At 67.3% G+C, this 204,256-nt stretch carries 214 protein-coding genes, 1 tRNA gene and 4 pseudogenes; 129 read left to right on the top strand and 90 right to left on the bottom strand.

Features of this window, described 5'->3' with window-relative positions; genetic code table 11:
- Positions 1-221 precede the first annotated feature (221 nt).
- From JWQ81_RS12670 to JWQ81_RS12650, 5 genes are all read right to left on the bottom strand, one after another.
- Positions 222-500 (bottom strand): GlsB/YeaQ/YmgE family stress response membrane protein, encoded by a 279-nt coding sequence (locus tag JWQ81_RS12670; protein ID WP_297540907.1) that lies wholly within the window; start codon positions 498-500, stop codon positions 222-224.
- 119 nt (positions 501-619) lie between these two features.
- Positions 620-2,464 carry an acyl-CoA dehydrogenase gene (locus JWQ81_RS12665; RefSeq protein WP_297540905.1) on the bottom strand — a complete coding sequence of 615 codons (1,845 nt, stop codon included), beginning with the start codon at positions 2,462-2,464 and terminating at the stop codon, positions 620-622.
- Between the two features lie 121 nt (positions 2,465-2,585).
- A complete protein-coding gene (locus JWQ81_RS12660; RefSeq protein ID WP_297540903.1) occupies positions 2,586-3,383 on the bottom strand; it encodes a response regulator transcription factor in 798 nt (265 codons plus the stop codon).
- A 264-nt stretch (positions 3,384-3,647) separates the two neighbouring features.
- Positions 3,648-4,202 carry a G/U mismatch-specific DNA glycosylase gene (gene mug / locus JWQ81_RS12655; RefSeq protein WP_297540901.1) on the bottom strand — a complete coding sequence of 185 codons (555 nt, stop codon included), beginning with the start codon at positions 4,200-4,202 and terminating at the stop codon, positions 3,648-3,650.
- A 233-nt stretch (positions 4,203-4,435) separates the two neighbouring features.
- A complete protein-coding gene (locus tag JWQ81_RS12650; protein ID WP_297540899.1) occupies positions 4,436-5,083 on the bottom strand; it encodes a VanZ family protein in 648 nt (215 codons plus the stop codon).
- A gap of 155 nt (positions 5,084-5,238) precedes the next feature.
- Between JWQ81_RS12650 and JWQ81_RS12645 the strand changes: the two genes are divergently transcribed.
- The 6 genes from JWQ81_RS12645 to JWQ81_RS12620 all read left to right on the top strand — a co-directional run bounded on the left by JWQ81_RS12645 (position 5,239) and on the right by JWQ81_RS12620 (position 9,889).
- Positions 5,239-5,694, top strand: coding sequence for a GNAT family N-acetyltransferase (locus tag JWQ81_RS12645; RefSeq protein ID WP_297540897.1), 456 nt, complete (start codon positions 5,239-5,241; stop codon positions 5,692-5,694).
- 60 nt (positions 5,695-5,754) lie between these two features.
- On the top strand, positions 5,755-6,372 hold the full coding sequence (locus JWQ81_RS12640) for a hypothetical protein (protein ID WP_297540895.1): 618 nt from the start codon (positions 5,755-5,757) through the stop codon (positions 6,370-6,372).
- A gap of 42 nt (positions 6,373-6,414) precedes the next feature.
- Positions 6,415-7,200 (top strand): alpha/beta fold hydrolase, encoded by a 786-nt coding sequence (locus JWQ81_RS12635; RefSeq protein WP_297540893.1) that lies wholly within the window; start codon positions 6,415-6,417, stop codon positions 7,198-7,200.
- A 170-nt stretch (positions 7,201-7,370) separates the two neighbouring features.
- On the top strand, positions 7,371-9,074 hold the full coding sequence (locus JWQ81_RS12630; protein WP_297540891.1) for a bifunctional metallophosphatase/5'-nucleotidase: 1,704 nt from the start codon (positions 7,371-7,373) through the stop codon (positions 9,072-9,074).
- 84 nt (positions 9,075-9,158) lie between these two features.
- The gene (locus tag JWQ81_RS12625) at positions 9,159-9,341 is read left to right on the top strand and encodes a hypothetical protein (protein WP_297540889.1); all 183 of its coding nucleotides are present in this window, start codon (positions 9,159-9,161) and stop codon (positions 9,339-9,341) included.
- Positions 9,342-9,466: 125 nt separating this feature from the next.
- Positions 9,467-9,889: a phospholipase gene (locus JWQ81_RS12620; protein WP_297540887.1), complete on the top strand. Its 423-nt coding sequence runs from the start codon at positions 9,467-9,469 to the stop codon at positions 9,887-9,889.
- Here JWQ81_RS12620 and JWQ81_RS12615 read toward each other — a convergent pair.
- Together JWQ81_RS12615 and JWQ81_RS12610 are read right to left on the bottom strand one after the other, a co-directional pair.
- Positions 9,886-10,572 carry a flavin reductase family protein gene (locus JWQ81_RS12615; RefSeq protein WP_297540885.1) on the bottom strand — a complete coding sequence of 229 codons (687 nt, stop codon included), beginning with the start codon at positions 10,570-10,572 and terminating at the stop codon, positions 9,886-9,888. The genes JWQ81_RS12620 and JWQ81_RS12615 overlap by 4 nt on opposite strands.
- 55 nt (positions 10,573-10,627) lie before the next feature.
- A complete protein-coding gene (locus JWQ81_RS12610) occupies positions 10,628-11,110 on the bottom strand; it encodes a GNAT family N-acetyltransferase (protein ID WP_297540883.1) in 483 nt (160 codons plus the stop codon).
- Positions 11,111-11,223: 113 nt separating this feature from the next.
- On the opposite strand from JWQ81_RS12610, the gene JWQ81_RS12605 reads away from it, so the two are divergent.
- The 6 genes from JWQ81_RS12605 to JWQ81_RS12580 all read left to right on the top strand — a co-directional run bounded on the left by JWQ81_RS12605 (position 11,224) and on the right by JWQ81_RS12580 (position 17,655).
- The gene (locus JWQ81_RS12605) at positions 11,224-12,144 is read left to right on the top strand and encodes an NADP-dependent oxidoreductase (protein WP_297540881.1); all 921 of its coding nucleotides are present in this window, start codon (positions 11,224-11,226) and stop codon (positions 12,142-12,144) included.
- A gap of 92 nt (positions 12,145-12,236) precedes the next feature.
- Positions 12,237-12,830 (top strand): cysteine hydrolase, encoded by a 594-nt coding sequence (locus JWQ81_RS12600; protein ID WP_297540879.1) that lies wholly within the window; start codon positions 12,237-12,239, stop codon positions 12,828-12,830.
- Positions 12,831-13,153: 323 nt separating this feature from the next.
- Positions 13,154-13,972: a type I restriction enzyme HsdR N-terminal domain-containing protein gene (locus JWQ81_RS12595; RefSeq protein WP_297540877.1), complete on the top strand. Its 819-nt coding sequence runs from the start codon at positions 13,154-13,156 to the stop codon at positions 13,970-13,972.
- 38 nt (positions 13,973-14,010) lie between these two features.
- Positions 14,011-14,190 carry a YegP family protein gene (locus JWQ81_RS12590; protein ID WP_297540875.1) on the top strand — a complete coding sequence of 60 codons (180 nt, stop codon included), beginning with the start codon at positions 14,011-14,013 and terminating at the stop codon, positions 14,188-14,190.
- A gap of 852 nt (positions 14,191-15,042) precedes the next feature.
- The gene (locus JWQ81_RS12585; RefSeq protein ID WP_297540873.1) at positions 15,043-16,275 is read left to right on the top strand and encodes an AAA family ATPase; all 1,233 of its coding nucleotides are present in this window, start codon (positions 15,043-15,045) and stop codon (positions 16,273-16,275) included.
- Positions 16,276-16,278: 3 nt separating this feature from the next.
- Positions 16,279-17,655 (top strand): hypothetical protein, encoded by a 1,377-nt coding sequence (locus JWQ81_RS12580; RefSeq protein ID WP_297540871.1) that lies wholly within the window; start codon positions 16,279-16,281, stop codon positions 17,653-17,655.
- Positions 17,656-17,861: 206 nt separating this feature from the next.
- Here the strand turns inward: JWQ81_RS12580 and JWQ81_RS12575 are convergent, their stop codons facing one another.
- The gene (locus JWQ81_RS12575) at positions 17,862-18,635 is read right to left on the bottom strand and encodes an inositol monophosphatase family protein (RefSeq protein WP_297540869.1); all 774 of its coding nucleotides are present in this window, start codon (positions 18,633-18,635) and stop codon (positions 17,862-17,864) included.
- A complete protein-coding gene (locus JWQ81_RS12570) occupies positions 18,632-19,177 on the bottom strand; it encodes a DUF5919 domain-containing protein (RefSeq protein WP_297540867.1) in 546 nt (181 codons plus the stop codon). Before JWQ81_RS12570 ends, JWQ81_RS12575 begins: the two co-directional genes overlap by 4 nt.
- A 42-nt stretch (positions 19,178-19,219) precedes the next feature.
- Between JWQ81_RS12570 and JWQ81_RS12565 the strand changes: the two are divergent.
- The 3 genes and pseudogenes from JWQ81_RS12565 to JWQ81_RS12555 all read left to right on the top strand — a co-directional run.
- Positions 19,220-20,635 (top strand): annotated as a pseudogene (locus JWQ81_RS12565) (replication initiator); the annotation flags it as partial.
- Between the two features lie 16 nt (positions 20,636-20,651).
- A complete protein-coding gene (locus JWQ81_RS12560; RefSeq protein WP_297540865.1) occupies positions 20,652-20,870 on the top strand; it encodes a helix-turn-helix domain-containing protein in 219 nt (72 codons plus the stop codon).
- Positions 20,871-21,078: 208 nt separating this feature from the next.
- Positions 21,079-22,038 carry a site-specific integrase gene (locus JWQ81_RS12555; protein WP_297540862.1) on the top strand — a complete coding sequence of 320 codons (960 nt, stop codon included), beginning with the start codon at positions 21,079-21,081 and terminating at the stop codon, positions 22,036-22,038.
- Between the two features lie 98 nt (positions 22,039-22,136).
- On the opposite strand, the gene JWQ81_RS12550 is transcribed toward JWQ81_RS12555, so the two are convergent.
- Positions 22,137-22,207, bottom strand: a tRNA-Gly gene (locus JWQ81_RS12550).
- A gap of 115 nt (positions 22,208-22,322) precedes the next feature.
- Here JWQ81_RS12550 and JWQ81_RS12545 point away from each other — a divergent pair.
- Positions 22,323-23,555, top strand: coding sequence for an oxygenase MpaB family protein (locus JWQ81_RS12545; protein ID WP_297540861.1), 1,233 nt, complete (start codon positions 22,323-22,325; stop codon positions 23,553-23,555).
- Between the two features lie 23 nt (positions 23,556-23,578).
- Entirely contained in the window at positions 23,579-24,160 is a 582-nt protein-coding gene (dcd, locus tag JWQ81_RS12540; RefSeq protein ID WP_297540859.1) for a dCTP deaminase, read from the top strand.
- Between the two features lie 11 nt (positions 24,161-24,171).
- Here dcd and JWQ81_RS12535 read toward each other — a convergent pair whose 3' ends face one another.
- Both JWQ81_RS12535 and JWQ81_RS12530 read right to left on the bottom strand, forming a co-directional pair.
- Positions 24,172-24,759: a pentapeptide repeat-containing protein gene (locus JWQ81_RS12535; RefSeq protein WP_297540857.1), complete on the bottom strand. Its 588-nt coding sequence runs from the start codon at positions 24,757-24,759 to the stop codon at positions 24,172-24,174.
- Between the two features lie 10 nt (positions 24,760-24,769).
- A complete protein-coding gene (locus JWQ81_RS12530; protein WP_297540855.1) occupies positions 24,770-25,978 on the bottom strand; it encodes an FAD-dependent monooxygenase in 1,209 nt (402 codons plus the stop codon).
- A 74-nt stretch (positions 25,979-26,052) separates the two neighbouring features.
- Between JWQ81_RS12530 and JWQ81_RS12525 the strand changes: the two genes are divergently transcribed.
- The 3 genes from JWQ81_RS12525 to JWQ81_RS12515 all read left to right on the top strand — a co-directional run bounded on the left by JWQ81_RS12525 (position 26,053) and on the right by JWQ81_RS12515 (position 29,277).
- Positions 26,053-26,517, top strand: coding sequence for a MarR family transcriptional regulator (locus JWQ81_RS12525; RefSeq protein WP_297540853.1), 465 nt, complete (start codon positions 26,053-26,055; stop codon positions 26,515-26,517).
- Positions 26,518-26,616: 99 nt separating this feature from the next.
- Positions 26,617-27,702 carry a hypothetical protein gene (locus JWQ81_RS12520; protein WP_297540851.1) on the top strand — a complete coding sequence of 362 codons (1,086 nt, stop codon included), beginning with the start codon at positions 26,617-26,619 and terminating at the stop codon, positions 27,700-27,702.
- Between the two features lie 135 nt (positions 27,703-27,837).
- Positions 27,838-29,277 carry a sugar porter family MFS transporter gene (locus JWQ81_RS12515; protein WP_297540849.1) on the top strand — a complete coding sequence of 480 codons (1,440 nt, stop codon included), beginning with the start codon at positions 27,838-27,840 and terminating at the stop codon, positions 29,275-29,277.
- A 69-nt stretch (positions 29,278-29,346) separates the two neighbouring features.
- Here the strand turns inward: JWQ81_RS12515 and JWQ81_RS12510 are convergent, their stop codons facing one another.
- Entirely contained in the window at positions 29,347-29,778 is a 432-nt protein-coding gene (locus tag JWQ81_RS12510) for a MarR family transcriptional regulator (protein WP_297540847.1), read from the bottom strand.
- 69 nt (positions 29,779-29,847) lie between these two features.
- On the opposite strand from JWQ81_RS12510, the gene JWQ81_RS12505 reads away from it, so the two are divergent.
- Together JWQ81_RS12505 and JWQ81_RS12500 are read left to right on the top strand one after the other, a co-directional pair.
- Positions 29,848-30,240 (top strand): hypothetical protein, encoded by a 393-nt coding sequence (locus tag JWQ81_RS12505; protein ID WP_297540845.1) that lies wholly within the window; start codon positions 29,848-29,850, stop codon positions 30,238-30,240.
- Entirely contained in the window at positions 30,237-31,802 is a 1,566-nt protein-coding gene (locus JWQ81_RS12500; protein ID WP_297540843.1) for a multicopper oxidase family protein, read from the top strand. Before JWQ81_RS12505 ends, JWQ81_RS12500 begins: the two co-directional genes overlap by 4 nt.
- Before the next feature lie 93 nt (positions 31,803-31,895).
- Here the strand turns inward: JWQ81_RS12500 and JWQ81_RS12495 are convergent, their stop codons facing one another.
- Together JWQ81_RS12495 and JWQ81_RS12490 are read right to left on the bottom strand one after the other, a co-directional pair.
- The gene (locus JWQ81_RS12495) at positions 31,896-33,521 is read right to left on the bottom strand and encodes an isovaleryl-CoA dehydrogenase (RefSeq protein ID WP_297540841.1); all 1,626 of its coding nucleotides are present in this window, start codon (positions 33,519-33,521) and stop codon (positions 31,896-31,898) included.
- Positions 33,505-34,116: a TetR/AcrR family transcriptional regulator gene (locus JWQ81_RS12490; RefSeq protein WP_297540839.1), complete on the bottom strand. Its 612-nt coding sequence runs from the start codon at positions 34,114-34,116 to the stop codon at positions 33,505-33,507. Before JWQ81_RS12490 ends, JWQ81_RS12495 begins: the two co-directional genes overlap by 17 nt.
- Before the next feature lie 64 nt (positions 34,117-34,180).
- Here JWQ81_RS12490 and JWQ81_RS12485 point away from each other — a divergent pair, with 64 nt between their 5' ends.
- The 4 genes from JWQ81_RS12485 to JWQ81_RS12470 all read left to right on the top strand — a co-directional run bounded on the left by JWQ81_RS12485 (position 34,181) and on the right by JWQ81_RS12470 (position 36,410).
- Positions 34,181-34,561 carry a nitroreductase family deazaflavin-dependent oxidoreductase gene (locus tag JWQ81_RS12485; RefSeq protein ID WP_297540837.1) on the top strand — a complete coding sequence of 127 codons (381 nt, stop codon included), beginning with the start codon at positions 34,181-34,183 and terminating at the stop codon, positions 34,559-34,561.
- Positions 34,558-34,815 carry a hypothetical protein gene (locus tag JWQ81_RS12480; RefSeq protein WP_297540835.1) on the top strand — a complete coding sequence of 86 codons (258 nt, stop codon included), beginning with the start codon at positions 34,558-34,560 and terminating at the stop codon, positions 34,813-34,815. Before JWQ81_RS12485 ends, JWQ81_RS12480 begins: the two co-directional genes overlap by 4 nt.
- Positions 34,812-35,591 carry a ferric reductase-like transmembrane domain-containing protein gene (locus JWQ81_RS12475; protein ID WP_297540833.1) on the top strand — a complete coding sequence of 260 codons (780 nt, stop codon included), beginning with the start codon at positions 34,812-34,814 and terminating at the stop codon, positions 35,589-35,591. Before JWQ81_RS12480 ends, JWQ81_RS12475 begins: the two co-directional genes overlap by 4 nt.
- Before the next feature lie 174 nt (positions 35,592-35,765).
- Complete coding sequence (locus JWQ81_RS12470) at positions 35,766-36,410, top strand: CAP domain-containing protein (protein WP_297540830.1); 645 nt, start codon at positions 35,766-35,768, stop codon at positions 36,408-36,410.
- Here JWQ81_RS12470 and JWQ81_RS12465 read toward each other — a convergent pair.
- From JWQ81_RS12465 to JWQ81_RS12455, 3 genes are all read right to left on the bottom strand, one after another.
- Complete coding sequence (locus tag JWQ81_RS12465) at positions 36,404-37,399, bottom strand: cation diffusion facilitator family transporter (RefSeq protein ID WP_297540828.1); 996 nt, start codon at positions 37,397-37,399, stop codon at positions 36,404-36,406. The two genes, JWQ81_RS12470 and JWQ81_RS12465, sit on opposite strands and share 7 nt — an antisense overlap.
- A 39-nt stretch (positions 37,400-37,438) precedes the next feature.
- A complete protein-coding gene (locus tag JWQ81_RS12460) occupies positions 37,439-38,125 on the bottom strand; it encodes a DUF742 domain-containing protein (RefSeq protein ID WP_297540826.1) in 687 nt (228 codons plus the stop codon).
- A gap of 94 nt (positions 38,126-38,219) precedes the next feature.
- Positions 38,220-38,456 carry a hypothetical protein gene (locus tag JWQ81_RS12455; protein ID WP_297540824.1) on the bottom strand — a complete coding sequence of 79 codons (237 nt, stop codon included), beginning with the start codon at positions 38,454-38,456 and terminating at the stop codon, positions 38,220-38,222.
- Between the two features lie 75 nt (positions 38,457-38,531).
- On the opposite strand from JWQ81_RS12455, the gene JWQ81_RS12450 reads away from it, so the two are divergent.
- Positions 38,532-38,684: a hypothetical protein gene (locus JWQ81_RS12450; RefSeq protein ID WP_297540823.1), complete on the top strand. Its 153-nt coding sequence runs from the start codon at positions 38,532-38,534 to the stop codon at positions 38,682-38,684.
- A gap of 183 nt (positions 38,685-38,867) precedes the next feature.
- On the opposite strand, the gene JWQ81_RS12445 is transcribed toward JWQ81_RS12450, so the two are convergent.
- Complete coding sequence (locus JWQ81_RS12445; RefSeq protein WP_297540821.1) at positions 38,868-41,057, bottom strand: (Fe-S)-binding protein; 2,190 nt, start codon at positions 41,055-41,057, stop codon at positions 38,868-38,870.
- Positions 41,058-41,236: 179 nt separating this feature from the next.
- Between JWQ81_RS12445 and JWQ81_RS12440 the strand changes: the two genes are divergently transcribed.
- From JWQ81_RS12440 to JWQ81_RS12425, 4 genes are read left to right on the top strand one after another with little or no spacing between them, the layout of a single operon-like run.
- The gene (locus tag JWQ81_RS12440) at positions 41,237-41,566 is read left to right on the top strand and encodes a multidrug efflux SMR transporter (protein WP_297540819.1); all 330 of its coding nucleotides are present in this window, start codon (positions 41,237-41,239) and stop codon (positions 41,564-41,566) included.
- On the top strand, positions 41,563-42,129 hold the full coding sequence (locus JWQ81_RS12435; RefSeq protein WP_297540817.1) for a TetR family transcriptional regulator: 567 nt from the start codon (positions 41,563-41,565) through the stop codon (positions 42,127-42,129). Before JWQ81_RS12440 ends, JWQ81_RS12435 begins: the two co-directional genes overlap by 4 nt.
- Positions 42,130-42,145: 16 nt before the next feature.
- Positions 42,146-42,592, top strand: a complete 447-nt coding sequence (cynS, locus tag JWQ81_RS12430) for a cyanase (protein WP_297540815.1) — start codon at positions 42,146-42,148, stop codon at positions 42,590-42,592.
- A 43-nt stretch (positions 42,593-42,635) separates the two neighbouring features.
- On the top strand, positions 42,636-43,046 hold the full coding sequence (locus JWQ81_RS12425; RefSeq protein ID WP_297540813.1) for a GNAT family N-acetyltransferase: 411 nt from the start codon (positions 42,636-42,638) through the stop codon (positions 43,044-43,046).
- Between the two features lie 77 nt (positions 43,047-43,123).
- Here the strand turns inward: JWQ81_RS12425 and JWQ81_RS12420 are convergent, their stop codons facing one another.
- The gene (locus tag JWQ81_RS12420) at positions 43,124-43,663 is read right to left on the bottom strand and encodes a YbhB/YbcL family Raf kinase inhibitor-like protein (RefSeq protein WP_297540811.1); all 540 of its coding nucleotides are present in this window, start codon (positions 43,661-43,663) and stop codon (positions 43,124-43,126) included.
- 161 nt (positions 43,664-43,824) lie between these two features.
- On the opposite strand from JWQ81_RS12420, the gene JWQ81_RS12415 reads away from it, so the two are divergent.
- The 6 genes from JWQ81_RS12415 to JWQ81_RS12390 all read left to right on the top strand — a co-directional run bounded on the left by JWQ81_RS12415 (position 43,825) and on the right by JWQ81_RS12390 (position 49,302).
- Positions 43,825-44,604, top strand: a complete 780-nt coding sequence (locus tag JWQ81_RS12415) for a DUF4097 family beta strand repeat-containing protein (RefSeq protein WP_297540808.1) — start codon at positions 43,825-43,827, stop codon at positions 44,602-44,604.
- Positions 44,605-44,637: 33 nt separating this feature from the next.
- Positions 44,638-44,919 carry a hypothetical protein gene (locus tag JWQ81_RS12410; RefSeq protein ID WP_297540806.1) on the top strand — a complete coding sequence of 94 codons (282 nt, stop codon included), beginning with the start codon at positions 44,638-44,640 and terminating at the stop codon, positions 44,917-44,919.
- A gap of 149 nt (positions 44,920-45,068) precedes the next feature.
- The gene (dnaK, locus tag JWQ81_RS12405) at positions 45,069-46,955 is read left to right on the top strand and encodes a molecular chaperone DnaK (protein WP_297540804.1); all 1,887 of its coding nucleotides are present in this window, start codon (positions 45,069-45,071) and stop codon (positions 46,953-46,955) included.
- The gene (gene grpE / locus JWQ81_RS12400) at positions 46,952-47,674 is read left to right on the top strand and encodes a nucleotide exchange factor GrpE (protein WP_297540802.1); all 723 of its coding nucleotides are present in this window, start codon (positions 46,952-46,954) and stop codon (positions 47,672-47,674) included. Before dnaK ends, grpE begins: the two co-directional genes overlap by 4 nt.
- 24 nt (positions 47,675-47,698) lie before the next feature.
- Positions 47,699-48,871, top strand: coding sequence for a molecular chaperone DnaJ (dnaJ, locus tag JWQ81_RS12395; protein ID WP_297540800.1), 1,173 nt, complete (start codon positions 47,699-47,701; stop codon positions 48,869-48,871).
- Positions 48,872-48,876: 5 nt separating this feature from the next.
- On the top strand, positions 48,877-49,302 hold the full coding sequence (locus JWQ81_RS12390; protein ID WP_297540798.1) for a helix-turn-helix transcriptional regulator: 426 nt from the start codon (positions 48,877-48,879) through the stop codon (positions 49,300-49,302).
- Between the two features lie 567 nt (positions 49,303-49,869).
- Here the strand turns inward: JWQ81_RS12390 and JWQ81_RS12385 are convergent.
- Positions 49,870-50,565 (bottom strand): dienelactone hydrolase family protein, encoded by a 696-nt coding sequence (locus JWQ81_RS12385; RefSeq protein ID WP_297540796.1) that lies wholly within the window; start codon positions 50,563-50,565, stop codon positions 49,870-49,872.
- Between the two features lie 56 nt (positions 50,566-50,621).
- Between JWQ81_RS12385 and JWQ81_RS12380 the strand changes: the two genes are divergently transcribed.
- Complete coding sequence (locus JWQ81_RS12380) at positions 50,622-51,524, top strand: methyltransferase domain-containing protein (RefSeq protein WP_297540794.1); 903 nt, start codon at positions 50,622-50,624, stop codon at positions 51,522-51,524.
- Here JWQ81_RS12380 and JWQ81_RS12375 read toward each other — a convergent pair.
- On the bottom strand, positions 51,500-52,600 hold the full coding sequence (locus tag JWQ81_RS12375) for a globin domain-containing protein (RefSeq protein WP_297540928.1): 1,101 nt from the start codon (positions 52,598-52,600) through the stop codon (positions 51,500-51,502). The genes JWQ81_RS12380 and JWQ81_RS12375 overlap by 25 nt on opposite strands.
- Positions 52,601-53,075: 475 nt before the next feature.
- Positions 53,076-54,251: a globin domain-containing protein gene (locus JWQ81_RS12370; protein WP_297540792.1), complete on the bottom strand. Its 1,176-nt coding sequence runs from the start codon at positions 54,249-54,251 to the stop codon at positions 53,076-53,078.
- Between the two features lie 341 nt (positions 54,252-54,592).
- Here JWQ81_RS12370 and JWQ81_RS12365 point away from each other — a divergent pair, with 341 nt between their 5' ends.
- The 3 genes from JWQ81_RS12365 (at position 54,593) to JWQ81_RS12355 (ending at position 58,735) form a co-directional block, all read left to right on the top strand.
- Positions 54,593-55,066: a MarR family winged helix-turn-helix transcriptional regulator gene (locus tag JWQ81_RS12365; protein ID WP_297540790.1), complete on the top strand. Its 474-nt coding sequence runs from the start codon at positions 54,593-54,595 to the stop codon at positions 55,064-55,066.
- A 237-nt stretch (positions 55,067-55,303) separates the two neighbouring features.
- Complete coding sequence (gene clpB, locus JWQ81_RS12360; protein WP_297540788.1) at positions 55,304-57,901, top strand: ATP-dependent chaperone ClpB; 2,598 nt, start codon at positions 55,304-55,306, stop codon at positions 57,899-57,901.
- Positions 57,902-57,994: 93 nt separating this feature from the next.
- A complete protein-coding gene (locus JWQ81_RS12355; RefSeq protein ID WP_297540786.1) occupies positions 57,995-58,735 on the top strand; it encodes a hypothetical protein in 741 nt (246 codons plus the stop codon).
- 69 nt (positions 58,736-58,804) lie between these two features.
- Here the strand turns inward: JWQ81_RS12355 and JWQ81_RS12350 are convergent, their stop codons facing one another.
- A complete protein-coding gene (locus tag JWQ81_RS12350) occupies positions 58,805-59,932 on the bottom strand; it encodes a hypothetical protein (RefSeq protein WP_297540784.1) in 1,128 nt (375 codons plus the stop codon).
- Between the two features lie 138 nt (positions 59,933-60,070).
- Here JWQ81_RS12350 and JWQ81_RS12345 point away from each other — a divergent pair, with 138 nt between their 5' ends.
- Both JWQ81_RS12345 and JWQ81_RS12340 read left to right on the top strand, forming a co-directional pair.
- Positions 60,071-60,838, top strand: a complete 768-nt coding sequence (locus JWQ81_RS12345) for an SDR family oxidoreductase (RefSeq protein WP_297540782.1) — start codon at positions 60,071-60,073, stop codon at positions 60,836-60,838.
- A 17-nt stretch (positions 60,839-60,855) separates the two neighbouring features.
- Positions 60,856-61,719 carry an LLM class flavin-dependent oxidoreductase gene (locus tag JWQ81_RS12340; protein ID WP_297540780.1) on the top strand — a complete coding sequence of 288 codons (864 nt, stop codon included), beginning with the start codon at positions 60,856-60,858 and terminating at the stop codon, positions 61,717-61,719.
- On the opposite strand, the gene JWQ81_RS12335 is transcribed toward JWQ81_RS12340, so the two are convergent.
- Positions 61,712-62,266: a TetR/AcrR family transcriptional regulator C-terminal domain-containing protein gene (locus JWQ81_RS12335; protein WP_297540777.1), complete on the bottom strand. Its 555-nt coding sequence runs from the start codon at positions 62,264-62,266 to the stop codon at positions 61,712-61,714. The two genes, JWQ81_RS12340 and JWQ81_RS12335, sit on opposite strands and share 8 nt — an antisense overlap.
- Before the next feature lie 278 nt (positions 62,267-62,544).
- Between JWQ81_RS12335 and JWQ81_RS12330 the strand changes: the two genes are divergently transcribed.
- From JWQ81_RS12330 to JWQ81_RS44885, 15 genes and pseudogenes are all read left to right on the top strand, one after another.
- Positions 62,545-62,712 carry a hypothetical protein gene (locus tag JWQ81_RS12330; protein ID WP_297540775.1) on the top strand — a complete coding sequence of 56 codons (168 nt, stop codon included), beginning with the start codon at positions 62,545-62,547 and terminating at the stop codon, positions 62,710-62,712.
- 25 nt (positions 62,713-62,737) lie between these two features.
- Positions 62,738-63,301, top strand: coding sequence for an orotate phosphoribosyltransferase (pyrE, locus tag JWQ81_RS12325; RefSeq protein WP_297540773.1), 564 nt, complete (start codon positions 62,738-62,740; stop codon positions 63,299-63,301).
- 98 nt (positions 63,302-63,399) lie between these two features.
- Positions 63,400-63,969, top strand: a complete 570-nt coding sequence (locus JWQ81_RS12320) for a sigma-70 family RNA polymerase sigma factor (RefSeq protein WP_297540771.1) — start codon at positions 63,400-63,402, stop codon at positions 63,967-63,969.
- Positions 63,960-64,538 carry an Asp23/Gls24 family envelope stress response protein gene (locus JWQ81_RS12315; RefSeq protein ID WP_297540769.1) on the top strand — a complete coding sequence of 193 codons (579 nt, stop codon included), beginning with the start codon at positions 63,960-63,962 and terminating at the stop codon, positions 64,536-64,538. The genes JWQ81_RS12320 and JWQ81_RS12315 overlap by 10 nt, the downstream gene beginning before the upstream one ends.
- Positions 64,538-64,924 (top strand): Asp23/Gls24 family envelope stress response protein, encoded by a 387-nt coding sequence (locus tag JWQ81_RS12310; protein ID WP_297540767.1) that lies wholly within the window; start codon positions 64,538-64,540, stop codon positions 64,922-64,924. The genes JWQ81_RS12315 and JWQ81_RS12310 overlap by 1 nt, the downstream gene beginning before the upstream one ends.
- Entirely contained in the window at positions 64,921-65,229 is a 309-nt protein-coding gene (locus JWQ81_RS12305) for a hypothetical protein (protein ID WP_297540765.1), read from the top strand. The genes JWQ81_RS12310 and JWQ81_RS12305 overlap by 4 nt, the downstream gene beginning before the upstream one ends.
- A 108-nt stretch (positions 65,230-65,337) precedes the next feature.
- A complete protein-coding gene (locus JWQ81_RS12300; RefSeq protein WP_297540763.1) occupies positions 65,338-65,787 on the top strand; it encodes an Asp23/Gls24 family envelope stress response protein in 450 nt (149 codons plus the stop codon).
- Between the two features lie 26 nt (positions 65,788-65,813).
- A complete protein-coding gene (locus JWQ81_RS12295; RefSeq protein WP_297540761.1) occupies positions 65,814-65,996 on the top strand; it encodes a hypothetical protein in 183 nt (60 codons plus the stop codon).
- 2 nt (positions 65,997-65,998) lie between these two features.
- The gene (locus JWQ81_RS12290) at positions 65,999-66,535 is read left to right on the top strand and encodes a DUF6286 domain-containing protein (protein ID WP_297540759.1); all 537 of its coding nucleotides are present in this window, start codon (positions 65,999-66,001) and stop codon (positions 66,533-66,535) included.
- Positions 66,532-67,104: an alkaline shock response membrane anchor protein AmaP gene (locus JWQ81_RS12285; RefSeq protein ID WP_297540757.1), complete on the top strand. Its 573-nt coding sequence runs from the start codon at positions 66,532-66,534 to the stop codon at positions 67,102-67,104. The genes JWQ81_RS12290 and JWQ81_RS12285 overlap by 4 nt, the downstream gene beginning before the upstream one ends.
- Before the next feature lie 168 nt (positions 67,105-67,272).
- Positions 67,273-67,665 carry a DUF2784 domain-containing protein gene (locus JWQ81_RS12280; RefSeq protein ID WP_297540755.1) on the top strand — a complete coding sequence of 131 codons (393 nt, stop codon included), beginning with the start codon at positions 67,273-67,275 and terminating at the stop codon, positions 67,663-67,665.
- A 14-nt stretch (positions 67,666-67,679) separates the two neighbouring features.
- Positions 67,680-68,372 carry an RNA methyltransferase gene (locus JWQ81_RS12275; protein WP_297540753.1) on the top strand — a complete coding sequence of 231 codons (693 nt, stop codon included), beginning with the start codon at positions 67,680-67,682 and terminating at the stop codon, positions 68,370-68,372.
- Between the two features lie 163 nt (positions 68,373-68,535).
- Positions 68,536-69,561, top strand: coding sequence for a glycoside hydrolase family 76 protein (locus JWQ81_RS12270; protein WP_297540751.1), 1,026 nt, complete (start codon positions 68,536-68,538; stop codon positions 69,559-69,561).
- 39 nt (positions 69,562-69,600) lie between these two features.
- A complete protein-coding gene (locus JWQ81_RS12265) occupies positions 69,601-70,125 on the top strand; it encodes a DUF6790 family protein (RefSeq protein ID WP_297540749.1) in 525 nt (174 codons plus the stop codon).
- 21 nt (positions 70,126-70,146) lie between these two features.
- Positions 70,147-70,338, top strand: a pseudogene (locus JWQ81_RS44885) (TMEM175 family protein); the annotation flags it as partial.
- A 99-nt stretch (positions 70,339-70,437) separates the two neighbouring features.
- Here the strand turns inward: JWQ81_RS44885 and JWQ81_RS12255 are convergent.
- Positions 70,438-71,238, bottom strand: coding sequence for a substrate-binding domain-containing protein (locus JWQ81_RS12255; RefSeq protein WP_366942284.1), 801 nt, complete (start codon positions 71,236-71,238; stop codon positions 70,438-70,440).
- A gap of 167 nt (positions 71,239-71,405) precedes the next feature.
- Entirely contained in the window at positions 71,406-72,443 is a 1,038-nt protein-coding gene (locus JWQ81_RS12250) for a LacI family DNA-binding transcriptional regulator (RefSeq protein ID WP_297540745.1), read from the bottom strand.
- 125 nt (positions 72,444-72,568) lie between these two features.
- On the opposite strand from JWQ81_RS12250, the gene JWQ81_RS12245 reads away from it, so the two are divergent.
- The 8 genes from JWQ81_RS12245 (at position 72,569) to JWQ81_RS12210 (ending at position 79,632) form a co-directional block, all read left to right on the top strand.
- Positions 72,569-73,609, top strand: a complete 1,041-nt coding sequence (locus JWQ81_RS12245; RefSeq protein ID WP_297540743.1) for a substrate-binding domain-containing protein — start codon at positions 72,569-72,571, stop codon at positions 73,607-73,609.
- The gene (locus JWQ81_RS12240) at positions 73,609-74,613 is read left to right on the top strand and encodes an ABC transporter permease (protein WP_297540741.1); all 1,005 of its coding nucleotides are present in this window, start codon (positions 73,609-73,611) and stop codon (positions 74,611-74,613) included. The genes JWQ81_RS12245 and JWQ81_RS12240 overlap by 1 nt, the downstream gene beginning before the upstream one ends.
- The gene (locus tag JWQ81_RS12235; RefSeq protein ID WP_297540739.1) at positions 74,610-75,431 is read left to right on the top strand and encodes an ATP-binding cassette domain-containing protein; all 822 of its coding nucleotides are present in this window, start codon (positions 74,610-74,612) and stop codon (positions 75,429-75,431) included. Before JWQ81_RS12240 ends, JWQ81_RS12235 begins: the two co-directional genes overlap by 4 nt.
- Entirely contained in the window at positions 75,428-76,297 is an 870-nt protein-coding gene (locus tag JWQ81_RS12230) for a PfkB family carbohydrate kinase (RefSeq protein WP_297540737.1), read from the top strand. Before JWQ81_RS12235 ends, JWQ81_RS12230 begins: the two co-directional genes overlap by 4 nt.
- Positions 76,294-76,929 carry a nucleoside/nucleotide kinase family protein gene (locus JWQ81_RS12225; RefSeq protein WP_297540735.1) on the top strand — a complete coding sequence of 212 codons (636 nt, stop codon included), beginning with the start codon at positions 76,294-76,296 and terminating at the stop codon, positions 76,927-76,929. Before JWQ81_RS12230 ends, JWQ81_RS12225 begins: the two co-directional genes overlap by 4 nt.
- Positions 76,930-77,334: 405 nt before the next feature.
- Entirely contained in the window at positions 77,335-78,249 is a 915-nt protein-coding gene (locus tag JWQ81_RS12220) for a helix-turn-helix domain-containing GNAT family N-acetyltransferase (RefSeq protein WP_297540733.1), read from the top strand.
- Complete coding sequence (locus tag JWQ81_RS12215) at positions 78,246-78,986, top strand: SDR family oxidoreductase (protein WP_297540731.1); 741 nt, start codon at positions 78,246-78,248, stop codon at positions 78,984-78,986. Before JWQ81_RS12220 ends, JWQ81_RS12215 begins: the two co-directional genes overlap by 4 nt.
- A gap of 232 nt (positions 78,987-79,218) precedes the next feature.
- Entirely contained in the window at positions 79,219-79,632 is a 414-nt protein-coding gene (locus JWQ81_RS12210; protein WP_297540729.1) for a VOC family protein, read from the top strand.
- Positions 79,633-79,647: 15 nt separating this feature from the next.
- On the opposite strand, the gene JWQ81_RS12205 is transcribed toward JWQ81_RS12210, so the two are convergent.
- The 5 genes from JWQ81_RS12205 to JWQ81_RS12185 form a co-directional block, all read right to left on the bottom strand.
- Positions 79,648-80,328 (bottom strand): DedA family protein, encoded by a 681-nt coding sequence (locus JWQ81_RS12205; RefSeq protein WP_297540727.1) that lies wholly within the window; start codon positions 80,326-80,328, stop codon positions 79,648-79,650.
- Between the two features lie 137 nt (positions 80,329-80,465).
- Complete coding sequence (locus JWQ81_RS12200; RefSeq protein ID WP_297540725.1) at positions 80,466-81,287, bottom strand: YceI family protein; 822 nt, start codon at positions 81,285-81,287, stop codon at positions 80,466-80,468.
- Positions 81,284-83,896, bottom strand: coding sequence for an MFS transporter (locus tag JWQ81_RS12195; RefSeq protein WP_297540722.1), 2,613 nt, complete (start codon positions 83,894-83,896; stop codon positions 81,284-81,286). The genes JWQ81_RS12200 and JWQ81_RS12195 overlap by 4 nt, the downstream gene beginning before the upstream one ends.
- Entirely contained in the window at positions 83,893-84,417 is a 525-nt protein-coding gene (locus JWQ81_RS12190; protein ID WP_297540720.1) for a MarR family transcriptional regulator, read from the bottom strand. Before JWQ81_RS12190 ends, JWQ81_RS12195 begins: the two co-directional genes overlap by 4 nt.
- A 184-nt stretch (positions 84,418-84,601) precedes the next feature.
- Positions 84,602-85,402, bottom strand: coding sequence for an SMP-30/gluconolactonase/LRE family protein (locus tag JWQ81_RS12185; protein ID WP_297540718.1), 801 nt, complete (start codon positions 85,400-85,402; stop codon positions 84,602-84,604).
- 86 nt (positions 85,403-85,488) lie between these two features.
- Here JWQ81_RS12185 and JWQ81_RS12180 point away from each other — a divergent pair, with 86 nt between their 5' ends.
- Positions 85,489-86,469, top strand: coding sequence for a ketopantoate reductase family protein (locus tag JWQ81_RS12180; protein ID WP_297540716.1), 981 nt, complete (start codon positions 85,489-85,491; stop codon positions 86,467-86,469).
- 7 nt (positions 86,470-86,476) lie between these two features.
- On the top strand, positions 86,477-86,911 hold the full coding sequence (locus JWQ81_RS12175; protein ID WP_297540714.1) for a PPOX class F420-dependent oxidoreductase: 435 nt from the start codon (positions 86,477-86,479) through the stop codon (positions 86,909-86,911).
- Here JWQ81_RS12175 and JWQ81_RS12170 read toward each other — a convergent pair.
- A complete protein-coding gene (locus JWQ81_RS12170) occupies positions 86,908-87,450 on the bottom strand; it encodes a TetR/AcrR family transcriptional regulator (protein ID WP_297540712.1) in 543 nt (180 codons plus the stop codon). The genes JWQ81_RS12175 and JWQ81_RS12170 overlap by 4 nt on opposite strands.
- Before the next feature lie 86 nt (positions 87,451-87,536).
- On the opposite strand from JWQ81_RS12170, the gene JWQ81_RS12165 reads away from it, so the two are divergent.
- Positions 87,537-89,021, top strand: coding sequence for an MFS transporter (locus JWQ81_RS12165; protein WP_297540710.1), 1,485 nt, complete (start codon positions 87,537-87,539; stop codon positions 89,019-89,021).
- A 19-nt stretch (positions 89,022-89,040) separates the two neighbouring features.
- Positions 89,041-90,432: an FAD-linked oxidase C-terminal domain-containing protein gene (locus JWQ81_RS12160; protein ID WP_297540708.1), complete on the top strand. Its 1,392-nt coding sequence runs from the start codon at positions 89,041-89,043 to the stop codon at positions 90,430-90,432.
- A gap of 138 nt (positions 90,433-90,570) precedes the next feature.
- On the opposite strand, the gene JWQ81_RS12155 is transcribed toward JWQ81_RS12160, so the two are convergent.
- From JWQ81_RS12155 to JWQ81_RS12140, 4 genes are all read right to left on the bottom strand, one after another.
- Complete coding sequence (locus tag JWQ81_RS12155; protein ID WP_297540706.1) at positions 90,571-91,287, bottom strand: VTT domain-containing protein; 717 nt, start codon at positions 91,285-91,287, stop codon at positions 90,571-90,573.
- 45 nt (positions 91,288-91,332) lie between these two features.
- The gene (locus JWQ81_RS12150; protein WP_297540704.1) at positions 91,333-91,743 is read right to left on the bottom strand and encodes a hypothetical protein; all 411 of its coding nucleotides are present in this window, start codon (positions 91,741-91,743) and stop codon (positions 91,333-91,335) included.
- On the bottom strand, positions 91,740-92,912 hold the full coding sequence (nagA, locus tag JWQ81_RS12145) for an N-acetylglucosamine-6-phosphate deacetylase (protein ID WP_297540926.1): 1,173 nt from the start codon (positions 92,910-92,912) through the stop codon (positions 91,740-91,742). The genes JWQ81_RS12150 and nagA overlap by 4 nt, the downstream gene beginning before the upstream one ends.
- A gap of 90 nt (positions 92,913-93,002) precedes the next feature.
- Positions 93,003-93,620, bottom strand: coding sequence for a SigE family RNA polymerase sigma factor (locus JWQ81_RS12140; RefSeq protein ID WP_297540702.1), 618 nt, complete (start codon positions 93,618-93,620; stop codon positions 93,003-93,005).
- Positions 93,621-93,842: 222 nt separating this feature from the next.
- Between JWQ81_RS12140 and JWQ81_RS12135 the strand changes: the two genes are divergently transcribed.
- The gene (locus tag JWQ81_RS12135; protein ID WP_297540700.1) at positions 93,843-94,124 is read left to right on the top strand and encodes a YciI family protein; all 282 of its coding nucleotides are present in this window, start codon (positions 93,843-93,845) and stop codon (positions 94,122-94,124) included.
- A gap of 5 nt (positions 94,125-94,129) precedes the next feature.
- On the opposite strand, the gene JWQ81_RS12130 is transcribed toward JWQ81_RS12135, so the two are convergent.
- The 6 genes from JWQ81_RS12130 to JWQ81_RS12105 all read right to left on the bottom strand — a co-directional run bounded on the left by JWQ81_RS12130 (position 94,130) and on the right by JWQ81_RS12105 (position 100,433).
- On the bottom strand, positions 94,130-95,107 hold the full coding sequence (locus JWQ81_RS12130) for a PDR/VanB family oxidoreductase (RefSeq protein WP_297540924.1): 978 nt from the start codon (positions 95,105-95,107) through the stop codon (positions 94,130-94,132).
- Between the two features lie 56 nt (positions 95,108-95,163).
- The gene (locus tag JWQ81_RS12125; protein WP_297540697.1) at positions 95,164-96,048 is read right to left on the bottom strand and encodes a metal-dependent hydrolase; all 885 of its coding nucleotides are present in this window, start codon (positions 96,046-96,048) and stop codon (positions 95,164-95,166) included.
- Positions 96,045-97,517: an NAD(P)/FAD-dependent oxidoreductase gene (locus tag JWQ81_RS12120; RefSeq protein WP_297540695.1), complete on the bottom strand. Its 1,473-nt coding sequence runs from the start codon at positions 97,515-97,517 to the stop codon at positions 96,045-96,047. The genes JWQ81_RS12125 and JWQ81_RS12120 overlap by 4 nt, the downstream gene beginning before the upstream one ends.
- A gap of 128 nt (positions 97,518-97,645) precedes the next feature.
- A complete protein-coding gene (locus JWQ81_RS12115) occupies positions 97,646-98,119 on the bottom strand; it encodes a pyridoxamine 5'-phosphate oxidase family protein (RefSeq protein ID WP_297540693.1) in 474 nt (157 codons plus the stop codon).
- 23 nt (positions 98,120-98,142) lie between these two features.
- Positions 98,143-99,036, bottom strand: a complete 894-nt coding sequence (locus JWQ81_RS12110) for an SDR family oxidoreductase (protein WP_297540691.1) — start codon at positions 99,034-99,036, stop codon at positions 98,143-98,145.
- Between the two features lie 464 nt (positions 99,037-99,500).
- The gene (locus JWQ81_RS12105; RefSeq protein WP_297540689.1) at positions 99,501-100,433 is read right to left on the bottom strand and encodes an aldo/keto reductase; all 933 of its coding nucleotides are present in this window, start codon (positions 100,431-100,433) and stop codon (positions 99,501-99,503) included.
- Between the two features lie 84 nt (positions 100,434-100,517).
- On the opposite strand from JWQ81_RS12105, the gene JWQ81_RS12100 reads away from it, so the two are divergent.
- Both JWQ81_RS12100 and fbaA read left to right on the top strand, forming a co-directional pair.
- Entirely contained in the window at positions 100,518-101,342 is an 825-nt protein-coding gene (locus tag JWQ81_RS12100) for an LLM class F420-dependent oxidoreductase (protein WP_297540687.1), read from the top strand.
- A 168-nt stretch (positions 101,343-101,510) separates the two neighbouring features.
- Positions 101,511-102,542 (top strand): class II fructose-bisphosphate aldolase, encoded by a 1,032-nt coding sequence (fbaA, locus tag JWQ81_RS12095; protein WP_297540685.1) that lies wholly within the window; start codon positions 101,511-101,513, stop codon positions 102,540-102,542.
- Positions 102,543-102,612: 70 nt separating this feature from the next.
- Here the strand turns inward: fbaA and JWQ81_RS12090 are convergent, their stop codons facing one another.
- On the bottom strand, positions 102,613-103,848 hold the full coding sequence (locus JWQ81_RS12090) for a hypothetical protein (protein ID WP_297540683.1): 1,236 nt from the start codon (positions 103,846-103,848) through the stop codon (positions 102,613-102,615).
- Positions 103,849-104,041: 193 nt separating this feature from the next.
- Between JWQ81_RS12090 and JWQ81_RS12085 the strand changes: the two genes are divergently transcribed.
- Complete coding sequence (locus JWQ81_RS12085) at positions 104,042-104,452, top strand: DUF3151 domain-containing protein (RefSeq protein ID WP_297540681.1); 411 nt, start codon at positions 104,042-104,044, stop codon at positions 104,450-104,452.
- 13 nt (positions 104,453-104,465) lie between these two features.
- Here JWQ81_RS12085 and JWQ81_RS12080 read toward each other — a convergent pair whose 3' ends face one another.
- The 4 genes from JWQ81_RS12080 to JWQ81_RS12065 all read right to left on the bottom strand — a co-directional run bounded on the left by JWQ81_RS12080 (position 104,466) and on the right by JWQ81_RS12065 (position 108,999).
- A complete protein-coding gene (locus JWQ81_RS12080) occupies positions 104,466-105,725 on the bottom strand; it encodes a GGDEF domain-containing protein (protein WP_297540679.1) in 1,260 nt (419 codons plus the stop codon).
- Between the two features lie 242 nt (positions 105,726-105,967).
- Positions 105,968-107,227: an MFS transporter gene (locus JWQ81_RS12075; protein WP_297540677.1), complete on the bottom strand. Its 1,260-nt coding sequence runs from the start codon at positions 107,225-107,227 to the stop codon at positions 105,968-105,970.
- Between the two features lie 174 nt (positions 107,228-107,401).
- Positions 107,402-107,863 (bottom strand): GNAT family N-acetyltransferase, encoded by a 462-nt coding sequence (locus JWQ81_RS12070; RefSeq protein WP_297540675.1) that lies wholly within the window; start codon positions 107,861-107,863, stop codon positions 107,402-107,404.
- Positions 107,860-108,999 carry an LLM class flavin-dependent oxidoreductase gene (locus JWQ81_RS12065; protein ID WP_297540673.1) on the bottom strand — a complete coding sequence of 380 codons (1,140 nt, stop codon included), beginning with the start codon at positions 108,997-108,999 and terminating at the stop codon, positions 107,860-107,862. The genes JWQ81_RS12070 and JWQ81_RS12065 overlap by 4 nt, the downstream gene beginning before the upstream one ends.
- A gap of 116 nt (positions 109,000-109,115) precedes the next feature.
- Here JWQ81_RS12065 and JWQ81_RS12060 point away from each other — a divergent pair, with 116 nt between their 5' ends.
- Positions 109,116-111,026 carry an FAD/NAD(P)-binding domain-containing protein gene (locus tag JWQ81_RS12060; RefSeq protein ID WP_297540671.1) on the top strand — a complete coding sequence of 637 codons (1,911 nt, stop codon included), beginning with the start codon at positions 109,116-109,118 and terminating at the stop codon, positions 111,024-111,026.
- A 22-nt stretch (positions 111,027-111,048) separates the two neighbouring features.
- Here JWQ81_RS12060 and JWQ81_RS12055 read toward each other — a convergent pair whose 3' ends face one another.
- Positions 111,049-111,546: a hypothetical protein gene (locus tag JWQ81_RS12055; protein ID WP_297540669.1), complete on the bottom strand. Its 498-nt coding sequence runs from the start codon at positions 111,544-111,546 to the stop codon at positions 111,049-111,051.
- A 280-nt stretch (positions 111,547-111,826) separates the two neighbouring features.
- Positions 111,827-112,534 (bottom strand): hypothetical protein, encoded by a 708-nt coding sequence (locus JWQ81_RS12050; protein WP_297540667.1) that lies wholly within the window; start codon positions 112,532-112,534, stop codon positions 111,827-111,829.
- A gap of 81 nt (positions 112,535-112,615) precedes the next feature.
- Between JWQ81_RS12050 and JWQ81_RS12045 the strand changes: the two genes are divergently transcribed.
- Entirely contained in the window at positions 112,616-113,902 is a 1,287-nt protein-coding gene (locus JWQ81_RS12045) for an adenylosuccinate synthase (protein ID WP_297540665.1), read from the top strand.
- Between the two features lie 69 nt (positions 113,903-113,971).
- On the opposite strand, the gene JWQ81_RS12040 is transcribed toward JWQ81_RS12045, so the two are convergent.
- The 4 genes from JWQ81_RS12040 to JWQ81_RS12025 all read right to left on the bottom strand — a co-directional run bounded on the left by JWQ81_RS12040 (position 113,972) and on the right by JWQ81_RS12025 (position 119,064).
- Positions 113,972-115,606: a Na+/H+ antiporter gene (locus tag JWQ81_RS12040; protein WP_297540663.1), complete on the bottom strand. Its 1,635-nt coding sequence runs from the start codon at positions 115,604-115,606 to the stop codon at positions 113,972-113,974.
- 51 nt (positions 115,607-115,657) lie between these two features.
- Complete coding sequence (locus tag JWQ81_RS12035; RefSeq protein ID WP_297540661.1) at positions 115,658-116,077, bottom strand: hypothetical protein; 420 nt, start codon at positions 116,075-116,077, stop codon at positions 115,658-115,660.
- Positions 116,078-116,240: 163 nt separating this feature from the next.
- Positions 116,241-117,782, bottom strand: coding sequence for an amino acid permease (locus JWQ81_RS12030; protein WP_297540659.1), 1,542 nt, complete (start codon positions 117,780-117,782; stop codon positions 116,241-116,243).
- A gap of 148 nt (positions 117,783-117,930) precedes the next feature.
- Positions 117,931-119,064: a glycerophosphodiester phosphodiesterase family protein gene (locus JWQ81_RS12025; protein ID WP_297540657.1), complete on the bottom strand. Its 1,134-nt coding sequence runs from the start codon at positions 119,062-119,064 to the stop codon at positions 117,931-117,933.
- A 213-nt stretch (positions 119,065-119,277) separates the two neighbouring features.
- Between JWQ81_RS12025 and purD the strand changes: the two genes are divergently transcribed.
- The 11 genes and pseudogenes from purD (at position 119,278) to JWQ81_RS11970 (ending at position 128,548) form a co-directional block, all read left to right on the top strand.
- Positions 119,278-120,543: a phosphoribosylamine--glycine ligase gene (gene purD / locus JWQ81_RS12020; RefSeq protein ID WP_297540655.1), complete on the top strand. Its 1,266-nt coding sequence runs from the start codon at positions 119,278-119,280 to the stop codon at positions 120,541-120,543.
- 38 nt (positions 120,544-120,581) lie between these two features.
- Positions 120,582-120,884, top strand: a complete 303-nt coding sequence (locus JWQ81_RS12015) for a hypothetical protein (RefSeq protein WP_297540653.1) — start codon at positions 120,582-120,584, stop codon at positions 120,882-120,884.
- 76 nt (positions 120,885-120,960) lie between these two features.
- Positions 120,961-121,344: a WXG100 family type VII secretion target gene (locus tag JWQ81_RS12010; protein WP_297540651.1), complete on the top strand. Its 384-nt coding sequence runs from the start codon at positions 120,961-120,963 to the stop codon at positions 121,342-121,344.
- Positions 121,345-121,378: 34 nt separating this feature from the next.
- Positions 121,379-121,978 (top strand): DUF3558 domain-containing protein, encoded by a 600-nt coding sequence (locus tag JWQ81_RS12005; protein WP_297540649.1) that lies wholly within the window; start codon positions 121,379-121,381, stop codon positions 121,976-121,978.
- Between the two features lie 10 nt (positions 121,979-121,988).
- Entirely contained in the window at positions 121,989-123,572 is a 1,584-nt protein-coding gene (locus JWQ81_RS12000) for a hypothetical protein (RefSeq protein WP_297540647.1), read from the top strand.
- A gap of 21 nt (positions 123,573-123,593) precedes the next feature.
- Positions 123,594-124,367, top strand: coding sequence for an ESX secretion-associated protein EspG (locus JWQ81_RS11995; RefSeq protein WP_297540645.1), 774 nt, complete (start codon positions 123,594-123,596; stop codon positions 124,365-124,367).
- A 158-nt stretch (positions 124,368-124,525) separates the two neighbouring features.
- Positions 124,526-124,834, top strand: a complete 309-nt coding sequence (locus JWQ81_RS11990; RefSeq protein ID WP_297540643.1) for a hypothetical protein — start codon at positions 124,526-124,528, stop codon at positions 124,832-124,834.
- Positions 124,835-124,910: 76 nt separating this feature from the next.
- Positions 124,911-125,189: pseudogene (locus tag JWQ81_RS11985) on the top strand (WXG100 family type VII secretion target); the annotation flags it as partial.
- 1,473 nt (positions 125,190-126,662) lie between these two features.
- Positions 126,663-126,878: pseudogene (locus JWQ81_RS11980) on the top strand (transglycosylase SLT domain-containing protein); the annotation flags it as partial.
- A gap of 116 nt (positions 126,879-126,994) precedes the next feature.
- Positions 126,995-128,167, top strand: a complete 1,173-nt coding sequence (locus tag JWQ81_RS11975) for a pyridoxal phosphate-dependent aminotransferase (protein WP_297540641.1) — start codon at positions 126,995-126,997, stop codon at positions 128,165-128,167.
- 207 nt (positions 128,168-128,374) lie between these two features.
- Positions 128,375-128,548, top strand: coding sequence for a hypothetical protein (locus JWQ81_RS11970; RefSeq protein WP_297540639.1), 174 nt, complete (start codon positions 128,375-128,377; stop codon positions 128,546-128,548).
- A gap of 55 nt (positions 128,549-128,603) precedes the next feature.
- Here the strand turns inward: JWQ81_RS11970 and JWQ81_RS11965 are convergent, their stop codons facing one another.
- Both JWQ81_RS11965 and JWQ81_RS11960 read right to left on the bottom strand, forming a co-directional pair.
- Positions 128,604-129,188 (bottom strand): HAD family phosphatase, encoded by a 585-nt coding sequence (locus tag JWQ81_RS11965; RefSeq protein WP_297540637.1) that lies wholly within the window; start codon positions 129,186-129,188, stop codon positions 128,604-128,606.
- Positions 129,185-130,153, bottom strand: a complete 969-nt coding sequence (locus tag JWQ81_RS11960; protein ID WP_297540922.1) for a GntG family PLP-dependent aldolase — start codon at positions 130,151-130,153, stop codon at positions 129,185-129,187. Before JWQ81_RS11960 ends, JWQ81_RS11965 begins: the two co-directional genes overlap by 4 nt.
- Positions 130,154-130,359: 206 nt before the next feature.
- Between JWQ81_RS11960 and JWQ81_RS11955 the strand changes: the two genes are divergently transcribed.
- The 9 genes from JWQ81_RS11955 to JWQ81_RS11915 all read left to right on the top strand — a co-directional run bounded on the left by JWQ81_RS11955 (position 130,360) and on the right by JWQ81_RS11915 (position 138,730).
- The gene (locus tag JWQ81_RS11955; protein ID WP_297540635.1) at positions 130,360-130,869 is read left to right on the top strand and encodes a SigE family RNA polymerase sigma factor; all 510 of its coding nucleotides are present in this window, start codon (positions 130,360-130,362) and stop codon (positions 130,867-130,869) included.
- Positions 130,862-131,575 carry a hypothetical protein gene (locus JWQ81_RS11950; RefSeq protein ID WP_297540633.1) on the top strand — a complete coding sequence of 238 codons (714 nt, stop codon included), beginning with the start codon at positions 130,862-130,864 and terminating at the stop codon, positions 131,573-131,575. Before JWQ81_RS11955 ends, JWQ81_RS11950 begins: the two co-directional genes overlap by 8 nt.
- 28 nt (positions 131,576-131,603) lie before the next feature.
- Positions 131,604-132,197 carry a TetR family transcriptional regulator gene (locus tag JWQ81_RS11945; RefSeq protein ID WP_297540631.1) on the top strand — a complete coding sequence of 198 codons (594 nt, stop codon included), beginning with the start codon at positions 131,604-131,606 and terminating at the stop codon, positions 132,195-132,197.
- A gap of 92 nt (positions 132,198-132,289) precedes the next feature.
- Complete coding sequence (gene purB / locus JWQ81_RS11940) at positions 132,290-133,720, top strand: adenylosuccinate lyase (protein WP_297540629.1); 1,431 nt, start codon at positions 132,290-132,292, stop codon at positions 133,718-133,720.
- A 428-nt stretch (positions 133,721-134,148) separates the two neighbouring features.
- A complete protein-coding gene (locus JWQ81_RS11935) occupies positions 134,149-134,973 on the top strand; it encodes an ABC transporter substrate-binding protein (protein WP_297540627.1) in 825 nt (274 codons plus the stop codon).
- A gap of 85 nt (positions 134,974-135,058) precedes the next feature.
- On the top strand, positions 135,059-135,838 hold the full coding sequence (locus tag JWQ81_RS11930) for an ABC transporter substrate-binding protein (RefSeq protein ID WP_297540625.1): 780 nt from the start codon (positions 135,059-135,061) through the stop codon (positions 135,836-135,838).
- 7 nt (positions 135,839-135,845) lie between these two features.
- The gene (locus JWQ81_RS11925; RefSeq protein WP_297540622.1) at positions 135,846-136,607 is read left to right on the top strand and encodes an amino acid ABC transporter permease; all 762 of its coding nucleotides are present in this window, start codon (positions 135,846-135,848) and stop codon (positions 136,605-136,607) included.
- Positions 136,604-137,350, top strand: a complete 747-nt coding sequence (locus tag JWQ81_RS11920) for an amino acid ABC transporter ATP-binding protein (RefSeq protein ID WP_297540620.1) — start codon at positions 136,604-136,606, stop codon at positions 137,348-137,350. The genes JWQ81_RS11925 and JWQ81_RS11920 overlap by 4 nt, the downstream gene beginning before the upstream one ends.
- Before the next feature lie 162 nt (positions 137,351-137,512).
- Positions 137,513-138,730: an ABC transporter permease gene (locus JWQ81_RS11915; RefSeq protein WP_297540920.1), complete on the top strand. Its 1,218-nt coding sequence runs from the start codon at positions 137,513-137,515 to the stop codon at positions 138,728-138,730.
- 4 nt (positions 138,731-138,734) lie between these two features.
- Here JWQ81_RS11915 and JWQ81_RS11910 read toward each other — a convergent pair whose 3' ends face one another.
- Positions 138,735-139,550 (bottom strand): SAM-dependent chlorinase/fluorinase, encoded by an 816-nt coding sequence (locus tag JWQ81_RS11910; RefSeq protein WP_297540618.1) that lies wholly within the window; start codon positions 139,548-139,550, stop codon positions 138,735-138,737.
- A 38-nt stretch (positions 139,551-139,588) separates the two neighbouring features.
- Here JWQ81_RS11910 and JWQ81_RS11905 point away from each other — a divergent pair, with 38 nt between their 5' ends.
- Complete coding sequence (locus JWQ81_RS11905) at positions 139,589-140,473, top strand: phosphoribosylaminoimidazolesuccinocarboxamide synthase (protein WP_297540617.1); 885 nt, start codon at positions 139,589-139,591, stop codon at positions 140,471-140,473.
- 90 nt (positions 140,474-140,563) lie between these two features.
- Positions 140,564-141,265 (top strand): DUF2334 domain-containing protein, encoded by a 702-nt coding sequence (locus tag JWQ81_RS11900; RefSeq protein WP_297540615.1) that lies wholly within the window; start codon positions 140,564-140,566, stop codon positions 141,263-141,265.
- Positions 141,266-141,299: 34 nt separating this feature from the next.
- Here the strand turns inward: JWQ81_RS11900 and JWQ81_RS11895 are convergent, their stop codons facing one another.
- Positions 141,300-141,935: an MBL fold metallo-hydrolase gene (locus tag JWQ81_RS11895; RefSeq protein ID WP_297540613.1), complete on the bottom strand. Its 636-nt coding sequence runs from the start codon at positions 141,933-141,935 to the stop codon at positions 141,300-141,302.
- Positions 141,936-142,102: 167 nt separating this feature from the next.
- On the opposite strand from JWQ81_RS11895, the gene JWQ81_RS11890 reads away from it, so the two are divergent.
- Complete coding sequence (locus tag JWQ81_RS11890) at positions 142,103-143,605, top strand: aldehyde dehydrogenase family protein (protein ID WP_297540611.1); 1,503 nt, start codon at positions 142,103-142,105, stop codon at positions 143,603-143,605.
- Here JWQ81_RS11890 and JWQ81_RS11885 read toward each other — a convergent pair.
- Complete coding sequence (locus JWQ81_RS11885) at positions 143,602-145,182, bottom strand: GMC family oxidoreductase N-terminal domain-containing protein (protein ID WP_297540609.1); 1,581 nt, start codon at positions 145,180-145,182, stop codon at positions 143,602-143,604. The two genes, JWQ81_RS11890 and JWQ81_RS11885, sit on opposite strands and share 4 nt — an antisense overlap.
- Before the next feature lie 193 nt (positions 145,183-145,375).
- Between JWQ81_RS11885 and purS the strand changes: the two genes are divergently transcribed.
- Positions 145,376-145,615 carry a phosphoribosylformylglycinamidine synthase subunit PurS gene (purS, locus tag JWQ81_RS11880; RefSeq protein ID WP_297540607.1) on the top strand — a complete coding sequence of 80 codons (240 nt, stop codon included), beginning with the start codon at positions 145,376-145,378 and terminating at the stop codon, positions 145,613-145,615.
- Entirely contained in the window at positions 145,612-146,292 is a 681-nt protein-coding gene (purQ, locus tag JWQ81_RS11875) for a phosphoribosylformylglycinamidine synthase subunit PurQ (RefSeq protein ID WP_297540605.1), read from the top strand. The genes purS and purQ overlap by 4 nt, the downstream gene beginning before the upstream one ends.
- A gap of 77 nt (positions 146,293-146,369) precedes the next feature.
- Here the strand turns inward: purQ and JWQ81_RS11870 are convergent, their stop codons facing one another.
- Together JWQ81_RS11870 and JWQ81_RS11865 are read right to left on the bottom strand one after the other, a co-directional pair.
- Positions 146,370-148,106 (bottom strand): ABC transporter ATP-binding protein, encoded by a 1,737-nt coding sequence (locus JWQ81_RS11870; RefSeq protein ID WP_297540603.1) that lies wholly within the window; start codon positions 148,104-148,106, stop codon positions 146,370-146,372.
- A complete protein-coding gene (locus tag JWQ81_RS11865) occupies positions 148,103-149,734 on the bottom strand; it encodes an ABC transporter ATP-binding protein (protein ID WP_297540601.1) in 1,632 nt (543 codons plus the stop codon). The genes JWQ81_RS11870 and JWQ81_RS11865 overlap by 4 nt, the downstream gene beginning before the upstream one ends.
- Positions 149,735-149,842: 108 nt before the next feature.
- Here JWQ81_RS11865 and purL point away from each other — a divergent pair, with 108 nt between their 5' ends.
- A complete protein-coding gene (gene purL / locus JWQ81_RS11860; protein WP_297540599.1) occupies positions 149,843-152,155 on the top strand; it encodes a phosphoribosylformylglycinamidine synthase subunit PurL in 2,313 nt (770 codons plus the stop codon).
- 11 nt (positions 152,156-152,166) lie between these two features.
- On the opposite strand, the gene JWQ81_RS11855 is transcribed toward purL, so the two are convergent.
- The 6 genes from JWQ81_RS11855 to JWQ81_RS11830 form a co-directional block, all read right to left on the bottom strand.
- Complete coding sequence (locus JWQ81_RS11855) at positions 152,167-153,243, bottom strand: pentapeptide repeat-containing protein (RefSeq protein ID WP_297540918.1); 1,077 nt, start codon at positions 153,241-153,243, stop codon at positions 152,167-152,169.
- A gap of 165 nt (positions 153,244-153,408) precedes the next feature.
- Positions 153,409-154,002: a hypothetical protein gene (locus JWQ81_RS11850; protein WP_297540597.1), complete on the bottom strand. Its 594-nt coding sequence runs from the start codon at positions 154,000-154,002 to the stop codon at positions 153,409-153,411.
- A gap of 157 nt (positions 154,003-154,159) precedes the next feature.
- Positions 154,160-154,888, bottom strand: coding sequence for a hypothetical protein (locus tag JWQ81_RS11845; RefSeq protein WP_297540595.1), 729 nt, complete (start codon positions 154,886-154,888; stop codon positions 154,160-154,162).
- Positions 154,889-155,064: 176 nt separating this feature from the next.
- Positions 155,065-155,991, bottom strand: a complete 927-nt coding sequence (locus tag JWQ81_RS11840) for a lysozyme (protein ID WP_297540593.1) — start codon at positions 155,989-155,991, stop codon at positions 155,065-155,067.
- A 190-nt stretch (positions 155,992-156,181) separates the two neighbouring features.
- Complete coding sequence (locus tag JWQ81_RS11835) at positions 156,182-156,952, bottom strand: lysozyme (protein ID WP_297540916.1); 771 nt, start codon at positions 156,950-156,952, stop codon at positions 156,182-156,184.
- A 330-nt stretch (positions 156,953-157,282) separates the two neighbouring features.
- Positions 157,283-157,903, bottom strand: coding sequence for a type VII secretion system-associated protein (locus JWQ81_RS11830; RefSeq protein ID WP_297540591.1), 621 nt, complete (start codon positions 157,901-157,903; stop codon positions 157,283-157,285).
- A gap of 72 nt (positions 157,904-157,975) precedes the next feature.
- Between JWQ81_RS11830 and JWQ81_RS11825 the strand changes: the two genes are divergently transcribed.
- Positions 157,976-158,356 (top strand): sterol carrier family protein, encoded by a 381-nt coding sequence (locus JWQ81_RS11825; RefSeq protein WP_297540589.1) that lies wholly within the window; start codon positions 157,976-157,978, stop codon positions 158,354-158,356.
- A 96-nt stretch (positions 158,357-158,452) separates the two neighbouring features.
- Here JWQ81_RS11825 and JWQ81_RS11820 read toward each other — a convergent pair whose 3' ends face one another.
- Entirely contained in the window at positions 158,453-159,289 is an 837-nt protein-coding gene (locus tag JWQ81_RS11820) for an SAM-dependent methyltransferase (protein ID WP_297540587.1), read from the bottom strand.
- A 179-nt stretch (positions 159,290-159,468) separates the two neighbouring features.
- Here JWQ81_RS11820 and JWQ81_RS11815 point away from each other — a divergent pair, with 179 nt between their 5' ends.
- The 6 genes from JWQ81_RS11815 to arfB all read left to right on the top strand — a co-directional run bounded on the left by JWQ81_RS11815 (position 159,469) and on the right by arfB (position 164,628).
- Complete coding sequence (locus JWQ81_RS11815; RefSeq protein WP_297540585.1) at positions 159,469-160,347, top strand: helix-turn-helix transcriptional regulator; 879 nt, start codon at positions 159,469-159,471, stop codon at positions 160,345-160,347.
- A 303-nt stretch (positions 160,348-160,650) separates the two neighbouring features.
- The gene (locus tag JWQ81_RS11810; RefSeq protein ID WP_297540584.1) at positions 160,651-160,890 is read left to right on the top strand and encodes a DUF397 domain-containing protein; all 240 of its coding nucleotides are present in this window, start codon (positions 160,651-160,653) and stop codon (positions 160,888-160,890) included.
- Positions 160,877-161,296 (top strand): hypothetical protein, encoded by a 420-nt coding sequence (locus JWQ81_RS11805; protein WP_297540582.1) that lies wholly within the window; start codon positions 160,877-160,879, stop codon positions 161,294-161,296. Before JWQ81_RS11810 ends, JWQ81_RS11805 begins: the two co-directional genes overlap by 14 nt.
- Positions 161,297-161,431: 135 nt before the next feature.
- Complete coding sequence (purF, locus tag JWQ81_RS11800) at positions 161,432-162,979, top strand: amidophosphoribosyltransferase (RefSeq protein ID WP_297540580.1); 1,548 nt, start codon at positions 161,432-161,434, stop codon at positions 162,977-162,979.
- A 40-nt stretch (positions 162,980-163,019) separates the two neighbouring features.
- On the top strand, positions 163,020-164,081 hold the full coding sequence (purM, locus tag JWQ81_RS11795) for a phosphoribosylformylglycinamidine cyclo-ligase (protein WP_297540578.1): 1,062 nt from the start codon (positions 163,020-163,022) through the stop codon (positions 164,079-164,081).
- Positions 164,082-164,199: 118 nt separating this feature from the next.
- A complete protein-coding gene (arfB, locus tag JWQ81_RS11790; protein ID WP_297540576.1) occupies positions 164,200-164,628 on the top strand; it encodes an alternative ribosome rescue aminoacyl-tRNA hydrolase ArfB in 429 nt (142 codons plus the stop codon).
- Between the two features lie 5 nt (positions 164,629-164,633).
- On the opposite strand, the gene JWQ81_RS11785 is transcribed toward arfB, so the two are convergent.
- The 5 genes from JWQ81_RS11785 to JWQ81_RS11765 all read right to left on the bottom strand — a co-directional run bounded on the left by JWQ81_RS11785 (position 164,634) and on the right by JWQ81_RS11765 (position 168,597).
- Positions 164,634-165,401 (bottom strand): GNAT family N-acetyltransferase, encoded by a 768-nt coding sequence (locus tag JWQ81_RS11785; protein ID WP_297540574.1) that lies wholly within the window; start codon positions 165,399-165,401, stop codon positions 164,634-164,636.
- 102 nt (positions 165,402-165,503) lie between these two features.
- Positions 165,504-166,235: a VanZ family protein gene (locus JWQ81_RS11780; protein WP_297540572.1), complete on the bottom strand. Its 732-nt coding sequence runs from the start codon at positions 166,233-166,235 to the stop codon at positions 165,504-165,506.
- A gap of 279 nt (positions 166,236-166,514) precedes the next feature.
- The gene (locus JWQ81_RS11775) at positions 166,515-167,405 is read right to left on the bottom strand and encodes a Gfo/Idh/MocA family oxidoreductase (RefSeq protein ID WP_297540570.1); all 891 of its coding nucleotides are present in this window, start codon (positions 167,403-167,405) and stop codon (positions 166,515-166,517) included.
- A gap of 31 nt (positions 167,406-167,436) precedes the next feature.
- Positions 167,437-168,297, bottom strand: a complete 861-nt coding sequence (locus JWQ81_RS11770; RefSeq protein ID WP_297540568.1) for a 3-hydroxybutyryl-CoA dehydrogenase — start codon at positions 168,295-168,297, stop codon at positions 167,437-167,439.
- 108 nt (positions 168,298-168,405) lie between these two features.
- Positions 168,406-168,597, bottom strand: coding sequence for a DUF3073 domain-containing protein (locus JWQ81_RS11765; RefSeq protein WP_297540566.1), 192 nt, complete (start codon positions 168,595-168,597; stop codon positions 168,406-168,408).
- A 240-nt stretch (positions 168,598-168,837) separates the two neighbouring features.
- On the opposite strand from JWQ81_RS11765, the gene JWQ81_RS11760 reads away from it, so the two are divergent.
- Positions 168,838-169,743: a hypothetical protein gene (locus JWQ81_RS11760; RefSeq protein ID WP_297540564.1), complete on the top strand. Its 906-nt coding sequence runs from the start codon at positions 168,838-168,840 to the stop codon at positions 169,741-169,743.
- Between the two features lie 72 nt (positions 169,744-169,815).
- Here the strand turns inward: JWQ81_RS11760 and JWQ81_RS11755 are convergent, their stop codons facing one another.
- Positions 169,816-170,391 carry an aerial mycelium formation protein gene (locus JWQ81_RS11755; RefSeq protein ID WP_297540562.1) on the bottom strand — a complete coding sequence of 192 codons (576 nt, stop codon included), beginning with the start codon at positions 170,389-170,391 and terminating at the stop codon, positions 169,816-169,818.
- Between the two features lie 56 nt (positions 170,392-170,447).
- Complete coding sequence (locus JWQ81_RS11750) at positions 170,448-171,587, bottom strand: folate-binding protein (protein WP_297540560.1); 1,140 nt, start codon at positions 171,585-171,587, stop codon at positions 170,448-170,450.
- A gap of 52 nt (positions 171,588-171,639) precedes the next feature.
- Here JWQ81_RS11750 and JWQ81_RS11745 point away from each other — a divergent pair, with 52 nt between their 5' ends.
- On the top strand, positions 171,640-172,488 hold the full coding sequence (locus JWQ81_RS11745) for an aminodeoxychorismate lyase (protein ID WP_297540558.1): 849 nt from the start codon (positions 171,640-171,642) through the stop codon (positions 172,486-172,488).
- 10 nt (positions 172,489-172,498) lie between these two features.
- On the opposite strand, the gene JWQ81_RS11740 is transcribed toward JWQ81_RS11745, so the two are convergent.
- The 9 genes from JWQ81_RS11740 to JWQ81_RS11700 form a co-directional block, all read right to left on the bottom strand.
- Positions 172,499-172,900, bottom strand: a complete 402-nt coding sequence (locus JWQ81_RS11740; protein WP_297540913.1) for a hypothetical protein — start codon at positions 172,898-172,900, stop codon at positions 172,499-172,501.
- 5 nt (positions 172,901-172,905) lie between these two features.
- Positions 172,906-173,763 carry a biotin-dependent carboxyltransferase family protein gene (locus JWQ81_RS11735; RefSeq protein ID WP_297540556.1) on the bottom strand — a complete coding sequence of 286 codons (858 nt, stop codon included), beginning with the start codon at positions 173,761-173,763 and terminating at the stop codon, positions 172,906-172,908.
- Positions 173,760-174,365, bottom strand: coding sequence for a 5-oxoprolinase subunit PxpB (pxpB, locus tag JWQ81_RS11730; protein WP_297540554.1), 606 nt, complete (start codon positions 174,363-174,365; stop codon positions 173,760-173,762). Before pxpB ends, JWQ81_RS11735 begins: the two co-directional genes overlap by 4 nt.
- Positions 174,366-174,375: 10 nt before the next feature.
- Complete coding sequence (locus JWQ81_RS11725) at positions 174,376-174,993, bottom strand: FABP family protein (protein WP_297540552.1); 618 nt, start codon at positions 174,991-174,993, stop codon at positions 174,376-174,378.
- A 275-nt stretch (positions 174,994-175,268) separates the two neighbouring features.
- A complete protein-coding gene (locus tag JWQ81_RS11720; protein WP_297540550.1) occupies positions 175,269-175,577 on the bottom strand; it encodes a DUF1416 domain-containing protein in 309 nt (102 codons plus the stop codon).
- Positions 175,577-176,413 (bottom strand): sulfurtransferase, encoded by an 837-nt coding sequence (locus tag JWQ81_RS11715; RefSeq protein WP_297540548.1) that lies wholly within the window; start codon positions 176,411-176,413, stop codon positions 175,577-175,579. The genes JWQ81_RS11720 and JWQ81_RS11715 overlap by 1 nt, the downstream gene beginning before the upstream one ends.
- A 73-nt stretch (positions 176,414-176,486) precedes the next feature.
- Positions 176,487-176,927, bottom strand: a complete 441-nt coding sequence (locus JWQ81_RS11710; RefSeq protein WP_297540547.1) for a DUF4395 domain-containing protein — start codon at positions 176,925-176,927, stop codon at positions 176,487-176,489.
- A 220-nt stretch (positions 176,928-177,147) separates the two neighbouring features.
- Positions 177,148-177,612 carry a thioredoxin family protein gene (locus JWQ81_RS11705; RefSeq protein ID WP_297540545.1) on the bottom strand — a complete coding sequence of 155 codons (465 nt, stop codon included), beginning with the start codon at positions 177,610-177,612 and terminating at the stop codon, positions 177,148-177,150.
- A gap of 6 nt (positions 177,613-177,618) precedes the next feature.
- The gene (locus JWQ81_RS11700; RefSeq protein WP_297540542.1) at positions 177,619-178,488 is read right to left on the bottom strand and encodes a DUF2993 domain-containing protein; all 870 of its coding nucleotides are present in this window, start codon (positions 178,486-178,488) and stop codon (positions 177,619-177,621) included.
- A gap of 199 nt (positions 178,489-178,687) precedes the next feature.
- Here JWQ81_RS11700 and JWQ81_RS11695 point away from each other — a divergent pair, with 199 nt between their 5' ends.
- The 6 genes from JWQ81_RS11695 (at position 178,688) to pstB (ending at position 184,711) form a co-directional block, all read left to right on the top strand.
- Positions 178,688-179,440, top strand: coding sequence for a response regulator transcription factor (locus JWQ81_RS11695; RefSeq protein WP_297540540.1), 753 nt, complete (start codon positions 178,688-178,690; stop codon positions 179,438-179,440).
- 92 nt (positions 179,441-179,532) lie between these two features.
- On the top strand, positions 179,533-180,441 hold the full coding sequence (gene mshD / locus JWQ81_RS11690) for a mycothiol synthase (protein ID WP_297540538.1): 909 nt from the start codon (positions 179,533-179,535) through the stop codon (positions 180,439-180,441).
- 231 nt (positions 180,442-180,672) lie between these two features.
- Positions 180,673-181,806: a phosphate ABC transporter substrate-binding protein PstS gene (gene pstS, locus JWQ81_RS11685; protein WP_297540536.1), complete on the top strand. Its 1,134-nt coding sequence runs from the start codon at positions 180,673-180,675 to the stop codon at positions 181,804-181,806.
- A gap of 137 nt (positions 181,807-181,943) precedes the next feature.
- Complete coding sequence (gene pstC / locus JWQ81_RS11680) at positions 181,944-183,008, top strand: phosphate ABC transporter permease subunit PstC (RefSeq protein ID WP_297540534.1); 1,065 nt, start codon at positions 181,944-181,946, stop codon at positions 183,006-183,008.
- A gap of 4 nt (positions 183,009-183,012) precedes the next feature.
- Positions 183,013-183,930 (top strand): phosphate ABC transporter permease PstA, encoded by a 918-nt coding sequence (gene pstA / locus JWQ81_RS11675; RefSeq protein ID WP_297540533.1) that lies wholly within the window; start codon positions 183,013-183,015, stop codon positions 183,928-183,930.
- A gap of 4 nt (positions 183,931-183,934) precedes the next feature.
- Positions 183,935-184,711, top strand: a complete 777-nt coding sequence (gene pstB / locus JWQ81_RS11670; protein WP_297540531.1) for a phosphate ABC transporter ATP-binding protein PstB — start codon at positions 183,935-183,937, stop codon at positions 184,709-184,711.
- A 116-nt stretch (positions 184,712-184,827) separates the two neighbouring features.
- On the opposite strand, the gene phoU is transcribed toward pstB, so the two are convergent.
- From phoU to idi, 4 genes are all read right to left on the bottom strand, one after another.
- Entirely contained in the window at positions 184,828-185,496 is a 669-nt protein-coding gene (gene phoU / locus JWQ81_RS11665) for a phosphate signaling complex protein PhoU (protein ID WP_297540529.1), read from the bottom strand.
- Positions 185,497-185,575: 79 nt separating this feature from the next.
- The gene (locus JWQ81_RS11660; RefSeq protein ID WP_297540527.1) at positions 185,576-187,705 is read right to left on the bottom strand and encodes an LCP family protein; all 2,130 of its coding nucleotides are present in this window, start codon (positions 187,703-187,705) and stop codon (positions 185,576-185,578) included.
- Positions 187,706-187,962: 257 nt separating this feature from the next.
- Positions 187,963-188,646 carry a GGDEF domain-containing protein gene (locus JWQ81_RS11655; RefSeq protein WP_297540911.1) on the bottom strand — a complete coding sequence of 228 codons (684 nt, stop codon included), beginning with the start codon at positions 188,644-188,646 and terminating at the stop codon, positions 187,963-187,965.
- Positions 188,647-188,780: 134 nt separating this feature from the next.
- A complete protein-coding gene (idi, locus tag JWQ81_RS11650; protein WP_297540525.1) occupies positions 188,781-189,401 on the bottom strand; it encodes an isopentenyl-diphosphate Delta-isomerase in 621 nt (206 codons plus the stop codon).
- Positions 189,402-189,698: 297 nt separating this feature from the next.
- Between idi and rox the strand changes: the two genes are divergently transcribed.
- From rox to JWQ81_RS11595, 11 genes are all read left to right on the top strand, one after another.
- The gene (rox, locus tag JWQ81_RS11645; protein WP_297540523.1) at positions 189,699-191,129 is read left to right on the top strand and encodes a rifampin monooxygenase; all 1,431 of its coding nucleotides are present in this window, start codon (positions 189,699-189,701) and stop codon (positions 191,127-191,129) included.
- Positions 191,130-191,241: 112 nt separating this feature from the next.
- Positions 191,242-193,446, top strand: coding sequence for an RNA polymerase recycling motor ATPase HelR (gene helR / locus JWQ81_RS11640; RefSeq protein ID WP_297540521.1), 2,205 nt, complete (start codon positions 191,242-191,244; stop codon positions 193,444-193,446).
- A gap of 413 nt (positions 193,447-193,859) precedes the next feature.
- Entirely contained in the window at positions 193,860-194,375 is a 516-nt protein-coding gene (locus tag JWQ81_RS11635; protein ID WP_297540519.1) for a hypothetical protein, read from the top strand.
- A 29-nt stretch (positions 194,376-194,404) separates the two neighbouring features.
- Complete coding sequence (locus JWQ81_RS11630; RefSeq protein ID WP_297540909.1) at positions 194,405-194,983, top strand: DUF3558 domain-containing protein; 579 nt, start codon at positions 194,405-194,407, stop codon at positions 194,981-194,983.
- Positions 194,983-196,290 carry a hypothetical protein gene (locus tag JWQ81_RS11625; RefSeq protein ID WP_297540517.1) on the top strand — a complete coding sequence of 436 codons (1,308 nt, stop codon included), beginning with the start codon at positions 194,983-194,985 and terminating at the stop codon, positions 196,288-196,290. The genes JWQ81_RS11630 and JWQ81_RS11625 overlap by 1 nt, the downstream gene beginning before the upstream one ends.
- 25 nt (positions 196,291-196,315) lie before the next feature.
- On the top strand, positions 196,316-197,062 hold the full coding sequence (locus JWQ81_RS11620) for an ESX secretion-associated protein EspG (RefSeq protein ID WP_297540515.1): 747 nt from the start codon (positions 196,316-196,318) through the stop codon (positions 197,060-197,062).
- 47 nt (positions 197,063-197,109) lie between these two features.
- Complete coding sequence (locus tag JWQ81_RS11615) at positions 197,110-197,496, top strand: hypothetical protein (protein ID WP_297540513.1); 387 nt, start codon at positions 197,110-197,112, stop codon at positions 197,494-197,496.
- Positions 197,493-198,881 (top strand): putative T7SS-secreted protein, encoded by a 1,389-nt coding sequence (locus JWQ81_RS11610; RefSeq protein ID WP_297540511.1) that lies wholly within the window; start codon positions 197,493-197,495, stop codon positions 198,879-198,881. The genes JWQ81_RS11615 and JWQ81_RS11610 overlap by 4 nt, the downstream gene beginning before the upstream one ends.
- Positions 198,878-199,489, top strand: a complete 612-nt coding sequence (locus JWQ81_RS11605; protein WP_297540509.1) for a hypothetical protein — start codon at positions 198,878-198,880, stop codon at positions 199,487-199,489. Before JWQ81_RS11610 ends, JWQ81_RS11605 begins: the two co-directional genes overlap by 4 nt.
- Entirely contained in the window at positions 199,486-199,980 is a 495-nt protein-coding gene (locus JWQ81_RS11600) for a hypothetical protein (RefSeq protein WP_297540507.1), read from the top strand. Before JWQ81_RS11605 ends, JWQ81_RS11600 begins: the two co-directional genes overlap by 4 nt.
- A 127-nt stretch (positions 199,981-200,107) precedes the next feature.
- Positions 200,108-200,467 carry a hypothetical protein gene (locus JWQ81_RS11595; RefSeq protein WP_297540505.1) on the top strand — a complete coding sequence of 120 codons (360 nt, stop codon included), beginning with the start codon at positions 200,108-200,110 and terminating at the stop codon, positions 200,465-200,467.
- Positions 200,468-201,618: 1,151 nt separating this feature from the next.
- Here JWQ81_RS11595 and dusB read toward each other — a convergent pair.
- On the bottom strand, positions 201,619-202,767 hold the full coding sequence (gene dusB / locus JWQ81_RS11590) for a tRNA dihydrouridine synthase DusB (protein WP_297540503.1): 1,149 nt from the start codon (positions 202,765-202,767) through the stop codon (positions 201,619-201,621).
- A 439-nt stretch (positions 202,768-203,206) separates the two neighbouring features.
- Between dusB and JWQ81_RS11585 the strand changes: the two genes are divergently transcribed.
- Positions 203,207-203,437: a hypothetical protein gene (locus tag JWQ81_RS11585; RefSeq protein ID WP_297540501.1), complete on the top strand. Its 231-nt coding sequence runs from the start codon at positions 203,207-203,209 to the stop codon at positions 203,435-203,437.
- A 268-nt stretch (positions 203,438-203,705) separates the two neighbouring features.
- On the opposite strand, the gene JWQ81_RS11580 is transcribed toward JWQ81_RS11585, so the two are convergent.
- On the bottom strand, positions 203,706-204,256 hold a 551-nt coding region (locus tag JWQ81_RS11580; RefSeq protein WP_297540499.1), incomplete at its 5' end, for a transposase family protein.

The following is a 204,256-nucleotide window of genomic DNA, read 5'->3' as shown; positions in this document are numbered from 1 at the left end:
CAGCCACCCCAACCGACCTTCAGAATCCCTTCCCCCACACCACCCGTCCCTGCCGCGGTAAAACGGAGCCAGTCCACATCACCCGGCACCCACTGAGGCGTCGCGGACCCACACATACGACACAAGAACCACTTTTGTACAAAAGTGCCCGTCCTGGACGTGAGGCGGCCCCCTGGACGTGGGGGACGTCGAGGGGGCCGCAAAGCGCCGCGGAGGGCGCGTTATCGGGATACGCCGCGTCGGCCGCCGTACAGGTTGGCGGCGAGCGAGACGCCGACGGCCGCGATCACGACCTGCGTGATCAGCTCCAGCCAGTCGAAGCCCTTGGTGTCCGCGTAGCCGAAGCCGCGGGCGATCGCGGTGCCGATGAAGGCCGCGACGATACCGACCACAATGGTCAGCCAGATCGGGATGCTCTGCTTGCCCGGAGCGAAAAACCGCCCCAGTACGCCGAGAATCAGGCCGACCACGATGGCAGTGATGATTCCGCTGACGGTCATCGAACGCTCCCTTTGGCCCGGTTTGGACTGTCTTGCCCCATACGTTCCCAGGCCGGTAAGCCCTGAAACACTTTCGGGGCCGCCTTGTCGCCAAGGCAGCCCCGAAAGTGTGGTCGGAATCAGAAAGCGGCTTCGTCGACGTCCATGAGGTCGTTGTCGGCGCCTTCGACGATCGCGCGGCGCGACGTCAGCTCGGGCAGCACGCTCTTGGCGAAGAACGACGCCACGGCGACCTTGCCCTCGTAGAACGGCACGTCCTTGGCGCTCGCGCCGGCGTCCAGCTTGCCGATCGCGATCTCGGCGTGCTTGAGCAGCCGCCAGCCGATCAGCAGGTCGCCGACCGACATCAGCAGGCGGACGGTGTGCTGACCGACCTTGTTGATGTTCAGCGGGTCCTGCTGCGACGTCGTCAGGTAGCCGATCAGCGAGCCGAGCATGCCCTGCGTGTCCTCGAGGGACTGCTTGAGCAGCGCGCGCTCGTTCTTCAACCGGCCGTTGCCGGCCTCCGACTCGATGAACTTCGTGATCTCACCGGCGATGAACGCGAGCGCCTGGCCCTTGTTGCGGACGATCTTGCGGAAGAAGAAGTCCAGCGACTGGATGGCCGTGGTGCCCTCGTACAGCGAGTCGATCTTCGCGTCCCGGATGTACTGCTCGATCGGGTAGTCCTGCAGGAAGCCCGACCCGCCGAGAGTCTGCAGCGACTGCACGAGCTGCTCGGTGGCGCGCTCGGAGCCGACGCCCTTGACGATCGGCAGCAGCAGGTCGTTGATCTGCTCCGCCAGCTTCAGCGACGCCTCGTCGCCTTCACCCGTCCAGATCTGGTCCTGGAACGAAGCCGTGTACAGGTAGATCGCGCGCAGGCCCTCGGCGTACGCCTTCTGCAGCATCAGCGAGCGGCGGACGTCCGGGTGGTGCGTGATGGTGACCCGCGGCGCGGTCTTGTTGACCATGTTCGGCAGGTCGGAGCCCTGGACGCGCTCCTTGGCGTAGTCCAGCGCGTTGAGGTAACCGGTCGACAGCGTCGCGATGGCCTTGGTGCCGACCATCATCCGGGCGTACTCGATGACCTGGAACATCTGCGCGATGCCGTTGTGGACGTCGCCGAGCAGCCAGCCCTTGGCCGGGACGCCGTGCTGGCCGAAGGTCAGCTCACAGGTGGTCGAGGCCTTGATGCCCATCTTGTGCTCGACGTTGGTCACGAAGGCGCCGTTGCGCTCGCCGAGCTCGCCGGTGTTGGTGTCGAAGTGGAACTTCGGGACCAGGAACAGCGAGAGGCCCTTGGTGCCGGGCCGGGTCTCGATGCCGGGACCCTCCGGGCGCGCGAGCACCAGGTGCATGATGTTTTCGGTCAGGTCGTGCTCGGCCGAGGTGATGAACCGCTTGACCCCGTCGATGTTCCAGGTGCCGTCCGCGTTCTGCACGGCCTTGGTGCGGCCGGCGCCGACGTCGGAACCCGCGTCCGGCTCGGTGAGCACCATCGTCGCGCCCCACGCGCGGTCGATCATGAACTGCGCCCAGCGCTGCTGCTCTTCGTTGCCGTTCTTGTGCACGATCATCGCGAAGTTCGCGCCCGCCATGTACATGAACAGCGCCGGGTTCGCGCCGAGCATCAGCTCCGCGGACGCCCACTGCACGGTCGGGGGCAGGCCGAGGCCGCCGAGGTCGTTGGTGAGGCTGAGCCGCCACCACTCGCCGTCCAGAAGCTGCTTGTAGCTCTTCTTGAACGACTCGGGCAGCGTGGCCGAGAACGTCTTCGGGTCGTAGACGGGCGGGTTGCGGTCGGCGTCAGCGAACGACTCGGAGAGCGGGCCGACAGCGAGCTTGTTCAGCTCGGAGAGCACGCCGCGCGCGGTCTCCTCGTCGGAATCGGCCAGGACGCCCTTCCCCAGTCGCTCCTGGATGCCGAGTACCTCGAAGAGGTTGAACTCCAGGTCTCGGACGTTGCTCTTGTAGTGGCCCATGTCGTCGCTCCGTTTGTGTTCGGGTGGCCGGCTGGGCGCGGTTCCCCTACTCGCCGGTAACTTAAGGATATTACCTCTGGGTAACCACGGCAAGTACTACCCCTCGGCTGTGAGCGACGGATCAGCCGATCAGGGGTGCGGCCTGGGGTGCCGGGACCGGTGTCGCCCCTGGTGGCGCGGGTGCCATCTGCGTGTCGTCGACGACCGTGACGAGAATCCCGCCCCGGAAGGCGATAGTCACCGCATGCGTGCGGTCGCGTGCGGTGAGCTTGCGCAGGATGCTTTTGACGTGGGTCCGGACCGTTTCGACGGACAGGAACAGGATCTTCGCGATCGCCGAGTTCTCCAGTCCTTCGGCGACGAGCTGCAGCACCTGGTATTCGCGGCGGGAAAGCGGCATCGGCGTCTTCGGGGCCGGCGTGCCGTCCGCGGACGGCGACGGCTGGCGCTTCGGCCGCGCTGTCAGCGCCGCCAATGACGGGTCGAGGTAGCGGCGGTCGGTGTGCGCGCGCCGGATCGCCTCCGCGAGCCGCCTGGGGTCGGTCGACCGCGGCACGGCGGCGTGCGCGCCGGCCCCGACCGCCGCGGCGAGGTACTGCGGCGTCCGGTTGATGTCGCGGATCAGGATGACGATCACCAGCGCCGGGTCCCCGGAAGCCAGCAGCCGGGTCAGGTGGCAGCTCGGGTCCAGCGCGGAATCGAGGATGAGCACGTCCGGTTTGAGCTGCTCGCACAGCTGGAGTGCGGCGTGGTGGCTCCCGGCGTGGCCGACCCAGTGGAACCCGTGCGTCCGGTGGATGACCGAGGACAAGCCGTCGCGATAGATCGGCACGGGATCGATGGCGGCCACCCCGAGGCTGCGGCCCCCGATGGCCGGTGGGCTCGCCTTGATCCGGGTGGGCTCGATGTTGCGCGCCATTTGCTCTCCGTCTTCACGTCATCGTTCCCGGTCGTGGCGTCCTGTTCGCACGCCCCCCGGCGCGCGGACGCCACCCCCCGATCCCCCCTGCTGGGGTCGGCCGGGAACTGACACCTCGTGATCTTGTGACTCACTTTCCCGCAGTTTGTGACGCGAGTTCCCCCTCATAGTTGTAACTCGTCGTCATAGGTAAACTCTGGGTAGCACGGCGAAGTTGATCAAGATCCCGTCCGGGGTCTGAGCCACGGTCTGTACCGCTGAGTGCTACAGAGGGTGGGTGCTCGCCATCCGCAGCCGGCCGAACTCCGCAGCCAAGGTCACCGGCGTCCAGTGCGCATTGAGCCCGCTGGGGTTGGGCAGCACCCAGACTCGCGTTGAGCCGATCGGGTCATCTTGGTGGCCGATCTTCGCCTTCGGCTCGGTAAACGCCGTTCGATACGCCGTGATGCCCACGACGGCCAGCCAGCGCGGCCGGTAGCGGATGACCTTCTCTATCAGCAACCGTCCGCCCTCGCGGAGCTCGTCGGCGGAGAGTTCGTCAGCTCGCGCTGTGGTCCGCGCGACGACGTTCGTGATGCCGAGCCCCAGCCCCGGCAGCGTGCCCTGCTCACTGGGATCGAGCAGGTGGGGCGTGAAGCCACCACCGTGCAGCGCGGGCCAGAAGCGGTTGCCTGGACGAGCGAAATGCCAGCCTGTCGCCGCCGAGTAGAGCCCGGGGTTGATGCCGCAGAAGAGCACCCGGAGGTCCGGCGCGAGGACGTCGTCGAGCACCTTGTCCCGGGCCGCGGCGAGCTGGTCCTTGGTCGGCCGGAGAGTCATCGGCCCAGTCTGGCGAACCGTGTCCCGCTCTTGTCCGGTGCCGGGGGTGGCCAAGCAGCCACGAACTGCGTACGCTGTGTGATCTCGCGCACAACGTCGTCTCGAGGGGGCCTGTCTTGCAGTTGGCACTGATCGTCGGCCTGGTCATGTTGATCTTCGCACTGGCCGTCGGAGTGGTCGCCTTCGAAGACAAGCGCGCCGCGCGGCGGGTGGCCGCGCAGCGCCGAGCCCGGTTAGCGCGCCTCGGTGAGGTGGATCCGCTCGCTCCGCACCGGCTGCACGTCGACCGTTGAAGCGGTCTTCTTGGCGGTGAGCGCCAGCAGCAGGGCCGCGACGATCCAGCCGAGGACGGCGCCGGTCGTGTTGGTCATGAGGTCGTCGACGTCGAAGATCCGGTAGGCGAACGGTGCCGTGCCGAAGTTCGCGGTCAACTGGGTGATCTCGATGGCCAGCGAGATGGTGAAGCCGATCAGCAGGGTGCCGATAAGGCCCCGCTTCCACAGCAGCCTGGCGATGAGCCCCAGCGGGACGAACAGCAGCACGTTCATCGCGACCTGCTGGAAGGTCAACGTGGTCAGCGCGTGCGCCGAGGAGAGCCCGTGCTTGAGCAGTTCGGTGTGGATGTCGGCGACCCACTGGAACGGCCGGAGCTGCACGGTCTGGGTGAGCCGCGGGGTGTTCGGGCCGGGCAGCGGAAGCAGGACGACGGCCAGCGCGAGGCAGCCGTAGAGCGTCACCGCGCCGCTGATGGCGAGTCCGCGGACGTGCACCCGGCCGTGCCTGGCGTACTGCGTGATCAGCTGCGGGATGAGGATCGTGCCCCAGAGCGTGATGAAGGCGAGTAGTCCGTAGCTGATGGCCGTGACCTGTGCGTGCGTCATGCCCTAGACGTTAGAAATTTTCCGGCCTGCCCACTTCGGTCGAACAGCCTGCTCGCGATGGCCTGGATCGGCCATTTGGCCGATGCCCGGAACAGCCGATCGGCCAGGGAGAAAATGCGTGGAACCCGACGTCGGGTGCGTGTCATCGTGGGTGGATGACCGACGTGCGGCGTCTGGTGGCCGAAGAGTGGGAGTTGATGAAGGACGTCCGCTTGCGGGCGCTCGCGGACGCGCCGGAGAACTTCGGGTCGAACCTCGCCCGCGAAGCCGCCTTCACTGAGAAGGACTGGCGCGGCAGGTTCGTCACGAGCGTCAGCTTCGTCGCGATGGACGGCGACAAGCCGGTCGGTCTCGTGGGCGGTCTGCTCTACGACGGCGGCTGGGTGCTCGTCGCGATGTGGGTCGCGCCCGAAGCAAGGGGTAAGCGCATCGCAGGGTTGCTGATCGACGCCGTTGTCGCGCACGCGGCCGGCCAGGGAGCGCCAGCGGTTTCCCTGGAAGTCTTCGAGGGCAACTCATCCGCTCTGCGTGCGTACGAGCGCTACGGCTTTGTCGCGACCGAAAACGGCAAGCCCGGACGTGTCCAGATGCTCTACCGCGTCGCAAACTGAGACATCACCAGGTCGGCGGCGCGTGGACGATGGGGACTCCGCGACGAGAGAGGCCTCCCGATGGCTCAGAGCAGCAGCGGCGTACGCGCGCCCGCCACCGCACGGCACCTGACGACCCCGGCCGCACTCGCACTGGGTGATCTCGCGGCGATCTTCGAGGACCTGCAGGTCGTCCTCGCCTGCTGTGAGCGGCTGCTCGACGGCCTGACGCAGGGCAATGGCGACGACGCACTCATCGTCGACGCGCTGTGGACGACGGCGTTGAACTCGTACGCGCGGTGTTTCAAGCCCGGCAAACGCGGAATGGGCCTCGCCGAGAAAGACCTGACCGAAACAGGCCTGAAGGGCGACGTCGCTGAGTGGCACAGCCTGCTTGGCCGGCTGCGCACTTACTACGTCGACAACGAGACGAACCCGCGCGAAGCGTTCTTCGTCGGCGTCGCGCAGGCGGACGACGGCAAGGCTGAGGGGATTGTGCTCAGCTCGGCGTCACAACCGCTGGTCGACGAGACGACAGTGCGTCAGACCGGTCGGCTCGCCTTCGAGCTCAGCCGGATCGTCGACGGCCGGATCAAGGCGCAGCAGGAGAAGGTGTTCACTACGGCGAAGGCGATGACCGCGGACGCGCTCAGCGACCTGCCTTCGCTCGCCGTCGGGGACCAAGCCCCGGAAGGGTGAGAGTGGCTACCCGCTAGTAGCTTTCGGAGCTAGCATCCGGGGATGGACGAAGTCGTCTACCGCCGGAGCGGTCATGGTGAGCCGTTGGTGCTGATCCACGGGGTCGGACACCGTCGTCAGGCGTGGGACCCGGTGGTCCCGCTGCTCGAGCCGCATCGCGACGTCATCGCTGTCGACCTGCCCGGCTTCGGCGAGTCGCCACCGCAGGGCGGCGAGTACAGCATCGAGTCCGTTGTGGCCGCGCTGTCGAAGTTCTTCGCCGACCTCGGCCTGAACCGGCCGCACGTGGCGGGCAACTCGCTCGGCGGTCTGCTCTCGCTCGCGCTCGGTCGTGAGGGGCTCGTCAGCAGCGTGACGGCGTTGTCGCCGGCGGGACTCTGGACGCCGCGAGGGCAGCGGTACGCGCTCGGCGTGCTGATGGCTCACCGCGTCGCCGCCGAACGCCTGCCGACTCGCACCGTCCGCCGGCTCGCCGCGACCGGCGCCGGGCGGACGCTGCTGGCCGGGATGATCTTCGACAAGCCATGGCAGCTGAGCCCCGAGACGATCGTCGAAGACGCGCACTACTTCGGCACCGCGCCAGGCTTCCGCCCGACTCTTGCCGAGGCCAAGGGCGGTTTTCGGTTCACCGGCCCGGTGCCGGACATCCCGGTCACCATCGCCTGGGGCGCGCGCGACCGCGTCCTCGCGCGGCCGAAGGTCGCCGACCTCCGCCGGATCGCGCCGCAGGCCGACCTGCTCGTGCTCCCCGGCTGCGGCCATGTCCCCATGCCCGACAACCCGGCTCTGGTGGCGGACGTCCTGCTCGCCGGGAGTCACGTCTCGTGAGTAGCTAGGCCGGTTCTAACCGGCTGGAACACTCACGAGGTTTCGCTCGCCGGGACACGTTTCCCTATCTTCCACCTTTTTACCGTGGCGATAGTCGCGCTTTACGGGCAGACTCCTGCGCCGTGCGCGCCTGCTCAGGGGACTGCGGGCGCTCGAATCAGAGGAGTTCCATGACCAGCTCAACCCGGCTCGTGCGCCGGACCGTGGCGATCGCCGCGGCCGCGCTTGCCACCGTGGCGATGACGGCCACCCCGGCGTCCGCCGCCACCGCCCAGCACGACTCGACCACGGACGTCCGCGTGATCGGCTTCAACGACTTCCACGGCAATCTCGAGCCGCCGGCGGGTTCGTCCGGCCGGATCACGCTCTCGGACGGCACGAAGGTCGACGCCGGTGGTGCCGCATACATGGCGACGCACGTCCAGCAGCTCGAAGCGCAGGTGAAGAACTCGCTGCTGGTGTCCGCGGGTGACAACGTCGGCGCGTCCCCGCTGACGTCGGCGCTGTTCCACGACGAGCCGACCATCGACTTCCTGAACTACCTCGGCGTGAGCGCGTCCGTCGTCGGTAACCACGAGTTCGACGAGGGTTACAAAGAGTTGCAGCGCATGCAGTTCGGCGGCTGCAACCCGACCGACGGCTGCCAGTTCGAGCCGACGTTCAAGGGCGCGAAGTTCCCGTTCCTCGGCGCGAACGTCACGTTCACCAACGGATTCCCGGCGCTGCTGCCGTTCACCATCAAGCTGTCCGGCGGGGTCCCGATCGGGATCATCGGCGCCACGCTGAAGGACCTGCCGTCCGTGGTCACCCCGGACGCGATCAAGGGCCTGAAGTTCGGCGACGAGGTCACGGCGATCAACAAGACCGCCAACCTGCTCGACTTCCTCGGCGTCAAGGCGCAGGTCGTGCTGCTGCACCAGGGCGACAACACCGAGGGCGGCGGCCCCGACGACTGCAAGGTCTCCCCCGGCGCGGCCGCGACGATCGCCAAGAACGTCTCGCCGAAGGTCGACGCGATCTTCGCCGGCCACAGCCACCAGCAGTACAACTGCGTGATCAACGACCCGGCGGGCAACCCGCGCCCGGTCATCCAGAGCGCGTCGTTCGGCCGACTGCTGTCCGTTGTGGACCTCAAGATCAGCAACCGGACTCACGACGTCGTGCGCAGCGCGACCGTCGCGCACAACGAGATCGTCACCCGCGACGTCACCCCGGACCCGAACGTCGTCAAGCTGGTCGACGCGGCGAAGGCCAAGTCGGGTCCGATCGCGAACCGCAAAATCGGCACCATCACCGCGGACCTCGTCGCGGCCGGCGCACCCTCGGGTGAGGAGCCGCTGGGCGACGTCATCGCCGACGCGCAGCTGGAAGGCACGCAGGCCAACGGCGCGCAGATCGCGATCACCAACCCGGGCGGGATCCGCGCGGACCTGACGTACGCGTCCTCGCCGAACGGTGAGGGCGACGGTGTCGTGACCTACGGCGAGGCGTTCACCGTGCAGCCGTTCGCGAACATCATGCAGACCATCACGCTGACCGGCGCGAACCTGAAGAACGTGCTCGAACAGCAGTGGGGTCCGACCGGGACGAAGATCCTGCAGATCTCGAAGACCCTGCACTACTCGTACACGCTGTCGGCACCGGTCGGTTCGCGCGTTTCGAACATCACGGTCAACGGCGTCGCCGTCGACCCGGCCGGCTCATACCGCGTGTCGGTGAACAACTTCCTCGCCGCCGGAGGGGACGGCTTCGCCGAGTTCACCAAGGGCACCAACCTCGCGGGCGGTCCGATCGACCTGGACGCGCTCGCGGCGTACCTCACCGCGCACCCCGGCATCGCGCCGCCGCCCGCGGACCGCGTCGCCGTCTCGTAGAGCTCCCCTCGGCCGCGCTCGTGAGTGTTCCCGCCGGTTAGAACCGGCGGGAACACTCACGAGATGCTGTGGGAGGCTCAGCGGATGAACGGACTGGGCTCGGAGACCTATACAGGCTGGGGAACGCTGGCGCTGATCAATGCCGGGCTGGCGGAGACGAAGAACCGGAGCCGGTGGAACTGGTTCCTGATCTCCCTGCTGGCCGGGCCGATCGCGACGCTGCTGATCGTCTTCTGGAAACCGCTACCCGCGCGGGCCGAGAGCTAAGGCGATCATCGGTCCAGAGAACCAAAGATTTAAGAATCAAGACGACTCTCAGGGGTAGTGTCGCCACCGTCGATGGTCGAAACTGAGCGCGCAGAACCGAAACTTCTACTGTGGGGATTTTCGTCATGCGAGCTACGCTCAAACGTTTGGCCGTCATCGCTGCCGTCGCGACCTCCTTGTTCGCCGGTACCAATGTCGCGCAGGCCGTCGACATCCCATCCGTCACGGACACCTACCTGTTCCACACCTCGTTGTCGAACTTCGTTTCCGTTCGCGCCACGAAGCCGTACGACGGCCAGCTCGACTGGTCGTCCGACGGGTGTTCGGACTCACCGGACAAACCGTTCGGCTTCAACTTCCTGCCCGGCTGCTACCGGCACGACTTCGGTTACCGGAACTACAAGAAGCAGGGCCGGTTCAACGAGACCACCCGCAAGACGATCGACGACAACCTGTACTCGGACCTGAAGGGCATCTGCGGCAGCAATATCGCCTGCAAGGCCACGGCCTGGACCTACTACCAGGCTGTCCGCCAGTTTGGCAGCTAGTTGGTCAGTGCACGCGCGCGATCGACGTCCGGGCTGCGGTAGAGGGCCTCGGGAATCTTCGCCAGCGTCGACGGGTGCAACCGCTCGCCGAGACCGTAGAAGTGCTGGAAGCTCATGATGAGCGGACGCCATTTGTCGGGATCGATGCGATCGGCGGCACCCGTCGCCGTTATTTCCGGGTGCGCGTGGACCTTCTGGATCCGCACCTCGAACGTGACAATTCCGCCTCGCTGGTCATCGCTTTCCTCGGCTATCGGATGAACGGCTTCGACGACGGCCTCGAGATTCACCGGACATTCTTTGACGCGCGGAGCCCGGACTGTTTCCGACGGCGTCGGAGTCAGTCCGGAAATACCGAACTTGTCGTTTTCGTGCCGGTAGCCACGCTTCTTCTTGCCGTCCGGGACGGGGTAGGTTCCGGTTGTCCGCGCCAGTTTGTCCACCGCCTCGACCTGGCCCGCGGACGGCAGGTTGAGGACGCATTCGTTAGTGCGCAACAAGTTCTGTGTTGTCTGCGAGCTCATCGCAAGTCCGAGAACACCGCGCCAGCCCAACCAGAACGCGGAGGACATCGGTGCCAGGTTGACGGTTTCGTCGGGGTTCATCGTGCTGATCAGCACGACCGGGGTGCCGAAATAGAGAATCGCGGGCTCGATCCTGACATGTTCTGGTGAGTGATCCATAAGCCCAGCATCGGGTGCTTCGGCGTGCTGCGCTGGCGGGAATCAGTCGTTGCCCTCAAAGCGTCTTGGCGAACGCGACCCGGTCGGTTCCAGGGCTGTCGTAGTCCGCGACAACCGCCGCGGTGAACCCCATGCTGGCGTGGAACGCTTGGGAGCCGGTGTTCACCGGAGACGTGATCGAGCGGACGACAGTGCGCCCGTGCTCGCGGCTGTAGTCGAAAAACCGCTGGTAGAGGTAACGACCGACCCCGGTACCGCGTGCCGCCGGATCGACGCCGACAAAGTGGATGTAGCTCTCGTCCGGCCGGGACTGGGACAGGAACCCGATCAGGAACGCGACGAGTTCGCCGTCTCGCTCGATGACGTAGCTGCTGTCGGTGAAATGCTGGAAATACAACCGCGGTAGCAGCAGGGCTCGATCGTGCGCGCTCTGTTTATTCCCGATTCCGCCCCACCAGTTTTCCATCACGGCCTGCACTCGTGCGTGATCTGCGGTTTCGGGGTGGCGGATGGTGGTTCCCGGTGGCAAGGCGTTCACGATCGCGGAGTATGCCCGCTTCCTGGGACGGCCGCCATGAGTTTTCGGCGGGTCGGCATAAACCGGGGACCTCCGTCGTTGGCGCGATGGTCGGACTTTCAAAGGAGTAGCAAATGCCTCAGGCAGTCAGGTACACCGAGCACGGCGACATCGACGTGCTGCAGGTTGTGGATGTCGAGCGTCCGGTGCCCGGTCCCGGGCAGGTGCTGGTCCAGGTGAAGGCCGCGGGGATCAACCCGGGCGAGGTGGCCATTCGTATCGGCACGTTCGCCTCGCGGTGGCCGTCCACCTTCCCGTCCGGCCAGGGCAGCGATCTTGCGGGGGTAGTCGTCGAGCTGGGCGAAGGCGTCGAAGGGCGCAAGATCGGCGACGAGGTGATCGGCTGGGTCGACACGCGGTCGAGCCAGGCCGAGTTCGCCGTGGTCGACGCCGAAAACCTGACCGAGCGCCCCAGCAACGTCCCGTGGGAGGTCGCCGGCGGCCTGTTCGTCGCCGGGACGACCGCCTACGCGGCGGTGCAGGCTGTCCGCGTCCGCGAGGGTGACGTCGTGGTCGTATCGGGCGCCGCGGGAGGCGTCGGTTCCATCGTCGTCCAGCTGGCGAAGGACGCTGGGGCGACCGTTATCGGCATCGCGAGCGAGTCGAACCACGCCTGGCTTACCGGGCACGGCGTGATTCCCGTGGCGTACGGCGACGGCGTCGCGGACCGCATCAAGGCAGCAGGCAACGGCAAGGTCGACGCGTTCATCGACACCTTCGGCAGTGGGTACGTCAAACTGGCCCTTGACCTGGGTATTCCTGCCGACCGGATCAACACGATCATCGACTTCGAGGCCGTCGAGAAGTACGGCGTCAAAGTCGACGGAAACGCGAAGGGCGCCACAGCCGAGATCCTGAGCGAGCTCGCGGCGTTGGTGTCGAAGGGAAGCCTGGAGATCCCCGTCGCGAAGGTGTATCCCCTGGCCGAGGTCAAGGCCGCATTCCGTGACCTCGAACAGCGTCACACGCGGGGCAAGATCGTCCTGAAGCCGTAAGTCGGCAGTGCGAGGAACGGGCCTTTCGCTCGTTCATCGCGCTGCCCCTTCGGCCGGGGCGCTCGGTCGGCGGGTAGGGCAAGATTGCCGAGGTGACGATCGATTCACGGCGTACCGCCGTTCTGGGGCTGCACTGGCAGGTCAACGTAATCCGGCCTGAGGGCTTCTTCGGCGGGATGCTCGCCGAACCCGTCGCCCGCAGCGGTGTCGTGAAGCGCGCCGCCGCCTTCCACGACGATGCCCGAGCCGCCGGCCTGCCGATCATCCTCACCAGGTTCGTCATCCCGATGGGCGAAGGTCAACTAGTGCGCAACACCGGCTTCATGGCGGCCGTGGCCGACGCACAGGGTTCGTTTCGCCCCAACGCCCCCGGCTCGCAACTGATCGACGAAATGAGCGGAGACCTCGTCGTCGACAACCAAAAACTGTCGGGCCTCGCCGGCAACAACCTCCTGGCGTGGCTGGTCGAGAGGGACATCGACACCCTTCTGATCACCGGCGTCGCCACGAACCTCACCGTCGAACAAACCGCTCGCGCCGCGACCGACCTCGGCCTGACGGTGCATCCCATCAGCGACTGCGCCGCCGCTGCCACCGAGGAAATCCACGCGGCCTCCCTGGCGAACCTCGACCTGACCACCGCCGGCCGCCTCTCCGCCTCGGATGCCCTCCGTCTGTTGGGCTGAGCGGGTTACGTCTTGACGTTCAGGTAGATCAACTCTCCTTTTCCGCATCGTGAGCGCCGCTCCGTTGCGGAGTTTGTAGAAGGATGCGGTGAACGTGTTTACGCGGTATCCGAAGCAGGTCGTGCAGAACCGGGAGCTGAAGTGTCCCGATAAGCTGGTCATTTTTTGACGGGAATGACCTGTTTATTGTTTTCAGACTGTCCTGACGCGGCGTGCGCCGCATGTAACACCCGGCGGACGAGCCGCGACTGTAGGTGTCATGAGTCACATTCGTGGTGCTCGTGTCAGTTGACAGGGTTGCGCTCTAGGAGGCCATCAAAATTATGGATGGACTGGAATTTGCGTCAACCGTGGGTTCGTTGGTGGCGGTTGAGCCCGAAGCCGAAATTTCTGCGGAAATTCTGGCTGGGCCATCGAAAATTGACGTAATCCCGAAAGATGTAGGGCCGCAGAAGAGGTCAATGCCAAAATGGGAAACGGCCGCACGTGAGCGAGTCAAGGTGGCTGTCCGTCGATTCGCCAAGCCGCTGGCCGACCTTGTTGAGCGGGACGCCAACGAGGGTGACACAAGATTGCTCGTAACGGATTTCCTGTGTGAAGGTCTCGGCTACGACAAGTACGAGGATCTGACCACGGAATATCAGGTCAAGTCGGATTTCGCTGACTATGGAGTGCGCATTGACCGGCAGATGGTCGCCTTCATAGAGGTCAAGCGGTGCACGCAGAAGCTTGGCATCAGGCACCTTCGGCAAGTGCAGATGTACGCGGTCAACGAGGGTGTCGAGTGGATGGTCCTCACCAATGGTCAGGTTTGGCAGGTTTGGCATCTCACGGGAGGTCTGCCTGTGGTGGTGGACATCGCCTTGGAGGTCGACCTTCTCTCGGACGCCACTCAGGCCGTCAAAGCGAGTTCCCTGTTCTACCTTTCGAAAGATGCGGTGAGGCGAAGGCTTCTGGACGAACTTTGGAAGGCGAAGGCCGCGATAGCGCCGCGTTCGCTCGCCGAAGTGCTCGTTTCAGATGTGGTGATTGAAGCCGTTCGAAAAGAAATACGCCGACGGACGGCCTACAACAGTGACGTCGAAGAGATAGAGAGAATCTTGAAGGCCGATGTGCTGAGAGCTGACCTTCTGTCCAACTGAAACTTCGACTCCGTGATAGTCAAAGGGAAGGATTTCGCATGTCCGGAAAGTTCGAGGTTTTCAGCGACAAAGCCGGTAAGTACCGTTTCCGGCTCAAGGCGGGAAACGGTGAGATCATCGCGGTCAGTGAGGCGTACAACGCCAAGGCGTCGGCGCTGAACGGGATCGATTCGGTCAAGAAGAACGCGCCGGGCGCCGTGACGGACGATCTGACCTAGCGAAGATGCGATCGTTCTCTGCTGGTTGCCGCCAGAGTGCGCGGCGACAGCATCTGACATCGCCGTAGAAAAAACGAGAGCCCCAGGTCGGCTGAAAACAGCCGGTGACCTGGGGCTCTCGTAGTGGAGCGGATGACGGGAATCGAACCCGCATATTCAGCTTGGGAACCAGCGCCGAGGGCCTGGAAAGTGCCTCTGACCTGCGGACGCGTGTAGTCGCCGTGTACCGCTTTTGACCCCTGTTGACCGGGGCAAGTTGTTGGCATGTTGCTGGGGACAGGCACCACCCACACCTCCCCGTCGACCCCGATATGAAGCCGAGCACGCGGACGGTGGTGCCGGGTCAAGGCACGCTTTCCCGCCTTGACGCGGTGCTGCCGGCCGTTGTCACGATCCGGCGTCGGGGTGGGGCGAAGATCGCGATCCGGGTAACAGCGAGTGTGCTCCGAGCGACCGTGATGTCACGACGCTCGTTGAGGAGGCTGTCCGTGGTCAGTGGTGCTCTGTGTGCCGCCGCTGGGTGGCGCTGCCCAGGTGACCCCCTGGCGGCCGTGCCGCCCGGCCGGTGGGCGGAGCGGAGCGGCAGCCCGCCGTGTCGGAGCGATCGCGGGCGCCTAGGTGAGTGGTCGGCTGGTGACCGGCGCGCCGCCCGGCGGCGGCGCGCCCTTGATCCCATAGAGCCAAGTTCGGCAAGCAATTGAGCGTGCCATTCGTGCACATAGCGGCGTCTCGCCAGAGAAGACACGCCGTCACGACACGAGCATCATATTCGCCGAGATCTCACGGGACTGGAGCGTATCTTGGATTTGAGCTTGGGGCGTAACCAACTGATTCCAGGGAGACACCAAAGGAATGACTGTCGACGTAAATTATCCCCAGCGTGTCATCGCAAGAGTAAAGAGTCTCAACAAGGAAGAGAAAATTATCTACCTAGAAATACCGAACGGGAACATAATCACCATTCCATCCGACACGGAAGAAGAGTTTCGTGTTGACGACGTGGTGCTAGTCGGACCCCAATGGACAGACGTCGAGTCGGCGCCGAAGGATTTATGGCCGGGGAACAAGTGGATAGGAACGGTTAAGGTAACATTAGATGACGTTGTCATTCTAAGTATTAGTGGAGCGCTGCGCACAATACCGATTCCAAGCCACTTGCCTGTCAAGATTGGATCCACCGTAGAGGGAAACGATGTCGAGGGAATCACGCGAGTACTAACGAACAAACCCATCCCCTTTCTCGACGTCTCCATCGGCGACGCTTTCGACATCGACCAACTTCGTGAAAATCCTGACAGAAGTTTATCTTACGATGACTTTGGCGGCTACCCGCAGATTAAAGCTCGCACCAAGGAGCTGATCGAGCTCCCTTTACAGAAGCATGAAGCTTTGCGGAAAATCGGCGCCAAGGCTATCAAAGGCGTGCTCTTCACAGGCCCGTCTGGGACAGGAAAGACACTGCTTGGCAGGATAATTGCCCACCAAGCAGCGGCCGATTTCTACAAAATTAGCGGTCCGGAGATAATTAGCAAGTACGTAGGCCAAAGTGAGGAGATTATTCGCGCAATCTTTGATGACGCGCGAAAGCAAGAAAGGGCGATTATTTTCTTCGACGAGATCGACAGTGTAGCCCCGCAGCGGAGCGAGGAATCTCACGAGGCCTCGCGCCGACTTGTCGCACAATTACTGACTTTGATGGATGGCTTCAATCAGGACGACAACATCATCGTAATTGCCACGACTAACAGACCCCAAGACGTGGACGTCGCCCTTCGGCGCCCAGGACGATTCGACTGGGAAATCAGGTTCGATAATCCTTCGCGAGACGACAGGGAGTCGATACTAGCAACGAGCGCAAGAAATCTCAACATTGCCGATAATGTGTCGCATTCAAATGTTGCTGATGTGACGGCTGGTTGGTCATCTGCCGACCTAACTGCAATATGGAGTGAAGCAGCGCTACTTGCAGTGGGTGACGGGCGTGACATCATTGTCATGGAAGATTACTTTGGCGGCTACCAGCGCGTTGCGGAACAACGATTGATTGTCAGTGCTACACAAAAAATACAAGCAGATGAGGCGTAGACAGTGTTTAACTGGCTGAAAAGTCACGCGAAAAAAGCGCGCGAAGCGTCCGCCATGCAACTAAGAGAGCTCCGGGAGTTCGTCTACTTAGACGAAGTTAGTGTCACCAGTCTTTTGTCTTCAAGAAAAGGCCGGATACCGCATGAGTTCACAGAGGGCATCACTGCAGCCATGAAGGCTGAGATTAACGGCCAGGTCGAAGCTGGCGCCGGAGTTGTCAAAGGTCGAATCGGATCCAAGTACGAATCTAGTAGAAGTGCTAATTCCCAGGTGGTAAGCAAGGCCACGGTTCAAACTCTTTTCAAGACTTTGTATGACGATGAAAGCAAGCTTCTGGCAGTGCGTGAGCCGACAGGTGACGAGCAGCCTCTCGATCTGAACGGCACGAAGAATTACTTCAGCGACAGCAAACCCAAAGCGACTCCGTGGATTGTGGAAGTCGAATCGATGAAGCGCGGCCAGCTTATGGAAGTAGAAGCCGAACTTGAAGCTGATGCAGCATTTCAGATGAGCATGATTGTCTCGACTTTCAAGGATCTCTCTGAGGAAAGTGAAGCTTTGCGCCGCCAACTCAGTGGCCCAGCATTCAACGAGATGCTCAACATTAATCGTATTCTCGAGAGTATGCTGGTTGGCCTAATTCCGATTAGATGCATCCTGGCAAACTGGAAGGCAGCCGAGTACCACGGACGCGATTTTCTCATCCATCGCACACTAGAAAAGCACGCCGTGGAAATCGATGGCATGTCAATCCGTGATGTTTACGTAGCCGCAGATACAGAACAAGACCTATACTGGAAAGATATCCGCCGGGTGCTGTTTGACGGATCTCGCTTTCGGCTGTTCTGTCGCGTAAATAGGAATGGACTTACTTCGTCATGGAATCCAATCCGCCTTGCAAACGTGCTTGACAAAGTACATCCTAACTTCGGCCAACAAATGCAAGACTTTAGCTCGATGGTTTCCGTTGCAGTGGAGACCACGCAGAGAGAGATGCGAGATAATCACTTAAGTCCTTCCGACCCGCGCGTAGTCGCCCTCGTGCAATACGCGGGACTCCTGGCGAATGAACTCCATGTAAGCCTGACAGAAATCGACAAGAAAGTCTTGTCTGAAATGGCTTCCCAGCACGCAGCTAAAGTTACTACTGTGCTGGATTCACGACCGACATTCGCTGTATTCAAGGCATGGATGGAAGAGAGGTTTAAGAAGACCATGCAACTAGAGAAGGATGCGGACCTGCGATTGCAAGCGTTGAACAACGCCGGCCTCGGACCCGCCGGACCCATAGCGAACACTTTCGACTTCTCTAATCAAAAAACCGCAACCGGTGCGAGCGGAAGGGTTATTGAGGCAGAGGTTGTTGCAATCTACTGGTAGATTGCCAATACAATGAGAAAATAGCGTCATCCTGGTTTCGGCGCCAGAGTATTAGTCTAGCCAGGCAGCTGGCGACTTCGACGGACCGTGCAGTCTCAGGCAGGATAACAATAGTGAGATATGCATACCTTCCGACGTGCTCTTACCCGCCCCGCCCAGTAGTCGTATCACTGGCTATTTTCATCTATTTCTCTCCGCACTACAATTTAAGAAATGGGGAGTTTTACTCGACTGTTTGTGCCGACCGTGCTGGAAGAATCAAAGTTATGACGGTCACCTTTTATGTTCGAGACAATTCCTCCGGATTGACGAAGTATCAGAACCCCCGCACCCGTGTCCCAAGGTTTATTGGCAAGGATGACACAGGCGTCCGTGCGACCATCGGCAACGAACGCAAGATCTAGAGCTGCCGAGCCGAACATGCGCACGCGTTCAACGCTTTCAACAAGATCCTGAGTGACTGCGAATCGATGCTTATTTTTCGCTGCCGCTTGGGGACCAGTTGTGTAGTCGCCGATTGAGACGATCGCTCGACTGAGGTCGGACGTGGCACTGGCATGAATCGGCCGACCGTTGCAGAACGAGCCTCCACCTTTGGTGGCGTGGTAGTTCAACTCCAGGAACGGAGCGTCGATCACACCGACGACGGGTTCGCCCCTGTGAATAAGGGCTAGTTGTGTCGCACAGAGGGGGATGCCGTGGGCGAAGTTGGACGTGCCGTCGATGGGGTCCAGAGCCCAGACGTAATCAGCATCCTGGTCCAACTCGCCTCCGCCGTCCTCTTCGCCGAGGAAATCAATGTCGGGCGTGACCTGCTCAAGATAGGCCTTGACATCGTGTTGGATCTGCAAATCGAGGTCGGTAACTAAGTCGCGGTCCCCCTTGGCGTGGACCTGGCCGGGACTGGACGTGGTCATGAGTCTGCGCCCGATGTCCGCAGCGTCTTGAGCGACTACCAGGAGCTCGGACAGATCTTTCACGCGGGGACCTCGGTGCCGCGAGCCCACATGGACTCGAAGACTTGCGCGAAGGTGTCGAACAGACCAGCCGGGTGCCCGTCCTGCCGTTCCATGACCAGAGTCGGAGACTCAACACCTCGCGCGTCGGGTAGGTAGGGCTGGACTACGCACGTGACGTCGTCGACAACGGTGATGTTGAATCTCACCGGTTCGTCGTAGGTCCGGATGCGCAGGTTCCCCCGTGCCTCGGGCGAGAGCTTGCCGTGGAGCCGTTGCAACGTCTGAATGTTCAGCCTGGTGAGCGTGGTCAACAGCCCTACGGGGTGCGACTCTTCACGTTCACGGGCCTTGATGTGCTCGCCGTCAGGGTCAAGAAACAGGCACTGCACGACGCTCCCGGTCTCCAGCATCTCCAGTAGGGCGCGGTCGGGGTACTGCTGGCAGAGCAGGTTCAGCGACAACCCGACCATGCTGATCTTGTCGGCGTCGTCGAACAACTCGTGCGGCGGAAGTTCATGGGTGAACTCCGGGCGAGTGACGAAGACGGCGGTCACGTCGGCCATACCGTTGCTCGTCGGCGCTGCATCCGGAGTCTCGATGACGGGAGAGCTAAAGCGCTGCGGCAGGTCCAGTGTCGTGAGGGCTGGCACATGGCGGTCGAACCCGACCTGACCCCGGACGCGCCGAGCGAGGTCCAGACGGAGCTTCTGACGTTCCGGGCTGACCTCGTCGAGTCCTACCGGCAGGTCACTGAATCCGGAGATGAAGTGGAGGCGGAGGAACTGCGGGCGGAGATCGCGACGGTGGATGAGGAACTTCGGCAACTCGGGATGCGGGGTCGGTTGCCCTCCATCGACCTGCCCACCAAGAAGGCGGTGAAGCGGTCCACCAAGCGGCGGCAGGATTCGCCGAACCTCCCTACCCGCAAGGTCTCCAAGACCACCGTGGGCAGGGAGTACGCGGGGGCTTACCGGCCCTCGATGTTCGTCACGTTGACCTGTGACACGTACGGGAAGGTGCGGGGTGATGGTGCTCCGGCGGACCCGGGGACGTATGACTACCGGCGGGCGGCTCGGGATGCGGTGCATTTCTCGGCGTTGATCGACCGGTGGTATCAGAACATGCGCCGGGTCGTCGGGTTCGATGCGCAGTACTTCGCAACGGTCGAGCCGCAGAAGCGGGCAGCTCCGCACTTGCACACCGCTATCCGGGGCTCGATCTCCCATGAGGTGATCCGGATGGTCACGGCGGCCACGTATCACCAGGTGTGGTGGCCCAACCATGACCGTGTCGTTTACGTCGACCGGATGCCGTTGTGGGACATGGGGAAGCGCGTGTTCGTGGACCCGGAGACCCGGGAGGCGTTGACGTCGTGGGATGACGCGGTGGACCAGGTGGAGGACCCGGCTCATGTGGTGACCTTCGGTGCTCAAGTGCACTCCAAGGGGATCTTGGGTGGGACGGCGGAGTCGGGTCGGCATATCGGGTATCTGACGAAGTACCTGACCAAGTCGACCGGTGAGGTGGTGGAGGCGACTTCGGCGCGGCAGGCGGATCACCATGACCGGCTGCACGCGGAGTTGTCGGTGACGCCGTGCTCGCCTCGGTGTGCGGTGTGGCTGCTCTACGGCATCGAACCGAAGGGCGCGAACGGGAAGATGACCCCGGGGCACTGCAAAGGCCGCGCTCACCGCAGGTCCACGCTCGGCCTTCCTGGTCGGCGGGTGCTGGTGTCGCGCAAGTGGTCGGGCAAGACGCTCGTGGACCACAAGGCGGACCGGAAGGCGTTCGTGCGCCAGGCCCTCGCCGTGGTCGGGATCGAGAAGCCGGAACCGGACATGTCCCGGCTGCTGTGGCGCAAGGTCGAGTCCAACGATCCGCAGGTTCCGCCTCGGGCGCACCTGGTGATGCGGGCTATCGCGGAACGGATCACGTGGAAGGCCGAGTACGACCGGGCACTCCTCGCCGCTGCCGGTCCGCCTGGCGGCCAAGAAACTTCGGCAATTCCGGAAGCGGCCTGAGCCTGGGGAGGAAGTAGTGGAAACGAAGTATCTGACGGTCGAGGAAGCGGCCGAGTACCTGAACACCGGCGTCCGATTCGTTCGGAGGCTCATCGCTGAACGGCGAATCGCATTCCACAAGGCAGGGGTACATGTCCGGCTGGCTGTGGTGGATCTGGAGGTTTTCATGCAATCCGGTCGTGTGGAGCCAATAACCCGAAGCTCTGTGCTTCGCGATCTAGGAAGGGCGGCCTGAGATGCCGAACAACAAGGGACGGAAACGACGCTTTGGCAGCGTTCGCAAGACCACTGTCGGCGAGTTTCAAGCGAGCTATCTCGGTCCCGATGGCAAGCGCCACTTCGCACCGCACCGGTTCAAGCGCATGTCTGATGCCGACCGATGGTTGAACGGTATCGAGGCCTTGATCATCTCTGGTGATTGGACTGACCCGGAACGCGGAAAGGTGACGTTGACCGAATACTCGGAAAGGTGGATCACGGAACGTCCTGGGCTGCGCCCTCGTACGGTCGAGCTGTACCGCTGGCTGCTGCGGAAGCACGTCTCCCCTTTCATCGGGGATGTTGAGCTTCGGCGGCTGTCGGCGGCGGTGATTCGGCAATGGCGTTCGGATCGGCTGGGAGCTGGTGTGTCGGCGTCGGTGCTGGCGAAGGCGTACCGGTTGATGCGGGGCATCCTCAATACCGCCGTTGACCCGGACGCGATTTTGGTGCGTAACCCGTGCAAAGTGCCGGGCGCGGATAAGGAGAACCCGGAGGAACGGCCGTTGGTCACGGTGGCCCAAGTCTTCGACCTGGCGGCGCGGATGCCGGACCGGTGGGCGGCCATGGTGTTGCTCGCGGCGTTCGGCTCTCTGCGGTTCGGTGAGGTGATCGCCTTGCGTCGTGGTGATCTGTCGGCGGATGCGAGCACGGTCCGGATCTCTCGGGCGTTTGTCGACGTGCCGGGGCAGGGGCTGCTTATCGGGCCGCCGAAGTCGCGCGCGGGTGTGCGGACGGTGATCATGCCGTACGCGGTCCGGGCCGAGTTGGTGGCGCACCTGGCGGAGTTCGTCGAGAAGGCAGACGACGCGTTGGTGTTCACCGGCAAGAAGGGGGCTGCGCTTCGTCGGCCGAACTTCGCGCAACTGTCCAAGTGGACCGAGGTCGTGGCCGATATGAAGCTCAAGGGTCTGCACTTCCATGACCTGCGGCACGCGGGCAACGTGTGGGCATCGAAAGCGGGCATGTCGACCAAGGACCTGATGTCCCGGATGGGGCATGACGACATGCGGGCGGCGCTGATCTACCAGCGGGCGACGAGTGACGCTGACGAGAGGATCGCGGAGAAGCTCTCCCAGCTCGTCGACGATCACCGCAAGGGCACTCACACCCGCGACGCGGACGGCGACGAGACCGCCGAATGATGTTGTTGGCATGTTGGTGGAACGTGCCGTGAGACGTCAGCAGGGGTGCTTCCCAAGATCGGGAAGCACCCCTGCTGACGTGCTGAAACATACCTCTGAGCGGATGACGGGAATCGAACCCGCATATTCAGCTTGGGAAGCTGATGTTCTACCACTGAACTACATCCGCAGTGCGCTCCAAGTGTACATGGCGGTGATCGCGCGCCGTGGGTAGGGCGGGGTCCCTTGACGGGTGGCGGCGATGTGACAACACTTGTTGTCTACATGGTCTGCGAGGTGTGCTCATGAGCGACGACGATCGCCTGCCTGATCCTGAGTTGTTCCGCGAGGGCGGGTTCCGGCTGGCGGCGCGGATGTTCATCGAGGGGGATATCCGGGGGACCGAGGCACAGGTGCTGCGGTTACGGGAGTTCGCGCAGGCGGAGGATCCGCTGGCCGATGCGGTGGTCGCGATGTTCGGGCGGCTGGAGGTGGGGCGTGGGCGCCGGATGTTCGAGGGGGCGTTGGCCGGCGGCATGGACTCCGTGGAGGGGGCACCAGAGGAGCTTGTCGCGTTCTTCGCTGATGTTGAGGCGACGCCGTATTGGGTGGATGCCGGACGTCTTGAGCGTGGGGCGCGGGCCATTACGCGGACTGGGTTGCTCGGGCTGTTTCCCCTGGGTGACATGTCGTTGATGGGTGGCTACCTGGCGTCGCGGGCGACGAAGTCGCTGGTGGGGACCGGGCAGATCGAGTATCAGGCGACACGTCGGCTGGTCGAGACGGCGGCGTGGTGGATCGACGTCACGACGCCCGGGACGCTCGCGCGCGGCAAGAAGGGGTACGCGTCGGCGCTGCGGGTTCGGCTGGTGCACGCGCACGTTCGCGCGGCGATGAACGGGCGCGAGGACTGGGACTACGCGGCTTGGGATCGGCCGGTCAACCAGGTGCAGACCACCGGCACGTTGCTGCTGTTCTCGCTCGTTTTCCTCTTCGGCACGCAGCTTCTCGGAGTCCGCTACAACGACCGCGAGCGCGGCGACATTCTGCACTTGTGGCGTTACGTCGGGTGGTTGATGGGCGTCGACGACGAGCTCCTCCCCGCCGGCGAGGAGGACGCGTGGCGGATGCTCTGGCTGCTCGCGGCGACCGAGTTCATCCCCGACGACGACTCCAAGCGACTCGCGAAAGCCCTGCTCAAGTCCCATGAGGGCATCGGCGAGGGCCGCGGGACCTTCGGCAAGGTGCTCTCGCACGTCTCGGTCCGCGTCCACTCGTCGATCAGCCGGCTCGTGCTCGGCAAGACCAACGCCGACTTCCTCGAGCTGCCCAATGACCCCGTGGCGCAGGCCGCGATCCTCACTGTGGCCGGAGCCAACTTCGCCGCCGAGACACTGCGTCAGCTCATTCCCGGAGCGACGTCGCTGCAGGAACACCTCGGCCGCATCGGGCGCGAGACGTACGTCAAGCGGCTCATCAAGGTGTTCGACCCCGACACGACATATGCCCAGCACATGAAGCCACCCCGCGCAGCTTGACCGCGCCTGGTTACCCTGTCCGTGTGCTGCTCAGTGACCGTGACCTCCGCAAAGAGCTCGATTCCCAACGCCTCGGTGTCGACCCCTTCGATCCGGCCATGCTGCAACCCTCCAGCATCGACGTCCGGCTCGACCGATTCTTCCGTGTCTTCAACAACACCAAGTACACCCACATCGACCCGAAACTTCAGCAGGACGAGCTGACCTCGATGGTCGAGAAGGACAACGACGAAGCCTTTGTGCTGCATCCGGGCGAGTTCGTGCTCGGGTCGACCTTCGAGTGCGTCTCGCTGCCGGACGACCTCGCCGGCCGCCTCGAGGGCAAGTCGTCGCTCGGGCGCCTCGGCCTGCTCACGCACTCCACGGCAGGGTTCATCGACCCCGGCTTCTCCGGGCACATCACCCTTGAGCTGTCCAACGTCGCGAACCTGCCGATCACGCTCTGGCCCGGGATGAAGATCGGCCAGCTCTGCCTCTTCCGGCTGACGAGCGCCGCCGAGTTCCCCTACGGCTCGACCGAGGCAGGCTCCCGCTACCAGGGACAACGCGGTCCGACGCCCAGCCGCGCGTACCTCAACTTTCAGACCGTCGAGACCAAGCGCTGAACCACTCAGCGCTAAACCACGATGACGCCGAGTGCTTCGGCGAGGGTGACGGCCTGCGCGCGCTGGATGATCGCCCCGGTCAGTTCGGCGTTGCGTGGGTCCACCGCGCTGAGGTCGCTTCCGCGCAGGTCGCACCTGGTGAACTTCGTCCGGTGCAGCTGCGCCCCGGACAGGTCCGCTTCGGTCAGCACCGCGTCGACGCAGTCCGCGGACGTGAGGTCGGCCTCGCGCAGGCGGACCTTGTCGAACGTGCAGTTCCGCAGGTCCGCGCCGAACAGGCTGACGTACGACCAGTCGCCGCCGCTCACTTTCATCGGCCGCAGCGTGCACTCCTTGAACGTGCTGCCCATGACCTTGCAGCCGGTGAACTCCGCGTCGAAGAAGTTGCAGCGGGTGAACGTGCACCCGACAAACGCCGAGTCGACGTGCTTGGACACGTTGAACCGCGTGTTGCTGAACGTGCACTCGGTGAACACCGAGCCCTGCGTCGACGCCTCGGTGAAATCGCACTCCTGGAACGCGCAGCGGACGAAGGTGCGCCCTACGAACTCTTCGGCATACCAATCCTCCTTCGTATAGGTCTCGTCTTCTTCGCTCATGTCCACAACGCTAGCGCTGAGCACCGACAAATTTGGGCACCGGAGTCTTCCAGTCGAGGTGGTGCTCCCACATCCAGCGGTTCGGGTCGTCCGTGCTCGACGAATTCTTGAACGCCTTGGTGATGAAGTAGTCGCGCAGGAACCGCGAGACCGGGCCGGTGACCTTGCCATCACCGTTGCGCTTGCCCTGTGCCACCACGGCCTCGACGCGCTCACGACGTAGATTCTCATACGTGGCAAAGGCTTTGTGGACGTCGTCGATGTCCCGGAAGCACTTCCCCAGGGTCACGGCGTCCTCGATCGCCATCGACGCGCCTTGGCCGGCCGCCGGCGATGTCGCGTGCGCTGCGTCCCCAACGATGATCATCCGTCCGCGGCTCCACGTCGGCACGTTCGGGAAGTCGTAGGTCGGCCACGGCGGCTGGATCTTCCGAGTCGCGGAGATGATGTCGACAGCCGGCGTGCGGTCGACTTTCAGCAGCCGCACCAGTTCCTCACGCCACTCGTCGGCGGATCCGGTCACGCGGCCGGCTGGTTCGGTCGTGCGCGGCGGGTTCGCGAACCACCACACCTGGCCGTTCGGATGGACGACGTAGCAGAAGAAGCAGCGCTTGCCGAAGACCATCTGCATCACGCCGGGTTCAGCGTCGAGCGAGATCCCCTCGGCGAAGCCGCCCGTGTTCAGTAGCTGCACATAACGAGGCTTTGGTGCGCCGGGGTCGATGATCTCGCGGACCCGGGAGCGCAGGCCGTCGGCGCCGATCAGCAGGTCGCCGTCGGCCTGCGTGCCGTCGGCGAACGACGCGCGGACGCCGTCACCGGTGCTTGTCGCGTCGACCAGTCGCTTGCCGTACTCGGCGGGTATCCCGCGTCTCGCGGCTTCGTCGCGCAGGGCGACGTACAGGTCGGAGCGCAGCACGGTCTGGCTGACCGTGCCGTCGGACAGCGCGCCGCCGAGCGGGAACTCGGCGAGTCGCTTGCCGTTGCCGACGCTCATCGTCATCCGCGGAGTGTCGAATCCCAGGCTCTTGACCAGGTCTTTCAGCTCCAACGCGGCCAGTGTGTCGAGGCCGTTGACGGCCGTGGTCAGGAACGCGCCGATGCCCTCGGCGGTGCGGTCGTACGCCTCGTACAGCACCGGCTCGTGGCCGGCCTTCTTCAGTGCCATCGCGGTCACGGTGCCCGCGATGCCGCCACCGATGATCAGGGCTCGCTTCATAATCTTTCCACCCATCGAATATCTTAGAAACTAATTCGTTCTGTCGAACTAAATACTGGGCTAGGCTCATCGGCGTGTCAAGCAAGAAGGCGGACCTCATCCAGGCGGTGCTCGCCGCGTCGCGCGAGCTGTCCACGGAGACGGTCATGTTCCACACCGCGATCGCGGACCGGCGCGGCCTTTCGGTGACCGAGTCCAAGGCGTCGGACTACCTGGCCCGGCTTGGCCCGTTGACCCCCAAGGAGCTCGCGCGGCACTCCGGCCTGGCGCCGGCGTCGGTGACCGCGCTCGTCGACCGGCTCGAGCGCAAGGGCATCGTGCGGCGCAAGCCCCATCCCGACGACCGGCGCAAGGTGCTGGTCGAGCTCAACCAGTCGCCCGTGTCGGCGGCGCTCCCGCTGTGGGACTACATCGTGTCGGCGTCGGTCGAAATCTGCGGGAAGTACAGCGAGGACCAGCTCGAGACGATCCTCGACTTCGTCACCGAGGCCGCGGCGATCAGCCACCGGGCCGCGGAAAGGATCACCCAGTCCCCTTAGTGGGTGACATTGTCCAAAGTGGAGGGCGACAACGCCTGTTTTTCGACTGAACCGTGGCACGCTCCGAAGATCATCCACGCCTTTCGGAGGGTTACGCGCATGGTGGGAACCGGCAAAGCGTCGCGGCTGCTCCTGGCTGTGGCGATCATGTTCGGCAGCGTCGTCCTGCTTCCGGGGAGCGCCGCCGGAGCCACCGTTATCAACCCTCTGCTGACCATCCAGAACGACGGGAGCCCGTCCGTGGTGCGCCAGGGTGACCAGATTACGTTCACCATCACCGTGACCAACGCCGGTGACGTACCGCTGACCGATGTCGCCGTCGGGGACGACACCACGCCCGGCTGCGCGAAACCGCTAGGAACGTTGGCACCAAAGGAACAACGGCTCTACACGTGCACGACGACGGCTCCTGCCGGCGACTTCACCAACACCGCCACGGCGACCGGGACGGACCCCGCCAGACGCGTGGTCAAGGTAACCGGCGACGCGGCTGTCGACCTGATTCACCCGGCGGTGTCGATCACCAAGGACGCGACGCCGACGGTCGTGCGCCAGGGCGACACAGTGACGTTCTCGATCACGGTCACCAACAGCGGTGACGTGCCGCTGACCGACGTCGCGGTGGCGGACGACCGGACACCCGCCTGCGCGAAGAGCCTTCAAATGATTCTCACCCAGGACAGACGGACCTATACCTGCACGACGGTCGCCGGCGCTGACGGCTTCACGAACACCGCGACCGTGACCGGCACCGACCCGACCAAGCGGCCGGTGAACGCCCATGACGACGCCACGTTCACCGTGCAGCATCCGGCGGTGACGATCGTCAAGAACGTCCGCGGCGGGCCGTTCCGCGCCGGCGACCAGGTGCCGTTCACGATCACCGTGATCAACAGCGGCGACGTGCAGCTGATCGGCGTCAAGGTCGCCGACGAAGTAACCGCCGACTGCGCGCGAACTTACGACGCAATGCTTGCGCCCCAGGGAATCTGGGCGTTCGACTGTGTCGGCAGGGCTCCCGCAGACGACTTCACCAACACCGCCACCGCGACCGGGAACCCGCCGCTCGGCCCGCCCGTGTCGAACACGTCCGTGGTCCCGGTTGTCGTGATCCATCCCGGGACCACGATCCAGAAGGACGCGTCGCCGACGGTCCTACCGCTGGGCAGGCGGTCCGTCAAGTGATCATCCCGGTGGTCCACATCACGAGGTGGTACGGCATGGTTCAGACCAAGTTTCAGGTTGCCGACTATGGGTACAACGCCGTGGAATGCCTGTGTCACCAGGGTGTCCGCGGCTCGTGAGCAAGGAGATGACCAAGTGACGGACACGACGACGGACGGGCCCCCGGTCGGGGACAAGAGCGCGCAGCAGCATCTCGCGCATGTGGTCTTCATCGCGGGAGCGGCCGCCGTCGGCGGGTTCCTCTTCGGGTACGACAGCTCCAACATCAACGGCGCGGTCCTCGGGATCCGCCAGCACTTCAACGTCGGCGCCGGGGTCACCGGGCTGACCGTGTCGAGCGCGCTCATCGGTTCCGCGGTCGGCGCGTGGTTCGGCGGGCTGCTGTCCGACAAGATCGGCCGCATCCGCACGATGCAGCTCGCGGCCGTGTTGTTCCTGATCAGCGCGGTCGGCGCGATGTTCCCGTTCAGCGTCTGGGACCTCGCGATCTGGCGGGTCATCGGCGGTATCGCGATCGGTATCGCGTCGGTGATCGGGCCGGCCTACATCGCCGAGGTCGCGCCGCCGGCGTATCGCGGCAGGCTCGCGTCGCTGCAGCAGCTCGCGATCGTGCTCGGCATCGGCGTGTCGGCGCTGGTCAACTGGGTGGTCAAGGACCTGGCGCCGGTCGCGGCCGACGGTTCGCACAACCTGAACGGCAACCTCGGCGGCCTCGAATCCTGGCAGTGGATGCTCGGGGCCGCGGGGATCCCGGCGATCGTCTACTTCGTGCTCGCGTCGATCATCCCCGAGTCGCCGCACTACCTGCTGTCGATCGGCAAGGTCGACAAGGCGCGCAAGGTGATCGCCGAGGTCGAGGGTGAGGAGAACGCCGACGCCAAGCTCGCCGACATCCAGCGCGGGCTGAAGCGCGAGGAGAAGTCGAGCGTCCGCAACCTGCTCGGCGGCCGGTTCGGCCTGCTGCCGATCGTGTGGATCGGGATCGCGCTCGCCGTGTTCCAGCAGTTCGTCGGCATCAACGTGATCTTCTACTACTCCGACACGCTGTGGCACTCGGTCGGCCAGAACACCGACTCGCTGCTGATCTCGATGGTCAGCCCGGTCATCAACATCCTCGGCACGTTCATCGCGATCGCGTTCATCGATCGCGTCGGCCGCAAACCGCTGCTGCTGATCGGCTCGGTCGGCATGGCGATCGGGCTCGGCGTCGCCGCACTCGCGTTCGGCCACGCCGACAAGGTCAACGGCGAGCTGAGCCTGCCGGGTGTGTGGGGCCCGATCGCGCTGGTCTTCGCGAACATCTTCGTGCTGTCGTTCGCGCTGTCCTGGGGTGTCATCCTTTGGGTGCTGCTGGGCGAGATGTTCCCGTTGCGCATCCGCGGCGCGGCGCTGGCAGTCGGGACCGCGGCGAACTGGGTCGCGAACTGGGTGGTCACGGTCAGCTTCCCGAGCATGAGCAACTGGAACCTGAGCTTCACGTACTGGATCTACACCGCGTTCGCGCTGCTCTCGATCCCGTTCGCGCTGAAGTTCATCAAGGAGACCAAAGGCACCTCGATCGAAGACGTCGTCTAGGGCGGGCACTTTTGTACAAGAGTGCCCTGCTTGAGAGCTCAACCAGGGCACAAAAGTACAAAAGTGCCCTTAGGGGGCGTGGAGGAAGTCGAGGAGCAGAGCGGTGAGCTGGGCGCGTTTCCGCTGGTCAAGGTGCGTGAGCAGGCTCTCGGCGACGTCGACCGCAGTTTGTTCGGCCTTGGCGAGGACCTCGCGGCCGTGTTCGGTGAGCTCGACCGACCGCACCCGGCGGTCTCCCGGCGCCGGGCGCCGGGCGGCCAGGCCCTTGGCCTCGAGGTCGTCGACGATCCGGACCATGGACGCCTTGTCGCTGTTGACGCTGTCGACGAGCTCGCGCTGACTCAGCGGCCCTCGCTTACCCAGGGTGTGAAGCACCGGATAGTGACGGCCGGAGATCTCGTGCGGTTCGAGGGCGTTGGCGAACGCCGCCGCGGCCCGCTGGTGGGCCTGGCGCAGCAGGAAGCCGATGTTGTGGTCCAGGGACAGTTCTTCGCTGGTCATCGCCGCTCAGCATAGGCCATTCCAGAAACAGTTTCACACCGAACGGTTTCATGTGGCACTATCGTGGGTATGTCCACGACCAAGACTCGGCGCTGGCCGAGATGGCTGTTCCGTGCGGCCGTCACCGCGGAGGCGGTGTTGGCGTTTGCCCAGGCAGTGCTCGCGGGTGGGTTCCTCGCCGGGCACTACGACTTTTTGGCCATGCACAAGGAAAACGCGACCAGGACCGGGATCACCGCGGTCGTGCTGGGGCTGTGTGCGGTCCTGCTGTGGCGGCCGGGCCGCGGCCCGTGGTGGCCGATCCCGGTCAGCATCGGGCTGTTCGGTGTCGAAGCCGGGCAGATCGTGCTCGGGTACAGCCGGATCCTGGCCGTCCACATCCCGCTGGGCGTGCTGATCATCGCCGGAATCCTGTTTCTGCTCGTCTGGGCCTGGCGTAAACCGGCCGAGGCGACATCGTGAACCTCAATCGACGTCGATTCCTCGGGCTCACCGGCCTGACCGTCGCCGGCGGGGCGACGGCTGTCGCGCTCGGCAGCGGGTTCTCGTGGGGCGGCGCGCTCGACAACGGTGAGCCGGGAACGTTGGTACGCAGCGGAATCCCGCTACCACCGCCGTTCCAGGTGCCGCTGCCGATCCCGCCGGTGCTGCGACCGGTGCGCTCGGACGCGTCTGCCGACTACTACGAGATCCCCCAGCAGGTCAGCACGCTGGAGATCCTTCCCGGAGTGAAGACCGAGGCGTGGACGTACGGCGGCACGTTCCCGGGGCCGACGCTGGTGTCGCGATCCGGGCGGCGGATGGTTGTCAAGCACCGTAACGAACTACCGCGGCCCGTTGTCGTCCACCTGCATGGCGGGCATACGCCGTCGGCGAGCGACGGGTATCCCGGCGACACGATCCTGCCGCTCAACGCCCCGCCCGCACACGAGATGATGCTGATGCCCGGCACGCCGACCGTCGGTACTCGGGACTACACGTATCCGTCGAACCAGCGGGCGGCGACGCTCTGGTACCACGACCACAGCATGGGGTTCACCGGTCCGATGGTCTGGCTCGGGCTCGCCGGGTTCCACCTCGTACACGACGACGAAGAGGACTCGCTGCCGCTGCCGAAAGGCGACCGCGACCTGCCGCTGATGATCACCGATCGCGCGTTCACCGCGGACGGTCGGCTCGATTATCCAGCGCTGGCACCGAATCTCAGCGTTCCCGGGGTGACAAGTGGGTACCTGAACGGTGTGCTCGGCGATGTCGTCCTGGTCAACGGTGCGCCTTGGCCGGTGCTCGACGTCAAGCGCCTGCGTTACCGGCTGAGGCTGTTGAACGCGTCGAACTGTCGTCGCTACCGGCTCCAGCTGGACCCGCCTCCGCCTGGTGGGAACGGGTTTGTGCAGGTTGGCGGCGACGGCGGCCTGCTCGCGGCGCCGCTCGCGCATGACGCGATCGAGATGGCGTCCGCCGAACGGTTCGACGTCGTGGTCGACTTCTCCCGCTACCCGCCGGGAACCCGCGTGCGGCTGCTCAACACGTTCGGGACCGGGCGGACGGTCGAGGTCATGCGGTTCGACGTCGCCGCGGACGCCCGGGCGCCGGTGGACGACGCGACCGTGCCGCCGAAGTTGTCCACGATCGTCCCGCTGGACCCGGGGAAGGCGACTGTCACGCGGGAGTTCCTGTTCCAGAGCCACTCGGACCGATCCGGCTGGACGATCAACGGGCAGCCGTACGAGCCGGGCCACCCGCTCGCGACACCGCGCCTCGGCGACACGGAGATCTGGCGGTTCGTGTCGGACGTGCACCACCCGATCCACCTGCACCTCGACCAGTTCCAGGTGCTCGCCCGCAACGGCGGCAAGCCCGGGCCGTACGACCAGGGCTGGAAGGACACCGTCGACGTGCGCGCGGCCGAGTCGGCGGAGATCGCCGTCCGCTTCAACGACTACGCGGGGCGGTACGTCTTCCACTGCCACAACCTGGAACACGAGGACATGGCCATGATGGCCGACTTCACCACCTCCTGACGGCCGGGCACTTTTGTCCAAAAGTGCCCTGCTTGTGCACGCTAAGCATCGCAACTCGACGGCGAGTTGCGGTCTCTTGCGAAGCCTGTGGGGTTAGGGGTGGGCGCGGGCGATGATGGCGGTGATGTCGACGCCGGGGGGAAGGGTGCCGAAGGCGATGCCCCAGTCTCCGCCGAAGCGTGACGCGCAGAAGGCGTCCGCGACGGCGGCCGGGGCATGCCGGACGAGCAGGGAACCCTGCAGCACCAACGCCATCGACTCGACGACTCGCCGGGCGCGGTATTCGATGTCGGAAAAGTTGGCCAGTTCCTTGTGCAGCCGCGCGGTGGCGTCGTCGAGGCGCGCGTCGGCGCCGGACGCCTTGCCGACCTCGGTGAAGAACGCCTCGACGGACTCCGGCTGCTTCCCCATGGCACGCAACGCGTCCAGCGCGGCGACGTTGCCGGAACCCTCCCAGATCGAGGACAGTGGCGCCTCGCGGTACAGCCTCGGCATGCCGGATTCTTCGACGTAACCGTTGCCGCCCAAGCACTCCAGCGCTTCCGCGGCATGCGAAGGCGCACGCTTGCAGACCCAGTACTTCGTCACCGCCAGCCCGAGCCGGCGGAAGGCTTCCTCCTCGGCATCGCCCGCGGCGGCGCGCTCGGTGGCACCGGCCAGCCGCATCGCGACCGTGGTCGCCGCCTCCGACTCCAGCGCCAGGTCGGCCAGGACGTTGGTCATCAACGGCTGGTCGACGAGGTTTTTGCCGAACGCGCTGCGGTGCATGGCGTGGTGTGTCGCGCGGACACTGCCGTACCGCATCAGCGAAGCACTGCCCAGGGTGCAGTCGAGGCGGGTGTTGTTGACCATGTCGATGATCGTCCGCACGCCGCGGCCCTCTTCGCCGACGAGCCAGCCGACAGCGCCGTCGTACTCGATTTCGGCGGACGCGTTGGACTTGTTGCCGAGTTTGTCCTTCAGCCGCTGCAGGTGGATCGGATTGCGCGTGCCGTCCGGGAGCACCCTCGGAAGCAGGAAGCAGGACAGCCCGCCGGGCGCCTGCGCGAGCGTCAGGAACATGTCCGACATCGGCGCGGACGTGAACCACTTGTGCCCGGTCAGGACATATGTTCCGGCGGCGGACGGCACCGCGTTCGTGGTGTTCGCGCGGACATCGGAACCGCCCTGCTTCTCGGTCATCGACATGCCCGCGATCAGGCCGCGTTTGGTACTCGGCACGCGCAGCCCGAAGTCGTACTCCGTAGACGCGAGCAATCCCTCGTACGCCTGCGAAAGCTCGGGGTTGTGCCGAAGCGCGGGTACCGCCGCGTACGTCATCGAGATCGGACAGGTGTGGCCCGGCTCGACCTGCGCCCAGACCAGGAACTTCGCCGCTCGCGCGACATGGGCGCCCGAACGGTCGGACCGCCACGGCGCCGCGTGCAGGCCGTGGGACACCGCGACATCCATCAGGTCATGCCAGTACGGGTGGAACTCGACCTCGTCGATGCGGTTTCCGACGCGGTCGTGAGTGAGCAGCTTCGGCGGGTTCTCGTTCGCCACGCGACCCCAGGTCTGGGCCTTCTCACTGCCCGCGAGCCTGCCGATCTCGTGCAGCTCCTCCTCGGCCCACGCCGCACCTTCGCGGTGCAGGGCCTCGAGCAACGCCGGGTCGGCGGCCATGTCGTTGCCGGTCAGCACTGGGACCTGGTTCGTCACTTCATGCGTTGCGGACAAGGGAGCCTCCTAAGGCGCGAACGGTGAACAAGCTCAGCTTTTCCAGCACGGACGCGTCCGCGCTCTCGGCGGTCAGCGGGCCGATCAGCACCTCGGCTGTCGCGCCGACCAGCGCCGCGGCGCTGAGCTCGGCGTCCTGCGGCGGCAGCGCGCCCACCTCGATCGCCTCTTCGATCCGGCTGGCCACGACGTCGATGAACGCGCGCCGGAACACCAGGCGCTCGGCCTCGATCGGCGCGTCGACGGGCTCGGCGAGCAGCGCGTACGCGAGCCGCGGCGCCTTCAACGCGCGGCTCGCGAACGTCTCCAACACGGCGACGATCCGCTTGACCGGGTCTTCCGACTGCGTCGACGCCTCTTCGACAGCGGCCACCTCAAACGCGACGACCGACCGGAACAGCTCGACGACCAACCCGGTCTTGCTCGGGAAGTGCTGGTAGACGCTGCCGGTGGCGATACCCGCCCTTGTCGCGACGGCCGCGACCGAACACCCCGCGTAGCCGTGCGTGGCCAGGGAATCCACGGCGGCTTCGAAGATCACGACGCGCTGGGCGTCGAGTCGGGCTTGGACCGCGGGGGTCCGTCGATACGGCACCCAAGGAGTGAATCACTGGTTCAGTCCTTCCCGCAAGCCCTCGTTCGTGGCTACGCTCGGTGGCATGCAACTCCCCGACCGGCTGGCCAGGTTCAACCGCTATGTCACCAACCCTGTCCAGCGCCTCTGGGCGGGCAGGCTGCCCGGGATGGGGATCCTCGCCCACGTCGGCCGCAAGTCCGGAAAGCCTTACCGGACACCGCTTTCGATGTTCGACGTGCCGGGCGGATATGCGGTGTTCCTCACCTACGGACCCGACCGCGACTGGGTCCGTAACCTCACCGCCGCGGGTAACGCCGAGGTAGTCCACCGCGGCCGGACGGTGGAGGTCACCAACCCACAGCTCGTCACAGCGGCCGAGGCGTCCGAGTTCTTGCCGAAGAAGCCGGCGGCCCTGCTGCGGCGGCTCAAGGTCAGCCAGGTGCTGCGCCTGACCGCGAAATGATGCGTCTGACCGGGGTCCCGGCGACGGCGACGGCGCCGGCGATCGCCGCGCAGCGGATGCTGGAGAGCCGCCGCCCGGACAGGCTGTTCGAAGATCCGCAGGCCGAGATCTTCGACTTCAAGGAGGACGTCCTGCGCAACTGGCCGCCGAGTTGCGCGCGGTTCACCCTCTCCGCAGACCTCGCGGGCGACTGGGCGAGCTCGCTCGAGACCGTCGGGTTCGGGCCCGAGGGGCTGCGGCAGGCGGTTCGGTGACGCGGAGCCGTCTCGTCGCGCAGAGCGCGGCGCACGTCGTCGTGGCGGCTGTGGCTGTCGCTGCGGCTGACGTCGTGCTGGGCACGGCATCCCACCTCGTCGACCGGGTCTTCCTGCTCACCGACGCCAGTGGACTCGTCGCGATCATCTGGGCGTACGCCGGATTGGTGCTCGGGCTGGTCACCGGGACCCGTCGATTCGCGCGGTTCCTGCCGTCGAGGCACGCGCTGGTGACGTGGCATCGGCAGCTCAACGTCGTCGTGGTGGCGTTGATGCTGCTGCACGCGCTGCTGTGGGTGTTCGCCACGCCCGCCGGGTCGCTGCTGGTGGCGTTCGTGCCGCAAACCGCCGACGTCGGCGCGCTCGGCTACACCGCCGGTGTCCTGTCGCTGTACTTCGCGGCGCTGCTCGGCCCGACCTGGTACCTGCGGCGCCGGATCCCGCGCCGGGCCTGGCTCGTGGTGCATCAGTTCGCCGCGCTGAGCTACGCGTTCGGGCTGTGGCACGCGCTGGTGCTGGGCGCGGACTTCCGGTTCGACGGCGCATTGCGGACGACGTTGTGGATCGCGCAGGTGCCGCTGCTCGGCCTGTTCGCGGCGCGGGTGCTGCGGCCGCACCGGCTGGTCGAGCGGATGGCGACGTTCGGCGGCGCGCCCTGGCCGTTGACGCGGCGGCAGCTGGTGTTGCGGCGGGCGGTGTTCAGCGGCGTTGTCGTTGCCGCGCTGGTGATCTTGACCGTCGCGCTCTCGGCATCGCAGCGCGGTTTGCACGCCTGAGTCAACCCGGCACAAGGCGGTTCACGTAGTTACAGTTTCGTGATAGTTTTTCGCCCCGTGTCCTCCATTAGTGTTCGAAGTCGGTTACGCCTGGTGTCCCTGAGTGTGCTTATCGGCGGCGCCACGGCCGCCGGCGGGTATTTTGCCCTCGGCGGTGTTCCCTCTTCTGACACTGTGAGTAACGCGGCCTTGGCGCTCCCGGGCTCTCAGACGTACCAAGGCCAGCTCGGCGACCCGCTCGCCAAGGGCGCTCCGGCGTCCAGCTCGCAGGCCCCCGCGCCCGGCTCGAACGGCTCCACACCCGCCCCCGGGACGTCGACGTCCTCCACACCGACGACGCCGCCCTCGACGTCCAGCCCAGCTCCCACCACCCCGGCCGCGCCGACGACGTCGTCCTCAGCTCCGGCCGCTCCGCCCGCGCCACCGGCTCCGCCGAAATCCACCCGGTCGGACTCGCAGGCCGACCAGGTCGTCGACCTCGTCAACCAGGCACGCGCCGACGCGGGCTGCGCGCCCCTCAGTGTCGAGAGCCACCTGACGAACGCCGCGCAGGAGCACAGCGACGACATGTCCGCGCGGAACTACTTCTCGCACGACACTCCCGAAGGCGTCAGCTTCGACCAGCGCATCAGGGCGGCCGGCTACTCGCAGCCGGGCGCGGAGAACATCGCCAAGGGGTCGACCTCGGCCAAGCAGACGATGCAGCTGTGGATGAACTCCAGCGGCCACCGCCAGAACATCCTCAACTGCTCGCTGACGAAGATCGGCGTCGGCGTCGCCACCGACGGCTGGTACTGGACGCAGGACTTCGGTTACTGACCCCAGGTCTCCCCGAGTTCGCCGTACCGCGCCAGAACCGCCGCGCGCAGCGTCGGATCCGTCCGCGGGACGGGCTCGATGAACACCTCGGTGACGTCGTTGAACTGCGTTTGCAGCTCCTCGGCCAGCCGCACGCACGCGCGTTCGACGTCGGCGGCGCCGAGTGCGTCGTCGAAGTCCACTCGCGCGCACACCAGCACCTGGTCAGTGCCCATGAGCATGGTTTGCAGGTCGACGATCGCCTCGATCTCGGGCGCGGCGCCGAGGTGGTCGTTGATCCCCCGGACCATCTTCGGGTCGGCTTGGCGGCCGATGAGCAGCCCCCGGTTCGTGCGCCCGAGCAGGTACGCGACCACCGCGAGCAGCACGCCGATGGCGATCGACGCGGCGCCGTCCCACACCGAAGACCCGGTCAGCTGGTGCAGTCCGATGCCGGCGAACGCGATCAGCAGCCCGAGCAGCGCGGCCGAGTCCTCGAACAGCACGGTCTTGGGCGCGGGGTCGTCGATCAGTCGCAGGTACTCCGCGATCGACTGGTTCGCCTCAGCCGAGTCCTTCCGCACCTGACGGACGGCCTGCACCCACGACGTCGACTCCATCACGAACGACAGCGCCAGCACGATGTAGCTGACCAGCACGTTCGTCTGCTCTTCGGGCTTCCCGAAGACGGTCGAAAAGCCTTCGAAGAGCGAGAAGACCGCGCCGGACGCGAAGATCGACACCGCCGCGAGCAGCGACCAGAAGTAGCGTTCCTTGCCGTAACCGAAAGGGTGTTTACGGTCGGCTGGACGTTCTGAAGTGCGCAACGCCGTCAGCAGCAGCACTTCGGTGATCGTGTCCGCGAACGAGTGTGCCGCTTCGGACAGCATCGCGCCCGATCCGGTGATCACTCCGGCCACGAGCTTCATGATCGCGATCAGCAGGTTGACACCGCCGGCCAGCACCACGGTCAACGTGCTTTCGCCGTCGGATTCGTTCTCCTCGGTCACCCGGGTGATCGTAGTGGCACGGGCCGGCGGGAAGCTCGGTCAAAGACTGCGGAGGCCGTGCAGCACGCGTTCCATGAGTGCGATGGCCGGACGGCCGTCGCCGTTCGTCGCGGTGTCGTGGACGCTCACCAGCCCGAGGTCGGCCATGTCCCCCAGCAGCACCCTGGCGACGCCGAGCGGCACGCTGAGGGTCGCGGCGACCTCTGCGACCGAGCGCGGATAGCGGCAGAGCATCCGTACTGATTGGAACTCGCCGGTGATCTCTGTGCTGTGCCAGCTCAGCGCGTCCGACGTCGCCGAAACGAGCGCTTCGATGGCCAGATGGCGGGTGGACTTCGTGCGCCCCTTCGTCAGGACGTACGGCCGGACGAGCGTGCGCGGGCCTGGCGAATCGAGGGGCTCGGGGTACTCGTCGCGAGGCGGTCGGGCGGGCTGGACGGGCACGCTGGGCACATACGTCGGCGTCGGCGCCGGCCGTGGCGTGGGTGACGGCCGTGGCGCGACCGGCGCGGGTGCGGGCGGCTCGGCAGGCTCTACCAGGCGTTCGACGATCTTGGCGGAGGGGAACCTCGCACCCGCACGGCCGACCGCGGAGGTGTCGACCTGGACCTCGCGCTGGTGTCGGGCCGGGGGCGACTCCGGCTCCGGGGCACCCAGTTTTTTGCGCTGCTTGGCCGAGGGAAAGCGCGCGCCAACGGCTTGGCTGAACTCACGGTCCTCATGCATTTTCGTCGCCCTTTACTGGTCGCCAAAAGCTGCCCTCGGGGGCGGCGACGACTACGAGGAATAATCAGGATAACCGGCGTGTCTAGGGGGACGCTCAGCGTGACAGGGCCTTCAGCAGGCGCACGTCGTCCCAGATCAGCTGCAGGTCGATGGCCAACCGGTAGGTCCGGAGCGCTTCCTCGGCCGAGTTGTGGATGCCGAAGTGGCTTTTCTCGCCGTCGAGTGCACGCCGGTAAACGATTGCTTCATCGCCCATGTCGATTCCGACCAGGTAGATGTCGTACTCGTTGTCGGCGCTGGTGAGGGTGAACAGCCGCGGTCCGGTCTTCATCGGTCTCTGTCCATAGTGGATTGACCATGGCCGGTATCCGGTCGGAAAATCCGTGCGGAACGCGAGCGGATCACCGTGCGTGGGGAGGTCGTCACAGTGCCGGGGCCGGTCAGTCCTCCGTTCCGACGACGTCGGCTCGGACGGAAACTCCGCGCGATGCGCGAGCAGGCGCACCTGACCCTCGACGAGGCCGCCGAACGGCTGGAGAAGACGGGCTTACGTGGCTAAAGGACCTGGGTTATGTCGACGTAGAGACCGAGGCCAGCGCGGTTCTCGAGTTCAGCGGACTCAACATCCCAGGGCTCTTGCAGACCGGTCACCACGTGGATCGAGGATGGCCCGCCTACTGCTCGTGAGCGTTCCGGCCGCTTCTAACTTGCTTCTAACCGGCCGGAACACTCACGAGTCCGGCTACTCGGCCTCTGCGGGGGTCCGCTTCACAGCGGTGAGCAGCAACTGCGCGACGTCGAGGATCTCGATGTCTTCCCGTGCGACGCCTTCGTTCTGACGCTGGGTCAGCCCGTCGTTCAGCATCACCTTGCAGAACGGGCAACCGGTCGCGATCTTCGTCGGGGCGGTGCCGAGTGCCTCGTCGATGCGCTCGACGTTGATCCGCTTCCCGATTTTCTCTTCCATCCACATCCGCGCGCCACCGGCACCGCAGCACATGGACCGGTCGCCGTGCCGCGGCATTTCCCGAAGCGTGGCACCGGAAGCGCCGACGAGGTCACGCGGAGCGTCGTAGATCTTGTTGTGGCGGCCCAAATAGCACGGGTCGTGGTACGTGATGTCCTCGGCGATCGGCGCGATCGGGATGAGCCGCTTCTCGCGGACGAGCTTGTTCAGCAGCTGCGTGTGGTGTACGACCTCGAACTGCCCGCCGAGCTCCGGATACTCGTTCGCCAGCGTGTTGAAGCAGTGGGCGCAGGTCACGACCACCTTGCGCTTCTTCAGTTCGCGGCCTTCGAACACCGAGTTCAGCATCTCGACGTTCTGCTGCGCGAGCATCTGGAAGAGGAACTCGTTACCCGCACGACGAGCCGGGTCGCCGGTGCAGCCTTCTTCCGAGCCGAGCACGGTGTACTTGACGTCGGCCATGTGGAGCAGTTCGGCGACAGCGCGCGTCGTCTTCTTTGCGCGGTCCTCGAACGCGCCGGCGCAACCGACCCAGAACAGGTACTCGGTCTCGTCGGCGAGTTCGCCTTCGAACACGGGGACCTCGAAGTCCAGGCCCTCTGTCCACTGCAGACGGTCCTTGGCGTTCTGGCCCCAGGGATTGCCCTTGTTCTCGAGGTTCTTGAACATCCCGTTGAGCTCGCTCGGGAAGTTCGACTCGATCATCACCTGGTAGCGCCGCATGTCGATGATGTGGTCGACGTGCTCGATGTCCACCGGGCACTGCTCGACACACGCGCCGCAGCTGGTGCACGACCACAGCATGTCCGGGTCGATGACGCCGTTCTCCTCGAGGCCGCCGATGAGCGGGCGCTCGGACTCGGCCAGCGCGAGGACGTCGATGCCGGCGTGCGGGTTGTCCCCGGTCAAGCCGATCTCGTCGCCCGCCATGTCCCGCTTGCCGCCGGCGAGCAGGTACGGCGCCTTGGCGTACGCGTGGTCACGCAGCTGGGTGATCAACAGCTTGGGGGACAACGGCTTCCCGGTGTTCCACGCGGGGCACTGCGACTGGCAGCGGCCACACTCCGTGCACGTCGAGAAGTCCAGCCAGCCCTTCCAGGTGAAGTCCTCGACCTTGCCGACACCGAACGTGTCCTCGTCCGGGTCCGCCTCTTCGAGGTCGAGGACCTTGCCGCCGGACATCATCGGCTTGATCTTGCCGAGCGCGACCTGGCCGTCGGCCTCGCGCTTGAAGTAGATGTTGAAGAACGCGCTGAAGCGGTGCCAGGCCACCCCCATCGTCATATTCCTCGCGACGACGTAGAGCCACACCGTGGCGCTCATCAGCTTGATGAAGGCGAACACCGAGACCAGCGCGGCGCTCGCGGGCAGGAGGTGCCCGACCGGGTTGGACACGAACGCCGCCCAGGTGGGCGTCTCGTGCGCGCCGAGGGCGGCCTTCGCGGCGCGGACGCCGACGATCCCCAGGCCCTCGACGATCACCACGGCCTCGACGAAGTACGCGGCCTTGAAGTTCGAGCCCGCGAAGCGCGACTGCCTGTCCGCGCGGCGCGGGTGGTTGCGCTGCCGGATGATCGCCAGCGCGACCCCGCCGACGACGGTGCCGACGCCGAGCAGCTCCATCAGGAGGCTCCACGGCGCGAAGTCGTCGAGAACCGGCCAGCCCCACGTCGGGACGAAGACCTCGCCGTAGGCCTCGAACAGCGCCAGCGAGCCGATTAGGAAGCCCCACATCACCAGCCAGTGCCAAGGCGCGACGCTCTTGACCTTGGCCATCCGGGTGTGTGCCGCGAACTCCTTGATCAGCGTCTTCATTCTCGGCACGAACGGCCCGTTGCGCGTGGCGTCCGGTTGGCCGAGCCTGATCACTCGCACGAAGCGGGCGATGGTCGCGGCGAACATGCCCCAGGCGACGATGCCGAGGAGGACCGCGATCCCGCCGAGCGTCAGCTGTACAGCGCCCATCTTCGGGTGCCTTTCGTCCGGTGTGGTGGTGTCGCGCCTGGTGTTCCCGCTGAGGCGCAAGTTGACACGGAGCCTAACTCTTCTTACTGATGAGTAACCGATTGGCGGGGCCTAAGTCCCCCTGATGTGTCCTAGGCCTCGCTAGCTAATGGGACGATCGTTCAGGTACTTTGGAAGCCATGGGTGCCTACGTCTATCTTGCCGTCGCGATCCTCGCCGAGGTCACCGCCACGATCTCGCTGAAACTCTCGGACGGCTTCACGAACTGGGGCTGGGGGGCCGTTGTCGTGATCGGCTACGCGATCGCGTTCGGCGGGCTGTCCATGGCACTGAAGGCGGGCATGTCGGTCGGCGTGGCGTACGCGGTGTGGGCCGCGATCGGGGTCGCGCTCGTGGCGATCGCCGGCGCGGTGTTCCTTAAGGAGTCGCTCAACCTGACGATGGTCGGCGGAATGCTGCTGGTCATCGGCGGGGTCGTGCTCATCGAGGTCGGCGGGGCGCAGGCGTGAGGGGCGGCATCCAGGTCGACGGGCGCAAGGCACGGGGTGAGAAGCGGCGCGAGGAGCTCATCGCGGCCACGCTGCGGGTGATCGAGCGCGACGGCGTCGCCGGAGTCACGCACCGGACGGTCGCTGTCGAGGCCGGGGTGCCGACGACGTCGACGACGTACCACTTCTCCAGCCTCGACGACCTGCTCATCGCGACGCTCATCTCGTGCGCGCGGGACATGGCGACCGAGGTGTACTGGATGATCGACCGCGCCCGTTCGCGCGGCAGCCGAGGAGCTGAGGAGGTCGCCGGGCTGATTGCTGAGGCGTGCGGCCCCAGCCGAGGCCGGACGATGGCCGAGTACGAGCTGTACCTGCTGGCAGCGCGGCGTCCGGAGCTGCGACCGGCCGCGCGGCGCTGGCTGGACGTGCTGACGTCGATGGTGCGGCACGACGACGAGGTCGCCTTCCGCGCGTTCCTCGCCGGCATCGACGGGCTGCTCATCCAGGGCCTGATCGACGACGAACCGCCGTCCGCCGACGAACTCCGCCCGATCGTGGACTATTTGCTTAGGCCGCACTAGGTCTTACGGTCGGATCATGACTACGAAGCAAGATGCCGGCCAAGCCGTCCTCGACGCCAAGACCCGGCTCGGGTTGACCTGGGCCCAACTCGCCGAAGCCCTCGACGCACCGCTCGCGTGGACGACGTCCGCGCTGCTCGGACAGCACCCGATCGGGAAGTCGCGGGCGGAGAAGGCCGCGCAGATCCTCGAACTCGGCCCCGCCGAGGTGGCCGCCTTCGAGGCGCAGCCGACGCGCGGCGCGCTCGACGACGTCGTCCCGACCGACCCGACCATCTACCGGTTCTACGAGGTCCTGCAGGTCTACGGGCCGACGATCAAGGAGCTCATCCACGAGAAGTTCGGCGACGGGATCATGAGCGCGATCAACTTCAAGATCGACGTCGACCGGCGCGAAGACCCGGGCGGCGAGCGGGTCGTCGTCACCTTGGACGGCAAGTACCTCAAGTACCAGTGGGGCTGAAACCCGGTTGCGCGCCGGCGCCGGCGGTCGGTCTACTGGCGCGATGAGCTACGACGTAGACGACGACAAGGCCCGGGTCGACCTGGACGTCGTGTGGAAGTTCCTGTCCACCGACGCCTACTGGGGGACCTGGCGCGGCCGTGAGCAGGTTGAAGACCAGGTCGGCTCGGCATGGCGCGTCGTCGGCGCGTACGAAGCCGGAACCGGGCGCATGGTCGGCTTCGCTCGGGCGATCTCCGACGGGCAGGCCATCGCGTACCTGGCCGACGTCTTCGTCACCGACGACGCGCGCGGGCACGGCGTCGGCAAAGCGCTGGTGCGCAAGATGATCGACGAGGGGCCGGGCACGGGTTTTCGCTGGATGCTCCACACGCGCGACGCCCACGGCCTCTACGCCCAGTTCGGCTTCCAGGCGCCCAACGAGACCTTCCTCGAGCGCCCGGCCGCTGGCTGAAAGGGACTTTCCCTGCGCCGGAACCCGGACGCGAGGAAAGTCCCTTTCACTGCGCTGGGCTACGAACGTCTCTTCAGCTAGCCCTTGTTCTCGTAGGTCGGGACGAGGGTTGCGCGGGCCAGGGTGTGGCTGAACAGGTTGAAGCCGAGGAACGCGGGCGTCGAGCTCGCGTCGATCTCCAGCGAATCGACGTCGAGTGCGTGCACGACGAAGTAGTAGTGGTGCGGACCGTGCCCGGGAGGAGGGGCGGCGCCGAGGTACTGCGACACGCCGCCGTCGCCCTTCAGGGTCACGGCGCCTTCGGGCAGGCCGGAGCCCTTCTCGTCACCCGCGTCGGCGGCCAGTTCGGTCGTCGACGCGGGCAGGTTGAACACGGCCCAGTGCCAGAAACCGCTGGCCGTCGGCGCATCGGGGTCGTAACAGGTGACGGCGAAGCTCTTGGTCTCCGCGGGGAAACCCTCCCAGGCCAGCTGGGGCGACCTGTCCTCGCCGCCGGCCCCGAAGATCCCGCTCAACTGCGGCGTCGCGAGCGTCTCACCGTCGGCTATGTCCTTGCTGCGCAAGGTGAAACTCGGCACCTGGGGCAGCGAGTCGTAAGGGTTGGGTGCTTGCGGCATCGAGTCCTCCTGGATACGGGAACGCCGGATATCCCGAGACTAGAACCCCGGCCCCGGGGTCGCCTTCTCAGGGATCAATAGGGGGGTTACCCGGATGCCCCGGGGCCACTGCGGGTCTTAGCGTCTTGAGGCATAGAAACCTGCTCTGGAGGGACTCACCCATGGGACGGCCGTTATTGGCAATCGGCGGGATCGCGTTGATCGGCGTAGGTGTGGCCGTGGCGATCGGCTTCTTCTCGACCTCGACGGCCCAAGCCGACGGCCGGGCGGGCGGCGCCGTCCACGGCGTCCGGATCGACCAGGACTCGGGCAACGTGCGGGTCCGGGTGGGCAACGTCGAGACGGCGACCATCCATGAGACCTTCCACTACACCTTCTCCAGGCCCGGAGATTCGTTCCGGCTCGATGGTGACCAGCTCGTCCTGGGCGACTGCGGCTCCAACTGCAGTGTCGACTACGACGTGGTGGTCCCGAACGGGACCGCGGTCACCGGCAAGACGGCCTCGGGGGACATCGATCTCGAAGGCGTCGCCAGCGCCGACGTCGCGGCCAGCTCGGGTGCGGTGCGCGTGCTGAACGTGGCCGGACCGGTGAACGTCCAGGCGAGTTCGGGGGACATCAACCTCCAGTCCATCGGCAAGGACGTCACCGCGAGGGCGAACTCGGGCGACATCGAGGCCACTTCGCTGGGCGCCAAGGTGAACCTGGGGGCCGACTCCGGTTCGGTGAAGCTCCACCTCGACGGCGCCGACGCGGCGAACAACGTCCAGATCAAGGCCCACAGCGGGGACGTCGACGTCACCGTGCCCAGCGCGACGTACCGGATCGAGGGCAACTCGGACAGCGGGGACCGCAACATCAGCGTCCCGCAGGACACGTCCTCGCCCCGGCTTCTGCAGCTCGACACCGACAGTGGCGACGTGACCGTCCGCGCCACCTGAACCTTTCGCACGAATCTCGGGGGAACAATTCAGATGAGCAGACCGGACAAGCGGATCCTTTGCGGCCTCCTGCTGGGCGCCGCGGGCGCGCTGGTGATCACGGCCATGGGGGCCGGGCCCGCGCCGTCGGTCACCGGTGCCGGTGCCTCCGACGGCGTCCCAGCCAGTGCGGTACACGTCACAGCGGTCTCTTTCCAGGGTGCCGAGGGCCGCTTCCACATCCTGTCGGACGTCCCGTTCACGGTACGAAAGGGCAGGTCACCCGGGGTGGGAACAAGTTCACCTGGTCCTTCGTTGGCACTGTACGAAGGTTGAGCGGGGTCGGCTCAAGTCTGGCTTGACGAGAGTGGCAGACTCCGGCTAGAACTTGAGTACTCCCCGCTCAATTACGACCCGAGCGGGTCCGCGCGGTCATCCGCGTCAGTCCCAGAGTTTTCAGCGAAGTACTTACAGGAGGAATCATCATGGCGCGTGCGGTCGGCATCGACCTCGGCACGACCAACTCGGTCGTCGCTGTCCTGGAGGGCGGCGAGCCGGCGGTCATCGCCAACTCGGAAGGCTCCCGTACCACCCCGTCCATCGTCGCCTTCGCCAAGAACGGTGAAGTGCTGACGGGACAGCCCGCCAAGAACCAGGCGGTGACGAACGTCGACCGGACGATCCGGTCGGTCAAGCGGCACATCGGTACCAACTGGACCACCGAGATCGACGGCAAGTCCTATACCTCGCAGGAGATCAGCGCCCGCGTGCTGATGAAGCTCAAGCGCGACGCCGAGGCGTACCTGGGCGAGGAGATCACCGACGCCGTCATCACCGTCCCGGCGTACTTCGAGGACGCCCAGCGGCAGGCCACCAAGGAAGCCGGCCAGATCGCCGGCCTGAACGTGCTCCGCATCGTCAACGAGCCGACCGCCGCCGCGCTGGCGTACGGCCTGGACAAGGGCGAGAAGGAACAGACCATCCTGGTCTTCGACCTCGGTGGCGGTACGTTCGACGTCTCGCTGCTGGAGATCGGTGAAGGCGTCGTCGAGGTCCGCGCGACCTCCGGTGACAACCACCTCGGTGGCGACGACTGGGACGAGCGCATCGTCACCTGGCTGGTCGACAAGTTCAAGTCGTCCAGCGGCATCGACCTCACCAAGGACAAGATGGCGCTGCAGCGCATCCGTGAAGCCGCGGAGAAGGCGAAGATCGAGCTGTCCAGCTCGAACAGCGCCAGCATCAACCTGCCGTACATCACCGTCGACGGTGACAAGAACCCGCTGTTCCTCGACGAGCAGCTGTCGCGCGCCGAGTTCCAGAAGATCACTTCGGACCTGCTCGACCGCACCAAGGCGCCGTTCAACAACGTCATCCGTGACGCGGGCATCCCGGTCGGCGAGATCGACCACGTCGTGCTCGTCGGTGGTTCCACCCGCATGCCGGCCGTGTCGGACCTGGTCAAGGAGCTGACCGGCGGCCGCGAGCCGAACAAGGGCGTCAACCCGGACGAGGTCGTCGCCGTCGGCGCCGCACTGCAGGCCGGCGTGCTCAAGGGCGAGGTCAAGGACGTTCTGCTCCTCGACGTCACCCCGCTGTCGCTGGGCATCGAGACCAAGGGCGGCGTGTTCACCAAGCTCATCGAGCGGAACACCACGATCCCGACCAAGCGCTCGGAGATCTTCTCCACCGCGGACGACAACCAGCCGTCGGTGCAGATCCAGGTGTTCCAGGGTGAGCGCGAGATCGCCGCGCACAACAAGAAGCTCGGCATGTTCGAGCTGACCGGTCTCCCGCCGGCCCCGCGTGGCGTGCCGCAGATCGAGGTCACCTTCGACATCGACGCCAACGGCATCGTGCACGTCCTCGCGAAGGACCTCGGCACGAACAAGGAGCAGTCGATGACGATCACCGGTGGCTCCGCGCTGCCGAAGGACGACATCGAGCGCATGGTCAAGGACGCCGAGGCGCACGCCGAGGAGGACAAGACCCGTCGCGAAGAGGCCGAGACCCGCAACCAGGCCGAGACGCTCGTCTACCAGACGGAGAAGTTCGTCAAGGACAACGACGACAAGCTCCCGGACGACCTGAAGGCCAAGGTCAAGTCCGCCATCGACGAGTCGAACGAGGCGCTCAAGGGCACCGACTCGGCGAAGATCCGCGAGTCCATCGAGAAGCTGAATACCGCTTCGCAGGAGCTCGGTACGGCGCTCTACGCGAACGCCAACGCCGCGCAGGGTGGCGCTGAAGGCGCTGCCGCCGGCGATGCCGGTTCCGCTGGTGCCTCCGACAAGGCCGATGACGTGGTCGACGCCGAGATCGTCGAAGACGACAAGCCCGCCGACGAGAAAGCTGGGGACGAGAAGAAGTGACCGAACACCACGACGAAACCGGGCGCCGTTCCTCGCCGGAAGAGCCGGTAGTGGTGCGAGATCGCCGAAAAGTTGACCCGAACACGGGCGAACTGCGCGAGCAGCCCGCCCCGGCCGAGCAGGATCCCGGAGCGGACGCCGCTTCGGGGCCTGCCCTCGGTGAGTCCACTGTGGACGACGCGGTGTCCGTCGCCGACCCCTTCACGGAGATCGAGAAGGAGCTGGCGGAGCGCACGGCCGACCTGCAGCGGATCCAAGCGGAGTACGCCAACTACCGCAAGCGTGTCGAGCGGGACCGCGTAGCTGTGGTCTCGGGCGCCAAGGCTTCGGTGGTCGGCGAGCTGCTGCCGCTGCTGGACGACCTCGAGCGAGCTGAACAGCACGGCGATCTCACCGGCGCCTTCAAGGCCGTCGGCGAGAAGCTGGTCAGCGGTCTTCAGCGGGTCGGCCTCGAATCGTTCGGCGCCGAGGGCGAGCCCTTCGACCCGAGCGTGCACGAGGCCGTGCAGCACAGCACGTCCCCGGACGTGGCCGGGCCCACGGTGACCATCGTGATGCGCCGCGGTTACAAGTTCGGCGAGCGCACGCTGCGTCCCGCACTGGTCGGCGTCACCGATTTCGAGGCGGGTGCCCAGACACCGGCCTCGGCCCCGGTGGATCCGCCGGTCGAGGGCGAGCTGCCGATCGATGTCGAATTCACCGATGAGAACGACCGATAAGAAAGCGAGAGGAGGAGACGTCTGATGAGTGCCAGGGAATGGGTCGGCAAGGACTTCTACCGTGAGCTGGGCGTCTCCTCCGACGCCACCGCCGACGAGATCAAGAAGGCGTACCGGAAGCTGGCGAAGGAGAACCACCCCGACGCCAACGGCGGCAACACCAAGGCCGAGGCGAAGTTCAAGTCGGTCTCCGAGGCGTACGGCGTCCTGTCCGATACGGCCAAGCGCAAGGAGTACGACGAAGCCAAGCGCATGTTCGGCTCCGGTGGGGCCGGCGGGTTCGGCTTTCCGGGCGGCGGCCAGACCGGCGGCTTCGACGCGACTGACATCTTCGGTCAAGGTGCCGGCGCCCAGGCCGGAGGTTTCGGTGGGCTCGGCGACATCCTGGGCGGATTGTTCGGCCGTCGCGGTGGTGCCGCCGGTGCCGCGCCGCGTCCGCAGCGGGGCGCCGACGTCGAGACCGATGTCCGTATCGACTTCGCCGAGGCGGTCAAGGGCGCGACCCTGCCGCTGCGCCTGTCGAGCCCGGCGACCTGCGCCACCTGCGGTGGCAACGGGGCCAAGCCCGGCACCACGCCGCACACCTGCCCGACCTGCAGCGGGTCCGGGTTGGTGAGTCGCAGTCAGGGTTCGTTCGCGTTTTCCGAGCCGTGCCCCGATTGCCGGGGCCGCGGCTCGATCATCGACGAGCCGTGCCCGGAGTGCCATGGCGAAGGCATCAGCAGCAGGCAGCGCACGCTGACCGTGCGGATCCCGCCCGGCGTCAACGACGACCAGCGGATTCGGCTGGCCGGCCAGGGCGAGCCCGGCAAGGGCGGAGCGCACGCGGGTGACCTGTACGTCCGCGTGCATGTCGCCCCGCACACGGTGTTCGGGCGCAAGAACCTCGACCTGACGATCGCCGTCCCGGTGTCGTTCACCGAACTGGCCCTCGGCGGCACGATCACCGTGCCCACGCTCGAAGGCAAGGTCTCGGTCAAGGTTCCGTCGGGCACGGCGAGTGGTCGCGTGCTTCGCGTGCGCGGCAAGGGCATCACGAAGCGGGATGGCTCGCAGGGCGACCTGCTGGTGACCCTGCAGGCGGCCGTGCCGTCCACATTGGACGAAAAGGCGAAGGAAGCGCTGGAGGCCTACGCCTCGGTCGTGTCCGGCAACGACCCGCGACCGGAGATCACAGAGCTGTTGAAAGGCCGGTAAGCGTCATGTTCGGTGGGAACCAGCCAGGTGCCGACGAAGACATGCCGGTATTCGTGATTTCGGTCGCCGCCCAACTCTCCGGCCTGCACGCGCAGACCCTGCGCTCGTACGACCGGCTGGGCCTGGTCTCGCCCGGCCGGACTTCGGGCGGCGGCCGCCGGTATTCGATGCGGGACATCGCGTTGCTCCGCGAGGTGCAGCGACTGTCCCAAGAGGACGGTGTGAACCTGGCGGGCATCAAGCGCATCATCGACCTGGAGAACCAGGTCGACGCGCTGCAGGCTCGCCTGATCGAGCTGACCGAAGAGCTCGACGCCACCTACGCGGCCGCAGAGCGCGCCACCGCCGCGGTACACGCCTCCTACCGCAAGGACCTGGTTCCCCTGCACCGGCAAACCGCCCTCGTCGTCTGGAAACCCAAACGCCGCTAAGTTGCGATCAAAGCAGGGCACTTTTGTGGCTCTTCGGTCGTATGTGTGGGTGCTGGTGTGGGACTCGCCGGTCTGACTGTGGAACTCGCCCTCGCTGAACGTGGGACTCGCACAGCACATCGGCGAGTCCCACACTCCGGCCCGGCGAGTCCCACGTTCACGCCGACGAGTCCCACAGTCACCACCAGCCGACCACACCGCTGACCTCAGGAACCTCACCAGCCACACCGACACCACTGAGGCGTCGCGGACCCACACATACGACACAAGAGCCACTTTTGTACAAAAGTGCCCTGCCTTAGTACTTAGCGAGGGCACAAAGGCACAAAAGTGCCCGTTGCTTCGTGTCCGTGGGCGGCCGAGCGGGCCGTTTCCCTCGCAACTCGCCGTCGACTTGCGAAACGGACATCTGGCGTGGCACGGCCAACTCCCGTGCACAGATCGCGAACTCCCGTGTTCAGATCGTCGAGTTGCGGTCACCGGCGTCGCACTTTTGCGCTTTGTGGGGTGTCTTAGTTTCTAAGAGACCGCAAGTCGACGGCGAGTTGCGTGATGGTGGAGTGCCCGTTACTTCAGGTGTTCTTGGAAGAAGGCGTCGACGCGCTGCCAGGCGTCTTCGGTGGCTTCGGCGTCGTAGCTCATGCCGACGAACTTGCGCAGGGTGTTGAACGGCGGCGGCATGATCTGGTTCGCGAAACCGTGGCCGGCGCCCGGGTACTCCTTGACGTCGTGGGGGATCTCGCGCTGTTCGAGTTCGGCAGTGAGGGTGTCCGCGGCGCCCTTGAGGCTGAAGTCCTTCTGGCCGTAGCTCGCGACGATTGGACACGCGCCTTCGAGGGTCGCGGCCAGGTCCTTCGGCATCGCGCCGTAGTAGGGCGCCGACGCGTCGAACTCGCGGGCCGCGGCGACGAGCGCGAAGCCGCCGCCCATGCAGAACCCGACAATGCCGATCTTGCCGGTGCAGTCCGTCCGGTCGGTGAGGACCTTCCGTGACGCCTCGATGTCGTCGAACGCCCGGCCGGTGCGGGCGAACAGCTGCGTGAACACCGACTTGACGCAGCGGACCAGACCGCCGCGCGAGTACATGTTGGGGCTGAGCGCCAGGTAGCCGTCGGTGGCGAACCGGTCGGTGATGGTCCGCGCGTCCTTGCTGAGGCCGAACAGGTCGTGGATGACCACGATCCCAGGATGAGGGCCGGGGCCCTGCGGCTCCGCCAGATACCCTTCGATGGTGCCGTCCGAAACCGGTACTCGCATCTCCATGGGCAAACGATAGCCGCTCGGACAGGCATCCCGCGCGTCCGTCGGGAGAGGGCCAAGTGACCGTTCCCGAGGAAGACCAGTGGGCCGCGTGGTTCTCGCGGCGCCGCCACGGTGGCGATCCTGAGCAGCTGCGACGCACGTTGGAGTACCTCGCGCCGATCCGGGACCGGGTCGTCCGGAATGCCGGGTTGTCGGTCGGTGACACGGTTCTCGACGTCGGCTGCGGTGACGGGTTGATCGCGTTCGCCGCGGCGCAGGTGGTCGGGCCGTCCGGCTTGGTGATCTTCAGCGACGTCTCCGCCGATCTGCTCGCGCGGTGTCACGAGCTGGCCGCCGAGCTCGAGTTGACGGACCGCTGCCGGTTCGTCCAGGCGCCGGCGAGTGAGCTCGGTGAGGTCGCCGGGATGAGTGTCGACGCGGTCACGGTCCGCTCGGTGCTCATCTACGAACCGGCGAAAGCGGACTCTTTTGCCGAGTTCTTCCGCGTGCTGCGCCCCGGCGGGCGCCTCTCGATCTTCGAGCCGATCAACCGCTTCGCGGCTTCGCCCGACGGCCGGTTCGTCGGCTGCAATGTCGACGGTGTCACCGATCTCGCGGCAAAGGTGCGTGCGGTGTACGAGGCCATCCAGCCGCGCGACACCGATCCGATGCTCGACTTCGACGAGCGTGACCTGCTTCGACAGGCCGAGCAGGCCGGTTTCGACGACATCCATCTTCGCCTCGACGCCGACATCCGCAAGCACGTCTCGGCGTCGTGGGAGGCGGCCTTGCGCAGCGCGGGGAACCCTCGCATCCCCACCCTCGGCGAAGCCATGCACCAGGCACTCAGCCCGGATGAGGTCGCGCGGCTGTCCGCCCGCCTGCGCCCGCAGTTCGAAGGCGGGACCCGGCAGGACCGGATGGCGGTCGCCTACGTCACGGCCAAGAAGCCCGATCAGTCCAGGGTGAACGGGTCGTAGCTGATCTTCGAGAGGTCGGCGCCGCCGTCGAGCAGCTGCGCGATGGTCACCCGGATCATTTCCGGCGAACCGGACACGAGGATCTGGTGCTCGGTCCACTTCCCGGACTGGGTGACCGCCTTGACCAGCGTCCCCTGATAGCCGCCGCTGACGGTGGCCTTCTCGGTGACCGGCGTGACGGTCAGCCATGGACACAGCGCTTCGAGTGTTCGCAACCGTTCGAGGGCGTAAAGGTCCTCGGGCTCGCGTCCGCCGAAGAACAGTTGAACCGACGGATTGCGTTTCCAGCGGGTCAGGTCCTCGAGGATCGACATCAGTGGCGCGAGACCGGTCCCGCCGCCGATCATCAGCAGCTTCAGCCCTTCCGCATGGTGGACGCTGAGCGCGCCGAGCGCGGGGCCGAGCCGCCAGACGTCGCCGACCCGCGTGTTATGCACGATTGGCCGGCTCACCCAGCCACCTTCGACCGCGCGAACGTGGAACTCGATCGTGCCGTCCTCACGCGGCGCGTTGGCCGGTGACAGGTACCGCCACAACCGCCGCCGCTGCGGAATCTCGACGCTCACGTAGTTTCCCGCGCGGTACGGAAACAACCATTCGGGCCGCACCAGGACCATCGCGAGGTCGTTGCCGATGCGCTTGTGCCCGGTCACCGTCGCCCACCACCACGCGGGGCCGGTCGCGGCGGCGGCCGACTCGCGCATGGTCTTCGCGATCAGGCCGTAAGCGGTGGTCCAGGCGATTTCGACGTCGGTGGTCCAGCGTTTCCCGAGGAACCGCTTGAGCGCGGAAATCAGCGCCATGCCCACGGCGTCGTAGTGCCTGGCCAGCACGTCGAACTTGCGGTGGTCGCGCCCGAGTTGGCCCAGGAACGTGACGAGCTCATCGGGCCGGTCGACCATCTGCACGACGTACACGAGCGCCCGCAACAGGCGGTCACGCTGGGTCGTCATGTTGACCGGGAACAGGTTCCTGGTGTCCGGCGCGATGACGAACAGCGCACCGTAGAAGTACTGGGACAGCTCCTGCGCCCGTGCTTCCACGGCGGCGAAGCTTTCGCGGATCAACTGCGCCATCTCGCGGCCGCCGGGAATGACCGGAAGCGGCACGAGTGCGGAGTCGGACTTTACTGATTCAGCAGTCATCGGTGAGCCGTGATCTCCCATAAGACCGGACCGCTGGTGATTGTCCGGTGGGTTGTTGGTGGTCCCCGAGAGTGCTCGACTGTAATGCGGGTATCGCCGTTTGGATACCGGCTCCGATAAAATGCCTCGAACGGAGCAATGTGCGGTGAATGCCTGTGTTTTCGGCGATCGGTTCGCGAAGATCCTTGTGGCAGTGGAGCTTCTGAGTTACCTGGCTCTAACGGAGAGCACATGCACAGCAATTGCGGATACGTCAAGAAGCTCTATAAAGATCAAGTTATCGATCGGCCGGATGCGCAAATGATCGACTTCGTGCGTGAGCTGGGAATAGCGTTACCGTGTACCCCGAATACCGGGGTAACGGGGTAACGGTCAACCTGGGGAATACCGGCGAAAGCGGCTGGAATCAGTCGATCGTGAACGGGTCGTACTTGATCTGGTCCAGCGCGCTGCCGGCGACGAGCATGCGCGACACCGTCGCGCGGATCATCGACGGCGAGCCGGAGACCAGCACGTCGTGTTTCGGCCAAGCGCCGTGGCGGGTGACCGCTTCGGGCAGCGTGCCGAGTTCGAACCCCGCCGTGGGCTGTCCGCGCTCGACCACCGGCACGACCGTCAGCCAGGGGTTGGTCGCCGCAAGCGCCCGCAGCTGCTCGAGGTCGTAGAGGTCTTCGCGGCCCGGTCCGCCGTAGAACACCTGCACAGACGGGTTGTCGCCCCACTGCGCGAGGTTGTCGAGGATCGAGCTGAGCGGGGCGATCCCCGTGCCGCCGGCGATCATCAGCACGTCGCGACCGGACTCGCGGTCCACCTTGAGGCGGCCCAGCGGCGGGCCGAAGCGCCAGACGTCGCCGAGCTGGGTGTGGCTGACGATCGCCCTGGACACCCAGCCACCGTCGACCGCGCGGACGTGGAACTCCATGCCGCCGTCCTCGCGCGGGGCGTTGGCCGGCGAAAGGTACCGCCACAGGCGCGGCCGCTGGGGCACTTCGACGCTCATGTACTGCCCCGGCAGGTACGGCACGGGCTGGTCGGGCTGCAGGCGGACGAGCGCGAGGTCCCAGGAGAGCCGGCGATGCTCGACGACGGTGGCGGACCACGACGCCGGGTTCGTGTCGGACGCGGCGGCTTCCTGCATCGCGCGCGCGACGATCGTGAAGGCTTCGGCCCACGCGCGCTCGACCTCGGGGGTCCAGTCCGGGCCGAGCTGGTTTTTCAACGCGGCGAGCAGCGCGGTGCCGACGGCTTCGTAGTGGCGGGGGATCACGCCGAACTTGCGGTGGTCGCGGCCCAGCTGACGCAAGAACGGCACGAGGTCGTCGGGCCGGTCGACCATCTGGACGATGTGCACGAGCGCGCGGACGAGCCTGCCCCGCTGCACTTCCATGTTGATCGGGAAGAAGTCGCGGGTCGCGGGCGCGAGGGTGAACAGCATCCCGTAGAAGAACTGCGAGATCTCGGGGGTGTACGGCTCGGCCTTCATCCAGGCGTCCCGGATCAGCCGCACCATCGCGGTGACGGCGGGCGGGGCTTCCCGATGGTGCGACGACCGGGGCAGCGGGCTGACCGCGTCGGCCGTCATCAGGTGGTCCGAGTTTCGGGTGGGGTGTCGCGTACCAAGGGTCGATTCCGATTTATTCACGTGCGGGCGGGACGGGGTGGCTTCCGCGCGGCGGGTCGGTGTATGCGGAGCATGCGCGAAAATTCACGAGTATTCCGCCTTTCCTGCCAAACGCACGCCAGGGGCCCGGGGGTTTCGGGTTGCCCGAAGACTAGCCGGACGGGACCCTTTTGCCCGCATGGTTGCTCCGGACGGGTGTATTCGAGAAAGCCGGGTGTGGCAGCTCACCCGCGCCGAAGGCTGCCGAGCGAGCCATCCGGACTTATAGTTGTATGGCGCAACCAAATGGGAGTAGGACAGCGATGAGCTCAACCGACGAGGTCCGCCTCGAGCTGATGCGTCAACTGAAGTTGGCTTCACAACTGCAGAACGCTTGGATCTCGCAGGTTTGGCAAGGCGACGAGAGCATGCACCCGGCAGCCGGCATGCTGCTGTCCGACTTGGCCAAGCACGGCGAGGCGAGGCCGTCTGAGCTGGCCAAGCGCCGGATGGTGGACACCTCGGTGATCAGCAGGCAGATCGCCCAGCTCTCCGCGGCCGGGTTGATCGAGCGCCGCCCGGCCCCCGAAGACGGTCGCGCGTCGCTGATCCGGGTCTCCGAGAAGGGCGCGCGCGAACTGGCGAAGTGGCGCAGGCTGTACCTGGAGTTCATGTCTACGGCGCTCGGCGACTGGGATGAAGGGCGCATAGCGGACCTGTCCGACCGGCTGGCGGAGATGAACTCGGACCTCCGGCTCTCGCTCGGCACTCGGGCTCCTTGCAACGCTCCTGGCTGAACTCTTCAGACTCGCCGCTCGGCCGAGGTCCGTCAGACCTGTCCCGTCGAGGGTGGCTTCACCGTGTCGGGTGAGGCGCAGATAACGGGTGGTTTCGGCCATGATGGTCAGACGCGCGGAGGCTCGGCGCGTTGGTTTCAAAGTTGAGCGGAACAGACTCAACTTTCCTGACGTTGTACCTGTCGACGGGGGATCATAGGGCCCTGTCACCAGGAATTTTTCAACCAGAGGTGAGGGATGGACGCTTTCAACCCGACCACGAAGACCCAGCAGGCGATCTCCTCGGCGGCGCAGGCGGCCACGATGGCCGGCAACCCGCACGTCGCGGCGTCGCACCTGCTGAGTGCTCTGCTCGAGCAGGGCGAGGGGCTCACCGCACCGCTCCTGACCGCGGTCGGTGCCGATCCCGAGCAGGTCCGCAAGGAGCTCGAGCCGATCACGCACTCGCTGCCGTCTGCCACTGGTGCCACGGTGTCGAGCCCGCAGTTCGACACCAACGCCGTCAAGTCGCTGAGCTTTGCGCAGAAGCTCGCCACCGATCTGGGCGACGAGTACGTCTCGACCGAGCACCTGCTCGTCGGCCTCGCCACTGAAGGCGGCGCTGTCGCCGACCTGCTGAAGCGGCATGGTGCGAACGCGGACGCGCTCCGCGACGCGTTCGAGAAGGTCCGCGGCTCGGCCCGGATCACCAGCCCGGACCCGGAGAGCACGTTCAAGGCGCTGGAGAAGTACGGCGTCGACCTGACCGACCGCGCCCGCGCCGGTGAGCTCGACCCGGTCATCGGCCGTGACACCGAGATCCGCCGCGTAGTGCAGGTTCTGTCGCGGCGCACCAAGAACAACCCGGTGCTGATCGGGGAGCCCGGCGTCGGCAAAACGGCCATCGTCGAGGGGCTCGCCCAGCGGATCATCGCGGGTGACGTCCCCGAGTCGCTGCGCGGCAAGCGGGTCGTCGCGCTCGACCTCGGTTCCATGGTTGCCGGCGCGAAGTTTCGCGGTGAGTTCGAGGAGCGGCTGAAGGCCGTCCTCAAGGAGATCACCGACTCCGCCGGCCAGGTCATCACGTTCATCGACGAGCTGCACACGATCGTCGGCGCCGGCGCGACCGGTGAAGGCGCGATGGACGCCGGCAACATGATCAAGCCGATGCTCGCCCGCGGTGAGCTGCGGATGGTCGGTGCGACCACGCTCGACGAGTACCGCCAGCACATCGAGAAGGACGCCGCGCTGGAACGCCGTTTCCAGCAGGTGTTCGTCGGCGAGCCGTCGGTCGAGGACACCATCGGCATCCTGCGTGGGCTCAAGGAGCGCTACGAGGTGCACCACGGTGTCCGCATCACCGACGCCGCTCTGGTCGCCGCCGCGACCCTGTCGGACCGGTACATCACCGCCCGGTTCCTGCCGGACAAGGCGATCGACCTGGTCGACGAGGCCGGTTCCCGGCTGCGTATGGAGATCGACTCCCGGCCCGTCGAGATCGATGAGGTGGAGCGGGTCGTGCGCCGGCTGGAGATCGAGGAGATGGCACTGTCCAAAGAGGACGACCCGGCCTCGAAGCAGCGGCTCACGGCGTTGCGCGCGGAGCTGGCCGAGCGGCGTGAGCTGCTCACCGCGCTGACCGCGCGCTGGCAGAACGAGAAGGTCTCGATCGAACGTGTCCGCGACCTCAAAGAGGAGCTCGAACAGCTCCGCGGCGAGTCCGAGCGCGCGGAACGAGACGGCGATCTCGGTCGCGCGGCCGAGCTGCGCTACGGCCGGATCCCGGCGCTGGAGAAGGAGTTCGACGCGGCCACCGCCGCCAGCGAGGCGACCTCCAAGGAGCAGCTGATGCTCAAGGAGGAGGTCGGCGCCGACGACGTCGCGGACGTCGTGAGCGCGTGGACCGGGATCCCGGCGGGCAGGCTGCTCGAAGGCGAGACCGGCAAGCTCCTGCGCATGGAGGACGAGCTGACCAGGCGTGTCATCGGCCAGGCCGAAGCCGTCAAGGTGGTGTCCGACGCGGTGCGCCGGACGCGCGCCGGGGTCGCCGACCCCGACCGGCCGACCGGGTCGTTCCTGTTCCTCGGGCCGACCGGCGTCGGTAAGACCGAGCTGGCGAAGGCGCTGGCCGGGTTCCTGTTCGACGACGAGCGGGCGATGCTCCGGATCGACATGAGCGAGTACGCCGAGAAGCACTCGGTGGCCCGGCTCGTCGGGGCGCCTCCCGGCTACGTCGGCTACGACCAGGGCGGGCAGCTCACCGAAGCCGTGCGGCGTCGGCCGTACTCGGTTGTCCTGCTCGACGAGGTCGAGAAGGCGCACCCGGACGTGTTCGACGTGCTGCTGCAGGTCCTCGACGACGGCAGGCTCACCGACGGCCAAGGCCGTACGGTGGACTTCCGGAACACCATCCTGGTGCTCACCTCGAACCTCGGTTCGCAGGTCATCGCGGACGCGCAGCTGACCGAACGGCAGCGGCGGGACGCGGTGCTCGAGGTGGTCCAGCGGCAATTCAAGCCGGAGTTCCTCAACCGGCTCGACGACATCGTCGTGTTCCACTCGCTCGGCGCCGAGCAGCTGGCGTCCATTGTGGACATCCAGATCGATCGGCTGGCGACCCGGCTCGGCAAGCGCAGGCTGACCCTCGAGGTCACGCCCGCGGCTCGCGAGTGGCTGGCGCTCACCGGCTTCGACCCGATCTACGGCGCGCGTCCGCTGCGGCGGCTCGTGCAGTCGGCGATCGGCGACCAGCTCGCGAGGGCGCTGCTGGCCGGGGAGATCCTCGACGGCGACACGGTCCATGTCGACATTCCGGAGCTCGGCGGCAGTGACACCCTGATCGTCACGCGCGCCTGATCCGGGAACCGATACGCGTGAATAACCCGAACAGGGGCCGGCGACACGGCGAGGGGGGAGTCACCTGGGTCGCCGGGACGATACGCTGGACACGTGGGTATTTCGGCGTGGATCTGGTTCGTCGTCGCCGCGGTCGCGTTGGTGGCCGGGCTCGGGTTGCTCGCTGCCGACCGGACGAGAGAAGGTTCGCGCAACCGGGAACGGATGCGCTGGGCCAATCTCCGCGGCTGGCAGTTCGTGGAGTCCGACGACCGGCTGCCTCGGCAGTGGTCCGGTGGTGCGCTGGGGTACTTCGGCGCCGAAGCCGCGGCCAACGTGGTCGCCGGCTCGACGTTCACCTCCGACGGCCGCCGTCCGGTGTTCATCTTCGACCTCGAGGTCAACGGCCAGATCCCGACCGTGGTCGTGGCCGTCCGCTGCAACCGCGTGCACTCGGTGCTGCTGGAGATGTGGCTGGCCAGCGTGCCGTTCCAGCGTGAAGGCATGCCGGAGCTGCTCGGTCCGATCGGTCAGCGCTACGCCTTCGCCGACGACGTCGCCGGAGCGCGCGCGCTCATCACCCAGGACCTGGTCGACGCGGCCGACTCACTCGGTGGCGACGTCGGCGTGGCGTGGCTGGAGAACGAGTGGGTGCTGGCCAGCGTCGTCCCGAACGCCGGGCCGTCGCGGCTCGAGCGGCTGCTACGCGACCTCGGCGAGATCGCGGACATCGTGGACCCGTTCGACGAAGAGGTCGGCGCCGGCGGGCGGCACTGGACACCCGACGCCGGCGGATCAGCCGAGGCCGACATCGCCGCCATGGACGACGTCCACACCCCCCAGGAAAACGCGTGAGCGTTTAGGCCGGTTGCTGAGCACTGCGGGACACTCGCACCCGGGCGGGGGCCGGAACACTCAGGAGTCCTAGTGTTGCGGCTGGATCTGCAGCGGCGGCGCGGTGATTTTCAGGCCGCCGCCGACGGGTGCCTGGTCGAAGAGCTGCACGCTGAGGTGGCCGTCCTGCGAGATACGGCTGTTTTGCGTGGTCGCGGGCGCGGCGGGCACGCCGTTCTTCGCCACCTCCGTCACGCCGCCGGCCGTGCTCGCGCTTGTCGCCAGCCCGGCGTCGATGTGGAACACGTGGTCCAGTCCGAGGCTCTGCGTCTCGCTCGTGTCCAGCGACAGCTCGCCGCCGCGGGTGAACCCGCCGACGGACTTCGCGTTCGGCCACACCAGGCCCTTGATCGACCCGCGATAACCGGAGTCGGCCGACTGGCTGGTCGAAGTATCGGCTGACAGCGGTCCGAGGTGCCCGCCGACAGCGTGGGACTGATGTGCCGCGACGTCGGCGCCGTCGGAGACCGTCGAGGTGAGCAAGCCGTCGGCACCGCGTGCGACGTCGAGCAAACCGGTGAACGAGCCACTGCCGTCCTGCTCCGACGAAGTGCCGAACGACGCGAGGTCACCGAGGTCGACGGCGTAACCGTCGGTGTGGGTCAGGCCCACGTTCCCGGCGAGCCCGGAAACCGCGTGCAGGTTTCCGTCGTTGCTGGTCAGCGCAGTCGTCCTGGCCAGGCCGAGCTGCGGTGAGTTCACGAACTCACCGATCGCGTCGACGCCGCCGGGAAGCCTGATGGCGTCGTACCGCGAATCGGAGACCGCGAGCCGGTGGCCGTCCTGCGAGGACGGGCCGATCTGCCCCTGCGCGGGGTTCAGCGGGAGTGTGGTGAGGGCGGTGTTCGCCGTTTCCAGATGGTGCGTGGACCGGTCGAGCCCCTGGACGACCTGATCGCCGAACCTGCCCGTGTAGATGTCGTTGTTCGCCGCGGTCGCGAAGCCGGTCAGCACCGACGACGTACCGGAGGCGATGTCCGTACTGTCGACCCGCAGATCCTTGTCGAATGAGCCGCTGTGCTGGTGATCGATCGGCACCGGCAGCGAGGGCTGGTCGGCCCACGCCGTGGCCGGACCGGCGATGAGCAGGGCGAACGGCGCGGCACCGGCGGCGACCTTGGGCAGGTAGCCGGCTTTTGGCTTGCTGTGCGTACCCATGGCGGAACGGTACTTCCCGTCATCCGCCCTTGCATGTCGGGCCCTCACCAGCTGGTACGTGTGTGACTGATGTGGCGCTTGGTGCGTTGCAGAGCGCCGTCGGCTCCCCGCCGACTGACTCTGTCGGTACCGTGGGGCATGACCTCAACCGCCCTGATCACCGGAGCGACAGCCGGCATCGGCGCCCAGTTCGCCCGCACGCTCGCCGCCGAGGGGTACGACCTCGTGCTCGTCGCGCGGGACAAGGACAGGCTCACCGCGTTGGCTGCGGAGCTCTCCGATCGACACGGTGTCACCGCGGACGTACTGCCCGCTGATTTGTCCACTGTGGACGGACGAGCTGCCGTCGAGGAGCGGCTTGCGGGGGAGCCGGTGGAGCTGCTGGTCAACAACGCGGGCTTCGGGCTCAACGGCGAGTTCTGGACGATCCCCGCCGACCAGCTGCAGAATCAGCTCGACGTCAACGTCACCGCCGTGCTGCGGCTGACCAGGGCCGCGCTCCCCGGGATGATCGAACGCGGACACGGTGACGTGATCAACGTGTCCAGTGTTGCCGGCTTCTTCCCCGGCCGCGGCTCGACGTACACCGCCAGCAAGAACTGGGTCACGTCGTTTTCCCAGGGTATCGCCGCCGGTCTGCCGCCGGGCATCCGGATGTTGGCCCTGTGCCCCGGATTCACCACGACGGAGTTCCACGAGCGCGCGGGGCTGGGGACACCGGGGCCGAAGTCCTTCTGGCTGTCCGCCGACCAGGTCGTCACCGAAGCGCTCGCGGATCTGCGGCGCGGCAAGGACATTTCGATCCCCAGCCTGCAGTACAAGGCTCTGGTGGGGATCGGCCGACTGATCCCGCGCGGGCTGGTGAACCGCTTCGGCGGCAGTCTTTCCGGCCGCGGCCGCACGTGAGTGCCTGGTCAGATCTCGTGAGTGGCCCGGCCGGTTCTGACCGGCCGGAACGCTCACCAGCGGTTCGCCACGGCATCTACCTGCCGCCGTTCGGTCCCTTCGGCGATCCCGCGGCGCTCGTCGACCTCGCGGTTCGCGCCGAAGCAGCGGGCTGGGACGGCGTGTTCCTGTGGGATCACCTGGTGACCGACGCGATGCCGATCGTCGATCCCTGGACGACGTTGGGCGCGATCGCCCAAGCCACCGAACGGATCCTGCTCGGCCCGATGGTGACCCCGCTCGCGCGTCGGCGTCCGTGGGTCGTCGCACGCCAGGCCGCCACGGTGAGTCGCCTGTCCGGTGGCCGGTTCGTCCTGGGCACCGGCCTGGGTTCCGACGAGTCAGGCGACTTCAGCCGGTTCGGCGAACAGGAGGACATCCCGACGCGGTCCGCCATGTTCGACGAGGGGCTCGACATCGTCCGCGGTATGTGGGCTGGTCAGGCGTACCAGCACGACGGGCCGCAGTACGACGTCACCCTGGAGGCGACAGCGCCGGAACCGCATCGCATTCCGGTCTGGGTGGCCAGTTCCACCAACAATCCGAAGGTTGTCCAGCGCGCCGCGGGCTGCGACGGCATCTTTCCCAATCCGGACGACCACACCTTGTCGCCCGGCGAAGTCGCGGACATCGTCGCCGCGGTGGGGGTGGTCGACCGGCCGTTCGACGTCGCGGTCGCGGGCAACGCCAGCCCGGCCTGGAACGAGCCGAACGACATCGATCTCGCCGCGCTCGTCGACGCCGGAATGACCTGGTGGATGGAATCCCTCATCCACTTCGACCCGCTGGAGCTGTCCCTCGAAATCGTCGACGCCGGCCCGCCGCCCGTGACACTCACTTGAGCCACGCCCGGATCCCCAGCAGCAGCATCTTCACGCCCTCGGCGAAATGGGCTTCCGTATCGTCGAACAACTCGGGGTAGCTCTCGTCGCGTTGGCCGGGCGCGGGGTTGACGGCCTGCTCTTCGGTGGTGAAGCCGATGACGAAGCTGTACAGGGTGAAGGTCGCCCGGAACGCGGTGCGTTCGTCGAAACCCGCTTCCGTCAGCGGCCGGCGGGTGTCGTCCGCGGGTGATCCTTCGTCGGTGAAGTAGCTGCCGGAGTAGACCTTCGCGCCGTCGCGGTAGCTGAGCATCATCCGGCGCAGCCCCCAGGCGCGGGCGGCCAGCAGGTCGGCCCAGTCCCCGTCTGACTCCGGCAGCTCGGCGTCCCGGTACATCTGGGTCGCCATCTCGTCGAGCAGCTGCTGCTTGTTCTTCAGATGCCAGTACAGCGCGGGTGCTTTGACCCCGAGGTCGTCCGCGATCAGCCGGAGGGTGAGGCCGTGCAGGCCGACTTCGTTGAGCAGCCGTAGTCCGGCTCGGGCGATGTCCTGCCTGGTCAGTGCCATTTTCCTCCTTCAACCTGGAAAGCTTAACGCTATTAAGTGGATCCTGGTGATCAGCGGAGATTAACGTTGTTAAGGAGAGTGAAGTGGACACCGAGGTGATCGAACGGCCGGATTCTGTTCCGCCACAGTGGAATGGGGTCGTCGACGTGATCGACCAGAACACCGGACACCTATGCGGCTGACCTCGGCAAACATGTCGGCGACACGATCATCCTGCGGCTCGGCGGTGGCACGCCCGACACCGCGCGGCCGGCACCATCGTCTCGGCCGGCGCGATCGTGCCGTTCAGCCTGGTGGTGAACGACTCGCCGCTGCCGATCGGTCCATTGTGGATCTACCTGGCGGTGGCCGGAACGGTCACGGCGCTCGCACTGGTCGCTACCTTGGTCCCCACCTGGGTGACCACCCGAACACGACCGGCTGACGCGGCGATGTCGGGTGAGTGACCGCGCGTATGACAAACTCACGGGCGTGGCGAACCCCGGGTTGGATCAATCGGCGAAACTCGAACTGGTCAGGCTGGTCACCGATCTTTCGGTGGTACACGGCAAGGTGACGCTGTCCTCGGGCAGGGAAGCCGACTACTACATCGACATGCGGCGGGCGACGCTGCACCACGCGGCGGCCCCGATCATCGGCCGCCTGCTGCGGCAGCTCACCGCGGACTGGGAGTACGTAGCGGTCGGCGGGCTCACGCTCGGTGCCGACCCGGTCGCGCTCGCGATGCTGCACTCCGCGGCCGACGACGAGATGGTGCTCGACGCGTTTGTCGTCCGTAAGGCCGCCAAGCAGCACGGTATGCAGCGCCGGATCGAAGGCGCCGAGGTCCGCGGCCAGCGGGTGCTCGCGGTCGAGGACACGACCACCACCGGCGCCAGCCCACTCGCCGCCGTCGCCGCGCTCCGCGAGGAAGGTGCCATCGTCGTCGGGGTCGCGACCATTGTCGACCGCGACACCGGCGCCCGCGAGGCCATCGAGGCCGAAGGCCTGGAGTACCGCTACCTCCTGAGCAAGGACGACCTCGGGCTCGAGTAGTTCGTTCGCTGTCATGGACTCGCCCGGGTGACCGTGATCACGGACAATGACCCCGTGACGTTTTCCGGTGAGCGGTGTCCTAGTGGTCGGGAGGTGCCGTGACCACGACGACAGACGCGGAGCCGGGCACGCCGCTCGACGACGCGACGCTGGTCAGCCGTGCCCGCGACGGTGACGTGCGGGCGTACGAGCAGTTGGTGCTGAGGTACCAGGCGCCGATGTTCCGGCTCGCCTCGCGCATGCTCGCCAACCGCGGCGACGCTGAGGACGTCGTGCAGGAGGTCTTCCTGACGGCATGGCGCAGGCTGCCGCAACTGATCGAGGACGCGGCGTTTGTCGGCTGGCTCTACCGGACGACGACGAACCGGTGTCTCAACGTCATCCGCGCCAGGCGTCCGCAGGTGGACGTCGACCTCGAGGCCGAGGTGTCCCAGCGCGCCGACGCCCAGCCGGAACACGCGGCGCAGGTGAGCGAACAGATGGCGGCGCTGACGAAGGCACTGCAGGAATTGACACCGGAGCAGCGGGCTTGCTGGCTGCTCCGCGAAGTCCACGGCCGCTCCTACGAGGAGATCGGCGAGATCGTGGAAACGAGCAGTACCGCGGTGCGGGGCCGGATAGCCCGGGCCCGCGCGCAGTTGGCAGAGGTGATGCAGCCATGGCGGTGAACCAGGCGACAGAAGGTTACGAGCTGCCGTGCAAGCGGAACCTGGACCAGGTTTGGGAGCGGCTCGACGCGGTGGGCGAAGGGCTCGCCGACGAGCACGAACTGACCTGCCCGCACTGCCGGACAGCCAGGGAAAGCCTGCTCGCGCTGCATGAAGCCACCAAGGAGCTGGTCGCCGAGGCCGAGCAGCCGCCACCGGACCTCGTGGGCCGCATCATGTCCGCGGTCCGCGCGGAGGTCCGGCGCGGACAGATGTTGAGCCTGCCGACGTCGGAACCCGGGACCGTCGAGGTCAGCGAGCAGGCCGTCGCGGTCGTGCTTCGCTTCGCGGCCGACGCCGTCGACGGGGTCAGGGCTCGGCGCTGCCGCGTGCGCACGGTCGGCGTCGGAGAGGCCGGTGAAAGCCTGGTCGAGGTCGAACTCACCCTCGCGATGAGCATGGGGAACGCGTCGGGCGGCGAAGCGTTGGCGCAGGTACGGGCACGGGTGAGCGCGGCGGCCGCGGCCAGGGTCGGCCTGCGGCTGGTCGGGCTCGATCTTGTGGTCGACGACATTTACGAGGTTGAGTGATGACGCTGGACGCAGTGACCGAACCGGTGACGGAGTTCGTGATCGCGGACGCGGTCATCGCGAGCGTCGCCGCCCGGGCAGCCGCCGCCACCCCCGGCGTCGTCCGGTTGGAACCGGGCTTGAAGGGCCTGCTAACGGCGTGGACACGCGCGACTCGGCAGCGGTGGAAGGGGCTCGACCCCGCGCCTGCCGAAGGGGTACGGGTGCGCACTGTCGACGGTCGCGTCGGCGTCCAGGTCGACGTCGTGACGTCCGCACTCGATCAGGCGGCCGCGGTGGGGCAGGCCGTGCAGCGCGCTGTTTCGCGCGCGGTGGCCGAGAAGACCGGGGTCGAGGTCGACGAGGTGTCAGTGTCCATTTTGGACATCGAGCCGGGTTCGCGATGACGGGGACCGCGGCCGCCGTCGAAAAGATCCTCTCCGCCGTGAACTCGGTGGCCGGCCTGCGCCCGGCGACCCCGATCGCCCAGCCGTCCGGGGCTTGGCTCCCGTGGGACTGGGAGGGGATGGCCGTCGACCTCGGCGCCGACGTCGTGCAGGTCCGGGTGATCGCGTTGCGGCTGCCGCTGCGCCCGCTGCTGGAGCAGGCGAGCGAACTGGTGCGTCCGGTTCTCGACGGCACACCGTGGGCGCGGGCGAAGCTCCGCTTGGTCGTCACCGATATCGACGGCGCGGCGTTCGACCGGGAGTGAGTCCGGCGTCACACCGCCGGGCCGTGACTTTTCTTCCTCCGTTTTGTCTGTAGGGGTACGGGGCACAGAAGCCCCGTTGCAGACCGAAGCGAATGAGGGAGCCGTCCGATGAGCACCGCCGAGAAGACCGTCGCCGTCGCCAAAGCAGTCCCCGCCGAAATGGCGCTGGTGACCAAGGAAGGTTCCACCACGATCGCCGACACCGTGGTGCAGAAGATCGCGGGGCTCGCCGCCCGCGAAGTCAACGGGGTCTACGACCTCGGTGGCGGCGCGGGCCGGGCGCTCAGCGCGATCCGCGAGCGGATTCCGGGCGCCAGCGCGAGTGTGAGCCACGGTGTCTCGGTCGAGGTCGGCGAGAAGCAGGCCGCCATCGATCTGCAGGTGCTCGTGGAGTACGGAGTGTCCATTGTGGATCTTGCGCGTTCGGTGCGCCGCAACGTGATCAGCGCTATCGAGCAGATGACCGGACTCGAGGTCGTCGAGGTCAACATCTACGTCACCGACGTGCACCTCCCGAGCGACGACGACGCTGTGCCCGCTTCCGACCGGGTCCAGTAAACCCCGACCAGTAGGAGAGGCACACCATGAACTCCGCCAGGATCGGGCTGGTCACTGGGCTCGCCCTCGGTTTCGCCGCCGCTTTCGGCGGATTCACCGCTTTTGTCGTCGTGCTTGTTCTCGGCGCGCTGGGCCTGGCCGTCGGCCGCTGGCTGGATGGGAAGCTCGACCTGTCCGCGCTGGTCGGTGCCGGCCGGGATCGGGGCTGAGCATGAGCACGGCGATCCGCCGTTCGCGGCGGAGTCTCCCGGCTTCGCTGGTTGCTTTCGTGGTGCTGGCCGTGTGTGTCGTGGTGGCCGTCTCCGCGATCCAGTTCCTGGTGGACGAACGGCCGCTGGTCGGCTATCGGGTGTTCGCCGCCGCTGTGCACGGGGTGAACTGGACACAGTGGCCGGTCGCGCTGGGCGGCGGTATCGCGGTGGCGGCTGGGCTTCTGCTGCTGGCTGCCGCGGTGGTGCCGGGTCGGGCGATCGTCCTCCCGCTGACTCAGCTGGGCGAGCATGTCGACGCGGGCGCATCGCGACAGAGTCTGGGCCGGAATCTGCGGATTGCGGTGTCCTCTGTGGACGGTGTGGCGGCCGCGAAAGTGAAGCAGGGGCGTAAGAAGGTGACCGCCCGGGTTCGGACGAATCGGACGAGCACCGACGGGCTGGCGGAGGCGGTGCGATCCGCCGTCGAGCTTCGGCTCGACCGGGTCGCGCCGCTCGCCCGGCCGTCGGTGCGGGTACGGGTACGGAAGGCGTCATGACCACAGCGAACCGCCCGGCGCGGCTCAACCGGACATTGCTCGCGCTGACCGGGCTCGTGTTGCTGGCTGCCGGCGGTTTCGCGCTCGCGACGCGGTTCGAGTGGCTGCGCGTTGTCGACCGCGACGGTCCCTTGATCCCGACGCCCGGCAGTCCGCCCACCTGGGCGTTCTACGCCGCAGCGGCGGCCGCGATCCTGCTCGGGCTGCTCTGCGTGCGCTGGCTCGCGGCGCAGGCTTTCCGCCGTCCGAAGTCGGGCACCTGGCGTCTCGACTCCGACGCAGACGTTGGCACGACCCGGATCGACACCCCGATCGCGGTCCGGCCCCTGACCGCGGAAGTCGGTGGCTACCCGGGTGTGAGTTCCGTCTCGGCGACGCTATCCGGGCCGAGGGAGGCCGCGGTGCTGCACCTGTGGGTCGTCGCGGATTCCGGCGCCGACCTCGGGGAAATCCGTGAGCGCGTGGAAGAGCACGGGTTACCGAGGTTCCGCCAGTCGCTGGATCTCGAATTCGTAACGGTGAAGATCGAATTTCGCTTTACGGCGAAAACCGGCACACGGGCACGCTGACGCACCCCGGTCAAGATCGGCCCCGGCTCCGCCACCAAGCCCATACGCTGGGTAAACAGGGCTACGCATTGGGTTGAACATCACGCTCGACCGATCAATTCCCGCGCGATTCTCAGCTTGACCGGAGTACCGTGAAAGCGATCGGGGGATCGTGAAAAGGGGGTGCGTATGGCCGGGTTTCTCGCCGACGCCACAGTAGCGGTGCACATTCTGGCGTTGCTTTTCATCGGGTTCGGGGGCTTTCTGGCGTGGCGTTGGCCAAAGGTCCTGTTCGTCCACATCTTCTTCGCGATCTGGGGCGTGGCGGTCAACGTCTTCCCCATCCCGTGCCCGCTGACGGCGCTGGAGAACTTCTTCCGCCACCAGCAAGGGCTCGGTGACCTGCCGGGCGGGTTCAACGCGTACTACCTGTACGACACGGTGTTCCCGCGCTCGATGCTGCCGGTCGTCGCGGTCATCGCGCTGGCCATCGTAGTGATCTCCTACATCGGCGCGATCCAGCGCTGGCGTCAGCGGGACCAGCACCAGGACGCACCCACGCGCTGGGCCAGCCTCGGCTGAGCGAGAATCACCAGGTGCCCGCACCCAGTGATCCCCACGCCGAGACTGCTGTCGCGACCGAAGCCGAGGGTGGTCCGACCGAGTGGATCACCCGTGAAGAGGTAGGCGTCGGCCCCTGGGAGGGGCCGTGGCCGACCGACGAGCGGTACGACCCGGAGCTGCTCGAGAACGGCGACAGGCGCAACGTCGTCGACGCGTACCGCTACTGGCGTCGCCCGGCGATCGTGGCCGACGTCGATGCCCGACGGCACCCGTTCCATGTCGCGATCGAGAACTTCCAGCACGACCACAACATCGGCACGGTCGTCCGCACGGCGAACGCGTTCGCGGCCGCCGCGGTACACATCGTCGGCCGGCGCCGGTGGAACAGGCGCGGCGCCATGGTGACGGACCGTTACCAGCACGTCGAGCATCACGCTGACGTGGCCACCCTGACCGAGTACGCCACCGAACGCGGGCTCGCCGTCGTCGCCGTCGACAACACCCCCGGCTCGCGTCCCGTGGAAACCGCCGAACTGCCGCGTGACTGCGTGCTGCTGTTCGGGCAGGAAGGCCCCGGTCTCTCCGCCGAGGCGCAGCAGGCCGCCGCGCTGGTCGTGTCGATCGCCCAGTTCGGCACCACGCGCTCGATCAACGCCGGCGTCGCCGCCGGGATCGTCATGCACACCTGGATCCGCCAACACGCCGACCTCTCCACCTCCTGGTAACTGTCGGCGAGTCCCACGCTCCCGGGCGGCGAGTCCCACGCTGACGGAGCCAAGTCCCACACCGGCGTCCGCCACCACCGCAACTCGACGGCGACTTGCGAGCGGGGCGTGGGCACTTTTGTACAAAAGTGCTCTTGGGGTGTCGGGCGGGCAGGATGGGGGGATGGGCGTGGAGTGGGCGGAAGCGGCGGAGCAGGCGGAAAAAGCGGTACTGGGAAGACATCTCCGACGGGTCTGGGCGCTGCCCGGTACCGCGCTCGGACGCAGCGGCTGGCCGCCCAGCGTCGGTCAGCGGCTGCACTGGCATTGGAACTACTGGTGGCAGTCGCACCTGCTCGACTGCCTCGTCGACGCGCAGCTGCGCGCGCCCACCCAAGAGCGTGCGCAGCTGATCGGCAGGTTCGTCAAGACCGTGCACGTCCGCAACTTCGGGCAGTGGGTCAACGAGTACTACGACGACATCGCATGGCTCGGGCTCGCGCTGCAACGCGTCAAAATCGTTGTCGGACTTGACGTCGAACGCCCACTCGGGGCGATCGACACACGGCTGCGCGAAGGCTGGACAGCGGACGCGGGCGGCGGGATCTGGTGGCGGAAGGGCGATCGGTTCAAGAACGTCCCGTCGAACGGCCCGGCGTCGATCTTCCACGCGCGACAGGGCGATGTCGAGTACGCCCGCGCGCTGACCGAGTGGATGAACACCTGCCTCGTCGACCCGGACACCGGCCTGGTGTGGGACGGCCTCCGTGTCGACACTGGCGAGGTCGTCAAGATGATCTACACCTACTGTCAGGGCGTCTTCCTCGGTTCCTGTTTGGAAGTGTCCGATGTCGACAGTGCACAAAGGACTATAAACGCCGTTGCCGAACACTGTGCTCCCGGCGGAATCCTGCGAGGCCAAGGCAATGCCGACGGCGGTCTGTTCGCCGGAATCCTGGCTCGCTACCTCGCCCTCGCCGCCCTGAAGCTCCCCGCTGGTCCAGCAGTGGCAACCGCCCGCGCGCTCGTCCTCGCCTCCGCCGACGCCTGCTGGAAAGGCGCCGTCGACGCCCCCGGCGGCCCGCTCTTCAGCGCCGAATGGTCCGACCCCGCCCCGCCGCTCCCCGTCCCCGCCGACAACCCCGCGCGCGACCTTTCCGTCCAGGTCGGCGCCTGGCTCCTCCTCGAAGCCGCCGCCACTCTCACCTGAGTGTTGCATGGTTAATATTAACCATGCAAGACTGACGCCATGGACAACTTCAGTTACCTCGCCCAATCAGCCTTCCCCCTGGTCTGGATCCTGGTGCCGGCCATCGGCGCCTTCGTACGGGCCCGCCACGCCACGTCATCCCAAGAGCGGCTGGAGATCTGGCAGCGCTGGTGGGCCATCGGCGCCTTCGGCATCGGCAGCCTGTGGATGACCGTCGCGTTCCTCGCCTTCCCGGACGTCATGGCCACCGCGATCGGCTTCCCCCGGACGCCCTTCCTGTTCGAGATCGCCTTCGCCAACCTCGGACTGGCCGTCATGGGCTTCCGCGCCGCTTCGGCATCCGCGCGCGAGCGCATCACCATCGGACTCGGCGGCGGCATGTTTCTCTGGGGAGCCTTCGCCGGCCACGTCTACCAGTGGTTCGCCAACGGTGACCACGGTCCCGGCAACACCGGCGGAGTCCTCGTCAACGACATCCTGATCCCGGCGGTCATGATCATCCTGGCCGTGCGGTCCCGGCGACTGGCGGCCATGTCCCAGCCGGTCGCGGCAACCGCCGCCTGACGCACGGGAGCTGTGCCCATCATGGCAACACATGCCGGCTACCAACCCGACGACGAGACCGGCGAGGAGCGAGCGGTCTCCATCGAGCGGCTCACCATGCTCGTCGACGGGGTGACCGCGATCGCGCTCACCTTGCTAGCGCTGGATCTCCCCGTTCCCGCCGGCGGCACCACCGGCGCCATGCTGACTTCGGTGGCCGCCCACAGCAAAGAGTATCTGGCCTTCGCGGTCAGCTTCGTGGTGATCGCCGCTCACTGGCTCGCCGTCGGCCGCCGCATCCAGAACCGCGCGCCGTCCGGTGCCCGCAAGCGCTTAGCAGCCGCAAGAGGCGCGGTGCAGGAAGCGGGGGGCGAGGCGGACGGTCTCCGGGCGGCGTTCGGGGTCGGCGATGCGGGTCAGCAGCAGGTGCACGGCTTTGCGGCCGATTTCGGGGATCGGCTGAGCCATCGTGGTCAGCGGCGACTCGACGGTCGACGCCCATGGCATGTCGCCGTAGCCGACGACGGCGAGCTCCGACCCGATGCGGATCCCGCGCCGGTGGACCTCGTACTGCACGCCGATCATCATCGCTTCGCTCGCGACGACCAGAGCCGTCGGCGACGGCCAGCTGTCCAGGAGCCGCCCGGCCGCCGCGGCCGCGCCCGCCGGCGTCGACTGGCCGCACTCGACCAGGCTCGCGTTCCACCGCAGGCCCGAGCGGCCGAGGCCGAGCCGATAGCCGAGAGTGCGTTCGTCGCTGGTGGTCAGCCCCGGCTCGCCGGAGATCAGCGCGATCTTGCGGTGCCGCCGGTCGGCGAGGTGGCGGACCAGCGTGCACATGGCCTGGATGTTCTCCCCGCCGACCTGATCGACGTCGTTGCGGCCGGCCATCCGGTCCACCAGCACCGTCGGCACGCCCATCCGGACGAGCCCGTTGACGATCGCGTCATCACCGGCGGACGGCACCAGCAGCACCCCGTCGACACGGTCGGCGCGCAGCGCGCGGATCACCGCGGCCTCTTCGCTGACGCTGTCACCCGTCTCGGACACCGTGATCGCGCAACCGGCCTCGGCGGCCGCCGACCGGATGGCTTTCAACATTTTGACCGCGTTCGGACCGGCTTCTGTAGCCATCGCCACGCCGAACCGGCAGGGGCCGGGCAGGCTGGAGAGTTGGTTGCCCACCAAGGGCAATTCCGGTAACAGTGCGGTCATTCCCTCTGCCCCTACTCGCTGGTAAGGAAGAAGGTAACGCCTATTCGGGTGTCATTTCGTAGTGCGCGGTGGACCGGTGCCGAGAATCAGCTTTGTGGGTGAACGTGTGGGCACCCACACGACGCTCTGTGACGTAAAGTCGGTGCAAGCCGCACGGTTTCCGGCTTCCGCTCGGGATCGGCGATCCGCGCGAGCAGCAGCCGGACGGCCTGCCGCCCGATCTCCTCGATCGGCTGCGCCATCGTCGTCAGCGGCGGGTCGACGAGGTCGGCCCATTCGACGTCGTCGTAGACCACCACCGGCAGGTCGTGTCCGATGCGCATCCCGCGTCGCCGCGCTTCGTGCAGCACCCCGACCATCATCGAATCGTTCCCCACCACCAACGCGCTCGGCGGCTCCGGCAACGCGAACAGCGTGCTCAACGCCAGCGCGCCGCCGTCGCGCGAAGACTGCCCGCAGGCGACGAGCTCGTCGGTCCACGTCAGCCCCGCGCGGCCAAGCCCGAGCCGGTAGCCGAGCGTCCGCTCCTCGCTGGTGCTCAGCCCGGGAGCGCCGCTGATCATGCCGATCCGCCGATGCCCGAGCGACGCGAGATGCGCGGTCAGCGCCGACGTGGCTTGGATGTTCTCGGCACCGATCTGGTCGACGTCGCCGCGCGTGGCCACCCGGTCGACGAGCACGGTCGGCACGTCGAGCGCCACCAGTTCGCTGATCACCGAGCCGTCGCCGGGCGCCGGGGTCAGCAGCAAGCCGTCGACGCGGCGGGAGCGCAATGTCCGCACGGTCGCGCGTTCGGTGTCGACGGCGTCATGGGTATCGGCGAGCAGGATCGTGTATCCGGCGTTGGCCGCTTCGCGTTCGATGGCCTGCATCAACGCCGCGAAGTACGGATTGGCCACCAGCGAGATCGCGACGCCGAGCGTCCTGGTGCCGCCGGTGACCAGCGAGCGGGCGATCGCGTCGCCGGTGTAGCCGGTGGTTTCGATCGCCCGCAGCACCGCGGCCTTGGTTTCTTCGGCCACCGCTCGCGTGCCGTTGACCACGTGTGACACGGTGGTGATCGAAACCCCGGCGATCTCGGCGATGTCGCGTTGGGTCGGACGGGACGACTTCGGCGCCGGCATAACGACCTTCTCCTCAGCAGTTCACTCGCAAGCGTTTGCGCAAACGCTTGCGAGGAGAGCATAGGCCTGTCTACCGTCCCGGGGCAGCAAGATCGCCCCGTGTTGCCTCTCGGAGGTAGGTAGTGATGAGACACCGCCGTCTCAAACCGCTCAAGTCCCAACCGATCGTCGGGGTCGCGGTGCTCGCCGCCGCCGTCCTGACCTTGTCCGCGTGCACCGTCCAGCGCCACTGGGGCGCTACGACGACCGCCGGCAGCGGCGGGCAGGCCAAGATCGGCCTGGTCACCAAGACCGACACCAACCCGTACTTCGTCGAACTCCGCAAAGCCGCCAAGGCCGCCGCGGACGCGCAGGGCGCGAGCTTCAGCGCGCTCGCCGGCCAGTTCGACGGTGACAACGACGGCCAGGTCCGGGCCATTGAAAACCTGCGCCAGCAAGGCGTCAACACCATCCTCATCACGCCGAGCTCGTCCACGGGCGTGCTCAAGGCGATCGACGACGCGCGTCAGGCCGGGGTACTGGTCATCGCGCTCGACACCGCAACCGACCCGGCTTCGGCCGTCGACGCCACCTACGCGACCGACAACTTCGAGGCTGGTCGCCAGGAGGGCGCGTACGTCAAGGCCGCGCTCGCCGGTGCGGCGCCAAAGTTCTTCATGGTCGACGGCACCGCCGGCAGCACGGTCGACACCCAGCGGCACGGCGGGTTCCTCAAGGGCATCGGGCTGACCGACGCCTCGCCGGAGATCAAGGGCAAGACCCCGGCCAACGGCGATCAGAGCCAGGCGCAGCAGGGGATGGAGAACCTGTTGCAGCGCACCACCGACATCAACTCGGTGTACACGATGAACGAGCCGATGGGCCGCGGCGCGTTTGCCGCGCTGAAGGCACGCGGGCTCGCGAGCCAGGTCGTCATGGGTTCCATCGACGGCGGCTGCGAAGGCGTCCAGAACGTCAAGGACGGCGACTACGCGGCGACCGTCATGCAGTTCCCGAAGAAGATGGCGCAAGAAGGGGTTGCCGCGGCGGTGGAATACGCGAAGACCGGAAAGAAGCCGGCGGGGTTCATCGACACCGGCTCCGCGGTGATCACCGACAAGCCCATGCCCGGTGTCCCCAGCCAGAACACGACCTGGGGCCTCGCCAACTGCTGGGGAGGCAAGTGATGACTTCCGCTGTGGTTACCACGAAAACAGCCCAGAATTCAGACCGCGCGACGCTCGGTGAGTTCTTCCTGCGTGCCCCGGCCGTCGGCCCGGCTCTCGCGCTCATCGTCGCGATCATCGTTTTTTCGCTCACCACAACGACTTTCCTCGACCTCGACAATATGTCCCTGGTCGTTCAGCAGTCCGTCGTCGTCGGCACGCTGGCGCTCGGTCAGACGCTGATCATCCTGACCGCCGGCATCGACCTGTCCAACGCGGCGGCGATGGTGCTCGGCACGTTGCTGATGGCGAAACTGGTCGGCAGCGGCACGAACGGTCTGTTCGCCCTGATCGTCGGCACCGTCGCGACCGTGGTGATCAGCGCGTTCACCGGCTCGCTGGTGACGCGGATCAAGCTGCCGCCGTTCATCGTCACGCTCGGCTTGTTCACCATGCTCACCGCCGCGGCCAAGCTGGTCGCCGGCGGGCAGGCCGTGCCGGTGTCCGACGGGCTGCTCACCTGGCTCGGCACCAAGCGGTACCTCTTCGGCGGCATCCCGATCACCTACGGGATGACGTTGGCGCTGCTGATGTACCTCGGAATGTGGTACGCGCTGTCGAAAACGGCGTGGGGCAAGCATGTCTACGCAGTCGGCAACGCGCCGGAGTCCTCGCGGCTGTCCGGGATCAAGATCAACCGGACGATCCTTTCGGTGTACATCACGGCCGGGGTGATCTTCGGGATCGCAGCCTGGCAGGCGCTCGGCCGGGTGCCCAACGCGGACCCGAACGCTTACCAGACCGGAAACCTGGACTCGATCACCGCGGTGGTCCTTGGCGGCGCGAGCCTGTTCGGCGGCCGAGGCTCGGTCATCGGCACGATGCTCGGCGCGCTCGTGGTCGCCGTGCTGCGTTCGGGCTTGACGCAGATGGGTGTCGACGCGCTTTATCAGGATGTCGCGACAGGCGCGCTGCTCGTCGCCGCGGTGATCGTGGATCGGCTCGCGAGGAGGCAGTCAGCATGACCGAACAGACGCAGCCGACACTTTCCGCGCGCGGACTGGTCAAGAAGTACGGCCGGGTCGTCGCCATCGACGGCGCCGACTTCGACCTCTATCCCGGCGAAGTGCTCGCCGTGGTCGGGGACAACGGCGCCGGGAAGTCCAGTCTCATCAAGGCTTTGTCCGGCGCGGTGGTGCCGGATGAGGGCCAGATCCGGGTCGACGGCGAACTTGTGCACTTCCGCACGCCGCTCGACGCGCGCAAGTACGGCATCGAGACGGTGTACCAGGACCTCGCCGTCGCGCCCGCGCTCGACATCGCGTCGAATATGTTCCTGGGCCGGGAAAAACGGCGCAAGGACATGTTCGGCAGCCTGTTCCGGAAGCTCGACACCGCGGACATGCGGGCGGAAGCGCAGCGCGTGCTCGACGAACTCGGCATCGGGATCAAGTCGATCACCCAGCTCGTCGAGACCTTGTCCGGTGGGCAGCGCCAAGGGGTCGCGGTGGCCCGCGCGGCCGCGTTCGGCAGCAAGGCCGTGATCATGGACGAACCGACGGCCGCGCTCGGCGTGACCGAGTCCGGCCAGGTGCTCGCGCTGATCGACCGCATCCGCGAGCGCGGCCTGCCGGTGGTGCTGATCAGCCACAACATGCCGCACGTGTTCGACATCGCCGACCGGATCCACGTGCACCGGCTCGGCAAGCGGGTGGCGGTGGTGTCGCCGAAGACGCATACGATGAACCAGGTCGTCGGCCTGCTCACCGGTGCGCTGCGCCTCGGCGAAGACGGCGAGATCCACGAGGTCGAGGCCGCGGTCCGGGCCGGCCTCGCGGAATGACCGTCCTTCTCGCCGGGCTGTGCACGGTCGACGTCGTCCAGCGCGTCGACGACTTTCCGGCGCCCGGCGAGAAGGTCCAGTCGCTCTCGGTCGACGTCGCGGCGGGCGGGCCGGCGACCAACGCGGCGGTCACGGTGTCCGCGCTCGGCGGCTCGGCGACGTTGTGGACGGTCCTCGGTACGCATCCGCTCGCCGACCTGGCCCGCGCGGACTTGGCGGCACACGGTGTCGACGTCGTCGACGCCGATCCCGCGCACACCGATCCGCCCGCGCTGAGCGCCGTCGCCGTCCGGGATCGCGACGGGGAACGCACGGTCGTCTCCCGCAACGCCGCGTCTGTCACCAGTGCCGCTGGTGCCGTCCCGCGACTCGCCGCCGAGCTGCGGGACGTGACAGCGGTGCTGGTCGACGGGCATTACCCGGACCTCGCGCTCGCGGCGGCAAGATGGGGACGTGACCGTGGCGTGCCCGTAGTGCTCGACGCCGGCAGCTGGAAACCGGTCCTCGACGAGCTCCTGGGCCTGGTGGACATCGCGGCGTGCTCAGCGCATTTCCGGGTGCCCGGACCGAGCCTGCGCGAACGCGGGGTCCCGGCGGTCATAACCACTGCCGGAGCTGGTCCGGTCCGCTGGTCGGCCGGGGGAAAAACAGGCGAGGTGCCTGTACCTCGGGTGGCCGCTGTTGACACACTCGGTGCAGGCGACGTCTGGCACGGAGCGCTGGCGTTCGGCGTGGGCCGGTCGGCGGCGGCCGGGCTGCCCCGGCTGATCGAGTTCGCCAACGAGGTCGCCGCCGAACGGGTGCGGTACGCCGGGCCGAGGGCATGGTTTGCTGAGGTCCAGGCGAAACGGATGGGAGTGCGATGACATCGTTCGAGGACCTGCTGGCCAGGGCGCAGGCGTTCGCCAAGCCGGGCCAGCGCAGCGTGCTGGGGATCGTGGGCGCGCCGGCGTCCGGGAAGACCACCCTGGCCTGGGGCCTGGCCAACGCGCTCGGTTCGCGCGCGGTCGTCGTCGGCATGGACGGGTTCCACCTGGCCCAGAGCGAGCTGCAGCGGCTCAAGCGCACCGACCGCAAGGGCGCGCCCGACACTTTCGACGCCGCCGGGTACGTGAACCTGGTCCGGCGCCTGCGTGAAGGCACCGACACGGTGTACGCCCCGGAGTTCCGGCGCGAGATCGAAGAGCCGATCGCCGGCGCCGTCGTGGTGCCGCCCGAGGTTCCGCTGGTCATCACCGAAGGCAACTACCTGCTCCTCGACGAGGACCCGTGGAGTGGCGTGAAGCCGCTGCTGACCGAGGCCTGGTTCCTCGCGCCGGACGAGCCGGAGCGCCTGGAACGCCTCGTCAGCCGCCACCGTCGGTACGGCCGCTCGCTCGTCGAGGCCAAGCAGCGCGCCCTCGGCTCCGACCAGCGCAACGCCGACATCATCGCCGCCACCTCGACCCGCGCCGACCTCGTCCTGGAAAACCTCCCTCTGGTCAACTTCGCGATCTGACCTCACGTCTCGAGAGGAGCTCTCGGGGCCACCCTCGTGGCGTTGGACGCCAATGCCTGGAACTTGAGCGTGTCTGGTGGTTGGCCGGTTGAGGTGGTGGGTTCGGCCTTACTGCGGCAAGGACCCGGGCGAGTTGGTGCACGCACAAGGCGGTCCGAGGCCCTGTCGCGTCATGTCGCTGTCACTGGTGCGGCTGATGTGGCGGGTGTGGCGTTGTGACGTGTCGTGAAGGCCACCTTCACGGCGTAGGGCGCACTCAACTAGGTCTTGACGACGCCCCTGCCCTGCCGAAAGTGCCTTCGGGCGCCCCAGCAGTCACACCGACACCACCAGCCCCACGGACGCGGGTCGCTGATCCAGTCAACCCTTTTGCCCGCACGCGCATTACCTGACTAAAGTCAGAGAATGGACGTGGAGATGGTTTCGCGGGTGCGGCGATTCAACCGGACGGTCACCCAGCGGGTGGGTGCCCTGCAGGACCGCTACCTCGGGACGGCGAGGCCGCTCGGCGAAGCGCGGGTGCTGTGGGAGATCGGGCGCGAGGGCCGGGACGTCCGGTCGTTGCGGGCGGAGCTCGGGCTCGACTCGGGGTACCTCAGCCGGTTGCTGCGTTCGCTCGAAGCCGCCGGGCTGATCACGGTCGAGACCACGGAGGCCGATCGCCGTGTCCGGATCGCCCGTCTGACGGTTTCGGGCGCAGCCGAGTGGCAGGCGTTGGACGAGCGCAGCGACGAGGTCGCCGAGGTTCTGCTCAAACCACTGAACCCCAAGCAGCAGGCCCGGCTCGTCGCGGCGATGTCCGAGGTCGAGCTGCTCCTGCGGACCGGGACGATCGAGCTCGTGGACACCGACCCGGCGCATCCCGACGCGCGCCGCTGCATCAGCTCGTACTACGCCGAGATCAACGCCCGGTTCGACGCCGGTTTCGACGCCACGCAGGCCAACCCCATCGGTGATGACGAGGTGCGTGCGCCCGCCGGACTGTTCGTCGTGGCCCGACTCGGTGAAGAGCCGGTCGGCTGCGGGTCGGTGAAGTTCCACGGCGAGATCTGCGAAGTCAAGCGCGTGTGGGTCGCGGACGCGGTACGCGGGATGGGACTTGGCCGCCGCCTGCTCGGCGAGTTGGAGAAGCGCGCGGTCGACCACGGCAGCCGCTTCCTCCGCCTCGACACGAACAAGGCACTGACCGAAGCGATAGCCCTCTACCGCTCGTCCGGGTTCACCGAAGTGCCCGCCTACAACACCGAGGCCTACGCCCACCACTGGTTCGAAAAGGACCTCACTGCCCCGAATGCGGCCTCCAATACGCTGACGCCATGACGATGATCGTGACCGGCGGGAGCCGGGGGATCGGGGCGGCGATCTGCGTGTTGGCCGCCGAGCGCGGGTACGACGTCGTCGTCAACTACGCGGGCGACGTGACCGCCGCCAAGGAGGTCGCCGAGGCGGTCCGCCGCCACGGCAGGCAGGCGCTCGCGGTGCGCGGCGACGTCTCGTCCGAGGACGACGTGCGCGCGCTGTTCGACGCGGCCGCCGAGCTGGGGCCGCTGAAAGCGCTGGTCAGCAACGCCGCGATCACCGGCAACACCCCTGGCCGGCTCGACGAGCAGAGCGTCGACACCGTGCGCCGCGTGCTCGACGTCAACGTCACCGGCGTGTTCCTGTGTGCCCGCGAGGCCGTCCGTCGCATGTCGACGCGTTATGGCGGCGCGGGCGGGTCGATCGTCAACATCTCCTCGACGGCCGCGCGCACCGGTTCCGCGGGCGAGTGGGTGCACTACGCCGCGACGAAGGCCGCGGTCGAGACGCTCACCTTCGGTCTCGCGCAGGAGGTGGCCGACGAGGGGGTCCGGGTCAACGCCGTCGCGCCCGGGTTGGTCGAGACCGGCCTGCACGTGGCCGCCGGGATGCCCGACCGCCTCGACCGGCTCGCGCCGACGATCCCGATGCGCCGGGCCGGTCGGCCGGCCGAGATCGCGGAGGCGGTTTTGTTCCTGCTGTCGCCTGCCTCGACGTACACCACCGGCGCGGTCCTGCCGGTCGGCGGCGGCCGGTAGGACCGCGAAGGTAACGGTCGCGACCAAATTGGTCACGATTAGTAAATAACTGTTTCGATTCCTCATGGTCTTGAACGTCGGTATGCAACGCTGGGGGCGCGCTCAGTTGCATGATCATTAGCACGGGCCAGGGCACCAGGAATTCACCAGGGGCGGATATACCTGGGTCGGAGCCTGCCGCTTTGATATGCGTCAGGGTGCGATGGGGGGTCGGAAAGGACGGCCGCACAACATGTCGGAACTCAGGTCCGTGCACCACTTGGCGCTCACGGTGACCGACGTCGATAGAAGCGTGCCCTGGTACGCCAGGGTTTTGGAGCTCGAGGAGGTCACGCGCCGGGACGACCTCGAAACCGGGCTGCGCAAGGTGGTCCTTCGCTCGCCGAGCGAGGGGTTCTCGGTGGTGCTGGTACAGCACCCGGACACCGGCCGCCCCGGGTTCGACGAACGCCGTACCGGCCTGGACCACGTGGCGTTCAAGGTGTCCTCGCGCGAAGAACTGCGCAAGTGGGAAGAACGGCTCGACAGCTACCACATCACCTACCAGCCCGCGGTTTCCTCGCGGACGCTCACCGGTTCGACGGTCATCGTTTTTCGGGATCCCGACGGTATCCAGCTCGAGATCTGGGCGGATCCCGAAGACTAGGCCCGGATCAGCAGTTCAGGCGCGGGCCGTGCTTGTGTCGTTGTCGACCTCGTCGACCGGGCGCCGCATCTCCTGGCGGTAGCGCCAGACGCCATACGCGGTCCCGAGCACGAAGAACGCGACACTCACCCACAGCGCGGCGGTCTTGAGCCACGGCAGCGAGTCGAGCAGGCCGGCGCCGTAGTAGCCGAGCAGCACCAGCGTCGGCACCCAGAGCAGGCCGCCGGTCGCGGTGGCGAGCAGGAAGCGCTTCTGGTCCATCCGCGCGGTGCCGGCGATCAGCGGCGCCAGCGTGCGGATCCACGGGATCCACCGGGCCGCGACGATCGCGAAGAAGCCCTTGCGATCGAGGAAGCGCTGAGCACGTTCGAGGTTGTGGCGGTTCAGGAGGCGCCCGCCGCGACGCGCGATGAGCCTGGTGCCGGTGTGCCGGCCGATGGCGTAGCCGATCTGGTTGCCGCCCACGGCCACGATCAGCGCCGCGGCCGACAGCAGCCATGCGTTGGTGGCCGAGCCGTGCTGCGCGAGCACCACCCCGGCGCCGAACAGCAGTGAGTCCCCGGGCAGGAACAGGCCGATGATCAGCGCGCACTCCATGAACACGAAGCTCAGCACGATCACCCAAACCAGCACCGGACCGGCGGTGTCGAGCCAGCTGACGCCGATGCCCGCCGCTTCCGTATAGACCCTGCTCACGTCGCGAAGCCTACGTTGCCGCGGCTACCGGCAGTCGGCCAAGCGGTGTATTGCCGGTGTGAAGGGGCACAAAAAACGGCCTGAACGGAACTTCCCCCGCGTATTCGCGAGGAGAGTTCCGGCCAGGCCGGTTCGGTTCAGAACTGCGGTAGCGTGCTGCCTTGGAGCGCTTCGATGTCGAGTTCGATCTTCACCGTGGTGCCGATCGCGGCGACCCCGGCCCGCACCATCGCGCTGTAGTTGATCGCGAAGTCGTTGCGGCTGAGCTGGGTCTCGGCGTGGAACGCGGCGCGGACGCCACCCCACGGGTCGGGACCGTAACCACCGTAGACCAGGTCGAGCTCGACTTCCCGGCGCTCACCGTGCAGCGTGAGGTCACCGGCGAGCTTCCACTTGTCCGAGCCGAACTGGCGCAGCCCGGTGCTGGCGAACGAGATCACCGGATGCGCTTCGACGTCGAGGAAATCCGACGAGCGCAGGTGGTCGTCCCGCATCTTGATCCCGGTGTCGAGCGCCGCGGCCTTGATCTCGGCGTGCACCGAAGACTGCTCGACGGGCCTCGAGATCATGATCTGACCGGTCAGCTCGGCGAACCGGGCCTTGATACTGGCGATGCCGAGGTGCTTGGCCGTGGCCACCACCGACGAGTGCATCGGGTCGATCGTCCACGGACCCGGCGGCGGGAGCTCGATCGAGTCCGCCACCGGGGCCAGGATGATGTCGCCGAGCGTGCCGGAGCCATCCGAGCCGATCTGCGCGGTCCTCGCCACCGGGTTGTGCCCCGGTGACGTGATGACCGCGGTATAGACGCCCTGGGGCAGCGGCTCGGTGGCCACTGCCCCCTTCGCGTTCGAGACGATCCTGGCGACCTGCTGGCCGCTGAGATCGGTCATCGTCAGCACCGCGTTCTCGACCGCCCAGCCTTCCGCAGTGCGGATGGAGGCGCGGAGGCCGCTCATGACCTGTCCACCAACTCGTCGAACGCCTGGTCGTAGCCGAGTTTGACGTCGTGGCTGGCTTCGACCCCGCCGAGCAGGTTCACCTGGCTGGTGGCGGGTGGGTATCCGCTGGCGACGACGGTGTAGTCGCCTTCGAGGAGGTCGCTGACGACGTAGCGGCCTTCGGCGTCGGTCCGGGCCACTGCGGCCACGTTGCCGTTCGCGTCGAGGACGGTGATCCTGGCGTCCGGCACGAGCCGGTCGTCCTCGGTCCTGGCGGTGCCGGCGAGGAGTACCGCTCCGGTGAGTTCGACGTCGTGGCGCAGGATGCCGCTGTCGGGCACGGTCAGTGTCACGGCTACGGGCCGGTACTGCTGTCCGCTGGCGACGAGGGTGTAGTGCCCGGCGCCGACGCCGTGGAAGGTGTAGATGCCGTCGGCGTGGGTGATGTAGGCGCCGTTGACCTCGCCGCGGTCGTCGGTCAGGGTGACCGTGGCGTTGGCCACCGGGGTCCCTGCTCCGGCGATTTTGACCAGCCCGGTCAGCTCACCCGAGCCGGTGAGGGTGATGTCCAGTTTCGCTGGTCCGCCACCGACGACCACGCTGGATGCCTGGGGCTGGTGCCCCCCCGCCGAGACGATCAGCACGTACGTGCCGTTGCCCGGTGTGGCGACCGAGTAGCTGCCGTCGGGGTTGCCGGTCGCCCGCGAGACCTGACGGCCGCGTTGGTCGATCAGGGTGAGTGCGGCACCTGAGACCGAGGTCCCGTCCTGGCGCCGCACGTGCCCGGTGACCGGCTGACCACCGGTGCCGATCGTCGTGTCGATCCCGGAACCCGCTGCCGAGTTCATGATCGGGGCCGCCAGTCCGTTCGTGGCGGGCTGGTACTCGCCGTGCCCGTTGGTGAGCGAGTGCTTGCCGGCACCGGCGCCGACCAGCAGCGGTTCACGCGGCTCTTCGAGCGCGGAGTTGGCGTAGAGCTCGTTGTCGATGGTGCCTGACGCGGCTTCGTCTTCGATGTCGTTGAGCAGCGACTCGCCGCCCTCCATCGTCGACGCGGCCGAGCCTGACCCGCTGGCGAGCGGGATCTCCTTGAGGAACAGCAGCACGATCGCGGCCAGCAAGGCCACGCCCGCGGCGCAGTAGAAGACCGTGGTGATCGACTCGGTGAACCCGGTCAGTACCGGGACCTTGATGGCGGCCGGCAGCCCCTGGATGATGCTGGTGTTGGTGGACAGACCGGCGATCTGGCCGCCGGCACCGGCCGGGATGTTGCCGTGGAAGGCCTTGGTGATGTTGCCCGGCAGGACGTTGAACAGGATCGTCAGGAACACCGCGACCCCCGCGGTACCACCGATCTGCCGGAAGAACGTCGCGGCGGCGGTGGAGACACCCATGTCCGAGCGCGGGCCGGCGTTCTGCACCGCGATGACCAGGGTCTGCATGCAGGAACCGAGGCCCAGGCCGATGATGCCGGCGAAGACGAGCGGCTGCCAGACGGGCGTGTCGTAGTGGATCTGCGCGTAGAGGAACGCGCCGACCGCGATGATCAGGGTGCCGATGACGGGAAGCCACTTGTAGCGCCCGGTGCGGGAGGTGATCTGGCCGCAGACGATCGAGCTCAGCATGAGCCCGCCCATCAGCGGCAGCATCAGCAGCCCCGACTCGGTCGGCGAGTAGCCCTTCACCACCTGCAGGAACTGCGGGATCATGGTGATCGCGCCGAACATCGCGACACCGACGATGACGCCGCCGACGATCGCCACGGAGAAGGTGGTGTTCTTGAACAACCGCAACGGGATGAGCGCCGCGTCCTTCATCAGCTTCTCGACGACAATGAACATGATGATGCCGAAGACACCGACCGCGTAGCAGGCTATCGAGCCTCCCGCGCCCCAGCCCCAGGTGTTGCCCTGTTCGGCCACGATGAGCAGCGGGACGACGGCGATGATCAGTGTGAGCGCGCCCCACCAGTCGATCTTCTGCTCCTGGCGGGTGTGGGGGACGTTGAGGACCTTCCACACGACGAACAGCGCGATGGCGCCGATTGGGACGTTGATCAGGAACACCCAGCGCCAGCCGGCGATGCCGCCCAGCATGTCGAACCCGGAGAAGAACCCGCCGAGGATCGGGCCGATCACCGTCGAGGTGCCGAACACCGCGAGGATGTAGCCCTGGTACTTGGCTCGTTCTCGCGGCGGGACGATGTCACCGATGATCGTCATCGCCAGCGACATGAGGCCACCGGCGCCGATGCCCTGGAAGGCGCGGAACGCGGCGAGCTCGTACATCGACTGCGAGAACGTGGACGCGATCGAGCCGACCACGAAGATCGAGATCGCGATGAGGTAGAACGGCTTGCGGCCGTAGATGTCGGACAGCTTGCCGTAGATCGGCGTCGCGATCGTCGACGTGATGAGGTACGCCGTGGTGGCCCAGGCCTGGAGGTTGAACCCCTTCAGGTCGTTCGCGATCTTGACGATCGCGGTGCTGACGATCGTCTGGTCCAGCGACGCCAGGAACATGCCCATCATCAAGCCGGACAGGATCGTCAGGATCTGCTTGTGCGTGAGAGTGAAGCCGGGTGTCGCGCCGACGCTCTTGGGTGGTTTTTCTACTGTTGAAGTCATGCTGAGGCCCCCTTGGCCTGTGACGCCGGCGAGGAGTCGGCGAGATGTTGTGCGTGTGCTTCGATTCCGGAATTGAGCCGGCCGAACAGGGTGTTGAGCGTGCGGCGGTCCTCCTCGGGCCAGTCGGCAAGCACCTCGGCAAGCCACTGGTTCCGCTGCTTTCGGTTCTCCTCGAACACCCTCAGCCCCTCTGCGGTGGGTGCGAGCAGGCAGGCGCGGCCGTCGTCCGGATCGGCCTGACGTTCGATCAGGCCGTGCTGGACCAGGGAGCTGCTCTGCCTGCTGATCGTGGAGATCTCGGAATGCAGCGAATCGGCGAGGCGGCTGGTGCGCTGCGGACCCTCGTGGATAAGGGTGAAGAGGATGCCGTACGCAGCACGTTCAATGCCGTCGGGTCCTTGCGCGGAGACCTGCGACTTGACCCGGTTGAGCAGACGCATGAAGCGGACGAGCTGCTCGCCGAGTTCATCGGCGACGTTGAGCTCGGTCCGCGACTTGGTGCCGTTCACTGGTGGTGCCATCGGTGGTTCTTTCACTGAGAGTGTTCTTGTTTGGCAGCTGCAACTAGTTGTCTTAAGCAAGCATGTGCCTCAAGGTGACCGTTACGCAAGTCAAATAACCCGTCTGTGTCCGATGACACTTTAGTTGTCGTATGCAAGTAGTGTCGCCTGGTTATTTCGCGCGGTTTGCCCTGTTCGGCCGAGTTCAGGGCCGTCCGGTCCCGGCTACCGGCACTTCGGTGGTCAGGACGCGGCCGGTCGTTCCGGGGTCGCCGATGCTCTCCATCCCGCGCCATTCGGCCGTCAGCGAGAACAACGTCGTCCGGTCGGCGCCACCCAGCATGCAGGCGAAACAGCCGTGCTCGAAGTCGACGGTCTGCAGCACTTCGCCGCCTTCGCGGACCCGTACGCAGCGCTTATGGGGAACGTCGGCGTACCAAGCCGCCCCCTCCGCGTCGAGGCAGATGCCGTCGGGGGCGGCCTCGCCGAGGTCCGCCCACACCCGGCGGCCGGACAGCCCGCCGTCGGCGGCGATGTCGAACGCGGTGAGCCGGTGGCCGTGCGACTCGGCGACGATCAGCGTGGAGCCGTCGGGCGTGATGGCCATGCCGTTTCCGAACGCCAGGTCAGCCGCCACTTCCCGGGCTACGCCGGCCGGCGTCACCAGCAGGACGTTTCCGCCGTTGACGTAGGCGTTACCCCGGTCGTCGACCACGATCTCGTTGAACAGGCCGCCCAGCTCGGCGTGGGTCGCCAACGAGCCGTCCGGCTCCTGGCGGAGCAGCAACCCCTCCTGGCCGGACACGATGAGTAACCGGCCGTCCGGCAGCCAGTCGATCGAGTAAGGGATGGTCGTGGCCACGTGCAGCATCACCTCGCTGCGGCCCGCGGTGTCGACGGCGAGGACGTCCCCGGTGCCCCAGTTGGCCAGCCACAGGCGGTCTTCGTGCCAGCGGGGCGACTCGCCGAAGCCGAGTCCGGTCAGCAGGACGTGTGACTCTGTCATGGTGAACTCCTTCGGTCGCTCTTCCTGTAGGGGACGTCGAACCCGCGCGCCCGAACTCGACATGTGCTCGTGAAAAGCTGGGGACCATGCGCTACATCATCATCGGGGCCGGTGCGGTCGGCGGCTCGATCGGCGGGAAGCTGTTCGGGCAAGGCCACGAAGTCGTGCTGGTCGCCCGCGGGAAACACTACGACGCGCTGCGCACCGACGGCCTGCGCCTGGCCACCCCGGAGGGCACGCTCACGGTGGGGGTTCCGGTGGTCGACGGCCCGCACGCGCTAGAAGCGCGGGACGACGATGTGCTCGTCCTCGCCACGAAGACGCAGGACAGCGCCGCCGCGCTGGACGCCTGGGCCGCGCGGCCGACGTCGGCGCCGGTGGTCTGCGCGCAGAACGGCGTCGAGAACGAGCGCCTCGCCTTGCGCGGCTTCCGCGACGTCTACGGCATGTGCGTCCGCACGCCTGCCACCTACCTGGAACCCGGGCTGATCGCCGTCGCGGGGTCGCCGCGTCCCGGCGTCCTGCACCTCGGCCGGTACCCGGGCGGGGTCGACGACACGGCCCGCCGGATCGCCGCCGACCTGGAGAGTGCCGGCTACCTGGCGCCCGTGGTTCCGGACGTGATGCGCTGGAAGTACGGGAAGCTGGTGGGCATCAATCTGAAGAACGCGGTCGAGGCGATCACCGGGCCGATCACGTCCGAGGACGCCCGCGAGGTGGCGCGGCTGGCGGCCGAGGAAGGCGAAGCGGCGCTTCGGGCCGCGGGAATCGACTTCACGGGCGCGGCCGACCACGCCGAGTACCAGGGCAAGTTCACCGCCGCGCCGGTGGAGGGCACGGATCGGGCCGGTGGCTCGACCTGGCAGAGCCTTGCCAGGAGTGCTGGGTCCATCGAGGTCGACTACCTCAACGGCGAGGTCGTGCTGCTCGGCCGGACCCACGGGGTGCCGACGCCGGTCAACGTCATCCTGCAGCGCATCGCGAACGAGTTCGCCCGCGAGCGGTCGGCGCCGGGCGAGCTGTCCGCGGCCGAACTCCGGGAATTCGCCGAGTCGGTTCGTGGTTGACGGGCTTATGAGCGACGACGCCAACGACACAGCGCTTCGGGCCCTGCTCGGGATTGGCAACCTGGGTGTATTGGCGACTGTCAAACGGGACGGCAGGCCGCAGCTCTCCAACGTCACGCACTTCTACGACGCCGACGCGCGGACGCTGCAGGTTTCGATGACCGAGACACGCGCGAAGACCAAGAACCTGCGCCGCGACCCCCGCGCCAGCTACCACGTGAGCTCGCCGGACGGCGGGTCCTACGTCGTTGTCGAAGGCAGCGCCGAGCTGACGGACGTCGCCAAGGATCCCCACGACGACACCGTCGAGGCGCTGATCCGCCTCTACCGCAGCATCGCCGGCGAGCACCCGGACTGGGACGAGTACCGCGCCGCCATGGTCGAAGACCAGCGTGTTGTCCTGACGCTGCCCGTAACCCGCGTCTACGGCCGGATTCTCTAACCCGGTTCCGTTTCTTTTTCGGAGAACCGCAGCAGGACGTCGGTGAGTTCTTTGAGCAGGGGTGAGGGGTCCACCCCCAGCGAAGCCCGGAAGTAGAGCCCGTCGCCGATGGCGCCGATGATCTCGGCGGTCACCGGGTGGGTGATGTGCTCGTTGAGCAGCAAGCGCCACTCGTCGGTGTAGGCGCGCATCGCGACGTCGATCCGGGGCTCGCTCCCGATCAGCCGCATGGTGGCCATCGTCGTGTGGTGGATGGCCTTGTCGTCGGTGACGTCGGTCGCAGACGACTCCAGGTAGTACCGGACGACGCCTTCGGGGGCGTTCCTGGCGGCCTCCCGGTCGGCCACGCCCAGCTGGCCGATTCGCTCGATCAAGCCCTCGACCAGCGCATCCTTCGAGCCGAAGTGGTACAGCAGGCCGCCTTTGGACACCCCGGCGCGGGCAGCGACGGCCTCCAGGGTGACGGCGCCCGGTCCCTGCTCGATGAGGAGCTCCTCGTAGGCGTCCATGACCTTTTCGCGGGCTGACGGCTTCGGCATGGGTTGACTATACCGTCTGGACGGTTTAGCTTGATGTCCGGACGGTAACTGTACCGTCCGGACTGTTCAGTTGGGTGGCGGCGAAGATGGCTGGGCGCAGGCAGTGGTGGTCGCTGGTGGTACTCGTGCTGCCGGTACTGCTGATCAGCGTGGACATGACGGTGCTCGGGTTCGCGCTGCCGTACCTCAGCGCCGACCTCGCGCCGAGCGGGGTCGAGCAGCTGTGGATCGTCGACATCTACTCGTTCATGCTCGCCGGGCTGCTGGTCCTGATGGGCACGCTCGGCGACCGGATCGGCCGCCGGAAGCTGCTGCTCGCCGGCGCCGTGGCCTTCGGGGCCGCGTCGGTGCTCGCCGCGTTCTCGACCAGCCCGCTCATGCTCATCGCCGCCCGCGCGCTGCTCGGCGTCGGCGGGGCGACGCTCATGCCGTCGACGCTCTCGCTGATCCGCACGATCTTCCTCGACGACCGCCAGCGCCGCTTCGCGATCGCGGTATGGAGCGCGGGGTTCTCCGGGGGGATGGCGCTCGGGCCGGTCCTCGGCGGGTGGCTGCTCGAACACTTCTGGTGGGGTTCGGTCTTCCTGATCAACGTGCCCGTCATGGTCGTGCTGCTGGTCGCCGGGCCGTTCATGCTGCCGGAGGCCCGCGATGGCCATCCCGGCAAGTTCGACGTGCTGTCGGCGGTGCTTTCGTTGGCGGCGGTGCTGCCGGTGGTCTACGGCATCAAGCTGATCGCCGAGCACGGGGTCACCGTGCTCGCGGCGGTGAGCCTGCTGGCCGGGCTCGGGCTCGGCGTGGTGTTCGTCCGGCGCCAGCGCGCGCTGGAAAACCCGATGCTGGACCTCGAACTGTTCCGCAACCGCGCGTTCAGTGTGTCCGTCGCGACGAACCTGCTCGGCGTGTTCGCGCTGGTCGGGATGCTGTTCCTGATCCCGCAGTATCTGCAGCTGGTGCTGGGTCTCTCGCCGGTCAAGGCGGCACTGTGGCTCCTGCCGGGAATGGTCGGCGGGGTCGCCGGCGCGCTGCTGGCGGCTCAGCTCGCCAAGCGGATCCCGATTCCGCGGCTCATCGGCGGCGGGCTGCTGGTCGCGGCAGCCGGTTTCCTCGGGCTGACCCAGCTCGGCGTGGACTCGGGGCTGGCGATCCTGGTCGTGGCGTTCGCGCTGGTCGGCGTCGGCGTCGCACTGGCCGAGACGCTGACGAACGACCTGATCATCTCGGTCGCGCCGATCGAGCGATCCGGGGCCGCATCGGCGATCTCCGAGACGGGTTACGAGCTCGGTGGCGCGCTGGGCACGGCGATCCTGGGCAGTGTGGCCACCGCTGTCTATCGGGCGGGGTTGCCCGCCGGCACGCCGGACTCCGCTCGCGAGACGCTCGGTGGCGCGTCGGCCACGGCGTCGCATCTCTCGGGCGAGGCTGCGGAGTCGCTGCTCAACGCCGCTCGCGAGGCCTTCGTCCAGGGGCTCCACGTCACCGCGTGGCTGGGTGCGGCGCTGCTGGCGTACACGGGGGCTCAGGTAATTTTGCTACTGAATCGGAAAAGTAATTCCGTAGTGCGGACCTAGTGGCGGTTAGCATGAAGGTATGGGCAACGACGCTTTGGTCAGCAGGCTGCGTGAGGAGCTCGGCAAGGCCGCCGTGCTCACCGACGACGACGTCACCGCGAGCTATTCACACGACATGATGCCGCTCGCCCCGGTCGGGAAACCCCTGGCAGTGGTGCTGCCGGAGGACGTCGACGGCGTGCGGGCGACCGTGCGGGCCTGCGCCGAAGCCCACGTGCCGATCGTGCCGCGCGGTGCCGGCAGCGGGCTGTCCGGCGCCGCCAACGCGATCGACGGCTGCGTGGTGCTGGTGCTGACCAAGCTCAACGAGATCGTCGAGATCGACGCGGGCAACCGTCTCGCCGTCGTCCAGCCGGGCGTGGTGAACCTCGACTTCCGCGGTGCGGTGGAGAAGCACGGGCTGTTCTATCCACCGGACCCGTCGAGCTACGACTGGTGCACGATCGGCGGCAACCTCGCCACGAACGCGGGCGGGCTGTGCTGCGTGAAGTACGGCGTCACCACGGATTCGGTGCTGGGCTTGGAGGTTGTGCTCGCCGACGGGTCGCTGTTGAAGACCGGGCGTCGCACGGTCAAGGGCGTCGCCGGGTACGACCTGGCGCGGCTGTTCGTCGGCAGTGAGGGCACGCTCGGCGTCATTACGCAGGCGACGCTCGCGCTCAAGCCGCTGCCGCAGGCGCCGTGCACCCTGGTCGCGGGCTTCAGCAGCACAGAAGCCGCTGGTGAGGCCGTCGCACGGGTGGTGCGGGAGGGACTCGTTCCATCGTTGCTGGAGATCATGGACGCGACGTCGATCAAGGCGGCCGAGGCCTACCTCAAGACCGACCTCGGCACCGGCTCCGACTGCCAGGCGCTGCTGCTAGCCCAGTCCGACGCGGGCGCCGAGACAGCGACGCGGGAGATCGCCGCGCTGGAACAGATCTGTACCGATTGCGGTGCGGACCTGGTGTATTCGACCGACGACCTGGCCGAGGGCAACATGCTCCTGCATGCGCGGCGGGTCGTGCTGACGGCGTTGGAGATCTACGGCGTCTGGCTCACCGACGACGTCTCCGTGCCCCGGACCCGCATCGCCGAACTGATCGCCGGCTGCGAGCGGGTCAGCGAGGAGGTCGGGCTGCGGATCGCCGTGGTCGGCCACGCCGGCGACGGCAACATGCACCCCACGATCGTCTACTCCCCGGACTCCGCCGACGAGTTCGCGCGGGCTCGAAAGGCGTTCGACGCGATCCTCGAGATCGGTCTGTCGCTGGGCGGCACGGTCACCGGCGAACACGGCGTCGGCAAGATCAAGCGCGAGTGGCTCGAACGCGAGATCGGCCCGGTCGGCCTGCGCGTCCACCGCCAGATCAAGGCTGCCCTCGACCCGGAGAACCTCTTCAACCCCGGCTCCATGTTCGCCATGGACTAACCCAAGCGGGCACCGGCGAGTCCCACGCTCCGGCCCGACGAGTCCCACGTTCATCGCAACTCGACGGCGAGTTGCGGTCTCTTAGAAACTAAGAGACCGCATAAAAGCGCAAAAGTGGGAAGCAGTTGCGGACGCGGGTCAGTTGTCGATGCGGGGGATCTGCTGGGTGACTTCGGCGGCGTTCTCGGCGGGGATCTGCGCCCCGGCGTTCGCCTTCTTGCCGCGGCGGGCCTTGAGGTACTCCAGGCCGATCGGGATGACCGAGATCAGCACGATCACGATGAAGATCGAGTCGACGTTGTTCTTGATGAAGTCGATGTGGCCCAGCAGTGAGCCGAGGATGGTGATCCCGGCGGCCCACGCGATCCCGCCGATGACCGTGTAGGTGAAGTAGCGCTTCGGGTCCATCCGGCCGATGCCGGCGATCCAGGTGATGAACGTCCGCACGAACGGGACGAACCTGGCGAGCACGATCGCCTTCGGGCCGTGCTTCTCCAGGAACGCGTGCGTCTGCTCGACGTACGCCTGCTTGAAGAACCGCGAATCCTCGCGCTTGAACAGCGCCGGGCCGACCTTGTAGCCGATGAAGTAGCCGACCGCGTTACCGAGCAGCGCGGACGCCGAAACCAGCACGCACACCAGCCACAGCGGCGCTTTCAGCGTGTCGTTGGCGATGAACAGCCCCGCGGTGAACAGCAGGGAGTCGCCGGGCAGCACCGGGAAAATGCTGCTTTCGATGAAGATGACCAGGCACAGCACCGCTATGACAGTCGGAGTCAGCCCGGAAAGCATGTGCTCAGGGTTCAGCCAGTCCGGCACGATGGACATGTTCGCGGTGCTCTGCGCAAGAATCACACTTAAAACGGTACAGGGTCACCCTGTGTACTTCGGATGACCTGCTCAAAGCAGCGTGAGCAGGCCGATCACCGAGCCGGCCGCGAGGCCGAGCAGGATCGCGAGCAGCAGCACCCAATGCACCGGCAGCGGCACGCTGGTCGGCTGGATGCTTCCGGTGCGCACGGTCGGCGGGTCCAGGACACCCGCGGGCACAACGGGCCGCGAGGCGGAACCGGTTGCCGAATCCAGCGCCGCGCGTTCGCGCTCGAGCGAATCCGCCCCGGCGCCGGACAGCAGCCCGTACTGCGGCGGAAGCCCCTCAGTATCGCTGGTCTGGGCGGCCGGGTTCAGCGGGATGTCCGTCGTGGGCGGGTCCACCGGGGCGACCGGCGGCCGTTCGGGCTGCGGCGCGAACACGGCTTGCGCACGCAGCGCATCGGCCAGTAGCCGCTCCGGGTCCTTCGGCTCGCTCATTGTCCTACGGTAGCTGTCTCCACTGTGCCGACCTCGCTGCCTACCCCGCTGACCCAGTTGCCTTGACGCAGCACCTTCATCGGCCGCAGCTCGCCGTCGAGCACCACGATGTCCGCCGCGAGGCCCGCGCGCAGCGAGCCGGTGCGGTCATCGATGCCGAGCAGTTCGGCCGGTTTCGCCGAGGTCGCGTGCACCGCGTCCAGGATGTCCAGTTTCGCGCCACGCACCATGTTCCGGAACGCCGCGTCCATGGTGAGCGTGCTGCCGGCGAGCGCGCCGGTATCGGCCAAAGTCGCGACCCCGTCGGCCACGTTGACCTTGAGCCGGCCGAGCCGGTACGCGCCGTCGGCGGCGTCGGTGGCCGACATCGCATCGGTGATCAGGACGGTCCGGCGCTTCCCGGCGTGCTTGGCCGCGAGATGCACCACGGTCGGGTGAATGTGCACGAGATCGCAGATCAGCTCGACGGTGATCCGCTCGTCGTCGAGCAGGACCCCGACCGGGCCGGGCTCGCGGTGGTGCAGCGGCCGCATGCCGTTGAACAGGTGCGTGGCCACGGTGGCGCCGGCGTCGATGGCGGGCCGGAGCTGCTCCTCCACGCCGTCGGTGTGCCCGAGCGCGGCGATCACGCCGGACTCGGTGAGCTGGCGGACGGCTTTGACCCCGCCCTGCAGCTCCGGGGCCAGCGTGACCATGCGGATGTCGCCCCGCCCGGCGTCCAGGAGCGTGGCGACCGTCGCCGTGTCGGGTTCCAGCAGGGCATCCGGGTCGTGGGCACCGCAGCGCGCATGGGAGATGAACGGGCCCTCGAGGTGGATGCCGTGCACCTCGCCGTCCTGCACGAGCTCACGCAGTGCGGCTATCTGGTCGCACAGCGCGTGGACCGGATCGGACACGAGGCTGGCGAGCATCGTGGTCGTGCCGTGCCCCCGGTGGGCCCGGACGGCGAGCGCGAGCTCGTCCGGATCCCCGCTGGAGAACGACCCGCCACCGCCGCCATGGCAATGCGTGTCGACGAAACCTGGTACGACGAGCGCCCCGCCGACGTCCACCTGGTGGCCTTCGGGCGGGGTCCCCTGCCCTACTTCGGAGATCAACCCCCCGGTGACCGCCAGCCAGCCGTCGTCCAGCACTCGGGTCGGACCGGCAAGCCGCCCGCCCGTGATCACAAAGTCTCCGGTGCCCTTCACGCCGCCCAGCATATATTGGTCTGGACCAAGCATGGGGAAGTAACTCCGAGTATCACTCCGACCGGCGTATCAGTTCGGTGACTGCATCGCTTTCTGCAACGCCTCGAGCGCCCGGCTGGCGGTTGATTTGACGGTGCCCTTCGAGATACCGGCGGCTTCGGAGATCTCGGCTTCGGACAAACCGCCGTAATACCGCAGGACCAGGACCTCGCGCTGGCGTGGTGGCAGCTTCGACAGCGCGCTGACCACGGCCTGGTGCTCGGTGGACAGCATCGCCAGGCTTTCGGCCGAACGCGCGTTGACCGCGTGCGGCGGCACGTACTCCCGGGCCGTCTTGCGGCGGCGCAACACGCTGCGTGACCCGTTGACGACCGCGGTGCGCAGGTAACCGACGGCCGCGGCGGCGTCGCGGAGCCTGCTCCAGTTGCGGTGCAGGCCGGTGAACGCCTCCTGGACGACGTCTTCGGCGGTCGCGGGTTCGTCGACGAGCAGGATCGCGAGCCGGACCAGGCGCATCCGATGGGTGCGGTAGAGGTCCTCCAGCGTCAGCGGGGCCGCCGCAGCCGCCTCTGGCGGTCCTGCGGCTGGCCCGTCCATGGTGCGTAGGTGCGAGAACGTCGCTTCGACACTCTGCTCGACCACGCTCTGCTGTCCCGCACCGTTGTGCTCGTCGCCGTCGTCCGGCATGGACCCCCGCCCGTCTTCGATCTTTGTCCGACCGTACCGGCGAAGCTCGGCCGGGTTGACTGTGGTGTGCGAATGGACCGTCATATCTGGCCATACGCACAGCTAGCGTATCGGGTTGACACGGTATTGACACATTTCAAACTGTGGGAACCCGCGCTCACGATCTGGATCCAGGTCGGTAACGTCGGGTAAGCACAGCGTTTGTCGGATCTTGGAGGCGTCATGGCTTGGTTCCTGGTCGAAACCCGTTACGTGCAGGAGAAATTCGCCGACGTGCGGCCGCGGCACCGGGATTGGCTGACGGCGTTGGCCGACGACGGCGTGGTGGCCGTCGGCGGGCCGCTCGCCGACGACACCGGTGGTGTCATCCTCTTCCAGGCCTCGGACGAAGCCGCGCTGCGGATAATCCTCGACACCGACCCGTACCACCTCGAAGGTGCGCTGGCCGAGCGCAACATCCGCGGGTTCGTGCCGAGGATCGGTGCCTGGATCCCCCAGAGCTAGAACCACTAGAGATTCAGCACCAGCGTCCCGCCCGGTTCGCGCGCGACGCAGATCCGCACGCTTTCCCCGGCCGGGGTGCGGACGGCGCAGGTCCCGCAGAAGCCCTGCCGGCAGGAGTACGCCACATCCGGCAGGGCTTCACGCACGACGTCGAGCGCGGAGCGGTCTGCCGGGACATCGAGCGTGACGCCGGTCCGCCGCAGTTCGAGCTGGAACGGCTTGCCGTTGACGATCGGCGGCGTCGAGAACCGCTCTAAGTACACCGCCTGCCCGGTGCTCGACGCCAGGTCGAGGCGGATTCCGGTGATCATCGGGACCGGCCCGCAGCAGTAGACGCTCGCCCCCTCGGGCATGCCTTCCAGCAGCTCCGAGCCGGACGCGGGGATGCCGAACTCGTCGTCCGGCCGGATCCACACCCGGTCGGTGTCCAGCGCCTCGAGCTCGGCCAGGAACGGCATCGACGCGCGGTCGCGGCCGGTGTAGACGAGCCGCCAGTCGACGCCGGAGCCAGTGGCCGCGGCTCGGCGGACCATCGGCAGGATCGGGGTGATGCCGATCCCGCCCGCGACGAACAGGTACCGCGGCGACGCCACGAACGGGAACGCGTTGCGCGGCCCGCGGACGGTCACCACCGAGCCGGCCCGCAGCTTTTCGTGGACCTCGAGCGAGCCGCCTTCACCGGTCGGGATGCGGCGGACGGCGATCCGGTAGTACGTGCGGTCTTCGGGGTCCCCGCACAGCGAGTACTGCCGGACCCGGCCGGACGGCAGCCGCAGGTCGAGATGCGCGCCAGGCCGCCAGACCGGCAGCGGCGCCTGGTCGAGCGGCACGAGCCGCAGACTGACGACGCCCTCGGCCTCCGTGCGGGCGGCTTCGATGCGCAGCACGAGGTCGCGGTCGAACTCGGTCACCGGCGGGCGGTACCGCCCGCTGACCCCGCTGACCCACCGGTAGGCGGCGGCGATCCCGGTGAGCGAGGCCATCAGCCGGTCGGCCCGCGGTTTTCCGTACAGATGCCGGGGGAAGCGGGGGAGTTCGGTCACTGGCTCGCATCAGCCGCCCGCGCGGCCGGCGAAGTCGCCAGATACGCCACGGCCTGCTCGGTGTTGCCGGTTTTCCTCGGGTGGTAGGACCGCCGGTAGTACGGCGTGATCTCCCGCATCAGTTGACGTCCGGTCGGCAGCAGCCCCTGCTTGCTCGCTCGCCGGTAGACCCGCCAGGACACCTTGCCACCGACCAGCATTGGGTCGTGTGCCACCAGATAGCGGGTCCCGCGAAGGAAAACCCAGGCCAGCACGGGCGTCACCAGCGTCATCGTGCGGACGCGGCGGCCGTAGCGGCCGTCGAGGTGCTGGAACAGGTCGTAGGCCACCGAGCGGTGTTCGACCTCCTCCGCGCCGTGCCAGCGCAACAGGTCGAGCATGGTTTCGTCGGCGCCGGCGGCGTCCAGCGGGGCCGAGTCGAGCACCCACTGGCCGAGGAACGCCGTGTAGTGCTCGATCGCGGCGACGATCGCCAGCCGCTCGATGAGCCACTCCTCGCGCTTGCGGCCGGTGAGACCGCGGTCGCCGAGCAGTTTCCGGAACATCCACTCCATCTGGCTGATGTAGGGCTGGACGTCGACCCCGCACGCCTGGAGGTGGTCGGCCGCGGCGCTGTGCGCTTCGGCGTGGACGGCTTCCTGGCCGATGAAGCCGAGGACGTCTTCGCGCAGCCTGTCGTCCTTGATCAGCGGGACGGCTTCCTTGAACAGCTCCACGAACCAGCGTTCGCCCTCCGGCAGCGCCAGATGCAGCACATTGATCGTGTGCGTGACCTGCGGTTCGCCCGGAACCCAGTGCATCGGCAGTTTCGAGAGGTCGAAATACACATCTCGTGCGTGCAGGACGATCTGCTCGTGGTCGTCGACCGGCTCGGCACTCATCGCGCCCTCCCGCTGAGTTCGAAGTCGCTCGCGTCGACCTTCCGCGTCTCGAGCCAGTACCGCCAGGTGAACCCGGGCCAGATCGTCCGGTTCACCCCCTTGGCGTCGAGGTACCAGCTCTTGCAGCCGCCCTGGGTCCAGACGCCCTTGATCAGCTTTTCCTGGATCTCGGCCTGGAACTTGTCCTGCACACTCGGCCGGACGTCGATGGCGGCGGCGTCGTGCGAGTCCGCCAGCTTGATCGCGTCGACTACGTACTTCGCCTGCGACTCGATCATGAAGACCACCGAGTTGTGGCCGAGCGCGGTGTTCGGGCCGAGGAGGAAGAACAGGTTCGGGAAGCCGGAAACGACGATCCCTTTGTGCGTCCGCATACCCTCGGCCGCCCACTCCTTGGCGAGGCTGCGGCCGTCGATGCCGGTGATGTCGAGGTACTCCAGCGCGTCGGTGACGTGGAAGCCGGTGCCGTAGATGATCGCGTCGACCTCGTGGGAGACGCCGGCGTCGTCGACGATGGACTGCGCGCGGACCTCGCGGACGCCGTCGGTGTTCAGCTGGACGTTCGGCCTGGCCAGCGCGGGGTAGTAGTCGTTGGAGAGCAGGACCCGCTTGCAGCCCATGGTGTAGTCCGGCGTCACCTTGCGGCGCAGCGCCGGGTCCTTGATGCCCTTGCCGATGTGCCGCTTCGCGATGACCTCGCCGGCCTTCATGATCACGGGGTGGCCGTTGAAGCCGAGTCCCTGTGCTTCGCGGCTCCAGTAGACGGCGGCGCGGTAGAGCCGCTGGGCGCCCGGGACGCGTTTGAACAGCGTCTTCGCCCAGCCGGCCATCTCGTGGTCGGGCTTCGGCATGATCCACGGCGGCGTGCGTTGGAAGAGCGTCAACTCGGCGACGTCCGGCGCGATCCGTGGCACGAACTGGATCGCCGAGGCGCCGGTGCCGACCACCGCGACGCGCTTGCCCTTGAGGTCGAACTCGTGGTTCCACTGCGCGGAATGCCAGGTCTGGCCCTGGAACTTCTCGATGCCGGGCAGTTTCGGGACCTGCGGGATGTGCAGGCCGCCGACCCCGGAGACCAGGAACTGCGCGACGTACTCGTCGCCGGACTTCGTGGCGATTGTCCAGGTGCGGGCCGCGGAGTCCCAGTGCGCGCCGGTGATCTCGACACCGAACCGGGTCTTCTCGCGCAGTCGGTGCTTGTCCGCGACGCCCTTGAGGTACTCGAAGATCTCCGGCTGGGGCGAGAACGACCGGGACCAGTCCGGGTTCTGCTCGTAGGAGAACGAATACATGTGGGACTGCACATCGCACGCGCAGCCGGGGTACGAGTTGTCCCGCCAGGTGCCGCCGACCTCGTCGGCCTTCTCCAGGATGACGTAGTCGTGGATGCCGGCCTTGGCGAGCTGGATCGCCTGGCCGAGTCCGGAGAACCCGGTGCCCACGATCACGACTTTGACGTGCTCGGTCATGTGCTGGTCCTCCACGGCGTCGGGGTGGCTACGTGTTACCTTTAGTAACTGTTACCCATAAGTAGCATGAGCCACCCCGGCGGACGTGTCAAGGCTGCAAGCACCCAGCAAGCACCCGCGCGGGTGAGCTAGTAGGTGCCGCCGAGCTTGCGGTGGTCCCAGGTCACGGTCTTGGTGGGAGTGAAGATCAGTCCGACGCGCTTGGCGGCCTGCCCGTGGATGAACGCCTTGAGCTCGTCGGGTGCGGGGTCGCCCGGCGAGCCGCCGGCGTAGCGCTGCATGAGCGCGATGCCCATGGTGGCCACGACCTCGGTGTCTTCGAGGATTTCGACGTCGGTTTCGAGCGACACCCCGCGCAGCGTCTCGTAGGAGTCGCCGTCCTCGATGAGCACGGTCGCCTCCGGGAGGCGCCGCAGGTTCGCCATCTTCTGCGAGCTGCCGTAGGTCCAGGTCGCGAGCTTGTCGCCCTGCGGGAAGTACCAGAGCGGCGCGACGTGCGGCCGTCCGTTCGGGCCGATCGTGGCGACGTTGATGACCTTCTGCACGGCGAAGAACGCGAGCACTTCGTCGTGGTTCATCCGGATCTGGTCGCGGCGGGACATCCGCACCTCCTGTTGTCGAGGCGTCAATTATTGCGCGTCGCGGCCCGTCCGGCATGGCCTGTCACCGAGGCTTCGTAGGCGCCGCGCGCTTTGATGTCTTCGAGCGCGGCCTTGTCCGCGGCGGGCACCTGGAAGCGGGAGCCGAGTTCGATGATCGGCGGCAGAAACGCGCGGATGAGTTTCAGCGCGCCGACCCAGCGCGGGACGTGGATCGTCCTGGCGCGCTTGAGGATTCCGGCTTCGAGGCAGTCCAGTGCGACGTCGAGCGGGTACGTCTTGCCGAGCAGGCCCGGCATCCCGCCGCGGAGCTTGCCGAACACCGGGTGCGCGTCGGCGCTCTCGACCAGGTCCGTGCGGATCCAGGTCGGGTGTGCGACGCCGACCTTCACACCGAGGTGCGCGACTTCGGCGCGCAGGCTGTTGGAGAACGCCTCGACGCCGGCTTTCGCGGCGGCGTAGTTCGCCATGCCGGGCGCGTGGGTGATCGCGGCGAGCGAGGAGATCGCGAGCAAGTAGCCCTTGCGTTCGATGACGTGCGGCAGGGTCGTTCGGAAGGTGCGCCAGACGCCGAGCAGGTCGACCTCGATGACCTTCTCGAACGCGGCCTTGTCGACCGAGCGGACGAAACCGGTGGTCGCGATGCCCGCGTTGGCGATCACGACGTCGATGCCGCCGAAGTGCTCGACCACGCCCGCGGTGGCCCGCTCGAGGGCGTCCCAGTCGGTGACGTCGGCCTCCCACGCGTGGGCGCTCGCGCCGATCCGATCCGCGACCTTCTGCTGCTCCTCGGCCTCGAGGCCGAGGAGTGCCACCTTCGCGCCGCGAGCGGCGAGGCGTTCGGCGAGTCCGGCGCCGATCCCGCGTGCCGCGCCGGTGATCAGCACGACCTTGCCGTTGACGCCGTTGCCCCTGGCCATGGGTGCCTCCTTGAATCCGCTGGTAGAGGCACCGTACCCCAACCTACTCCCAGTAGGCTACCCGCGAGTAAGAAGGCATTTTTGTACAAAAGTGCCCTGGTTGAGAGCTCAAGGAGGGCACAGAAGTACAAAAGTGGCTCTTGTTGTCGTATGTGTGGGTCCGCGACGCCTCAGTGGCTGGTGAGGTTCTTGAGGTCAGCGGGTGCGGTCGGCTGTCAGCGAATGTGGGACTCGTCGGGTTGAACGTGGGACTCGCCGGGCCGGAGTGTGGGACTCGCCGACGCGCTGTGCGAGTCCCACATTCAGCGAGGGCGAGTCCCACAGCCAGACCGACGAGTCCCACACCCAGCTCCGGACACCGGCATTCGCCGTACACCGCCCGTCCCAGCCCTTGTCGCGGTAAAACGCAGCCAGTCCACAGCAAGCCAGCACCCACGCATACGACCGAAGAGCCACAAAAGGGCCTACGCGGAGGCGGCGGAGAGGGCGGAGAGTTCGTCGTCGGCCAGCTTCAGGTCGACCGACGGCAGGATTTCGGCGAGCTGGGCGGTGGTGCGGGCGCTGGCGATCGGCGCGGCGATCGTCGGCTGGGCGGCAAGCCAGGCGAGCGACACCGAGGCCACGGGGACGCCGTGGGCATGTGCGACCTCGTCCAGCGCGGCGAGGACGCGCTCGCCCCGGTCGTCCAGGTAGGCCAGCGCACCCTTGGCACGGGGGCTGCTCGCCGAGGCGTCCGCAGACCGGTACTTGCCGGTCAGGAAACCCGACGCCAGCCCGAAATACGGCAGGGTCGACAGTCCTTCACGCTCGATCGTCCCGGCAAGCTCCTGCTCGTACTCGCGCTTGACGAGGTTGTACTCCGGCTGGAGTGCCACGTATCGCGCAAAACCTTCTCTGTCCGAAATGGACAGTGCTTCGGTGAGCCGGGCGGCGGTGTAGTTCGACGCCGCGATGTAGCGCACCTTGCCGGACTTCACGAGGGCGTCGAACGCGCCGAGTGTCTCTTCCAGCGGGGTCTCGTCGTAGTCGCGGTGCGCGTAGTAGAGGTCGATGTGGTCGGTTTTGAGCCTGCGCAGCGAGTCGTCCGCGGCGGCCGCGATGTTCGCCGCCGACAGGCCGGGGCGCTCCCCCCACGAACCGACCTTCGTCGCGATGACGATGTCGTCACGGCGGCCGCGCTTCTCCAGCCAGTTGCCGATGATGGTCTCGGACTCGCCGCCGACGTTGCCCGGAGCGAACGCCGAGTAGGTGTCGGCCGTGTCGATGAAGTTGCCGCCGGCTGCCGCGTAGGCATCCAGGACGGCGAAGGATTGCTCCTGGTCGGCCGTGAAGCCGAACACGTTGCCGCCGAGGTTGAGGCCGTAGACGTCCAGATCACTGTTACCAATTTTCGCCATGCCTCGAACGTAGCGTGACTCGTGTGTGGTCCACAGGATGAGATCGCGGGACGAAAACCGGCCCCCGGCGCGTTGTGCAGGAACATGGCTATCGAACTGGGCAAGATCGGAATCTGGCGGCACCTCGGAGGGCTCACCGGCGAGTTCGCGGCCGAGGTGGAGAACCTCGGTTACGGCGCGATCTGGGTAGGCGGCTCACCCGACGGCGACCTCGAAGCCATCGAGCGCCTCCTGGACGCGACCAAGACGATCGTGCTGGCCACCGGCATCGTCAACGTCTGGAAGGACGACGCCGCCAAGGTCGCCGCGGCCTACCATCGCGTCGCCGCCAAGCACCCCGGCCGTTTCCTGCTGGGTATCGGCATCGGTCACCCGGAGCACACCCAGGTCTACCAGAAGCCGTACGACAAGCTCGTCGAATACCTCGGCCAGCTCGACGAGGCCGGCGTCCCGGTGGACGGCCGCGTGCTCGCCGCGCTCGGGCCGAAGGTGCTGAAGCTGTCCGCGGACCACGCCGGCGGAGCGCACCCGTACCTCGTCACTCCCGAGCACACCCGCCAGGCGCGCGAGATTCTCGGCGAGGGCAAACTGCTCGCGCCCGAGCAGCACATCGTGTTCGAGACCGACCCGGAGAAGGCCCGCGCGATCGGCCGCCCGGGCATCAGCATGTACCTAGGGCTGTCGAACTACACCGGCAACTGGCGTCGCCTCGGCTACACCGACGAGGACATCGCCGACGGCGGCAGCGACAAGCTCGTCGACGCGCTGGTGCTGCACGGCGACGCGAAGACCATCGCCGCCGGCGTCACCGCGCACCTGGACGCCGGAGCCGACCACGTCAACCTGCAGGTTCTCAACGAGGACCCGATTCCCACCTACCGCGCCCTGGCCGCCGAACTGTTGGGCTGACGTCTCGTGAAGGCCACCTTCACCGCGTCAGACGAGGTGAAGGTGGCCTTCACGAACGCCGCGCATGCCGTTCCAGCACGCTATATGGGCATACGACCAGTGTGCTCGCTCCGCCGACCTCGTACGATGCGGCCGAAGGCGCCAAAGTCATTCCTAGGAGGACCAGAGATGCCCATCGCCACCCCCGAGGTGTACGCGGAGATGCTCGACCGGGCGAAAGCGGGCGAATTCGCCTACCCGGCCATCAACGTCACCTCGTCGGAAACCCTGAACGCCGCCCTGCGCGGGTTCGCCGAGGCGGAGAGCGATGGGATCATCCAGTTCTCCACCGGCGGCGCGGAGTTCGCGTCGGGCCAGTCGGTCAAGGACATGGTCGTCGGCTCGGCCGCGCTCGCGGAGTTCGCTCAGGTCGTCGCGGCGAAGTACCCGGTCAACGTCGCGCTGCACACGGACCACTGCCCGAAGAACAAGCTCGACGGCTTCGTCCGCCCGCTGCTGGAGATCTCGGCCGAGCGGGTCAAGAACGGCCAGAACCCGCTGTTCCAGTCGCACATGTGGGACGGTTCGGCGATCGAGCTGGACGAGAACCTCAAGATCGCCGCGGAGCTGCTGGAGAAGGCGGCCGCCGCGCACATCATCCTCGAGGTCGAGATCGGTGTCGTCGGCGGTGAAGAGGACGGCGTCGCCAACGAGATCAACGACAAGCTCTACACCAGCTCCGAGGACTTCGAGAAGACCATCGACGCGCTCGGCACCGGTGAGCGGGGCCGCTACCTGCTGGCCGCGACCTTCGGCAACGTGCACGGCGTCTACAAGCCGGGCAACGTGAAGCTGCGCCCGGAGGTCCTCAAGGGCGGCCAGGAGACGGCCATCAAGAAGCTCGGCATGGCCGAGGGCTCGAAGCCGTTCGACTTCGTGTTCCACGGCGGTTCCGGCTCGGACATCGCCGACATCCACGCCGCGCTGACGTACGGCGTGATCAAGATGAACGTCGACACCGACACGCAGTACGCGTTCACGCGCCCGATCGTCGATCACTTTTTCAAGAACTACGACGGCGTGCTGAAGATCGACGGCGAGGTCGGCAACAAGAAGGTCTACGACCCCCGCAGCTACCTCAAGGCCGCCGAGCTCGGCATGGCCGCCCGCGTCACCGAGGCCGCACAGGCCCTGAAGTCCGCCGGCAACCACGTCAGCTGACCCTGGTTTGGCTGGACGTGAAGGCCACCTTCACAGCGTCTGATGCTGTGAAGGTGGCCTTCACGTCGCTCTAAACGGAACTCACAGCGGCGCGGTGGGCGGCAAGCGCGCGGGTGACGGGGCCGGCGGCCCACCAGAGCACGGCGATCAGCCCCAGTGCCAGCGGGATGGTCCAGTACGCGACAGGCGGCGCCGACTCCGTGTGCGCGTCGCCGAGGAACCACGGCCGCAGCTGGGACTGGACCCACAGCGTCCCGTAGCCGAACGCCGTGACGAGCAGTGCGCCGACACCGGCGGTCAGCGCGCGGTGCTCGCGGCCGATCCGGAACGCCAGGTCCACCGAGAGCCCGACGAATACGAGGTAGAACGGGACCGTCGGCACCGGGAACCCCATGCCGAGTAGCGCCGGCCACACCAGCAGCCGGTACGTCAGGTACGCGCCGGCCACCGCCGTCGCCGCCCACGGCCGGCCGATCGTCTTGCGCGTGAGCGCCAGGATCAGCGCCATCGCCGCGATCCCCCACAGCGGGTACACCCACATCGGGATCGGCATCGTGAAGTGGGTCACCGCCGCGAGGTCGACCGGGTGCTTGATCTGCTGCGCCGCGAAGTTCAGCAGCGAAGGCTCGGCTTCGGGCGTGCCGCGCTCCCATGCGCGCAGGCCGAGGATGCCGTACTCCTGCTGCCCGTTGGCGAAGAACGCGTTCTCCAGGAAGAACGCCCACAGCGCGAGCAGCACGCCGGTGCGCAGCCGCCCCGGCTTCGCCAGCTTCAGCCAACCGAGGATGACACCGGCCTGCATGATCGCCGTGCCCAGGTACAGCATCAGGTGCGACGGGCTCCACGCCGTCAGGTCGAGCCCGTTGACGGCGTGGTTGATGACGTCCAGCGGCGCGGCGACCAGGAAGACGATCGTGCCTGCCTGCATCAGTCGCAGTGAACGCTTGTCGCAGCCCAGACCCGTGTAGCTGTGGATCACCACCAGCACCATGATGATCACCGTGCCGACGGTGTTGATCAGGTGCGGCGGGGCCATGGTGTCGCGGATCCACATGAAATGCCACGACATGTCCCACGTCGAGCCGATCAGCTTGAAACCGAACGCCACCAGCCACATGCCGTAGCAGAACCGCAGCACCCAGTCCGGCGTCGCTTGTCCTGGAGCGCCGCGCTTCCAGTGCAGCTGGAAGAACAACTTCGTCTTCGCGATCGGGCTTCCGGGGATGACCTCGGGTTCGATCGGCTCGATGGGGTCGGCGGGCTCGGCGGGTTCGACGACCCCCGACACGTCAACTGCCTCTGTCATGCCGCTAATCATCGCGTGCCGAGGTCCGGCGTCACCCATCAGAGTGGCGAATTTGCTTCCGAGTGGCAGACCCGGGCATCCTCGTGCGCCATGATGGGAAAACGAGTCGTAGCCGCGGTCATCATCGGTGCACTGGTCCTCGCCGGCGGCGGGGTACTCGGGAGCCTCTTCTTCTAGAGAGCAGAATGAGGGCATGACCCACAACCTGCTCGGTCCTCAGCCCACCCTCCTGCCCGCTCACCCGGCCGCCCAGGCCGGGTTGGACGCCGGGAACGACCCCGCCACCGTCGCCGCCGAGTACCCGTTCTTCAGTGCCGCGTGGGCGGCGCTGGCGGAGAACGCGTTCGAGTCGGGCGAGACCATCGCCGCGTACGCCTACGCCCGCACCGGTTACCACCGAGGGCTGGACGCGTTGCGCCGCAACGGATGGAAGGGTTTCGGCGAGGTGCCGTGGGCACACGAGCCGAACCAGGGTTTCCTGCGCGCGGTCGCCGTCCTGGCGAAAGCCGCCGGGAAGATCGGCGAGACCGAGGAGTACGACCGGTGTCGCCAGCTGCTCCTGGACTCCGACCCGGCCGCCGTCGAGGCGACCGGGCTGGCTTGAACTAGGCCACCCGCTAAGCCACCGCTGCCAGTTCGGTGACGCGCGCCAGGTCCGGTGAACTGATGACACGGTTGCGGCCCGAGCGTTTAGCCGCGTAAACGGCCGCGTCGGCAGCCGCCATCACTTCGTCCAGGGTGGAGCCGTCGAGCGGGAACTCCGCGACCCCGATGGACGCGGTCTGGGTCTCGATGACCACGGCTTCACCCTCGTTGTTGTGCGTGTGGATCACGAGTTCGCTCACGCGCTGTCGGATCCGCTCGGCGGTCTCGACGGCTTGGTTCTTCGTCGACGAAGTCAGCAGTGCCACGAACTCCTCGCCGCCGAATCGGCCGGCCAGGTCGTGCGTGCGGGTTTCCGACTTGACCAGGGCGGCGACGGCCTTGAGCACGTCGTCGCCGGCCAGGTGGCCGTAGTTGTCGTTGACGCGCTTGAAGAAGTCGAGGTCGATCATCAGCGCGCCGAAGCTGCCGCCCTCGCGCTTCACCCGGGAAATCTCGCGCTCGGCGCCGTTCTGCCAGGTGACGGCGTTGAGCAGCTGGGTCTTCTGGTCGGTCGTCGCCAGCTCTTCGAGCTGCTTGACCAAAGTGGAGCGCTGCAGCACGAGCAGCGGCAGGATGACCAGCAGGCCGAGCAGCGGCTGGTAGGGCAGCACGGCGACGACGAGGCCGCCGACACACAGCGTGGAGAGCTCGAGCAGGTTGTCGTCCACGCTGCCCAGGCACGACTTCAGCGTCGCGGCGCTGGGGTTGGCCAGGTAGAGGCCGATGGTGGTGAGCACGGCGTTGGTGACGAAGAACACACATGCTGCGACGCAGGTGGTGGTGACGTTGTCCGCCGCGATGGCTTGGGCAGTGAATCCGGCGGCGCAGGACGACAGGATCGTGGTCGCCGCGTTGGCGACGACCCGGTGGGCCTCACCGGGGCGGGTTCCGGCCCAGCTTCGGAACGCGAGGTGGCCGTAGAGGATCGCGCCGAGCGCGACAGCCAACTGCGGCGGCAGCAGTAGACCTCCGGGCAGCAGCCACACCGATGTCATATTGATATGTCCGCCGGAGCTCAAAATACGGCGTTGGCGCTCTACCCGGCGGCTCACTTCGGCCTGGATGGTGGCCAGAAGGATGAGCGCGAGGAACGCCTCGACCTGTTTCCCGGTGATCAGGAAGAGTTGGCTGGCCGACAAGGCGAGGACCAATGTTGCACCCACAGTGACCGCCGTGAAGGCGATCCACTGGTTAGGCCGAGTCCACAAGGCCCATGCGGTTACTTTGTGCATTCGAATCTGCTGTGTCGGTTCCCCCGATGTGATCATATTTCCCCCAGCCTCTTGTGTGCTTGCGCCCAGCAAGCTAACGCTCACACACAGTTTCAGCCTATTTGCAGGCTGTCGGCAAGGGCCTTAGGTGTGTATTTTTCTGGGGACGCCGAACGAAGGGTGGCCACGATGCGCGCAAGGGACCAGTGAAGTAGGGCGTTCGCCGCAAGGCTGCGCAGGCGAGCCCACGCGTAGAACACACGTCAGTCGTGTTCTGCGCGTGCGGCATCTTTTTCGAGCCACTTTCCCTGTTGCGTGGAGAGGTTCCGCTGCCACACCAGTGCCAGTGGGATCGTCAGTGCCAGCCCGGCGAGACCGAAGATCCCCACCGTCGTCTGAGCACTCACCTGTTCGGCCACGATCCCGCCCAGCAGCGGGGTCACTCCCATCACCGTGGTCAGCCCGGTGTTGGACAACCCCATCGCCTGCGCCCGGTTCTCGTCGGGCACCGCGAGGGTCAGCGAAGCCGTCGCCTGCATCAGAGCCACCGTGCCGAACGCTCCACACAGGATGAACATCAGGATCGAGATGATCATCCCCGGCTGCAGGAAACAGAACAGCAGCGGCACCGCGGCCAGTGCCGAGAGCACGCCGATCAGCCTCGGGCGCACGGCCGCCGGCACCCAGCGCGTGTAGACAGCCGCGCCGATCACGCTGCCCAGCGGGTCGGCCGCCAGTAGCAGGCCGATCGCCGTCGACCCGCCGCCCGCGGATGCCGCGTACGGCGCCGCGATTCCTTCGTAGACCGGTAGCAGTCCCATCAGCCAAGTGAACATCACCAGCGTGCGCAGTCCGGAGCTGGCGAACACCAGGCGTCCGCCGCCGCTGATGGTGGCGAAGAACGACTTCCGCTGCACCCCGTTGGCCGCGGCCGGCCGCGCGCTCAGTCCGAATCGGACGAACGCGGCCGACAGCACGAACGTCGCCGCGTCGATCACCAGCGCGACGTGCGGGTTCAGCGCGATGAGCAGCAGCCCGCCCCCGGCGAACCCGGCCAGCTGCGCGGACTGCGTGGTGATGTTGCGGATCGCCTGGCCGACGATGAACCGGTCGCCGGTCAGCACCTGCGGCAGCAGGGCCAGTTGGGAGGCCTTGAACGGCGGGTTGAGCAGCGAGATCGAGCCGACCAGCACGCACAGCACCCAGAACGGCAGTACCGGGAGCGCCGCCAGCAGGATCAGGAGCCCCCGAAGGAGGTCGACGACCACCATCACGTCGCGCCGCGGGAAGCGGTCGGCGAAGCCGGTGAGGAAGATCCCGCCGAGCAGCGACGGCGCGAAGGTCAGCGCGTAGGTGAGGCCGGTGAGGACGGCCGAATGGGTCTCGTTGAACACCAACACCGACAGCGCGACCCTCGCCAGCTGGTCACCGAAGATCGAAAACAGCTCGGCGAACCACAGCGAGCGGAACTCGGCGACCCCGAAGACCTCCCGGAACGTGACCCGTGGTGCTGCGTCCGTCATATGCGTTCTCCCCGTACCTTCATCCGTTCGTGTTCACTCCTGGGGACCTTAGCGGTCACGGGGTGGTTACGAAGCGTCAATCCAAGTCAACAGTGTCGCTTGTTGATCTTGGCTTGGGTAGGGCAACGGGTAGGGAACTGGCCAGGTTTACGTGAGATTGACCGCGCGGTGCGGCTATAAGTCCTTTTCGAACGCCAGAAGCCCGTATCCCTCGGGGTCGAGTTCCTCCGTCGACAAGCTGCGGTAGCCGGACGCCGTGTAGAGCGCGGCCGCCTCCGGCTGCTTGGGACCGGTGGTGAGGAACATCCGGCGGTAGCCGCGCCGCTTGGCCTCGTCTTCCAGCTCGGCGAGCACGAGCCGGGCCAGGCCCCGCCGCCTGTGCGCGGAGTGGGTCCACATCCGCTTCAGCTCGGCCGAGCGCTCGTCGTGGCGCATGAACGCCCCTCCGGCCACGCTGGCTCCGTTCTCGCGGACGAGCAGCAGCGTGCCGCCGTCGGCCTCGGTGAACACCTCCGGCGGGTACTTGGTGATCTCCGTGGTGTTGCCGTAGCGGGTCAGGTACTCCTCGGCGAGCTCGGCCAGCAATGGCGCGGCTTCGGGATCGGTGACGGCATACGGCCGGATCTCGAGGGTCACCCGTCGACCGCGAGCGCGTCGGCCCCCTGTGGCCGGACCTGCGCCTTGGCGGCGTCGCGCTTGGCGACCTCCTCCCGGACGATCGGGATGACGTACCGGCCGAAGTCGATGGTGTCGCCGAGCATGTCGTAACCGCGGGCGGAGAGAATGTCCACGCCGAGATCGTAGTAGTCGAGCAAGGCCGCCGCGACGGTCTCGGGCGTGCCGACCAGCGCGTTCGAGTTGCCCGCGCCGCCGGTCGCCGCCGCGGTGGGGGTCCACAACGCACGGTCGAAGCGCTCACCCTGCGCGGCCAGCGAAAGGAGCCGCTGGGAGCCGGTGTTCTGCGGGGCGGTGAGTGAGTGGCGGCGGGTCAGCGGCTTGCCGCCGGCCGTGCGGTTTTTGATGGTGTCGACCGTGCGGTGGGCCTTTTCCCAGGCCAGCTCCTCGGTCGGGGCGATGATCGGCCGGAACGCGACCTGGATCCGCGGGACGTCGGTGCGTCCGGCGGCCAACGCCGCCGCCTTGACCGACTCGATCTGCTCGGCGGTCTGCGCGAGCGGCTCGCCCCACAGGCAGTAGATGTCGGCCTCGGCGCCCCCGGCGGCGTACGCGGCCGGCGACGAGCCACCGAACGACACGCCCGGACGCGGCTGCTGGACCGGGCGGATGTCGCTGACGAAGTCCGCGAACTTGTAGTGCACGCCGTCGAAGCCGAACGGCTCGTCGGAAGTCCAGGCCTTCTTGATGATCTGGATCGCCTCGCGCGTCCGCGCGTAGCGCTCGTCCTTCGTGAGGTAGTCGCCCTCGCGCTGCTGCTCCTGGTCGTTGCCACCGGTGATGAAGTGGACCGTCAGCCTGCCGTCGGAGATCTGGTCGAGGCTGGCGAACGTCTTGGCGGCGAACGTCGGATACGACACGTTCGGCCGGTGGGCGAGCAGGATCTGCAGCTTCTCGGTCTTGGTCGCGACGTACGCGGCGGCCTGCGCCGGGTCCGGCGAGCCCGAGCCGTAGGCGAACAGAACCCTGTCCCAGCCGAAGTCCTCGTGCGCCCGCGCGAGCCGCAGCGTGTACTCCTTGTCGAACACACCACCCGACCGCGCGCTCGTCTCCGAGCCGTCGTGGGTGCCGCCGATCCCCAGGAACTCAACAGGCATGACCCCGCCCTTTCATCGCTCTCCCTCGACAACTACGCCCGGGCCACGGTTCCGGCAACGACGTCCGCAGGGTGAGATGGACGCTGGCGGGCGGGTTCTCCGCGTAGCGTCGAATCGTGGCCGAAAACGAGCCGTTCGAGTTAGCGATCGTGGGCGCCGGCCCGCGAGGGATCTGCGTGCTCGAAAGGCTTTCCGCCAACGCGGCCGAGCTGCTCGGGCGCCGCCCGTTCGTGGTCCATCTGATCGACCCGTTCCCACCGGGGCCGGGCCGGGTCTGGCGCTATGACCAGTCTCCGTTGCTGCGGATGAACTCGATGCCCGAGGACGTCACGATGTTCACCGACGACACGGTGAAGATCGAGGGCCCGATACGGCCGGGTCCGTCGCTCTCGGAGTGGGTCGAGCAGGTGCGAACCGGCGCTCTGGACGTGCAAGTCGCCGCCGACTTGCACGACGAGCTGAACTCGCTGACGACGATGTCGTTCCCCACCCGCCGGTTGCAGAGCGCGTATCTGGACTGGGTGTACCAGCGGGTCCTCGCGGAACTGCCCGACGAGATCACCGTGGTCAACCACGCGAAGCACGCTGTGCGCGTGACGGATGACGGCCCGCGGCAGCAGGTTTGGCTGGACGGGGTCGCGGAGCCCTTGCGGGTGGACACCGTGCTGATGACCGTCGGCCATCTCGACGCCGACCCGGATGACCGCGACAGTGAGATGGTGGCGTTCGCCGAGCGGCACGGGCTCGCCTACTACCCCGCCGGATACACGGCCGACGTGGACTACTCGGCCGTGGAACCGGGTGAAACCGTTCTGGTGCGCGGGTTCGGGCTGGCGTTCGTCGACCTCATGCTGCTGCTGACCGAGGGGCGCGGCGGCCGGTTCGAGGAGTTGCCCGGCGGCGGTTTGCGCTATCACGCGAGCGGAAACGAGCCGGTTCTGCACGTCGGTTCCCGGCGAGGAGTGCCGTACCACGCCAAAACCGGGTACCGCCTACAGGGAAAACCCCTGCAGTTGCCCAGGTTCTTTGACACGTACGCGGTCGAAAAGCTGACGAAGCTGGCCGGGCAATGGGATTTCCGCGCCGACGTCTGGCCGTATATGGCCAAGGAAATCGCCTGGGGTTACTACAGCGAACTGTTCACCGGGCACCCGGACCGGGTCCGGCTTGACTTCGCGGTCTTCGCGGACGCGTTCGCCGACGCGGCGTGGGACACCCCCGAGATGGACGCGCTGATCCTCCGCGCGGTGCCTGCCGAGGAGGACCGGGTGGACCTGCGCAAGCTCGACAGGCCGCTGGACGGCGAGCGATTCGACACGGCTGAGGAATTCGGCAAGCACGTCCGCGAGTACGTCGAGGGTGACTTGGCGCGTCGAGCGGACGTCCGCTTCAGCGCGGACCTAGGCGCGTTCATGGCGCTGCTTTCGGTCGTCGGCCAGTTCCCCGGACTGCTGGCCACCGGCCGGGTGGATGCCCGCTCGCAACTATCCGATGTGGACGGATGGTGGTTCGGGTTCTTCAGCTATTTCGCCAGCGGCCCGCCGCCCCGGCGGCTTGAGGAACTCCTCGCCCTGCACGAGGCCGGAGTGGTTTCCTTTCTCGGCGCGGAAATGCGAGTCGACGCCGACGAGGAACGCGAACTGTTCGTCGGCGGCAGTGTCAGTCAACCATCCACTGTGGACTCTGCGACGCTGATCGAAGCGCGCCTGCCCAACGCCAGCGTGCGGCGGGCGTCCGACACCCTGCTGCGCTCCATGCGAGACGCCGGATCGCTCGGCGAGGAGTCCGTTCTCGACGTGCTGTCCGGCGAAAAGCTGCCGTCCGGCCGGATTCACACCCGCGTCACCGACTCCCGCCTGCTCGACAGCGAGGGGCAGGCGCACCCGCGCCGGTTCGCGCTCGGCCCGCACACCAGCGCGCGCTCGCCCGGGGCGTTCACCCGCCCTCGGACGAACGCGCTGCCCTTCCGGCAGAACGACATCGTCGCCAGGGAGATCCTGCGGCTCGTGAGTGTTCCGGCCGCTTAGAACCGGCCGGAACACTCACGAGTCAGATGCCGAGGACCGCTCGCGCGGTCGTCCAGTCGGTGAGCAGTGCGTGCTGCGCTGCCGACAGCGTCGCAGTCCCGGCGCAGACGGCCTTCTTCACCGCGTTCTCGACGCTGTCCTTCGAATACGCGTTCTTCGTGCCGGAATGCGGCTCCGGCCACAGGTTCTTCGGGTCCTTCGGCGAACCGCCGACCTCCAGCGGCAGGAAGTGGTCCTCTTCGTAGGACGACAGGCTCGTGTCCGTGTAGCCGTAGTCCGCGATGCCCTGCGTCTTCAGCTTGTTCGTGTAGGACGTGGGCGGACGGACCGTCGCTGTCCAACCGGACACGCAGATCGTCGAGCCGATCGTCGCCTGCGTGACGTCCGGGTTCGTCGCGCCGGGGGTGCAGGCCGGATCCGGCAGTGGCAGAAACGACTGGGAACACGTCTGCGCTACCGCGTTGATACCTGCGGTGGCGACGCCGGCCGACGGGGTCGCGCCGGCTACGCCACCGACCATGGCGGTGAGCGCGGTCGCCGCGAACAGAGCTGTGACTGAGTTACTAACAAAACGCCTAGTAAGCATTTTGCCGCCTTCGTGTCAGGTGTGGGGACTTAGTAACCTTGAGACACGAAAGTGGCAAACACAACACTTATGGGTGACATATTGCCGTCGGTAGGCAAACGTTCGGTAGTTGCAGGGCAGCGCCGTCGGGTTTGCGGCAAAAGTCCCTACTTTCGGACCGGTGGCCCGCCCGTCCGGAGAGTCGCTCTCAGCAGCGACCGAGCAGGTCGGTCCTCTAGCGCCGGACCAGCCGCAGGTCCTCGGTGTGGCGGTACCAGGTCCACTTCTCCACGGCACGGGGGAAGACGACGCCGTCGCTCTCCGGCTGAACGGGGTCGGCACCGAGCTGGAACGCCCGCGTCGAGAACGTCTCCGTGTGCTTGAACAGCGGCATCTTGAACAGCGGCATCTTGAACAGTGCCCCCCGGACCACGCGGACGGTCAGTCCTGGACCGCCGGAGCCGTCTGGCTCGACCTCGATCACCTTCGCGGCCCCACGCAGCGCGACCTTCTCGTCGCAGTAGGCGACCCCGTCGACCGGCCCGATACGGCCGCGCCCGACGAGCACGCCGCCGGAGTCGTTCCGGATCAGCGGGACCGGGTCGACGTCTCCGTGCAGCGCCAGTTCGAGCGCATCGGCGGGGTCGGTCGGCAGGCCCCAGATCTCGGCGAACGCCGAGCGCGGCGAACTGGGCACGAAGCCCACCGACACGCCGTGCAACTGTTCTTTGCGTAACAGTCGCAGGACCACGGCCGCGAGGTCCGCGTCGGTGCCGGCGACCACGAACCAGTCGCTTTCCCCCAGCAAGGGGTCAACATCGGCCTTGCCGGGGCGCGCCGGGACGGGCACCACCCGCACGTCGCCCGCCTCGGCGAACCCGGCCGAAAACCCCCCGCAAGCGAGTACCACTCCACGCACGCCCGCGTCCTCCGTTACGCTCATGCACCGGCATTTACCAGCGCCACTAGTGTCGTCACCGACACGCGCATTCGACCCTGTCCTGCAGAACATCTGGAGTGTCACATGCCGGCCATCGTGCTGATCGGTGCCCAATGGGGCGACGAAGGTAAGGGCAAGGCCACCGACCTGCTCGGCGACCGCGTCCAGTGGGTCGTCCGCTACCAGGGCGGCAACAACGCGGGTCACACCGTCGTGCTGCCCAACGGTGAGAACTTCGCCCTGCACCTCATCCCGTCCGGCATTCTGACCCCCGGGGTGACCAACGTCATCGGCAACGGGGTCGTGGTCGACCCGGGTGTGCTGCTCGCCGAGCTCGCCGGGCTCGAGGCCCGCGGCGTGGACACCAGCCGTCTGCTGCTTTCCGCCGACGCGCATTTGATCATGCCGTACCACGTGGAGATCGATAAGGTCACCGAGCGTTATCTCGGGGCCAAGAAGATCGGCACCACCGGCCGCGGCATCGGTCCCTGCTACCAGGACAAGCTCGCCCGCGTGGGCGTCCGTGTGCAGGACCTGCTCGACGAGAAGATCTTCCGGCAGAAGGTCGAGGCCGCGCTGGAGTTCAAGAACCAGGTGCTGGTCAAGGTCTACAACCGCAAGGCACTCGACGTCGACCAGGTCGCCGACGAGGTCCTCGCCGCCGGCGAGAAGTTCGCGCACCGCATCGCCGACACGCGCCTGCAGCTCAACAAGGCCCTCGAGCGCGGTGAAACCGTACTGCTCGAAGGCTCGCAGGGCACGCTGCTCGACGTCGACCACGGCACGTACCCGTTCGTCACGTCGTCGAACCCGACGGCCGGTGGCGCGAGCGCGGGCTCGGGCATCGGCCCCGGCCGGATCGACACCGTGCTCGGCATCCTGAAGGCGTACACCACCCGCGTCGGCGCCGGTCCGTTCCCGACCGAGCTGAACGACGACTCGGGCGAGTACCTGCGGAAGACCGGCGGCGAGGTCGGCGTCACCACCGGCCGCAACCGGCGCACCGGCTGGTTCGACGCCGTCATCGCGCGCTACGCGACGCGGGTCAACGGCATCACCGACTACTTCCTCACCAAGCTCGACGTGCTGTCGAGCCTGGAGAAGGTGCCGGTGTGCGTGGCTTACGAGGTCGACGGGTTCCGCACCGACGACATGCCGATGACGCAGACCGACGTCCACCACGCCGTCCCGATCTACGAAGAGCTGCCGGGCTGGTTCGAGGACATCTCCAGCTGCCGCACGTTCGACGAGCTCCCGCTCAACGCGCGCAGGTACGTCGAGCGCATCGAGGAGCTGTCCGGTGCCCGCGTGTCCGCGATCGGCGTCGGCCCCGGCCGCGACCAGACCATCGTCCGGCACGAGTTCGTCTAGCGGCCATCGGACTCGTGAGTGTTCCTGCCGGTTCTAAGCGGCCGGAACACTCACGAGTCGTGAGCCGGATCAGCTGAGCCGCGCGCTGGGCGCTTCGGACAGCGTGAGCTCCTCCAGGTCCAGTTCCCGCAGGACCTTCCGCAGGACGTCGTCGTCGATCCTGCCCTCGCCGTGTTGCTTGAGCAGCGCTTCGCGCTGAGCGTTCAGCAGGTCGCGGCGGACTTTCGCGAAGGCGGTGTGCGGGCTGGCCGCGCGTTCCTCCGCGGACAGGGAAATCGCCGCCACCGCACCGCGATAGCGCGTCTCCAAGAGTGCCTTTGTCCGAGTCTTGACCTTGTCGACGCGTTCGGCCGGTATGTCCATAGAGGACAGTGCCTCGGCCATGATCTCGTCGAGCCGGTCCTTGGCGGCGTCCATCGCGGCCTTGCGGGCTTCGAGCTCTTCGGCCCCGTCGCGCGAAGCCTCGTCGGGATCTTGGACCTTCAGCCTGCGGATGAGCGCGGGCAGCGTCAGGCCCTGGACCAGGACGGTGCCGATGGCCACGGTGAACGCGAACAGCTGGATCTCCGCGCGGCCAGGGGTACTCAGCGGGACACCGGCGGCCGCCGCGAGCGTGACCACCCCGCGCATCCCGGTCCACGAGACCACCATCAGGCTCCGCCACGGCCCCGCCTGGCGGTCCTTGCCGAACAGGCGCATCGCGTTGGGTAAGTAGCTCGAAAGGAAGACATAGGGGATGCGGATCCCCATGGTCACCAGCAGCACGATCACCGCCACCAGCGCGAGGGTGCCGTCGCCGCGGGCAGCCGCGTGGGCGCCGTCGAGCACGAACGGCAGTTGGAGGCCCATCAGCGCGAACACGAGCGCTTCGAGCAGCACGTCGATCGTCGCCCAGACAGAGGAGTCCTGCATGCGCGTCGCCGGGTCGGAACGCAGTGACCGCCGTCCGAGATAGAGCCCCGCGGCGACCACGGCCAGCACGCCGGACCCGCTGAAGTCGGCCGAGAACGGGTGCAGGTGCTCCGCGGTCACGTAGGCCGCGAACGGCACGACGATGCCGAAAGTCGACTCCATCAGCGGGTCGTCGAGCTTCCGGCGGATCAGCGAGACGAGCCCGCCGATCACCAGCCCGACCGCGATGCCCAGCACGGTCGCCACCAGGAACACCAGGAACCCGTGCCCGATCGACCCGGCGGTGCCGAGCACCGCGGCCAGCCCGATCTTGTACAGCGTGAGCGCGGCCGCGTCGTTGACCAGGCTTTCCCCGGTCAGGACCGCCATGATCCGGCGCGGCAGCCCGAGCCGCCGCCCGATCGCGACGGCGGTGACCGCGTCAGGGGGAGCGACGACGGCGCCGAGCACCAGCGCGGACGAGAACGGCAGGTCCGGCAGCAGCAGGTGCACCAGCAGCCCGATGACCAGCGCGGTGACCGCGACCAGCACGACGCCGAGCGCGATGATCGGCCGCAGGTTGCTCTTGAAGTGCTCGAACGAGCTTTCCAACGACGTCGAATACAGCAGCGGCGGGAGCACGAGCGTCAGGATCAGCTCGGGCTGCAGTTCGAGCCGCGGCACCCCAGGGAGGTAGGAAACCGCGAGCGCGACGACGACGATCAGCAGCGGCGCGGACAGGTTGTACCGGCGCGCCAGCGCGGTCAGCCCGAGCGAGCCGGCGAGCACGGCCATCAGGGTCAGGAGCTCCATGGTGGGGATCCTTGCCTAGGCGACTGTGTCACGCCCGTTACCCGCGCAGGATCAACCCTGGGGTGCGTCCGGGTCGGAGGTTTCGCGCTGGGCCGGCACCTGGGCGACCGGTACAACGACGATCCGGCTGTCCAGCGGGCTCAGCGTCTTCGCCAGGAAAGCCGCCGCCCCTGCCGACTTGGTCAGCGTGTCCGACTCCGCGATCAGGAGCAGGTCCGTCTCCGGATTGTTGGCGTAGTCGATCGCGTAGCGCAGCAGGGAGGTGTAGCGCAGGTCCAGGTCGTCCGGGGTGACCTCGGCGGCCCAGGCCGAAATGACCAGATCGTGGTCCCTGGCGAAGCTGCGGCAGCGCTCCCGCAGCTCCTCCAGGCTCGTACCGGGTCCTTCGAGCGCCGTGCAGCAGTAGACCGTCGCGACCTGGGGGGCCGTGCTGCGGCCGTGCCTGGTGTCATGTCTTCGCAGTCCGATCATCAGTACACCTCGAGTCGGGACAGCATCTCGGTGCGACCAGAAGCGGCCAAGTGCCCTGGTCACGGCCCCGGCGGGGGCCGGTGTCGTACTGAAGACGAACGAACGCGAACAACGTGACGTGGGTTACACGCCTTTTCTCGGTGGGGTCTTTGGGTGGGCGGGGTTAGGCAAGTTCCTTCAGTTCGTGTTCGACGGCGGCGAGCTCCTCGGCTGATCCTTGGACCTTCGGACCGGTGAACCACTTCCGCGCGGAGACCAGCCACCAGATCCCGGCGCCGCCGAGCACGACGAGGAAGGCGATCGGTGTGTAGTTGAACGTGTTCGCGGTGACCGGCGACACCTGCGGGAGCATGAACAGCACGAAGATCACCACGACCCACGCGACCGCGACGATGCCGATCGGCTTGCCCCAGCGGCCGAGGTTCCACGGGCCCTTGTCGAACGCGTCGCCCTTACGCACGCGAAGGAACACAGGGATCACGTAAGCGACGTAGAGCCCGACGGTCGCAATGGACGTCACGGCCGCGTACGCCGTGTTGCTCCACAGGTACGGCAGCGCCAGCAACATCGCGCCGCCCGCGGCGAGCCACACGGCGTTGGTCGGGGTCTGGGTGCGCTTGTTGATCTTGTGCCAGATCTTCGACCCGGGGATCGCGCCGTCACGCGCGAAGGCGTAGATCATCCGCGAGTTCGCCGTCACCGACGCCATCCCGCAGAACAGCTGCGCGCCGATGCAGATCAGCAACAGGAACTTGCCGGTCGCCGCGCCCGTCGCGTCGATGAAGATCTGGGCAGGCGGGACTCCGGTCGACGAGCCGACCTCGCCGGCGTAGTCCTGGATCGCGAACGTGATCCCGATCAACAGCACCCAGCCCGCGACGAGCGAGACCACGATCGACGTGATGATTCCTCGCGGGCCCGCCACCTCGGCGTTCTTGGTCTCCTCGGTCATGTGCGCGGACGCGTCATAACCCGTCAACGTGTACTGCGCGACGAGCAGCCCGAGCGCGAAGACGTATGGCGCCGAGCCCCAGCCCGTGTTGTTGACAAAACTGCCGAAGACGAACGAAGCGCTCTGGTGCTTGGCCGGGGCGAAGATCAGCACGCCGACGATCACCAGCACGCCGACGAGGTGCCACCAGACGCTGACCGCGTTGAGGATCGACATCAGCCGCACGCCGAACGTGTTCAGCCCGCCGTGCACGGCCAGGATGACGACCAGCAGCAGGATCGTGTGTCCGGGAGTCGCGGTGAACCCCCATTGCAGGTCCAGGAACGCGTTGAGGAACAGCGCGGCGCCGAAGTCGACCCCGGCGGTCACCGCGATCTGGCCGACCAGGTTGAACCAGCCGGTGAACCACGACCACGCCGGCCCGTTGCGCGAAGCCAGTTTCGCCGCCCAGTAGTACAGCCCGCCCGCGGTCGGGTAGCTCGAGCAGATCTCGGCCATGCCCAGGCCGACCAGCAGGACGAACACGCCGACGATCGGCCAGCCCCAGATCATCGCGGCCGGGCCGCCGGTGTTCATGCCGTAGCCATAGAGCGTCAGGCAGCCCGAGAGGATCGAGACGATGGTGAACGAGACGGCGAAGTTCGAGAACCCCGACATCGTCCGCTTGAGTTCCTGGGCGTAGCCGAGCTGGTGGAGCCGGGCACTGTCGGTGTCGGTTTCGGCGTTGTCGGCGGCGGCGGATGAGACGTCCATGGGCACCGGCTCCAAAGGTATGCGGACAGTCCATTGAGATCCGCAGAAAGTAGCCCGCGCCTGGGAGGGTGTCAAGGATCCCTCGGGGCCACCCCTGTGGCGTTCAACGCAACAAGGGTGGCCCTGAGGGGTCTTCTACAACGGACAGCTACTGCCCGGTGAACGCCTTCACGGACTCGAGCGCGGTGTCGGACTGGTCGGCGAAGAAGCCGTCGACGCCCGCCTTCAGGAACGTGGTCTCCTCGGCGAAGATGTTGCCGTACTGCGTCAGGTTCGACGAAGACCGCAGGTTGGTCGGCAGGAAGTTGTTCTCGTTGCGGAAGGTGTACGGCTGCACCTGCAGCCCCGCCGCGTGCGCGTCGGCCACCAGCGCGGTCGGCGTGGTCAGGTTCCCGGCCTTGTCGAGCGGGATGATCTGCGCCTTGTCCGGCCCGAGGTAGGTCGCGTACTTCGCGACCTCGCGCAGGCCCTGCTTCGACACGATGTCGGCGTACGTCCGCTTGTCACCCTTGGCGACGAAGTCGGCGGGCGCGCCGGTCGCGGACGTCAGCTGCAGCAGCGGCACGCGGAGCTGCTTGTGCAGCGCGATCAGGTTCGACACCTCGAACGACTGGATGATCACCGGGGCGTCGCGCCGGTTGAGGCCGTTGCGGTTGAGGATGTCGACCAGCTTCGGCTCGACCGGGTTGCCGATCGTCTGGAAGAACGTCGAGTGCTTCACCTCGGGGTAGGTCCCGACCGTCCGGTGCAGCTCGCGGCTCAGCCGCTTGGTGAGATCGAGGATCTCCTGGTAGGTCGCGATCTGGTAGCGGCCGTTGTAGATGGTGTTGTTGGGCCGGACGTCCGGGATCCGCTCCTTCGCGCGCAACGTCTTCAGCTCGGCGAGGGTGAAGTCCTCGGTGAACCAGCCGGTCGTCGAAATACCGTCGATGATCTTCGTGGTCTTCCGGTTCGCGAACTCCGGGTGGTCGGCGACGTCGGTCGTGCCGCCGATCTCCGGCTCGTGCCGCGCGACGAGCTGGCCGTCCTTGGTCGGCACCAGGTCGACGTCGACCCAGTTCGCCCCCATTCGGAACGCCAGTTCGTAGGACGCCAGCGTGTGCTCGGGGCGGTACCCGGGGGCGCCGCGGTGTCCGACGACCACCGGCCCGGTCTGGCCGTGGACCGAAGACGTCGTGTCCGCCGCGGCCTGGCCGGCGCTCGCGGGCGACACCGCCACACCTACCGCGCTCAGCACGGCGAGCCCCGACAACACGAGCAAGCCCAGTCGTTTGCGCATCATCGCTGCTCTCATCTGGTTGTTGACCTCATCAATCCGGTTGATCACCCGTTGGGGGCTTTCAGAGGGGTACCGCGTCACAGTCATCGGCGCAAGCCACGAGCGGGCGACATCGGGACGACCAGCGAGGGAACACCCGCTGTGGACGTGGCTTCCGAATCGGTTCCGGATGGGGGAAACGTCTGGTGTCCATCGGGCGCGACTAGGCTCTGCGGCGTGCGCGTACTGGTAATCGGGTCCGGCGCCCGTGAGCATGCCCTTGTCCTCGCGGTCGCTGGTGACCCTTCGGTCACCGCACTCGCCTGTGCCCCCGGCAACGCGGGGACGGCCGCCGTCTCCGAGCAGATGGGGGTCGATTCCGTCGATCCGGCCGCCGTGGCCGCGCTGGCGGTGAGCTGGAAGGCCGACCTCGTCGTGGTCGGCCCCGAGGTCCCGCTGGTCGCCGGGGTGGCCGACGCGGTCCGCGCCGCGGGGATCAACTGCTTCGGGCCGTCCGCGGCCGCCGCCCGGATCGAGGGCTCGAAGGCCTTCGCCAAGGACGTCATGACCACCGCGAAGGTGCCGACGGCCCACAGTGAGGTCGTCGACAGCCCGGCCTTCCTCGACGCGGCGCTTTCCCGCTTCGGCCCGACCTGGGTGGTCAAGGACGACGGGCTCGCCGCGGGCAAGGGGGTCGTGGTCACCACCGACTTCGACGTCGCCCGCAAGCACGCCCTGATGCTGCTCGACGGCGGCCACCCGGTGCTCCTGGAGTCCTTTTTGGACGGTCCAGAGGTCTCCCTCTTCTGTTTCGTGGACGGCAAAACCGTCGTCCCGCTGGTGCCCGCGCAGGACTTCAAGCGCGTCGGCGACGGCGACGCCGGCCCGAACACCGGCGGCATGGGCGCGTATGCGCCGCTGCCTTGGGTGCCGGCCGGTTTCGTCGACGACGTCGTCGCGTCGGTCGTCCAGCCCGTTGTGAACGAGCTCGTCAAGCGGGACTCGTCCTTCTCCGGGCTGCTCTACGCGGGCCTGATCATGACGGCCACCGGCCCGCAGGTGATCGAGTTCAACTGCCGGTTCGGCGACCCGGAGACCCAGGTCGTCCTTGCCCTGCTGAAGACTCCGCTTGCCGGGCTCCTGCTGGCCACTGCCCGCGGCAAGCTCCACAAGCACCCGAAGCTGGAGTGGGAGGACGGTTCCGCGGTCACCGTCGTGGTCGCCGCCGACGGCTACCCCGGCAAGCCGCGGACCGGCGACGTCATCACCGGCGCGGAGGGCGAAGGCGTGCTCCACGCCGGCACCCGCCGCCGCGACGACGGCGCCATCGTGTCCTCCGGTGGGCGCGTGGTCTCCGTGATCGGCGTCGGCCATTCGCTGAAGTCCGCGCGTAAGCAGGCCTACGCGCGCGTCGAGAAGGTGCACCTCGCCGGTTCGCACCACAGGACCGACATCGCGCAGGGCGCGGCGCGCGGCGAGATCACGACTCCGGCCGTCGGTTAGCCGAATTCGCGAGCAGGCTTCGCGCGCACTCGACGATCGTGGTCTCGACTGGTCGCGGTGCCCAGCCCAGCACGTCCGATCATCCGCGTGGCACGGCCATTGTCCTGCGGGAAGCCGGGATGGACGCGTTCCGCCCGCTGCTCGCCACGGTCGCCGCGGCCCTGCGCGAACTCGGAAACGAACACGGGCAGAAGGCGTCTTTCGAGGTGACCTCCGAACTGTGGCTGAGCCTGCACGGCCGAGCTCACCTCGGCGGGGCCCTGCCGTGGTTCGACTTCCCTCAGGAATCGCGCTACCTCGATCGGCTGATCGACCAGGTGCTGCCGGTCGGGCGAACTTAACTCGCCGAGATGTGGACATTGGTAGCCTTCGGGTGCGAGACCGACCGGTCACCGTCCGTAGGAGGGGTGCGTTCAGATGCCAGGAGACACCCAGATTCAGGATCTCGCGTCCTCGGTGCCGCCGGTGCCGGGGCTGGCCGACATCCAGGTCGACCCGGCCAGGATCCTCGACGTCGCGAAGGTGGTCGAGGACCAGGCCAACGCGCTCGAGGACAAGCTCCGGACCCGGCTCGACGAGCTGCGCATCGACACCCCGGCCGGCGACATCGTCAGCACGAACACCTTCCTCGCCTGGAACCTGATGGTGTCCGACGCTCCCGACTCGTATGCCAAGGGCGTCCGCGCGTACGTGAAGGGCCTGCGTGACCTGGTCACGCAGCTGCGCTCGGCCTCCGACCAGTACAAGGCCACCGACGAGGACAAGGCCACGATGCTCGGGGACCGTGGTGGCAAGCCTTAAACCCCTGCGCCTTAAACCCCTGCGCCTTAAACCGATGGCTCTGACCAGCGCGGCCGTCGCCACTTTCGCGGTGGCGGGCTGCACGACGACGGTCGGCGACGGCATCGCGTCCCCGGTCGCCACCGTCGCGAGTTCCGCGGAGCAGAGTTCGAAGGCCGCCGGGCTGCCCCAGCGGCCGAACGAGCTCGCGCTCAACGGTGTCGACCCGTGCTCTCTGCTGACGTCGGCCCAGCTCGACCAACTCACCGTCAACAGCAAGCCGCGCCAGGTCGCTGACTCCGCCAACGGCGCAGACGGCCCGAGCTGCACTTTCGACGTCGACAAGGCGCAGCCGTACTACGCCTACGGCATCACCGCCGTGACCAACGCCGACCTCGAAGCCTGGCTCACCGGCAACCGCCGTAAGAACAGCATGACCACGGTCGACCTGTCGGTCGAAGGCTTCCCCGCACTGAAGTACTTCCGCCAGAACACCGACCCGACCGACTGCCAAACCCTGGTCGGCGTCGCGCACGGCCAGACGCTGGAAGTGCAGGCGGCGCCGATCAGCGAGGGCGCGTTCACCCAGGGCCAGCTGTGCGAACTGGCCACCAAGGCGGCGACCTTCGCCGTGCAGACGTTGAAAGCGAAGTAGGAGGGGCCGCGTGGACATCTCGACCTTTGCCGAGCGCATCCGCGATCAGCGATTCGACGGCTACACCGACACCGGCCTCGCCGACGAGATCGTCAAGTTCCAGGGCGGCGACGGCATCGGCAGCATCAGCGGCGCGGTCGACGCGCTGAAGGCCGTCGCGTCGGCGCTCTCCGATACCGACCTCACGCTGCGCCGCGAGCTGGGCAAACTCGGCGTCGACTGGCAGAGCACGGCGGGCGGCAAGGCCGGCGAGGTGTTCACCGAGAAGGCCGGGTTCTCCCAGGACGCCAACGACAAGGTCAACCACGCCGCGGAGATGATCTTCGCGCAGGGCGAGGCGTTCAACCGCACGCTGTACAAGCTCCCCGACCCCGAAACGGTCAGGAAGGGCGCCGGCGGGCTCACCCTCGGCGACTCGCTCGTGAGCCTCATCGGGTTCGAGACCGATCACGCCGCCCAGGTCGCCGCGGCCAACGACGCCCGTGGGCAGACGCTCGAAGCGCTTAACAGCTACGCCAGCGACAGCGGCGACTACCTGTCTTCCGCGCAGACCATCGGCGACCCGCAGAGCCTGCAGCTCGCCGGCGGTGGCGGCCAGGACCCGATGTCGCTCGGCGGGTCCGCGGTCGACCTCGGCGGCAGCCCCGGAACCCCGGTCGGCGGCACCGGCGCCACGGTGGCCGCGCACACCAACACCCCCGCGAGCCCGCCCACCACGCCGTTCCGGGCCCAGAGTCACGTGGTTGCCGCGCCGCACGACGCCCCGACGCCGCCGATGGGCCTGCCCGTCCAGGCGCCACCACCCAGGCAGACCGCTCCACAGCCTGGCGGGACAGCGCCGAGTTCGGCGACCCCGCCGAGTTCGGCGACCCCGCCGTCCACGGTGACTTCTCCGGTGACAGGCGGCACCGGCGGCTATCCCGTCGCCGGCGGCATGGGCTCCACGACGGCCCCGCCGGAGTTCGCGCGTCCAGGAACGGGCGTTGCTTCGGGTTCGCCGATCAGTGATGTGCTCGGCAACGTTTCAGGTGCGACGTCCTCGGGCGCCGGCGCTCTCAGCGCGATGCCGGTCAGCCGGAGCACGGGTGGCGCCAGTGGCGCTATCGGGAGCGAACAGGCACTCGGTCAGCCCAGGCTGATGGGCTCCGGTCCGCAGGCGCCCACCACACCGGTCCGGTTCAGCACCCCGATCGCCCCGGTGGCTGCCGGTGGCGCGTCGGCCGGAGAGCTCGGTGCGGGCGCGACGGCGATCGGAGCCGGCGGCGCCGGGGCGGCGGTCAGCGGGGAACGGGAACGGCAAGGCCGGGGGTTCGGCAGCACGGCGGCCGGCTCCGGACGTCCCACCACCCGGCTCCCGATCGGTGAACTGCCGGAAGAGGAAGCCACCGCCGCACGCAACGCCGGGAAGCTCGGCTCGCAGCAACCCGGCCAGAACCGGGGCTTCATGGAGCCTGCCGCGCCGCAGCACGGTGAAGGCGAGGACGACATCGCCCACGTTCGCCGGTTCGGTGTCGACGACAAGGACCTGTTCTCCGACCAGCGCCTGGTTTCGCCGGATCTGATCCGCGAAACCGGTGCTGAAGAAACCGACTGAGGGGAACGGCTGAGTCAGTCAATGGGGTCCTCGAACGACAGTCTCGTGCTGTCCGCACTCGAATTCGACATGCTGTGGGAGACCGAGCGGCTGCCGCCACGGCACGCCGCGCTCGACGTTCCGACGCCCGGCATGACCCACACCGAACGCGCGGACTTCGTCCAGCGGGCCTGGGATTCACTGGCCGCCCGCGGGCTCGCGCGCGGGCGCCGGGCCTCGGGCGACCTGATCGACCTGCTCAACCTGTTCGCCCATCCGAAGGCCGCCGTCGACGTCTGGGTGTGGACCGACCGCGAGATCAAGGGCCTCGCGGTGAGCGTCGGCGGCCAGGCGATGCTCGGCGTCGTCGACCGCGGCGAGGTGTGGCTCATCCCGGCGCGGGCGGACGCCCTGGCCGAGGCCGCGGTCTCGGTGACCGGGCAGCTCGATCCCGGCGTCGGGCAGACCGTCAGCCTGCCGCACCAGGTGCTCGTCGACGCCAACGAAGACGCGCAGGGCGACGCGAAAGCACTGGTCACCGCCCTGGAAGACCGTCAGGTTCCGCTGTGGCAGGCCCAGGAGGTGGCCGGGATGCTGCTCGGCCAGCAGACCCGCGGCCAGTTCGGCGTCCAGCGGCGCGGACGGGACGGCTCGGTGCGGCGCGCCGGGCGTGTGGTCGCGTTCTTCGACACCGATGCCGGCCGGTACCTGTTCCAGGTCGACCGCAACGCCGACCAGCGCGACTGGGCGACGATTACTCCCGGTGACAATCAGCTGCTCACCCAGCGGGTTCGGGAGCTGCTCGACGAAGTCTGAGACTTTCCGGGTGAGAGTTGGCCGGTAAGGCAGACGGTCAGCGGACGAAGTCCTAGAGTATTCGCGGGAACCGTCCCGATCATCACGACGTCCGAGTGGGCGTCCGATCGGGGCGAAACGCTCTTTGCACTGCTCTTGCACGAAGGGGATGACGGACCGTGCCTGTGTATGACCCGGACTCGATGGGGACCGTCGCCGGTCAGGTCGGCAAGCTGAAGGACGAGTTCGAGAAGTCCAAGGGCAAGATGACCGGGCACGAAGGCCCCGACAACCCGTTCGGCACCATGGGCGGTTCGAAGGACGTGCACGGCGCGATGGGCTCGGCGACGTCGAGGGTCCATGACGAGTTCGACGCCGGCGGCAAATTGATGTCCGCGACGAGCGACTTCCTGCGCCGCGCGGCGGGGCTCATGGACGAGACAGACGAGGTCGGTGCGTCGGACCTGAAGTGGCACGAGCAGTCGTGACCGTGCTGAATCCGTTTGACGACAACAACTGTGACGACGACAAGGGGGCGGCTTCGTGAGTGGTGATCGGGTGGGGATGCCGCCTTCGTGGGCGGATGTCGAGACGCAATCGGCGCAGGTCGAGAAGGTCGACCCGGCGTCGATCCAGAAGGTGGCCGACCAGTTCCACGACGCCGCGAAGAACACCGACGACCACAGCGCCGCGCTGCGGAACTCGACGAATTCGCTGTCGGGCGGGGTCTGGGAGGGCCCGTCGGCCGACGCGTTCTTCGGGTACGTCAAACAGATCACCGCCGCGGGCGACAAGGTCAAGGACCACCTCTCGCAGGTCGGCGACGACCTCGGGGTGCTGCAGGGCCAGCTCGCCGACATCAAGAACAAAGTCCAGACTTCGCACGACACGACGTTGAAGACGATCCAGAACAACAACACCAAGGCGACTTCCGCCGCCGATGCCGCCGATTCAGCCGCCGCCGAGGCGGCGAAGGACGACAAGCCCGCGCCCAGCCCGTCCTCCGCGGACATCATCGCCGCGGCCAAGGCCGCTGACGAAACCCAGGCCTCCCAAGCCAAGACGGACATCACGAACCTGCTCAAGCAGGCGGACGACCTGATCAAGAAGTCGCAGGACCTGATGAAAACCCAGGTCGAGGGCGGCTTCTCCTCGGTACCGTTGCCCAATCCCGACGGCACGGTCCCGCAGAGCACCGGCGGCATCCACGGCGGCGGTGGCGGCAGCGGCTCGCACCACCACGGTGGTGGCGGTGGCGGTGGCGGCGGAGGAGAGGGCGGCGGTGGTGGTGGCGGCGGTCTCGGCCCGAGCGGCGGCCCGCCCTCGAGCCCGCCCCCGGGCAACGTCCAGGGCTGGATCAGTGACGCCATCAAGATCCTGCAGGCCAACGGCATCCCGGTCACCGACGCGGACGTCCAGAAGATCTGGACCATCATCCAACACGAATCCGGCGGCAACCCGAACGCGATCAACAACTGGGACTGCGTGCCGATCGACACGATGATCCTGACGCGGCGGGGCTGGCTGAAGCACGACGAGGTGTCGGTCGGCGACGAGACGATCGGCTACAACCAAGTCAGTGGGTGTAGCGAGTGGACGCCCATTACCCGGGTGGTGCACCACGACGACGCCCGGCTGGTCCGCATGAGCACTACGCGGTGGCACGCGACCACAACCCCCAACCACCGCTGGCTGACCCTGCCGCAGCACACGCACTCGACGGAAGCGCGTTTTGTTGCCACAGAGGACGTTCGTAGCGGTGATCGGCTCTTGCTCGCTGCCCAGGCGAACACGGCGTCCAGCCTCGACATCACGGTGCGGGAAGCGGCGGTGCTCGGCTGCATGGCCGGTGACGAGGACGTCGAGACGCGGCAGCACCGGCTGGACTATGCCTACGCCCGAGACCTGCTGGCCCGCGTGGGGCATCCCAAGTCCGATGCGGTGTCCCAGGTTCTCGCGATGTCGACCGAGCAGCGTGCCGCATGGCTCGAAGCGATCACCGACGCTGAGGGAGCCCGGTATGCCAAGGTGGGTTATACGAAGCCGCAAGTTGTTCTGTACCAGGCACCGGGTGCGGTTCTCGAGGCCATGACGCTCGCCGTCTACCTAGCCGGTTCGCGGCCACGGGTCCTGGAAGTCGCACGCTCGGCGCGGCCGGAATCGTGGAGCCCGGAGTCGGCGGTCCACGCCAACAATCCCATCATCACCGGCGCTTTCCTGACCAGCGAAGACGCCGGGCGCGGGAATGTATGGTGCGTGACGACCGAGCTGGGCACCTGGACCGCACGCGAGGACGACCACGTCTTCCTCACCGGCAATTCGAATGCCGCCGCAGGTCATCCTTCAAAAGGCCTGATGCAGTGCATCGATTCGACTTTCAATTCAAATAAGCTGCCCGGCCACGACAATATCTATAACCCCGTGGACAATATTATCGCCGGGGTGAAATACAGCATCGGTCGCTACGGCGGCCTCGACAACGTCCCCGGCGTCAAGGCCCTCGCCAGCGGCGGTACCTACCGCGGCTACTAAGTGCACGTGTGTTTGCTTGCCGCGTACGCGTGTTCGCCTTCTACGGACGCGAGTTTGCGTTCTGTCGACGACAAAGATCACTGCGCGTCGGCCCGTTCCTCCCCTAGCCTGGCTGGATGGTCGACACTGCCGCGTTTTCCGGACCCGCTGCCAGAGCTGACGTCGCACCCTTCCACGTCATGGAGGTGCTCGCCGCGGCGCAGGCCCGGGAGCGCAGTCACGGTGACGTGGTGTTCCTTGCCGCCGGGCAGCCGACGGCGGGGGCGCCTGAGCTGGTCAAGGAGGCCGCCGCGAAGGCTCTGCGCGAGCACAACCTCGGCTACACCGTCCAGCTCGGCATCCCTGAGCTGCGGGAAGCCATCGCCGGGCACTACGCGCGGCGGTACTCGCTCGACGTCGACCCGGACGACGTCGTCGTCACGACCGGCTCGTCCGGCGGGTTCCTGCTTTCGTTCCTGTCCGCGTTCGAGGCCGGCGATCGGGTCGCGATGGCCCGGCCCGGTTACCCCGCGTATCGCAATCTGCTGTCCGCGCTCGGCTGCGAGGTCGTCGAGTTCGACACCGGCGAGCGCACCCGCTTCCAGCCGACGACAGCATTGCTCGACGAACTCGGCCCGATCAAGGGCCTGATCATCGCCAGCCCCAGCAATCCGACCGGGACGGTGCTGCCGGCGGGCGAGCTCGCCGCGATCGACGGCTGGTGTTCGTCGCGCGGAGTGCAGTTGATCAGCGACGAGATCTACCACGGGATCTCCTACGGCGGTGACGCGCTCGGCAGTGCCTGGCAGCACGGCCGGGAGTCGCTCGTGCTCGGGTCGTTCTCGAAGTACTTCGCGATGACCGGGTGGCGGCTCGGCTGGATGCTCGTGCCGCGCCGCCTGCACCGGGCCGTCGAGGTGCTCAGCGGCAACTTCGCGATCTGCCCGCCCGCGATCTCCCAGTACGCCGCCGTAGCCGCGTTCGAGCCGGAGTCGTACGCGGAGCTCGACGGACATGTCTCGCATTATCGGTCGAACCGGGACCTGCTGGTGGAGGGCCTCAACGGCATCGGGCTGACGCGGATCGCCCCGATCGACGGTGCGTTCTACGCCTACTTCGACGTCTCGGCGTACACCACGGACAGCCTGAGCTGGTGCCAGCGCCTGCTGGCCGACACCGGGGTCGCGATCGCCCCCGGCATCGACTTCGACCCGGTCAACGGCGGCAAGTTCGCCCGGATCTCCTTCGCGGGGGCGCGCGCCGACGTCGAGGAGGGCGTCCGCCGCCTGGGTGCCTGGTTGGGCTCGTGAGCGTTCCGGCCGGTTACTGCGCCCTGCGGGACACCCGCTCCCGGGCGAGCCGGAACGCTCACAAGCCGCGCTGGGTCAGGCCGTACCCGCTCAGGGGGAACCCCGGCTTAACCCTGAACGTTGTGCGGGGAAGAAGACGTTTCGGCTCGTCCGTGGGAGTCTGGTCCTAGCGAGCCCACCGCGGCTCGAAACATACGGAGGGTTGCCATGTTTCTGAAGATCGTGGGCGCACTGCTCGTCATCTGGCTGGCGTTCAGCGTGCTCGGGTTCGTTTTCCACGCGCTGCTGTGGATCGGGATCATCGGCGCCGTGCTCTTCCTGGGCACCGCTGCCGTTGGCGCGATCAAGGGCAAGAGTGACCCGAAGCGCATCCGCAACTGACAGTGTTTGTCGGAGTACCCGGGGTCAGCAGGGGTGACGAAGGCTCGACCCCGGGCTAGCTGGTCCACCCGGCCGCGTGTGCGGTGTTGACCCCGAGCCACCGGTGCGCCCGGATGCCGACGGCCAGCGCACCGTCCACATTGTACTGACGGTCGTCGAAGAACAGGCAGTCGCCGGGCTCGGCTTCGAGCTTGTCCAGCAGGATCTTGAAGATCTCCGGATCCGGTTTGGCACAGCCGAGGTCGCCCGAAAACACCAGCGTACGGAAGTGCCGCGCCCACTCCTGTCGTTCGGCCACCCGGCCGAACGACGAAGGCGCGTTCGACAGCAATGCGAGCGCGACACCGGCTTCGTCGAGCGCGGCGAGCAGCTCCCGGGTGGCGGGTTCGGTGTGCAGCCAGCCCTCGATGTCGATCGCGGTCAGAGCATCCGAAGTGGACTGATCGATGTCGACGCCGCAGGCCTTGCCGACCGAAGCCCAGTATTCGAGGTCCGAGCAGCCGCGGTCGTACGGGTCACGGCAGGCCCAGTAGTGCTTCTCGAACTCGTCCAGTTCCACGCCGATTTCCTTCGCCAGCGCGGGCAGTGCTTCTGTCCTCTCACTGATGACCTCGCCGTAGTCGAAGATCAGCCAGTTCATGCCGCACTCCCGTTTTTGATCCGCCGCAGCGTCTCGTCGATTTCGTCCGCGGAGACATCGCGGTGGGTGACGAAGCGGACCTTGCCCGCCATCGGCAGGGCGAGGACTCCCAGTGAGGACAGCCAGTTCAGCGCCATCGGCAGGTCCGGGACGCCGGCGAGCACGATGTTCGTCTCCGGCTCGTCGACTCGCCAGCCGAACTCCGCGAGCCCGGCCGCCAGCCGTCGCGCGTTGTCGTGCGACGCCGGGAGGTCGCCGATGCGGTCCAGTCCGACCAGGCACGCCGCCGCCAGCACGCCACCCTGGCGGACCCCGCCGCCGAGCATCTGACGCATGCGCCGGGCCTGTTCGATGAAGTGCGCGCTACCCGCGACGACCGAACCGACCGGCGCGCCGAGGCCCTTGCTGAAGCACGCCGACACCGAGTCCACCCCGACGGTCAGTGCGGCGGGCGGCACCCCGAGTGAGACGGCGGCGTGCCAGATCCGCGCGCCGTCGAGGTGCACCTTCAGACCGGCCTGTTTCGCGGTGGCGAGCAGTTGCGCGTGCTCGTGCGGCGGGATCACCGCGCCACCGGCCGCGTTGTGCGTGTTTTCCAGGCACAGCAACGTGGTTCGCAGCGCGTAGTACGGACCGTGCGCCGCGCCGATCGCGGCGGCGAGGGTGTTCTGCGTCGGGCGGCCGGGCCCGGCGTCGTGGTCGAGCGGGTCGGGCATCCCGCCGGCCAGCCAGGCGGCCGAGCCCAGTTCGTTCGTGAGGACGTGGGCGCCGCGGGGCGCCAGGAAGCGGTCGCCGCGTTTGAGGTGGACGCTCAGCGCGATCAGGTTCGCCATCGTGCCGCTCGGCGTCCACAACGCGGCGGGCATACCGAGGATCTTCGCCGCTCTCTTCTCCAGCGCCTCCATGGTGGGGTCGACGTCGATCACGTTGTCGCCGACCTCGGCGGTGGCCATGGCCTGCCGCATCGTGTCGTCCGGTCGGGTCACGGTGTCGGAACGGAAGTCGATCTGCGGTGCCGCGTGCAAGGTCACGGTTGGATGACATCACAGAAATCGTTCGCCTGGCAAACGGCCTGGCCATCCGGCTGGATTCTTTTGCCGGCCTGTGCAACCTTGGACGCCCCCGGTTCCGTCTACCCCCCGACGCGAAAAAGAGCGGAGCACACAGGCGCGTGGACCAGCGCGACGAACAGGAGTTCGCGGAGTACTTCGCGGCCAAGCGGGACTCCGTGCGCAGAACCGCGTACATGCTCTGCGGTGATTGGCATCGAGCGGACGATCTCGCCCAGACGGCATTCGTGGCCTTGCATCGGAGGTGGCTCAAGATCCGGGACCGGGGCGCGACCGACGCGTATGTCCGGAAGACGCTGGTCCGGGCGTCGATCGACGAATCCCGCCGCCCATGGCGCCGGGAGCGGTTCACTGACGAGCCGCCCGAGCCCGCGCAGTCTTCGCCGGGTTTCGACGAGCAGGTCGTCAACCGGCAGGACCTGCTCGAGGGGTTGCGGCAGGTACCGCCGAAGCAGCGCGCGGTGCTCGTCCTGCGCTACTTCGAAGGGCTCGACGTCACTGGTACGGCGAAGGCGCTGGGCTGCAGCGAAGGAAACGTGAAGAGCCAGACGGCACGAGGTCTGGCGAACCTGCGCGAGGTGCTGGGAGAGGAGGTGGAGGCGAATGGATGAGCGAGAGCTGAAGACGATCTTCGCCGATGCCGTCGGCGAACCGCCCCCGCCCGGCTTCGACATGGGCGACATCGCCACCGCCTCCGCGCGCGCTCGGGCACGTCACCGCTCGGCGATCGCGCTGGCGTGCGGCTGCCTCGTCCTGGTCCTCGCCGGACTCGGCGTCGTCGGCTACCTGGTGAACTCGCCCAGCAGTCCCGTCATGAGCGCAGCCAGCGCACCCGACCCCCGATCGGGTGCCGCCGGGCAACCCGGGATGGGGCCCGAGCGTCCCTCCCTCGGAGGGAAAACCCCAGACTTCCCCACCCAAAGCCCCATGCAGGGGGGCGATGGGCCAGGGAAGAACGGCCCTCGGGCCGAAAGCGCCTCCGGGTGCGACAAGGTTGACGGGGAGCTCGCCACAGCCCTCGCTGGCGAGCTCCCCGTCACCGTGAAAACGGCCGATGCCAACCCTGGTCGCGTGTGTGTGACGCAAGCACGTGCCGCTGGGTTCCGGATCGAGGGCGGTTGGATTTCGGTGTTGTTGGTGGCGCCGGGAGTCATCCTCGATCCGAGCGCAATTCCGATGGGCAGCGCGCGTTCCGAGGTGCTGGCAGCCGGCGGCGGCACCATCGACCTGATCAGCACCCCCGGGCCCGGCACGTCCGCGGCGCCGCTGGCCGACGACCTCCCCCGGCTCGCCGGAACCATCGCGTCGCACTTCTGAGCACACCGACCTGGCAAGATGGCGCTCCGTGACAACCGCAGCGAGCACTCCCAAGGGTGAGCGGCGCCGTGCCGCGCTCGTCGAGGCGGCTGCCATGCTCCTGGTCGAGGGCGGCTTCGACGCCATCCGCCACCGAGCCGTCGCCGAGCGTGCCGGTCTGCCGCTGGCGTCGACGACGTACTACTTCGACTCGCTCGACGAGCTGGTCACCGCGGCGGTGGAGCACCACGCCCGGTCCGAGGTCGCCACCGGTCACCAGCGTCTCGACGAGCTCGCCACCCGTAACCGCGGCGCACAGGCGCAGGTCGACCTCGTGCTGGACATGCTGCTCGGCCCCGTCCGCGAAGATCGCGAAGCGGACGCCGAGGCCGTCCTCCTGCGGTACGAACGCCTGGTCGCGACGGGCCGCCGCCCCTATCTCCGGCCGCTGATGCGCACCCTGTCCGTCGAGTTCAACGCGCTGCTGTCGGAGATCTTCGCCCGTTCCGGCACGCCGGTGGACGCCACCGAGCTGGAACGGCTCATCGCGCTGGTCGACGGCGCCGTCGTCAACGCGCTGATCGCCGTCGACCCCGACCCGCGGGCCGCCGCGACCAGAATGCTGCTCGCCGCTTTGAGCTGACCCTGGGTTCGTGAGTGTTCCCGCCTGCCCGGGTGCGGGTGTCCCGCAGGACACCGTAACCAGCCGCAACACTCACGAGTAATCTGCGGTACGTGACTGACAAGCCTCGCATCCCGAACGTGCTCGCGGGCCGCTATGCCTCGCCCGAACTGGTGTCCCTGTGGTCGCCGGAGTACAAGGTGCGGCTTGAGCGCGAGCTGTGGCTCGCTGTGCTCAGGGCGCAGGCGGAGCTCGGCGTCGCGGTGCCGGACGGGGTCGTCGAGGACTACGAGCGCGTGCTGGACCAGGTCGACCTCGCGTCGATCGCCGCGCGCGAGCGGGTCACGCGGCACGACGTCAAGGCCCGGATCGAGGAGTTCAACGCGCTCGCCGGGCACGAGCACGTGCACAAGGGCATGACTTCGCGCGACCTCACCGAGAACGTCGAGCAGCTGCAGATCCGCCGTTCGCTGGAGCTGATCCGCGGCCGGGTCGGCGCGGTGCTGGCCAAGCTGGCTTCGCTCGCCGTCGAGCATTCCGACCTGGTGATGGCCGGCCGTTCGCACAACGTCGCCGCGCAGGCGACCACGCTGGGCAAGCGGTTCGCGACCGCCGCCGACGAGCTGCTGGTGGCGTTCGACCGGCTGGACAACCTCATCGAGCGGTACCCGCTGCGCGGGATCAAGGGCCCGGTGGGCACCGCGCAGGACATGCTCGACCTGCTCGGCGACGAGTCCACATTGGACGAGCTGGAGGCGAGGGTCGCCCAGCACCTCGGTTTCGACCGGCTGTTCATCAGCGTCGGCCAGGTTTACCCGCGGTCGCTGGACTTCGACGTCGTGTCTACTTTGGTCCAGCTGGCCGCGTCGCCGTCCAGCCTGGCGAAGACGATCCGGCTGATGGCCGGGAACGAGCTGGTCACCGAGGGCTTCAAACCCGGCCAGGTCGGGTCCTCGGCGATGCCGCACAAGATGAACACCCGGTCCTGCGAACGCGTCAACGGGCTCGCCGTCGTGCTGCGCGGGTTCCTGTCGATGGTCGGCGAGCTGGCCGGCGACCAGTGGAACGAGGGCGACGTCTCGGATTCCGTGGTCCGCCGTGTCGCGCTGCCGGACTCGTTCTTCGCTCTCGACGGTCTGCTCGAAACGTTTCTCACGGTGCTGAACGAGTTCGGCGCGTTCCCCGCGGTGGTCGAGCGCGAGCTGAACCGGTATCTGCCGTTCCTCGCGACGACGAAGGTGCTGATGGCCGCGATCCGCGCCGGCGTCGGCCGCGAGACCGCGCACGAGGCGATCAAGGAGAACGCCGTCGCCGCCGCGCTGGCGATGCGCGAGAAGGGCCTCGCCGAGAACGACCTGCTGGACAGGCTCGCCCAGGACGAGCGGCTGCCCCTGGACCGCGGTGACCTCGACAAGTTGTTCGTCGATCGGATCTCGTTCACCGGTGTCGCGCCCCGGCAGGTCGACGCCGTCGCGAAGCGCGTCGAGGCAGTCCTCGAACGCTTCCCCGACGCCGCCCGCTACACCCCCCAACCCATCCTCTAACGCGTCCCACGGCAGGGCACTTTTGTGGTTCTGCTGCTCTATCCGTGGGTCTGCGATGGTCTCGGGTGTCGATTGACGTGGGCCGGTTGCGTTCTCCAGCGGCAAGGACCGGGGCGAGTGGGTACTCCCTTGCTGATCCGAGGGTCGGTTGTGTCGTGTCGGTACGCGGTGCAAGGCGTTGTCGGTAGCCGAGTGTGGGACTCGCCGATTTGAACGTGGGACTCGCGGGCGGTGAACGTGGGACTCGCAGGAGAGCCACTTTTGTACTTAGTGCCCTCGTTGAAGTCTCAAGGAGGGCGCTCTTGGACAAAAGTGCCCCTGGGGTGACCAAGGGCACGGGGGAGGTTTCATCCTTTGGGATGAGATTACTTGGCCGGGGTTGATCCATAAGGTCGGACATCGATCCGGAACCAACCCTGGGAAGTCTGATGAGATCCACGCTGTCCAAAATCATCGCCGTTCTCGCCGCGGGCGCGGCCACCCTCACGCTCGCCGGCTGCGGCTCCTCCGGGGCTTCCGAGTCCTCCTCAGGCACCCTGCGCGTCGGTACCCTGAGCGACGCGCCGCCGTCGATCTATATCGAAAACGGCAACTTCACCGGCTACGACAATGAGCTCCTGCGCGACATCGCCAAGAAGGAAGGCTTCGAGGTCCAGTTCGTCGGCACGGACTTCGCCGGCCTGCTCGGCAAGGTCGCCAACGGCCAGTTCGACGTCGGCAGCTCGTCGATCTCCACCACCGAAGCCCGGAAGAAGACCGTCGCCTTCTCGAACGGCTACGACACGAGCTTTACCGCCATCGTCACCAAGACTGGCGCCAAGACAGACCTCGCGGCGTTCAACGGCAAGCGTCTCGGCGTCGTCCAGGCGACCGTCCAGGACGATTTCGCCACCAAGGTCCCCGGTTCCCAGGTCGTTCGTTTCCCCGACTACAACACCGGCTTCGCGCAGCTGAAGAACGGCAACATCGACGGCTGGGTGGTCCCGAGCGACATTGGGCAGAAGTACATCGACCAGAACCCGGGCGCCGGTTTCGGCGTCGGCTACACCGTCGAAGACAAGGCGACGCCGTCCGCCTACGCCGTGCACAAGGGCAACAAGGACCTGGTGGCCAAGCTCAACGACGGGATCGCGAAGGCGGTCGCCGACGGGACCGTCGCGCGGTTGCACGCCCAATTCTTCAAGACCGCGCCACTGACGAAGGAACTTGCGCCGGGCGGCCCCGGCCTACCCGTCCAAAACCCGGCCGCTTGACGATCAAGACGCTAGTGTGGCGCAGCGGGAAACGTTCCGTGTTCGTTCAGGTCCCGTTTCCACAGGCCGAATTCAAGGGAGTTCGATGAACAAGACTCTGCTCGCGACGGCTGCCGTCGCGCTGATGTTCGCGGTCACCGCCTGTGGGGGCAGCGGGGACAGTGGTTCGACCATTCGGGTCGTGACCCTCAGCGACTCGCCGCCGAACGCATTCGTGAAGGACGGTGTCTACACCGGGTTCGACAACGAACTTCTCAAGGACATCGCGAACAAGGAAGGCCTGAAGCTCGAATTCGTCGCGACGGACTTCTCGGCACTGCTGGGCCGGGTCGCCGGTGGGCAGTCGGACATCGCCAGCTGCGCGATCGCCGCGACTGCCGAGCGTAAGAAGACCGTCGACTTCTCGGCTCCCTACAACTACCAGTCGCTCGCCATCCAGGTGAAGCAGACCTCGCCGATCACCGGCAAGAGTGGGTTGGCGGGCAAGCGGGTCGGCGTCGTCCAGGGCACGGCTTCGGAGACCTGGGTGGCGGCCAACGAGCCGACGGCGCAGCTTGTGCGGTTCCCGAACGACTCGGCGTCACTCGGTGCCTTGAAGACCGACGCGATCGACGCGACGGTGTTCGACCAGGACACCGCCGAGGCCTACGTCAAGGCGAACCCGGACGCGCACCTGAAGATCGCGGAGGCGTTCGCGACCGACACCCCGCACGGATTCGCCTTCAAGAAGGGCAACACGTCGTTGATCGGCAAGATCAACGACGGGATCAAGAAGGACATCGCGGACGGGACCTGGGAGCGGCTGCACCACCAGTTCATCCCGAACGCGCCCCAGCCCGCGGAATTCCTGCCCCCGAAGAAGTGATGCGGGCATGAACGATTTCATCAACACGTTCCTGAATTGGGACTACATCACGGCCGCGCTGCCGGATCTGCTCAAGACCGGTCTGGTCAATACGCTGATCCTGGCCGTCTCCTCGGCGCTGATCGGGACGGTGCTCGGCATGGTGCTGGCCGTGATGGGCCTGTCGACGAAACGCATTCTGCGCTGGCCCGCCCGGATCTACACGGACATCTTCCGCGGACTCCCCGCGGTGCTGACGATCCTGGTGATCGGGCTGGGCCTCGGCCTGATCGCGCGGCCCATCGTGGGCACGAACCCGTATCCGCTGGCCATTCTCGCGCTGAGCCTGATCGCGGCCGCCTATATCGGTGAGATTTTCCGCTCGGGTATCCAGAGCATCGAAAAGGGGCAGTTGGAAGCGGCTCGTGCGCTGGGGATGAGCTACAGCAGGTCGATGCTGCTGGTGGTCATCCCGCAGGGTGTGCGGCGTGTGCTGCCGGCACTCGTGAACCAGGTGATCGCGCTGGTCAAGGACTCCAGCCTGGTGTTCTTCCTCGGCCTGCTGGTGGATCAGCGTGAGCTGTTCCGGATCGGGCAGGACGCGGCGTCGACCACCGGCAACCAGTCGGCGCTGGTCGCGGCTGGGGTGTTCTACCTGATCATCACCATCCCGCTGACCCACTTGGTGAACTACATCGACAAGCGGCTGCGGACCGGGCGGAAGGTCGAGCCTGAACCGGACGCGACGCTCGATGTCGCCAGTATGTCGCCCTACGGAGGTTCGGTATGACCACGGTGAACGCGGTGCGGTCCTCCAGCGTCGAACTGCGCGACATCCACGTCTCGTTCGGCACCCTCGAGGTGCTGCGCGGCGTGGACCTGAAGGTCGAGAAAGGACGGACGACCTGTGTGATCGGGCCGTCGGGCTCCGGCAAGTCGACACTGTTGCGGTGCGTGAACCGCTTGCAGGAGCCCGATTCCGGTGACCTGCTGCTCGACGGCGAGAGCTTCATCAAGGCCGACCCGGACAAGCTGCGGCAGCGCGTCGGGATGGTGTTCCAGCACTTCAACCTGTTCGGGCACCGGTCCGTGCTGGACAACATCACCCTGCCGCTGCGCAGTGTGAAGGGGATCAGCAAGGAGCAGGCGGTCGAGGTCGCCCAGGCCCGGCTGGCCGACGTCGGCCTCGCGGACAAGGCGCCGTACCGGCCGTCCGCGTTGTCCGGCGGGCAGCAGCAGCGCGTCGCCATCGCCCGCGCGCTGGCGATGGACCCCGAGGTCATGCTGTTCGACGAGGCGACGAGTGCGTTGGACCCGGAGCTGGTCAAGGGCGTGCTCGACCTGATGGCGGGGCTTGCCAAGCGCGGGCTCACGCTGATCGTGGTGACGCACGAGATGGGCTTCGCCCGTGGCGTGGCCGACGAGGTCGCGTTCATGGACCGGGGGAAGATCGTCGAATCCGGCTCGCCGGACGCCCTCTTCGACTCCCCGCAGAGCCCCCGCCTGCAGCACTTCCTCTCGCAGGTCCTGTAGAGACCCCTCGGGGCCACCCTGATGGCGACCCTCGCAGTTGCGTTGAACGCCACAGGTGTGGCTCCGAGAGGTCCTCGCACGTCACGCAACATCGGAGGATTACCGCCTCCTGACAAGCCCCTGACATTGTTGGGTCAAGCTCACCGTCTCATGACCGCGATGATGTCCAAACCGCCCGTCCGCAGCACCAAGCCCGTCCGGCTCGCGTTGTCCGACGTGCTCCGGTTGGGGTTGCTGGGAATCAGCACTCGCAAGTTCCGCGCGGCGTTGTCGGCACTGGGAATCTCGATCGGCATCGCGACGCTGGTCATCGTGACCGGCATCCCGGCGTCGAGCCAGGCGTCGCTGCTGAACCAGCTTTCCGCGCTGGGTACGAACATGCTCCAGGCGCAGCCGACGCCGGACCAGAACCCGCCGGTACTGCTGCCGGAGAGTTCGCTCGGCAGCGTCCAGCGGATCGGCCCGGTGACCAGCGCCGCGGTCGTGGCCAACACGCACACGCTCGTCCGGCGTTCCGACCACACCGACCCCAACGACGGTTCCGGTCTGACTGTGCTCGCCAGCAGCGACAGCTTGCTGGACTCGATCAACGGCAAGGTCCACACGGGAAAGTTCCTCGACGCGTCCACGGACAAGTTCCCGACGGTCGTCCTCGGCTACGTCGCCGCGACCCGCCTCGGGATCAATACCCTTGTGCCCGGCCGACAACCGCCGTTGGTCTACATCGGAACGAAGTGGTTCAGCGTCATCGGCATCCTCGACCCGATGCCGCTCGCGCCGGACGTCGAGCGCGCGGTGCTGGTCGGCTGGGACGCGGCCAAGCAGTTCCTCGCCTTCGACGGTCATCCGACCGTCGTCTATGTCAAAGCTCGCGAAGAGTCTATTGAGGACGTCCGCGCTGTCCTTCCGGCGACGCTGTATCCGCAGCTGCCCGGCTTGGTCCAGGTCAGCCGTCCGTCGGACGCGCTCGCGGCGAAACGGGCCAGTCAAAGCAATTTCTCGGCACTGTTCCTAGGATTGGCCGGGGTGGCCTTGCTCGTCGGCGGGGTCGGGGTGGCGAACACGATGTTCATTTCCGTCCTCGAACGCCGGCGCGAGATCGGCCTGCGACGCGCACTCGGCGCCACCCGGGGCCAGATTCGAGGGCAGTTCCTCACCGAAGCCGTTGCCCTGTCCGGGCTCGGCGGCTTGGCCGGGACTGTGATCGGGGTGCTCGCGACGCTCGGCTACGCCGTCTACCAGGGCTGGCCGCCGGTCATCCCGCCGCTCGCCGTCGCGGGCGGGTTCGTCGGGGCACTCGTGGTCGGCGTCCTCGCCGGTCTGCACCCGTCGATCCGGGCCGCCCGCCTGACGCCGACGCAAGCGCTGGCGTCGACCTGACGGACTACCAGCGCTTCGAGGACGCCGTGATGGTGAACTCGTCAGTCTCGGCGCCGAACATCTCCACCGCCGAGCCGTAGTTCACCGCGATCGCAAGGTGCCCGGACGAGTCCTCGTAGAGGATGGGCCTGCCGGGGCCGACATCGGAGAACGTCCGGCCGACGATCGCCGTCACCGTCGGTTCGGGGTCGTAACCATGGATCTCGACGAGCTTGCCGAGCCCGGCCTCGCGCAGATCGTCCATGGTGGCCGCGAGCTGGATGTTGCCGTAGTGGTCGGTGGCGAGCACACCGACGATGAGCCCCTTCGGCCGCGTGGAGATGACGTGCAGCGGCGTCGGCAGCTCGACAAGGTCGGACACCGGCTTGCCGAACGCCTCCGGCGCCACCCCGAGCGCCAGGTGCGCGGCGGCCGGGGCGAAGATGTCGCGGCCGTGGAAGGTCGCCGACACGTGGGGCAGCTGGTATGCGGGTTCGGTGAGTTCGTATGCCGCTTGTACTCCGCCGAGGGCTTCCGCGGCCGGCAGCAGCAGGCCGTTGTCCGGACCGACCAGCAGCCCGCGCAAGGCGACCACCACGACCCCGCGCCGCCGCGAGCCGACACCCGGGTCGACGACGGCCAGGTGGACGCACTTGGGCAGGAACGGCAGCGTGTCCGCCAGCACGGACGCGGCCTGCCGGATCCGCTGCGGCGGCACATCGTGGGTGACGTCCATCACCCCGACGTCAGGTGCGATACCCGCGATGACCCCGCGACAGGCGGCCGTGAAGCCGTCGGACAGCCCGTAGTCGGTGGTGAAGGAGATCCAGTCGTAGACCATGGTGAGCCATTCTGCCCCGCCGGGTTAGGGTGCTGAGCGTGACCACGCTCGCCGATTATCCGAAGATCGCCACCGGTAAAGTCCGGGAGCTCTACGCGGTCGATGAGGACCACCTGCTGCTCGTGACATCGGACCGGTTGTCCGCGTACGACTTCATCCTCGACACGCCGATCCCGGACAAGGGCCGCGTGCTCACCGCGATGAGCGTGTTCTGGTTCGAGCTGCTCGCCGACGTCATGCCGAACCACCTCGTCGCCTACGACGACCCGCGCATCCCCGCCGACGTCCGCGGCCGCGCGTTGCTGGTCCGTCGGCTCGGCATGCTGCCGGTCGAGGCCGTGGCACGCGGTTACCTCACGGGCTCGGGCATGTCCGACTACAAGCGCACGGGCGAGGTTTGCGGCATCGCGCTGCCGCCGGGCCTGGTCGAGGCGTCGAAGTTCCCGGAGCCGATTTTCACCCCGGCCAGCAAGGCGGACCTCGGCGACCACGACGAGAACATCGGCTTCGACGACGTCGTCGCGAAGATCGGCCCCGAGCGTGCCGAGCAGGTCCGCGCGGCGACGCTGGACATCTACACACGCGGCGCCGAATACGCGGCCAAGCAGGGCATTCTGCTGGCCGACACCAAGTTCGAGTTCGGCATCGACCACGACGGCCGGCTGGTGCTCGGCGACGAGGTCATGACGCCGGATTCCTCGCGCTACTGGCCCGCCGACGGTTACGAAGCCGGCCGTGTGCAGCCCTCGTTCGACAAGCAGTACGTGCGTGACTGGCTCACGAGCTCGGCTTCAGGCTGGGACAGGGCCTCGAACACACAGCCGCCTCCGCTGCCCGAAGACGTCGTCGCCGCGACGCGCGCGAAATACGTCGAGGCGTACGAGCGCATCAGCGGCCGCTCGCTCGCGGATTGGCCCGGCTGACCAGGCGCGCGCGTAGTTGTCGCCACATCGCTGACCAGCGGTAACCTGGGCGACGGGTGCTTGTCATCCACGTGGTGCCTAATAGGCAGCGTGGATGCAAAGCTGCTTGTTTCGCTGTCAGGCATCACCACCCGGAACCTTCACCGCTGCGCCGACCTCGCGGCCGAGCTTGACCGTCGCAAGGTCCCGCTGTCACTGCTGTACACCTCGCGTACCGGCGAAAGTGCCGTGACGGAGTGGGTCCGAGGCCGTGCCGCGGGCGGGGATTCCGTGCTGCTGCACGGTTACGACCACCAGGTCACCCCGACCCATCGCGCGGTCAGCCTCGGCAAGAAGGCCGAGTTCGCGTCGCTGCCCGCCCACGAAGCACGGCTTCGGCTGATCGCGGCCACGGCCGCGATGGACTCGGCGGGTCTGCGTCCGGACGGGTTCGCGCCGCCGCGCTGGCTTGCCTCGCAGGGCACGCTCGACGCGTTGCGTGAGCACGGCTTCTCGCTGTGTGCGGACCTCAGCGCGATCCGGAACCTGCGCACCGGCGAGGTCCACCGCGCCCGCGTCCAAGAGTTCGCGAGCCAGCGTCAGCGCACGGAAACCCTGCGCTGTTTCACTTTGGTGCTCGCCGCCGCACGCACGGCCCGCCGTGGTGGCCTCGTCCGGCTGGGCGCCGACGCCGCTGACCTCCTGCGACCTGGCCTCCGGCAAGCACTGCTCGACGCCGTCGACGTCTCCCTCGAAAACCTCGCCTTCGGCACCACGTACGGCGCCATCCGCACCCAACCCGCCCACCTCTAGGGCCAAAAATGCGACGCTGGGGACGTGCCCGCGACTAGAGCTTGACGGGCTCGCCGCGGTCGAGGACCTTGAGCTCGGTGTTCTCCGGCGCGAGGGCGGTGAACAGGCCGTAGGCCATCGCGGGGTTCGAGAGCACGGCCTCGTGGATCGGCACGGCGAGCCGCGGAGCGACCTCGCGCATGAAGTCCACGGCCTCGCCCAGCTTGAGCCACGGCGCACCGCTGGGCAGGCCCAGGACGTCGACCTTCTGCTCAGGCACGAACAGCGAGTCGCCCGGGTGGTAGAACGCGCCGTGGTCGAAGACGAACCCGACGTTGCTGATCTGCGGGATGTCGGCGTGGATGATCGCGTGCTGACCGCCGACGGCGTTGACAGCGGTGTCACCGAAGGTGAACGCATCCCCCGGTTGGGCGACTCGCGAGGTCAGGCCCACCTTCTCGACGGCTTCGACCGATCCCGGGTCGGTGATGAGCGCGGCGTTCGGGTTCGCGGCGACGAGCGCGGGCAGCTTGTCGACGTCGAGGTGGTCGAAGTGCTGGTGCGTCACCAGGATCGCGTCCAGCTCGCGTTCGCCCTCGAAGCCGGTCGAGAACGTGCCTGGGTCGATCAGGATCCGCGCGCTGTCCGTTTCGAGCAGCACACATGAATGTCCGAAGTGGACGATTCGCATCGGGGTTCTCCTCGTGGTTGTACCTCGCGCACATTTTACGCCGAGGGTGGCCTCCGCCTGTGTAATGCTGGTAGCAGGGTCGACGAGGCTATTGGCAGGACGAGGCTATTGGCAGACTGTCAGCAACCTCGTAACCTGGTCCGTAGCCGACACCACGGGAGACGCCGATGACCGCCGTCCAGCCGAAGCACACCGCCGCCAGTGTGGGCGACACCTTCGACTCGCTCAGTCCGGCGACCGATGAGGTCGTGGGTACCTATCCGGTCCACACCGACGCCGACGTGCAGGCCGCCGTCGAGCGCGCCCGCGAGGCCGCGCGGTGGTGGGCCTCGCTCGGTTTCGACGGCCGCGCCGAGCGGCTGCGCAAGTGGAAAGGCGTCATCACCCGGCGGCTGGCCCAGCTCTGCCAGGTCGTGCGGGACGAGACCGGCAAGCCGATCGCCGACGCGCAGCTGGAGTCCGTCCTCGCCATCGAGCACATCGCGTGGGCCGGGAAGCACGCGCGCAAGATCCTCGGCAGGCAGAAGCGGTCCGCCGGGTTGCTGATGTCGAACCAGGCCGCGACGGTCGAGTACCAGCCACTGGGCGTCGTCGGCGTGATCGGGCCGTGGAACTACCCGGTCTTCACACCGCTCGGGTCCATCGCGTACGCGCTCGCCGCCGGCAACGCCGTCGTGTTCAAGCCGAGCGAGTACACCCCCGGCGTCGGGAAATGGCTGGTCGACGCGTTCGCCGACGCCGTGCCGGAGGCCCCGGTCCTGCAGCTCATCACCGGGTTCGGCGAGACGGGCGCGGCGCTGACCAAGTCCGGCGTCAACAAGATCGCGTTCACCGGCTCCACCGCGACCGGCAAGAAGATCATGGCCGCCGCCGCGGACACGCTGACCCCGGTGATCATCGAGGCTGGCGGCAAGGACCCGGTGCTCGTCGACTCCGACGCCGACCTGGACGCCGCCGCCGACGCGACGGTCTGGGGCGCGTTCTCGAACTCCGGCCAGACCTGCATCGGCGTCGAGCGCGTGTACGTCCACGAGAAGGTGCACGACGAGTTCGTCGCCAAGGTCATCGCGAAGACCGAGGGTGTCCGCGCGGGCTCCGACGCCGGCGCGAAGTACGGCCCGGTGACCATGCCTTCGCAGCTCGCGGTGATCAGGCGGCACATCGCCGACGCCATCGAGCGCGGCGGCAAGGCGCTCGTCGGCGGGGTCGACGCCGTCGGCGACCGGTACGCCCAGCCGACCGTGCTGGTCGACGTCCCGGAGGATTCCGAGGCGGTGCAGGAGGAAACGTTCGGCCCGACGGTCACTATCGCCAAGGTGCGCGACATGGACGAAGCCGTCGAGAAGGCCAACAACACGAAGTACGGCCTCGGCTCGACGGTGTTCTCCAAGGCCCGCGGCATGGAACTCGCCAGCCGCTTGAACACCGGCATGACGTCGATCAACGCGCCGCTCTCGTTCGCGGGAATCGCATCGCTGCCCTTCGGCGGCGTCGGCGACTCCGGCTTCGGGCGCATCCACGGACCCGAAGGCCTCCGCGAGTTCGCGCGCCCCAAGGCCATCGCGCGTCAGCGTTTCACCGCACCGATCGCGCTGACCACCTTCGCTCGTAAGGAAAAGACAGACGCCCTCGTCGCGAAGCTGATCACCGTCATGCACGGCAAGCGCTAGCCGCCCCGGATCAGGTCGGCTGCCTTCTCCGCGACCATGATCGTCGGCGCGTTGGTGTTGCCGCGGGGGACGACGGGCATCACCGACGCGTCGACGACGCGCAGCCCGTCGACTCCGCGCACCTTCAACGACGGGTCGACGACGGCCTGCTCGCCCGTGCCCATCGCACACGTCCCGACCGGGTGGTACAGCGTCTGCGTGTTCTGACGGATGTGCTCGGCCAACGCGTGGTCGTCGAGGTCGTGCGTCGCCGGCAGGAACGGCTTGTCCAGGAACTTCGCGAGCGCGCCGGAGCGGCCGATCTCGATCAGTGACCGCAGCCCGGACATCATCGCGTCGAAGTCGGCGGGTTCCGCGTAGTACGACGGGTCGATTTCCGGCTTCCACAACGGGTTCGACGACTTCAGTCGCAGCCTGCCTCGGCTCGCGACGTCGACCAGGGTGGCCGCGGATGTGAAGCCCTTCACTGTCGGCTCGCGGAAACCGTTGTCGTAGAACAGCGTCGGCGCGACATGGACCTGCATGTTCGGCGCGGCTAGTCCGTCCACAGTGGAGTAGAACGCGCCGGCCTCGCCGATGTTGGACGCCAGCGGCCCGCGTTTGGTCAGCTGGTACCGGACCAGCCCGGCGGGGGTGGCGGCGTCGGCGACGTCGGTCGTGCCGCGGGTGGACCAGACGATCCCCGAAGCCGGGTGGTCGTGGAGGTTCTCACCGACGCCGGGCAGCGCCACGGCTACGTCGATGCCCTGCTCGCGCAGGTGTTCCGCGGGCCCGATACCGGACAGCAACAGCAGCTGCGGCGAGTTGATCGCGCCGCCGCTCAGCAGCACCTCGGACTCGGCGCGCGCCGTCTGCTCGACGCCGTTCTGCAGGTACGACACCCCGACCGCGCGGTTGCCTTCCAGCACGACGCGGGTGGCCTGCGCGTTCGTGCGCACGGTGAGGTTCGGGCGGGACAGCGCCGGCCGCAGGTACGCGTCGGCCGTCGACCAGCGAGCGCCCTTCTTGCAGGTCACCTGGTAGAGCCCGGCGCCTTCCTGCGACTCGCCGTTGAAGTCGTCGGTGCGCTTGAGCCCCCAGTTGACCGCCGAGTCCACCCAGGCGCTCGACAGTTCGTGGGTGAAACGCCGGTCCTCGACGTGCAGCGGGCCGTCGGTGCCGTGCAGCGGTCCGCCGAGCCGCTGGTTCGCCTCGGCGCGCTTGAAGTACGGGAGGACGTCGTCGAAGCCCCAGCCCTCGGCGCCGTGGGAGTCGCGCCAGCCGTCGTAGTCGAGGCGGTTGCCGCGGATGTAGATCATCGCGTTGATCGAGGAGCAGCCGCCGAGCATCTTCCCGCGCGGCCAGTACTCCTTCTTGCCGGTGTGCTTCTGCTCGACGGTCTCGTAGTTCCAGTCGTACTTCGTCTTGAACAGGGTGGCGAACGCGGCGGGGATGTGGATGGCGTCGGCGTCGTCCTCGCCGCCGGCCTCCAGCAGCAGCACCCGCGCCGCCGGATCCGCGCTCAGGCGGTTCGCCAGGACGCAGCCCGCGCTTCCGGCTCCGACGATCACGTAGTCGAAAACTTCCTGATCGGCCACGGTGCCTCCAGTTGTTGGCGATGCGTCAATACCAGATCATGACGCATTTCAGCCCCCGGCGGAAGGCCGACCACGCCAGCATCCTCCAGATCGGCGCGGGCGGCGACACCCGAACCGGGCGCGGGGGCCGCCGAGTTCGTGAAGTAGGCTCGGGCGGTACCCACGACCTGCGTAAACAAGGGAGCAGCCTGCCGTGGCTCGAGTCGTTGTAGACGTCATGCCGAAGCCCGAGATCCTCGACCCGCAGGGACAGGCGGTGGTCGGCGCGCTGCCGCGCCTCGGCTTCACCGGCGTCACCGAGGTCCGCCAGGGCAAGCACTTCGAGCTGGAAGTCGACGACTCCGTCGATGACGAGACGCTGGCGAAGATCGCGGAAGGCTTCCTCGCCAACCCGGTCATCGAGCAGTGGACCGTCCGCCGGATCGCCGAATGAGTGCCCGGATCGGGGTCGTCACCTTCCCCGGCACGCTCGACGACGGTGACGCGGCGCGCGCGGTGACGTACGCCGACGCCGAAGCCGTGCCCCTGTGGCACAAGGACGCGGACCTGCACGGCGTCGACGCCGTCGTCGTCCCCGGCGGCTTCTCCTACGGCGACTACCTACGCGCCGGCGTCATCGCCCGGTTCGCGCCGGTGATGGAGTCGGTCATCGAGGCCGCGCACAAGGGCATGCCGGTGCTCGGCATCTGCAACGGGTTTCAGATCCTCTGCGAAGCGGGCCTCCTGCCCGGCGCAATGATCCGCAACGCCGGGCTGCACTTCCTGTGCCGCGACCAGTGGCTGCGTGTCGAGAACAACGAGACCGCGTGGACCAGCCGGTACGAGCGTGACGCCGAGATCCTGGTCCCGATGAAGAACATCGACGGCTGTTTCGTCGCCGAGCAGGCCACGTTGGACGCGCTCGAGGGCGAGGGCCGGGTCGTGTTCCGCTATGTCGGCGGCAACCCGAACGGCTCACGCAACGACATCGCCGGCATCCGCAGCGCCAACGGCCGCGTCGTCGGCCTGATGCCGCACCCGGAGCACGCCATCGACGCCCTCACCGGCCCTTCCGACGACGGCCTCGGCATCTTCTATTCCGCCGTCGACGCCCTCGTCGCCAGCGCCTGACCCCCGCAACTCGCCGTCGAGTTGCGATGCTTAGTGTCCGCAACTACCGCAACTCGACGGCGAGTTGCGTGTACTCCTCAGGAGGCGGCGCGGACGAGAGCGGCGTAGGGGCCGTCGGCGGCGAGGAGTTCGGCGTGGCTGCCGAGCTCGGTGATCCGCCCGCCCTCGACGACGGCGACGCGGTCGGCGGCGGCCGCGGTGTGCAGCCGGTGCGCGATCGCGATCACCGTCCGCCCTTCGAGCACCCCGTTCAGCGACCGCTCCAGCTCCCGCGCCGACCCCGTGTCCAGCAACGACGTCGCCTCGTCGAGCACCAGCGTGTGCGGGTCGGCCAGGACGACCCTGGCCAGCGCGAGCTGCTGCGCCATCGCCGCCGGGACAGCCTGCGCCCCGGTGCCGAGCCGCGTGTCGAGCCCGTCCGACAGCCGACCCACCCACGCCGACGCGCCGACGGTGTCCAGCGCGCGAAGCAGCTCGTCGTCGCTCCACGCCTGGCCGTCACGACGCACCGGGAGAGTCAGGTTCTCGCGCAGTGTCCCGGAGAACACGTGGTGCTCCTGCGTGAGCAGCAGGACCTCGCCACGCAGGATATCGTCCGCCAGCGACGACACCTCCGTGCCGCCGATCCGCACCGAACCGGACGTCGGCGCCGCGATCCCGGCCAGCAGCCGCCCCAGCGTCGACTTCCCCGCGCCGGACGGCCCGACGACGGCGAGCCGCTGTCCGCGCGGAACCCGCAGGTCGATGCCGTGCAGCACCTCGCGTCCTTCGGTGTACCCGAACCGCACGTCGTCGACCTCGATGTCCCGCCCGCGCGGCACCTCGCGGTTGGTCACCAAGGGTGACGGCTGCACGCCCAGCACCCGGCGCAGCGACGCCAGCGAAACCTGCAGGTCCTCGAGCCAGAACAACGCGTCGTTCAGCGGCGCCGTCATCGCCTGGACGTAAAGCAGCACCGTGGTGATCGTGCCGAGCCCGACCCAGCCCTTGCCGTACGCGACCGAGCTGAGCACCAGGATGACCGCGATCGGCAGGATGTAGCTGATCTCGAGCCACGGCAGCCACCACATCTGCATCCGCCGCATCCGCCGCTCAGCGTCCATCGCCCCGCCCAGCGCCGCCCGCCCGGACGACACACGCCGCTCGATTCGGCCTAGCGCCTCGGCAGTCCGGGCGCCCTCGACCGACTCGTGCAGGTCCGACTGGACGTCGCCCCAGCGGTTCAGCATCCACTGCATCGCCGGGCCGATCCGCCGCTGGTACCACGTGTTCGCGATCACCAGCGGCGGCACGGCAACCAGCAGCCCCGCCGTGAGCAGCGGCGACGTCACGAGCATCGCGGCCACGGTGAACACCACCGACACCGCCGCGACCAGGATCTCCGGCGCCGCGTTGCGCACCGCGTGGTCGATCCGGCCGATGTCGGTGGTGGACCGGCTGAGCAGGTCACCCGTGCCGGCCGCCTCGATCGTGCCGAGCGGCAGCGTCAACGCGCTCGCCACGAACTGCTCGCGGTTGTGCGCGAGCACCCGCTCGCCGAACACGCGCGCCCGGAACCTCGCCGCCTTCTTGAACGCCGCCTGGACGAGCAGGACCACCAGAAACGCCCCGGCGAGAACGTCCACCTGTGTCGTGGTGGTTCCGCGCAGCACCGAGTCGACCAGCCGGCCCAGCAGCTGCGGGCCGACCAGTCCGATCACGGTGGCGAGGCAGTACAGCCCGATCATCAGGCCGAACTCGCGCCGGTTCGTGCGCGCGGTCGCCACGATCCACGCGCGCACGTCCTTCGCGGACGCCAAGGGCAGTCTTCTCATGCCGGAACCTTCAAATTCAGTACTTCGTCGGCCACATGTGTCCACAATGGACTCTGGCTGAACACGACTGTCGTCCTGCCCTGCCGCAACTTCGCGACGCGCTCGGTGATCCGCGCCTCGGTGTGGGCGTCGACGGCCGAGGTCGGCTCGTCGAGCACCAGCACGTCGGCGTCGATCGACAGCGCCCGCGCGAGGCTCAGTCGTTGGCGCTGACCACCGGAAACCTCGCGTCCGCGTTCGCCGATCACCTCTTCGACGCCGTCGGGCAGGCCCTCGACGATGTCGTCCGCGTCCGCGGCGTACAGCGCCGCCGAGAGCCCGACACCGCTGCTCTCGACCGGCGCCACCTGCTCGCGCAGGATCCCGGAGAACCAGATGTCCTGGTTGTGGGAGTAGACGACACGGCGTCGAAGTTCGGCCAGCGCGACGTTGTCCGCCGGAATCCCGCCGATGAGCACTTGCTCGCCGTCGGCGGCTTCGGCGAACCTGGTCAACCGGTCGGCGAGGTGCTCGGCCGCGGTGCCGGCGTCGATCACGGTCAGCTTGCCCGCCTCGATAATGATCGAAGTCTCGGAGTCGTACAGCCCCAACGCCCCGGCCGGCAGCGCGACCGGCGATGCCGGGTCGGGCAGCGTCCGGGTCAGCGACAGCAGCCCGCACACCTTCCGCGCCGAAACCAGCCCGGACGCGACCGAGCTCGCCGCGTCGGTGATGGTCGTAACCGGGTACACGAGGAACGCCGAGACGCCGTAGAAACCGACGAGTTGACCGACGCTGATCGTCCCGTCGACGGCCAGCCGGGCACCGAGCCAGGTGATCGCGATCGTCACCAGCCCGGGCAACGCGACTTCGGCCGCGGACAGCCAGGCTTCGCTGCGTCCGACCTCGATCCCGGCGAGCCGGACCCGCTGGCTGGCGCCGCGGAACCGCCCGAGGAACTGCCGTTCGCCGCCGACACCGCGCAGGATCCGCAGGCCGGACACGATGTCCGCACTCAGCGCGTTGACCTCGCTGAGGTCCTCGCGCTGCGACGCCTTGCGAGTCCGCAGCGGTTTGAGCAGCGGCCCGATGCCCAGGACCGACAGCGGGACGCCGATCAGCGCGACCGCGCCGAGCAGCGGGGACGACGACAGCAAGGCAACGCCGACCACCACGAACACGATCGCCGAACCGATCGTGCGGCCGACGACCTCGAACACGTTGCCGAGGTAGTTGACGTCGGAGGACGCGATCGCGACGACGTTGCCCGTCGTCGTCTTCTCGCGCAGCGTCGCACCCAGTCTCGCGGCATGCGCGCCGACGGCCCGTTGTGTTGTCCCGGCGCCATGAAGCCACATGCCATAGCCGGCGAAGTGCAGTGTGGTGCCGAACACGGCCTGCGCGACGCCGAGCAGCGCGGCAGCCAGCGTCCAGCGCCAGACCTCCGGCCAGCTCTTCGCGCTGATCGCTTCGATGCCCTGGCCGACGATCACCGGCAGCAGCGCCCCCGGTGCCGTGTACAGCGTGCCGGTCACCGTCGCGGCCACCGCGAGCCACGGGCGGGCGCGCAGCACCGCCAGCAGGTATCCCGTCGGGGTCAGGCGATCCGGGAGACGCAGCTGTGGCGCGGAGTCTGTGGTTGAGGGCACATCTACCGACGGTAGGTGTCCGCTTACTTCACCGCGACCGATTTTCTCCCGCGCGCCGAGCGTCAGCCGGGTCGCGGTGGGCCGCTGACCTCCAAGTACGCTCTAGGCGTGGCGAACTCTGACACCGTTGCTGACAGTCCCGTTGACTCTGTCGATACCACCGCGCGGGCCGGGGACACCCCCGAGCTCGCCCAGCCCTATCTCGAGCTGGGCCTGGCGGAGGACGAGTACGCCCGGATCCGCGAGATCCTCGGGCGCCGTCCCACCGACGCCGAGCTGGCGATGTACTCGATCATGTGGAGCGAGCACTGCTCCTACAAGTCGTCCAAGAAGCACCTGGGCTACTTCAGCGAGACTGCGACGCCGGAGATGAAGTCGAAGATGCTGGCCGGCATCGGCGAGAACGCCGGCGTGGTCGACATCGGTGACGGCTGGGCAGTCACGTTCAAGGTCGAGAGTCACAACCATCCGTCCTATGTGGAGCCGTACCAGGGCGCCGCGACCGGGGTCGGCGGCATCGTCCGCGACATCATGGCGATGGGCGCGCGCCCGATCGCGGTCGCCGACGCCCTGCGTTTCGGCCCGGCCGACGCGCCGGACACCCGCCGCGTGCTGCCCGGTGTCGTCGCCGGAGTCGCCGGTTACGGCAACTGCCTCGGCTTGCCGAACATCGGCGGGGAGCTGGTGTTCGACGCGAGCTACGCGGGTAACCCGCTGGTCAACGCGCTGTGCATTGGCGCGATGCGGGTCGAGGACCTCCACCTCGCGTTCGCCACGGGCACCGGCAACAAGATCATCCTGTTCGGCGCCCGCACCGGCCTCGACGGCATCGGCGGCGTCTCGGTCCTCGCCAGCGACACGTTCTCCGGTGACGAGTCGGAGAGCGGCCGCCGCAAGCTGCCCAGTGTGCAGGTCGGCGACCCGTTCACCGAGAAGGTGCTCATCGAGTGCTGCCTCGATCTGTTCGCGCAGGACCTCGTCGCCGGCATCCAGGACCTCGGCGGCGCCGGGCTGGCCTGCGCGACGTCCGAGCTGGCCGCGTCCGGTGAGGGCGGCATGCGCGTCGAGCTCGAGCGTGTTCCGTTGCGGGCGCAGGGAATGAGCCCGGCCGAGGTGCTCTCCAGCGAGTCGCAGGAGCGGATGTGCGCGGTCGTCGCGCCGGCCGACGTCGAAGCGTTCATGGCCGTCTGCGCCAAGTGGGACGTCATCGCCACCGAGATCGGCGAGGTCACCGAAGAGCCGAACCTGGTCATCACCTGGCACGGCGAGACCGTCGTCGACGTGCCGCCGCGCACGGTCGCGCACCAGGGCCCGGTGTACGACCGGCCCATCGTACGTCCGTCCACACAGGACGCGCTGCAGGCCGACACCTCGGACTCGCTCGCCCGCCCGTCCAGTCCGGACGAACTGCGGGCCGCGATCCTCAAGCTGATCGCTTCGCCGAACCAGGCGTCGAAGGAGTGGGTCACGCAGCAGTACGACCGGTACGTCCGCGGCAACACCGTGCTCTCGCAGCCGTCGAACTCCGGCGTCGTCCGGATCGACGAGTCGACCGGCCGCGGCGTCGCCGTGTCGACCGACTGCAACAGCAAGTTCGTCTTTCTCGACCCGTACGCGGGGGCGCAGGCGGCGCTCGCCGAGGCGTACCGCAACGTCGCCACCAGCGGCGCGACCCCGGTCGCGGTCAGCGACTGCCTGAACTTCGGCGCGCCGACCGACCCCGGCGTGATGTGGCAGTTCGAGCGGGCCGTGCACGGCATCGCCGACGGCTGCGTCGAGCTGGGCATCCCGGTGACCGGTGGCAACGTGAGCTTCTTCAACCAGACCGGTGACACCGCGATCCAGCCGACTCCGGTGGTCGCCGTGCTCGGCGTGATCGACGACGTCAAGCGCCGCATCCCCACCGGCGTCGGCGCGGAAGCCGGGGAAACTCTGCTGCTGCTGGGCGAAACGCACGACGAGCTCGACGGTTCCGCGTGGGCGCAGATCGAGCACGGTCACCTCGGCGGCCTCCCGCCGAAGGTCGACCTCACGCGCGAGAAGCTACTCGCCGACATCCTCATCGCCGGCTCGCGTGACGGCATGATCTCCGCCGCGCACGACCTGTCCGACGGCGGCCTCGCCCAGACCCTGGTCGAGACAGTCCTCATTGGACAGTGCGGTGCGCGGGTGTTCCTCGACGCCGAGCAGGACCCGTTCGTCCAGCTGTTCTCCGAGTCCGCCGGCCGCGTGCTCGTCGCCGTTCCGCGCACCGAGGAACTGCGGTTCACCGAGATGTGCACGGCCCGCGGCCTGCCGTGGCGCAAGACCGGCGTGGTCGACCCGGAGTCCGGCGCCCTCGAGATCCAGGACCTCACGACTTTCACCCTGGACGAGCTCCGCGAGCCTTGGGAAGCCACCCTCCCCGCCCTGTTCGATTGAGGTAACTGGTCCTAGAGCTGCACCAGCCGGGTCTGGCCGTCGGGCAGGGTCTCGGTCGACCAGCCGGGCGGGAGGTGCAGGTCCTTGGTCTCGTCGACAAAGGTGTTGTACAGGTCGAGGCTTGGTGGCGGGGTGGCGAAGCGCAGGTCGACGGCGCCTTCGAACCGGGTCCGCCGGAGTTCGAGTGAATGCGCGAACGTCGTGTCCTTGAACACCGCGTCGGAGCTGAACACAGCGTCCTTGAACGTCGTCTCGCCGCTGAAGGTCGTCCCTTCGAAGTTGGTCTGAGCGGGGAACTCGGTACCGCTGAACCAGGCTCGGTCGTGGAAAGTCACGCCCTGGCAGTGGAACCGCCCGCCGAGCTCGCCCGGTTGGCCGGCCGTGCCGGTGAACCAGACTGGGCCGGTGAACTCGCAGTCCCGGAAACTCGTGCTGCTGAACAACGTGACATGCCGCATGACCAGCTCGCCGACCTTGACCTCCGCCAGATGGAAGTAGTCCAGCACGGCCCCGGTCAGGTCCAGGTTGTACGCGGGCGCGTCGACGTCGGAGGCAGGCGAGAGCAGACTGCGGATGCAGCGCTTCGCGGTGTTCCGAACCTGCAACTCGTTCTCCGCCCCGGCTTCGGACTCGTCGGACAGGCGTGGATGTCCGAACGGCCGCCGTAAATATGAACAGAGGATGTCCAACACGGTCTGCCGATACGACTCGCGGCTCTTGGCGAGCCCCGCCAACGCATGCAGCGCGCCCACCCGCACCTGGTCCGCGTTGTGCCCGAGCAATTCGACGGCCTTCGCGAACCGCTCGTCGGAGACTCGGTCGCGGTCCTGGTCGGTCCGGCGGCTTTCCAGCTCCTGCCGCTGTCGTTCGACTTCCTGACGCCTCTCCTCGACTCGCCGTCGCCGGTCGTTCAGCCACAACGCGTACAGCGCGACGACCGCGCCACCGGCGAGGCCCCCGGTCTTGAGGGCGTCACTCCGGCTGGTCGCGGGGTCGGTGAGCAGCCACGCGGTGACACCGACCAGCAGCAGGAGCGACAGCAAGAAAGTGCCGAGCAGCGGCGATTTCCAGGGGATCACTCGGCGAATATAGTCTTGCGTGATCCTGTTCGTCTTACGTTCGCAGGGAAACTCCGGCCAGCAACCCGTCGACAACTTGCCGCCCAGCCCCCCACGGCGCGAGGTAGATCGAATCCTCGACGGTCTGCCGGATCTGCGGATCGGTCATGGGTGGATTCTCGCCGCTGTCGGGCGTCAGCTGGTGATGAGCACTGCCGAGATGCAGTAGCCGCTGGGGGCCGGGCTTACTCGCAGCTGCGCGTTGACGCTCTGGTAGTCATCGTGCGTGGAAGTGCCCTCGATGAGGACCTCGCCGGCGCTCGAGTAGTTGTCGACCGTCAGCTTGTTGCTCGCGGTGGTCTTCTGGAGGTCGGCTGTACTCGCGCTCGCCGGCGAGCACAACATCGCGGCCGCGTCCTTGACGTCGGCGAGATTGAGGTTCGCGATGAACTTGTCGATCTCGGCTTTCTCGACCGGACTGATCATGTCGGCGCCGTGCAGGTAGCTCGACGGATCCAGGTTGGCGGGGTCGAAGGCGGGATCCAGGCCCGGATCGAGAACGGGATACGAACCGAGGTCCGAAGCCGTGTTGTCCCCGGTCTGGCCGACGAGGAAGCCGGGGTGCGCGAACCCGGTGAAGAACAGGACGATGATGGCGAGTGCCACCCCGATCCGGAGCCAGCGGAAGTTCTTCATGCCCTGCATCGGGCCCTGGTGGTCAGGCTGGTAGGCGCCCGGCGCCGGCGGTGGACCGGGCGGGGGCGGAGTCGGCAGTTCCGGGTTGGTCATGTGAGGTCCTTTCCGGACATCGAGTTGTGCACTGATGACCGGATAAGACCTGTTTGTGCTGGTTGCGGCATCGCGTGAAGCTCCCCCGACTCGTTCTTACCTGCCGAGTCGGATCATCGCCGAGCCGCGGTAATCGTTACCGCCGCCCGCTACGGCATCAGCCGCCCGCCGCGACGAACAGCGTCGAAACGCAGTAGTCGCCACCGTTGACGGGTTTCTGGACGGTCATCTCTCCGGTCGTGTTGTCGCTGCCCTGCAGCACGACGGCCACGACACCGGACGACGCGGAGGCGCCGGTGTAGGACGACGCCGTGTAGGTGTTGCTGCCCGAGACGGCCTGGGTGATGTCGGACTTCTCCACGAGCGTCGACTGGCAGACCATGGCGAACGCGCTGTCGACGTCCTTGCTGTTCAGCGCCGCGATGAACTTGTCGATCGCAGACTTGGCCGCCGGATCGACGTCACCGGTCGTGCCGCCAGCGCTGGGAAGGCCCGACGACGGAGCAGAAGGCGCTCCGGGGGCAGGCGAATTCGTCGAGCCGGTCGCGGCTTTGTCGCTCGACTTGCTCAGGAAGAAGCCGGGCGCGACGAATCCGGTGATCACCAGCGCGACGACGACCACCACGCCGATGGCGATGCCGATCAGCAGCCCGGTTTTGCTCTTCTGCGGCGGAGCCGGCGGACCCCCGAAGCCCTGTCCGGGCGGCGGGTAACCGGGTTGCGCCTGGTAGCCGCCCTGCGGCGGATACTGCGGCTGCTGGTAGCCGCCGGTCGGCGGGTACTGCTGGCCACCCTGGGGATAACCCTGCTGCGGCGGCCCGCCCGACTGCGGATACCCGCCCGGCTGGTTCGGGTCGGGATGTCCCGGCTGTGGTGGATAGGTCATCTCGGCTTCGCCTTCCGGTGATTCCGCGTGTTCGGACGCGCCGGCAGCCGACTCGGTTCCGTCGCCTCCGCAGGCCAGCCGCATTCTGCTCGGCATCGGCGACCACGGCGAAAGCGGCTCCCGCCCGACGATGGTGTCGGGCGGAAGCCGGGTGAAGCAACCCTTCGCGGCCGGATTCAGCCGTTGGCGAGCGCCTGGAGCCGGTCCGTCGCGCCGTTGAACACGTCCAGGTCCAGCGGGCTGGAGGTGTACTGCCAGACCGTGTAGTAACCCCAGTTGATCGGCAGGGCACCCGCCGACGAGGCGTACCGCGCTGTCCAGAGCGGCACCGTGCTGCTGAAGTTCTGCGTCGAGCCGACGCATTGGTTCCACCAGCTCTGCGAGGTGTAGATGACGGGCCAGCGCCCGGTCCGGCTGTAGTAGGTGTCGTGGAAGGCGCGGACCCACGCGCCCATCGAGGACTGGCTCAACCCGTAGCAGGTTGCGCCGTAAGGGTTGTATTCCATGTCCAGCGCGCCGGGCAGCGTCTTGCCGTCACCCGACCAACCGCCGCCGTGGTTGACGAAGTAGTTCGCCTGGTCGGCGCCGCTCGACGTGTTCGGCGTGGCGAAGTGGTAGGCCCCGCGGATCATGCCGACGTTGTACGAGCCGTTGTACTGCTGGGCGAAATACGGGTTCGTGTACGTCGTGCCCTCGGTCGCTTTGGTCCAGACGAACCGTTTGCCCTGGCCCCACCAGGACGCCCAGTCGACGTTGCCCTGGTAACTGGCGACGTCCATCCCGGACACGGTGGCCAGTATCGCGGCGCCGCCGGGTCCGAAGCCCTGCGGGAGCAGGGCCGCGGCGTCGGTCGCCGGAGTGGAGTGGTCGCCCTCGACGCGGACGATCTGGGAGCCCATCGAGTGGTTGTGCAGGGCCGTGTCGGCGGCGATGGTGGGGAGGTCGGTGGTCTGGGGTACGGCATAGGCGGAAGCGGAAGCGGGGATTTCAGGAGTAGCGGACGCCGGGGCTGAAGTGCTGAGCAGGAGTACCCCAGCCGAGACGGTTATGACGGCACTGGTGGCGCTGAACGCGCGCAGCCAGCTTTTCCGGGCAGCGAACATCACGGATTCCCTTCACAGACACCCTCGCGGAAAGAACGCCTATTTGCAGGTAGGCGTCCTGGCGATTGATTGTCATCGATCGAGTGGTGTTTGTCACTAAATTCCGTGAAGGAAGGGTGACGAGTGGGTGACTTTCTCGTTGAAGTTGATCATATGATGTTATTTATTCACCACGTGAGCCCAGGCCGGTTCACCCGAGGGCGAGTTTGATCAGCCGATCGCTCGCGCCGTTGAAGTAGTTCTGGTCGCCGGGGAGCGTGCCCTTGTCGGCGAACTGCCAGATGCTCTGGGTCGTCCAGCCTGCCGGCAGCTCGCCGACCGCGGTGTTGTAGCGCGCGACCCACAGCGGGTTGGTCGCGCCGAACGCCGGGCTGTTGCCGGTGCACAGCTTCCACCAGCTGGTCGAGGTGTAGATCGCCGGCGCGCGGCCGGTCTTGGCCTGGTAGGTGCCGGAGAAGTCCTTGATCCACGCCGTCATCGCGTCCGGGCTCAGTCCGTAACACGTCTGGCCGTACGGGTTGTACTCCGCGTCCAGTGCGCCGGGCAACGTCTTGCCGTCCGCGGACCAGCCGCCGCCGTGCGCGATGAAGTAGTTCGCCTGGGACGCGCCGTCGGAGACGTCCGGCCGCGCGAAGTGGTACGCGCCGCGGATCAGCCCCGCGGTGTAGGAGCCGTTGTACTGCTGGCCGAACTGCGGGTTGACGAACCCGGTCCCCTCGGTCGCCTTGATATAGACGAACCGGGCGCCGGTGCGGGCCGCGCCGGGCCAGTCGATGCCGACCTGGTGCCCGCTGACGTCGTGGCCGAGGATCTGGCCGATCGGCACCGAGCGAAGGTCGGTCGGCGAACCGTGGACGCCCTCGTGCTTGGCGATCTGCGAACCGGCGGTGTGGTCCGCGGCGCCCGCGTAGCTCGCGTCGGCGTAGGCGTATGCCTGCGGCCCCGCTGAACCGGGGAGCATTGCCAGCGCGAGTGCCGCGGCCGCCGCCGCCGCGACCCCGAGCCGCGCCGCCGGGTGGATCCGGCGCGGGGCTCGGGGTGGTCGTGGCTCAGGAGCGGTGAACGCCGGTGGGATGACCACCGGCATCGCGCGGTGAGCGGAAGGTATCGGGTGCGCACAGTCCACACGGCTCACAGTGACTCCCGATCTGCCTTACGGCTCGCAGTGTCGCGGTTCTCCGCTTCTCCCGGGCGTCACGATGCCTCGATAGAGCCATCTTTGCCAATCGGCGGTCACTCTGTGGAGTGAACTCGGCTGGCGTGTGGGCGTGTCGAATGGGCCGTGGGCGGTCTACCGCTGTTCTTCGGCGAGCGCCTTCAGCAGATGTTCGGCGGGGACCACGGCCGTCACCACGTCGTGCGGGTTGATGGCGACCGGATGGCCGGCCAGCAGGTCGACCATGTCCCGGCCGAGCACCGCGCGGGCATGCGGCCATTCCTTCGGTACCAGCGACTTTGCCGTGTACGCGGGCACGAGCACCCGGCCCTCGGCGTCGTGGAACCCGATGACCGTGCGCTGAACCGGCGACATCGCGTAGACGAACAGGGTCGAGTCGAGGATGACCCGCGGCAGGTCTTCGGCCGGGCGGTGGTTGGTGCGGACGAGCTGCAGCAGGCGCTCCAGGTCGGTGGCCGGGTCCGGGAAACCGAGCGCCTTCGGCGACGGGCGATATCGATCGTTCGGGTGAAAGTCCTCAACAACCTGACCGGCCGAGCTCACCGGGTACGCGCCGACGACCGCCCACGACGGCACTGGGCCATTCGGGTCGAAGGCCTCATCGATGACGTAAAGCCAGCTGTTGGGGTTCGCCCTCGCATTGGCACGCATCTCTTCGGTGATTTTCGGCTTTCCCGACTTCCCCGCGGGTGGGGGTGTGGGATCCAACCGGTCTGCCTCGTCCCGCTGCGCCATATTCGTCCCAACGTCCCGGCTGATTCAGCCCTGTACCTGCGAAGTACAACGGTGTCACTCTACTGTTCACCCATGGCCTCTTCGCGTTCGGTCGACCCCGGTGAGTTACGAGCCGCCGTGGTGGCCGTTTCGGCCTGGTTGGGCGGAGAGGGCCCCGAGCCCGCCCGCCCGGAGCTGGCGGCCGCTGTCCGGCTGAGCCTGCGGACGCTGGCCTCGGACGCGCCGGGCCGCAGTGTCGAGGTCCGGGTCCCGCCGTTCGCCGCGGTCCAGTGCGTCGAAGGTCCCCGGCACACCCGCGGCACGCCGGCCAACGTCGTCGAGACCGATCCGCGGACCTGGCTCGAGCTCGCCACCGGACGTCTACAGTGGACGGACGCCGTCGAAGCGGGCCGCGTCACCGCGTCGGGCACCCGCGCCGACCTCTCGCACTGGCTGCCGATCGTCCGGGTCTGACACGCGAGTCCACAAACAACCCCAGAGACCCCTCAGGGCCACTCCCGTGGCGGTGAACGCCATAAGGGTGGCCCCGAGAGGTCCGTGAAAGCGAGGTCAGCGCTTACGGCCGATACCGCCGGAAATGGTGCGCTGCGCGGAGTTCAGCTCCTTGATCTGCGGGCCGTCCGGCCACCACTCGGCGCACAGCTTGACGCCGGGCTCGATCATTTCGAGGTCGCCGAACAGCTCCTCGATCTCGCCCTTGGTCCGGAAGGTCCCGGAGCCCATCGGGCTGTGCAGGAACACGTCTTCCATCTTGCGCGCGAGGGCGCTCAGCTCGTCCTCGGGATCGGAGAAGTGGCTGATCCCGACATAGGAACCCGATGGCAGCGCTTCGATGTACTCCCGCATGATCGCCGCGGGGCGCTCGCGCGGGCCGTTGAAGTGGTGCAGCGTGCCCATCTGCAGCAGCGCCACCGGCTTGGTGAAGTCGATGTACTTGCGCACGGTCTCGTTCTGGAGGATGGCCTGCGGTTCGAAGATGTCCGCCGCGACGAAGTGCGTGTTCTCGTTCTCCTCCAACAACGCGCGCCCGTGTGCGAGGACGACCGGGTCGTTGTCGACGTAGACGACGCGGATGTCGGGGTTGGCGCGCTGCACCACGTGGTGGGTGTTCTCCGCGGTCGGCAGCCCGGAGCCGCAGTCGAGGAACTGGGTGATGTCGGTCTGGCTCGCGAGGAAGCGGCAGGCCCTGATCAGGAAGTTCCGGTTCTCCACGGCGAGGTCTTTCGCCTCCGGGGCGACGCTGGCGACCCTGGCCAGTGTCTCTCGGTCGATCGCGTAGTTGTCCTTGCCACCAAGGAAAGCGTCGTACACTCGGGCGATGCTCGCCCGGGTCGGGTCCACTCCTACGGGTGCGGGACGGTCGGTGGCAGGTGCGTCGCCGGGCATGTCAGCCTCACAGAACTGTGTCGAATATCGCGGACCAGACGTAGAGTAGGGGTACTGGCGCGGCGCGTAAACTTCCCTGCCCACTTGACGTCGAACCGTAAACGTGTACGTTGAGTAGTCGGGCTATTTCCCATAAGCTGTCGGAGAACAGGCGCACTTCGTATGGAGAGGTCCGGATCATGAGCGCGGAGAACGCGTCCGGTGAGGAACTGAATCTCGGCCCCACCGCCCGGCGGATGATTCTCGGTTCCCAGCTTCGTCACCTGCGCGAGGACGCCGGCATCACCCGTTCCGAAGCCGGCTACAACATCCGCGGGTCCGAGTCCAAGATCAGCCGGATCGAGCTCGGCCGGGTCGGGTTCAAGGAACGCGACGTCGCCGACCTGCTCACCATGTACGGCGTCACCGAGGCCAAAGAACGCGATCCCATCCTCTCGATGGTGAAGGAGTCCAACCAGCCCGGTTGGTGGCGTCGGTACAACGACCTCATGCCCAACTGGTTCAACGACTTCGTCGGGCTGGAGGAGGCTTCCTCCCGGATCCAGACCTGGGAGCCGCTGTACGTGCCGGGTCTGCTGCAGACCGAGAACTACGCCAGGATGGTCGCCTGCCACGGGCGTCCGGAGTTGATCACCGACGAGATCGAGCGGCGGGTCGCGTTGCGGATGCGGCGGCAGAAGGTCCTGGCCCGTCCCGACGCACCGCGCTTGTGGGCCGTCATCGACGAATCGGTGCTGCACCGCCCGATCGGCGGCCGCGGCGAGTTGCGCGCCCAGCTCGACAGGCTGATCGAAGTCGCGTCGATGCCGAACATCTCGCTGCAGGTACTGCCCTACGAGCGCAGCGGCTATGCCGCCGAGTGCGCGTTTTCGCTGCTCAGGTTCGCCGAGGCCGAACTCCCGAACATCGTTTACGCCGAGCACCTCACCGGCGCGGTGTATCTGGAGAAGCTCGACGAAATCGAGGTCTACGGCCGTGCGCTGGACAGGCTCGCCGTCGACGCGGAAACGCCGGAACGCAGCCGCGGAATCCTTTCGAAACGGCGCGCTGAAGTTTAATCGGACCCCCGTGTCAATTCTTTTGAATGGACGTGAGGGCCACCTTCACAGCAATTAACGCTGTGAAGGTGGCCCTCACGTCCATCTGCATGTGGTTACGGCGAGTGGTGGGTGGCCGCGAGATTGGCTGGATCTTCACTCTTTAGCGTGATATCGCTCCGCACCATCGTTACGGTAGGAGAATTCGTTACCAATTTCGTGCACGTGCATTTACGCGGGCAGAAACGCGTGCTAGTTTGATCATCACAGTCGGATGCACATGCATATGCATCACCCGAGTCAGCTTTTCGGGAAGGTGGAATGATGGCGGAACAGATCGCCAACGGAATGTCGGCCGAGCTCCTGTCGGGCGTCGCGTGGCGGAAGAGCAGGTACAGCGGAGCGGTCGGCAACTGCGTCGAGGTAGCGCCGCTGCGAAACGGCGAGATCGCCGTACGCAACTCCCGCTTCCCGACCGGGCCCGCGCTCATCTACACGCGTGCCGAGATGGAGGCCTTCCTGGCGGGGGCGAAAGACGGCGAGTTCGACGATGTCCTCGGCTAAGACCATCACCAGCCTCGATGGGGTCATCACCGACCTCGACACGGGCCTGCGGCAGCTCATCGCCAGCGGGTACCAGTTCGTCCACCCGCGCGACGCCCGTGGCGAGGTTGTCGAGATCGTCGGCATCCGCGTGCACGATCACGTGGTCGACGTCGTCCGGCTCAATGCCGAGGACGACGCCATCGCGATGCGCATGCCGGGCGACGAGGCCGACATCCTCTCGCCGCGGCGGGTCCACTGGCAGCTGGCCGGTCCCGTCGTCGAGGTGCTGAGGCGGGTGCTCGCACTCCCCGAGGATCACACTCCGGGCTCGCTCATCACGTCGGATCCGCCGGACTCCGCGCCGGCTCGCGGCTGCTGGGTGTCCGGCGGCCGCGGTGACGCCAAGTGGCTACCCGCCTCCTAGCCGTCACCCAGGCAGACCAGTCCAAGCAGGCTCCGTGTCCCGACAGTGGCCAGAACCACGTCGCGCGGGGCCTGCTTGCTGCGCGGACCGTCTAGACTGACGGCGGCCTGACCTCGCACTCTTGGGAGCACCTCGGTGGTTTCCGACCAGTCTCTAACTGGACGTCCCGCAGCAGAACCAATCGACCAGATCGATCCCGAACCGCGTGAGGAATGCGGAGTCTTCGGGGTCTGGGCTCCCGGCGAAGAAGTCGCCAAGCTCTCCTACTACGGCCTGTACGCCCTGCAGCACCGCGGCCAGGAAGCCGCCGGAATCTCGGTCTCCGACGGCAAGCAGATCGTCGTGTTCAAGGACCTCGGGCTGGTCAGCCAGGTTTTCGACGAGCAGATCCTGCAGTCGCTGCAGGGCCATATCGCCGTCGGACATTGCCGCTACTCGACCACCGGCGCGACGATCTGGGAGAACGCCCAGCCGCTCTTCCGCACCACCGCGACCGGCAGCGGCATCTCCTTCGCGCACAACGGCAACCTCGTCAACACCGCCGAACTCAAGCAGCGCACCCGCGACGCCGGGTTGAAACCGCACGGCGAGCTGACAGGCTCGTCCAGCGACTCGGACCTCATCTGCGGGCTGCTTGCGGCCAACGCGGCGGACAGGGGCATCGAAGCCGCGGCGATGGAGCTGTTCCCGACCCTCAAGGGCGCGTTCTGCCTGGTCTTCGCCGACGAGTCGACGCTGTACGCCGCGCGTGACCCGCACGGGGTACACCCGTTGGTGCTCGGCCGGCTCGAACGCGGCTGGGTCGTCGCCAGCGAGACGGCCGCGCTGGACATCGTGGGCGCGTCGTTCGTCCGCGAGGTCGAGCCCGGTGAGCTGCTCGCCATCGACGCCGAAGGCCTCCGCTCGTCGCGGTTCGCCACGCCCGAGCCCAAGGGCTGCGTCTTCGAGTACGTCTACCTCGCCCGCCCGGACACCTCGATCGCCGGCCGCAGCGTGCACGCGACCCGCGTCGAGATCGGCAAGAAGCTCGCGGCGGAGCACCCGGCCGAAGGTGACCTGGTCATCCCGGTGCCGGAGTCCGGCACGCCGGCGGCCATCGGGTACGCGCAGGCCTCGGGCATTCCGTACGGCTCAGGCCTGGTGAAGAACGCCTATGTCGGGCGCACGTTCATCCAGCCTTCGCAGACCATCCGGCAGCTCGGCATCCGCCTCAAGCTCAACCCCCTGCGCGACGTCATCCGCGGGAAACGCCTGGTCGTGGTGGACGACTCGATCGTCCGCGGCAACACCCAGCGCGCGCTCGTCCGGATGCTGCGCGAGGCAGGCGCACTCGAGGTGCACGTCCGGATCGCTTCGCCGCCCGTGCGCTGGCCGTGCTTCTACGGTATCGACTTCGCTTCGCGGGCCGAACTGGTCGCCAACGGGGTCGACGCCGACGGCATCCGCCGCTCGATCGGCGCGGATTCGCTGGGCTACGTCTCGCTCGAAGGCCTGGTCGCGGCCACCGAGCAGCCCAAGACGAGGCTGTGCACCGCCTGCTTCTCCGGGGAGTATCCGATCGAGCTGCCCGACGACGCCCTGATCGGCAAGCATCTGCTGGAAAGCATGGATGCGGTCAACGGCGCGGCGAAGCCTGTCGTGCCTGCGGGGTACGGTGCCGAAGACGCCGTCCGGCGTCCGTAGTTCTTTTCGACTGTCTAGTTCCAGGATGGAGACCGCTTTCGTGAGCGAGTCCACGTACGCCGCCGCCGGGGTCAGTATCGAGGCCGGTGATCAGGCCGTTGAGCTGCTCAAACCGCATGCCGCGCGGGCCACGCGGCCTGAAGTCCTCGGCGGGGTCGGCGGGTTCGCGGGACTGTTCTCGCTGAAGCTCGACAAGTGGAAAGAGCCGGTGCTCGCGTCGTCCACGGACGGCGTCGGCACCAAGATCGCCATCGCGCAGGCGCTCGACAAGCACGACACGGTGGGGATCGACCTGGTCGCGATGGTCGTCGACGACCTCGTGGTCACCGGCGCCGAGCCGCTGTTCATGCAGGACTACATCGCCGTCGGCAAGGTCGTCCCGGAGAAGATCGCCGCGCTGGTCGGCGGCATCGCCGAGGGCTGCGTCCAGGCCGGCTGCGCGCTGCTCGGCGGCGAGACGGCCGAGCATCCCGGCATGATGGGCGAGCACGACTACGACATTTCGGGTACGGGTGTCGGGGTGGTCGAAGCCTCGGCGATCCTCGGGCCGGAGCGGGTGCGGCCGGGCGACGTCGTACTGGCGCTCGGCTCGACCGGACTTCACTCGAACGGGTACTCGTTGGCCAGGCGGGTGCTGCTGGATATCGCTCGGATGCCGCTCGACGGGCATGTCGAGGAGTTCGGCCGCACGCTCGGCGAGGAGCTGCTCGAGCCGACCAAGATCTACGCGAAGGACTGCCTCGCGCTGGCTGCCGAGACCGAGGTCCGCACGTTTTCGCACATCACCGGTGGTGGCCTCGAGGCCAACCTGGCACGCGTGATGCCCCGCGGGCTCGTCGCGAGGCTCGAGCGCGGCAGCTGGACCCCGGCGGCGGTGTTCGCGGTCATCGGTCAGCTCGGCAAGGTCGAGCGCGCCGAGCTGGAAAAGACCTTCAACATGGGCGTCGGCATGGTCGCCATCGTGTCGGCGGACGACGCAGACCGGGCAATGGCCGTGCTCACCGCGCGCCACATCCCGTCGTGGATTCTCGGCGAGGTCCGCCCCGCCGAGGACCCGGACGGCCCGCGCGCCGTGCTGTCCGGCGACCACCCGCGCTTCTGAGCGAGTTTGCCCTCTGTGCACGCGAGTTTGCCGTCTGTCGACGCGAGTTTGCGACCTGTCGACGTGAGCTTGCGGTAACTCGCGAGACTTGTGATCGCGGCGCTGTCACACTGAACTCGTGGCAGAGGATGTGGTGGTCGGCTCCCGGTTCGTGATCCCGGCGGGCGAGTTCACCGAACGCTTTTCCCGGTCCTCAGGTCCGGGTGGGCAGGGTGTGAACACCACGGACTCGCGCGTCGAGCTGCTGTTCGATGTCGAGAGTTCGCCGTCCATCCCGGCGGACTTGCGTGATCGGGTACTGGACCGGCTTCGGCCGCGGCTGGTCGACGGCGTACTGATGATCGCCGCGAGCGAGCACCGTTCGCAGCTGATGAACCGCGAAGCGGCACGTGCCCGGCTGACGGCGTTGCTCCGCGAAGCCGTCGCGCCCCCGCCGCCGAAACGCCGCCCCACCAAACCGTCGCGCGGTTCGAAGGAGCGGCGCCTCGCGTCGAAGAAGCGCCGAAGCGACGTCAAAAAGGGCCGCGGCGGCCGCCTCAACGACTGAGCGAGCTAGCTGGTCAACCGCAGGTGGACGCACTCCCCGGCCGGGACGAACCCGACCCGGGCGTACAGGCGTTCTTCCGGGATGCCGCCCGGCGTGAGGAACACCGTCCGTCCGCCGCGCGCGTAGGCTTCGTGGGCCAGGAACTCCGTGATCGCCGCACCGATTCCACGTTGCCGGTACTGCTCGCGAACACCGATACCCGCCAACTCGGTGATGCCATAACGCAGTGGTGTGCCGACGCCGCCGCCTGCCGGCTCGCCGGTTTCGCCGTCCCGCGCAAGGGTGGCGAGTCCGCCGAGTTCCAGCTGCTCACGGGCATGCTCGATGCCCGCCGCGGTGATCCCGCCGGGTTCACCGAATGCTTCGTTCTGGGCATTGCTCATGCCTTCGAACTCGGCGTCGGACTTCGGGACCAGCAGCTCGATGCCGTCGAGGCGCGGTTGTGCGACGACCGAGCCAGGCGGGCAGACCATCAGCGGGACTCGTCGTTCGAGATCGAACCCGGCGTTGACGAGCACGGCTTCGACGTCGGGTGCCGACTCGGTCAGGAACTCCAGCCGCGGGAGCAGGGCTCGCTGCCGGTAGGCGGCGATCAGACCATCCACATCGGACCTCGACGGCCGCGCGCCCGTATCCGGGATCGCGTAGTTGAGGAAGGGATTGGTCGAATTGCGGGAGAAAGTGGCCAGGAACGGGCCGATCCGCTCAAGTTCACGGCCGTCGGCCGCGGTGTCACGGATGTAGGACTGGATTGAAGCCAGGGTATTGGGCATGACTGTGTCTGGACCTTTCGAGCAGGAGGAAGACGCGCTGAGACAACAGGTGCAGGCGAAGCCGGCAGTGTTATCGCCGGACGACGCCCGTGGGGGCGTCAGTCATGAGGCATTCCTCGTGCTCGATGGGCGGCCTTGACCAGCCTCACCCAGTCTTGCAGCCCTGGCAAGCGGATTTCCCGTGCTTGCCGTCGCGAGTCCCACGCTCGGGCACCTTGAGTCCCACACCGAACGCGGGACTCGCAGGTTCAGCGAAGGTGAGTCGCACACCCGGCGCGTCTGGATGGGGATTTCGACCGGGACGGCGGCGAGTCGGACACCCGGCCAGCGCCGACGGCTGGCGGTGGCGCCGATGAGCGCGCCTGCCGAGTTGAGCAGCACGTCGTCGGTCGCGGTGACCCGGCCGGCGTGGATCAGATACTGGGTACCTTCCACCAGCATCGACACGATCATCGCGGCGAGCACCACGCGGAACAGCGACCGGAACCAGCGGACCCGCAGCGGCAGCAGCGCGCCGAGCGGGCTCAGCATCAGCAGATTGCCGCCGACCTGCCAAAAGGACCCGTCGTCGCCGAAGACCGAGCGGATGTCCTCGCCGGGCATCAGGTGCAAAGTGCTGCTGTGCGAGTCGCCGACCGGCATCAGGACCAGGCACAGCACCAGTACCGAAAGCAGGCTGATCGCGATGTCGAGCGCGGCTGTCCTCCGTGCTGCCCGGGCCGAACCGTGTCTTCGCCGGAACGCCGTGAGCAGCGGCCAAGCGAGCAGCGCGTAGGGGACGGCGATGAGCGTCAACGGGATCATCGCACCGAAATTCCGCAGCAGGTCACCCACCCGATCCCCTAACGCCGTAGTCGATTCCAAGATCACCTTGACATCACAAGATCGACTTTGCGCGTTGAAGGGGTGCCACTATGAGGTGATTCTGCGGTGGCGGGCGTGTCGCTACCGTGGTTGAGTTCCCGCGGTGGTGCTTGGTGGCCGGCTCGTAAGTCGTCCACTTTGGACACTGTGGACAACCTGTGGATGGATTTGGCGTCCGCGCGAGAAAGTGTTATGCGCTAACGGTTTTATCGTCAACTTAGCTGTGCACTACTCGCCGTGAGCGGGCTCTCACCCGCGGAGCAAAAGCTGTGCCTGGTGGATGACGCGCTGCAGGTGCAGGCCCCGGTGGACATCGCAGTCATGGCTCGTCGTCCCGCTCGCGACCATTGCCGCGAAATCGTCGAGCAAGGAGGTGTACGAGTCGTTCGCCGCTCCTTGCCGACGTCCCAATGATCGGTAACCGTGCTCGCCGAACACGGCGAACTCGACGACGGTCGGGTCGATCGGCAGCCGCAGGGACAGGGTCACCGTGCTGGTGGCACCACCGGAATGGGCGAACATCAGCTGCCAGAGGTCGGCATCGGTGCGGTGCGCGGCGAGGACTTCGGTGATTTCGCCGAGCGCCGCGTCCATCAGGTCGAACGCGTGCGGGCCGATGTCGGCGAGCGCGCCGTCCTCCTTGCGCCAGGCCGAACCCTCGTACGGTCCGCCGAGCAGCGCCCCCGACAGCCACTTGACGCTGCCGCCCTGCCAGCCGCCGGAAGCCGCGACACCGGCCAGCCATTCGCGCGTCTGGGCGGCATAACGCAAGGTCAGCATCACGAGGGAAACGACGCCCGCCTCCGACACGGCGTCCGCCAACCGCTGCGCGGAGTCGAGATCGGCGGCTATCGGCTTCTCCAGGATGACGTGCTTGCCCGCCCGCGCGGCCTGGATCGCCAAGTCGGCCTGGATGGCGGGCGGCACCGCGAACGCCACCGCGTCGACTCGGTCGAGCAGTTCCTCAAAGCTGGCGGCTGCCGTCGCGCCGTGAGCCTCGGCCAGCTCCTTGGCGGGCTCCGAGCGGCGCGACCACACCGCGGCCAGGCTTGTCCCCGGATGGTCGGCCAGCCCCGGCGCGTGCACCGACTTCGCCCACGGTCCGGTCCCGATCAGTCCAACGCGCAGTGTTTTGTCCACGGGCGCAGTCTATTTGCGATGCCGGTGAGGCTCAGCCGTAGGAGTAGAAGCCGCGACCGGTCTTCTTGCCGAGCAGCCCGGCGTCGACCATGCGCAGCAGCAGCGGCGGCGACGAGTACAGGGGCTCCTTGAACTCCGCGTACATCGAGTCCGCGATCGCCTTGATGGTGTCCAGGCCGATCAGGTCGGACAGCCGCAGCGGACCCATCGGGTGCGCCGTGCCCAGCTCCATGCCGCGGTCGATGTCCTCGGCGGAGGCGAACCCGGACTCGATCATCCGGATGGCTGAGAGCAGATAGGGCACGAGCAGCGAGTTCACGATGAACCCGGCCCGGTCCTGCGACCGGATGACGGTCTTGCCCAGCGTTTCCGTGGCGTGCGCCTCGGCGCGCTTGACCGTGGTGTCCTCGGTCAGCAGCGACGGCACCAGCTCGACCAGCGGCAGCACCGGCACCGGGTTGAAGAAGTGGATGCCGACCACCTGCTGCGGGCGGCTGGTGGCCATGCCGAGCTTCATGATCGGGATCGACGAAGTGTTGGACGCGAAGATGGCGTCCTCGCGCTCGACGATCTTGTCGAGCTGGCGGAACACCTCGACCTTCGCCTGTTCCTGCTCGAGGATCGCCTCGATGACGAGGTCGCGGTCGGCGAACCCGTCGAGGTCGCCGCTGAAGGTGAGCCTGCCGAGCGCTGCCTGGGCTTCGGCGTCGGACAGCTTGCCGCTCTTGACGCCGCGTTGCAGCGACTTCTCGATCCGCGCCCGCCCGGCGTCCAGCGCCGGCTTGCTGACCTCGGTGACGATCACGTCCAGGCCTGCGCGGGCGTGGACCTCGGCGATACCCGAGCCCATCAGGCCGGCGCCGACCACTCCTACTCGCTGGATATCACTCATCAGCACGCTCCTCGGTGCATCAGTGCACTCGAAGTCGGGCACAACACGACCCACCTGGGCCGGTGGCCGGGCACTGGCCCGGCACCGACCCAGGTGGGTCGTGTTCGCTCAACGACGGTACTCGTCGTACCCGTCTTTATCAGGGTCGTCGCCGTCGGTTGGTTTGTCCTCGTGGTTGTCGGCAGAGGAACCACCAACTGACAGCTCGCGCTGCAAAGCGTCGAAGTCCGTTTCAAGAGAGCTGTACTTGAGCTCCCGTGCCACCTTCGTCTGCTTAGCCTTAGCCCGGCCGCGCCCCATGACTCGACCCCCTCGCACAGGGGCGGGGCGGCCGGGGGAAATCGGCGGCCCCGCATCGTCTCAACAATTATTTCCTGTTCACACCGTACCGTGTCCTGGGGGGTAGATGCGACGTGGCACCGTGTGCCGGTCGCGACAGTGCGGGATCCGGGCGGGATCCGGGCGCGATCGATGCCGCAGCGTGCTCCCCTCGACCCGGTCGGTGGCGATCGACGCTGGTAGGCGTGCCACGATTCACGGGTGCTGCGTCCGTTCGTTTCCTACCTCCGGGTGTACGAACCCCTGTCCGCCTTCGGGAGCCCACCTGCCGACAACCTGCGCAAAGCCGTCGAGGCGGCCCAGCTCAGCAGGGTCAACGCGGGTGAGCGAGAGCAGCTGATGTGGCTGAGGTCACAGATCGCGGACCCGATCCGGCTGCTGCCCGCCGAGTACGCCGACGGCAGAGCGGCGCCGAGCACCACGACCGACGTCCTCGTCCTCGATCCGGCCGACGTGCCGCGCGGTGAGGCCGGGAGGGTGGGCCCCGGCCCGCTGGTGTGCCCGCTCGAACTTCGGGCGCGGTCGGCCGCCGCCCTCGTCAGCTTTCTGGGCGACGCGCACCCGGCGTTGAAGTGGTCGGCGCTGAACGACGGCCGGGTGCCGGTCGAACTGGTCCGCGCCCGCGCCAAGTCCGCGATCAACGGACTGAGCAACTCGGTCGTCCACGTGCTGTCGACGACGTGGAGTGTGCCGTTGCCGTGGTTCGCCCTCGTCGATCCCGACCAGCGTCGCCTGGTCCTCGGCTCCGGCCGGTACGACCCCAAGCGCGAGCTGTCGTGGCGCGTCGCGATGGCCGACGCGAAGGTGCGCGTCGGCGAAGCGCGTGAGCTTGTCGAGGCGGGCTTCGGTGATTCGGGGCCGGCGGAGATCCTGTCCGACACCGAGGAGTGGCTGGAACGCTTCCACCCCAACTCGGTCGTCGAGCTGGATTACGGCGGCTTGGTGCAGCTGATCGCCGACCCGATCCTGGAGTCCGACACCTCCGCCGACGAGGTCCACGGCATTCTCGAGGCGTTGCGGCAGGGCAACGTCGAGCACCTGGCCGAGCTGTTCACCGAGCTCCGGGAGTACTGGGGCCAGCTGGCCTCCCGCGAACACGCGAACTAACCCCCGCAACTCGCCGTCGACTTGCGGTCTCTCGCGCGCAAGACAGGGCACAAAAGTACAAAAGTGCCCGCTTTAGTCGGCGGGGTCGGGGGCGTTGCGGCGGCGTTCGGTGTCGAGCAGGTCGTCGACGGACGCGTCCCCGCTGCGGTACCGGCCGGCGATCTCGGCGTTGATCGTGTCCATCACGACCTGCACCTCGCGGCGACGGGCGGACACGGACAGCTCTTCCTCGGCGTAGGTGAGCAGCGTCGCGGCCAGCTTCTCGTCGGACAACGCGACGACGTCGGACAGGTCCGCGTCGCCGACGAGCGCCTCGGCTTGGCGCCGGTGCTCGCCCGCGCGGGACGGCTCCAGCTGCTGGTGACGTCCGGAGCCCGTCGCGGGCCCGATCGCGTTGTTGGCGAGGATCGCGGCCAGCCTGTCGACGATGCTGTCCCCGCCGGAAGTCCGCCGCTGCTGCTCCGCGCGCACGATGTCGATCCGCGCGTGCAGGAGACGCCGCAGGTAGGAGAGGTCTGTCTCCTCTTGTGCGGCTTCGTCGCGGCGCTCGCGCAGCGCGCTCAGGGTCAGCTCACCGAGGCTCAGCACGTAGTCCGCGGCGAGGACGCGATCTATGCGGCGGCGTCCACCAGGCCGGACTTCGATCACGTTGTCATCCTGCTCTACCTGGGTCGTCTACGCCAGCGGCGGGGCTTGATCATCGTTCAGCCGCGCAGGCGTTGCGCGGCCTCACGACCGGGCGCGGCACCCTCGGCGGGCACGGAATCCGGGTCGACAATGGCCTGGACCACTCGATCCTCGACGCCGGCCAGCAGTTCCGGGCCGATCGGGGTGGTGCGTTTGATCAACGCGAGCGCGATCGGGCCCAGCTCGTGATGCTGGATGACGCTGCCGACCCGGCCGACGGTCCGCTCGCCGAGCAGCACCGGGTCGCCCGGTTCGGGCGTGATCTCCGGCGAGCCGTCCAGATGCAGCAGGACCATGTGCCGCGGCGGCCTGCCGACATTGTGGACCTTCGACACCGTCTCCTGGCCGCGATAACAGCCCTTGGCGACGTGCGCCGCGGTGCCGATCCAGTTCACTTCGTGGGGGATCGTGCGCTCGTCGGTGTCGAGGCCGACGCGTGCGTGCAGCGACTCGACACGCAGCGCGTCGAACGCCCAGCTGCCCACCGGCCGCGCGCCGGCGTCGGTCAGCCGACGCCACCAGTCGGTGAGCTCGGCACGCGGCAACGCGAGGTCGACGCTGGACTTGCCAGGCCACGGCATCCGGCGCGCGAACCCACCGCCGGGGATCGTGGCGACGCTGTACGGCTCGGAGCCGAGCGAGACACCCACGGCCAACAGGAGCTGGTCGGCGTCCGGGCCGAGCACGGTGACGAGCGCCAGTTCGCTCGTCGCGTCGCGGATTTCGACCTTGGCCCAGAACTTCATCGCTTCGAGGTACTCGAGCAGGCTTTGCGGGCCACCCTTCGGCAGCGCGCTCGTCACGCGGGAGCCCGGGTCGGTGTCCAGCCAGACCGTGCCGCCCGCGTCGTGGGTGTGGGCGACGACCATGTGCGCTTCGACCCGGCCGTTGGTGTCGAGCACCAGCGCCTCGGTGCCGGTGCCTTCGGCGAGTTCGGTGACGTGCTGCGAGATCACCAGGTGCAGCCACGACAGCCGTTCCTCGCCGGTGACCGCGATCAGTTCCCGGTGCGACCGGTCGACCACGGCGACGCCGCGGGCCGCTGTCCGCTGCTCGGCGAACGGGTCACCCCAGTGCCAGGGCACGCCGGCTTCGAGGTGGTCGTCCGGGGGAGCGATCGAACCGCGCACGTCCAACAGCGGTGACTCGTAGGTCATATCCGCCATGCTAGGCGCTTCACGACAGGTTTCTGTTGAGTACGGTGTCGTCATGCGCGTACTCGCCTTCCTGGATGGGACTCTGGCCGACCCCGACACCACCCAAATCCGTGTGGACGACCTCGGTCTGCTCCGCGGTGACGGGATTTTCGAGACGATCCTCGTGGTCGACGGAAAGGCCCGGGAACTAGGCCCGCACCTCGAGCGCCTCGCCCACTCCGCCGCGATGCTGGACCTCCCGGTGCCTGATCGCGCCGCTTGGGAGCGGGTCGCGCAGCTGGTCATCGACAACTGGACCGGTGGTCGTGAGATCGCCCTGAAACTGCTGCTCACCCGGGGTGTCGACGGCGATCCGGAAGCGAAGCCGACGGGGTTCGCGCTGGGCTTGGACATCGAAGAGAAGGTCGTCACGGCGCGCGCGGAAGGCGTCGCGGCGGTGACGTTGGAGCGCGGCATCGACTCCGGTCTCGCGAAGCGCGCCCCCTGGCTGCTGCTGGGTGCGAAGACCGTTTCCTACGCCGTCAACATGGCCGCGTTGCGCGAAGCCAAACGTCGCGGTGCCGACGATGTGATCTTCACCGCCGGTGAGGATTCCGTCTTCGAAGGCCCGACGTCGACGGTGGTCGTCGTCCGGGACCGCGTGCTCTACACCGTGCCGACCGACACCGGCGTCCTGCCCGGAACCACTCAGGCCGCGCTGTTCCGCGGTGCCGAGCGCGCCGGCTGGACGATCAAGTTCGAGCCGCTGCGGGTGTCCGAGCTGTTCGAGGCGGACGGCGTGATGCTCGCGTCCTCGGTCCGGAAGGTCACCCGGGTGCACACCCTCGACGGCCGGAAACTGCCGGACTCCGCCGCCGTCCACGCCGAGCTGCTCACCGCCTACGAGGGCGAATACGCGTAAGGGCCAGGCGTCAGGCGCCGGTCGTGATGCGGACGACGACCGGCGCCACGTTTTCGGCGCGGTAGGCGGCGATCTTGTGGTGGCCGTCGAGGATGTGGGTGTCCACCAGCAGCGCCACGGGCTTGTGCCCGGCGCGGATGGCGGTCCGGTAGTACTCGACGCGGACGGCGTCCGCGGGTGGCCAAGGTGTCAGCGGCTGGGCTTCGACGCCGACGTCGAGCCGCTCCGGCCCGGCCACCTCGTAAGGGCCGTCCACCAACAAGTCGAGGGCAGGACGCAGCGTCTCCGAGAGCGGGCGGCGCAGCTGCCCGGTCGCGAGCGCGATGCGCAACGCGGGATCGAGTTCGGGCCGGTCGATCTCGCGTCGGATGTCGATGACTCCCCTGCCGCCGGTGACGGTTACCTGTTCCACACCCTTCAAGACGGCTGGAACCATAGGTTGGTTCCAGGACGCGCCTGACCGAGCGCGGCCAGTGAACCCCGGCGGACGACCGCGATCACCGGGTAACCGCCGGTAGTCGGGTGATCGGCGAGGAAAACCACTGGTAGACCGCTTGGCGGGAGCTGGATGGCCCCGGTGACCAGTGGTTCGCTCGGCAGTTCGGACTCGCGGTAATCAGTCGATCGGGTCAGTGCGTGACCGGCCAGCCGGAGGCCGACCCGGTTGGATTCCGACGTCACCGTCCACCTGCCGCGCAGGGCTTGGGCGGGCGAGTCGAACCAGTCGTCGCGCGGACCGAGCAGGACGGGCACCTCGAGCTCGGCCGGTGCGGCTGCCGGGACGAGGACGTCGAGCCCGGTCGGGACGCCGAGCGCGTCACCCAACGGCAGGACGTCGCCCGCGCTCAGCGGCGGCGGTCCGAGCTCGGACAGGACGTCCCGCGAGCGGCTGCCGAGGTCCGCGTCCGCCTTGATCCCGCCGGACAGCGCCAGGTAGCAGCGCAGACCCCGGCCCGGAGTGCCGATCGTGAGGGTCTGACCGGCGCTCAGGTGCACGGGCGTGTGCGAACCGACTTCGCGTTCGTCGACCCGCACCGAGACGGCCGGCCCGGTGACCGCGGCGGTGCACGACGTGCGGGCCCGGATCGTCAGCCCGCCGAGCAGCGCCTCGATCCCCGCGGCGGCTTCGGCATTGCCGGCGAGCCGGTTCGCCAGGCGCAGCGCGGGGGCATCCAACGCGCCGGAGGGCGGGACGCCCAAGTGAGCATGCCCCGGGCGTCCGAGGTCCTCGATCAACGCCGACGGCCCGGTCGCCAGCACCTCGACCGTCCTCATCGGACCCTCCGGAAGCGCACGCGGTCGCCGGGGGCCAGCAGCGCTGGTCGCTCGGCCCTGGCGTCGAACAGGGTCGCGTCGGTGTGGCCGAGCAGGCGCCAGCCGCCCGGTGACGAGCGTGGGTACACGCCGGTGAACTCTCCGGCCACGCCGACCGAGCCGGCCGGGACCCTGGTCCTCGGAGTGTCCAATCTGGACTGACGCAGCGGTTCGGGAAGTCCGCTGAGGTAGCCGAAACCGGGCGCGAAACCGGTGAAGGCCACGGTGTACTCGGGTTCGGTGTGCAGCGCGACGACGTCGTCCACGCTGAGTCCGGCATCCCGCGCCACGAGTTCGAGGTCTTCGCCGTCGTAGTGGACGTCGAGGGTGACTTCGCGCGGATGGGGGTCCGGCGGGTGGTCCAGATCGGCCGACGCGAGCAGCTCACGCGCTCGGAGCAGGGTGCCCGGATCGGCCTCGATCAGCAGGCTTCGCGCGCCCGGCACCAGTTCGACGACCCCGGCGAGGTTCGCTGCCGCGACCGTGGCGCGGGCGGCGTTGACCTGGGCGAGGGACTCGCATTCGAGCAGGGACGCGTGCTCGCCGACCCGCCGCCAGCGCATGGCGGCCGTGTCAGCCGACGATGCGCTTGTACAGGGCCGACACGTGCGGCTGGAGGTCCTGGCCCACCATCGCGCGCTCTTCGACGTAACCGAGGTCGCCGTTGTTGACGATGCCGTACAGCCGCTTCGCGCCGGTGACCTCTTTGGCCGACACCGAGCGCACGACGGCGTCGGTCCCCAGCTCCCAGGAGGCCTGGCCGCGTGTCTCGCCGTAGAAGAGTTCGATGATGCCGCTGGAGTGCGTGAGCACCAGCTCGATGCCGTCGGTGCCCTGCGGACGCCAGAAACCGGACTCCCGTGCGGCCGGGCGGATCACGGTGCCTTCGTCGTCGAGCAGCCAGGAACGCGCCTCGTGCACGAGGAACGGACGGCCGTCGTGTGCGATCGTCAGCTGCTGCGCGAACTTCCGCGGGCCGTCGATCGTCGGGTAGTTGATCTCGCCTTCGCCGCGCCAGACCCCGACCAGCGGCAACAGCGCCAGGCAGGCGTCGTTGAGGTTCTGGCCCTCGCGGAGGTTCGCGGTGTCGTTCGGGATCGGCAGCTCGTCGAACTGGGGCAGGTTGCGGGCGCGCGTGGTCTCCGCGCGCTGCTCCGCGACCTCGACGGCCTCGTTGCCACTGGTTGTCATCGGGTTCTTCGCTCGACTCAGCGCTGGTCCGCGTACAGCCGGTAAACGACGTACACGGCGAACGCCATGATCGCGATACCGGCGATGATCAGCATCGTCGTAAACAGGATCTCCACGCCCAGCACAATAGTCCGTACGCGCTCACTCGGCGGCCCGCAGGGTGGTGGCCGTGAGCACGGTCACCGCGAGCAGCCAGTGCGGCGCCTAGAACCCCTCAGGGCCACCCTTGTGGCGGTGAACGCCATAAGGGTGGCCCTGAGGGAACTTGTGAGACGTCAGGCGACGGCGATGGCCAGCTGGTGCAGGCCGGGGCCTGCAGCGGTCACGGTGGCTTCGCCGTTGCCGCTGCGGTGGAGTGCGCGCACGGTCCACGAACCCGGCGCGGCGTAGAAGCGGAAGTCGCCCTCGGGTGAGGAGACGACCTCGCCGGTGAAGTCGCCACCGGAGTCCAGCAGGCGGACGAACGCGCCGCCGATCGGACCGTCGGTGCCGGTCACCTTGCCGGCCAGGACGACCTGGCCGTTCGTGTCGAGGTCGGCGGGGGTCGCGGACTGTGCGGGAGCGCCGCAGCCGTCGGCGGCCATTACTTCGCGCCCAGTTCGACGGGGACGCCCACGAGGGAGCCGTACTCGGTCCAGGAGCCGTCGTAGTTCTTGACGTTGGTCTGGCCGAGGAGCTCGTGCAGCGCGAACCACGCGATGGACGAACGCTCGCCGATGCGGCAGTACGCGATCGTCTCCTTGGTTTCGTCGAGGCCGGCCTCCGAGTAGATCTCCTTGATCTCGTCGGAGGTCTTGAACGTGCCGTCCTCGTTCGCGACCTTGGCCCACGGCACGTTCAGCGCGCCGGGGATGTGGCCGGGCACCTGGGACTGCTCCTGCGGCAGGTGCGCCGGGGCGAGCAGCTTGCCGGAGAACTCGTCGGGCGAGCGGACGTCGACGAAGTTGTCGCTGCCGATGGCCTTGACGACCTCGTCGCGGAACGCGCGGATCGAGTGGTCCTGCTCCCGCGCGGTGTACGCGGTGGCCTCACGCTTGACGTCGTCGCCGTTGAGCTCACGACCGTCGAGCTCCCACTTCTTGCGGCCGCCATCGAGCAGCTGGACCTTCTCGTGGCCGTAGAGCTTGAAGTACCAGTACGCGTACGCCGCGAACCAGTTGTTGTTGCCGCCGTAGAGCACGACGAGGTCGTCGTTGCCGATGCCCTTCTCGGACAGCAGGGCCTCGAAACCGGCCTTGTCGACGAAGTCGCGGCGGACCCCGTCCTGCAGGTCCTTGCGCCAGTCGAGCTTCACCGCGCCGCGGATGTGCCCGTTGTCGTACGCGGTGGTGTCCTCGTCGACCTCGGCGAACACGATGCCGGGGGTGTCCAGATTCTCCTCGGCCCACTGGGTGGTGACCAGGACGTCTTCACGGCTCATGGAGCGGCACTCACTTTCTTGGATCAACAGGGTTTTGGATCTGCACTGTCTTCTGGGACTTGCGGACGAGTTCTTAGGTCGCTTGACCCGACGTGGTCGGGGTGAAGCGCTTGAGGAGCAGGTACATCTCGCAGCCGAGGCAGAAGTTGAACGCCGCATTGATGAAGGCGGCGAACAGCGCGAACGCCGTCGCGACGATGCCCAGCGTGGTCAGGCCGGTGGCATAGCCGACCGTGCCGACCAGCGCGAACACGAAGCCGACGGCCTGGGCGAAGCGCAGCGGGGCGGCGTCCTCGCGTTCGGACGTCTTGGCGAGGCGTGGCGCCACGACGTAGCGGTAGACCAGGCCGTACGGGGCGTACTTCAGCCCGGCGAACGCGCCGAGCGCGAAGATCACCGTCTGGATCGCGAGCAGCGGCCACCAGCCGGTGATGAGCACGACCGCGATCACGACCGTGGTGAGGACGGCCGAAAAGCGCGGACCTCGGGGATCTACGGCTGGTCCTGCCGACATGTCAGCTCCTGGGGTGGGCGGACGGGTGAGTGAGAACGCACGCCAAAAGGCATCAACTGCGGAGTATGCGGACGCGCGGCTAGCGCAGAACCGGTGAAAGCCGACACAGACTGCTGCGCACGCGGCACAGATCGACTGCGCGGCGCTGCGTCAGAAGGGTGATCGGCAGCTTGTCCACTCCTTGAGAGTACTCAGAGCTCTCTCAGAGTGGGAACAACGTTCATTCCTTGGGACGATTCCCAGGATCCGGGAGTGCGGCGGCGAATTGGGGTAGATGCGGCCGCAGCGCGTCGAGTAGCGCGGTGCCCTTCGGCACGCCGCCGATACGCAGCAACTCGCGGCCGTCACCGGTCAGCGCGAGCGTGGTCGGCGTCCGCAGGATGCCCAGGGACTGTGCCACTTCGGGCTGCTCGGTGACGTCCAGCTCGACGTGCCGCAGGCCGTCCGTCTTGTCGGCCAGCGCCGTGAGCACGGCCTTGGCGTGGCGGCAGGGCGCGCAGAACGTGGTCGAGATCTGGACCAGCGTGACGTCGGCGGCCTGGTCGAGCAGCGCGCTGACCGGCTCGGGAAGCGAGTGTCCAGGCTTGTCGGCGGTCACGCGGACCCGGCCGTTACGGGCACGCGAGACTACACCGAAGACGAGCCCGACGACCAGTACCCCGACTACTACCCACAACCCGACCAATGTCCGTCATCCCCTCGCCGGCGCTCCGGAGAACGTCACATCCTTGGCGGTGCCCTTGATGGTCACCGAACCGCTGTTCACGTGCACCGCCGTCGGCGTCACCTTGAACGGCAGGCCGCCGGTGCCGATCGCGGCGTGGAAGTTCGGCAACAGCGCTTCCTGTACCGCTGGTGAAACGACGGTCGTCTTCTTGTCATTCCCGAACTGCAGCCGGGTCGGCGTGATCTGGACCTTGTCGCCGTTCAGGGTGATCATGGCGAAGCAGAAGATCTCCACCGACTGCCCGGCGATCTGGACGTCCCCGGAGATGCGGATGCCGGCGGTGGAGCTGTCGGTCGTCGGGTCGCCGTTGGCGTCGGTCGTCGTGGTGGTCGTCGTCGTGGTGGTGTCCGTCGAGTCCTTCCCGGTCCGGACGTACTCCTCGGTCGACGGCTCGATCCGCAGGTTCTTGATCTTGTCCAGCGGCGAGATGCGGTTGATGTCGGTTGCCTTGATCGTCACCTGGGCCTGGAGCTTGCCGATCACGATCGTCTTGATGTTGCCCGCGAGCAGGTCCGACAGCGGCGCCGTGACGTCGGTCAACTCGGCGTTGATTTCGACGTCGCGCAGCTGTGCGGCCGGTACGGGGACGCCGGCTGCATAAACCGTGATGTGGCTGTAGTCACCGCCCAGCGCCTGCGTGGTGAACGGGAACCCGTGGATGGTGACCGAGGGATCCTGCGTGAGGCCGAGCTGGTCGTGGGCCTTCTGCGAGATGGTGTGCTCGGCGAACGCCGCGAGCCCGAAATCGGCTCCGACCAGCAGTCCGACGACCACCACCAACACGATGATGAGCCGCCTGGCCCGGCGTCCGCGCCGCGCGTCGCGGCTCGGCATCGGCCTGTCCTGGTGGGTCACGGGACTGCTCACCATCGTTTCCGATCTGTCGTGTTCGGGGTGCGTTCGCGGCCCCAACCGTCCCACCAGGTGTGATCGACCCGGCAGGGGGGAGGTGTTCCGGCCGTTCACCCGCTATTCTCACTTAGCACCGACCGGCGCCGTGTTCGAGGCGACGAAACGACAAGGCGGTGTGGCGATGAGCCTGGACCTTTTGGTACTGACTGCGGAACCTGACGCCACCCTGGTGCTCCCCGCGCTGGACCTGCTTCCCCACACGGTACGGGTGCGGGCCCCCGAGGTGACCGCACTGCTGGACGCGGGTCACCGCGACGTGGTCCTGCTCGACGCGCGCACCGATCTGGCGTCCGCGAAGAGCCTCTGCCGGCTGCTCAAGGGCACCGGCGAGGACGAAGGCGCCACCCCGATCATCGCGGTGGTCGGTGAAGGCGGCCTGGTCGCGGTCAGCGCCGAGTGGCGCACGGACGACATCCTGCTTCCGACAGCCGGCCCCGCCGAGGTGGACGCCCGGCTCCGCCTCGTGACCACGCGTGACGGCGGGTCTTCGCAGGTCGACGCCGAGCTGCGGGTCGGCGAGCTGGTCATCGACGAGGCGACGTACACCGCGCGGCTGAAGAAGCGCACGCTCGAGCTGACCTACAAGGAGTTCGAGCTGCTCAAGTACCTCGCGCAGCACGCCGGCCGGGTGTTCACCCGCGCCCAGCTGCTGCAGGAGGTCTGGGGCTACGACTTCTTCGGTGGCACGCGCACGGTCGACGTCCACGTCCGGCGGCTGCGCGCGAAGCTCGGCCCCGAGCACGAGCAGATGATCGGCACGGTCCGCAACGTCGGCTACAAGTTCGAGCGCCCGTCGAAGTCGACCGGCAAGCCGGGCCCGCCCCCCGCGGTGCCCGAGCCGGCCGCCGAACGCAGCGAGTTCTCCACCCCTTAGCGCCGGGCCAGGACTCGTGAGTGTTCCGGCCGGGTTAGAAGCGGCCGGAACGCTCACGAGTCTGTGCCGGGCCGCGCAGGTAGGTTGGGATCATGTGGATCGACGAGCTGACCTCCGGTGACGAGCGCCGAGTCCGCGAGCTGCTGCTCGCGGTGCGCGAGGCCGACGGACGTCCTGAGGTCGACGTCGACGGCCCGTTGCCGTCGGAGTTCCGCGGTGGCCCCCACCTGCTCGCCGACGTCGACGGCGAGCTCGTCGGGTATGCCCACCTCGACACCGGCGGCGACTCGTTCGGCCGTCAGGTCGGCGAGCTGTTCGTGCATCCGGCGCACCGTCGTCAGGGTCACGGCACGGCCATGGTCGAGTCGCTTGTCGTCAAAGCCGCGGCCGAGCCGGACAAGCTGCGTGTGTGGGCCCACGGCGACCACCCCGCCGCCGCGCGCATCGCCGAGCACTCCGGGCTCACCCGGGCCCGCGAGCTCCTCGTGCTGCACGCTGAGGCCACCGATGGCTCACTGTGGCCGGAGCCGGTTCCCCGCGCCGGCATCACCCTGCGGACGTTCGTGCCGGGACAGGACGAGCAGGCCGTCATCGACGTCAACGCGCGCGCCTTCGACTGGCACCCCGAGCAGGGCAGCCTCACTGTCGACGAGCTTCGCGCCGAAGAGGCCGAAGCGTGGTTCGACCCGCAGGGCTTTTTCGTCGCCGTCGACGCTTCCGACAAGGTCGTCGGCTTCCATTGGACGAAGGTCCACCCGGCCGATCCGAACGAGGGTGGTGGTGGGCGACGGGTGGGCGAGGTCTACGTCGTCGGTGTCGATCCGGGCGCGCAGGGTGGCGGCCTCGGTCGCGCGCTCACCCTGGCCGGGTTGCGGTACCTCCGCGGGCAGGGTGTCGGCCAGGTGATCCTGTACGTCGAGGGCGACAACACCGCCGCGTTGGCCCTCTACGAAAGGCTCGGATTCACTCGTTACGCGGTCGACGTCCAGTACGCCCGCTGACTCACGTTTCTGGTTAACGCCCAGTCGGCACCCCGTCACGCACGGCATACACGCAGGTCACGGGCAGGACACAGGAGTCTCTCGAACCAGTAGTCCTGCTCACACCCGGGGCCTTGTTCATTCTCCGTTCACCTGCACAGGGCCGAGCGTCCATGGTGGCTGCCTAATGTCCGGATCCGAAGCGGCGAGTCGTCCGCGAGACCCTTGAACTCTCCAGCTGGAGGAAATGCAGTGAAGATCATGCGGCCCCTGGGCGCGGTTGGCATCGTGGCGAGCGCCGCCCTCGTGCTTGCCGCCTGTGGTTCCGACCCGGCAGCGAGCAACACCCCCGCGGCGAACACGTCCGGTGCCGCGCCCGCGGCGACGGCCACCGCTCCCGTGGACTGCGGCGGCAAGAGCCCACTGTCCGCCGAGGGCTCGACCGCGCAGAAGAACGCGGTCGACATCTTCGTGCTGAAGTACAGCCAGAAGTGCCAGGGCCAGCAGGTCAACTACAACCCGACCGGATCCGGCGCGGGCGTCAAGCAGTTCAACGCCAACCAGGTCGACTTCGGTGGCTCGGACTCGCCGCTCAGCGGTGCCGACGTGGCCGCCGCGGCGAAGCGCTGCGCCAGCCCGGCCTGGGACATCCCGATGGTCGTCGGCCCCGTCGCCGTCGGTTACAAGCTCTCCGGTGTCGACAAGCTGGTGCTGACCCCGCAGGTCGTCGCCAAGATCTTCAACGGCGGCATCAAGAACTGGAACGACCCGGCCATCAAGGCGGTCAAGGGCAATGAGAGCTTCACCTTCCCGGACAAGCCGATCCAGGTCATCTCCCGCTCGGACGAGTCCGGCACCACGGACAACTTCCAGAAGTACCTGACCGCCGCCGCCAAGGGCGTGTGGACCCAGGGCGCCGGCAAGGCCTTCAAGGGCGGCGTCGGTAACGGTGCGGCCGGCTCGAACGGCGTCGCGACGGCGGTCAAGGCCGCCGACGGTGCCATCAGCTACGTCGAGGGCGCCTTCGCCACCGACGGCATCACCCCGGCCCTGATCGACAGCGGCTCCGGCGGCGTCGAGCTGAGCGCGGCGAACGTGGGCAAGTCCCTCGACGCGGCCAAGTTCCTCAACGCGGGCAGCAACGACCTCGCGCTCGACCTCAACGGCATCTACGCCAGCAACGTCCCGGGTGCGTACCCGCTGCTGCTGACCACATACGAGATCGTGTGCTCCAAGTACTCCGACGCCAGCGTCTCGAAGGCCGTCAAGGCGTTCCTGACCGTCGCCGCCACCGACGGCCAGCAGCCGCTGTCCGCCAAGGGCTACGTCCCGCTTCCGGACGCCCTCCAGGCGAAGGTCCTCACCGCCATCAAGGCCATCGCGTAAGCGACTAGCCAAGCTGGACAGAAAGAGTCGATGAGCGAGTCATCTTCGGCGCGAACGCCCACCGGCGACCCCGGTGGGCGTTCGTCGTCGGCAAGCAGACCTTCTCGACGCCGCGAAAGTGGGTCAGGGCTTCTACGATGAGCGATAACCACCGAAGTCCCGACCGCGCGGTAGGCCTCGCGCGTACCCCAGCCAACGCTTCCCCGGAGGACAAGATTTCCGAGTTATCCGCGGCGCCGGCGCCCCCCAAGCCCCAGCCCGGAAAAAAGACCGCGAAGGTACGGCCCGGCGACCGCATCTTCAAGAACCTGACGACCGGAGCCGGCATCTTCGTCGTCGCTCTCATCGCGCTGATCGGCATCTTCCTGCTGGTGCAGGCGATCCCGGCGCTGAAGGCGGACAAGGTCGGCTTCCTGACCTCGCGGGCCTGGTCGACCGGCGACCCGACCAACCTCAGCTTCGGCATCCTCGACCTGCTCGAGGTCACCGTGACCACCTCGTTGGTGGCACTGGTGCTCGCGATGCCGGTCTCGCTCGGCATCGCGCTGTTCCTCACCCAGTACGCGCCCAAGAAGCTCGCGCGGGCGTTCGCGTACGTCATCGACCTGCTGGCCGCGGTCCCGTCGATCATTTTCGGCCTGTGGGGCATCCTCGTGCTGGCGCCGGCGATCGAGCCGTTCTCCCAGTGGATCAACTCGACGTTCTCGTGGTTCCCGCTGCTGGCTCCCGGCAACGTCGCGCCGAGCGTCCGCGGCACGATCTTCACCGCGGGCATCGTGCTCGCCGTGATGCTGCTGCCGATCATCACCTCGCTGACCAAGGAGGTGTTCGAGCGCACGCCGACCCCGCACGTCGAGGCGGCGCTCGCGCTCGGCGCCACCCGCTGGGAAGTCATCCGGACGACCGTCCTGCCGTTCGGCAAGGCCGGTTACATCGGAGCGTCGATGCTCGGCCTCGGCCGCGCACTCGGTGAGACCATCGCGTTGGCGGTCATCCTGCTCATCCCGCAGGGCCGGAACTTCGACTGGAGCATCTTCGACGGCGGCGCGACGTTCGCCTCGAAAATCGCGGCGAACTACAGCGAGTTCAACAACGCCACTTCGGCGGGCGCCTACATCGCCGCCGGTCTGGTGCTGTTCCTGCTGACGTTCGTGGTCAACTTCGCGGCCCGTGCCATCGTCGGCGAGAAGAAGGGGGACTGACACAGTGAGTACCGCGCTCGAAAGCCCGGCCACGGCCCCTGCCTTCCAGCAGGTTTCGGCGGCCCGCAAGGCCAAGAACGCCTTCGCCACGGTGCTGGTGTGGGGTTCGTTCCTGATCGCCGTGATCCCGCTGGTGTGGGTGCTGTACACGGTGATCGCCAACGGCATCAAGCGGATCCCGTTCACCAACTGGTGGACCCAGGATCTGTCCACTGTGCTCTCGGATGAGGTCGGCGGCGGCGTTCTGCACGCCATCATCGGCACCCTGCTGCAGGGCCTGGTGTGCGCGATCATCGCGGTTCCGCTCGGCATTCTGGTCGCGATCTACCTGGTCGAGTACGGCCGGGGCACGCGGCTGGCGCGGATCACCACGTTCATGGTCGACATCCTGTCCGGGGTGCCGTCCATTGTGGCCGCGTTGTTCATCTACGCGCTCTGGATCACCACGCTCGGCCTGCCGCGCAGCGGGTTCGCGGTGTCGCTCGCGTTGGTGCTGCTGATGATTCCGGTGGTCGTGCGCTCCTCGGAGGAGATGCTGCGGATCGTCCCGGACGATCTGCGCGAGGCCTCGTACGCGCTGGGCGTGCCCAAGTGGAAGACCATCGTCAAGATCGTGCTGCCCACCGCGCTGTCCGGCATCATCGGCGGCGTGATGATGGCGCTGGCCCGCGTCATGGGTGAGACGGCGCCGCTGCTGGTGCTCGTCGGCTACTCCGCCTATGTGCACTGGGACATCTTCAGCGGCGGTCAGGCTTCGCTGCCACTGCTGATCAACAACGAACGCGTAAGCAACACCATGACACCCGGCAGCGTCGGGTTCGACCGGATCTGGGGTGCGGCGCTGACCCTGGTGATCCTGATTGCCCTGATCAACCTCATCGCCACGGTGGTCTCCCGCCTGGTCGCCCCGAAGAAGAAGTGAGCTCATGGCCAAGCGAATCGACGTCAAGGACGTGGACATCTACTACGGCAAGTTCCACGCCGTGGACAATGTCACGCTTTCTGTGCCGCCGCGTAACGTCACGGCGTTCATCGGCCCGTCCGGCTGCGGGAAGTCCACCGTTCTCCGTACCCTCAACCGGATGCACGAGGTGATCCCCGGCGCGCGGGTCGAGGGCGAGGTGCTGCTCGACGGCGAGGACATCTACGCGTCCACTGTGGACCCGGTACAGGTGCGTCGGACGATCGGCATGGTTTTCCAGCGCCCCAACCCGTTCCCGACGATGTCCATTCGGGACAACGTGGTCGCCGGGCTGAAGTTGGCCGGTACCAAGAACAAGGGCAAGCTCGACGAGATCGCCGAGCGGGCGCTGCGCGGGGCGAACCTCTGGAACGAGGTCAAGGACCGGCTGAACAAGCCGGGTGGCGGCCTGTCCGGTGGTCAGCAGCAGCGGCTCTGCATCGCCCGCGCGATCGCGGTGCAGCCGGACGTGCTGCTGATGGACGAGCCGTGCTCGGCGCTGGACCCCATCTCCACGCTCGCGATCGAGGACCTGATCGGTGAGCTGAAGAAGGAGTTCACCATCGTCATCGTCACGCACAACATGCAGCAGGCGGCCCGCGTGTCCGACCAGACCGCGTTCTTCAACCTGGCGGGCGTCGGCCAGCCGGGACGGCTCGTCGAACTGAACGACACGGAGAAGATCTTCTCCAACCCCAACGAAAAAGCGACCGAAGACTACATCTCCGGCCGCTTCGGCTGAGTCATCGGCGGACGTGCTCACGCCAGCCGTGGTCACGTCCGCCGACTCGTCCGCTCCCACGCCCTCCTTGAGGGCTCAACTACCGCAACTCGCCGTCGAGTTGCGGTAGTCCCGGCCTAGACTTCGGTGTCGGACGCGCCGTATCCGGGCATCTTGCCGGTGACGACGAAGACCATCCGGCGGGCGACCGACACGGCGTGGTCGGCGTAGCGCTCGTAGAACCGGCCCAGCAGCGTGACGTCGACCGCCGCGGCCACCCCGTACGGCCAGTCGCGGTCCATGATCACGGTGAACAGGTGGCGGTGGATGTCGTCGACCTGGTCGTCGTCGGACTCCAGCGTCTTGGCGGCCGCGACGTCCTTGGTCTTGATGACCTGCTCGGCCTGCCTGGCCAGTTTGACCGCGACCGTGCCCATTTCGGCGAAGTAGGGGCGCACGCTCTCGGGCAGCACCGGTTCGGGGTGACGGCGGCGGGCCGCTTTCGCGACGTGCAGCGCCAGGTCTCCCATCCGCTCCAGGCTTTCCGCGGCGTGGATGGCGGCCAGCACGGTCCGCAGGTCGGTCGCGACCGGCGCCTGCAGCGCGAGCAGGGCGTACGCCTGCTCCTCGCATTCGGCGCGCGCGTCGTCGACCTTCGTGTCGCCGCTGATCACCTGCTCGGCCAGCCCGAGGTCCACCTCGAGCAGGGCCTTCGTCGCCCGCTCCATGGCATCGGCCACCTGCAGGGACATGGCGGCCAGATTGCCGGCCAGCTGTTCTAGTTCGACGTGGTAAGCCTCGCGCATGCGCTCACTTTACGGGGCGGGGTACGCCAATGGCGCATCGCCGGGTGAACCGGACATGAACCCGGCCTAACGAATCGTTTCAGGGGGCCGAATTCGACGAAGAGCTGGATTTCTTGGCGCTGCTGCTCTTCGACGAACCACTCGACGTGCTCGTGTTGGACGTGGTTTTGGACGTCGTTTGCGACGTGGGATCGTTCGGCGCCGCGGGCGCGTTCGGATCGGGCAGCGGACCGTTGTTGATCAATGCCTGGAACAGGTTGTCCGCCTTGGACGTGACCAGTACCTCGTTGCCGCGGGTGTTCGCGGTGCCGGTGGTGGGCACGGTGAGGAACGAGATCTTGCCGGCGTCCAGGCCCCGCATCGATTCGGCCAGCGTCAGCAGCTGGTTGACGTCGATGTTGTCGCCGGAGGTGGCTTTGGCGAACCCGGTGACGAACCCGCTGATCTTGCTGACACTGAGCATGACTTCTTTCGACATGACCTTTTTCAGCAACGCGCCGATGAATTCCTGCTGCCGCTTGATCCGGCCGTAGTCCGAGGTCGGGTCGCCCTTGACGTGCCTGGCGCGCACGAAGTTCAGCGCCTGGTCGCCGGTAAGGACTACGTCGCCCGCCTGCGGTACGACGCTGCCGAGGACGCTGTCGATGATCGGGGTATCGGTGTGGACAGTCACGCCCTGTACAGCATCGACCATTGCTTTGAAACCGTCGAAATCGATCGCGACGAAATGGTTGATTTTGAGTCCGGTGATCTTTTGGATCACCTTGGTGACGCATTGTGGCCCGCCGGCGGCGAACGCGGTGTTCAGTTTCGCGTATTTCGCGCCTGGACTGGTTTTGTCGGTGTACTGCTTGGTGTTCGGATCCCAGGACTGGCAGTCGGGCCTGGCGATCTCGAGGTCGCGCGGAAAGGAGGTCATCACGACGTTGTGCCGGTCGGCCGGGATATGCGCGATCATCACGGTGTCCGAACGCGCGCCGGGGACGCTGCCCGCGCTGCCGATGCCCTCCTCGTCGGAGGCGTCGGCGCGGCTGTCGGACCCGACCATGAGGAAGTTCTCGTCGCCGCCCTGCGCGGCCGCGTTGTTGATGTCCGAGGAGTTCTCGTCGAGCGCGGCGACCTGGATGAACTGGCTGTCGAGGAAGGTCTGGTAGCCCCAAACCCCGCCGGTGCCAAGGAAAACGAGCGCGGCGACGACCGCCGCGGTGATCCTGGCGATCATGATCGAGCGGTGGTTGTGGCGTTCCTTCTTTTCCTGCAGCCGGGTCTGCGACGCCTTTTCGTTCGGGTCGGCGGCGGACACGGCGGGCACGGGCGGCTCGGACGAAACGACTCGCTGCAACGCGGTGCGCGTCTGCTCCAGCAGAGCTGCGGGGCGCGAGGCGAGCCTGTCACGGCGCTCCCGGCGCTTCGCCTCTTCGGCGTTCATCTCGTCGTGCGCCTTGGAGAAGCGCGCCAAGGTGTCGTCGATCTTGTGGCGGTACGCGGTCGCGTCGTCGATGGCCTCGAGTTGGTCGGTCATCGTCATCGGGTCGAGCTCCGACCGCGGCGGGATCGGGTTACGGATGACGGGGGCCACTGGCGGCTTCGGCTCGCCGGGCTTGACCGGCGGCACGCCGGCTTCGGGTTGGCGCGCGGCGGGACGGCGCGGCCGCTGCGGTGGTCTGGGGGGCTCGTCAGCTGTCGGCGCTGTCTGCGCCGGTGGTACTGCCGGCGCGGGTGGACGCCGGCGCCGCGGGGCGTCCGGTACCGCCGATTCGGCTGTCTGCGTGCGGCGGGGCTCGCGGGGGCGCGGGGGCCTGGCCGTGCGGGCGGGGGTGCCGGCCGTGGGCAGCGGAAGCGGCCCTGACGGCTGCTGCCGGGGTGCGGGCGGCGCTGACTGGGCAGGCGGGGCTGACTGGGTGGGCGGCGCGGCGCGGCGTTGCGGCTGCCGGGGTGCCTGCGAGGCCGGCGGCGGGCTCGCCGGAGCCGCCGGAGGCGCGGGGGCCCGCCGTGCGGGCGGTGAAGCCGGGGGCGGAGGGGTGTGAGCGCCGTTGTCCGAGTTGGGGTCGTAGATCGGCCGCTCACTGGTCTGCCGGGCGAGGACGTCGGAGACGCTGATGCCGCCGTAGGTATCCATCGAGCGGCGGTGTTTGCGTGTCTGACGAGCACGACCGAGTCCGTCTTCGGAGCGGGGACCGGTGCCGGGTGTCCTGCGATCGTCGGGCACTCAGTCTCCTCTCGTAACAGGTGAAGCGGACCCCGCGTGTCGTTCTTTGACGCCTTGTCACCCGTGTAGGTGGCTCTCTAACCCCAGCCCCGTTAGGAGTCATCGTCTCGGTGGGGCTTTTCGTTATCGTACGGATACCGGCCGTTCGTGACGACACCCTCCCACGATTTTTTTCACCGTGAGTATGACTGAGCAAACTTGATCCCACGAAACGGTGAAGAAACTCGTCTCAAGTGGGGGCAATGTCCGCCTTTTTGTTACTGACGGTGTCTGACGATCTGAACTGATTCGCGCCCTTGATAGGCGACGGCGTTGCGCCCTGCGCGTTTCGCGGCGTAGAGCAAAGTGTCCGCGTGGACGAGTTGACGCTGCCCGGGGCCCGGTTGCGTTTCGTGTGCGATTCCGACACTGATCGTCACGGCTAGCCCTGGGCGAAGCTGTGACCAGGGATGGTCCGCGACCCTGGCGCGGGTCGCCTCGGCGATCAGCAGCGCGCCGCGGGCATCGACGTCCGGCAGGACCAGCGCGAATTCCTCGCCTCCGTACCGGGCGCAGAACCCGTCGGCCGGCAGCCCCTCTTGGAGCAGTTCCGCCACCCGGCGGAGTACTACGTCCCCGACCATGTGACCGAACGTGTCGTTCACGTTCTTGAACAGATCAAGATCGATCAGCGCGATCGCGACCCCCGCCCGGCCGTGCCGGTCGCCGAGCAGCCCGTGCAGGCGCTGGTCGAGGTAGCGGCGGTTGTAGCTGGCGGTCAGTGAATCACGCAGACTGCCCGCGTGAGCGAGGTCGAGTGCGGAGCGAAGGTGCTGGTAGGCGCGTCGCCAGTCGCCCTGGCCGGCGAGCAGATCGGCGATCGACTCGTGCAGCGCGACTAGGTCGACCGTGTTCGAGACCCCGCCGGACGCCGGGCGTACCGGGTCTTCGGAGCGTGCCAGGCCGCCCGAGGGCGCGTTGCTCGCCGGGAGCACGACCTCGGGTTGGGACACGGCTGTCACCTCCGCCACGACTTAGTTTTCGTCGGTTGCGGCGGGTCTCTTGAGGTATCAGTCCGGGCGTAAGTGAATATCGCTCAAGTGGACGAAGTAACGGCCGTTTCGTCACTCGCCGCAGTTTCTTTGCTGAGCAACGAAAACGGTTCCAGTTTCCTGAGCAGCGGATATTGGTCGTTCGCCCAGTAGCTGAGGCCACTTTCCCCAGTTTCAAGTAACCGCGTGTAGTCAGGCCAGGAAATCCATCGGGTGGCCTCGACCTCGATCGGGTTCGCGGCAGGCTCGACGTCGGTGTAGGCGACGAACACCGGGCAGAACTCGTGCTCGACGATCCCTTGGAACTCCGGGGTGCGGTAGACGTAACGCGGCAGCACGCAGCGGAGCTCGTCGAGGTCCGGCAGGCCCAGCTCGTAGGCCGCACGACGGCGCACGGCGTCCTCGAGGGGCTCGCCCTGCGCCGGATGCCCGCAGACGCTATTGGTCCAGACCCCCGGCCAGACCTTCTTCGACAGTGCCCGCCTGGTCAGCAGGAACGCGTTGTCCTGCCGACGGAAGACGTAACAGGAGAAGGCCAGGTGCAGCCGGGTGTGCTGATGATGGCTGGCCAGCTTCGGGCCGGTTTCGCCGGTGGGCACGCCGTCCTCGGTGACGAAGACCACGTGCTCGCTCTCTGCTGCCTCAACGTTGTCCACGTCCGACACTGAACTACACACCGGTTCGTCCGGGTACCGCGAGGCGGGCCCCTGGCCGGGTGAACTTGAATTCGTACCCGCCGCAGAGCGTGTCGATCAGGAGGACGGGCACTGGCGGCATCCGGCAGAGTGCGCCTCTTCGGCGCGGGGTGAGTGATTCGCCGACTCGGCGGGAACGGGAGTGGAGGAGTACACACTCCCTTCCATGTCTAACTTATAGCGCACCCCGGGGCTTGCCGCAAGACCCCGGTCGTGCCGCACAATCGGTCGGCCTACACCAGCTTTTGGATGCACAGGGGGATTTTCATGAGTGACGTGATCATTGCCGGCAGCGGACCGACCGGACTGATGCTGGCGATCGAGTTGCGGCTGCACGGCGTAGACGTGCTCGTGCTGGAGAAGGAGGCGAAGCCGACCAAGGTCGTCCGCGCGCTCGGCCTGCACGCGCGCAGCGTCGAGGTGATGGACCAGCGTGGACTGCTGGAGCGGTTCCTCGCGCTCGGCCAGAAGCACCCCGTCGGTGGCTTCGCCGGCATCACCAAGCCGGTGCAGGACCGGCTGGACACCGCACATCCCTACACCCTCGGCATCCCGCAGACCACCGTCGAGCGCCTGCTGACCGAGCGCGCGACCGAGCTCGGCGTCGAGATCCGGCGCAAGTGTGAACTGGTCGAGCTGAGTCAAGACGAGGACGGGGTGACTGTGGAGCTGGCCAATGGGGGCACGTCGCTGCGCTCGCGCTACCTCGTCGGGTGCGACGGCGGCCGCAGCACCGTGCGCAAGCTGCTCGGCGTCGGTTTTCCCGGCGATCCCGCGAGGATCGAGTGGCTGCTGGGTGAGGTGGAGGCCGACGTCCCCGCGGAGACGCTGATCGAGGTGATGACCGAGTTCTACAAGAACAACAAGGGTTGGGGCGGCGCCGGGCAGCTCGGGGACGGGGCGTACCGCATCGTCGTGCGCGCCGCGGGGGTGGCCGAGGATCGCGCGGTCCCGCCGGCCCTCGATGAGCTCAAGCAGCGGCTCCGGGAGCTCACCGGCACCGATTTCGGCCTGCACTCACCGCGCTGGTTGTCGCGCTTCGGCGACGCCACCCGGCTGGCCGAGCGTTACCGGAGCGGCCGCGTGCTGCTGGCCGGCGACGCCGCGCATATCCACCCGCCGCTGGGTGGGCAGGGACTCAACCTCGGCGTCCAGGACGGGTTCAACCTCGGCTGGAAACTGGCCGCCGAGGTTGGCGGCTGGGCACCGGCGGGGCTGCTGGACAGCTACCACACCGAACGGCACCCGGTGGCCGCCGCCGTGCTGGACATCACTCGCGCGCAGAGCGAGCTGCTGTCCCAGGAACCGGGTCCCCAGGCAGTGCGACGGCTGATGTCGGAGCTGATGGACTTCGAGGACGTGAACCGATATCTGGTCGAGAAGGTCAGTGCGACCGGGATCCGTTACGACTTCGGCGAGGGTCACGACCTGCTCGGCCGGCGGCTGCGGGATGTCGGGCTGAAGGGCGGTCACCTCTACGGGCTGATGCACGCCGGCCGCGGACTGCTGCTCGACCAGACGGGCCGGCTCTCGGTGGCGGGCTGGGCGGCTCGGGTCGACCACGTCTTCGACGTCAGCGAGGAACTGGAGGTGCCCGCGGTGCTGCTGCGGCCGGACGGCCATGTGGCGTGGGTCGGCGAGGATCAGCAGGATCTGCTCGGCCAACTCTCCAAGTGGTTTGGCGCGCCCGCCAGCTGAATGGTTTTCCGGGGGCTTGACAAAAGGTGGATAATAAAAAATCGACGTGTCCTCGATTCATGTTCTGAGGACTCGCCGCTTCTGTCAATAGAATAGCCGCTGTGAGGGGTATGTGTCAACTCAGGGGTACGAAGAAGAATTGCGGTCCGAGCGGAGCTACGTGGCCGGGCTCTACACGCGACTCGACGCCGAGCGTGCGCGGGTGAAGGCTGCGTACGACTCGGCGTTGGGGGCAAACGGCAACGCTCCTATGGAACGGGACGTCTCGGTGCGCTCGTTGGCCAGAGAGGCGAAGCGGCTGGACGTGGCGGACAACGGGCTGTGTTTCGGCCGGTTGGACGCGCTTTCCGGCGAACGTTCGTACATCGGCCGGATTGGTCTTTTCGACGGCGAAAACGACTACGAACCGGTGTTGCTCGATTGGCGGGCGCCGGCGTCGCGCGCTTTCTACGTCGCCACCGCCGCGACTCCGGAAAATATGCGTCGTCGTCGTCAGTTCCACACGCGTGGACGTGAAGTAGCCGATTTCACCGACGAGGTGCTCGGCCGCGACGGCGGTGCGGACCGGGGGGACGCGGCTCTGCTCGCGGCGGTCAACGCGCCGCGCGGTGAAGGCATGCGCGACATCGTGGCGACGATCCAGGCCGAGCAGGACGCGATCATCCGGCTCGATCACCCGGGCGTGCTGGTGATCGAAGGTGGTCCGGGCACTGGGAAGACCGTGGTGGCGCTGCATCGCGTCGCGTACCTGCTTTACACCCAGCGCGAGCGGATGGAACGCCACGGGGTGCTCGTGGTCGGTCCGAACCCGGCCTTCCTGCACCACATCGGGCGCGTCCTGCCGTCGCTGGGCGAGTCCGATGTGGTGTTCATGACCACCGGCGACCTCGTGCCCGGTCTGAGCGTCACCGCCGAGGACACCCCGGAAGCCGCGCGGCTCAAGGGTTCGCTGAAGATCCTCGATGTGCTCGCGGCGGCCATCGCCGACCGGCAGCGGCTGCCGGAGGATCCGGTGCCGATCCAACTGAAGGACGTCACGGTGCGGATCGACGCCGGGATCGCCGAGTGGGCCAGGGACGAGGCGCGCGCGAGCGGGCAGCCGCACAACGAGGCCCGCGCGGCTTTCGTCGAGATCGTCACGTATGTGCTCACCGAACGGGCGATCGGGCGGATCGGTCGCGGCTGGCTGACCCGGGACGACCGCGAAGAGTGGGAGAGCATGCGGGCGGACCTGGTCAAAGAGCTCGCGGACGACGCGAAGTTCACGGCCGCGATCGACGAACTCTGGCCGATGCTGACGCCGGAAACCCTGTTGGCGCAGCTGTACACCTCGACAGAACGGCTGCGGGCGGCCGGTGCGGACCAGGCTCTGTTGCGTGTCGACGGCGACGCCTGGACGGTGTCGGACGTGCCGCTGCTCGACGAGCTGGTCGACCTGCTGGGCCGAGACAAGACGGCCGACAACGCGGCCGAGCAGGCCGCCGCGCGGGAACGGGCGGCCGAGGCCGAGTATGCGGCCGGGGTGATGGACACGCTCAAACTGGACCGCGAGGAAATGGACGAGGACGTCCAACTGGCTGTCGAGAACCTGCTCTACGCCGAGGACCTGGCGGACCGTTTCGTCGAAGTCGACACCCGTACCCTCGTCGAACGCGCCGTCGCGGACCGGGACTGGACCTATCGGCACGTCGTGGTCGACGAGGCGCAGGAACTGTCCGAAATGGACTGGCGGGCGTTGATGCGGCGCTGCCCCAGCCGGTCTTTCACGGTGGTCGGCGATCTCGCCCAACGCCGGTCGGTGGCCGGAGCGACGTCGTGGGGCACGATGCTGGAGCCGTACGTGCCCGGCCGCTGGGTGTACCGGTCACTGACGGTGAATTACCGCACCCCGGCGGAGATCATGACCATCGCCGCCGCGCTGCTCGCCGACTTCGCCCCCGGCGTCCAGCCGCCGGAGTCGGTCCGCGCCTGCGGTGTCCAGCCATGGTCCAAGCGGGTCACCGAGGACGAACTGTCCACTGCCATCGAGGAGTTCGTCCGGGACGAAGCCGGTCGCGAAGGCACCAGTGTGGTGATCGGGCCCCCGGGCGTCCCGGGTGCGGTGCCGGCGTCGGAGACGAAGGGTTTGGAATTCGACGCCGTACTTGTCGTTGAGCCAGAACGGATCCTCGCCGACGGCCCGCGCGGCGCGGCCGAGCTCTACGTCGCCCTCACCCGCGCCACCCAACGGCTCGGCGTCCTGCACCAGGGCCCCTTGCCGCAGGCACTGACCGGCCTCGCCGAAACCGGCGCACCCGCCCCAGCCGGACCACGTTGAGGTTGAGACGGGGCGCTGGCGACGCTGCCGACCAGCGGTGGCGTCGTACATCTGCGAGGATCGGACGCCAGTTTTCAGTTCGGTTCGGCAGCGCTCGATGTCACCATTGCCATTATCGAATGGGTGACGCGCTGGTCCCGGGGCGAGACCGTTGACGGCGTTGCTTGCCCAGGAGACGAAGCGCTCAGCATGTGGATGAACCAGATCAGCTGGCTGAACGACGACGTGGTGGTTCCTTTGCGGCCTGAGGCCAAGTCGGCCCGTCAGGGCCGAAGCGTTTGCTGGGCGCTTGGGCCGTTGGTCGAACCCTTCGAGTTCGGCGGAACCAACCTTGGGTGTGCGTCGTCGTAGTACGCTGAGAACCCTCCGTGACGGCGAGTGCACGGTAGGGGACGACCGGGAGGTTTGTGATCGTGTCTGACGCAGCGGGAGCGCCGCCGAGTTCGACGTCTGGGGGTCAGCAGGCGCAGCCCAGTGGCCCGGTGGGGTACATCTCGCCGGAGGAACAAGCGAAGCGTGATGCGTTGGCGAAGCAGGCCGACGAGGGCATGAACCAGAACATCTCGAACCAGTACCGGCGGCAGGCCGCACAAGACGCCGCCGCCAGCGCGGCGGTCTCCGGTGGCGGGTTCGTCATGGACGCCGACGGCATGGGGAAGTTACTGCCGAAGTGGCAGTCGATCGCCGACAAGCTGGAGCGGGCACGGCAGTTGGGCGTACAGCTGCGCTTTGTCAAGGCGCCTGCTGAGGACGACGGCAGCCTCATGCAGAAGAAGGCGGCGGATTCCCACGCTGACGCTTACATCAAGAGTGTGACAGCACAACGGGACTATGCGCGTGGTTACGCCACTTCGTTGCAGACCGCGATTGGGACGTACCAGCAGCAGGAACAGGCGGCAGCCGACGCCGTTCGCAAGCAGGGGGCATAACGTTGAAGCGGATACTGCCCCTTGTCTGCGTGCTAGTTGCCGGGCTTTCGTTGGCGGCGTGTTCGACGTCGACCACGGGCAACGCCGCCCCGTCGCCGTCACCTTCGGCGGCCAGCCCATCAACGGGGGCGAGCAGCGGCAAGTTGTCGGCACCCCAAGTGGCGAACCCGCTTGACGTCAGCAAGTTCGAGCAGAACCCGTGTGGCGTCTTAACCGCCGCGCAGGCAAGTCAGCTCGCCAACCTGACCAAGACCAGCGGAAACTCCAGCGGCAATTCTCCGATATGCAGCTGGAAAGACGACAGCTACAACGACATCGGTTTCGGTTTCGTTCGCGGCGGCGGCTTGAGTGACGCCTATGGATATCAGGACAGCGAGTCCGGTTACTTCAAAGTAGCTCCGGACGTCGATGGCTACCCGGCGGTCTTCAGCGGACCTACGGATGATCGCTCGAAGGGCGGTTGCCAGATCGGTGTCGGGGTAAGCAACACCGAGGTGTTGACGGTTGACTCGTCATTCGTCGCGTCGTCGCCGTACTACAGCGACCCATGCTCGCTCTCGCAGAAGGCCGCAGAAGCGGCCATCACAACGCTGAAAGGCGGCGCGTGATGGCGTACACCGCGCAGCAGATCATCGACATGGTCAATAAGGGCGCCGGTCCGACCGGCATGTACGACGGTAGCGACACGGCCGCACAGCTGGCGGCGCTGCACAAAGAGATCGCCGACGACATGCTCCAACTTCAAGGAGGCATGGGCGAGTACTGGCAGGGAGACGCCGCCGGCCAGGCCTACGCCGGTGCCGGGCCGATGGTGCAGGCCTCCCAGGTCAGCGGCGACCATCTCGCCCAAGCGCAGAACCTGTACGTCGGCCAGGGCAGCTCCTTCAACGACCTACACAGCAAAATCGCGGCGGTCGGGAGTCTGGGCGACAAGCCGTCGGACGACTGGGTCAGCAACACGCCGTTCTCGTTCATGTCCAACCGCGCCGACGAGATCGCCGCCTACAACCAGAAGTCCCAGCAGGTCGTGGACGGTTACACCGTCTACCACGGGCAGTCCACCGACAACTCCGGACGCTGGCAGGCACCGTCGAACTATGGCGAACTCGGTATGCCCCCGGCCGGAGCCGGCATTCAGGTCGCCCCTATCCCCGGTGGCGGTGGCCCCGGGCCCGGCAACCCCGGTCACATCGGTGGGCCGTCGGGTCCCGGTGGCGGCGGCAACGGTCACGTCGGCGCGAGCGGTGGCGGCCCGGTTGGTGGTGGCAACGGCGGCTCCCAGCCTGGCGGCCCCGGTGGAAGCGGTGGCCAGCAGCAGGGCGCACCCGGCTCTGGTGGCCAAGCGCCTGTGCACTCGGGCGCGCCGGGCAACGGAGGCACCTCGGCAGCGGGCTATGTCCCTCCGCCCCCGGCAACAGGTGGGCCTGGGAGCGGAGGCAATCAGTCTTCCGGTGCTTACAACGGCAGTGGTGGGTTCGGACCGGGTTCCGGTGGAGCAGGGTCCGGCGGGTTCATGCCGGGCATGGGCGGCTTCGGGCCTGGCGGTGGCTTCGGTCCCGGTGGCGGCTCCGGCGGAAGCAGCGGTGGGATCGGTGGTCGTGGCGCAGGAGGGTTCTCCTCGGGGTCCGGTGGCTCCGGTTCGGGTTCGGGCGCTGGTGAGCTCGGTGCGGGCAAGGGCGCTGGCGCTGGATCGGTCGGCAGCGAGTCCGGAACCGCTCGTCCCGGCGGAGCGACGGCGTCCAATGCGGCCGGGCGGCCGGGGACCTCGGGCGCGGGTGGCATGGGTCGTGGCGGCAAGGGCGAGGGTGAGGAGGACGCTGAGCACCAGCGTCCGGCGTATCTGCTGGAAAACGATCCCGACGAGGCTCTCATCGGTGAGCTGCCGCGTACGTCACCACCGGTCATCGGCCTGTGAGCGCCAGTAAGGGACCGTCGTGCTGGTGATCAATCGCGAGATCGTGCTCCCTGTGGAGTGCGTCCTGGCCGCGGCGAACCTTGCCGAGGTGTCACTGCCGGCCGTGCTCGCACCGACACCGGTGTGGCGTCACCCGCACGAACAGCACCCGCACTTCGACGGCATCCGCAGGACGCTGGTGGAGCACGGTTTGTGGCACGGCGGCGGGCTCAGCGAAGCCTTCCTCCTCACTTTGAGGGTGCTGGGCCGCGGTGAGCGGGAGTTCTCCGCGACCGTCACCACTCCCACCGGGGGCTATCGCCTGCACGTCGCGGCGAGTGGGCGGGATGCGATCTTGGCCTGTCACGTCGCCTCGAGTGGCCAGGTGCTGCTGCGTCCGGCTCGTCCTGAAGCGCTCGCTGAAGATCTGTTCGCGGAGCTTCCGGCGGTCGCTCCCAGTTCGTGGCCGGGGCTGTCGGTCCCGGAGTCCGACCTGCGCCAGGCCATGAACGGCGCACCACCGCGTCGGGATGTCCGGCGCGTGCTCGAGGTCGCCGGACTGCCGCGCACCAGCAGCGGTCAGATCTCGGCCGGGTTTCGTGACGGGGTTCACGGGTATCGCAAGACCGGCGCCAACGTGTGCACCTTCTACGACACCGAGCAGGGCCGCTACTTGTTCTCCTTCACCGAGGAACCCGGCTACGAGCGGTACGTCAACGTGTCCCCGGGTCGGCCGGACACCGTGATCGCGAAGATCTACGACCTGCTCGAGCAGCTGCGTCGCGGACGTTAGAGGCCGCATCACAAGCACTATCCGATGTCGACGAGGGGAAGGTGTAGATGGCGGGCGGGTACCAGGTCGACCTGAACGAGATGGGCACGCTCATCACGACGTTGCAGCAGGCCAAGGACCGGATGACTGACGCGAACAAGGCGCTCGGCGACTCCACCCCGAGCGACATGGGCAGCCGTGAGATCGATTCGGCGGGCGCGGAGTTCCAGGACCGGTGGAAGTACGGAATCGGCAAGATCGCCGAGTTCTCCGGGGCCGTGGTCGACGGCTTGACCAAAGCCAAACAGGCCTACGCCGACGTGGAGAGCGAAGCCATCGCCGCGCTCGGCCAATCCCCCAGCGGGCAACCGTCGCCGACTCCTGTCACTACTACTCCTGCGCCAACGGGTGCGCAGTCGGTGATTACCGACCGGCTGGGTGGTGGTGCGTCGTGACCTGGGACCAGATCGTCGACAAGGTCGACCCCCTGCAGACCGCCAACTACCCGGCGCTGGGGTTCGACCCCGCACCCGGGACCGTGGCCAAGGTCGCCGACGTCGCCGCGACCTTGGGCAAGGTCGCCACCGAGATCGGTCAGGCCTACGAGGACCTCACCCGGCTGGGCAAGGCTGACAGCTTCTGGCAGGGCGATGGCGCACAAGCCTTCCAAGGCACAGTCGGGCAGGTCCCCGATTATCTGAACAAGGCGCAGCAGTCGCTGACCGGTGCGTCCGGCACATTGAGCAGGTGGGCCGACGACCTGGGCACCATGCAGCGCCAAGCTGCCGATCTCGAACGACAGGCCGAAGCGGCGCAGTCGCAGGTCACGCAGGCCCAGTCCAACCCCAATCTCCGTCTGGCTGGCCAGACGTTCACCGATCCCGCCCAGTTCCAGCAGGCTCAGGACGCCCTCGGGCAGGCTCAGCAGCGCCTCACTCAGGCACAAGGCGGCCTGGATGCTCTCCGAGAGAGCGCAAAGCGTCTGCTCGACCAGCATCTGGACTTGGCCGGCCAGGTTGCATCGGCCCTGCGCAAAGCCAAAGACGAGGCGCCGGAAGAACCCGGTTGGCTCGACAAGATCGGCGAAGCCATCGGCAAGATGGTCGACGGCGTCAAGAACCTCGCCGGAGACGTCTGGAACTGGGTCAAGGACCACGCCGACGTCATCGCCAAGATCGGCGACGTGCTGAGCAAGGTCAGTGCCGTGCTCGGGGTGATCGCCATCATCACCGCCCCGTTCGAACCGGTCGGCGCGATCTTCGGCGCGGCTGCCGGTCTCACCTCGGTCGCGGCACTGGGCGCTCACGGCTTGGCGAAGGCCGCGGGTGCTGATGTGTCGTGGACGACCATCGGGTTGGACGCGCTGGGTGCGGTGCCGTTTGCGGCCAGCATCGGCAGCGGCGCCAAGGTCGCCAGCGCCGGGCTGAAGGAAGCCGGTGCGATTGGGCGGGCCGCCGATGTGGCCGGTGATCTCGGGAAGGCCGGAGCCACGGTGAAGGTGGCGCAGTCTGGCAAACTCGTTGCCGAGGCTGGCGACCTCGGAACGGTCGCGATCAAGGGCGAAGGGCTGGCGGGGCGGGTGCTCGTCGCAGGCGAGAGCAAGATCATCAACGGGCAGATGGTCGGTACGAAGGGTCTCAACATGCTCGGTCGCATCACCGGCGGCGGTATGGCGGTCGACCCGCTGTCGGGTTTGGGGCGTGGGATCGACGCGGGCATCGGTGGCACCAAGATCGTCGGCGGTCAGGTCTACCAGCAGCTCACCGACGACAAGGGGAACCCGCCCGCACCCGCAGCGCAGACGTTCAGCGGTCGGCTCGCTGGCAGGGCGGCATCGTGACCACGTCGACGCCGCAGGCGTTCTCGCTGTCGCTGCCGCGAGGATTCGTCCCACTCCCGCTATTCGAGGAAGGGCGTGACGATGCTGGGTTAGCCCGTCACTTCGCGGACCTGCTCGGTCTGGACGACGTCGACGAGAGCTCGACGATGGTCGCCGCGGTGATGGCCGACTTCGGCGCCATGCTGGGCAGCGGTGGTCTGGAGTACGCCGCGATGGGCCTGTTCCGTTCGCCGTCCGTTCCGACCAGGCCGGTGTCGGCGCTGCTGACGTGTGTCCGGATGACGGCGTCGCAGTCGGCGCTGAGCACGGAGATCGCGGCCCTGATGACGATTCATCAGGAGCTGGGAGCCGCCCCACAGGTGTTGACGCTCCCCGCGGGCGAGGCGGTGGCCGTGGTGACGGAAGAAGCTCAAGACGTCGGGACGGCCCCTGCAGTCCCCGCAGTCGTGCTCAACCGGCAGGTGTCGGTGTGGATTCCGGAACCTGACGGCGACACGATCGCCGTGGTGTCGGTGGCGTCGCCGTCTTGGCCGGACTGGGAACACGTCTGCGACCTGGCGCTGGGCATCTTCGACTCCTTCGGCTGGGAGAACGGGACCCCGGCATGATCTTCGCGGACGCCCAGGGCGGCGTGTGGACCGTCGGCCGGACCCGGTGGCTGGGGTCGCGGCAGTGGATACCGATCAAAAACCCCCGGGAGTTCATCCCGTCAGGTGGCCTGACCGGTGACATCTTCGAACTGGCGCTGCTCGTCGTCCTCGCGATCCTGGTGCTCGTCCCGATCATCCTGGGCACGCTGGAGTACCTGCTCAAACTGCTGATCCGCCCGCTGCGGCTGCTGCTGCAACCGTCCGCGCGGGACGTCGGCTGGGGATTCGACGTCGTCCAGGTCGTCCCGGCCGGCGCCCCGGTCACCGTGAAGCCCGCGCCGGTACGTATGCACATCAGGGTGCCGAATCGAGCGGGCGCCCGCCAGCTGCGCCAGCAGTTCGTCACGTGTCTGCCCACGGGGGGAGGCCTTCACCAGCCGCAAATCCAGCAGGGGCTTCGGGTCGCCAATGCCACGGTCCAAGCAGAGTCGGCTAGCGGATCAGCCTGATGGCCACCGCGCTGCTCGCCTCGCCGAACCGGGCGGACGCAGCTCTCGCAATACCCAGCGATCTGTCCGGGTTGGTGCGCGCGACGACGGTCGTGACGCGATGGTAGAGAGCGCCTTTCGTGGTCAAGTGACCTGGGACCGCCGAGCCGATGACCGCATCGGTGTCTTCCACCCCGCTCACATCGTGGTGCTGCGGACGCACTTCGACGGGCTGTTGAAGATCGCATCTCGCAGGCTTGAACAGCGCAACGCCGGTGAGGACCTGGACCAAATTGACTGCCGGATCGACGCCATTGGCCGTCGACGCAGCAGTGAAGACTCGGTGGTATCGGAGCTGGAGATCGTGCTGGCGATCGCCAACCGAGCGACGCACGCGCTGGTGGCGCTCCCGGAGACTGGTGGTGTGGTGCACCTGCGGGGCCCGGACTCGTGTTTCCTGTTCGGCTCGGCCGCGCTCGACGTCACCATCGCCATCATCGAGTGGTGACCCGGTGGTCCAGAGGCGAACTCGTCGACGGCATCGCCTGCCCCGCGCAGGAAGCGCTCGATATGTGATGGAGCAGATCACCTGGCTCAACGACGACGTCGTCGTTCCGCTGCGACCTGATCCACCAGCAGCCTGCCACGCGGCGGCGGCTGTAGACCCGACGCCTGCGATCAGACCGACGTAACTGAAGGGTGTTCGGTTGGTGATCCACACCCCGTACGCGGTCGCACCACCGAGCCCCAAGGCCACGATGAGACTGCCGACGAGCCACACGTACCGCAGTCGCTGCTTGACCTTCTGCTCACGAAGGAGAACCTGTTGATCTGATACGGCGTTGGCGGCTTTTCGCTGCCTCTGACGTGGTTGTCGTCGTTGGGTTGATAGTCGGTCGTCAACAGCGTGGCCTCTCGCAGTGTGGATGATCATGAGCAAAGTGGCCACGACACTGGCGCAGATACGCGAGGCTGGTGAACATACCCATGCGGAGTAACGAAAGGTCGTCGATCGGTCACAGTGCGTACGACCGCTGGCAGGTCATGTGGTGTGTGGATACCCCATACAAAGCACGGAAACTCATCATGAGGTGAGTGAAATACCAGCAGGCAAGACGCAGGTCAGCGGCGGACTCGACTGCTAGTCGTTGGCGAAAGCCGCGTACGCTGCCACCGGCGTTTCGTTGCCTCACACCGCTCAGTTCCAAAGCCTCTATAGTCAGCGTTCGAAGACGGCCCACGAGGGCCGCTTGCATGCTGGCGAGATTGGTTTTGGCTCTTGGGGGCGACCGCAGATGTTTGGGTCGCAAGATAAATCTAGCGACTTTCGGTATCGGCAACTCTGGAGTTACTCTGGAGTCTGCGAGCCGCAAGCGCTAAGCTAATAAAGCACTTCGCTGAAAATAGTCAAGTTGGTGATCATTCTGCTGCCGGTATGGAAAACTTGGACGGCGACAGAAAGGTATATAGTTAGCATTAATTCTTCTCTGTCGGCGGCGAGTATATCGGCTTAAGGTCTACCTGCTCGTCAGCGGGGTTGTCGCTATTGCCCTCGAGAACGGCATAACCGATCGGGAAGCCGAGCGCCAAGCTGACTGTTTCGTGCACTTTGCTGTTGGCATGGACTTGTGGACAGCTCTGTGGATGGTTTGTGGGCAACTATCCGCCGGAGTGCATGTCCTCGGCTTCGGGGACGCCGTCGTCGTCGGGGTCGTCGAGCCAGCCGTGAGGCAGCGTCACCTTGCCGGGAGAGCCCTGTCGGCCTCGAGGTCCTTCTGCGGCGGTGGGGAAGGGTGCGTCGTGGTCGAGTTGGGCGAGGAGGTCGTCCAACTCAGTCAGGCTGGTGACCATGGCGAGGCCGCGTCGCAGTTCTGAGCCGACGGGGAAGCCCATGAGGTACCAGGCCATGTGTTTGCGGAGGTCGCGCAATGCTTTTGTCGCTCCGTCGTGCTCGATGAGAAGCTCTGCGTGTCGACGGAGGACCCGGGCGACCTCGCCGAGGTTAGGGCCGGTGGGGATGGGCTCGCTGCGGAAGGCCGCCTGAAGCTCGGCGAACAGCCACGGGCGACCGAGGCAGCCGCGGCCGACGACCACGCCGTCGCAGCCGGTTTCAGCCATCATCCGCACGGCGTCGTCTGCGGAGAAGATGTCGCCGTTGCCGAGGACCGGGATCGACTTCACGTGTTCCTTGAGCCGGGTGATCGCAGACCAGTCGGCTTTGCCGGAGTAGCGCTGAGCGGCAGTGCGGGCGTGCAGTGAGACTGCGCTGACGCCGGCTTCTTCGGCGATGCGGCCAGCGTCGAGGTAGGTAAGGTTCTCGTCGTCGATCCCAATGCGGAACTTCGCCGTGATCGGCACGCCTGAGGGCGCGGCGGCCTCTACGCAGGCAGAGAGAATGTTGCCGAACAGCTTCCGCTTGTACGGGAGCGCCGCTCCTCCGCCCTTACGCGTAACTTTGGCTACTGGGCAGCCCCAGTTACTGTCGATGTGGTCGGCGATTCCTTCGCCGATGATGATCTTGACGGCTTCGGCCATGGTCTTGGGGTCGACGCCGTAGAGCTGCATGGACCTGGGCTTTTCGTTCGCTCCGAAGGTCATCATGTGCATGGTGCCTGGGTGCCGCTCGACGACTGCGCGGGCGGTGATCATCTCGCACACGTAGATGCCGGCGCCGTAATCCTGGCAGAGGGTGCGGAAGGCGACGTTGGTGATGCCGGCCATCGGTGCGAGCACGACTGGTGGATCGACCTGGTAGGGGCCGATCTTCAGGGCGGGCTTCGTCTCGACGAGGGCAGTCACGCCTCCCATTGTCCCCCGTGTCAGACGTCACCTCGATCCGGCCCGGTTCCGTACGATCCGAGGGTGGCCCGGTGAGCTCCCGACTGGCCTGTTGGCCGAGTTGGGGAGGGTGGCCACGGCTCTGCGCGGTAGACCGCCGAGCTGAACTCCCAATGGTTCCGAATCGTCAGGTGGAGGGACGGCTATTGGCATGTGGCTAAACACAGATACTCAAGAGATGGAAACCGCGTATTCCGTCGGGAAAGGCCAACTTGCATTTTAGGGTTCGTTATGACAGCAAAAGTTTGGATCTGAGTTCCAATGGAAATACAATATGGGGCCCGTGTGGGCGGAGTGTGGAGACGTGTCCTTTCCCGAGTTTCGGTGGGAGGACATGCCGCTAGCGTTTCTTCTTCAATTCATGGGATCTTTATCGCTGCTCAATAGTGCGGACAATAGGAGTTCGCGCGTGAGATTTTTTGACGGACCATTCTGGCTCAATTTGGAAGCTGCGGGCGACGGAATGATCAGAGTGTCCGATAATAGAGATGCTTTAAACGTTGAGTTTCTCGTTGAAATAGATGAGCAATTAACTTTGGCAAGAGTTTTGGCGCTGGAATTGGTTGAATCCTGCCGGAAACGCGGCTGGAGTGAGCAGATGGATGTCCGACGACTGGCCGATTTTATTGGTTCTAAATAAATAGCGGGTAGAATAACATCGAACACTCCGCCCCGGTTTGAACTGATTGTGTTATCGGATTCACGCGTTTGGCTGAGCGGTGCTGCACGCCGCCGGAGCAATGTTGTCGCCCCTGCGCGTAGCGCCCTTCCTGAAAGGTGTCTCGCTCTGGAAATGCCGGAGAATTCACCAATGGCGCAGGGGATGCAGCTGCCAGTTCGGAAATACTGCAGAGCATTGAGCCTTTCCGAGTAACCAGTTGTCGCGTTGTGTGATTGGTCGTTGTGGATCATGTGGTCCGGTGGTTTTCGTGGTGGAGCAGGACCAGCGCGGCGGCGACGATCTTGCTGAGCCGCCAGGGGCAGCCGCGGTAGCGACGCAGGGCTTTGTACGTCGTTTTCAGTAGGGAGTTAGCGCGTTCCCCAAGACAGCGCAGGGCGCCGTGGACGGCGTTGTAGGCCTGCTGGTCGATGGTCAACTCCCCACCTTGTGGCTTCTTGAAAGGGATCGTGAAGATATCGGGTTCGCCTTCGTAGCCCAGGTCAGCCAGGCTGAGTTGGCCATCGCTGACCCACACGGCGATCACGGTTAACAAGTCGGGGTCAGCGCGGGCCGCGGTGGTGTCGTGCTCACGGCCAGGTCGCACATTCGAGGTCCACAATGGCCACCCATCCGGGGCGGACACGACCTGAATGTTGCCGCCGTGATGCTTGTGCTTCCCCGACCACCACAGATCCACCCCGACGGTGGGGCCAAGGGTGTCGATCCGGTCGGTGTAGATCAACGTGCCGTCCACGATCACGTGCGAATGCCCGGCGGCCTTCGCCGCCAGCAACGCCC

The organism is Amycolatopsis sp. (assembly GCF_025464955.1).
Taxonomy (GTDB): domain Bacteria; phylum Actinomycetota; class Actinomycetes; order Mycobacteriales; family Pseudonocardiaceae; genus Amycolatopsis.
The sequence above is the reverse complement of the archived record's forward strand: the minus strand, read 5'-3'. Positions and strand labels throughout refer to the sequence as shown.

Bases quoted from the DNA above. Each gene is read 5' to 3' on its own strand.
- JWQ81_RS12385 (WP_297540796.1), bottom strand. From the start codon at position 50,565: ATGGAGATGCGAGTACCGGTTTCGGACGGCACCATCGAAGGGTATCTG.
- JWQ81_RS12285 (WP_297540757.1), top strand. From the start codon at position 66,532: ATGACCACAGCGAACCGCCCGGCGCGGCTCAACCGGACATTGCTCGCG.
- JWQ81_RS12645 (WP_297540897.1), top strand. From the start codon at position 5,239: ATGACCGACGTGCGGCGTCTGGTGGCCGAAGAGTGGGAGTTGATGAAG.
- JWQ81_RS12520 (WP_297540851.1), top strand. From the start codon at position 26,617: ATGGTGGGAACCGGCAAAGCGTCGCGGCTGCTCCTGGCTGTGGCGATC.
- JWQ81_RS11625 (WP_297540517.1), top strand. From the start codon at position 194,983: ATGGCGTACACCGCGCAGCAGATCATCGACATGGTCAATAAGGGCGCC.
- JWQ81_RS12350 (WP_297540784.1), bottom strand. From the start codon at position 59,932: ATGGGTACGCACAGCAAGCCAAAAGCCGGCTACCTGCCCAAGGTCGCC.
- JWQ81_RS12530 (WP_297540855.1), bottom strand. From the start codon at position 25,978: ATGAAGCGAGCCCTGATCATCGGTGGCGGCATCGCGGGCACCGTGACC.
- pstC (WP_297540534.1), top strand. From the start codon at position 181,944: ATGAGCGATAACCACCGAAGTCCCGACCGCGCGGTAGGCCTCGCGCGT.
- JWQ81_RS12005 (WP_297540649.1), top strand. From the start codon at position 121,379: ATGGCTCTGACCAGCGCGGCCGTCGCCACTTTCGCGGTGGCGGGCTGC.
- JWQ81_RS12605 (WP_297540881.1), top strand. From the start codon at position 11,224: ATGCCTCAGGCAGTCAGGTACACCGAGCACGGCGACATCGACGTGCTG.
- JWQ81_RS11930 (WP_297540625.1), top strand. From the start codon at position 135,059: ATGAACAAGACTCTGCTCGCGACGGCTGCCGTCGCGCTGATGTTCGCG.
- JWQ81_RS11770 (WP_297540568.1), bottom strand. From the start codon at position 168,297: ATGAGTGATATCCAGCGAGTAGGAGTGGTCGGCGCCGGCCTGATGGGC.
- JWQ81_RS11825 (WP_297540589.1), top strand. From the start codon at position 157,976: ATGGCCTCTTCGCGTTCGGTCGACCCCGGTGAGTTACGAGCCGCCGTG.
- JWQ81_RS11890 (WP_297540611.1), top strand. From the start codon at position 142,103: ATGACCGCCGTCCAGCCGAAGCACACCGCCGCCAGTGTGGGCGACACC.
- JWQ81_RS11820 (WP_297540587.1), bottom strand. From the start codon at position 159,289: ATGCCCGGCGACGCACCTGCCACCGACCGTCCCGCACCCGTAGGAGTG.
- JWQ81_RS12280 (WP_297540755.1), top strand. From the start codon at position 67,273: ATGGCCGGGTTTCTCGCCGACGCCACAGTAGCGGTGCACATTCTGGCG.
- JWQ81_RS12335 (WP_297540777.1), bottom strand. From the start codon at position 62,266: ATGGCACTGACCAGGCAGGACATCGCCCGAGCCGGACTACGGCTGCTC.
- phoU (WP_297540529.1), bottom strand. From the start codon at position 185,496: ATGCGCGAGGCTTACCACGTCGAACTAGAACAGCTGGCCGGCAATCTG.
- JWQ81_RS11810 (WP_297540584.1), top strand. From the start codon at position 160,651: ATGGCGGAACAGATCGCCAACGGAATGTCGGCCGAGCTCCTGTCGGGC.
- JWQ81_RS12415 (WP_297540808.1), top strand. From the start codon at position 43,825: ATGGGACGGCCGTTATTGGCAATCGGCGGGATCGCGTTGATCGGCGTA.
- JWQ81_RS11600 (WP_297540507.1), top strand. From the start codon at position 199,486: ATGATCTTCGCGGACGCCCAGGGCGGCGTGTGGACCGTCGGCCGGACC.
- JWQ81_RS11850 (WP_297540597.1), bottom strand. From the start codon at position 154,002: ATGACCAACCCGGAACTGCCGACTCCGCCCCCGCCCGGTCCACCGCCG.
- JWQ81_RS11910 (WP_297540618.1), bottom strand. From the start codon at position 139,550: ATGGTCTACGACTGGATCTCCTTCACCACCGACTACGGGCTGTCCGAC.
- JWQ81_RS12185 (WP_297540718.1), bottom strand. From the start codon at position 85,402: ATGACAGAGTCACACGTCCTGCTGACCGGACTCGGCTTCGGCGAGTCG.
- JWQ81_RS12295 (WP_297540761.1), top strand. From the start codon at position 65,814: ATGAACTCCGCCAGGATCGGGCTGGTCACTGGGCTCGCCCTCGGTTTC.
- JWQ81_RS11995 (WP_297540645.1), top strand. From the start codon at position 123,594: ATGGGGTCCTCGAACGACAGTCTCGTGCTGTCCGCACTCGAATTCGAC.
- JWQ81_RS12030 (WP_297540659.1), bottom strand. From the start codon at position 117,782: ATGGACGTCTCATCCGCCGCCGCCGACAACGCCGAAACCGACACCGAC.
- JWQ81_RS11895 (WP_297540613.1), bottom strand. From the start codon at position 141,935: ATGCGAATCGTCCACTTCGGACATTCATGTGTGCTGCTCGAAACGGAC.
- JWQ81_RS11950 (WP_297540633.1), top strand. From the start codon at position 130,862: ATGGATGAGCGAGAGCTGAAGACGATCTTCGCCGATGCCGTCGGCGAA.
- JWQ81_RS12100 (WP_297540687.1), top strand. From the start codon at position 100,518: ATGGCTATCGAACTGGGCAAGATCGGAATCTGGCGGCACCTCGGAGGG.
- JWQ81_RS12010 (WP_297540651.1), top strand. From the start codon at position 120,961: ATGCCAGGAGACACCCAGATTCAGGATCTCGCGTCCTCGGTGCCGCCG.
- JWQ81_RS11720 (WP_297540550.1), bottom strand. From the start codon at position 175,577: ATGGCCGCCGACGGCTGCGGCGCTCCCGCACAGTCCGCGACCCCCGCC.
- dusB (WP_297540503.1), bottom strand. From the start codon at position 202,767: ATGGGAGGCGTGACTGCCCTCGTCGAGACGAAGCCCGCCCTGAAGATC.
- JWQ81_RS12590 (WP_297540875.1), top strand. From the start codon at position 14,011: ATGTCCGGAAAGTTCGAGGTTTTCAGCGACAAAGCCGGTAAGTACCGT.
- JWQ81_RS11915 (WP_297540920.1), top strand. From the start codon at position 137,513: ATGTCCAAACCGCCCGTCCGCAGCACCAAGCCCGTCCGGCTCGCGTTG.
- JWQ81_RS12220 (WP_297540733.1), top strand. From the start codon at position 77,335: ATGGACGTGGAGATGGTTTCGCGGGTGCGGCGATTCAACCGGACGGTC.
- JWQ81_RS12365 (WP_297540790.1), top strand. From the start codon at position 54,593: ATGAGCTCAACCGACGAGGTCCGCCTCGAGCTGATGCGTCAACTGAAG.
- JWQ81_RS12115 (WP_297540693.1), bottom strand. From the start codon at position 98,119: ATGTCCCGCCGCGACCAGATCCGGATGAACCACGACGAAGTGCTCGCG.
- JWQ81_RS12200 (WP_297540725.1), bottom strand. From the start codon at position 81,287: ATGAGCGGCCTCCGCGCCTCCATCCGCACTGCGGAAGGCTGGGCGGTC.
- JWQ81_RS11700 (WP_297540542.1), bottom strand. From the start codon at position 178,488: ATGCCGAGCCGCGACGCGCGGCGCGGACGCCGGGCCAGGCGGCTCATC.
- JWQ81_RS12370 (WP_297540792.1), bottom strand. From the start codon at position 54,251: ATGACGGCCGACGCGGTCAGCCCGCTGCCCCGGTCGTCGCACCATCGG.
- JWQ81_RS12640 (WP_297540895.1), top strand. From the start codon at position 5,755: ATGGCTCAGAGCAGCAGCGGCGTACGCGCGCCCGCCACCGCACGGCAC.
- JWQ81_RS11830 (WP_297540591.1), bottom strand. From the start codon at position 157,903: ATGGCGCAGCGGGACGAGGCAGACCGGTTGGATCCCACACCCCCACCC.
- JWQ81_RS12265 (WP_297540749.1), top strand. From the start codon at position 69,601: ATGGACAACTTCAGTTACCTCGCCCAATCAGCCTTCCCCCTGGTCTGG.
- JWQ81_RS12455 (WP_297540824.1), bottom strand. From the start codon at position 38,456: ATGAAGACCGGACCGCGGCTGTTCACCCTCACCAGCGCCGACAACGAG.
- JWQ81_RS12300 (WP_297540763.1), top strand. From the start codon at position 65,338: ATGAGCACCGCCGAGAAGACCGTCGCCGTCGCCAAAGCAGTCCCCGCC.
- JWQ81_RS11960 (WP_297540922.1), bottom strand. From the start codon at position 130,153: ATGCGGCAGGCCATGGCCACCGCCGAGGTCGGCGACAACGTGATCGAC.
- JWQ81_RS12160 (WP_297540708.1), top strand. From the start codon at position 89,041: ATGGGCAACGACGCTTTGGTCAGCAGGCTGCGTGAGGAGCTCGGCAAG.
- JWQ81_RS11970 (WP_297540639.1), top strand. From the start codon at position 128,375: ATGTTTCTGAAGATCGTGGGCGCACTGCTCGTCATCTGGCTGGCGTTC.
- JWQ81_RS12050 (WP_297540667.1), bottom strand. From the start codon at position 112,534: ATGAGCGTAACGGAGGACGCGGGCGTGCGTGGAGTGGTACTCGCTTGC.
- purQ (WP_297540605.1), top strand. From the start codon at position 145,612: ATGAGTGCCCGGATCGGGGTCGTCACCTTCCCCGGCACGCTCGACGAC.
- JWQ81_RS12390 (WP_297540798.1), top strand. From the start codon at position 48,877: ATGTTCGGTGGGAACCAGCCAGGTGCCGACGAAGACATGCCGGTATTC.
- dnaJ (WP_297540800.1), top strand. From the start codon at position 47,699: ATGAGTGCCAGGGAATGGGTCGGCAAGGACTTCTACCGTGAGCTGGGC.
- JWQ81_RS11975 (WP_297540641.1), top strand. From the start codon at position 126,995: ATGGTCGACACTGCCGCGTTTTCCGGACCCGCTGCCAGAGCTGACGTC.
- JWQ81_RS12650 (WP_297540899.1), bottom strand. From the start codon at position 5,083: ATGACGCACGCACAGGTCACGGCCATCAGCTACGGACTACTCGCCTTC.
- JWQ81_RS12195 (WP_297540722.1), bottom strand. From the start codon at position 83,896: ATGACTTCAACAGTAGAAAAACCACCCAAGAGCGTCGGCGCGACACCC.
- mshD (WP_297540538.1), top strand. From the start codon at position 179,533: ATGTGGATCGACGAGCTGACCTCCGGTGACGAGCGCCGAGTCCGCGAG.
- JWQ81_RS11710 (WP_297540547.1), bottom strand. From the start codon at position 176,927: ATGTCGGCAGGACCAGCCGTAGATCCCCGAGGTCCGCGCTTTTCGGCC.
- JWQ81_RS12660 (WP_297540903.1), bottom strand. From the start codon at position 3,383: ATGGCGCGCAACATCGAGCCCACCCGGATCAAGGCGAGCCCACCGGCC.
- JWQ81_RS12215 (WP_297540731.1), top strand. From the start codon at position 78,246: ATGACGATGATCGTGACCGGCGGGAGCCGGGGGATCGGGGCGGCGATC.
- JWQ81_RS12125 (WP_297540697.1), bottom strand. From the start codon at position 96,048: ATGAGTGCCGAGCCGGTCGACGACCACGAGCAGATCGTCCTGCACGCA.
- JWQ81_RS12375 (WP_297540928.1), bottom strand. From the start codon at position 52,600: ATGGCGCAGTTGATCCGCGAAAGCTTCGCCGCCGTGGAAGCACGGGCG.
- JWQ81_RS11735 (WP_297540556.1), bottom strand. From the start codon at position 173,763: ATGAGGACGGTCGAGGTGCTGGCGACCGGGCCGTCGGCGTTGATCGAG.
- JWQ81_RS12120 (WP_297540695.1), bottom strand. From the start codon at position 97,517: ATGACCGAGCACGTCAAAGTCGTGATCGTGGGCACCGGGTTCTCCGGA.
- JWQ81_RS11840 (WP_297540593.1), bottom strand. From the start codon at position 155,991: ATGTTCGCTGCCCGGAAAAGCTGGCTGCGCGCGTTCAGCGCCACCAGT.
- JWQ81_RS12445 (WP_297540821.1), bottom strand. From the start codon at position 41,057: ATGGGCGCTGTACAGCTGACGCTCGGCGGGATCGCGGTCCTCCTCGGC.
- JWQ81_RS11745 (WP_297540558.1), top strand. From the start codon at position 171,640: ATGCGCGTACTCGCCTTCCTGGATGGGACTCTGGCCGACCCCGACACC.
- JWQ81_RS12085 (WP_297540681.1), top strand. From the start codon at position 104,042: ATGACCCACAACCTGCTCGGTCCTCAGCCCACCCTCCTGCCCGCTCAC.
- cynS (WP_297540815.1), top strand. From the start codon at position 42,146: ATGACTACGAAGCAAGATGCCGGCCAAGCCGTCCTCGACGCCAAGACC.
- JWQ81_RS12225 (WP_297540735.1), top strand. From the start codon at position 76,294: ATGACATCGTTCGAGGACCTGCTGGCCAGGGCGCAGGCGTTCGCCAAG.
- mug (WP_297540901.1), bottom strand. From the start codon at position 4,202: ATGACTCTCCGGCCGACCAAGGACCAGCTCGCCGCGGCCCGGGACAAG.
- JWQ81_RS12165 (WP_297540710.1), top strand. From the start codon at position 87,537: ATGGCTGGGCGCAGGCAGTGGTGGTCGCTGGTGGTACTCGTGCTGCCG.
- JWQ81_RS12255 (WP_366942284.1), bottom strand. From the start codon at position 71,238: ATGGCTACAGAAGCCGGTCCGAACGCGGTCAAAATGTTGAAAGCCATC.
- JWQ81_RS12250 (WP_297540745.1), bottom strand. From the start codon at position 72,443: ATGCCGGCGCCGAAGTCGTCCCGTCCGACCCAACGCGACATCGCCGAG.
- JWQ81_RS12045 (WP_297540665.1), top strand. From the start codon at position 112,616: ATGCCGGCCATCGTGCTGATCGGTGCCCAATGGGGCGACGAAGGTAAG.
- JWQ81_RS12230 (WP_297540737.1), top strand. From the start codon at position 75,428: ATGACCGTCCTTCTCGCCGGGCTGTGCACGGTCGACGTCGTCCAGCGC.
- JWQ81_RS12140 (WP_297540702.1), bottom strand. From the start codon at position 93,620: ATGCCGGACGACGGCGACGAGCACAACGGTGCGGGACAGCAGAGCGTG.
- JWQ81_RS12635 (WP_297540893.1), top strand. From the start codon at position 6,415: ATGGACGAAGTCGTCTACCGCCGGAGCGGTCATGGTGAGCCGTTGGTG.
- JWQ81_RS11725 (WP_297540552.1), bottom strand. From the start codon at position 174,993: ATGACAACCAGTGGCAACGAGGCCGTCGAGGTCGCGGAGCAGCGCGCG.
- JWQ81_RS12075 (WP_297540677.1), bottom strand. From the start codon at position 107,227: ATGACGGACGCAGCACCACGGGTCACGTTCCGGGAGGTCTTCGGGGTC.
- JWQ81_RS12040 (WP_297540663.1), bottom strand. From the start codon at position 115,606: ATGGAGCTCCTGACCCTGATGGCCGTGCTCGCCGGCTCGCTCGGGCTG.
- JWQ81_RS12310 (WP_297540767.1), top strand. From the start codon at position 64,538: ATGACGCTGGACGCAGTGACCGAACCGGTGACGGAGTTCGTGATCGCG.
- JWQ81_RS12670 (WP_297540907.1), bottom strand. From the start codon at position 500: ATGACCGTCAGCGGAATCATCACTGCCATCGTGGTCGGCCTGATTCTC.
- JWQ81_RS12535 (WP_297540857.1), bottom strand. From the start codon at position 24,759: ATGAGCGAAGAAGACGAGACCTATACGAAGGAGGATTGGTATGCCGAA.
- JWQ81_RS11750 (WP_297540560.1), bottom strand. From the start codon at position 171,587: ATGACCTACGAGTCACCGCTGTTGGACGTGCGCGGTTCGATCGCTCCC.
- JWQ81_RS12620 (WP_297540887.1), top strand. From the start codon at position 9,467: ATGCGAGCTACGCTCAAACGTTTGGCCGTCATCGCTGCCGTCGCGACC.
- JWQ81_RS12585 (WP_297540873.1), top strand. From the start codon at position 15,043: ATGACTGTCGACGTAAATTATCCCCAGCGTGTCATCGCAAGAGTAAAG.
- JWQ81_RS12190 (WP_297540720.1), bottom strand. From the start codon at position 84,417: ATGGCACCACCAGTGAACGGCACCAAGTCGCGGACCGAGCTCAACGTC.
- JWQ81_RS11845 (WP_297540595.1), bottom strand. From the start codon at position 154,888: ATGACCTATCCACCACAGCCGGGACATCCCGACCCGAACCAGCCGGGC.
- JWQ81_RS12065 (WP_297540673.1), bottom strand. From the start codon at position 108,999: ATGCCTGTTGAGTTCCTGGGGATCGGCGGCACCCACGACGGCTCGGAG.
- JWQ81_RS12345 (WP_297540782.1), top strand. From the start codon at position 60,071: ATGACCTCAACCGCCCTGATCACCGGAGCGACAGCCGGCATCGGCGCC.
- JWQ81_RS12080 (WP_297540679.1), bottom strand. From the start codon at position 105,725: ATGCACAAAGTAACCGCATGGGCCTTGTGGACTCGGCCTAACCAGTGG.
- rox (WP_297540523.1), top strand. From the start codon at position 189,699: ATGAGTGACGTGATCATTGCCGGCAGCGGACCGACCGGACTGATGCTG.
- JWQ81_RS11920 (WP_297540620.1), top strand. From the start codon at position 136,604: ATGACCACGGTGAACGCGGTGCGGTCCTCCAGCGTCGAACTGCGCGAC.
- JWQ81_RS12305 (WP_297540765.1), top strand. From the start codon at position 64,921: ATGACGGGGACCGCGGCCGCCGTCGAAAAGATCCTCTCCGCCGTGAAC.
- clpB (WP_297540788.1), top strand. From the start codon at position 55,304: ATGGACGCTTTCAACCCGACCACGAAGACCCAGCAGGCGATCTCCTCG.
- JWQ81_RS11925 (WP_297540622.1), top strand. From the start codon at position 135,846: ATGAACGATTTCATCAACACGTTCCTGAATTGGGACTACATCACGGCC.
- JWQ81_RS12485 (WP_297540837.1), top strand. From the start codon at position 34,181: ATGCAACTCCCCGACCGGCTGGCCAGGTTCAACCGCTATGTCACCAAC.
- JWQ81_RS12480 (WP_297540835.1), top strand. From the start codon at position 34,558: ATGATGCGTCTGACCGGGGTCCCGGCGACGGCGACGGCGCCGGCGATC.
- JWQ81_RS12440 (WP_297540819.1), top strand. From the start codon at position 41,237: ATGGGTGCCTACGTCTATCTTGCCGTCGCGATCCTCGCCGAGGTCACC.
- JWQ81_RS12460 (WP_297540826.1), bottom strand. From the start codon at position 38,125: ATGCATGAGGACCGTGAGTTCAGCCAAGCCGTTGGCGCGCGCTTTCCC.
- JWQ81_RS12425 (WP_297540813.1), top strand. From the start codon at position 42,636: ATGAGCTACGACGTAGACGACGACAAGGCCCGGGTCGACCTGGACGTC.
- JWQ81_RS12025 (WP_297540657.1), bottom strand. From the start codon at position 119,064: ATGATGCGCAAACGACTGGGCTTGCTCGTGTTGTCGGGGCTCGCCGTG.
- JWQ81_RS12130 (WP_297540924.1), bottom strand. From the start codon at position 95,107: ATGGCCTCGCTCACCGGGATCGCCGCCGCCTACCGGTGGGTCAGCGGG.
- JWQ81_RS11805 (WP_297540582.1), top strand. From the start codon at position 160,877: ATGTCCTCGGCTAAGACCATCACCAGCCTCGATGGGGTCATCACCGAC.
- JWQ81_RS12170 (WP_297540712.1), bottom strand. From the start codon at position 87,450: ATGCCGAAGCCGTCAGCCCGCGAAAAGGTCATGGACGCCTACGAGGAG.
- JWQ81_RS11815 (WP_297540585.1), top strand. From the start codon at position 159,469: ATGAGCGCGGAGAACGCGTCCGGTGAGGAACTGAATCTCGGCCCCACC.
- JWQ81_RS12210 (WP_297540729.1), top strand. From the start codon at position 79,219: ATGTCGGAACTCAGGTCCGTGCACCACTTGGCGCTCACGGTGACCGAC.
- fbaA (WP_297540685.1), top strand. From the start codon at position 101,511: ATGCCCATCGCCACCCCCGAGGTGTACGCGGAGATGCTCGACCGGGCG.
- JWQ81_RS12570 (WP_297540867.1), bottom strand. From the start codon at position 19,177: ATGGCCGACGTGACCGCCGTCTTCGTCACTCGCCCGGAGTTCACCCAT.
- JWQ81_RS12315 (WP_297540769.1), top strand. From the start codon at position 63,960: ATGGCGGTGAACCAGGCGACAGAAGGTTACGAGCTGCCGTGCAAGCGG.
- JWQ81_RS11615 (WP_297540513.1), top strand. From the start codon at position 197,110: ATGGCGGGCGGGTACCAGGTCGACCTGAACGAGATGGGCACGCTCATC.
- JWQ81_RS12290 (WP_297540759.1), top strand. From the start codon at position 65,999: ATGAGCACGGCGATCCGCCGTTCGCGGCGGAGTCTCCCGGCTTCGCTG.
- JWQ81_RS12235 (WP_297540739.1), top strand. From the start codon at position 74,610: ATGACCGAACAGACGCAGCCGACACTTTCCGCGCGCGGACTGGTCAAG.
- JWQ81_RS12615 (WP_297540885.1), bottom strand. From the start codon at position 10,572: ATGGATCACTCACCAGAACATGTCAGGATCGAGCCCGCGATTCTCTAT.
- JWQ81_RS12105 (WP_297540689.1), bottom strand. From the start codon at position 100,433: ATGGCGAAAATTGGTAACAGTGATCTGGACGTCTACGGCCTCAACCTC.
- JWQ81_RS11765 (WP_297540566.1), bottom strand. From the start codon at position 168,597: ATGGGGCGCGGCCGGGCTAAGGCTAAGCAGACGAAGGTGGCACGGGAG.
- JWQ81_RS12510 (WP_297540847.1), bottom strand. From the start codon at position 29,778: ATGACCAGCGAAGAACTGTCCCTGGACCACAACATCGGCTTCCTGCTG.
- JWQ81_RS12545 (WP_297540861.1), top strand. From the start codon at position 22,323: ATGAGCGACGACGATCGCCTGCCTGATCCTGAGTTGTTCCGCGAGGGC.
- JWQ81_RS12245 (WP_297540743.1), top strand. From the start codon at position 72,569: ATGAGACACCGCCGTCTCAAACCGCTCAAGTCCCAACCGATCGTCGGG.
- pxpB (WP_297540554.1), bottom strand. From the start codon at position 174,365: ATGCGCTGGCGGCGGGTCGGCGAGCACGCGTCCCTGCTCGAATGCGAG.
- JWQ81_RS12625 (WP_297540889.1), top strand. From the start codon at position 9,159: ATGAACGGACTGGGCTCGGAGACCTATACAGGCTGGGGAACGCTGGCG.
- JWQ81_RS12035 (WP_297540661.1), bottom strand. From the start codon at position 116,077: ATGATCGGACTGCGAAGACATGACACCAGGCACGGCCGCAGCACGGCC.
- pstB (WP_297540531.1), top strand. From the start codon at position 183,935: ATGGCCAAGCGAATCGACGTCAAGGACGTGGACATCTACTACGGCAAG.
- JWQ81_RS12175 (WP_297540714.1), top strand. From the start codon at position 86,477: ATGAGCGACGACGCCAACGACACAGCGCTTCGGGCCCTGCTCGGGATT.
- JWQ81_RS11965 (WP_297540637.1), bottom strand. From the start codon at position 129,188: ATGAACTGGCTGATCTTCGACTACGGCGAGGTCATCAGTGAGAGGACA.
- JWQ81_RS12665 (WP_297540905.1), bottom strand. From the start codon at position 2,464: ATGGGCCACTACAAGAGCAACGTCCGAGACCTGGAGTTCAACCTCTTC.
- JWQ81_RS11870 (WP_297540603.1), bottom strand. From the start codon at position 148,106: ATGAGAAGACTGCCCTTGGCGTCCGCGAAGGACGTGCGCGCGTGGATC.
- JWQ81_RS11935 (WP_297540627.1), top strand. From the start codon at position 134,149: ATGAGATCCACGCTGTCCAAAATCATCGCCGTTCTCGCCGCGGGCGCG.
- JWQ81_RS11715 (WP_297540548.1), bottom strand. From the start codon at position 176,413: ATGAGCCGTGAAGACGTCCTGGTCACCACCCAGTGGGCCGAGGAGAAT.
- JWQ81_RS12055 (WP_297540669.1), bottom strand. From the start codon at position 111,546: ATGGTCGGTGGCGTAGCCGGCGCGACCCCGTCGGCCGGCGTCGCCACC.
- JWQ81_RS12420 (WP_297540811.1), bottom strand. From the start codon at position 43,663: ATGCCGCAAGCACCCAACCCTTACGACTCGCTGCCCCAGGTGCCGAGT.
- JWQ81_RS12505 (WP_297540845.1), top strand. From the start codon at position 29,848: ATGTCCACGACCAAGACTCGGCGCTGGCCGAGATGGCTGTTCCGTGCG.
- JWQ81_RS12090 (WP_297540683.1), bottom strand. From the start codon at position 103,848: ATGACAGAGGCAGTTGACGTGTCGGGGGTCGTCGAACCCGCCGAGCCC.
- JWQ81_RS12270 (WP_297540751.1), top strand. From the start codon at position 68,536: ATGGGCGTGGAGTGGGCGGAAGCGGCGGAGCAGGCGGAAAAAGCGGTA.
- JWQ81_RS12595 (WP_297540877.1), top strand. From the start codon at position 13,154: ATGGATGGACTGGAATTTGCGTCAACCGTGGGTTCGTTGGTGGCGGTT.
- JWQ81_RS11695 (WP_297540540.1), top strand. From the start codon at position 178,688: ATGAGCCTGGACCTTTTGGTACTGACTGCGGAACCTGACGCCACCCTG.
- JWQ81_RS12150 (WP_297540704.1), bottom strand. From the start codon at position 91,743: ATGAGCGAGCCGAAGGACCCGGAGCGGCTACTGGCCGATGCGCTGCGT.
- JWQ81_RS12410 (WP_297540806.1), top strand. From the start codon at position 44,638: ATGAGCAGACCGGACAAGCGGATCCTTTGCGGCCTCCTGCTGGGCGCC.
- JWQ81_RS12240 (WP_297540741.1), top strand. From the start codon at position 73,609: ATGACTTCCGCTGTGGTTACCACGAAAACAGCCCAGAATTCAGACCGC.
- dnaK (WP_297540804.1), top strand. From the start codon at position 45,069: ATGGCGCGTGCGGTCGGCATCGACCTCGGCACGACCAACTCGGTCGTC.
- JWQ81_RS12630 (WP_297540891.1), top strand. From the start codon at position 7,371: ATGACCAGCTCAACCCGGCTCGTGCGCCGGACCGTGGCGATCGCCGCG.
- JWQ81_RS12110 (WP_297540691.1), bottom strand. From the start codon at position 99,036: ATGGCCAGGGGCAACGGCGTCAACGGCAAGGTCGTGCTGATCACCGGC.
- JWQ81_RS11785 (WP_297540574.1), bottom strand. From the start codon at position 165,401: ATGCCCAATACCCTGGCTTCAATCCAGTCCTACATCCGTGACACCGCG.
- JWQ81_RS12180 (WP_297540716.1), top strand. From the start codon at position 85,489: ATGCGCTACATCATCATCGGGGCCGGTGCGGTCGGCGGCTCGATCGGC.
- JWQ81_RS12135 (WP_297540700.1), top strand. From the start codon at position 93,843: ATGGCTTGGTTCCTGGTCGAAACCCGTTACGTGCAGGAGAAATTCGCC.
- JWQ81_RS11835 (WP_297540916.1), bottom strand. From the start codon at position 156,952: ATGCTCCCCGGTTCAGCGGGGCCGCAGGCATACGCCTACGCCGACGCG.